At 35.8% G+C, this 230,686-nt stretch carries 192 protein-coding genes, 2 tRNA genes, 3 rRNA genes and 1 riboswitch (2 of these 198 running past the window's edge); of the genes, 96 read left to right on the top strand and 101 right to left on the bottom strand.

Going from position 1 to position 230,686, the window contains the following annotated elements; all coding sequences use genetic code 11:
* The 3 genes from ccoN to EL260_RS24770 form a co-directional block, all read right to left on the bottom strand.
* Positions 1-1,714: the 5' portion of a cytochrome-c oxidase, cbb3-type subunit I gene (gene ccoN, locus EL260_RS24780; protein WP_123858179.1), read on the bottom strand. Its footprint begins 548 nt before the window's first position; only the first 1,714 of its 2,262 coding nucleotides appear in the window; its start codon is at positions 1,712-1,714; its stop codon lies beyond the left edge, outside the window.
* Between the two features lie 21 nt (positions 1,715-1,735).
* On the bottom strand, positions 1,736-1,945 hold the full coding sequence (ccoS, locus tag EL260_RS24775) for a cbb3-type cytochrome oxidase assembly protein CcoS (protein WP_123858178.1): 210 nt from the start codon (positions 1,943-1,945) through the stop codon (positions 1,736-1,738).
* A 109-nt stretch (positions 1,946-2,054) separates the two neighbouring features.
* Positions 2,055-4,433 carry a heavy metal translocating P-type ATPase gene (locus tag EL260_RS24770; protein ID WP_123858177.1) on the bottom strand — a complete coding sequence of 793 codons (2,379 nt, stop codon included), beginning with the start codon at positions 4,431-4,433 and terminating at the stop codon, positions 2,055-2,057.
* Between the two features lie 89 nt (positions 4,434-4,522).
* Here EL260_RS24770 and EL260_RS24765 point away from each other — a divergent pair, with 89 nt between their 5' ends.
* From EL260_RS24765 to EL260_RS24710, 12 genes are all read left to right on the top strand, one after another.
* Entirely contained in the window at positions 4,523-5,236 is a 714-nt protein-coding gene (locus EL260_RS24765) for a Crp/Fnr family transcriptional regulator (RefSeq protein ID WP_123858176.1), read from the top strand.
* 63 nt (positions 5,237-5,299) lie between these two features.
* Entirely contained in the window at positions 5,300-6,115 is an 816-nt protein-coding gene (gene panB / locus EL260_RS24760; RefSeq protein ID WP_123858175.1) for a 3-methyl-2-oxobutanoate hydroxymethyltransferase, read from the top strand.
* Between the two features lie 9 nt (positions 6,116-6,124).
* Positions 6,125-6,448, top strand: coding sequence for a hypothetical protein (locus EL260_RS24755; RefSeq protein WP_123858174.1), 324 nt, complete (start codon positions 6,125-6,127; stop codon positions 6,446-6,448).
* Positions 6,449-6,453: 5 nt separating this feature from the next.
* Positions 6,454-7,131 (top strand): RluA family pseudouridine synthase, encoded by a 678-nt coding sequence (locus EL260_RS24750; RefSeq protein WP_123858173.1) that lies wholly within the window; start codon positions 6,454-6,456, stop codon positions 7,129-7,131.
* Between the two features lie 14 nt (positions 7,132-7,145).
* Positions 7,146-7,988, top strand: a complete 843-nt coding sequence (locus tag EL260_RS24745; protein WP_123858172.1) for a hypothetical protein — start codon at positions 7,146-7,148, stop codon at positions 7,986-7,988.
* Positions 7,989-8,093: 105 nt separating this feature from the next.
* A riboswitch (TPP riboswitch) is annotated at positions 8,094-8,189 on the top strand.
* A 57-nt stretch (positions 8,190-8,246) separates the two neighbouring features.
* The gene (thiS, locus tag EL260_RS24740; protein WP_123858171.1) at positions 8,247-8,453 is read left to right on the top strand and encodes a sulfur carrier protein ThiS; all 207 of its coding nucleotides are present in this window, start codon (positions 8,247-8,249) and stop codon (positions 8,451-8,453) included.
* A gap of 24 nt (positions 8,454-8,477) precedes the next feature.
* Positions 8,478-10,289 carry a phosphomethylpyrimidine synthase ThiC gene (gene thiC / locus EL260_RS24735; RefSeq protein ID WP_123858170.1) on the top strand — a complete coding sequence of 604 codons (1,812 nt, stop codon included), beginning with the start codon at positions 8,478-8,480 and terminating at the stop codon, positions 10,287-10,289.
* Entirely contained in the window at positions 10,286-10,873 is a 588-nt protein-coding gene (locus EL260_RS24730) for a thiamine phosphate synthase (protein WP_123858169.1), read from the top strand. Before thiC ends, EL260_RS24730 begins: the two co-directional genes overlap by 4 nt.
* A 165-nt stretch (positions 10,874-11,038) precedes the next feature.
* Positions 11,039-11,659, top strand: coding sequence for a thiamine phosphate synthase (locus tag EL260_RS24725; RefSeq protein WP_123858168.1), 621 nt, complete (start codon positions 11,039-11,041; stop codon positions 11,657-11,659).
* Positions 11,652-12,428, top strand: a complete 777-nt coding sequence (locus EL260_RS24720; RefSeq protein WP_123858167.1) for a thiazole synthase — start codon at positions 11,652-11,654, stop codon at positions 12,426-12,428. Before EL260_RS24725 ends, EL260_RS24720 begins: the two co-directional genes overlap by 8 nt.
* A gap of 11 nt (positions 12,429-12,439) precedes the next feature.
* Positions 12,440-13,558, top strand: a complete 1,119-nt coding sequence (thiH, locus tag EL260_RS24715; RefSeq protein ID WP_123858166.1) for a 2-iminoacetate synthase ThiH — start codon at positions 12,440-12,442, stop codon at positions 13,556-13,558.
* A gap of 22 nt (positions 13,559-13,580) precedes the next feature.
* Entirely contained in the window at positions 13,581-14,291 is a 711-nt protein-coding gene (locus EL260_RS24710) for a HesA/MoeB/ThiF family protein (RefSeq protein WP_123858165.1), read from the top strand.
* Between the two features lie 190 nt (positions 14,292-14,481).
* Here EL260_RS24710 and EL260_RS24705 read toward each other — a convergent pair whose 3' ends face one another.
* From EL260_RS24705 to EL260_RS24695, 3 genes are all read right to left on the bottom strand, one after another.
* Positions 14,482-16,701, bottom strand: a complete 2,220-nt coding sequence (locus EL260_RS24705; protein WP_123858164.1) for a TonB-dependent receptor domain-containing protein — start codon at positions 16,699-16,701, stop codon at positions 14,482-14,484.
* A 535-nt stretch (positions 16,702-17,236) separates the two neighbouring features.
* Positions 17,237-19,504, bottom strand: a complete 2,268-nt coding sequence (locus EL260_RS24700) for an aconitate hydratase (protein ID WP_123858163.1) — start codon at positions 19,502-19,504, stop codon at positions 17,237-17,239.
* Positions 19,505-19,823: 319 nt separating this feature from the next.
* Entirely contained in the window at positions 19,824-22,607 is a 2,784-nt protein-coding gene (locus EL260_RS24695; RefSeq protein ID WP_123858162.1) for a bifunctional aconitate hydratase 2/2-methylisocitrate dehydratase, read from the bottom strand.
* A gap of 290 nt (positions 22,608-22,897) precedes the next feature.
* Here EL260_RS24695 and EL260_RS24690 point away from each other — a divergent pair, with 290 nt between their 5' ends.
* From EL260_RS24690 to EL260_RS24650, 9 genes are all read left to right on the top strand, one after another.
* Positions 22,898-23,671: a WG repeat-containing protein gene (locus tag EL260_RS24690; protein ID WP_228445596.1), complete on the top strand. Its 774-nt coding sequence runs from the start codon at positions 22,898-22,900 to the stop codon at positions 23,669-23,671.
* Between the two features lie 317 nt (positions 23,672-23,988).
* Entirely contained in the window at positions 23,989-26,106 is a 2,118-nt protein-coding gene (locus tag EL260_RS24685) for a TonB-dependent receptor (RefSeq protein WP_123858160.1), read from the top strand.
* A 176-nt stretch (positions 26,107-26,282) separates the two neighbouring features.
* A complete protein-coding gene (locus EL260_RS24680) occupies positions 26,283-27,035 on the top strand; it encodes an HU domain-containing protein (protein WP_123858159.1) in 753 nt (250 codons plus the stop codon).
* A complete protein-coding gene (locus tag EL260_RS24675; protein WP_115969889.1) occupies positions 27,023-27,574 on the top strand; it encodes an acyl-CoA thioesterase in 552 nt (183 codons plus the stop codon). Before EL260_RS24680 ends, EL260_RS24675 begins: the two co-directional genes overlap by 13 nt.
* A 149-nt stretch (positions 27,575-27,723) precedes the next feature.
* A complete protein-coding gene (locus EL260_RS24670; RefSeq protein WP_123858158.1) occupies positions 27,724-28,653 on the top strand; it encodes a 2-hydroxyacid dehydrogenase in 930 nt (309 codons plus the stop codon).
* A gap of 97 nt (positions 28,654-28,750) precedes the next feature.
* Positions 28,751-29,074: a hypothetical protein gene (locus tag EL260_RS24665; RefSeq protein WP_123858157.1), complete on the top strand. Its 324-nt coding sequence runs from the start codon at positions 28,751-28,753 to the stop codon at positions 29,072-29,074.
* 131 nt (positions 29,075-29,205) lie between these two features.
* Positions 29,206-30,468 (top strand): serine hydrolase domain-containing protein, encoded by a 1,263-nt coding sequence (locus tag EL260_RS24660; protein ID WP_123858156.1) that lies wholly within the window; start codon positions 29,206-29,208, stop codon positions 30,466-30,468.
* A gap of 25 nt (positions 30,469-30,493) precedes the next feature.
* Positions 30,494-32,272, top strand: coding sequence for an Ig-like domain-containing protein (locus EL260_RS24655; protein ID WP_123858155.1), 1,779 nt, complete (start codon positions 30,494-30,496; stop codon positions 32,270-32,272).
* 4 nt (positions 32,273-32,276) lie between these two features.
* The gene (locus EL260_RS24650) at positions 32,277-32,735 is read left to right on the top strand and encodes a heme-binding domain-containing protein (protein ID WP_123858154.1); all 459 of its coding nucleotides are present in this window, start codon (positions 32,277-32,279) and stop codon (positions 32,733-32,735) included.
* Between the two features lie 199 nt (positions 32,736-32,934).
* Here EL260_RS24650 and EL260_RS24645 read toward each other — a convergent pair whose 3' ends face one another.
* The 5 genes from EL260_RS24645 to EL260_RS24625 all read right to left on the bottom strand — a co-directional run bounded on the left by EL260_RS24645 (position 32,935) and on the right by EL260_RS24625 (position 37,248).
* On the bottom strand, positions 32,935-33,447 hold the full coding sequence (locus EL260_RS24645) for an NUDIX hydrolase (protein ID WP_123858153.1): 513 nt from the start codon (positions 33,445-33,447) through the stop codon (positions 32,935-32,937).
* Between the two features lie 42 nt (positions 33,448-33,489).
* Positions 33,490-34,404, bottom strand: coding sequence for a site-specific tyrosine recombinase XerD (gene xerD / locus EL260_RS24640; protein WP_123860617.1), 915 nt, complete (start codon positions 34,402-34,404; stop codon positions 33,490-33,492).
* A gap of 8 nt (positions 34,405-34,412) precedes the next feature.
* Entirely contained in the window at positions 34,413-34,835 is a 423-nt protein-coding gene (locus tag EL260_RS24635) for a deoxycytidylate deaminase (RefSeq protein ID WP_123858152.1), read from the bottom strand.
* Between the two features lie 52 nt (positions 34,836-34,887).
* Positions 34,888-35,655, bottom strand: a complete 768-nt coding sequence (locus EL260_RS24630) for an enoyl-CoA hydratase/isomerase family protein (protein ID WP_123858151.1) — start codon at positions 35,653-35,655, stop codon at positions 34,888-34,890.
* A 105-nt stretch (positions 35,656-35,760) separates the two neighbouring features.
* Entirely contained in the window at positions 35,761-37,248 is a 1,488-nt protein-coding gene (locus EL260_RS24625) for a catalase (RefSeq protein ID WP_123858150.1), read from the bottom strand.
* A gap of 135 nt (positions 37,249-37,383) precedes the next feature.
* Between EL260_RS24625 and EL260_RS24620 the strand changes: the two genes are divergently transcribed.
* From EL260_RS24620 to EL260_RS24580, 9 genes are all read left to right on the top strand, one after another.
* Positions 37,384-38,334 (top strand): LysR substrate-binding domain-containing protein, encoded by a 951-nt coding sequence (locus tag EL260_RS24620; protein WP_123858149.1) that lies wholly within the window; start codon positions 37,384-37,386, stop codon positions 38,332-38,334.
* Positions 38,335-38,569: 235 nt separating this feature from the next.
* Positions 38,570-39,850, top strand: a complete 1,281-nt coding sequence (metK, locus tag EL260_RS24615; RefSeq protein WP_123858148.1) for a methionine adenosyltransferase — start codon at positions 38,570-38,572, stop codon at positions 39,848-39,850.
* 85 nt (positions 39,851-39,935) lie between these two features.
* Positions 39,936-40,427, top strand: a complete 492-nt coding sequence (locus tag EL260_RS24610) for a hypothetical protein (protein ID WP_123858147.1) — start codon at positions 39,936-39,938, stop codon at positions 40,425-40,427.
* Between the two features lie 194 nt (positions 40,428-40,621).
* Positions 40,622-41,212: an RNA polymerase sigma factor gene (locus tag EL260_RS24605; protein ID WP_123858146.1), complete on the top strand. Its 591-nt coding sequence runs from the start codon at positions 40,622-40,624 to the stop codon at positions 41,210-41,212.
* A 202-nt stretch (positions 41,213-41,414) separates the two neighbouring features.
* Complete coding sequence (locus EL260_RS24600) at positions 41,415-42,110, top strand: YjjG family noncanonical pyrimidine nucleotidase (RefSeq protein WP_123858145.1); 696 nt, start codon at positions 41,415-41,417, stop codon at positions 42,108-42,110.
* Positions 42,111-42,452: 342 nt separating this feature from the next.
* Positions 42,453-42,902, top strand: coding sequence for a PepSY-like domain-containing protein (locus EL260_RS24595; protein WP_164466574.1), 450 nt, complete (start codon positions 42,453-42,455; stop codon positions 42,900-42,902).
* A 34-nt stretch (positions 42,903-42,936) separates the two neighbouring features.
* Entirely contained in the window at positions 42,937-43,143 is a 207-nt protein-coding gene (locus tag EL260_RS24590; protein WP_123858143.1) for a PepSY-like domain-containing protein, read from the top strand.
* Between the two features lie 197 nt (positions 43,144-43,340).
* Positions 43,341-44,012: a response regulator transcription factor gene (locus EL260_RS24585; RefSeq protein WP_123858142.1), complete on the top strand. Its 672-nt coding sequence runs from the start codon at positions 43,341-43,343 to the stop codon at positions 44,010-44,012.
* Positions 44,012-45,295 (top strand): sensor histidine kinase, encoded by a 1,284-nt coding sequence (locus EL260_RS24580; protein ID WP_123858141.1) that lies wholly within the window; start codon positions 44,012-44,014, stop codon positions 45,293-45,295. The genes EL260_RS24585 and EL260_RS24580 overlap by 1 nt, the downstream gene beginning before the upstream one ends.
* Positions 45,296-45,350: 55 nt before the next feature.
* Here EL260_RS24580 and trpS read toward each other — a convergent pair whose 3' ends face one another.
* The 7 genes from trpS to ileS form a co-directional block, all read right to left on the bottom strand.
* Positions 45,351-46,319: a tryptophan--tRNA ligase gene (gene trpS, locus EL260_RS24575; RefSeq protein WP_123858140.1), complete on the bottom strand. Its 969-nt coding sequence runs from the start codon at positions 46,317-46,319 to the stop codon at positions 45,351-45,353.
* 247 nt (positions 46,320-46,566) lie between these two features.
* The gene (locus EL260_RS24570) at positions 46,567-47,211 is read right to left on the bottom strand and encodes a SanA/YdcF family protein (RefSeq protein WP_123858139.1); all 645 of its coding nucleotides are present in this window, start codon (positions 47,209-47,211) and stop codon (positions 46,567-46,569) included.
* 14 nt (positions 47,212-47,225) lie between these two features.
* Entirely contained in the window at positions 47,226-47,867 is a 642-nt protein-coding gene (locus tag EL260_RS24565) for a lipoprotein signal peptidase (RefSeq protein ID WP_123858138.1), read from the bottom strand.
* Positions 47,867-48,061: a DUF2683 family protein gene (locus tag EL260_RS24560; RefSeq protein WP_123858137.1), complete on the bottom strand. Its 195-nt coding sequence runs from the start codon at positions 48,059-48,061 to the stop codon at positions 47,867-47,869. The genes EL260_RS24565 and EL260_RS24560 overlap by 1 nt, the downstream gene beginning before the upstream one ends.
* Before the next feature lie 19 nt (positions 48,062-48,080).
* Positions 48,081-48,326, bottom strand: coding sequence for a DUF6576 domain-containing protein (locus EL260_RS24555; RefSeq protein ID WP_123858136.1), 246 nt, complete (start codon positions 48,324-48,326; stop codon positions 48,081-48,083).
* Positions 48,327-48,404: 78 nt separating this feature from the next.
* Positions 48,405-48,785: a TraR/DksA family transcriptional regulator gene (locus tag EL260_RS24550; protein WP_045501318.1), complete on the bottom strand. Its 381-nt coding sequence runs from the start codon at positions 48,783-48,785 to the stop codon at positions 48,405-48,407.
* A 58-nt stretch (positions 48,786-48,843) separates the two neighbouring features.
* On the bottom strand, positions 48,844-52,239 hold the full coding sequence (ileS, locus tag EL260_RS24545) for an isoleucine--tRNA ligase (protein ID WP_123858135.1): 3,396 nt from the start codon (positions 52,237-52,239) through the stop codon (positions 48,844-48,846).
* Between the two features lie 464 nt (positions 52,240-52,703).
* On the opposite strand from ileS, the gene EL260_RS26175 reads away from it, so the two are divergent.
* The 3 genes from EL260_RS26175 to EL260_RS24530 all read left to right on the top strand — a co-directional run bounded on the left by EL260_RS26175 (position 52,704) and on the right by EL260_RS24530 (position 56,430).
* On the top strand, positions 52,704-54,392 hold the full coding sequence (locus EL260_RS26175) for a M23 family metallopeptidase (protein WP_123858134.1): 1,689 nt from the start codon (positions 52,704-52,706) through the stop codon (positions 54,390-54,392).
* Positions 54,393-54,483: 91 nt separating this feature from the next.
* Positions 54,484-55,776: a phenylacetate--CoA ligase family protein gene (locus EL260_RS24535; RefSeq protein ID WP_123858133.1), complete on the top strand. Its 1,293-nt coding sequence runs from the start codon at positions 54,484-54,486 to the stop codon at positions 55,774-55,776.
* A gap of 45 nt (positions 55,777-55,821) precedes the next feature.
* Positions 55,822-56,430, top strand: coding sequence for a hypothetical protein (locus EL260_RS24530; protein ID WP_123858132.1), 609 nt, complete (start codon positions 55,822-55,824; stop codon positions 56,428-56,430).
* A gap of 33 nt (positions 56,431-56,463) precedes the next feature.
* On the opposite strand, the gene EL260_RS24525 is transcribed toward EL260_RS24530, so the two are convergent.
* The gene (locus EL260_RS24525; RefSeq protein ID WP_123858131.1) at positions 56,464-57,714 is read right to left on the bottom strand and encodes an NAD(P)/FAD-dependent oxidoreductase; all 1,251 of its coding nucleotides are present in this window, start codon (positions 57,712-57,714) and stop codon (positions 56,464-56,466) included.
* A gap of 98 nt (positions 57,715-57,812) precedes the next feature.
* Here EL260_RS24525 and EL260_RS24520 point away from each other — a divergent pair, with 98 nt between their 5' ends.
* The 7 genes from EL260_RS24520 to EL260_RS24490 all read left to right on the top strand — a co-directional run bounded on the left by EL260_RS24520 (position 57,813) and on the right by EL260_RS24490 (position 66,088).
* Entirely contained in the window at positions 57,813-59,333 is a 1,521-nt protein-coding gene (locus EL260_RS24520; RefSeq protein WP_185145930.1) for an HAL/PAL/TAL family ammonia-lyase, read from the top strand.
* Positions 59,334-59,407: 74 nt separating this feature from the next.
* A complete protein-coding gene (fabG, locus tag EL260_RS24515; protein WP_123858129.1) occupies positions 59,408-60,139 on the top strand; it encodes a 3-oxoacyl-ACP reductase FabG in 732 nt (243 codons plus the stop codon).
* Positions 60,140-60,246: 107 nt separating this feature from the next.
* The gene (locus EL260_RS24510; protein ID WP_123858128.1) at positions 60,247-61,467 is read left to right on the top strand and encodes a beta-ketoacyl-[acyl-carrier-protein] synthase family protein; all 1,221 of its coding nucleotides are present in this window, start codon (positions 60,247-60,249) and stop codon (positions 61,465-61,467) included.
* Positions 61,468-61,471: 4 nt separating this feature from the next.
* Positions 61,472-61,726 (top strand): acyl carrier protein, encoded by a 255-nt coding sequence (locus EL260_RS24505; RefSeq protein ID WP_123858127.1) that lies wholly within the window; start codon positions 61,472-61,474, stop codon positions 61,724-61,726.
* Between the two features lie 105 nt (positions 61,727-61,831).
* On the top strand, positions 61,832-62,716 hold the full coding sequence (locus tag EL260_RS24500; RefSeq protein ID WP_123858126.1) for an LpxL/LpxP family acyltransferase: 885 nt from the start codon (positions 61,832-61,834) through the stop codon (positions 62,714-62,716).
* Positions 62,717-62,867: 151 nt separating this feature from the next.
* Entirely contained in the window at positions 62,868-64,385 is a 1,518-nt protein-coding gene (locus EL260_RS24495; RefSeq protein ID WP_123858125.1) for a phytoene desaturase family protein, read from the top strand.
* Between the two features lie 11 nt (positions 64,386-64,396).
* Positions 64,397-66,088 (top strand): C45 family autoproteolytic acyltransferase/hydolase, encoded by a 1,692-nt coding sequence (locus tag EL260_RS24490; protein WP_123858124.1) that lies wholly within the window; start codon positions 64,397-64,399, stop codon positions 66,086-66,088.
* Positions 66,089-66,120: 32 nt separating this feature from the next.
* Here the strand turns inward: EL260_RS24490 and EL260_RS24485 are convergent, their stop codons facing one another.
* From EL260_RS24485 to EL260_RS24410, 16 genes are all read right to left on the bottom strand, one after another.
* Positions 66,121-67,293, bottom strand: coding sequence for a DUF2062 domain-containing protein (locus EL260_RS24485; RefSeq protein WP_123858123.1), 1,173 nt, complete (start codon positions 67,291-67,293; stop codon positions 66,121-66,123).
* Between the two features lie 4 nt (positions 67,294-67,297).
* Positions 67,298-67,774: a hypothetical protein gene (locus EL260_RS24480; RefSeq protein WP_123858122.1), complete on the bottom strand. Its 477-nt coding sequence runs from the start codon at positions 67,772-67,774 to the stop codon at positions 67,298-67,300.
* The gene (locus EL260_RS24475; protein WP_123858121.1) at positions 67,771-68,151 is read right to left on the bottom strand and encodes a 3-hydroxyacyl-ACP dehydratase; all 381 of its coding nucleotides are present in this window, start codon (positions 68,149-68,151) and stop codon (positions 67,771-67,773) included. The genes EL260_RS24480 and EL260_RS24475 overlap by 4 nt, the downstream gene beginning before the upstream one ends.
* A 77-nt stretch (positions 68,152-68,228) precedes the next feature.
* A complete protein-coding gene (locus tag EL260_RS24470; RefSeq protein WP_123858120.1) occupies positions 68,229-68,864 on the bottom strand; it encodes a hypothetical protein in 636 nt (211 codons plus the stop codon).
* Positions 68,830-69,456, bottom strand: coding sequence for a LolA family protein (locus tag EL260_RS24465; protein WP_123858119.1), 627 nt, complete (start codon positions 69,454-69,456; stop codon positions 68,830-68,832). The genes EL260_RS24470 and EL260_RS24465 overlap by 35 nt, the downstream gene beginning before the upstream one ends.
* Positions 69,449-70,204 (bottom strand): polysaccharide deacetylase family protein, encoded by a 756-nt coding sequence (locus tag EL260_RS24460; protein ID WP_123858118.1) that lies wholly within the window; start codon positions 70,202-70,204, stop codon positions 69,449-69,451. The genes EL260_RS24465 and EL260_RS24460 overlap by 8 nt, the downstream gene beginning before the upstream one ends.
* 150 nt (positions 70,205-70,354) lie before the next feature.
* Entirely contained in the window at positions 70,355-71,416 is a 1,062-nt protein-coding gene (locus tag EL260_RS24455) for a beta-ketoacyl synthase N-terminal-like domain-containing protein (RefSeq protein WP_123858117.1), read from the bottom strand.
* Positions 71,413-72,612: a beta-ketoacyl-[acyl-carrier-protein] synthase family protein gene (locus tag EL260_RS24450; RefSeq protein ID WP_123858116.1), complete on the bottom strand. Its 1,200-nt coding sequence runs from the start codon at positions 72,610-72,612 to the stop codon at positions 71,413-71,415. Before EL260_RS24450 ends, EL260_RS24455 begins: the two co-directional genes overlap by 4 nt.
* Before the next feature lie 84 nt (positions 72,613-72,696).
* Positions 72,697-72,954, bottom strand: a complete 258-nt coding sequence (locus EL260_RS24445; protein ID WP_034692439.1) for a phosphopantetheine-binding protein — start codon at positions 72,952-72,954, stop codon at positions 72,697-72,699.
* Between the two features lie 87 nt (positions 72,955-73,041).
* Entirely contained in the window at positions 73,042-73,581 is a 540-nt protein-coding gene (locus tag EL260_RS24440) for a 3-oxoacyl-ACP synthase (RefSeq protein WP_123860616.1), read from the bottom strand.
* A 10-nt stretch (positions 73,582-73,591) separates the two neighbouring features.
* On the bottom strand, positions 73,592-74,734 hold the full coding sequence (locus EL260_RS24435) for a beta-ketoacyl synthase N-terminal-like domain-containing protein (protein WP_123858115.1): 1,143 nt from the start codon (positions 74,732-74,734) through the stop codon (positions 73,592-73,594).
* Positions 74,731-75,159 (bottom strand): acyl-CoA thioesterase, encoded by a 429-nt coding sequence (locus tag EL260_RS24430; RefSeq protein WP_123858114.1) that lies wholly within the window; start codon positions 75,157-75,159, stop codon positions 74,731-74,733. Before EL260_RS24430 ends, EL260_RS24435 begins: the two co-directional genes overlap by 4 nt.
* A 67-nt stretch (positions 75,160-75,226) precedes the next feature.
* Positions 75,227-76,495 (bottom strand): ABC transporter permease, encoded by a 1,269-nt coding sequence (locus tag EL260_RS24425; RefSeq protein ID WP_123858113.1) that lies wholly within the window; start codon positions 76,493-76,495, stop codon positions 75,227-75,229.
* Complete coding sequence (locus EL260_RS24420; RefSeq protein WP_123858112.1) at positions 76,482-77,240, bottom strand: ABC transporter ATP-binding protein; 759 nt, start codon at positions 77,238-77,240, stop codon at positions 76,482-76,484. Before EL260_RS24420 ends, EL260_RS24425 begins: the two co-directional genes overlap by 14 nt.
* Position 77,241: 1 nt before the next feature.
* Entirely contained in the window at positions 77,242-78,237 is a 996-nt protein-coding gene (locus tag EL260_RS24415) for a BtrH N-terminal domain-containing protein (protein WP_123858111.1), read from the bottom strand.
* Positions 78,238-78,289: 52 nt separating this feature from the next.
* Positions 78,290-78,694, bottom strand: coding sequence for a hypothetical protein (locus tag EL260_RS24410; RefSeq protein ID WP_123858110.1), 405 nt, complete (start codon positions 78,692-78,694; stop codon positions 78,290-78,292).
* 421 nt (positions 78,695-79,115) lie between these two features.
* On the opposite strand from EL260_RS24410, the gene EL260_RS24405 reads away from it, so the two are divergent.
* Positions 79,116-82,028, top strand: a complete 2,913-nt coding sequence (locus tag EL260_RS24405; protein WP_123858109.1) for a M16 family metallopeptidase — start codon at positions 79,116-79,118, stop codon at positions 82,026-82,028.
* A gap of 480 nt (positions 82,029-82,508) precedes the next feature.
* Here EL260_RS24405 and EL260_RS24400 read toward each other — a convergent pair whose 3' ends face one another.
* From EL260_RS24400 to EL260_RS24380, 5 genes are read right to left on the bottom strand one after another with little or no spacing between them, the layout of a single operon-like run.
* A complete protein-coding gene (locus EL260_RS24400) occupies positions 82,509-82,952 on the bottom strand; it encodes an ABC transporter permease (RefSeq protein WP_123858108.1) in 444 nt (147 codons plus the stop codon).
* 6 nt (positions 82,953-82,958) lie between these two features.
* Positions 82,959-83,390: a hypothetical protein gene (locus EL260_RS24395; RefSeq protein WP_123858107.1), complete on the bottom strand. Its 432-nt coding sequence runs from the start codon at positions 83,388-83,390 to the stop codon at positions 82,959-82,961.
* A complete protein-coding gene (locus EL260_RS24390; protein ID WP_123858106.1) occupies positions 83,390-84,529 on the bottom strand; it encodes a beta-ketoacyl-ACP synthase III in 1,140 nt (379 codons plus the stop codon). Before EL260_RS24390 ends, EL260_RS24395 begins: the two co-directional genes overlap by 1 nt.
* Position 84,530: 1 nt before the next feature.
* Complete coding sequence (locus tag EL260_RS24385) at positions 84,531-85,445, bottom strand: dialkylrecorsinol condensing enzyme DarA (RefSeq protein WP_123858105.1); 915 nt, start codon at positions 85,443-85,445, stop codon at positions 84,531-84,533.
* A gap of 42 nt (positions 85,446-85,487) precedes the next feature.
* Entirely contained in the window at positions 85,488-89,141 is a 3,654-nt protein-coding gene (locus EL260_RS24380) for an MMPL family transporter (RefSeq protein WP_123858104.1), read from the bottom strand.
* 193 nt (positions 89,142-89,334) lie between these two features.
* Here EL260_RS24380 and EL260_RS24375 point away from each other — a divergent pair, with 193 nt between their 5' ends.
* From EL260_RS24375 to EL260_RS24245, 27 genes are all read left to right on the top strand, one after another.
* Positions 89,335-90,336 carry a hypothetical protein gene (locus EL260_RS24375; RefSeq protein ID WP_123858103.1) on the top strand — a complete coding sequence of 334 codons (1,002 nt, stop codon included), beginning with the start codon at positions 89,335-89,337 and terminating at the stop codon, positions 90,334-90,336.
* Positions 90,336-91,475, top strand: coding sequence for an EpsG family protein (locus EL260_RS24370; protein ID WP_123858102.1), 1,140 nt, complete (start codon positions 90,336-90,338; stop codon positions 91,473-91,475). The genes EL260_RS24375 and EL260_RS24370 overlap by 1 nt, the downstream gene beginning before the upstream one ends.
* 22 nt (positions 91,476-91,497) lie before the next feature.
* Positions 91,498-92,556 carry an acyltransferase family protein gene (locus EL260_RS24365; protein WP_123858101.1) on the top strand — a complete coding sequence of 353 codons (1,059 nt, stop codon included), beginning with the start codon at positions 91,498-91,500 and terminating at the stop codon, positions 92,554-92,556.
* A gap of 263 nt (positions 92,557-92,819) precedes the next feature.
* On the top strand, positions 92,820-97,532 hold the full coding sequence (locus EL260_RS24360) for a T9SS type A sorting domain-containing protein (RefSeq protein ID WP_123858100.1): 4,713 nt from the start codon (positions 92,820-92,822) through the stop codon (positions 97,530-97,532).
* Between the two features lie 297 nt (positions 97,533-97,829).
* Positions 97,830-101,108, top strand: a complete 3,279-nt coding sequence (locus tag EL260_RS24355) for a hypothetical protein (protein ID WP_123858099.1) — start codon at positions 97,830-97,832, stop codon at positions 101,106-101,108.
* A 230-nt stretch (positions 101,109-101,338) separates the two neighbouring features.
* Positions 101,339-102,487 carry a hypothetical protein gene (locus EL260_RS24350; protein WP_123858098.1) on the top strand — a complete coding sequence of 383 codons (1,149 nt, stop codon included), beginning with the start codon at positions 101,339-101,341 and terminating at the stop codon, positions 102,485-102,487.
* Between the two features lie 54 nt (positions 102,488-102,541).
* Entirely contained in the window at positions 102,542-105,103 is a 2,562-nt protein-coding gene (gene topA, locus EL260_RS24345; RefSeq protein WP_123858097.1) for a type I DNA topoisomerase, read from the top strand.
* A 149-nt stretch (positions 105,104-105,252) separates the two neighbouring features.
* On the top strand, positions 105,253-106,323 hold the full coding sequence (locus tag EL260_RS24340) for a formimidoylglutamase (protein ID WP_123858096.1): 1,071 nt from the start codon (positions 105,253-105,255) through the stop codon (positions 106,321-106,323).
* Positions 106,324-106,326: 3 nt separating this feature from the next.
* Complete coding sequence (locus EL260_RS24335; RefSeq protein ID WP_123858095.1) at positions 106,327-107,328, top strand: glycosyltransferase family 2 protein; 1,002 nt, start codon at positions 106,327-106,329, stop codon at positions 107,326-107,328.
* A 101-nt stretch (positions 107,329-107,429) separates the two neighbouring features.
* Positions 107,430-108,548, top strand: a complete 1,119-nt coding sequence (locus EL260_RS24330; protein ID WP_123858093.1) for a glycosyltransferase family 4 protein — start codon at positions 107,430-107,432, stop codon at positions 108,546-108,548.
* Positions 108,549-108,583: 35 nt separating this feature from the next.
* Positions 108,584-109,453 carry a polysaccharide biosynthesis/export family protein gene (locus tag EL260_RS24325; RefSeq protein WP_123858091.1) on the top strand — a complete coding sequence of 290 codons (870 nt, stop codon included), beginning with the start codon at positions 108,584-108,586 and terminating at the stop codon, positions 109,451-109,453.
* A 4-nt stretch (positions 109,454-109,457) separates the two neighbouring features.
* Positions 109,458-111,950, top strand: coding sequence for an exopolysaccharide transport family protein (locus EL260_RS24320; protein WP_123858089.1), 2,493 nt, complete (start codon positions 109,458-109,460; stop codon positions 111,948-111,950).
* 213 nt (positions 111,951-112,163) lie between these two features.
* Positions 112,164-113,054: a type IX secretion system protein PorG gene (gene porG, locus EL260_RS24315; RefSeq protein WP_123858087.1), complete on the top strand. Its 891-nt coding sequence runs from the start codon at positions 112,164-112,166 to the stop codon at positions 113,052-113,054.
* A 5-nt stretch (positions 113,055-113,059) separates the two neighbouring features.
* Positions 113,060-113,809 (top strand): isoprenyl transferase, encoded by a 750-nt coding sequence (locus tag EL260_RS24310; RefSeq protein ID WP_123858085.1) that lies wholly within the window; start codon positions 113,060-113,062, stop codon positions 113,807-113,809.
* Between the two features lie 28 nt (positions 113,810-113,837).
* Positions 113,838-116,372, top strand: coding sequence for an outer membrane protein assembly factor BamA (bamA, locus tag EL260_RS24305; protein ID WP_123858083.1), 2,535 nt, complete (start codon positions 113,838-113,840; stop codon positions 116,370-116,372).
* Positions 116,373-116,380: 8 nt separating this feature from the next.
* Positions 116,381-116,935, top strand: a complete 555-nt coding sequence (locus EL260_RS24300; protein WP_123858082.1) for an OmpH family outer membrane protein — start codon at positions 116,381-116,383, stop codon at positions 116,933-116,935.
* A gap of 66 nt (positions 116,936-117,001) precedes the next feature.
* Complete coding sequence (locus tag EL260_RS24295; RefSeq protein ID WP_123858080.1) at positions 117,002-117,505, top strand: OmpH family outer membrane protein; 504 nt, start codon at positions 117,002-117,004, stop codon at positions 117,503-117,505.
* Between the two features lie 70 nt (positions 117,506-117,575).
* The gene (locus EL260_RS24290; RefSeq protein WP_123858078.1) at positions 117,576-118,061 is read left to right on the top strand and encodes an acyl-CoA thioesterase; all 486 of its coding nucleotides are present in this window, start codon (positions 117,576-117,578) and stop codon (positions 118,059-118,061) included.
* 47 nt (positions 118,062-118,108) lie between these two features.
* Positions 118,109-118,972: a dTDP-4-dehydrorhamnose reductase gene (gene rfbD, locus EL260_RS24285; protein WP_123858076.1), complete on the top strand. Its 864-nt coding sequence runs from the start codon at positions 118,109-118,111 to the stop codon at positions 118,970-118,972.
* A 4-nt stretch (positions 118,973-118,976) separates the two neighbouring features.
* Positions 118,977-119,657, top strand: coding sequence for a hypothetical protein (locus EL260_RS24280; protein ID WP_123858074.1), 681 nt, complete (start codon positions 118,977-118,979; stop codon positions 119,655-119,657).
* Between the two features lie 588 nt (positions 119,658-120,245).
* Positions 120,246-121,762: ribosomal RNA gene (locus EL260_RS24275) — 16S ribosomal RNA — on the top strand.
* A 208-nt stretch (positions 121,763-121,970) separates the two neighbouring features.
* Positions 121,971-122,044, top strand: a tRNA-Ile gene (locus EL260_RS24270).
* Positions 122,045-122,131: 87 nt separating this feature from the next.
* Positions 122,132-122,205 (top strand) — tRNA-Ala (locus EL260_RS24265).
* Between the two features lie 202 nt (positions 122,206-122,407).
* Positions 122,408-125,171 (top strand): 23S ribosomal RNA (locus tag EL260_RS24260).
* 144 nt (positions 125,172-125,315) lie between these two features.
* Positions 125,316-125,423 (top strand): 5S ribosomal RNA (gene rrf / locus EL260_RS24255).
* The 16S, 23S and 5S rRNA genes sit together here with 2 tRNA genes alongside, the layout of an rRNA operon.
* Positions 125,424-125,918: 495 nt before the next feature.
* Positions 125,919-128,822: a SusC/RagA family TonB-linked outer membrane protein gene (locus tag EL260_RS24250; RefSeq protein WP_123858072.1), complete on the top strand. Its 2,904-nt coding sequence runs from the start codon at positions 125,919-125,921 to the stop codon at positions 128,820-128,822.
* A 16-nt stretch (positions 128,823-128,838) separates the two neighbouring features.
* Entirely contained in the window at positions 128,839-130,734 is a 1,896-nt protein-coding gene (locus tag EL260_RS24245) for a SusD/RagB family nutrient-binding outer membrane lipoprotein (protein WP_123858070.1), read from the top strand.
* Between the two features lie 114 nt (positions 130,735-130,848).
* Here the strand turns inward: EL260_RS24245 and EL260_RS24240 are convergent, their stop codons facing one another.
* The 10 genes from EL260_RS24240 to EL260_RS24195 form a co-directional block, all read right to left on the bottom strand.
* Positions 130,849-131,430, bottom strand: coding sequence for a hypothetical protein (locus EL260_RS24240; protein WP_123858068.1), 582 nt, complete (start codon positions 131,428-131,430; stop codon positions 130,849-130,851).
* A gap of 9 nt (positions 131,431-131,439) precedes the next feature.
* Complete coding sequence (locus EL260_RS24235) at positions 131,440-131,967, bottom strand: hypothetical protein (protein WP_123858066.1); 528 nt, start codon at positions 131,965-131,967, stop codon at positions 131,440-131,442.
* Complete coding sequence (locus EL260_RS24230; protein WP_123858065.1) at positions 131,964-134,714, bottom strand: COG1470 family protein; 2,751 nt, start codon at positions 134,712-134,714, stop codon at positions 131,964-131,966. The genes EL260_RS24235 and EL260_RS24230 overlap by 4 nt, the downstream gene beginning before the upstream one ends.
* Positions 134,707-135,507 carry a WxL protein host-binding domain-containing protein gene (locus EL260_RS24225; protein WP_123858063.1) on the bottom strand — a complete coding sequence of 267 codons (801 nt, stop codon included), beginning with the start codon at positions 135,505-135,507 and terminating at the stop codon, positions 134,707-134,709. Before EL260_RS24225 ends, EL260_RS24230 begins: the two co-directional genes overlap by 8 nt.
* Positions 135,508-135,612: 105 nt before the next feature.
* Positions 135,613-136,191: a hypothetical protein gene (locus tag EL260_RS24220; RefSeq protein WP_123858061.1), complete on the bottom strand. Its 579-nt coding sequence runs from the start codon at positions 136,189-136,191 to the stop codon at positions 135,613-135,615.
* Between the two features lie 187 nt (positions 136,192-136,378).
* On the bottom strand, positions 136,379-138,721 hold the full coding sequence (locus EL260_RS24215; protein ID WP_123858059.1) for a phosphocholine-specific phospholipase C: 2,343 nt from the start codon (positions 138,719-138,721) through the stop codon (positions 136,379-136,381).
* 82 nt (positions 138,722-138,803) lie between these two features.
* The gene (locus EL260_RS24210; RefSeq protein ID WP_123858057.1) at positions 138,804-140,324 is read right to left on the bottom strand and encodes a SusD/RagB family nutrient-binding outer membrane lipoprotein; all 1,521 of its coding nucleotides are present in this window, start codon (positions 140,322-140,324) and stop codon (positions 138,804-138,806) included.
* Positions 140,325-140,342: 18 nt separating this feature from the next.
* The gene (locus EL260_RS24205; protein WP_164466573.1) at positions 140,343-143,501 is read right to left on the bottom strand and encodes a SusC/RagA family TonB-linked outer membrane protein; all 3,159 of its coding nucleotides are present in this window, start codon (positions 143,499-143,501) and stop codon (positions 140,343-140,345) included.
* A 298-nt stretch (positions 143,502-143,799) separates the two neighbouring features.
* Positions 143,800-145,404 carry an autotransporter assembly complex protein TamA gene (locus EL260_RS24200; protein WP_123858055.1) on the bottom strand — a complete coding sequence of 535 codons (1,605 nt, stop codon included), beginning with the start codon at positions 145,402-145,404 and terminating at the stop codon, positions 143,800-143,802.
* A gap of 105 nt (positions 145,405-145,509) precedes the next feature.
* Positions 145,510-146,298 carry an SDR family oxidoreductase gene (locus EL260_RS24195; RefSeq protein WP_123858053.1) on the bottom strand — a complete coding sequence of 263 codons (789 nt, stop codon included), beginning with the start codon at positions 146,296-146,298 and terminating at the stop codon, positions 145,510-145,512.
* Between the two features lie 414 nt (positions 146,299-146,712).
* Between EL260_RS24195 and EL260_RS24190 the strand changes: the two genes are divergently transcribed.
* The 3 genes from EL260_RS24190 (at position 146,713) to EL260_RS24180 (ending at position 153,080) form a co-directional block, all read left to right on the top strand.
* Positions 146,713-149,601 carry a SusC/RagA family TonB-linked outer membrane protein gene (locus tag EL260_RS24190; RefSeq protein WP_123858051.1) on the top strand — a complete coding sequence of 963 codons (2,889 nt, stop codon included), beginning with the start codon at positions 146,713-146,715 and terminating at the stop codon, positions 149,599-149,601.
* Positions 149,602-149,628: 27 nt separating this feature from the next.
* Positions 149,629-151,137: a RagB/SusD family nutrient uptake outer membrane protein gene (locus EL260_RS24185; RefSeq protein ID WP_123858049.1), complete on the top strand. Its 1,509-nt coding sequence runs from the start codon at positions 149,629-149,631 to the stop codon at positions 151,135-151,137.
* Between the two features lie 116 nt (positions 151,138-151,253).
* Positions 151,254-153,080 carry an alkaline phosphatase gene (locus tag EL260_RS24180; protein ID WP_123858047.1) on the top strand — a complete coding sequence of 609 codons (1,827 nt, stop codon included), beginning with the start codon at positions 151,254-151,256 and terminating at the stop codon, positions 153,078-153,080.
* A gap of 310 nt (positions 153,081-153,390) precedes the next feature.
* Here the strand turns inward: EL260_RS24180 and EL260_RS24175 are convergent, their stop codons facing one another.
* The 6 genes from EL260_RS24175 to EL260_RS24150 all read right to left on the bottom strand — a co-directional run bounded on the left by EL260_RS24175 (position 153,391) and on the right by EL260_RS24150 (position 158,928).
* A complete protein-coding gene (locus EL260_RS24175) occupies positions 153,391-154,389 on the bottom strand; it encodes a phosphatidylinositol-specific phospholipase C (RefSeq protein ID WP_123858045.1) in 999 nt (332 codons plus the stop codon).
* Between the two features lie 227 nt (positions 154,390-154,616).
* Positions 154,617-155,297 carry a hypothetical protein gene (locus EL260_RS24170; RefSeq protein ID WP_123858044.1) on the bottom strand — a complete coding sequence of 227 codons (681 nt, stop codon included), beginning with the start codon at positions 155,295-155,297 and terminating at the stop codon, positions 154,617-154,619.
* A gap of 19 nt (positions 155,298-155,316) precedes the next feature.
* Positions 155,317-155,805, bottom strand: a complete 489-nt coding sequence (locus EL260_RS24165; protein WP_123858042.1) for a hypothetical protein — start codon at positions 155,803-155,805, stop codon at positions 155,317-155,319.
* Between the two features lie 85 nt (positions 155,806-155,890).
* Positions 155,891-157,117 carry a 3-phosphoshikimate 1-carboxyvinyltransferase gene (locus tag EL260_RS24160; protein WP_123858040.1) on the bottom strand — a complete coding sequence of 409 codons (1,227 nt, stop codon included), beginning with the start codon at positions 157,115-157,117 and terminating at the stop codon, positions 155,891-155,893.
* 75 nt (positions 157,118-157,192) lie between these two features.
* Positions 157,193-157,519 carry a nucleotide pyrophosphohydrolase gene (locus EL260_RS24155; RefSeq protein WP_076510699.1) on the bottom strand — a complete coding sequence of 109 codons (327 nt, stop codon included), beginning with the start codon at positions 157,517-157,519 and terminating at the stop codon, positions 157,193-157,195.
* Positions 157,519-158,928 carry a hypothetical protein gene (locus EL260_RS24150; protein WP_123858038.1) on the bottom strand — a complete coding sequence of 470 codons (1,410 nt, stop codon included), beginning with the start codon at positions 158,926-158,928 and terminating at the stop codon, positions 157,519-157,521. Before EL260_RS24150 ends, EL260_RS24155 begins: the two co-directional genes overlap by 1 nt.
* A 183-nt stretch (positions 158,929-159,111) precedes the next feature.
* Here EL260_RS24150 and EL260_RS24145 point away from each other — a divergent pair, with 183 nt between their 5' ends.
* Together EL260_RS24145 and EL260_RS24140 are read left to right on the top strand one after the other, a co-directional pair.
* A complete protein-coding gene (locus tag EL260_RS24145; protein WP_027375398.1) occupies positions 159,112-159,363 on the top strand; it encodes a type B 50S ribosomal protein L31 in 252 nt (83 codons plus the stop codon).
* A 242-nt stretch (positions 159,364-159,605) separates the two neighbouring features.
* Positions 159,606-160,766: a putative sugar nucleotidyl transferase gene (locus EL260_RS24140; RefSeq protein WP_123858036.1), complete on the top strand. Its 1,161-nt coding sequence runs from the start codon at positions 159,606-159,608 to the stop codon at positions 160,764-160,766.
* A 42-nt stretch (positions 160,767-160,808) separates the two neighbouring features.
* On the opposite strand, the gene EL260_RS24135 is transcribed toward EL260_RS24140, so the two are convergent.
* The 6 genes from EL260_RS24135 to EL260_RS24110 all read right to left on the bottom strand — a co-directional run bounded on the left by EL260_RS24135 (position 160,809) and on the right by EL260_RS24110 (position 165,106).
* On the bottom strand, positions 160,809-161,954 hold the full coding sequence (locus tag EL260_RS24135) for a hypothetical protein (RefSeq protein WP_123858034.1): 1,146 nt from the start codon (positions 161,952-161,954) through the stop codon (positions 160,809-160,811).
* Positions 161,955-162,085: 131 nt separating this feature from the next.
* Positions 162,086-162,550, bottom strand: coding sequence for a DUF6705 family protein (locus tag EL260_RS24130; protein ID WP_123858032.1), 465 nt, complete (start codon positions 162,548-162,550; stop codon positions 162,086-162,088).
* Positions 162,551-162,687: 137 nt separating this feature from the next.
* Positions 162,688-163,116 carry a hypothetical protein gene (locus EL260_RS24125; RefSeq protein ID WP_123858031.1) on the bottom strand — a complete coding sequence of 143 codons (429 nt, stop codon included), beginning with the start codon at positions 163,114-163,116 and terminating at the stop codon, positions 162,688-162,690.
* Between the two features lie 37 nt (positions 163,117-163,153).
* Positions 163,154-163,738: a DUF6705 family protein gene (locus EL260_RS24120; RefSeq protein WP_123858029.1), complete on the bottom strand. Its 585-nt coding sequence runs from the start codon at positions 163,736-163,738 to the stop codon at positions 163,154-163,156.
* Positions 163,739-163,757: 19 nt separating this feature from the next.
* Positions 163,758-164,006: a hypothetical protein gene (locus EL260_RS24115; protein ID WP_123858027.1), complete on the bottom strand. Its 249-nt coding sequence runs from the start codon at positions 164,004-164,006 to the stop codon at positions 163,758-163,760.
* A 32-nt stretch (positions 164,007-164,038) separates the two neighbouring features.
* Entirely contained in the window at positions 164,039-165,106 is a 1,068-nt protein-coding gene (locus EL260_RS24110) for a hypothetical protein (RefSeq protein ID WP_123858025.1), read from the bottom strand.
* Positions 165,107-165,370: 264 nt separating this feature from the next.
* Between EL260_RS24110 and EL260_RS24105 the strand changes: the two genes are divergently transcribed.
* From EL260_RS24105 to EL260_RS24075, 8 genes are all read left to right on the top strand, one after another.
* Positions 165,371-165,880 (top strand): RNA polymerase sigma factor, encoded by a 510-nt coding sequence (locus tag EL260_RS24105; RefSeq protein WP_123858023.1) that lies wholly within the window; start codon positions 165,371-165,373, stop codon positions 165,878-165,880.
* On the top strand, positions 165,855-166,523 hold the full coding sequence (locus EL260_RS24100) for a hypothetical protein (RefSeq protein ID WP_185145929.1): 669 nt from the start codon (positions 165,855-165,857) through the stop codon (positions 166,521-166,523). Before EL260_RS24105 ends, EL260_RS24100 begins: the two co-directional genes overlap by 26 nt.
* Positions 166,524-166,569: 46 nt before the next feature.
* Positions 166,570-167,850: a DUF4252 domain-containing protein gene (locus tag EL260_RS24095; RefSeq protein WP_123858021.1), complete on the top strand. Its 1,281-nt coding sequence runs from the start codon at positions 166,570-166,572 to the stop codon at positions 167,848-167,850.
* Positions 167,851-167,860: 10 nt separating this feature from the next.
* Positions 167,861-168,361: a DUF4252 domain-containing protein gene (locus EL260_RS24090; RefSeq protein ID WP_123858019.1), complete on the top strand. Its 501-nt coding sequence runs from the start codon at positions 167,861-167,863 to the stop codon at positions 168,359-168,361.
* A gap of 25 nt (positions 168,362-168,386) precedes the next feature.
* Positions 168,387-168,920 (top strand): hypothetical protein, encoded by a 534-nt coding sequence (locus tag EL260_RS24085; protein WP_228445594.1) that lies wholly within the window; start codon positions 168,387-168,389, stop codon positions 168,918-168,920.
* Positions 168,913-169,092 carry a hypothetical protein gene (locus EL260_RS26080; RefSeq protein ID WP_228445592.1) on the top strand — a complete coding sequence of 60 codons (180 nt, stop codon included), beginning with the start codon at positions 168,913-168,915 and terminating at the stop codon, positions 169,090-169,092. The genes EL260_RS24085 and EL260_RS26080 overlap by 8 nt, the downstream gene beginning before the upstream one ends.
* A gap of 189 nt (positions 169,093-169,281) precedes the next feature.
* A complete protein-coding gene (gene guaB / locus EL260_RS24080) occupies positions 169,282-170,742 on the top strand; it encodes an IMP dehydrogenase (protein WP_123858017.1) in 1,461 nt (486 codons plus the stop codon).
* A gap of 307 nt (positions 170,743-171,049) precedes the next feature.
* Entirely contained in the window at positions 171,050-172,921 is a 1,872-nt protein-coding gene (locus EL260_RS24075) for a zinc-dependent metalloprotease (protein ID WP_123858015.1), read from the top strand.
* 55 nt (positions 172,922-172,976) lie between these two features.
* On the opposite strand, the gene EL260_RS24070 is transcribed toward EL260_RS24075, so the two are convergent.
* The 7 genes from EL260_RS24070 to EL260_RS24040 all read right to left on the bottom strand — a co-directional run bounded on the left by EL260_RS24070 (position 172,977) and on the right by EL260_RS24040 (position 179,303).
* Positions 172,977-173,174: a KTSC domain-containing protein gene (locus EL260_RS24070; RefSeq protein WP_123858013.1), complete on the bottom strand. Its 198-nt coding sequence runs from the start codon at positions 173,172-173,174 to the stop codon at positions 172,977-172,979.
* Between the two features lie 95 nt (positions 173,175-173,269).
* Positions 173,270-173,956, bottom strand: coding sequence for a T9SS type A sorting domain-containing protein (locus EL260_RS24065; protein ID WP_123858011.1), 687 nt, complete (start codon positions 173,954-173,956; stop codon positions 173,270-173,272).
* Between the two features lie 5 nt (positions 173,957-173,961).
* Complete coding sequence (locus EL260_RS24060) at positions 173,962-174,555, bottom strand: phage tail protein (protein ID WP_123858008.1); 594 nt, start codon at positions 174,553-174,555, stop codon at positions 173,962-173,964.
* A gap of 106 nt (positions 174,556-174,661) precedes the next feature.
* Positions 174,662-176,539: an AAA family ATPase gene (locus EL260_RS24055; RefSeq protein WP_198418056.1), complete on the bottom strand. Its 1,878-nt coding sequence runs from the start codon at positions 176,537-176,539 to the stop codon at positions 174,662-174,664.
* Entirely contained in the window at positions 176,539-177,609 is a 1,071-nt protein-coding gene (locus tag EL260_RS24050) for a DUF4407 domain-containing protein (protein WP_123858007.1), read from the bottom strand. Before EL260_RS24050 ends, EL260_RS24055 begins: the two co-directional genes overlap by 1 nt.
* Positions 177,610-178,130: 521 nt before the next feature.
* Positions 178,131-178,685 (bottom strand): crossover junction endodeoxyribonuclease RuvC, encoded by a 555-nt coding sequence (gene ruvC, locus EL260_RS24045; protein WP_123858005.1) that lies wholly within the window; start codon positions 178,683-178,685, stop codon positions 178,131-178,133.
* Between the two features lie 96 nt (positions 178,686-178,781).
* Complete coding sequence (locus EL260_RS24040; protein ID WP_232534820.1) at positions 178,782-179,303, bottom strand: 2'-5' RNA ligase family protein; 522 nt, start codon at positions 179,301-179,303, stop codon at positions 178,782-178,784.
* An 89-nt stretch (positions 179,304-179,392) separates the two neighbouring features.
* On the opposite strand from EL260_RS24040, the gene EL260_RS24035 reads away from it, so the two are divergent.
* The 3 genes from EL260_RS24035 to EL260_RS24025 are packed head-to-tail and all read left to right on the top strand — an operon-like array spanning position 179,393 to position 181,107.
* Positions 179,393-179,716 carry a PadR family transcriptional regulator gene (locus tag EL260_RS24035; protein ID WP_123858002.1) on the top strand — a complete coding sequence of 108 codons (324 nt, stop codon included), beginning with the start codon at positions 179,393-179,395 and terminating at the stop codon, positions 179,714-179,716.
* On the top strand, positions 179,716-180,444 hold the full coding sequence (locus EL260_RS24030) for a hypothetical protein (RefSeq protein ID WP_123858001.1): 729 nt from the start codon (positions 179,716-179,718) through the stop codon (positions 180,442-180,444). Before EL260_RS24035 ends, EL260_RS24030 begins: the two co-directional genes overlap by 1 nt.
* Positions 180,445-180,486: 42 nt before the next feature.
* Complete coding sequence (locus EL260_RS24025) at positions 180,487-181,107, top strand: hypothetical protein (protein ID WP_123857999.1); 621 nt, start codon at positions 180,487-180,489, stop codon at positions 181,105-181,107.
* Here EL260_RS24025 and EL260_RS24020 read toward each other — a convergent pair.
* Complete coding sequence (locus tag EL260_RS24020) at positions 181,091-182,197, bottom strand: serine hydrolase domain-containing protein (protein WP_123857998.1); 1,107 nt, start codon at positions 182,195-182,197, stop codon at positions 181,091-181,093. The genes EL260_RS24025 and EL260_RS24020 overlap by 17 nt on opposite strands.
* A 176-nt stretch (positions 182,198-182,373) precedes the next feature.
* Here EL260_RS24020 and EL260_RS24015 point away from each other — a divergent pair, with 176 nt between their 5' ends.
* On the top strand, positions 182,374-183,783 hold the full coding sequence (locus tag EL260_RS24015; RefSeq protein ID WP_123857996.1) for a pyridoxal phosphate-dependent decarboxylase family protein: 1,410 nt from the start codon (positions 182,374-182,376) through the stop codon (positions 183,781-183,783).
* A 150-nt stretch (positions 183,784-183,933) separates the two neighbouring features.
* Here the strand turns inward: EL260_RS24015 and EL260_RS24010 are convergent, their stop codons facing one another.
* From EL260_RS24010 to EL260_RS24000, 3 genes are all read right to left on the bottom strand, one after another.
* Positions 183,934-184,644: a Dph6-related ATP pyrophosphatase gene (locus EL260_RS24010; RefSeq protein ID WP_123857994.1), complete on the bottom strand. Its 711-nt coding sequence runs from the start codon at positions 184,642-184,644 to the stop codon at positions 183,934-183,936.
* Positions 184,645-184,789: 145 nt separating this feature from the next.
* Positions 184,790-185,671, bottom strand: coding sequence for a hypothetical protein (locus EL260_RS24005; RefSeq protein WP_123857992.1), 882 nt, complete (start codon positions 185,669-185,671; stop codon positions 184,790-184,792).
* A gap of 92 nt (positions 185,672-185,763) precedes the next feature.
* Positions 185,764-189,111, bottom strand: coding sequence for a methylmalonyl-CoA mutase family protein (locus EL260_RS24000; protein WP_123857990.1), 3,348 nt, complete (start codon positions 189,109-189,111; stop codon positions 185,764-185,766).
* Positions 189,112-189,283: 172 nt separating this feature from the next.
* Here EL260_RS24000 and EL260_RS23995 point away from each other — a divergent pair, with 172 nt between their 5' ends.
* Positions 189,284-189,700 carry a hypothetical protein gene (locus EL260_RS23995; RefSeq protein ID WP_317126515.1) on the top strand — a complete coding sequence of 139 codons (417 nt, stop codon included), beginning with the start codon at positions 189,284-189,286 and terminating at the stop codon, positions 189,698-189,700.
* A gap of 39 nt (positions 189,701-189,739) precedes the next feature.
* Here EL260_RS23995 and EL260_RS23990 read toward each other — a convergent pair whose 3' ends face one another.
* Positions 189,740-190,864 (bottom strand): DUF3667 domain-containing protein, encoded by a 1,125-nt coding sequence (locus EL260_RS23990; RefSeq protein WP_123857988.1) that lies wholly within the window; start codon positions 190,862-190,864, stop codon positions 189,740-189,742.
* Between the two features lie 307 nt (positions 190,865-191,171).
* Here EL260_RS23990 and EL260_RS23985 point away from each other — a divergent pair, with 307 nt between their 5' ends.
* The 4 genes from EL260_RS23985 (at position 191,172) to rpsB (ending at position 193,882) form a co-directional block, all read left to right on the top strand.
* Positions 191,172-191,687 carry a hypothetical protein gene (locus EL260_RS23985; RefSeq protein WP_123857987.1) on the top strand — a complete coding sequence of 172 codons (516 nt, stop codon included), beginning with the start codon at positions 191,172-191,174 and terminating at the stop codon, positions 191,685-191,687.
* 398 nt (positions 191,688-192,085) lie between these two features.
* The gene (gene rplM / locus EL260_RS23980; RefSeq protein WP_047385928.1) at positions 192,086-192,541 is read left to right on the top strand and encodes a 50S ribosomal protein L13; all 456 of its coding nucleotides are present in this window, start codon (positions 192,086-192,088) and stop codon (positions 192,539-192,541) included.
* Between the two features lie 6 nt (positions 192,542-192,547).
* The gene (gene rpsI / locus EL260_RS23975) at positions 192,548-192,934 is read left to right on the top strand and encodes a 30S ribosomal protein S9 (protein WP_034680985.1); all 387 of its coding nucleotides are present in this window, start codon (positions 192,548-192,550) and stop codon (positions 192,932-192,934) included.
* A gap of 186 nt (positions 192,935-193,120) precedes the next feature.
* Positions 193,121-193,882: a 30S ribosomal protein S2 gene (rpsB, locus tag EL260_RS23970; protein ID WP_045501217.1), complete on the top strand. Its 762-nt coding sequence runs from the start codon at positions 193,121-193,123 to the stop codon at positions 193,880-193,882.
* Between the two features lie 70 nt (positions 193,883-193,952).
* Here the strand turns inward: rpsB and EL260_RS23965 are convergent, their stop codons facing one another.
* The 10 genes from EL260_RS23965 to tsf all read right to left on the bottom strand — a co-directional run bounded on the left by EL260_RS23965 (position 193,953) and on the right by tsf (position 209,102).
* Positions 193,953-194,138 (bottom strand): bacteriocin-like protein, encoded by a 186-nt coding sequence (locus EL260_RS23965; protein WP_123857985.1) that lies wholly within the window; start codon positions 194,136-194,138, stop codon positions 193,953-193,955.
* 251 nt (positions 194,139-194,389) lie between these two features.
* Positions 194,390-194,827 carry a DUF6759 domain-containing protein gene (locus EL260_RS23960; protein ID WP_123857983.1) on the bottom strand — a complete coding sequence of 146 codons (438 nt, stop codon included), beginning with the start codon at positions 194,825-194,827 and terminating at the stop codon, positions 194,390-194,392.
* A 6-nt stretch (positions 194,828-194,833) separates the two neighbouring features.
* On the bottom strand, positions 194,834-195,514 hold the full coding sequence (locus EL260_RS23955; RefSeq protein WP_228445590.1) for a DUF6759 domain-containing protein: 681 nt from the start codon (positions 195,512-195,514) through the stop codon (positions 194,834-194,836).
* Between the two features lie 22 nt (positions 195,515-195,536).
* Complete coding sequence (gene trmB, locus EL260_RS23950; protein WP_123857981.1) at positions 195,537-196,214, bottom strand: tRNA (guanosine(46)-N7)-methyltransferase TrmB; 678 nt, start codon at positions 196,212-196,214, stop codon at positions 195,537-195,539.
* A 100-nt stretch (positions 196,215-196,314) separates the two neighbouring features.
* Entirely contained in the window at positions 196,315-197,088 is a 774-nt protein-coding gene (locus EL260_RS23945) for a DUF6759 domain-containing protein (protein WP_123857979.1), read from the bottom strand.
* 249 nt (positions 197,089-197,337) lie between these two features.
* On the bottom strand, positions 197,338-198,144 hold the full coding sequence (locus tag EL260_RS23940; protein WP_123857978.1) for a hypothetical protein: 807 nt from the start codon (positions 198,142-198,144) through the stop codon (positions 197,338-197,340).
* A gap of 190 nt (positions 198,145-198,334) precedes the next feature.
* A complete protein-coding gene (locus EL260_RS23935; protein WP_164466572.1) occupies positions 198,335-201,730 on the bottom strand; it encodes a T9SS type B sorting domain-containing protein in 3,396 nt (1,131 codons plus the stop codon).
* A gap of 114 nt (positions 201,731-201,844) precedes the next feature.
* Positions 201,845-204,658 (bottom strand): T9SS type B sorting domain-containing protein, encoded by a 2,814-nt coding sequence (locus EL260_RS23930; protein ID WP_123857977.1) that lies wholly within the window; start codon positions 204,656-204,658, stop codon positions 201,845-201,847.
* Positions 204,659-204,736: 78 nt separating this feature from the next.
* Positions 204,737-208,078, bottom strand: coding sequence for a T9SS type B sorting domain-containing protein (locus EL260_RS23925; RefSeq protein WP_123857976.1), 3,342 nt, complete (start codon positions 208,076-208,078; stop codon positions 204,737-204,739).
* A gap of 199 nt (positions 208,079-208,277) precedes the next feature.
* Positions 208,278-209,102 (bottom strand): translation elongation factor Ts, encoded by an 825-nt coding sequence (gene tsf, locus EL260_RS23920; protein ID WP_123857975.1) that lies wholly within the window; start codon positions 209,100-209,102, stop codon positions 208,278-208,280.
* Between the two features lie 144 nt (positions 209,103-209,246).
* Between tsf and EL260_RS23915 the strand changes: the two genes are divergently transcribed.
* Positions 209,247-210,002, top strand: coding sequence for a DUF6759 domain-containing protein (locus EL260_RS23915; RefSeq protein ID WP_123857974.1), 756 nt, complete (start codon positions 209,247-209,249; stop codon positions 210,000-210,002).
* A 57-nt stretch (positions 210,003-210,059) separates the two neighbouring features.
* Here the strand turns inward: EL260_RS23915 and EL260_RS23910 are convergent, their stop codons facing one another.
* From EL260_RS23910 to EL260_RS23885, 6 genes are all read right to left on the bottom strand, one after another.
* The gene (locus tag EL260_RS23910; protein WP_123857973.1) at positions 210,060-211,016 is read right to left on the bottom strand and encodes an acetyl-CoA carboxylase carboxyltransferase subunit alpha; all 957 of its coding nucleotides are present in this window, start codon (positions 211,014-211,016) and stop codon (positions 210,060-210,062) included.
* A 49-nt stretch (positions 211,017-211,065) separates the two neighbouring features.
* On the bottom strand, positions 211,066-212,793 hold the full coding sequence (gene gltX, locus EL260_RS23905; protein ID WP_123857972.1) for a glutamate--tRNA ligase: 1,728 nt from the start codon (positions 212,791-212,793) through the stop codon (positions 211,066-211,068).
* Positions 212,794-212,925: 132 nt separating this feature from the next.
* Positions 212,926-213,525 carry a hypothetical protein gene (locus tag EL260_RS23900; RefSeq protein WP_123857971.1) on the bottom strand — a complete coding sequence of 200 codons (600 nt, stop codon included), beginning with the start codon at positions 213,523-213,525 and terminating at the stop codon, positions 212,926-212,928.
* A gap of 426 nt (positions 213,526-213,951) precedes the next feature.
* A complete protein-coding gene (locus EL260_RS23895; protein ID WP_123857970.1) occupies positions 213,952-214,779 on the bottom strand; it encodes a glycosyltransferase family 2 protein in 828 nt (275 codons plus the stop codon).
* Positions 214,776-215,741 (bottom strand): glycosyltransferase, encoded by a 966-nt coding sequence (locus tag EL260_RS23890; protein WP_123857969.1) that lies wholly within the window; start codon positions 215,739-215,741, stop codon positions 214,776-214,778. Before EL260_RS23890 ends, EL260_RS23895 begins: the two co-directional genes overlap by 4 nt.
* The gene (locus tag EL260_RS23885; RefSeq protein ID WP_123857968.1) at positions 215,738-216,772 is read right to left on the bottom strand and encodes a hypothetical protein; all 1,035 of its coding nucleotides are present in this window, start codon (positions 216,770-216,772) and stop codon (positions 215,738-215,740) included. Before EL260_RS23885 ends, EL260_RS23890 begins: the two co-directional genes overlap by 4 nt.
* Positions 216,773-216,818: 46 nt before the next feature.
* Here EL260_RS23885 and EL260_RS23880 point away from each other — a divergent pair, with 46 nt between their 5' ends.
* On the top strand, positions 216,819-217,904 hold the full coding sequence (locus EL260_RS23880; RefSeq protein ID WP_123857967.1) for a glycosyltransferase family 4 protein: 1,086 nt from the start codon (positions 216,819-216,821) through the stop codon (positions 217,902-217,904).
* On the opposite strand, the gene rocD is transcribed toward EL260_RS23880, so the two are convergent.
* The 7 genes from rocD to pdxA form a co-directional block, all read right to left on the bottom strand.
* Entirely contained in the window at positions 217,901-219,151 is a 1,251-nt protein-coding gene (gene rocD / locus EL260_RS23875; RefSeq protein ID WP_123857966.1) for an ornithine--oxo-acid transaminase, read from the bottom strand. The genes EL260_RS23880 and rocD overlap by 4 nt on opposite strands.
* A gap of 294 nt (positions 219,152-219,445) precedes the next feature.
* A complete protein-coding gene (locus EL260_RS23870; RefSeq protein ID WP_228445588.1) occupies positions 219,446-219,970 on the bottom strand; it encodes a YdcF family protein in 525 nt (174 codons plus the stop codon).
* 102 nt (positions 219,971-220,072) lie between these two features.
* On the bottom strand, positions 220,073-221,428 hold the full coding sequence (accC, locus tag EL260_RS23865) for an acetyl-CoA carboxylase biotin carboxylase subunit (protein ID WP_123857964.1): 1,356 nt from the start codon (positions 221,426-221,428) through the stop codon (positions 220,073-220,075).
* Between the two features lie 93 nt (positions 221,429-221,521).
* Entirely contained in the window at positions 221,522-222,004 is a 483-nt protein-coding gene (gene accB / locus EL260_RS23860; protein WP_123857963.1) for an acetyl-CoA carboxylase biotin carboxyl carrier protein, read from the bottom strand.
* Between the two features lie 127 nt (positions 222,005-222,131).
* Positions 222,132-222,335 carry a 50S ribosomal protein L32 gene (gene rpmF, locus EL260_RS23855; RefSeq protein WP_007843326.1) on the bottom strand — a complete coding sequence of 68 codons (204 nt, stop codon included), beginning with the start codon at positions 222,333-222,335 and terminating at the stop codon, positions 222,132-222,134.
* A 67-nt stretch (positions 222,336-222,402) separates the two neighbouring features.
* Positions 222,403-222,933, bottom strand: a complete 531-nt coding sequence (locus tag EL260_RS23850) for a YceD family protein (protein WP_123857962.1) — start codon at positions 222,931-222,933, stop codon at positions 222,403-222,405.
* An 84-nt stretch (positions 222,934-223,017) separates the two neighbouring features.
* Positions 223,018-224,109, bottom strand: a complete 1,092-nt coding sequence (gene pdxA, locus EL260_RS23845; protein ID WP_123857961.1) for a 4-hydroxythreonine-4-phosphate dehydrogenase PdxA — start codon at positions 224,107-224,109, stop codon at positions 223,018-223,020.
* A gap of 48 nt (positions 224,110-224,157) precedes the next feature.
* On the opposite strand from pdxA, the gene EL260_RS23840 reads away from it, so the two are divergent.
* Genes EL260_RS23840 through EL260_RS23830 form a run of 3 tightly spaced genes read left to right on the top strand, consistent with a single transcriptional unit; the run spans position 224,158 to position 226,902 of the window.
* Entirely contained in the window at positions 224,158-224,742 is a 585-nt protein-coding gene (locus EL260_RS23840; protein WP_123857960.1) for a riboflavin synthase, read from the top strand.
* Between the two features lies 1 nt (position 224,743).
* Positions 224,744-226,198 (top strand): sensor histidine kinase, encoded by a 1,455-nt coding sequence (locus EL260_RS23835; RefSeq protein ID WP_123857959.1) that lies wholly within the window; start codon positions 224,744-224,746, stop codon positions 226,196-226,198.
* Positions 226,198-226,902 carry a tRNA1(Val) (adenine(37)-N6)-methyltransferase gene (locus EL260_RS23830; RefSeq protein ID WP_123857958.1) on the top strand — a complete coding sequence of 235 codons (705 nt, stop codon included), beginning with the start codon at positions 226,198-226,200 and terminating at the stop codon, positions 226,900-226,902. Before EL260_RS23835 ends, EL260_RS23830 begins: the two co-directional genes overlap by 1 nt.
* A gap of 45 nt (positions 226,903-226,947) precedes the next feature.
* On the opposite strand, the gene EL260_RS23825 is transcribed toward EL260_RS23830, so the two are convergent.
* Together EL260_RS23825 and rpmH are read right to left on the bottom strand one after the other, a co-directional pair.
* Entirely contained in the window at positions 226,948-227,658 is a 711-nt protein-coding gene (locus EL260_RS23825; protein WP_123857957.1) for a cell division ATP-binding protein FtsE, read from the bottom strand.
* Positions 227,659-227,812: 154 nt separating this feature from the next.
* Complete coding sequence (gene rpmH, locus EL260_RS23820; RefSeq protein WP_034681061.1) at positions 227,813-227,971, bottom strand: 50S ribosomal protein L34; 159 nt, start codon at positions 227,969-227,971, stop codon at positions 227,813-227,815.
* Positions 227,972-228,206: 235 nt separating this feature from the next.
* On the opposite strand from rpmH, the gene EL260_RS23815 reads away from it, so the two are divergent.
* Positions 228,207-229,211, top strand: coding sequence for a DHH family phosphoesterase (locus tag EL260_RS23815; RefSeq protein ID WP_123857956.1), 1,005 nt, complete (start codon positions 228,207-228,209; stop codon positions 229,209-229,211).
* A gap of 66 nt (positions 229,212-229,277) precedes the next feature.
* Here EL260_RS23815 and EL260_RS23810 read toward each other — a convergent pair whose 3' ends face one another.
* Both EL260_RS23810 and EL260_RS23805 read right to left on the bottom strand, forming a co-directional pair.
* The gene (locus EL260_RS23810; protein WP_123857955.1) at positions 229,278-230,081 is read right to left on the bottom strand and encodes a patatin-like phospholipase family protein; all 804 of its coding nucleotides are present in this window, start codon (positions 230,079-230,081) and stop codon (positions 229,278-229,280) included.
* Positions 230,082-230,125: 44 nt separating this feature from the next.
* A protein-coding gene (locus EL260_RS23805; protein WP_123857954.1) for a hypothetical protein crosses the window boundary here: on the bottom strand, positions 230,126-230,686 show its 3' portion. Its footprint extends 249 nt past the window's final position; the window shows 561 of its 810 coding nt (coding positions 250-810); its start codon lies beyond the right edge, outside the window; it ends in the stop codon at positions 230,126-230,128.

The raw sequence follows: 230,686 nt of genomic DNA, 5'->3' as shown, positions 1-230,686 counted from the left end.
CACGGATATAAATATCTCTACCTTCAAGTTCTAGTGGAGAATAAGGCTTCACCGCTGAAATAGTAGGTACACTTTTCTTAAGGGATAGGGTAGGGATGATTTCAACCATACTTCCTATTGAAATTGTAAACAATGATAATACTGTTAACAATAATGGCATTCTTTCCAACCAAAGGTGGAATCCTTCTCCTTCTTTACGTTTGTTCCCGATGTTTGCTAATGCAGGTGCTTCAGCAGGAACTTCTTTCTGGAATGATCCTTTTCTTACCGTAGCAATTACGTTAACGATCATTAAGATTGCTCCGGAAATATAGAAGATACCTCCTAAGAATCTCATTTTGAAGTAAGGAATAATCGCCGTTACAGTATCCAACCAGTTTTTCCATAATAATGTTCCGTCCGGGTTGAATTGCTTCCACATTAATCCTTGTGTGAATCCGGAAATATACATTGGTACTGCATAGAAAATAATTCCTAAAGTCCCTAACCAGAAATGCCAGTTAGCTAATTTTACAGACCAAATTTTTGTTCTCCACATAATAGGTACTAGGTAATAGATAACCCCGAATGCCATGAAACCATTCCATCCAAGAGCTCCTAAGTGTACGTGACCGATAACCCAGTCAGTAAAGTGACCAATTTTGTTGATGTTTTTCGTTGCCAATAGTGGTCCTTCAAACGTTGCCATACCATAACAAGTAACAGCTACTACGAAGAACTTAAGGATAGGATTTTCTCTTACTTTATCCCAAGCTCCTCTTAAGGTAAGAAGACCATTTAACATTCCTCCCCAAGACGGTGCGATAAGCATGATAGAGAAACCTGTTCCTACTGCCTGTGCCCATGCTGGAAGAGCGGTATACTGAAGGTGGTGAGGACCAGCCCAGATATATACGAAGATTAGTGACCAAAAGTGAATAATAGACAGTTTATATGAGAATACAGGTCTGTCTGCTGCTTTTGGTAAGAAGTAATACATTAAACCTAGAACTGGAGTTGTCAATACGAATGCTACCGCATTGTGACCATACCACCATTGTACGATGGCATCTTTTGCTCCTGCATATGCAGAATAAGATTTCCAGCCAGAGAAAGATAATGGAACTTCAAGGTTGTTGAAGATGTGAAGCATTGCTACAGCTACCCAAGTTCCAAGATAGAACCAAATAGCAACATACAAGTGCCTTACTCTTCTCTTTGAAATAGTCATGATCATGTTAACACCAAAAATGATCCATGAGAATGCAATCAGGATATCGATTGGCCACTCATGCTCAGCATATTCTTTAGAAGTATTAATACCCATAAAGAAGGTAATGAACGTAGCAACGATCATAAACTGCCAAGTCCAGAAGTGAATCCAAGATAATGTATCACTGTACATTCTTGTCTTCAATAATCTTTGCGTAGAGTAGTATACTCCTACATAAACAATATTACACACGAACGCAAAGATCACGGTATTGGTGTGCAACATTCTGATTCTACCAAAACCAAACGCTCCATGAGTGTTTATTAACCCTTGAATATTACCCGATGCCAAACTTTTAATGGTTGTGTCATCTGTACCGAATAAGAATTCAGGTAATTCAGGGTAGAAAAGCATTAATGCCGCCGTAAGCCCGAACGTAAATCCTATGAAACCAAAGATAATGGTCGCATAGAGGAACGCACGGACAATACTATTGTCATAACTAAACTTTTGTGTTTCCATATCAACTATTCACTATTTTTCTCAATTTTTATTATTTTCTCCTATTTCTTTCTCGTCTTTATCTTTGTCGCCAGTTTCATCTTTTTCCTTGACTTCGTCATCGAAAAGGATTCTGACAGCAGGAGATTCGTCGTCTTCAAACTGTCCTTTTCTGGCATACACTATAAATACGACCAGGAAGATCGCAGCTAAAGAAACACTGCAGACGATCATTAAATATAGAATATCCATTGGACAACAAAATTAACCTATTTTCGGGGTTCAAATTTAGTGAAAAATAATGACATTCATCACGAAATGCCGATTTCAGCTAATTTAAAATCAGTCTAAATAAGAGGGTTTAAGCCTGTTTTTTGAAGTATTTGCGACCCAGTATCCATGTTGAAACTGTCGTAAATGTAACTACCGTGATGGAGCTTGCTGGCATGATGAGAGCCGCGAAAAGCGGATGCATGTGCCCTGTAACTGCGTAACTTAACCCAACGATATTGTAAAGAAAACTAATTATAAATGTCATTTTCACAATGGTGATGGAGCCTTTGCAGACATTCAGATAGTTATCTAAAGTCACTACTTTTTCACCATTCATGATAACGTCAGAAGAAGGGGTAAAGCTGTTGGTGTCATCAGCAATGGCAATTCCTACATTGCTCTGCTTTAGGGCTCCTGCATCATTGAGTCCATCACCAAGCATGGCTACTTTCATGTTCTGATCCTGAAGATTTCTAATGTAGTTCAGTTTGTCTTCCGGGCTTTGGTTGAAAGCCATTCCTTTGTAGTTTGGAATGAGCTCTTTAAGCTGATTTTCCTCTGAGGAATTATCTCCACTCAGAATAAATATTTTGTAGTGGGTGAGTTTCTTGAATAGATCTTTAAGTTTAGGTCTGTATTCATTCTTAAAGATAAACTTGCCTAGGAATTCATCATTTTTGCTGATATAAACAGCGGTTTCTAGGTTTTTAGGCTCTTGATTGTTATAACGGGCAGAGCCGATTTTATAAAGATTTCCTCTTACGTTTGCCAAGTACCCTTTTCCTGAGATTTCCTGGAAGTCTTCCACGGGGAAATAATCATCATTCACTTCAATGAATTCATAAAGTGATTTAGAAAGAGGGTGGTTGGAGTTCTTTAATAATGTTTTGATATTCAGTTGGTCAAATTCGCTGATTTCAGAACCTTCAAACTTAATGTTTGATCTTTTTCTGTGAGTGATGGTTCCGGTTTTATCAAAAACAATAGTATCTAATTTGGCGATTTTTTCAATCGTTAGTGTGTCTTTTACATAAAATTTATTTCGACCTAAAATTCTCATAATGTGTCCGAAAGTGAAGGGTGCAGATAGTGCAAGCGCACAAGGACAAGCAATGATGAGAATTGCTGAAACAACCTGGAACATTTTCTCTAAATCGATGAATGCCCAGTAAATTCCAGAAATAAGAGCAATTCCTAAGATGATGAATGTAAAGTATTTACTGATATTGTTGGTTAGAGTATCAAGACCCGTTTCGTGTTTCTTGAAGGCCTCTTTATTCCAGAGCTGAGTAAGATAACTCTGATCAACATCCTTAATCACCTCCAGTTCCAGAGATGATCCTATCTGTTTTCCACCAGCAAAAATTTTGTCTCCCGGTTGTTTGCTGATACTTTCACTTTCTCCTGTGATAAAACTGTTGTCAATGTTTCCTTCTCCGTTGATAAGGATGGCGTCTACCGGGATGATTTCCTGGTTTCTAACTAATATTCTGTCTCCAACTTTTATTTCGGAAAGGAGAATGTTTTCCTGTTTTCCTTCAAAGTCTACCTTGGTTACAGCAATAGGGTAGAATGATTTGTAATCTCTGTCATAAGAAAGAGCACTATAGGTTCTTTTTTGGAACAGTTTCCCCATCAGCATAAAGAACAGAAGTCCGCAAAGGGTGTCAAAATATCCGGGACCGTAATCTGTTGCTACTTCGTAAATACTTCTTCCGAAAAGAACAAATATCCCTAATACAATAGGAACGTCAATGTTGACAATTTTATTTTTTAATCCGTACCAAGCGGATTTGTAATAATCTGAAGCGGAATAAAATACAACGGGGCAGGCTAATAAGAACATCAGAACCCTGAAAAGACCTTTGTAATGTTCCATCCAGTAGTCTTCCCCACCCACATATTCTGGGAATGCTAAAAACATCCCGTTTCCGAAAGCAAAACCTGCAATCGCAAACTTTATAAGAAGTGATTTGTCAAGATGGTCAACATTTTTCTCAGCAGTTTCAAGGCTGATAACGGGTTTATATCCTAAATTGGTTAGGAAATTAGCAAGTTCGCTTAATTTTAGATCGTTATGGTTGAATGAGATCTGTAAGGTCTTTCTTGTGAAGTTAACCTGAGAATATTTAATATAAGGATTCAGGGTATGAAGGCTTTCCAGTAACCAGATGCAAGAGGAACAGTGAATTACAGGAATCTTGAATGTGACAAGACTGGTGTTTCCTTCAGAGAAATCGGTAACTTTTTCAAAAATTTCCGGAGTATCTAAATAATCGAACTGGGTAGAATTTTCATCACCCGGACGAATTCCTGCCCCTTTATTAAGTTCATAGAAATTACTTAAATTATTTATATTCAGAATTTCATAAACAGACTTACAGCCATTGCAACAGAAAGTCTTTTCATCAAACAAAATTCTCTCTTTTTCTATACCTTGACCACAATGAAAACAGTTCTCGCTCACCTCCCTAAAATATTGAACTACAAAATTATAACAATTTTTTTTGTTTATCGAGTTAAAAAGTTCTATTTTTGTGATAAATATCATATAAAATGCCGCAGGAACAACAGATAGCCATTGAAGAGAGGTTCGCCAGAGTTTTTAATGATAAATCTTTTAAGGAAAGACTTTCTAGCGCAGATTTTGAAAAATATATTAACGGTAAAAAAAGATTGAGTTTTCAGAAACACGATACTATTTTTGAAGATGGAGAGACTCCAAAAGGGGTGTTTGTACTTGAAAATGGGGCCGCTAAACTTTCAAAATCAGGTGCATTTGGGAAAGATCAGATTTTAAGATTTATTAAAGAAGGGGATATTATCGGCTATCGTTCTTTGCTTTGCGGGGAAAACTTCCAAGCTAAAGCAGAAGCCATGACAGACATTGAGTGTGTTTTCTTACCAGCAGATATCTTTATGTATCTTCTAGAGGTAGATCCGCAATTGTCTTTCGTAATGCTTCAAAAAATTTCTTACGAATTAGGAGAATCTTCCAATACCATTACGTTCCTTGCCCAGAAAACGGTAAGAGAAAGGCTGGCTGAAATATTGCTGCTTTTGGAACAGAAATTAGGAGTAGATCCTGAAGGATTTATCAAAATTTCATTAACAAGAGAAGAAATTGCCAACATTATTGGTACGGCTACAGAAAGCGCCATCCGTTTGATCTCAGAATTCAAACAGGATAGCCTGATAGAAGTTGACGGACGAAACATCAAGATTCTAAATCACGATAAACTCATGAAACTCGGTCACGTAGTTTTATAAAAATCATAAAAACTTAAGTCGGCTGAATGGCCGACTTTTTAACTTTTAAAAAATAGATAAATTATGTCTGTTCACTCTGAAATTAAAAAAGTTACGACTGAAACCTTGCGCAAAATGAAATTCGACAAGGAAAAAATAACAATGCTTACTGCTTATGATTTTACCACGGCAAAGATGGTAGATGCAGGTGGAGTAGATGCTATTTTGATTGGAGACTCTGCAGCGAATGTAATGGCGGGTTTTGAAACTACGCTACCTATTACATTAGACCAAATGATCTACCATGCTCAAAGTGTGGTAAGAGGAACCGACAGAGCTTTGGTGGTAGCAGATCTACCATTCGGAACGTATCAGAGTAATCCTGAAAAAGCATTAGAGTCTGCAGTAAGAATGATGAAAGAAGGAGGCGCGCATGCCGTGAAAATTGAAGGCGGAAAAGAGATTTCAAAATCTATTAAGAAAATAATCAATGCCGGAATTCCTGTAATGGGACACTTAGGATTAACTCCACAGTCTATTTATAAATTCGGAACGTATAAAGTAAGAGCAAAAGAAGAGGCAGAAGCTGAAAAGCTGATTGCTGATGCACAGCTTTTAGAAGAATTGGGATGCTTCTCTGTTGTATTGGAAAAAATTCCTGCAGAATTAGCTAAAAAAGTTACTGAGAGTATTTCTATTCCTACAATAGGAATTGGTGCAGGAGCAGACTGTGATGGTCAGGTTTTAGTGTATCATGATATGGTAGGAATGAATAAAGGGTTCAGTCCAAAATTTTTAAGAAGATATCTTGATCTTTACACAGAAATTACTGGAGCAGTGTCTCAATATGTAAAAGATGTGAAGAGCATAGAGTTCCCTAACCAAAACGAAAGTTATTAAAATTAATTCATGCAAAATCAACAACAATCTATTCAGGGAATCCTATCTATTGCAGCATTGATCTGCTTAGCCATTGGCTGGTTCAATTTATTTTCACCTGACATCAATCATTTATTGTCCAGAAAAGTCTTCTATATTCTGATAGGAGCCAGTTTCTTTATTCAGGCACCAATGCTGACCAATAAAAACTTTATGTATGCGATGTATGCAGCAGCAGGAGTTTGTGTAGTTGGAGCTTTACTGCCTGAAAGTCCAATGATTTCAGGGCTTAAAACAATTGGCCTTTTAGCAGGGATTATTCTTTCAATGTCAAATAGAAACCGTAACAGATAGATTTAATGAAGGAGCAGATTGTATATGAAGACAACCACCTTCTGGTAGTGAACAAAAAAGTTGGTCAGCTTGTACAAGGTGACAAGACTGGTGATGAATCACTATTGGAATCTATTAAGAATTTTATAAAAATAAGAGATGCTAAGCCGGGAAATGTTTTTCTCGGCTTGGTTCATCGTATAGACCGCCCTACTTCAGGTTTGGTCATTTATGCTAAAACTTCAAAAGCGCTTTCCCGTCTTACTCAAATGGTGAAGAATCGTGAAGTTAAAAAGACTTATTGGGCCGTAGTGGGAAAAGAGATAATTCCACAAAGCCAAAGACTCGTTCATTATTTAAAGAAGAATGAGAAGAATAATAAGGCGATTGTTTTTCCAAAAGTTACAGAAGGAGCTAAGGAAGCTATCCTGGCCTATAATGTTATAAAGACTTTGGATAATTATCTGCTTCTTGAAATAGATCTTGAAACGGGAAGGCACCATCAGATAAGAGCTCAGCTATCTAAGACAGGCATTCCAATCAAAGGAGACTTAAAATATGGTTCTCCGCGTTCCAATCCGGATGGAGGAATTAATCTTCATGCAAGGAAATTGGAATTTATTCATCCTGTAACCAAAGAAGAAATAGAAATTATAGCTCCTGTTCCGCAGAATGATGCTGTTTGGAGGGCTTGTGAAGAATAACCATAAACTATAACATGAAATTCAAATCACTTTTATTAGCCACATTGCTGGTTATGGCATCTTGTTCAGACAATGATGAAATGCCTATTGATAATTCACAACAGACGGTTACTGAAAATACAAGCAAAATCTCGTGGAATTATCCTGTTTTATCACCTGTGTTTAATGAATTGGAACAAAATTATATTTTCGAATATGATTCTCAGGGAAGAGTTAGTAAAAAAGTAGGAGGAAAGTTGGAACTTTCTGGAAGCACGGGTTTTTCTTATGCTTATTCAAAATCAGTGTATACAATGATAACGTATACAGGAAATACAGCAATTATGAAAAACTATAGCTCTGACCCTAGTTTCAATGTTCAATTGAAGGAAAGAAGGTTTGAATTTGATAATCAAGGTAGAGTTATTAAATTAGTTATTCCAGAGGTTAATAATTCATATATGGATAAGTATTTGACCTATACTTATGACGCTTCAGGAAAGCTAATTGAGATTTTAACTCAATATCCTAACGTTCCATACGATCCAACTGACCCACAAGATTATATTTTGACGTACGTAGAAAAGTTTATTTATAATAATTCAGGAAATTTAGAAAAGGCAACTAAAACTCAAAAGCATAATAATGTTGATGCATACATTACGAACGAAATTACATTTGATAATTTTGATTCTGCACAAAATCCATTTAAGAATTTGGGAATTTTTGAAGATTATTTCTACTTTTCATTATCAAAAAATAATCCTCAGAGAAGAATTTCAAAAGAATATCAACCTTATAGCTCCGAATTTTTTCTGAATCAATCAAATTGGACTAATCAATATAATACCAATGGCAGGTTAAAGCTTTTCTATTAAAGCATTTTGAATAAATATTAATAAGATCCATCTCCAAAGTTGAGATGGATTTTTTGTTTCCTGAAAATTTGATTTTGCCCATTCTGAAAAAATAGCTAACTTCGTCCCACACTTTAGGGGTGTCTGTTTTTACAGACTGAGACTTTACCCTTTGAACCTGATCTGGATTATACCAGCGTAGGGAAAAGTAGATGACTTTTGCTGTACATTCTATTGTACAATAATGGCCATTCCTAAAGTATATTTAAATTATTAGGAATGGAACTTATAATCAACCACACCCGAAAAACATTTGATGTACTTCCTGAAAACCTGGAAGCATTATTGGCTATGGAATTACCTGGAAAAAAGAAGGGTATTGCCGTAGCACTCAACAACCGTATTGTTCCGCTGTCAGCCTGGGCGGAGACTCCTCTTAACAATCAAGATTCAATTTTAATCATTACTGCCACTCAGGGCGGATAATTCTCATATTTAATACCAATATTTATGGCTCATTCAATTACATGTTCGCCATTTCCGAACTCAAAGAAAATTTATGTTGAAGGAAAAATTCATCCTATCAGCGTAGCAATGCGTGAAATAAAGCTTAGCCCCACTAAGCTTAGCAATGGAAATTTTGAAGAAAATGCTCCGGTAACCATTTATGATACTTCCGGTCCCTATACCGATGAAAATAGTGTAATCGATATTCAAAAGGGACTTCCAAGAATAAGAGAGCAATGGATTCTGGACAGAGAAGATGTTACGATTCTGGAAGGAATTACATCTGAATATGGGAAAGCCCGTCTGGCAGATCCAAAACTTGATGAATTGCGCTTTTCTTACGATCATAAACCTAAGGTTGTTCAGGATGGTAAGGAACTTACTCAACTTTATTATGCAAAACAGGGAATTATTACTCCTGAAATGGAATACATTGCGATCAGAGAAAACCAAAGAATAGAACAGCTTGCAACGGTTCCAAAAGAAATGGCTTGTCAGCATATCGGAAACAGCTTTGGAGCGAATACTCCAAAAAGCAAAATTACTCCAGAGTTTGTAAGGGATGAAATTGCTGCAGGAAGAGCTATTATCCCGAATAATATCAATCACCCGGAAAGTGAGCCGATGATTATCGGACGAAACTTTTTGGTAAAAATCAATGCGAATATTGGAAACAGTGCGGTTTCGTCAAGTATTGATGAAGAAGTGGAAAAAGCAGTATGGGCTTGCCGATGGGGTGCAGATACCATTATGGATCTTTCTACAGGAAAGAATATTCATGAAACCCGAGAATGGATTATCAGAAACAGTCCGGTTCCAATTGGTACTGTTCCGATTTATCAAGCGCTAGAAAAGGTAAAAGGAGTACCTGAAGATTTAACCTGGGAAGTTTTTAAAGATACCTTGATAGAACAAGCAGAGCAGGGCGTGTCTTATTTTACCATCCATGCCGGAGTTTTATTAAGATATATTCACCTGACAGCAAACAGAGTAACGGGAATTGTTTCCAGAGGAGGTTCAATTATGGCAAAATGGTGTTTGTATCATCACAAGGAAAACTTTTTATACACTCATTTTGAAGAGATTTGCGAGATCATGAAGAAGTATGATGTAGCTTTTTCATTAGGAGACGGTTTACGTCCTGGATCTATTGCTGATGCCAATGATGCGGCTCAGTTTGCAGAGTTGGAAACATTAGGCGAACTAACAAAAATTGCCTGGAAGCACAACGTACAGGTGATGATTGAAGGCCCTGGGCACGTTCCGATGCACATGATCAAAGAAAACATGGAGAAACAATTGGAAGTATGTGATGAAGCACCTTTCTATACTTTAGGTCCCCTAACTACAGATATTGCACCAGGCTATGATCATATCACTTCAGGAATTGGAGCAGCAATGATCGGATGGTTTGGATGTGCAATGCTTTGCTATGTAACCCCGAAAGAACATTTAGGTCTTCCGAATAAAGACGATGTAAAAGTAGGGGTAATTACTTACAAATTAGCAGCCCATGCTGCGGATTTGGCAAAAGGACATCCGGGATCGCAATACAGAGACAACGCATTAAGTAAAGCGAGATTCGAATTCAGATGGGAAGATCAGTTCAACCTTTCGTTAGATCCGGATACCGCCAGAGCCTATCATGACGAAACGCTTCCTGCTGATGGAGCTAAAATTGCCCATTTCTGTTCGATGTGCGGGCCAAAATTCTGCTCTATGAAAATCACACAGGAAATTCGTGAATCTGCAGAGAAAGGAATGTTTGACAAATCACAAGAGTTTATTGAAAAAGGAAAAGAAATTTATATATGATTCTCGTCATCACTCCTGAAACCATAGTTCCGAATGAATCAGAGATTATCAATCAAATGTTTCATGATGGGCTTGATTTGCTTCATATCAGGAAACCTTGGACCAGCCCACAAGAAATGACTGAATTTATTGATAGTATTGATCCTTCATTTTATGCTCAATTAGTACTGCATAATCATTATGAGCTTGGAAAAAACTATGGAATTTCAAGATTACACTTTAGAGAAGAAGACCGAAAAGTAAGAAGATACAAACCTTTTATGAATGGTAATACAATTTCAACTTCTGTTCATGAGATCACTACTTATAATACTCTGGAAAAAGAATGGGAATATGCTTTCATAAGTCCATTCTTTCCCAGTATTTCCAAAAAAGGATATGGAATTGATTCAACAGTTATTGAAAGTTTAAAACAAAGAAATAATCCGGATGTAAAACTGATTGCTTTGGGAGGAATTGATTCTCATCGTATTCAGGAAGTCTTCGATCTTGGAGTGAATGGTGTGGCTTTATTAGGCGCAATTTGGGAGAGTGATGAACCTATACATGTTTTTAGAAAATGCAGGGACAAGGTCCTTTTGTAATTATCTACTATCAAAGCCTGCTTCAGTATGAGGCTTATCCTCAGCCATTGCAGGAGAGTTTGCAAAAGATGAAATTCTGGAAACAGCCTGTAAAAAATGAGAATTATATACCGAACAATTTTTAAAAAGCAATCCCTCTTTATTGGGAAGACATTCATAGTCAATATGGAAAAATTACAATACATATCACAAGGATATACAAAGCAGGAGCAGGAGCAGAATATTCGTAAAGCTTTAGATAACGGGATAAAATGGGTGCAAATCCGTTGGAAAAATGCACCTGAAAATGAATTAATAGACCTTTGTGAAACTTCAAAGCAACTTTGTTCAGAATATCAATCAATTTGCATTATCAATGATCATGTACAGCTGGTGAAGACAATAGATGCGGATGGGGTTCATTTAGGGTTAGATGATGGTTCTATTCAGAAAGCGAGACTAGTTCTGGGTGAAAATAAGATCATTGGTGGAACAGCCAATACCATTTCAGATGTCCTTCAAAGAATGAATGAATCATGTGATTATATTGGTTTGGGCCCATTAAGATTCACTTCTACAAAAGAAAAGCTCAGCCCTATTCTTGGATTTGAAGGTTATCAGGAAATTATAGACCAGCTTGGTGAAAAATCGATTGTGATTCCCAAGATATTTGCCATTGGAGGAGTTCATCTCAAAGACATTCAACAATTACAAAAGATCGGAATTTATGGAGTAGCGGTTTCTGGTCAGATTACGAATGAACCGGCTCTCGTTAATGAATTTAAAAAAGCAATGATATATGCATAATCAAAAATTAATAATAGCAGACAGAACTTTTGAATCGAGATTATTTTTAGGAACAGGAAAATTCGGAAGTCTTGAAGATATGGCAGCCTCTGTGGTGGCATCAGAATCCAATATGGTTACGATGGCTTTAAAGAGAATTGATGCCCAATCACAAGAAGATGAGCTTCTGGGCTCATTAAAAGGCACAAATGTTCATCTTTTGCCCAATACTTCAGGAGCCAGAACAGCAAAAGAAGCCGTTTTAGCAGCACAATTAGCCAGAGAAGCTTTAGAAACGAACTGGGTAAAGCTGGAAATTCATCCGGATCCGAAATATTTATTGCCGGATCCTATTGAAACACTTTATGCAACCGAAGAATTGGCAAAATTAGGTTTTGTGGTGATGCCTTACATTCATGCTGACCCTGTTTTATGTAAACGTCTTGAAGATGCGGGAACAGCCGTAGTAATGCCTTTGGGAGCACCTATTGGAACGAATAAAGGATTGAGAACATTAGATTTTTTAGAAATTATCATCAGCCAAAGCAAGGTTCCTGTGGTGGTAGATGCGGGAATAGGCGCTCCATCGGAAGCCGCAAAAGCAATGGAAATGGGGGCAGATGCTGTTCTTGTGAATACAGCCATTGCAGTGGCAAGAAATCCGGTGAACATGGCCATAGCTTTTAAAGAAGGGGTGATTGCCGGAAGAAGAGCTTTTGAATCAGGATTGGGAGCAATAGCAAATCATGCTGAAGCATCAAGCCCATTAACTTCGTTTTTGTTTGAATAAAAATCAGAATAATGAATAGTTTTAAGGAGGTTTTCGAGGAGTACCAATGGGATGAGATAAAAGGCAGACTTGAAAAAGTAACAATCTTCGAGGTTCGAAACAGTCTCCAGAAAAGACATAAAACATTGGATGACTTTCTGAACCTGCTTTCACCGGCAGCTTCACAAGAGTTGGAACTTATGGCTACTATGACAAGAGCTCTTACTCAGAAACGTTTTGGGAAGACCATTCAGTTGTATGCTCCGTTGTATCTGAGCAACGAATGTCAGAATATCTGTACGTACTGCGGATTCAGTCTGGATAACAATCTCAAGAGAAAAACACTTTCTAATACAGAGCTGATGATTGAATCTTCGGTTTTAAAGTCGATGAGAGTGAATCATGTTCTTCTGGTGAGTGGGGAAGCCAATAAAATAGTAGGTGTTCCTTATTTTCAGAATGCCGTTCGTCTACTGAAACCCCATTTTTCCAATATTTCTATTGAAGTACAGCCTTTGGAGGAAAATGAATATAGACTTCTTCATGAGGAAGGCGTACATTCCGTATTGGTGTACCAAGAGACTTACCATCAGGAGGTATATAAAGAATATCACCCGAAAGGTAAAAAATCCAATTTCCATTTTCGTTTAGATACTCCCGACAGAATTGGCCGAGCCGGAATTCATAAAATGGGGCTAGGGGTTTTACTTGGGCTGGAAGATTGGCGTGTAGACAGTTTCTTTAATGCTCTTCACATCGATTACCTGCAGAAACAGTACTGGAAAAGTAAGTTTTCAGTATCATTTCCGCGATTGAGGCCGGCAGAAGGAATTATTGAACCTAATTTTGTTATGGAAGATAAGGATTTGCTACAACTGATCTGTGCCTACAGAATCTGGAATGAAGATCTTGAAATATCCATTTCCACCAGAGAAAACGAAACTTTCAGAAATCATATTGTAGCACTGGGTGCCACCACCATGAGTGCAGGTTCAAAAACAAATCCGGGCGGATATGCTGTAGATAAAGAATCATTGGAGCAGTTTGAAACCAGTGATGAAAGAAGTATGGAGGAGATCAAAAATATGATTAGACGATCAGGGTATGATCCGGTGATGAAGGATTGGGATTCCGTTTACAGTGGAGTTTAAATTTCAATGATGATTGTTTAATATGCAAAGCGAAGATATTTTTAAAAGATACAGTCGCCAAATCTTTATTGATGAAATAGGATTGGAAGGACAAAAGAAAATAATAAATGCAAAGGTTCTGGTTATAGGTGCCGGAGGGTTGGGGAGTCCTGTAATTCAATATCTGGCAGCCGCAGGAGTGGGAACTTTAGGATTGGCAGATTTTGATACAGTGGAACTTCACAATCTGAACCGCCAGATCATTCATAATGAAAATGAAATAGGAACATTGAAAATCAAAAGTGCTGAGAAATTTGTGAATACCCTTAATCATCAGGTAAAAGTAATAGGAATTGAACAAAAGATTGATGCAGTCAATGCTTCACAAATTCTTTCCCAATACGATATTATTGTAGATGGATCAGACAATTTCTCAACAAGATATCTGGTAAATGATACCTGTGTAGCATTGGAGAAAACATTGGTGTACGGAAGTATCTTAGGATTTTCCGGGCAGGTTGCCGTATTCAACTATAAAGGAAGCAAAAATTTAAGGGACCTCTTTCCTGAACCTCCTTTTGACGAAGAGATGCGAGATTGTGACAGTCTTGGAGTCTTAGGTGCCTTGCCAGGAATCATCGGAAGTATGATGGCGCTTAAAGCCTTGAAAATAATTACCAATCTTCCTGTAAATCTAAATCAGTTAACATTAATTGATACACTGAACTGGAGGTTTCAAACGTTAGATTTTTAGATAATGCTCTAAGGGCATTTTTGTTTCTCGAAGATTACGCAGATGTCACAGATTCTGTTGGATAATATCTTTATACTGATGAAGAAAAATCTGCATGAGATACAACTTCTTTATTATAATCAATAGAAATAAAAATGAGACAATAATCCTATTACTGTCCCATTTTCGTTTATTATATCATTTAAATCTATTACTGTCCTTGTTGCATAACACCGCCATTATCCTCTTTTTTGGTTTGGTTCAGGATATTGGGATCCTCTTTTGCTAATTTGTTTCTCGTTGGAATTTTATAATTGATAGATAATCCAAAGTTTCTTGAATCATATTTGGTCCTTAGTGTAGCAGTTTCTCCTGATGGTGGATTAGAACGAACCTGCATTACCTGACCATTGAAAATGTCATTGGCAAAAACAGAAAGGGTGAGACGATTATTCATGAACTTTTTAGTAAGTGTAATATCTACGTTGTTATTAAACGGTTTTTCTGCTGTAAAATAGAAATATCCTGCCTTGGGAGTCAGATAACTGTAATTAGCCGTTAATTTTATATCTTTTGGCAAGATCAACTGGGTTGAAACATTAAAAATCCAAAAACCTTTATTATTCAGATTATCTATTTCATGCTTTTGATATCCGGCATACACGTACATAAAGTTAATTTTATCAGGATTAAAATTAAACTTCATCACCTCACTAAGAGATTTACTAAATAACATAAACGGGATAGGGAGCCCTACATTGAAGTTGTGAATCTTCATGTTGGAAATATTAATCTGTTCATTAAATAAATTTTTTCCATCCCTTTTGATGATTTGAGCTATCTGATTCTGAGCCGAACTCACACTATATCCTATAAATGCGTAATCAAAAGCAGAAATCTTTATTTCGTAGTTATCAAAAATGGTTGGCTGTAGGTTAGGATTTCCGTTCACCTGAGTATTGGGTCCTTGGAATGTTGTATTGTTTGGGTTAAGTGCAGAAATACTTGGTAAACTGATCTTTTTGTTGTAGTTGGCAGCAATAGAAACCTGGCTCATTAGGTTATACTGGATGCTGGCATTAGGAAACAGTTTAAATTTATTAAACGGAAGAAGATCCTTTTCAACAACCACCCCGGTACTGTCAATTGCCCGGGTTATTCCGGAAATATCATAATTTTCTGCGCGGGATCCTAAGGTAACATCAAACTTTTTAAATTTTGCCTGAAACTCTAAATATGTAGATGCCGTTTGTCTTTGATAATCTAGATTTGTCAGGCCTTTACTTTTAGTATCAAAGTTTTGTTTTTCATACAACCCTCCGAAACTTACCTTTCCCCCATCAAGAATTTTAATTGGCTGAGAATAATCCACTTTAAAAGTAGCAATTCTCATGTCAGATTTGTTGTTAAGGATGTTACCTCCAATAATATCAATGGGTTCATTATCACTATATTTTCCTTTTCTGAAAATATTATCCTGGTCAAACCTGCTGTTAGACTTTGTATATCCAAATTGAAAATCTAACTTCTGAGACTTGTCATTAAAACGTTTCTGATAGGTTACAACGGCTTCCTGTCTTAGGCTATTGGTATTAGAGGCATCTGAAGCGTCAAAAATAAAATCTCTGTAATAAAATCCATTAGGTTTTGTCTTGTCTTCTATTTTTTTGGCACCTTCACCGTCGCTTAAAGTGTAGTTGTCATTATTGTTGTGGTAAATATCATAATTCAATAATAGCCTGTCCTGTCCAAGATCAAATGTTAATGCTGATTTTGCAAAATAACCACGGCCAATTCTATCTGTATTACTTCCTAACAGATTATCTTGATTAGAATTCAACATACTTTCACGGTAGTTCTGTCCCACATTCAGCTGCCATCCGAAAAGCTTATTTCTTGCATTTAAATTGATTGAATTACTGGTTCTGCTTCTGAACTTATCATAGCTTGTAAATGTGTAATTTCCTGAATAAGTTGCGGTTAAATACTTGTTCGCATTTTTATTCGTAATAATGTTTAAGATTGCACCTCCTGAAGTAGCTGGAAATTCTGCACCGGGTTGCGTGATTATTTCAATTCTATCAATAGAATTAGCGGGCATCCCTTCTAGAAAGGAATTCAGCTCATTAGAAGTAATATTAAGAGGTCTCCCATTAAGATAAGTCTCCAGAAATTTCCCCTGGTACATCATTCCGGCAATATCTGTAGCTACAAGTCCTGGAAGCTTTTTAATTCCTTCCAGAACATTCCCGTTATTAAGCTGAGGCTGTTCAGAAAAATCGAAAATTGTACGGTCAGCCTTTTGTTCAACGGCTTTTTTAGTTTTGGTGATAACAATGCCGTCAATTTGTTTTTCTTTATTGTTATCTTTTTCCTGTGCAAAAGCAAGTACCGAACTTACCAGCAATAGAGAGAATAGAGTTTTTTTCATATTGTTTTTACTACTATCCGGTTAGACGCTTAAAAAGAAAATTTGTTACAGATCGTTAGAGAATTTTATTGATTTTTAGAATCTGATATTCATGCCGTTTATCATTATTCTTGTTAAAATTAAAAGTAATGGAATCAAAAAATGGGTACTGCCAGAGCAGAAAATTCCAATAGGGGATAGCTATTATAAAACCAATCTGTTAGAGAGATTAAAATAGAATAGGGTAGTAATTCAAACCTTATAGGTTTCTAAAACCTATAAGGTTTAGAAGTATCCAATCACTCAGGATTTGCGTAATCAGTAAAACCTGTGTGAGATTAAAAAAATCGCGCAGATTTCTGAGATTGAGCAGGTTTTTTTGGACTTAAAGCCAATGGGATTTTTATTGATGATGAAAGTGGACTAAAGTCCGCTCCTATTGAATTTTATAACTTTTGTATTATGAATGTTTATGTCATTATTTTAAAGAAATAAATCAAAAAAAGACGACTTCAATAGAAGCCGTCTTTTTATTAATCGATCTAACAATTAATTCTTATTTCTCTTGTTGTTTAATCAAGTTTAGGGCAGAACCAGCTTTGAACCAATCAATCTGTTGATCGTTATAAGTATGGTTAGCCATAATGATATCTTTTGTTCCGTCTTTGTGAACGAACTCTAGTGTTAATTGCTTTCCTGGAGCAAACTGGTCAAGATCTAAGAAATTAACAGTGTCATCTTCCTGAATCTTGTCATAATCAGCCTCATTAGCAAAAGTGATCCCTAACATCCCTTGTTTTTTAAGGTTAGTTTCGTGGATTCTCGCAAATGATTTTACCAGTACCGCCTTTACACCAAGGTGTCTAGGCTCCATAGCAGCGTGCTCTCTTGAAGACCCTTCACCGTAATTTTGGTCTCCTACAACAATAGTTGGAACACCTGCAGCTTTGTAAGCTCTTTGTACAGCTGGAACTTCACCATATTCACCCGTTAATTCATTTTTAACGTGGTTGGTTTCCATATTGTATGCATTTACAGCACCAATTAACATGTTATTGGAAATATTATCAAGGTGACCTCTGTATTTCAACCATGGTCCAGCCATAGAAATGTGGTCAGTGGTACATTTTCCGAATGCTTTGATTAATACTTTAGCTCCTGTGATGTTTTTACCATCCCAAGCGGGGAACTCCTCTAATAATTGAAGTCTGTCTGAAGTAGGGCTTACATTAACGACAACACTTGAACCGTCTTCTGATGGAGCTTGATATCCATTGTCATCTACAGCAAATCCTTTTTCAGGAAGTTCGAAACCTTTAGGCTCGTCAAGTTTTACCTGCTCACCAGCTTCATTTGTTAAAGTATCTGTAATTGGGTTGAAATCTAATCTACCTGAGATCGCAACAGCAGCAACCATTTCAGGAGAAGCTACAAATGCGTGGGTATTGGGGTTACCATCAGCCCTTTTCGCAAAGTTTCTATTGAAAGAGTGAATAATGGAGTTTTTCTCTCCTTTTTCTGCACCTTCTCTATCCCATTGTCCGATACATGGTCCACAAGCATTCGTAAAGATTCTTGCATTTTCAAATTTTCTGAAAGAATCTAAAAATCCGTCTCTTTCCGCTGTAAATTTCACCTGCTCAGAACCTGGGTTAATTCCTAAGATAGCTTTAGGCTTTACTCCTTTAGATACTGCATCTTCTACAATAGAAGCAGCTCTTGATAAATCTTCATACGAAGAGTTGGTACAAGAACCAATAAGAGCCCATTCCACTTCCAATGGCCAACCGTTAGCCTCAGCTTTAGCTCTGAATTCAGCAACTGGAGTCGCTAAGTCCGGTGTGAAAGGTCCGTTTAAGTGTGGAGTCAGCTCAGAAAGGTTTATTTCAATTAATTGATCGAAATATTGTTCCGGGTTAGCATATACTTCTGCATCACCCGTTAAGTGTTCAGCAATTTTATCAGCTGCGTCTACTACATCCTGTCTTCCTGTAGCAGCAAGGTATCTTCTCATGGAATCATCATATCCAAAAGTGGAAGTCGTAGCTCCAATTTCAGCACCCATATTACAGATAGTACCTTTACCTGTTGCTGAAAGAGATTCTGCCCCTTCACCGAAGTATTCTACAATACATCCTGTACCTCCTTTTACAGTAAGAATTCCTGCTACTTTTAAGATCACATCTTTAGCGGAAGTCCAACCATTCATTTTACCGGTTAATTTAACCCCGATAAGTTTAGGCATTTTGAGCTCCCAGGCCATTCCTGCCATTACATCTACTGCATCTGCACCACCTACACCAATGGCAACCATTCCTAGTCCGCCGGCGTTTACAGTGTGAGAGTCAGTTCCAATCATCATTCCTCCAGGGAAAGCATAGTTTTCCAATACCACCTGGTGGATGATTCCTGCTCCTGGCTTCCAGAATCCGATTCCGTACTTATCACATACAGAACTTAAGAAGTTGAACACCTCAGAGTTTTTGTTGATACCCTCTTGTAAATCTTTATCAGCACCTACTTTCGCCTGGATCAGGTGATCCGCATGAGCCGTTGATGGAACAGCCACTTTAGTTTTTCCAGCCTGCATAAACTGCAAAAGTGCCATTTGTGCTGTTGCATCCTGCATAGCTACTCTGTCCGGTGCAAAATCTACATAAGAGTTTCCTCTTTCATATTCCTGTGTAGCATTTCCTTCCCAAAGGTGGGTGTAAAGAATTTTTTCTGAAAGGGTAAGAGGTTTTCCCACGATTTGTCTTGCCGCAGCAATTCTCTCAGGATAGCGCTCATACACCTTTTTGATCATATCAATATCAAAAGTCATATCGTATTTAGTTTTGTTCTTTTTTCCGTTAATGTTCCTTTCTCTTATATTTGAAAAAGAAAATCATTTTTTTATATATCAAAAAATGTTCCTATAATCCATAAATAGGAAGGTTTTGATTCTAAAATCAAGAGATTTTATAACTTTCAATTTAAGAAAAAATAGATTCTATTTTCTCGATTTTCTCGGAAAAAAATCGTATTTAACTTAAAATAGAACGATTCTAAACAAAAAAAATGAAAGATTTTAAATCCTAAAAGGACTAAAATCTTTCATTTATATAATTTTCAATAGTCTTGCGACTAATTTATCAATGCTGTTAGTGAGCGCTTGTGCTTGTTAATTCCTTGATAGAAGGTACAAAAGTTGTCAGGTCAATCCCTTCAACTGCTGCTTTGTATTCTTCAATATTTGGGATTCTTCCGATGATAGCAGAAAGAACAACAACCGGAGTTGAAGCCAATAGAGATTCCCCTTTTTTACGCTCAGAATCCTCCACGACTCTTCCCTGGAAAAGACGTGTTGAAGTAGCTAGTACAGTATCTCCTTTAGCCGCTTTTTCTTGGTTACCCATACAAAGGTTACATCCAGGGCGCTCTAGGTACATTACATTTTCATATGTTGTACGAGCTTCCCCTTTAGGAGCGTTGTCATTAAATTCAAAACCTGAATATTTTTCCAGTAATTCCCAGTCACCTTCAGCTTTTAACTCATCAATGATATTATAAGTAGGGGCGGCAACAACTAGTGGTGCGCTAAATTCTACTTTACCATTTTTCTTTTCAAGGTTTTTCAACATCTGAGAAACAATCTTAAGGTCTCCTTTGTGAACCATACAAGATCCTACGAAGCCAAGATCTACTTTTTTCTCACCACCATAGTAAGAAAGGTCTCTGATGGTATCGTGAGTATATCTCTTAGATACATCATCATTGTTTACATCCGGGTCAGCAATCATAGGTTCTACGATGACATCAAGATCTACAACAACTTCAGCGTAATATTTAGCATTAGCGTCAGGAGTCAGTGCTGGTTTTTCACCAGATCTGATCTCTTCAATTCTCTTATTTGCTTTGTCAATTAATCCCTGAAGAACTTTGTTATGGTTATCCATTCCTTTGTCGATCATGATCTGAATTCTGCCTTTAGCAATTTCCAATGATTCGATTAGGGTGTTATCTTCAGAAATGTTGATAGAGGCTTTTGCTTTCATTTCAGCAGTCCAGTCTGTAAATGTAAATGCCTGGTCAGCAGGAAGTGTTCCGATGTGAACCTCAATGATTCTTCCTTGGAATACGTTTTCTCCTCCGAATTGCTTCAACATCTGAGCCTGAGTAGCATGTACCACATCACGGAAATCCATGTGAGGCTTCATTTCTCCTTTGAATGTTACTTTTACAGATTCAGGGATTGGCATAGATGCTTCTCCTGTAGCTAGTGCAAGAGCAACTGTTCCAGAGTCAGCTCCAAAAGCAACTCCTTTAGACATTCTTGTGTGAGAGTCACCACCAATGATGATCGCCCACTCGTCTACAGTGATATCGTTAAGAACTTTGTGAATAACGTCAGTCATTGAGTGGTATTCACCTTTCGGGTCACGAGCTGTGATTAATCCGAAATCGTTCATGAATTTCATTAGCTTAGGAATGTTAGCCTGTGCTTTTTTATCCCAAACCGAAGCCGTGTGACAACCTGATTGGTAAGCACCGTCTACCACTGGAGAAATTACAGTAGCAGCCATTGATTCAAGCTCCTGAGAAGTCATAAGACCTGTCGTATCCTGTGAACCTACAATGTTTACCTGTACACGTACATCAGAACCAGCATGTAATACTTTTCCTGGTGTAGTTCCTACAGCATTTCTGTTGAAGATTTTTTCAACAGCTGTAAGACCTTGTCCTTCGTGAGAAATTTCTTTAGATGGAGCGAAAACAACAGGCGCTTCAATACCTAAAGTCTGAGCTGCGAATGTCTGTAGTTTCTTACCAAATACGATGGCGTAAGACCCACCAGCTTTGATGAATTCCATCTTTTGTGGTGTGAAAGACTTTGTAAGGTCAATCAGTTCCTGATCTCCGTTATATAATTTCTTTTCTTTTGTATTAATAGTTAATAGAGTTCCTGTAGCTACTGAATAAGCTTCTTCAAGAACAATATCACCATTTTCGTTACGAATAGGATTTCCATTTTCATCTACTTTCTTCACCCAGTTCTTAAGGTCAACACCGATACCTCCGGTAACGTCAACAGTGGTAAGGAAGATTGGAGAAATACCGTTTGTTCCTCCTACAATTGGAGCGATATTGACGAATGGAACATAAGGGCTAGCTTGTTTACCAGTCCATAAAGCCACATTGTTTACCCCAGACATTCTGGATGAACCTACACCCATTGTCCCTTTTTCAGCAATAAGCATAACGCTTGCATCAGGATGTTGTGCCTGTAAAGCTTTGATTTCTTCCTGAGCTGCAGGAGTAATCATACATTTACCGTGAAGTTCACGGTCTGATCTTGAGTGCGCTTGGTTACCTGGAGAAAGTAAATCGGTAGAGATATCTCCTTCACCAGCAATATAAGTAATCACTTTAATCTCGTCAGCCACTTCAGGAAGCTTAGTGAAGAATTCAGCCTGTGCATAACTTTCTAAAATTTCTTTTGCGATTTCATTTCCGCTGTTGTATGCTTCCTTTAAACGAGTAGTATCCGCTTCATAAAGGAAAACCTGAGTTTTAAGAACTTCCGCAGCTTGTTGAGCAATAGCGGCATCGTTACCTAAAGCCAAGTCTAATAATACTTCGATTGATTTACCTCCTTTCATGTGAGATAATAATTCGAAAGCAAAGGTTTGAGAGATTTCTTCTACTACGGATTCACCTAGAATGATCTCTTTTAAAAATTTAGCTTTTACACCCGCTGCACTTGTAGTTCCCGGTAGGGTATTGTAGATGAAAAATTTAAGAGAGTCTGCTCGATCTGCATTACCTGTATCTTTGATTTGTGCAATGATTTCGCTTAGTAATTCAGCACCATCAATTGGCTTTGGATGAAGCCCCTGGTCTTTTCTTTCTTCAATCTCTTTGATGTAATCCTTATAAATATTCATAATAGAAGTCTTTCAATATTAAAAGGTAGAGTATTTCGCTACTTCTTACTGGTCTGTATAATACAATTAATGACATTTTGAGATCTCGCATGGGATGCAACATTAATCCAATAAGGTCAGCATAATCTACGCTCTTTTTTAAAAGGTTTTTAAATTATTAAACAATTCAAAATGTTCCCCAAAATTACGAAATTTTACGATTTTATGAGAATGAAATTATTTAGATTCTTTATAAATATGAATTTGATAATTTCTATTTTTGGTCGTAATTTTGCAGTCAAATGGTGAATATGAAAAATATCTTAAATGTTTTGTGCATTTTTATTTCGATTTCTATTTTCTCTCAGGCTAAATCTGTGAAGAAACCTATAGCGAGAAATGGCACGAAATCCGCTGTGAAAAAGGAGAAGAATGCCGTAGTCAGGCATAATCCCGATCTTGTCGTTAATAATAAAGATCTTCCCCTTCTGATTCCTAAAAAGAAAGGGGATAGCTTCGGGTATGTCAATCAAAACAGAAAATTCATCATTCAGCCCGAATATCATATTGCTGTATTTTTTTATGAAGACTGTAATCTTTTGAATTCGCCGAATGAAAAAGTTAGAAAATTTGGAACAAAAGATTATGCTACCGTAGAAAAAAATATGATTTCTTATCGGGTAGACCATTCCGGGAAAAGAGTCTATCAGTTTAAAGATTCGGATTTAGGGAAATGTAAATTTGAAGAGTATAAGCAACAGCTTTTCCAGGCCTATGTTCTTAATGGTTTCTATGGAATTATTGAAAAATCAAAATTCGTGAATGCTGCAGACTATCGACAGTATCAGATCTATCCGCAATATCAGTATCTCTATATTATGGAAGGAGATGATGTTGCAGATCCGATGATTGTAGCTTCAAACAATGATAAATTCGGTGTGATTGATGTCAATAATAAAATTATCATTCCTTTCGAATATTCAAATATTAAAAGAAATTTCAGTTGGAAATTAGGAAAGATGTTTGAAGTGACAAAAGATGGTAAAAACTATTATTATGTTGACGCGAACAACAAAACATACTAGAACATAAACGATGAATAATAAATAAGGGTCATTTATATATTTATAACTCTAATTTTTTTATACAATAAACCTTCTGATAATTGCCTTTGCTATAATTTGTAACCTTAAACCTCGAATCCTGTACCACGAAAACTAGCATCTCGTATATTTTTTGTAATTTCGCGGCTGAAATAAAGGGGTGCTTTAACAGGCTGAGATTATACCCACTGAACCTGGAACAGGTAATGCTGTTTAGGGACATCAACTCTACTGAGGGTTGAATTTGTATAATATCTTATCGATCCCCTTTTATTCATTAAATGTTAAAGATTTATAGAATGAAAGGATTATTTTTTTTAGGGCTTAGTGTAGGCTCTGTAGCCTTTTTGCAGGCTCAAAACACAGATTCTCTGAAGATCAGGGAAATAGAAGCGGTTAATTTTACCAAAAGACTTCCTGTTGCTAAGGAAATCATCAATGTTCAGAAAGATTTAGATGGTAGAAATCTGGGACAGGATCTCCCTATACTTTTAAAAAATCAAACTTCAATAATTTCTACTTCAGATGCTGGAAATGGTGTGGGGTATACTGGTTTTAGAATTCGTGGTGTTTCAGGAACGGCCATTAATGTGATGATGAACGGTGTTCCTTATAATGACTCTGAAAGCCAGGGGACCTTTTTTGTAAATGTTCCGGATTTGACAAGTTCTGCATCACAGATTGTTATTCAAAGAGGGGTTGGAACTTCTAATAATGGAGTTTCTGCGTTTGGAGCAAGTATCAACGTGATTTCAAGAGAGCCGGAAGAAAAGTTTTATTTTAAAACTGATGATAGCTATGGTTCTTTTAATACCTATAAATATTCAGCTGAGGTAGGTTCCGGGAAATTCTGGAAGAACCGTCTTTCTGTAATGGGAAGATATAGTAATATTCATTCGGATGGATACATAGATAGAGCTTCTTCTGATCTGCATTCTTACAATTTTACAGCCTTGTTTGAGGAAGGGAAAACCAAATTGCGTTTAATGGCCTTTGGAGGAAAAGAAAAAACGTATCAGGCATGGAACGGAATCAGCAGAGAAATGTGGGAAACCAATCCAAGATTCAATAATTCGGGTAAAATTGTTGATGCTAATGGGAATATTACCGGATTTTATAATAATGAAACGGATAACTACAGACAGAATCATTATCAGTTACTTTGGGAACAGAAATTCAATGACCGTTGGAATCTTGAAACAACTTTCCACTACACGAAAGGAAAGGGATATTACGAAAACTATAAGCAAGCAAGCTCTTTCTCTAAATATCAACTGCCTAATATTATTGAGAATGGGGTAACGATTACCAAATCAGATTTTATCCGAAAAAAATGGTTAAATAATGATTTCTACGGAGTCGTTTCTACACTCTATGGGAAGTTTGATAATCTAGATTTGAACTTTGGTGCTGTAGCTAATCAGTACTATGGAAGGCATTATGGAAATGTTACCGGAGTATTTTATCCTCAGATTCATGAAAGTGAATATTACAGAAACCGTTCTGTGAAAAACGAAGTCTCTGGTTTTGCAAAGGCTTTATACAGAATGGATAATTTCGAGTTCTTCGGTGATTTACAGCTTAGAAGCATCAATTATAATACTAAGGTCATCATGGCTGGAGACGATGACGGTGCTGATCTGGACAAAAACTGGCTGTTCTTTAATCCTAAAGCGGGGGTGAATTATAAAATAGAGGGTGGGAAGATATTCTTATCTTATGCTCATGCCCATAGAGAACCCAACAGGGCAGATATCATGGCTAATAATGATGTGAAGCCTGAAAAACTTCATGATTTTGAAGCCGGTTTGGAAAAGCAGTTTGGATTTTTATCCCTGACAGCGAATGTTTATTACATGTATTATGTGAATCAGTTGGTTTTGAATGGACAACTTAACAGTGTGGGGGCATTTATCCGGAGCAATTCAGGAAAGAGTTACAGACGTGGTGTGGAGATTGGTGCTTTGGCAAAGCTTTCAAAACAATGGGAGGTTTCCGGTAACTTTACCTTAAGCCAGAACAGAAATCAGGATTTTAATATTGAAGTTGGCAAGCAGCCGATAAGCCTTGGGAATACTCAGATTTCTTTTTCTCCGAATATGATTGCTAATTTGGGAGTAAGGTTTAATCCGAATAAAAGTTTCCAATTTGCCTTAATGAACCAATATGTTGGAAAACAGTATCTGGACAATACAGAGGATAAAAATTTAGAACTTAAAGATTACTTATTGACAGACTTTAATGCCCAGTACCAGTTTAAAATTGGGAACAATGACATTGCATTAAAACTATTGGTAAACAATTTATTCAATAAAAAATATGTGAACAATGGCTCTGTGGGTGAAGATGGCAATCCGCTTTACTTTGCACAGGCAGGAACCAACTTCATGTTTGGGATCAGTTGGAAGATTCAATAGATTGAAAGAAATGAATGTAAATAGGTAAATTGTAAATTTATCCTGAAAGCAATTAGAGATCATGAATAGTAAACCTATTTTAATATGAAATACTTAAAAGGCTGTTTCGGCAGTCTTTTTTTATATGCGTTAAATATCTTCAAAAAGTCATGAAAAAGTTATAAATTTGCTGCCAAATGAATATTTCAGCATACATTTTAGAATATTTAAAACAATTTGGAACTGTCACGGTTCCAGGCTTTGGGGTGTTTTCTCTGAAAAATTCTAAAGCAATTATCAATTCAGAAAATGGAAGTATCCTGCCTCCAGCAAGTCAGATTGAATTTACAATTGACTATGAAGTACAGGCCGATGATCTTACTATTTTTATTGCTAAAGAAAAACAGATGTCTGTAGAGGCTTCAAGAAGCGACTTGAAGATACAAACTGATTTTTGGAAGAAAAAACTTCAGGCAGAGCAGGTTCTTGACATTCAAAATCTGGGAACCATCTTTACAGAAGAAGGACATACCCATTTCAAAGGGAAAAGAATAGAAGCGGGACGTCCGGATTTTTTCGGATTAGAAGAGATCAGGTTCTCAGACATTAATAATGGTGAGAAAGTAAATACTTCAGAAAACCGCGAAAAGGATTATAAATTCAAGAAGACCATTCTTTGGCTTTTCCTATTGATTATTCCTATTCTTGGTATTGTATATTTCGCATTTACTCAAAAGGAACTTCTATTTGGAAAGAAATCTTTTAACAAAGTTTCCGTACAGACTTCTACCCATAGAATTGTAAAAGATACTGTGAAAGTAATGGTTCATACTCCTGAAACTCAGGTTTCAGATTCCCTGAAGAATGATTCACTGGCAAAACCTGCCGGAAAAGCGACTAAACCAGTTCCGGCTGCTCCAAAAAACACTAAGAATAAATGGCAAAAATAAAAACAGCGTCAGAATCCCTGACCATTATGACCAATATCGTTCTTCCGAACGAAACTAACTCTCTAAGAAACCTATTTGGTGGTGAACTTTTAGCAAAAATGGACAGATGTGCTTCCATTTCTGCAGCTAGACACTGTGAAAGAAGAGTAGTAACAGCATCTGTAAACCACGTTTCATTCAATCATCCAATTCCCGAAGGGGGAGTTGTTGTGCTGGAATCTAAAGTTTCCAGAGCGTTCTCTACTTCTATGGAAGTGTATGTAGATGTATGGTCAGATGATCCTATCAATCAGAAAAAAATTCATACTAATTCTGGAATTTATACTTTCGTTGCAGTAGATGAATTCAACCGTCCTATTCCAATTCCGGATATGGTTCCTGAAACAGAAGATGAAAAAGAAAGATACGCAGCAGCCTTCCGTAGAAAAGAGCTTTCACTAATTCTTTCTGGAAGAATGAAACCTTTGGAATCTGTGGAGCTTAAGAAATTATTCCAGGAACCGGAAGAACCACAATCTTCTAAAAAAGATAAAAAATAAGACTTTAAAATGCTTTTAATACTGGAATATCCAAATTAAAAGCATTTTGTTTTTATATCCTATAATAAAATTATAAACACCTTTCTCTAAAAAAATAATGATGGTGTTATTTTTGAAACTCATTAGTGTCATTTGTGTTTAAATAAATTATGAAAATTCTCCTTTTAGATAAAAATCACCCGCTTATTACCGAACAGCTTTTAGCTAAAAACTTTATGTTGGAAGAAGACTTTACTTCCACTTACGATGAGGTTTGTGATAAAATCAAAAATTATGATGGTATTATCATCAGAAGCCGCATTCCTTTAGATAAAAATTTTCTTGAGCAGGCTCAAAATCTGAAGTTTATTGCAAGGGTAGGTGCTGGTATGGAAAATATTGATATTCCTGTCGCTGAAAAATTAGGCATTCAATTAATTAATTCTCCAGAAGGAAACAGAGATTCAGTCGCAGAACATGTAGTAGGAATGTTGTTGGTCATTATGAACAGGCTTTTCATAGCCTCTCAGGAAGTAAAGAATGGGATTTGGAAACGTGAAGAAAACAGAGGTGATGAATTACTTGGGAAGACCGTAGGTTTAATCGGATACGGAAATATGGGGAAGGCTACGGCTAAAAGACTTTCTGGTTTTGGATGTAAAGTGATTTTCCATGATATTCTTCCGGGATTGGGAGATGAGTTTGCTTCTCAGGTTACTTTAGAAGAGCTAAAGGAATCTGCCGAAGTGTTGAGTTTACATATTCCCCTAACTTCTGAAACTCGTTATCTTATTGATGAAACATTTATTTCTGAGATGAAGAATGATTTTTATTTTGTCAATACGGCAAGAGGAAAAAATGTACAAACTAAAAGTTTAGTAGAAGCGTTAAAGTCGGGTAAAGTAAAAGGAGCCTGTCTAGATGTATTGGAATATGAAAAGTCCTCTTTTGAACATCTTGAAATTGAAAATGAAGATTTACAATATCTGCTGGAATCAGAAAAAGCAATAGTTACTCCACATATTGCTGGTTGGACGCATCAGAGTAAAGAAAAATTAGCTCAGTTTATTGTAGATAAAATTGTAAATTCTTATTGCTAGATACATTCTCTTATATTGTTATTCCTTACTTTTAGACCAATAAATTAATCATAAAGTGATGATCTGGACTCCTATAACAGTTGAAGAAATATTTGATATGATTCATTCCACAGAAAATGATTTGCATGGTGATCTTCTGAATTTCTGGGATTTAATTAAAATAGATCCCGAAAAATGGACTGAAGAAGAATATGGAAAAGAAGGAGGTGGATTTTGGGTTGTAGGATTAATCGGAGGAAAAGTGATTTACTACAATGATATTGAAGAGGGATTTAATATCTCAGATTATACCGTATACGGAACGATTGATGAATATATTTGTAATCAGGATGATTTGCACATTGCAATTTTGAATCTTTATAATCTTATCACTTTTGGGGGAAGAGTGATAGGACAGGCAGGACCGCCATTAAACCTGTAGAATAAAATATTAATTTATTCCTTTTTGTTTTTTATATTTGATGTTCATTATGTTAAATTATTCATAATGTCACCTTCATATTTATCATTTACTTTCGACTTTTACTAAATTGCCGCTCATTTTTGAATCTTATGAAGATGCGTAATTTAGTACTTGCTGTAACGGTTGCTTTATCCCTTTTATCCTGTAAAAATAAATCTGAATCCAAAGAGGTTTCAGTTGAAAATACCACCAATCTTCCGAACTATGGGAATGTAGATCTGGGAAATGTGTTTACAAAAACAGATGGACTGCTTTCCAATAAGGAACTATTGACGGGGTATATAGATCAGTACTATAAAAAAATCTGGGAAGGTGGAGATCTTAGCGGAGGTATTTTAGTAGCTAAAGGTGATGAGATTTTATACGAAAATTATAGAGGATTCGGAAGAGAAGGTAATCAGATGCCGATCGATAAAAATACACCATTGCATGTCGCTTCGGTTTCAAAAACATTAACGGCAATGGCTATGATGAAGCTTGTAGAAGCTGGCAAAATAAAATTGACAGACCATCTTACCCAATTCTTTCCGGGATTTCCTTATCCTAATGTAACTGTCCAAACTTTGTTGGATCAAAGAAGCGGATTACCTAAGTATGAGTATTTTATTCCTAAAATACAGCCTGCACCGGCAGAACTTTCCAAACAGTTTATTACCAACCAGGATGTATTGGACATGATTATCAAATATAAACCGGATCTGGCAAGAGATACCGATACCGGATTTATGTATTGCAATACAAACTTTGCTTTACTGGCCTTACTGATTGAAAAAGTAACCAAAACTCCTTTTCCACAGGCAATGAAAGAAATGGTTTTCACCCCGTTGAAAATGAATCATACCTATATTTTTCAGGAAAAAGATATTCCAACTGCTTCACAGTCTTTCTATTATGGTGGAAATAAACTATATCCTTTGGATCGTTTGGATTTGATCTATGGAGATAAAAACGTTTATACTACTCCAAGAGATCTATATAATTTCTCAAAAGCAATGTTCTCTAAGGATTTCCTGAAACCGGATCTGATGCAGATGGTATTTACTCCTTACAGCAACGAAAAGGCAGGGATGAATAATTATGGCCTTGGTTTTAGAATGAAAATTTTTGATAATGGTGAAAAACTGACCTATCACAACGGCTGGTGGCATGGAACCAACTCTGTATTTGCTCACCTTTTAAAATCTAAAGTGACCATTGTGGCTATCGGAAACAAATATTCCGGTAAAGTGTATACAGCGCTTGCTTTATCAGGATTGTTTGAGGATTTTCCTTTACAGAAAGATAAACTTCATTCTGTGATGAATGAGAATAAAGACAGTTTGAATAACGGAAACGAAGTTTTTGGAGAATAATGTTTATTTTTGCTTAAACATTTTCATGAAAAGGTTTCTTTTATTATTCGTTATCAGTTTTCTTGTACACTCTTGTGCAAGGGTAGGATCGCCTGTTGGTGGTCCAAAAGATACATTAGCACCAAAATTTTTAAGTTCTAACATTGATACCACAAGAATCAACGTCAAAAGAGATATCCACGAACTTCGTCTGGATTTTGATGAATATGTGACCTTAAAGGACATCAATAAAAATCTTATTATTTCTCCACCCATCAAGAATATCAAACGAATTCTTCCATCGAATATTGCCAATAAATTTGTTCTTATTCAGTGGACAGATACCCTTCAGGCCAATACCACTTATAATTTTAATTTTGGAAATTCTATTGCGGATAATAATGAGTCCAATATTCTCCGATATTTTAATTTCGCTTTCTCTACAGGAGATAAGTTGGATGATCTGTACATCAGTGGCGAAGTAAAGGATGCTATGCAGATCAAAAAGAAAACCGGGACTAATGAAAATAAGCTGGTAGTTGGATTATATCAGGTAAAAGATACGATGAACTATAAGCAAAAGCCCTATTATATCACCAAGGTAGATGATGACGGATATTATGAACTGAATTATCTTTCTCCCGGAAAATATAAAATTATTGCTTTTGAAGATGAAAACGGAAACTCGGTGTATGATCCAGGAAAAGAGAAAATAGGATTTAAGAAAGAAGCTATTGATGTTGAAAAATCAATTTCAGGCTTAAATTTAAGTGTTTATCCCTCAAAAAAACCTTTGAAGTATTTAGATATGAAGGAGATTTCTGGAGGCGTTCTTATGACATTTGAAGGACACCCTGATGAGGTGAAAGTTCAATCACTCAATGATAAGCTTAAAGATATAAAAGTAACACACGCACCAAAATCAGACTCTGTTAGGATTTGGTTTGATGCAGTGAAGAATGATGTAGGACAGGATGCTAACGAAAAATTAGTGTTTAGTCATAATATTGGACCAAAAAAAGATACGGTTTACTCAGTTTCTTTATTCTACAAGTACAATAAGAAAAATGCGATGGATGTTTTCAGTGATAATGGAGGTGGTTCATTAGCTCCAAAATCTGATTTTAAAATTTCATCCAACTACTTTATTGAAAAGATTGATCCTTCAAAGTGGAAATTAGCTATTAAAGGAGACTCTTTGAATACTCTGCCGTTTACTGCTAAAATTTCAGAGACTAATCCTTATCAGATTCAGGTGAATTCTGATTTTATCAGCGGAAAAGATTATCAGCTTACCATTCCTAAAGAAACCGTTTCTTCTTTTTATACAAAAAATACTCAATCCAAGCGTTTCGATTTTACTGTTGATAAAATAGAACAATTCGGAAGCCTTGAATTCACTCTTACCAATGCTCCTGCTTCTAACTATTGGATTCAGTTACTGGATTCCTCAGATAAAGTGGTGTATCAGAAATATACCAAAGGAGATAAAGTGAAATTTGATATTCTGAAACCAGAAGAATATGTAGTCAGAATATTGGTGGATAATAATAATGATAAGTATTGGGGGGAAGCTGATTTCGCCAGTGAAACTTTTGCAGAGGATGCCTATGTTTTCTATAAAAAAGCTTTGATAAAAGCCTTATGGGAAACAAGAGAAGAATGGGACCTGAAAGATACCAGGACACTGGATAATCCTAAAGGGACAACGGCTCCAACCGTACCGGTTACTCCTCCGGTTTCCGAAGAGAAAGAGAAAGCTGTGATACAGGAAAGTAAAAAAGAGTTAAAATCTGCAAATGCAGTCATAACTCCGGTTAAATAGATTTATGAAGACGGCAAAGAAAATAATTTTTTGGACCCTGGTGGCGTTTGCTCTTATCCAGTTTTTCCCAATTGATACAGTAAATCAACCGGTTGATTCTAAGGTGAATTTTGTTCAGATGAAGAACAGTCCGGAAAAAGTGCGTACGCTTCTTAAAAATGCTTGTTATGACTGTCATTCAAACGAGACGGTTTATCCAAAGTATGCTTATATAGCACCTATTTCATGGTCTGTGAAAAGTCATGTGAATGATGGACGTCAGCATCTTAATTTTTCTGTTTGGGGAACCTACAATAAGGAATTAAAAGAGAATATGCTCGACAGGTCTATGGAAGCTCTTAAACATAAGACAATGCCGTTTCCAGGATATATTGTCTACCATAAAGAAGCTAATTTATCAGAAGCAGAAAGAACTTTGCTTATTCAGTATTTTGGTGAAATGCTGAAATCGAAAACCTATTAATTAAAAATATAATTCCCACAGATTCCACAGATCATCACAGAGTTTATGCAAAATGCATCTGTGTAATTCGTGAAATCTGTGGGAAAATTGTTTTAGTTATAAAAAAACTCCCGCAGATTTTACAAACTTAGCAGGTGGATAGAATCCGGTAATCTGCCTCATTTGCAAAATCTGCGAGAGCATATAGTTATTGCAAAAATTATTTCTTCAGATAACCTTCAAAAAATTTCTTCTGAGAATCAAAAGCAATCTCGTCGAGGTCAAGTTCCTGTAAAGGAATCCATACCGCTTCAGAGATCTCTGAAAGTTCAAGATTTACCTCAAATTTCTTCGAAACATTATATTCATAAAAGAGATCAATAGTATTGTAATCAATTTCTTTATACTGATAGATATTCGGAAGACTGGTGAGGTATTTCAGGTTGGAAATATCAATGTTAAGCTGAAGTTCTTCAAAAAGTTCTCTTTTACAGGTTTCCTCTGCGCTTTCTTTAGGGTCAACAAAACCTCCTGCAAGATCAAGCTTCCCTTTTTTAGGGTCTCTGTTTCTTCGGGTAAGATAAATTTCATCGCCACATCTTATAACAACCGCTACAGCGCCTGCTACGTTGTTGTACAGGGTAAAACCACATTCAGGACAGTTCCATTTCTTTTCACCATCCCAATGTAAGGTCTCTTTGCCACAGCTTGGGCAATATTTCAATACTTTCATCCGTCTATAATTATTTTTCAAAGGCCTGATAAACCATTAGTTTCACTGAGTGATATTCATATTTCTCGGGTGATAACTTAGGATAACATCCCTTAACTCTTCTGTCTTCAGGTGAGTATAGATCTCTGTCGTGGTAATACTGGAGTGGCCCAACATTTCCTGGATATAACGGAGATCCGCTCCATTCTGCAATAAATGAGTAGCAAAAGAATGCCTGAATGTATGTGGAGAAATTTTCTTATTAACTCCTGCTTTATCAGTAAGTTCTTTAATAATAAGAAATACGATCACTCTTGACATGGAAGTTCCACGACTGTTCAAAAACAGAGTGTCTTCATATTTCTTATTAATTTTTCCTTTAGAGCGTACTTCCTTGATATAACTTTCAAGTAATTCTGCGGTATAATCAGCTAAAGGTACAAAACGGGTCTTATTTCCCTTTCCGTGTACTTTAATATATTGCTCCTTGAAATTGATATTAGAGATTTTAAGGTCAATCAGTTCAGATACACGGAGTCCGCAACCGTAAAGTACCTCTATGATACATTGATTTCTTCTTCCGAGATCTGTATTAACCTCAATAGCAGCAGTAATTTTATTAATATCCGGCAGACTTAACGTATCCGGTAGGTATAGTCCCAGTTTAGGACCTTCAAGTAACGCAGCAGGGTTGTCTTCACGATATTCATCTTCCAAAAGAAATTTGAAGAAGGCTTTGATAGAAGATATCCATCTTGCCTGTGATCTCTCACTGAATTTCTGTTTAGAAAGATTGAAAATGTATTCCTGCAGGTTTTCGTAACCGATAGAATCTGGTCCAATATTTTCCAGATCTTCTTCTGCGTAATCTTTTAGTTTCTTAATGTCCCGAACATAGGCGTCGAGCGTGTTGTCTGAAAAATTTCTTTCGAAACGAAGAAATATTTCAAAATCTTTGATCTTTTCATCCCAAGTCATCATTGTGCTTATTTTTTTAGTTCACATTCCGATATTTGTTCTATTTCAATGTTATGGCCTCTCAGGAACGATATTCCATCGTCATCCGAATACTCATTAATATACACCAGTCTTGTAATACCTGCTTGCAGGATCAGCTTACTGCATTCCTTGCAGGGTGACAATGTTAGATATAACGTTGCTCCTTTTGCAGATTGTGTAGAAGCTGCCAGCTTTAAAATAGCGTTGGCTTCAGCATGCAATACGTACCAGTGCGTTTTTCCCTCTCCATCTTCACAACAGTTTTCGAATCCCATAGGAGTTCCATTGTAACCATCTGAAATAATCATCCTATCTTTTACGATAAGAGCCCCTACCTGTTTTCTCTTACAGTAGGAGAGTTGCGCCCATTCCTGGGCCATTTTTAGATAAGCTTTATCAAACTTATTCATACCGCAGCATTAGTTTTTCGAAATAATTTGGATTAAAATCTTTTAGAAAGATTTAGAAGTTCGGCTTTCTTTTCTCTAGGAAAGCTGTTACTCCTTCTTTCTTATCTTCCATTTCGAAAAGTTCTCCAAAATATTTAATTTCAGTTTCAAAACCTTTCTCTGTATCAGATAAATTTACGGCGTTAATCGCCTTCGATATTGCCATTGGTGAATTATGGGCAATAGTGTTCGCTAATTCTTTCGTTTTGGTTAATAATTCTTCAATAGGGTATACTTCATTGACCAATCCGATCTCTTTTGCTTTTTGAGCAGGGACCATTTTGGCAGAGAAGATCATTTCGTTGGCAATACCTTTTCCGACAAGTTTGGGAAGCCTTTGAGTTCCTCCGTATCCTGGAATTAATCCCAGTGTTACTTCAGGAAGCCCTAATCTGGCGTTTTCCGATGCATATCTGATGTGGCATGCCATGGCAAGCTCTAAACCTCCTCCTAATGCAAAACCGTTTACGGCAGCAATGACAGGTTTGGATAGGTTTTCAATTTTGTTGAACAATATATTTTGTCCGTTTCTTGCAAGTTCCTCAGCTTTTTCCTGTCCGAAGTCACTGAATTCCTTGATATCAGCTCCAGCTACAAATGATTTTTCTCCGCTGCCTGTAAGGATAACTACCCTGCAGGAAGTATCGGAATTAAGCTCATCCAATGCGGTACTGATCTCCTGAATGGTCTTTGCATTTAATGCATTTAAACTTTCAGGTCTGTTTATTGTAATGATAGATAATTTATCTTCCTTTTTTAATAATATATTTTCGTAACTCATTTTTCCACTTTAAAATATCATCCCCTGCAAATTATGAATTTTTTACAAAAAAAAGGAAAAAATATTATTTTTTTTTCCTTTTTTTTAATTTATTGTTCAATATGATTATTTCGTGTGATTCATCATATTTGCATCGATATTGATGTTTAGTTGTGATGCTACTTTCATGCCAAGCTCAATGTTGGCACGGAAAAAGTGACATAATTGTCTGTTGATAATCTCCTCTCTTTTAGGTCCGGTGATTCCCTTCATACTGCCTACGATATTTTGGATCAGATTGTTCCTGTCTTCTGTATTCATAGCTTTGGAATAAAGAAGTCCCGGTTGAGTATAATGATCGCTGTCATTATCATTTCTGTTGTAATTGGCAACATGAGCACTATCTAATTCATACTCATAGTTTTTGTAAGAAACATCCGGATTGATGTCATCAAAACTATTGGGATAATAGTTCGGCTTATCCTGATATTGGCTGGAATCTGCCATATAACCATCTCTCTGGTAATTATTGATGGCAAAAGGGCATCTGTTCACTTCCAGTTGATGAGAATTTACGCCCACTCTGTATCGGTGTGCATCCGGATAAGAGAATAATCTTCCCTGAAGCATTTTGTCAGGAGAAAAACTGATTCCGTTGACAAGGCTGCTCGGTGAGAATGTAGATTGTTCAACATGGGCAAAATAGTTGACAGGAACTTCATTCAATTCCATTTCTCCCACTTCGATCAATGGGAAATCATCATGGAACCAAACTTTTGTGACGTCAAAAGGATTCCATCTGAAATCTTTTGCCTGTTCCTCAGTCATTACCTGGATAAATAAGGTCCATTTCGGGAAATCTCCATTCTCGATAGCATTGCAAAGATCTTCCTGTGCAAAGTCTGGATTTTCTCCTGCCATTTTCACTGCATCCTCATCGGTAAAGTTTTTCACCCCTTGTTTTGTTTTGAAGTGGAACTTTACCCATACTCTTTCATTATTATCATTAATCATGGAGAAAGTATGAGATCCGAAGCCGTGCATGTGCCTATAGCCATAGGGAGTTCCTCTGTCTGACATTAATATAAGGACCTGATGGAGTGATTCCGGGTTTAAGCTCCAGAAATCCCACATCATCGTGGCACTTTTTAAATTGGTTTTTGGAAGTCTTTTTTGGGTATGAATAAAATCTGGAAATTTTTTTGCATCCTTAATGAAGAATACCGGTGTGTTATTTCCTACCAGATCCCAGTTTCCATCTTCTGTATAAAACTTCAGAGCGAATCCTCTCGGATCTCTTGCGGTATCTGCACTTCCTTTTTCACCGCCAACAGTAGAAAAACGGGCAAACATTCTGCATGAGTTTCCTACTTTTGAAAATAATTTAGCCTTAGTATATTGGCTGATGTCATGCGTTACGGTAAAGGTTCCATAAGCCCCGCTTCCTTTAGCATGTACAATTCTTTCAGGAATTCTTTCCCTAACGAAGTGTGCAAGATTTTCCTGAAGGACAAAGTCTTGCAGCAATACCGGGCCTCTTGGTCCTACCGTCTGGGAATCTTGATGCTCAAAATAAGGTGCGCCGTTGCTTAACGTTAATTTTTTAGAATCCATAATATTGATGATTTGAATAATTGTTCTCGTATTTTTCTAAATCGAAGTGTAAAGGTACTAATTATCAAATTTACTTGAATTTTTAATTGCTAATAACAAAAACGTTATATCTTTGTAATAGATAATATTAATCAAATGAACATTCAACAATTGGAGTATCTTATCGCGGTTGATAAGTATAAACATTTTGGAAAAGCGGCCCAGGCGTGCTTCATTACCCAGCCTACCTTAAGTGCCATGATACAGAAATTTGAGGATGAATTGGATGTGAAGGTTTTCGACAGAACGACACACCCGATCCGTACTACAGATGTAGGTCTTCAGATCATCGATCAGGCAAAGGTGATTATAGAATCTGTCAATGAGCTGAAAAACAAAGCCAACCTGTTGAATAACATTTTAGGAGGAACTATTAACCTTGGAATTATTCCAACTGTTTCTTCATTTATTTTACCCACAGAGATCTTTAAATTCTTAGAAACGAATCCTAAGATCCAGATGAATGTAAAGGAAATGACGACGGATAATATTATTAAAGCTTTGAAAGCAGGAGAGTTAGATGCGGGAATTATCTCTACTCCTTATGATACTGCTGATGAGTTTTACCAGGATTTCTTATTTAATGAAGAGTTGATGATCTATAGTTCCAATACGGAAGCGAACAAGAAGAATTCTTACATCATTCCTGAAGAGCTGAATGTAGAAAAAGTTTGGTTGCTTGAAGAAGGAAACTGTTTGAGAAATCAGTTCGAAAATATTTGTCATCTGAAAGAAAATACTCTGAAGCCTAAAAATTTAGATTTCTTAGCTTCCAATATCCAGACTTTGGTACACATGGTAGACAAAGTGGGAGGGATCAGTATTCTTCCAGAATTGGCATTGAGCCAGCTTTCTGAAGAGCAGAAAAAGAATGTATTTAGATTCAAGAAGCCTTTCCCTTATAGAGAGATCAGTATTATTTATTATAAGCCAACCTTTAAGCAAAAGATTATTGATGAATTGGCACACTCTATCAAAAATTCTTTGGAGCTTAAGCTGAATTACCACGAAAGTCCGAAAGAATTTGTAAGCATTAAGCCTCAGTAATCAAGAGGCTTTACAATGATATAAATCATTAATTTAAAGAAAATTATAATTAATAAACAAAAATTTTGAGTATTACGAAAATAGTGCTTAAATTTGCTGACGTTTATTAACGAGGAAAAATTTGACCTGATTGCAACCTCTATAAAAATATGCTAAAACAGTATTCTTTTTTCTGGGCAATTTTATTCTTATTTTTCTTCATCACTATTTTTTAATCTAAAAAACAAAGAATAATATGTCTTATTTATTTACATCTGAATCAGTTTCAGAAGGACATCCGGATAAAATCGCCGACCAAATCTCAGATGCATTAATCGATCATTTCTTAGCATACGATAAAAGTTCAAAAGTAGCATGTGAAACTCTTGTAACTACAGGACAGGTAGTATTAGCAGGAGAGGTAAAATCTGATGCTTACCTTGATGTGCAGACAATCGCCAGAGAAGTAATCAATGGAATTGGATACACGAAAGGTGAATATATGTTCAATGGTGATTCTTGTGGAGTAATCTCTGCGATCCATGAGCAGTCTCCAGATATCAATCAGGGTGTTGACAGAGCTGTAAATGATGAGTCATTCGAAGCTAAGGCAAATGCTCAGGGTGCTGGTGACCAGGGAATGATGTTTGGGTACGCTACAAACGAGACGGCAAATTATATGCCTCTTGCTTTGGATTTAGCACACACAATCCTTAAAGAACTTTCTGCGATCAGAAGAGAAAATAAAGAGATTGCTTACTTACGTCCTGATGCAAAAAGCCAGGTAACGATTGAGTATTCTGACGATCATAAACCAATTAGAATTGATTCTATCGTAGTTTCTACTCAGCATGATGACTTCGGAACAGAAGAAGAAATGCTGAACAAGATCCGTGAAGATATTAAAAATATCCTTGTTCCTAGAGTGGTTGCTCTTCAGACTGAGGAAATCAAATCTCTATTCAACGATCAGATCAAATATCACATCAATCCTACAGGTAAATTTGTAATCGGTGGACCTCACGGGGATACAGGTCTTACAGGGAGAAAGATCATCGTAGATACTTACGGAGGTAAAGGAGCTCACGGTGGTGGTGCGTTCTCTGGAAAAGATCCTTCAAAAGTAGACAGAAGTGCTGCATATGCAACAAGACACATTGCTAAAAACCTTGTAGCAGCTGGTGTTGCTGATGAAGTTTTGGTACAGGTTTCTTACGCGATTGGAGTGGCTGAGCCTTGTGGTTTATATATCAATACTTATGGAACGGCTAAAGTTGATCTTCACGATGGAGATATCGCTAAAAAAGTTTCTACTATTTTCGATTTAAGACCTTACGCTATTGAGCAGAACTTAAAATTAAGAAACCCTATCTATCAGGAAACGGCTTCTTATGGACATATGGGTAAAGAGCACTATGTAGCTGATAAAACATTCAACAAAGGCCACAAGAATGAGCTTACGTTGGAAGGTCTTGAATTCTTTACTTGGGAAAAACTAGACAAAGTTGACGAAATTAAAACCGCTTTTGGAATTTAATTTTTTCTCCAGACTAAATATTATGAACTGCTTTATCTTCTGATAAGGCAGTTTTTTTTAATTTTACAACTTAATAAATTGAGCGATGATGAATTTTCGAACTGCAGTAGCTATTCTATCCCTGTTTTTACTGAGTACATTAGTAAAAGCCCAGTATACCATGCATAAAATGATTAGTGTAGGATATACCTATCAAAATCAAAGCTTTGGAGAAGTAGGGGGAAAGTTGCTTTTTCTTAAAAATGATGATGTAATTTACAGATTGGGTGGCTCTGCCTTAATGGGAGTTGCAGACTCCAAATTTGCCATTATGCCAAAATTGCAGGCAGATGTCTTACTTAATTTTGAAAAAAATGTGGATTTCTACCACTCTTATTACTTTTTAGTAGGAGCGGAAGGAACGAACAAATATATTGCTCCAAAAATAGGAGTTACCTTATTTGGGATGCTTGATCTTACCGGAGGGTATGCTTTTCCTATTGGAGACACCCGATTAAACGGAAAAGAGATGAAAGGCTTAAATATTAATTTTACATTAAATATCCCTACTGTATTCATTCATGATATGTTTAAATGATTTTTTTTAAATTTTTATAGTGAAAATTTAATAATTGCTTAACAGTTATTAAAAAATTATTATATTTACGCCATAATATAATTGTACCGCCTATCGAAGAGACTCTACTCTGAAGAACTGTTTTGTTATACAGCAAGAACCAGATAATGTATCTGGGCGATAGCTGGGCCGCAAATATTATATTGAGAAGAGTTATGAAATCAAAATCGGATAGTTTACTAATTTCGCTTTATCAGAAAGGCGACGAGGGCGCATTATCAACCCTTATTCATCGTCATCAGAGAGAACTGTTTACATTCATTTTTTATAAAATAAATGATGAAGATTTAGCCAATGATATCTTTCAGGATACATTCATGAAAATTATTGTGATGCTAAAAGAAGGACGTTACAACGAAGAGGGTAAATTTATCCTTTGGGCCAAAAGAATCTCCCACAACCTTATCATCGATCATTTCAGATCAAAAGCCAAAAATATTAAAGTCTCAGAGACTACTTTTGAGTCGGATGAATATTCTATTTTTGACCTGATCAGAGAACCGTCTGAAAATATTGAAGATCAGCTGGTAACCAATCAGATCCAGGAAGACCTATTAAGAATGTTACAATTTCTTCCCTTGAATCAACAGGAAGTAATTAAATTGAGGTTTTTTGATGGATTAAGTTTTAAGGAAATCGCTGATCATACCGATATGAGTATTAATACCACATTAGGGAGAGTAAGATATGCGTTGATAAACCTGAGAAAAATCATGGAAGAAAATAACATAATATTAACCAGATAGATAATATTTGGTCAAATTTCACGTTTTAAGGAAAACATACTTCGCTTATGAAAAAAAATGACTCCTTAAAAGTGAAAACTTTGAAACCTAAAAAACAAACCATCGATTTTCTGCTCAATTTTTCTAAAAGCCTTGAAATTGTGAAAAGCAAGAGCAAGAATTATCCTGTTACAAAAAATTAAAATTATTAACTTTGTGCTGTATGAAAATGCAGCACGTTTTTTTTGACCTGGACAATACGCTCTGGGATCATCGCAGAAATGCCTATTTAACGATCAAAGAACTTTTCGAAAAGCAGGAAGTAGCTTCAAAGTATAATATAGACTTTGAAGAGTTTCATGCTGTTTACCATGATATTAATGAAGAGTTATGGGAAAAGATCAGAGATGGGATTATAGGCAAAGAGTATTTGAGAGAACACCGTTTTTATGATTCCTTCATGCACTTTGGAGTAGACAATAAAGAACTTTCCCTTTATTTTGAAGAGAACTTTCTGGATAATATTGTAAGTCATAATGAACTGGTGGAAGGGGCAGAAGATGTCCTTGAATATTTGAAGTCGAAGAATTATAAACTTCATATTATTTCTAATGGCTTTCAGGAGGTAACCGAAAGAAAATGTACCCTATCAGGTATTGCTCCTTATTTTGAAACCATTACCAGTGCAGATGCTATTGGGGTAAGGAAGCCAAATCCAAAGATTTTTGAATATTCTCTTGGGCTTTCTGATGCCAAGAAAGAAGAAAGTATCATGATTGGAGATGACTGGATTGCGGATGCTCTGGGAGGAAGAGATTTCGGGATGGATACGATTTTCTTTGATGTGTATAATGAAGATAAAAAAGAAGCCGGATTAAAGGCTATTACCCATCTTCAACAGATTAAAGAATACTTATAATATTTAAATTAAGTCTGAGAAAAAAGCCGTTAAGTGTATCTTAATGGCTTTTTTGTTTTTAAAAAAGATAGATCTGTGAAAATCTATGGTAGATTAAAAAATATAAGTAATTATATATCAATTTACATTATGTTGTTATGAAGAATCTATTGAATATTATTAAGTGAGATTCTTCCTTACGTCAGAATGACAATAGTGTAAAATGATAAGTATCAAGTATTTTTTTCATCCCTTTACAGGCTCAATTTTACTTCTTATTTACTACAAATTAAGTTTTTCCCAATTCTTTCCTAATTTGATTTGGAACTTTGCTCCATAATAATGACAGAAAAACTTAATGTTATGAAAAATGTAAAGAACATCACAGGAGCATTTATTCTAATTTTCTTATTAATCTGCGGTTGGGTTTCAGCACAGGATAGAGCAATCAATGTCAATCAATTGCCTAAGACAGCTAAAACTTTTCTTGCGGGTCATTTTAAGGGAATACCGGTGTCATCCGCTATTGAAGACAGAGAAATCTATGGAGTTGATGAATATAAAGTGTATTTGAATAACGGAATAAAAGCGGAATTTGACAGTAATGGAAACTGGAAAGAAATAGATGGTAAGCATCAAAAGATTCCTTACGGCTTCATTCCCACCTCAATCAAAAACTACAGCAGTAGAAATTTCCCCAATACATATATCGTTAAGATAGAAAAGAAGAGATGGTCTTATAAAGCGGAACTTTCCAATGGATTGGAGCTTGAATTTGATAGAAAGGGGAATTTTAAAAAAATTGATGACTAAAATTATTTAAGATTAACAATAAAATTTTAAGATTATGGTAAACTGGAGTTTAATAAACAGTAACGGAAGAAAAGCTTCTTCTGCTAAGATTAGAAAGAGTATTGTGTCTTTTATGACCAAGCATCATCCGTGCAGTGTTATAGATTCTATTGAGAAAAAATATAATACTTATAAAATTCATCTGATGAATGGCTTATGCCTTATTTTCGATGAATATGGACGTTATGTGAAAATGAGTTAATGATTTATGAAAGAAAGTTGGAAAGAAGGGAACAGAGGGTATGTATATATCGTTGATCTGCTTTGTATCATTTATCAAATGGTTCTTATTCTGACGATGTTTGGATATTAATTGTTTCATCCTCAGTTCCTATACTTTCCTCTTATTATTCTGTAATTTTTATATATTTGATATAAGCTATCCAAGCAGCAGAACCTATGAAGATTTTAATAGTAGAAGATGAACCGGACTTAAGGGATACTGTACAGAAGTTTCTGGAAGCAGAACATTTCATTGTAGAACAGGCTGAGAATTACAGTTCCGGGTTGGAAAAGATTATTTCCTATGAATATGACTGTATCCTTCTGGATATTATGTTGCCGGATGGAAATGGAATAGATCTGTTACGGGAAATCAAAAAAATGCACAAAAAAGATCCGGTGATCATTCTTTCTGCCAAGGATTCTGTAGATGATAAAGTGACCGGACTGGAAATAGGTGCCGATGATTATCTGGCAAAACCTTTTCATCTTGCAGAGCTGATGGCGAGAATCCGATCTGTAATAAGGAGAAAAAATCAGGATGGTGAAAATATTATCAGATATAAAAATATCAGTATTGATCCTGAAAATAGAAATGTTAAAGTGGGAAATGAAGAGTTGGTGCTTAACCGAAAAGAATATGACCTTTTGTACTACTTTGTCATTCATCCTGAAAAAACATTGCAGAAAACCACTCTTGCAGAAGCGATCTGGGGAGATTATATCGATCAGGCAGACAGTCTTGATTTTATTTATTCACAAATTAAAAATCTTCGTAAAAAGCTGAAAATGGTCAATGCTGAAGCAGATTTTCAAGCTGTATACGGAATAGGATATAAATTCGTCTGATGAAGGTTTCCTTAAAATATTACACGATAAAGTATCTTATTATGATCCTGCTGGTAATTATTGCCGTTTGGGCAGGATTATTCTATGCCTATATTTTGGATGAGGTACATGATAATGTAGATGATGGCCTTAGGAATAGAAAAATACAGATCATCAAAGCGGTATATCTCAATCCACAGTTGTTGAAAAATAATGATTTTGGATTTAATGAATTCAAGATCATGCCGATAACTGCTGAGGAATACAAAAACAAAAGCAGACTCTATAATAAGATGTATTATATGGAGTATGATGATAAAGACCAGCCTTACCGAGTATTGGAAGCAGATTTTATCGATCAGTATAAGAATCATCAGCGGCTTGTCATCCGAACTTCAACAGTGGAAGAAGATGAACTGATCTACGATCTTACAACGGCTTTAATTGTGCTCTATATTTTTTTAGTGATAAGTATTGTTGCAGTTAATGGTTATCTGTTGAATAAGGCAATGCGGCCTTTCTATTTGATTCTGGATAAATTGAAAAAATATCAGTTTGGAATTCCCTTCTCCCAGGAAGATCAGAACTATTCAATCAAAGAGTTTGAAGAATTGAATGTAGAAATCAATGAGATGATTGACCGTAATGAACTTGTTTTCTACCAGCAGAAACAGTTTATTGAAAATGCGTCTCATGAACTTCAAACACCACTAGCGATTGTGATTAATAAAATAGACCTTCTAATTCAGAATGAAAATCTTGATAAAAAGAACCTGACCTTTCTAACAGAAGTTAAAAATGATCTGAGAAGAATGGTAGGATTGAACAAATCTCTGCTAATGCTTTCAAAAATTGAGAATAGCCAGTTTAATGCAATATCGGAAGTCGATTTTAATGCTATGATCATTAAGCTGGTACAGAATTATGAAGATTTTATTGCCTTTAAAAACGTAGAAGTTAATATTATTGAAAAAGGAGTTTTTAAAGCAGAATTTAATCAAGATCTTGCAGATATTCTTCTGTCTAACCTTCTTAAAAATGCCGTTAAATACAATAACGAAGAAGGATCTTTAAATATTTTTATTGAGAACAACAGAATTATATTTCAAAACAGCGGATTGCAGGAGTCTCTGGATAAAACAAGAATTTTTAACCGGTTTTATAAACAAAGTTCTGATCATACCTCTACTGGATTAGGATTATCTATTATTAAGACGATCATTAAACAGTATCCAAACTGGGATATTACCTATGAATTTGAAGATAACATGCATTACTTTATTCTTATGAAAAATAAAAAGTAAATTAAATAAAAAAAGCCCTTCAATTGAAGGGCTTTGGTATGTTTAGAACTCAAGATTAGAATCCTAAGCTTGTTCTTACTCTTTTAAGAGTTTCAAGTGCAATTGGTCTCGTTTTTTCTGCTCCCTGCTGAAGTTTTGCCTCCAGCTCATCAAGATTGTTCATGTAATAGTTGAATGTTTCTCTTTCTTTTTCAAAACGAACCAAAATAAGATCTAAAAGCTCTTTTTTAGCATGTCCATATCCGAAGTTTCCTGCAAGATACTTAGCTCTTAGTTCCTCAGTTTGCTCAGGGGTAGCAATTAGTTCATAAATCTGGAAGGTTTTATCTGTTGCAGGATCTTTAGCTTCTTCTAAAGACTTAGAGTCAGATTCAATACTCATCACCTGTTTCTTCAATTCTTTTTCAGGCAAGAAGATGTTGATGATATTTCCCATAGATTTAGACATTTTACGACCATCTGTTCCTGGTACATATTTCGTGTCTTCCTGAAGTTCAGATTGTGGCAGTACAAAAACTTCACCCATTTGGTTATTAAACCTTGAAGCTACATCTCTTGCAATTTCCAAATGCTGAAGCTGATCTTTTCCTACAGGAACAATCTCTGCATCATATAGTAAAATATCGGCAGCCATTAAAATAGGGTAGGTAAAGAGACCTGCATTTACATCCTGAAGTCTGTCAGCTTTATCCTTAAATGAATGCGCTAATGTTAATCTTTGATAAGGGAAAAAACATGATAAATGCCAAGATAGTTCACAGGTTTCAGCGATATCACTTTGTCTGTAGAAAAATGTTTTTTCGGTATCTAATCCACAAGCAAGCCAAGCCGCAGCAATCTCGTAGGTATTTTGTCTTAAAGTTTGCGCATCTTTAATCTGAGTCAGCGTATGAAGATTCGCAATAAATAAAAATGATTCATTTCCCTCCTGCTTCGAAAGTTCGATCGCAGGAATAATTGCCCCTAATAAATTTCCAAGATGGGGTGTTCCGGTGGCTTGAATGCCGGTAAGAATTCTTGACATTTGTTTAAAATTTATATTTAAAAATTAATGAATTGCAAATTTACGAGGTTTAACGCGAATAATGAATGAAAAAGAACAAAAGATTGTATTCTCTATTTCAATATATGGCCGGTTTTATCAATAGAGGTGGGCTTTAGCCCGCCTTACAATAGAAAGACAAATCCAAAGGCTTTAGCCAAAACCTAAAATTTCACCAAATTATAACAGAATTATCTGTGAAAATCAGCGTAATCTGTGGTTAAAAAAATTAAGGAATAGCAATCTTCTCCCCTCCAAATTTAGGTTCCACTCCAAAGATCAGATCCCAATAGACTTTAGCTTTGGCAAGATACTCTCGTAAATTAGTCTTTAAACCTGCATATTTATTCACATCTTCTGCATTGTACCCAAAAGCCTGTATTCCGTTTTTTTGGGCAAGAAAGATAGCTCTTTCGTTGTGGAATTTCTGAGAGATGATGATAATCTTGATTTGTCCGAAAATATCCTTTGCTCTTACTACGGAATCCAAAGTGCGAAATCCTGCATGGTCTAAAATGATTTTATCCTGTGGAATCCCCTGCTGAACCAATGCAATCTGCATATCTTCCGGTTCATTGTAATCTTTACTGCTGTTGTCACCACTTACAATAATGTATTGAATCTTTCCACTTTTAAAAAGATCTGTAGCTGCTTTAATTCTGTTATAGAAATAAGCATTGGGCATTCCATTGTTTAATGTTTTTCCTGTTCCTAAGAGTAAAGCGGTTTTTGCGGTTGGTACATCGGCGATATTGTAAGATACAGAAGCTGCACTTTCCTTTTTAATGCTATAATTAGCCCAGGCAATAAAAATAATTCCTGCTACCAGAAGAAGCAGGAAAAATTTAAAAATATTTTTGATTGTTTTTCTCATTCGAAATACATCTGTTAGAATTCAAGTCCGTTTGGGAAAGCTTTTTTTCTGAAGATTAATAGGAAAGCAGCTCCTACGGTAATGGCTGAATCGGCAACGTTGAAAATATATTTAAAGAATTCAATATGTTTTCCACCAATGATAGGCCAGCTGTCCGGAACATACCAGTCTACTACCGGGAAGTGAAGCATATCTACTACACAGCCTTTCATAAAAGTAGAGTATCCCTGTCCAAAAGGAACAAATTTTGAAACTCCACCATAACCAATCCATCGGTCTGTACTGGCGTCATACACCGTTCCGCTATCGAAGATCATTCCATAGAACATCCCATCAATAAGGTTTCCGATAGCTCCTGCAAAGATGATTGCCATTGGAATTAAAAGGTAGTTGGAGGCACCTTCTTTGATCCATTTTTTAAACATGTAAACCATTCCTCCAATCAGGAAAATCCTTAGGATGACAAGGAAATATTTTCCGATAATGCCGCCAAAATGAAATCCATAAGCCATTCCTGGGTTTTCAACAAAAGTTTTATTGAAGAAACCTTCTATAACAGGAATACTCTCATTCAGTTCAAAATGGGTTTTGATGTAAATTTTTGAAGCCTGGTCTATCAATAATACCAAAAAAGTGATAGCTAAGATCTTTTTCATTACTCTCCTTTAGGTTTTGAAGGTTTTGAAGCAGGTCTTGCGTTTTTATTATCGCTTGCTTTCTTAACCACTTTTTGTCCGTTATATGAACTTTTCACATGAGCTTTCTCAAATTTAATATTCATTTCTTTTAAAACACCTTTCAGTGCAGTAAGCTCCATTGCATTTTTTGGATGTACTATGATAGATTCCATTTCTTAATATTTAATTTTTTTACATTTTGGACAACTCGTCAAGCCTTTTTCTATCTTTTTCAGATAGATCGTTGACTCCGTTTTTGCCCATCTTACTCAACAGTCTGTCTATTTCTTTCTCCCGGTCACGTTTATCAGAATTAAACTGGTCATCAATAGTGTAGTTTGTGTGCTTTGGAGGAAAGAATCTGCTTCTGATCCATTCTCTGTTGAAAAAAGCCAGCACTGCTGCCACAATGATTACCAATATTAATACTTCGCTCATGGGTATACATTAAAAATTAGGTTTATAAGGTATCCGAAGATATCATATAAACCCAATATTATTTTACAAACCTTACGGCTATTTCTGCATGTTTTTCGCTTCAATGCTTAGTGTAGCATGAGGAACGGCTAAAAGTCTTTCCTTAGGAATTAACTTTCCTGTTACTCTACAAACACCGTAAGTCTTGTTTTCGATTCTGATTAATGCATTCTTAAGATCACGAACGAATTTTTCCTGTCTTCCTGCAAGAATAGAGTTCTGCTCTTTGCTCAAAGTCTCTGCACCTTCTTCAAATGCTTTGAATGTTGGTGAAGTATCGTCCGTCCCATTATTCTGGTCATTGATGAAACTTTCTCTGATAAGCTGAAGATCTTTCTCTGCCTTTTCTATTTTTTCTTTTATGATCGCTCTAAATTCCTGTAAATCAGCATCGCTGTATCTAACTCTTTCGTCTGACATATTCTTTCTCTTTTTTAATAAAATTATGAAATGGAATTTGAAATACTATAACTACATGTTAATTTTTTTCGACATTTATCTTAAAATTAACTTCATCTATTTCGATTTCGTTAAAATTTGAAAGTGAAGATACAATTTCTATTTTATTTGACAAGACCTCAGAAGAAATATATTCCTCATTTTTCTTAATATCTTCAAGGAATGGTGAGTTCTCTTCAATGGAGATATTAATTCTGTCTGTAAGTTCGAAATCTTTCTCTTTTCTCAAGTTCTGAATTCTGTTAATGAATTCTCTTGCAATACCTTCAGATTTTAATTCATCGGTTAACGTCAAATCTAATGCCACAGTTGTTTTACCATCGGAAGTTACGGTCCATCCCGGGATATCTTTAGTAGAGATTTCTACGTCGTCAAGCGTGATCTCATAGCCTTGAACATCCAGTTTTCCTTCTTTTTCAAGAGCAGCAATCTGTTCTGTGGTAAGATTCGTAATCTCTGCACCTACTACCTTCATGTCTTTTCCTAATTTAGGGCCTAGCGCTTTGAAGTTTGGTTTTATCTGTTTTACAATTAAGTGAGAAGCTTCTTCAGCATTAATTAACTGTAATTCTTTCACGTTGACCTCCTGCTTGATCAAATCCGCAACAGCAAGAATCTGTTCTTCTGTTTTAGCATCCAATACAGGAACCAATACTTTTTGTAGCGGCTGACGAACTTTCACGTTTTCTTTCTTTCTTAAAGAGAAAACCATACTCGTAATGTTCTGAGCTAAGTGTGTTTTTTCAACCAGATCCTGATCGATTAAGCTTTCATCAGCAATAGGGAAGTCTGTTAAATGTACAGATTCACAATTTTCTTTACCTGTTACTTTATTCAGATCCTGATATAGCTGATCCATGAAGAACGGAGCAATAGGCGCTGATAATTTAGCAACAACTTCAAGACAAGTATATAAAGTCTGGTAAGCAGAGATCTTATCATCAGAATAATCTCCTTTCCAGAAACGTCTTCTGCATAATCTTACATACCAGTTACTCAGGTTATCATTTACAAATGTACTGATGGCTCTGGCTACTCTTGTTGGTTCGTAATCTTCATAGAATGCCTTTACTTCTTTGATCAGTAAGTTCAGCTCAGAAAGAATCCATCTGTCAATTTCAGGACGGTTTTCCACTTCTTTTTCTGAATAATTGAATCCATCAACATTCGCATATAAAGAGAAGAATGAATACGTATTGTAAAGGGTTCCGAAGAACTTTCTTCTTACCTCATCAATTCCTTCAATATCAAACTTCAGGTTTTCCCAAGGGTTTGCATTGGAAATCATATACCAACGGGTAGCGTCCGGTCCGTATACGGAAAGGGTTTCAAACGGATCTACTGCATTTCCTAAACGTTTAGACATTTTCTGTCCGTTTTTATCCAAAACAAGACCATTACTCATTACATTTTTATAAGCAACAGAGTCAAAAACAGCAGTTCCGATTGCGTGAAGAGTATAGAACCATCCACGAGTCTGGTCAACACCTTCCGCGATGAAATCTGCAGGGAATGCCTTGTTGTTATCGATCATTTCTTTATTTTCGAAAGGATAGTGCAGCTGTGCATATGGCATAGAACCTGAATCAAACCAAACATCGATCAGGTCACTTTCACGTTTCATTGCTTTTCCTGAATCGGAAACCAAAACAACTTTATCTACTACATTTTTGTGAAGATCAACCAATTCATAGTTGGATTCGGACATGTTGCCGATAATGAAACCTTTGAATGGGTTTTCAGTCATCACTCCTGCAGCAATTGACTTCTCAATTTCATGGTAAAGCTCTTCTACAGAACCGATGATCTTTTCTTCTTTTGTATCCTCTGTTCTCCAGATTGGCAACGGAATACCCCAGTATCTTGAACGGGATAAATTCCAGTCATTTACATTTTCCAACCAGTTGGCAAAACGTCCTTCTCCGGTAGCTTTTGGCTTCCAGTTGATTTCTTTGTTCAGATTCACCAATCTGTCCTTTACAGCGGTCATCTTCACAAACCATGAATCCAAAGGATAGTATAATACCGGTTTGTCAGTTCTCCAGCAGTGTGGATAAGAGTGGACATATTTTTCTACTTTGAAGGCTTTGTTCTCTGTTTTCAACAAGATCGCAAGCTCTACATCCCAAGATTTCTCAGGCGCAGTTCCTTCATCATAATATTCGTTTTTGATATACTTCCCTGAGAATACTTCAGGAACATTTTCTCCCTGGATGAATTTACCCTGTAAATCTACCAAAGGAACAAGGTTGTCGTTCTCATCCTTTACCAACATTGGCGGAATCTCAGGCTGAGCCATTTTAGCGACTCTCGCATCATCAGCACCAAAAGTAGGAGCTGTGTGTACGATACCTGTACCATCTTCTGTTGTAACGAAATCTCCTAAGATCACTCTGAAAGCATCCTCAGGATTATCATTTGGTGTAAACCAAGGAACTAATTGCTCATATCTTGTATCAACAAGTTTTTCTCCGGTGAATTCTTTTAAAATTCTGAACGGAATTACTTTCGTTTCCGGAGTATAGTTGGCAAAATCTTCATCTGTACCTTCAGCATATTTCTTACCGAATACTTTAGGTAAAAGCACACTGGATAATACAACCGTTACAGGTTCAAATGTATATTGGTTGAATGTTTTAACGACAACATATTCAATATCTCTACCTACAGTTAATGCAGTATTGGATGGCAACGTCCAAGGAGTCGTCGTCCATGCAAGGATATGTACATCTCCGTCAACATCGTTGAATAAAGCAGATGAATCTTTTTTTACTTTAAACTGAGCGACAACCGTGGTATCTGAAACATCACGATACGTTCCAGGCTGGTTCAATTCGTGAGAAGAAAGTCCTGTTCCAGCTTTTGGAGAGTAAGGCTGGATCGTATATCCTTTATACAACAAGCTTTTGTCATATAATTGCTTCAACAACCACCAAACAGTTTCCATATATTTTGACTTGTACGTAATGTATGGATCATCAAGGTCTACCCAATATCCGATTTTCTCTGTAAGGTTATTCCACACATCGGTATAACGCATTACAGCTTCACGACAAGCTTTATTATAATCTTCAATAGAGATTTTTTTGCCAATATCTTCTTTTGTAATTCCTAATTCTTTTTCTACACCTAGTTCCACAGGAAGACCATGCGTATCCCAGCCTGCTTTACGGAAAACCTGTTTCCCGTTTTGAGTCTGGTAACGGCAGAAAATATCCTTCAATGCTCTTGCCATTACGTGGTGAATTCCAGGCATACCGTTTGCTGAAGGTGGACCTTCATAAAAAACAAACTCAGGATTTCCCTGACGAATCTCAACACTCTTATTGAAAGTTTTATTTTGTTTCCAAAATTCCGCTACATTCTCTGCTACGTCAATAAGGTTGAGGTTTTTGTATTCTTTAAATTGGCTCATTGTAATATCTCAATATTCGTTGATTAATTAAGTCTGCAAATTTACTAAAATTTGTCGGTTTATAATATATGTTTTATTTAGGTAATTTCTATTAAAAAGTTCAATCTCAGAAATATAAATGGAGAAACGGTTAAAAAGGGTGTAATAAGCCTTGAAATAAGCGAATGTTTTGTGTTTTCTTATCTTCCTTTGTTAAGTTTCTTGCTCTTTTCCTTCAATGAAAAATTCAGTAGAAGCGGGCCTTAGTCCGTTTGAAAAATAAAAATCAAACCATTGGTTTTAGCCAAAACTTAATATAATCTCTCGCAGATCAGATAAATTGCGCAGATGTTATCAACGGCCATCTGTGATAATCTGTGTCATCTGTGGTTAAAAATAAAAAATCATCCAATTTGAAATAAAACAATAGCACGATCATTGCTTGAAATCTCGTATATTTAAGTAGAACTAAACCCAAATGCTGTATGAAAATCTTCTCTAAACTGATGGCGGCTATCTGTTTGATTACTGTTATCATCACACAAGCCCAAAATAACTATCCTCAAAACTATTTCAGAAATCCACTGAACATTCCCATGCAGCTGGCCGCTAATTTTGGAGCGGTAAGAACCAATCATTTTCACATGGGATTGGATCTGAGGACGAACAGTCAGGAAAATTTATCTGTACTGGCTGCAGCAGACGGTTATGTAAGCAGAATAAAAGTGGAGCGTTATGGCTTTGGAAATGCCATATATATTACCCACCCGAATGGTTTTACAACAGTATATGCCCATTTGAATAAATATTTTGATAAGCTTGATGAATATGTGAAGGAGAAGCAGTACAAAGATGAAAAGTGGGAACAGGATATTACTTTCCAGCCGGGACAGTTTCCTGTTACGAAGGGTCAGCTCATTGCCCTGAGTGGAAATACCGGAGGTTCAGCGGGACCTCACCTACATTTTGAGATAAGAGATACCAAAACAGAAGAATGTCTTAATCCGTTGCTGTTTGGATTTAATATCCCGGATTCTGTAGCGCCTATTATCAGTGGATTGTATTGGTATGACCGCAGATTCAGTACGTATGAACCGGGAGCTAATGGAATTGCTGTTAAGAAAATAGGAAATGCTTATACAGCAGATGTTGTCAGAGTTAATTCGCCGATGATAAGTTTTGGAATTAAAGCAGTAGATAAAGCCAACCAGGGATTTAATCTGGGGATTTATAAAGCAGAATTATTGATGGATGGAAAACTGATCTACGGCTTTAGCATTGATAAAGTGAGTTATGATGATACCCGCTATCTGAATGGCTGTATAGATTATACCAAATTCATCAGAGATAAAGTAGGAATTCAGCATCTGTCTACATTGCCGGGAATGAAATTAGCTAATTATAGTACTTCCAATCTTTCAGGAGTCATCAATCTTCAGGATCAGGAAATTCACACTATTGAAATCATTTTAAAAGATGTAAAAGGAAATACCAGCAGGTTGACTACAAAGGTTCAGTTAGCTAATACAGGTAACGGAATTTCTCCTTCCGGGAAAGTGGTTTTGCCTAATGAAGGAAAAACGCTCGCTACTGAAAATGCAGAGATCAACTTCAGTAAAAATGCAATGTATGATGCCGTGAATTTTAGTATGTATGAAAAAAACAGTAGTGATGGAAATACCATTTCCAATACCATTGTTCTACAGAATCCATACATCCCGGTTCATGATTATTATACCTTGAAAATAAAACCCAACAGGAAATTATCCAAAGATGAAAAAGATAAAGTAGTGGTTTTGTTCAATTATGGAAGTGATAAGGATGCCGTAAAAGCAAAATGGAACGGCGACCAGGCAGAGGCACAGTTCAATAGATTAGGTACAGCAGAACTTATACTTGATAACAGTTTACCATCAGTTTCTTCAGGATGGAAAGATGGCGCTGTTGTAAGCGGAAGTTCTTTACGCTTAAAAGGAAATACAAAAGTTGGAGATATTGTTTCATTCCGGGCAGAACTGGATGGGAAATGGCTGCGATTTGCCCGTGTGAAAAATGATTTTGTCTATATCTTTGATGAAAAGTGTCCAAAAACTTCGGGAGAACATAGTTTAAAAATAACCACAATCAATACCGCGGGAAATATAAACACACAGACTTTTACATTCCGTAGATAAAACTGTAGTTGAAATCGTGAATACATTTTACATGAATACATCCTACAATCATGTAATTTTAAATACATTTGTCCTTTAAAAATTAAAATCATTGGAATTTCATCCGTTCATCGAAAAATCGAGTACTCAGGAAATAAAGGCGTTTCAGGAAGAAAAACTTCAGCAGCTTCTGGCTTATCTTGAAGGAAATTCACCTTTTTATCAGAGGTTGTTTAAGGAAAAAAATATCAATATTGGAGAAATCCGGACATTGGAAGATCTGCAAAAGATTCCTGTTACAACAAAGAATGATTTGCAGCAGAATAATCATGATTTTTTCTGTATTACGCCGGATAAGATTGTAGACTACAGCACGACTTCCGGAACGTTAGGAGATCCGGTAACCTTTGGATTGTCTGATGGAGACCTTGAAAGATTGGCTTACAATGAGGCCATATCCTTTGCCTGTGCCGGAATTCAGAAGGGAGATGTAGTACAGATGATCACTACGATTGATAAACGTTTCATGGCAGGGCTTGCTTATTTTTTAGGATTAAGAAAAATGGGTGCCAGTGTGGTCAGAATGGGCCCTGGAATTCCTGAATTACAATGGGATTCTATTTTCAGATACAAACCTAAATACCTGATTACAGTTCCTTCATTTTTATTGAAGATGATTGATTATGCTGAAAAACATGGTCTGGATTATAAAAATTCAAGTGTTTATGGAGCAGTATGTATCGGAGAGAGTATTAAAAATCAGGATTTTACAGATAATATTCTTTCCCAGAAGATCAAAGAGAAATGGAATATCAAACTTTTTTCTACTTATGCTTCTACAGAAATGAGCACCGCTTTTACAGAGTGTGAGTTTCAGATCGGAGGACACCATCACCCAGAGCTGATTATTACAGAAATTCTGGATGAAGATGAAAATGTAGTGAAAGAAGGCGAAAGTGGAGAGCTAGCCATCACTACTTTAGGAGTGGAAGCCATTCCTTTGCTAAGATTTAAAACCGGAGATATTGTAAAAGCCCATTATGAACCCTGTCAATGTGGAAGAAATACCATGCGATTGGGGCCTGTAATTGGAAGAAAACAGCAGATGATAAAGTATAAAGGAACAACCCTCTATCCACCTGCAATGAACGATATTCTGAATGATTTTAATAATATTCTCTGTTACCAGATCGTTATTCAGGCCAATGAGATCGGACTGGATGAAATCATCATCAAATTAAGTACAGATCAGGAAAATGAAAACTTTGTGAATGAGGTAAGAGACCATTTCCGTGCAAAATTAAGAGTAAGTCCGAAAATTGAAATCATCGATTTTGAAATTCTGTCTAAAACCGTTTTTAATCCAAGCAGCAGAAAGCCAATTACTTTTATTGATTTGAGATAAATGTAATATATTAGATGCTGAACTTAAATAGTAAAACTAAGACCCATGAAAAAAATATTATTACTGACGTTACTGATCTTGGTGACAATGGTGTTCGGACAGGAGAAAATGGAACTCATTTCAGGAAATTTTCAAGCTTTAAAAGATCAGAAAGAAGTGAATATAGAGCTTAGATTTGATCATGTATTGTTTATGAAAGAAAACTTTACGGAAGCTCAATATCTGGAAAATAGGAAAGAAGATGTTCTGTCTAATCCTAAAAGAGGAAAAGAAGGATGGAAACAATGGATTGGAGAATGGGAACGGTATAAAAAAGAAGAGTATATTAACCATTTTGCAAAAGGTTTAGGCAAATACTATAAAGAAGTCACATTTAAAAAGGATGGCTCTGCAAAATATACATTGATACTGGATACAAAATGGCTTTTACCGGGATGGCATGCTGGACTTGTAGTGATGGAAGCACAGGTAAGCGGCACAATTAAGTTGGTGGAAGCTAGTAATCCTTCAGTGGTTTTAGCTGAAGTGGCTTTGAATAAATTTGATAAATTTATTCAAAGTAAGGATGAGGTTATGGAATATGGAAGAATTGCCACAGTATATGAATCAGTAGGAAGGTATCTGGGAAAAGAAATCAAAAAATCGATGAAATAAAAAAAATGGTCTGAAAGTTCAGACCGTTTTTTTTTATTCTTGAGTTTGTTCTTTTTCCAGTTTGATGAGGTTGGCAAGATTCTTAATCACCGTATCATGCTTCTTCACAAAAGGATTGTCTTTATTCCAGACATATCCGGCGAGAACCGCACAAATCTTTTTCTTTACATCCGGATTTTCCGGTTGGTGGAAGAATAATTCCTGAAGATTTCCGGTATACCATTCTTTTACATAAGTGGTGAATACATCTACACCGTATAAAATATAATCTGTGTATTCTGTTTGCCAGTCGATTTTCTCACCATTTAACTGTCTTAAGGCTAATTTAGCGGCAAGCATTCCTGATTCTGTAGCGAAAGCCATTCCCGATGAAAAAACAGGATCAAGGAATTCAGAAGCATTCCCGGTTAAGGCAAATCCGTCTCCGAATAGACTTTTAACAGAACATGAATAATCTTTCAGGTGTCTTGGCTCAAAGAGAAACTCTACATCCCCAAAACGTTTCATATAATAATCAGAAAGGGAAATTGCTTTTCTTAAAGCTTCAGCAGTATCCCCATTTTCAGATAGTTTTTCAATATATTCGGTAGGTCCTACAATTCCTAAACTTGTGTTTCCGTTAGAAAAAGGAATGACCCAAAGCCATACTTCGGTTTCAATAATATCAAAAGAAATCAAAGTACCCTCTTCACCTGGCTCTCTGTTAAGATCTTTTACATGGGAGAAAATAGCAGAGTGTGGAGATAGTTTGGATGGCTTTTCAAGATCAAGCAAACGGGGTAAAACTCTTCCGTAACCACTTGAATCAATTACAAATTTTGCGTGGATTTCTTTAGTTTCACCCTCTTTAGTTCGTACGGTTGTTATGGAATCTGTTCCCTCAAACCTGATGTCGATCACTTCCGTTTCAAATTCTAGATCAACCCCTTTATTAATTACCTCCTGAGCTAAAGTATTATCAAAATCAGCTCTCGGAACCTGCCAGGTCCAATCCCAGCCTTCTCCAAATTTATTGCTGAAATCAAAAATGCAGACTTCGTCACCACGAAGGAAACGGGCTCCCAGTTTTTTTTCAAAGCCCATTTTATCCAGAGCAGGGAACAGTCCGACCTCATCAAAGTGGTCCATAACCCTTGGAATTAAGCTTTCACCGACTACCAGTCTTGGGAATTTTGTCTTTTCAACAACTTTTACGCTGACGTTATTCTTCTTTAAGTATGATGAAGAAACGCATCCGGAAGGCCCGGCTCCGATTACAAGAACGTCAACAAATTCTTTGCTCATCTTTGATTTTTTATTTTAATAATAACTTTTATCTTTGCCGCAAAATTAGTGACAAATAATTAATATTTTACAAAATTATCAACTATTACTTTTAATTGATGAAAATAAATAACTTTTTAGAACTGAAAGACTTTCAAAAAATTATCATTGAAAATGAAAAAATAGAACTGGATGAATCACTTTTGTCAAGAGTGAATGCAAGTTTTCAGTTTTTAAAGGAATTTTCAAAAAATAAAGTAATATACGGAGTGAATACCGGTTTTGGGCCAATGGCACAATTCAAGATCAGTGATGAGGATACTCACCAGCTTCAGTATAACCTGATAAGAAGCCACTCTTCCGGAATCGGAAATCCTTTGCCTGCCCAGGAAGTAAAAGCTTGTATGCTGGCCAGAATGAATACTTTATCATTAGGAAATTCAGGAGTGCATGAATCTGTTATTTATCTTCTTCAGGAATTGATCAACAGAGATATTACCCCCTTAATTTTTGAACATGGAGGAGTAGGAGCAAGTGGAGACCTTGTTCAACTGGCTCATCTTGCTTTGGTGCTGATAGGGGAAGGAGAAGTTTTCTATAAAGGAGAAAGAAAACTGACCAAAGAGGTTTTTGAAATCGAAGATCTGAAACCAATTCAGGTGGAGATCCGTGAAGGGCTTGCCTTGATGAACGGAACTTCCGTAATGTCAGGAATTGGTATTGTAAATGCTTATAAAGCGAATCAGCTGACAGATATTTCCATTAAGCTTTCCTGTGCCATCAATGAAATTGTTCAGGCTTATGACGATCATTTTTCAGAAACCTTAAATGGTACAAAAAGACACTACGGTCAGCAAAAAGTTGCCGAGAGAATGCGTGCGCATCTTGCTGATAGTAAACTGATCAGAAAAAGAGCAGACCATTTATATACCCACTTTGAAGAACAGGAAAAAGTATTCAAAGAAAAAGTTCAGGAATATTATTCTTTAAGATGTGTTCCTCAGATTTTAGGTCCGGTATTAGATACATTGGAGTATACAGAGAAGGTTCTTGAAAATGAAATAAACTCTGCGAATGATAACCCGATCATTAATGTTGAAGATCAACATGTTTACCACGGTGGAAATTTCCACGGAGATTATATCTCTTTGGAAATGGACAAGCTGAAAATTGTAGTAACAAAGCTTACCATGCTTGCAGAAAGACAGTTAAACTATCTTTTAAATGCGAAAATCAACGAAATTTTGCCACCTTTTGTAAATTTAGGTAAATTAGGGTTCAATTTCGGCATGCAGGGAGTACAGTTTACAGCGACTTCCACTACAGCAGAAAATCAAATGTTGTCTAATCCTATGTATGTTCACAGTATTCCGAATAATAATGACAATCAGGATATCGTAAGCATGGGAACCAACGCTGCCGTGATCTGTAGAAAGGTGATAGAAAATGCTTTTGAAGTATTGGCTATTGAAGCAATTACCATTGTTCAGGCTATTGAATATCTTGGTTTTCAGAATGAAGTTTCATCGTCTACAAAAGAGTTGTATGATGCGATCAGAAAAATAATTCCTGCTTTCTCAGATGATATGGTGATGTATCCGTATCTGGAGGAAGTAAAGAAATATTTAAAGACAATGTAACTATTAGGAGTAGTCAATTGTCTTTTAAAAAACAAGGTAACTTAAAAAAACTAAAACAAAATAAACACTAACGCATGAAATGTGCAATTGTAACAGGAGGCTCCAGAGGAATCGGGAGGGCGATCTGTATAAAACTGGCTGAAGAGAAGAATTACCATATACTCATTAACTACACTTCCAATGAAGCTGCAGCAAAAGAAACTTTGGCTAAAGTAGAAGAATTGGGAGCTACAGGGGAAATCCTTAAATTTGATGTAGGAAATACTGAAGAAGTACAACAGGTATTAACAGCCTGGCAGGACAATAATCCTGAAGCACTGGTAGAGGTTATCGTTAATAATGCCGGAATTACAAGAGACGGTTTGTTTATGTGGATGCAGAAAGAAGACTGGAGTAGTGTGATCAATACAAGCTTAGACGGGTTTTTCAATGTTACTAATTTCTTTATTCAAAAGCTGCTTCGTAACAAATATGGAAGGATCATCAATATGGTTTCTGTGTCCGGAGTAAAAGGAGCGGCTGGTCAAACCAATTATTCAGCAGCTAAAGGGGCATTGGTAGGAGCTACAAAAGCTCTTGCTCAGGAGGTTGCCAAAAGAAATATTACAGTAAATGCAGTAGCTCCTGGTTTTATTAAAACAGATATGACCCAAGAATTCAATGAAGATGAATTGAAGGCCATGATTCCTGCCAACAGATTTGGAGAAGCAGAAGAGGTTGCAGATCTTGTAGTATTTTTAGCATCCAGGAAATCTTCATACATTACAGGAGAAGTGATTAATATTAACGGCGGAATTTACTCGTAAATAATCTAACAATATACCAATGTACCAGTGTATTAATGTTTATTGAAGTTCAATAAGAATATTGTTACATGGCTAGACTGATACATTGTTAAATTCAATATATACAAATGGAAAATAGGGTTGTAATTACCGGAATGGGAATTTATTCCTGCATCGGGACGTCTTTAGAAGAGGTCAGGGAATCCCTATATCAAGGAAAATCTGGTATTGTCTTAGATCAGGATAGAAAAGAATTCGGTTTCAGGTCAGGGCTTACAGGAACAGTTCCGAAACCTGATTTAAAGAATCTCCTGAACAGACGCCAGCGTGTAAGCATGGGTGAAGAAAGTGAATATGCTTATCTTGCTACCCTTGATGCCTTGAAGCAGGCTAATCTTGATGAAACTTTTTTAGATACCCATGAAGTTGGGATCTTGTACGGCAATGACAGTGTTTCCAAGGCAGTAGTAGAATCTATAGACATTGCAAGGGAAAAGAAAGATACTACATTGATGGGATCGGGAGCGATCTTTAAATCAATGAATTCTACAGTAACGATGAACCTTTCTACTATTTTTAAACTGAAAGGGATTAATCTTACTATCAGTGCAGCCTGTGCAAGTGGCTCGCATTCTTTAGGGCTTGCTTACATGATGATTAAGAATGGCTTTCAGGATATGATTATTTGTGGTGGTGCTCAGGAAACCAACAAATACTCTATGGCGAGTTTTGATGGATTAGGAGTTTTCTCAGCAAGAGAAGACGAACCTACAAAAGCTTCAAGGCCTTTTGATGCCGATAGAGATGGCTTAATTCCAAGTGGGGGAGCTGCCTCATTAATCGTTGAAAGTCTTGAATCTGCCCAAAGAAGAGGAGCTCCTATCATTGCTGAAATAATAGGATATGGTTTTTCATCCAATGGAGGACATATTTCAACTCCAAATGTTGACGGACCGGCTTTAGCGATGGATAGAGCTTTGAAACAATCCGGATTGAAAGCTTCAGACATCGATTATATTAACGCTCATGCCACTTCTACTCCAATTGGTGACGCTAATGAAGCGAAAGCCATCTATGAGATTTTTGGAAGCGAAGTTCCTGTAAGCTCTACGAAATCCATGACGGGACACGAGTGCTGGATGGCTGGTGCGAGTGAAGTTATTTATTCAATTCTGATGATGCAGAATGATTTTGTAGCCCCGAATATAAATCTGGAAAACCCTGATAATGAGGCTAAAAAGATAAATTTAGTCTCCAAAACAAAAAATCAAAAAATTGATGTATTTTTGTCGAATTCTTTTGGGTTCGGGGGAACCAATTCTGCATTAATAGTTAAAAAATTTGATTAAAAACATGGAAAGGGAAAAAATTGTTGCTATTGTTAATGATTTTCTTGTTAACGAATTTGAAGTTGACGGAGATGAAATCAGTAATGATGCCAACCTTAAAAATACACTGGGACTAGACAGTTTAGATTATATTGACATGGTCGTAGTGATTGAATCCAATTTCGGAGTGAAATTAGGAGAAGCAGACTTCAAGAAAATGGTAACATTTGATGATTTCTATACAACGATTGAAAATAAGATCGTTGCAAAAAACGCATAGTTATTAAATAATCTATATTCCTTACAATGTACCAATGTAATAATAGAAGAGGATACTCAGAGATATTGTTACATTGGTACTCTTTTATATTAGCAAACTGTATGTATGAACAAGTGGAAAGGTAAATCTAAAGGGACGGTGCTGGGCTACAGGATATTCGTCTGGTGTATTAGAAATATCGGAATCAGAAGTTCATATCTCGTATTGTACCTTGTGGCTGCTTATTACGTTCTGTTTCAGAAAAAAAGCAACCAATATATTCTGTATTATTTCCAAAAAAGACTGAATTTCAGCTATTGGAAGGCTAAGCGCTCTATTTTTAAAAGCTATTTCACCTTCGGACAGGTTCTGATCGATAAAACAGCTATTTCCGCAGGTTTGAGAGATAAATATACCTATGAATTTGACGGTATTGAAAACCTGAGAAATCTTTTGGCTGCTAAGAAAGGTGGAGTACTTATCAGTGCTCACATCGGAAACTTTGAAGTGGCAGAGCATTTCTTTGCAGATATAGACTTTGACTGTCAGATTAATCTGGTCACTACAGATCAGGAGGTCACTGTTATCAAGGAATATCTGGAGAGCGTTTCCGTAAAAAAGAGCAATATCAAATTCATTTATGTCAAAGAAGATATGTCGCATATCTTTGAAATTAACCAGGCTTTGTCCAATAATGAACTGATCTGTTTTACAGGTGACCGTTACTTTGAAGGATCAAAATTTCTGGAAGCCGATTTATTAGGAAAAAGTGCCAAATTTCCGGCCGGTCCATTCCTCATTGCGTCCCGTTTAGGAGTACCTGTGGTATATGTTTATGTGATGAAAGAAAACAACCTTCATTACCATTTGTATGCACGAGTAGCACAGAATATCAAGAACCGGGATTCTCAAGGGCTTTTACAGTCTTACGTTCAGAATCTTGAAACCATGCTTAAAAAATATCCGCTTCAATGGTTTAATTATTTTGATTTTTGGGATGATGTTGATTAATTTTTCTATTTTTATTCCCTAAAAACTAATAAAAACTCAAAAATATTAAGGAAGTGAAATTCAAAAATGATATTGTTCAAATAGGATTTTCCTGTACAATAATCATAAAATAATATCCAAATTTCTTAATTTAAAAAAAGCACATCCTCCTTTGAAAAAAGAATATGACATACTTGTAATCGGCAGCGGATTGGGAGGTCTTGTTTCAGCTCTTGTTTTAGCGAAAGAAGGCCTGAAGGTTTGTGTTCTGGAGAAAAATAATCAGTATGGCGGAAATCTGCAGACTTTTTCAAGGGACAAACTTATTTTTGATACCGGAGTTCATTATTTAGGTGGTCTTTCAAAAGGGCAGAATCTGAACCGTTTTTTCTCCTATCTGGAAATTATGGATGAGCTGGAGCTTCAGAAGATGGATGAAGATGGCTATGATAGAATTTCATTCGGAGATGATGCTGTTGAATATCCTCATGCCCAGGGTTATCAAAACTTTGTAGAACAATTATCTGTCTATTTTCCTGAAGAAAAAGAAAACCTTGAAAATTATTGTGAGGAGATTCAGTATGTATGCAGTCAGTTTCCAAGATATCAGGTAGTAGGAAAAGATAATTATAATGAAGAGATTCTGCATTTAAATACCAAAAGGTTTATAGAATCTGTAACCCAGAATAAAAGACTTCAGGCAGTTTTATTAGGATCTAATTTCCTGTATGCCGGAGATTCGGAAAATGTTCCTTTTTATGTGCATGCTTTGACGGTGAATTCTTACATACAAAGTGCCTATAAATGTGTAAGAGGAGGGAGTCAGATATCCAGATTGCTCATTCGAAAACTTCGTCAGTATGGAGCTGAAGTTCACAAACATTCAGAAGTTTCTGAATTTATTTTTAATGAAAATAATACACTGACTTCTGTAAAGACAAAGACAGGGAAAGAATATGCCGCAAAGAAGTTTATTTCCAATATTGAAATTCGTTCTGCCATTAAGCTGATTGGAGAAGAAAGACTGAAAAAATCTTTTCTGAACAGGGTTTTAAGTTGGCAGCCGGTTTCGTCCTGTTTCAGTGTTTATCTCGTTTTAAAACCTCACTGTTTGCCCAATTTTAATTATAATATCTATCATTATTCCTCAGAAGAACAGGTCTGGAATGCCTACCGTTACCATAAAGAAGCCTGGCCGGAGACCTATATGCTTTCATCTACACCATCAAAGCAGTATCCTGAGTTTGCAGAAAGTCTTACGGCAATTTCTTATATGGATTTTGATGAGGTTAAACAATGGGAAAATACAGTCAATACCGTAGCTGATGAACATGAAAGAGGAGAACAGTATGAAAAGTTCAAACTTGAAAAAACTGAAAAAATGATTGACGCTCTGGAAAATAAGATTCCTGGTTTAAAACATGCTATTCAGCGGATATATACCTCTACTCCTTTATCTTATCGTGATTATATTGGAAGCTTTGAGGGAAATATGTATGGTTATATGAAAAATTCGGATAACCCGCTTAAAACCATGGTTTCTCCCCGTACAAAAATTGATAATCTGTTTCTGACAGGCCAATCTGTGAATATGCACGGAATTTTGGGAGTAACCATTGGTGCATTCAATACCTGTGCTGAAATTCTGGGAAAAGAAACGATTGACAGTCGCTTGCATTCAATGACTTAATTAAGACAATCGTGAAAAAAACTAATATCCAACATCTGTCATATAAAAGGCCTCTTATCTCCTTCCTTTTTTTCTTTCTCCTGAGCTCTTGTGGAGTATCAAAATCTATTCATCACCTTCCTGATGTCAAACAATATGCATTGGAAATTCCGAAGGTTACCAGGATCAATGACAGTACCTTTAGCTATAATCAAAATGTTCTCACCAAAAATAAACAACAGCTTTGGGAGCTTTATATTAAAGGAAACCCTTTGCAATTAGGATATAACAACGGAGCGTTAACTCAGGATCTGATGCAGAAACAGGAGGAAATTTTCTTCTCCAAAGTAGAAGGCTTTGTTCCTTCAAAATTTAAGCAGAAACTTTTAAATATCTTCTTAAAGTGGTACAATCGTAAAATGTATCTCAATGTAAGAGAAGATTATCAGGCAGAATTGTATGGGTTGTCACAATATTCATCTGATCGGTATGATTTTATTGCACCAAGATATCTGAGAAATCTGTATTTGCATGGAGCTCATGATATTGGGCATGCGATGCAGGATCTTGCGATGGTAGGTTGTACTTCTCTGGCGGTCTGGAACGAGAATACGGAAGATGGGAATATGCTGATCGGAAGAAACTTCGATTTTTACGTAGGAGACGAGTTTGCCCAAAATAAGTTGGTTGAATTTGTAGAACCGGAAGACGGATTTCCTTATATGTCAGTAAGTTGGCCGGGAATGATCGGTGTGGTTTCCGGAATGAATAAAGAAGGAATCACCGTAACGATCAATGCCGGAAAATCAAGAATTCCTCTGACGGCAAAAACTCCCATTTCTCTGGTAACAAGAGAGATTCTACAATATGCTAAAAATATAGATGAAGCGATTGCTATTGCTAAAAAAAGACATGTATTTGTTTCAGAATCCATCTTAGTAGGAAGTGCTCATGATAAAAATGCAGTAATTATTGAAGTCTCACCGAAAAACTTCGGAGTATATAGAGTTCAAAATACAAGTAAAGTGCTTTGCACCAATCATTTTCAGTCTGACGCTTATAAACATGATGTAAAAAATCAAAAACAAATTGAAGAGAGCCACTCGGCGTACCGTTATGAAAAATTACAGGAACTTTTACAGGAAGAAAAAAAATTAAATCCGGAGAAAATAGCTTCTATTTTAAGGAATCGCTCTGGTTTAAAAGATAAAAGTATTGGTTATGGAAATGAAAAAGCATTAAACCAATTATTGGCACATCATGCGGTTATATTTTCACCTGAAAAGAAACTGGCTTGGGTATCATCCAATCCCTATCAGTTGGGCGAATTTGTTTGCTATGATCTCAATGAAATATTTTCAGGTAAAACATTACAGGCCAATAACTTTTCAAAGTCACAATTGAATATCCCTCGCGATTCCTTTGCAGACTCTGAAGAATTTGAGAATTACGAAATATCTAGAATGCTGAGCAAGGAAATCAATGATGCTACAGAAAATAAGGATATTGCATTAACAGATGATGCCATTCCTTATTATGAATCTTTAAATCCTGACTTCTGGAAAGTCTATTTTTTGAGTGGAAAATACTATTATTATAAAAAAGAATATCTAAAAGCCAAATTAGAGTTTGAAAAGGCTCTTACCAAAGAAATAACGACTGTTCCGGATCAGAAAATGATTGAAAAATATCTTAATAAAACCAATAAAAAAATCAGTAAATAGCCCCGGAATATTTTCGGGTTTTTTCTTTTAAGCTAATTATTCTCGGGATTCAGTTTATTCAGGAAAAGAAAAGTACTTATTCCGGCGATAGCAGATAGTGTGGTGCTCAGGATAAAGCTTCCAATCACATATTGAAGCAAATTATTTTTAATCAAATCAAAATTAAGATCCTGGCTAAGGAAATTGCTGTCTCCATCAACAAACGGAGCACCCAGAAATAAAGAGGCGGCAATAATAAAAGGAATAAAGGGCGGAAGGCTCACATTTGAAGCTACAAATGCCAGCACTTTATTCAGTTTAAAAAGTACAGATAAGCTGATCACAAGTAAAGTCTGAAATCCCCAGAAAGGAGAAAGTCCGATAAAAACTCCAAGTGCAATGGAAAAAGCTTTGGTACGGTTAGTTCCGTCGCTTTCCAGTACATCTTCTTTTATGAACCTTTTAAAGCTTTTTTTTTTGAAATTATTTACGAAGTTCCTCGGAATAATGTAGAATAGGGTGATGGTTACCAAAATAGTATTCAGAATACTGATTCTGGTAAAATCTTTAAACGGTCTGAAGTGAGAAACACGTTCTGCAGGATCATATAAGACTTTTATCGGAACATTTTTTACCGGAACATGTCTCCAGGCGGTTCTTACAATGATCTCAATTTCAAATTCAAACTTAGGGGTAAAATATTTTTTTGGAATTTTATGCAAAGGATAGAACCTATACCCGGATTGCGTGTCTTCCAGTTTAATTCCGGTTTCAAACCAAAACCAGAAGTTAGAAAACCTATTTCCGAAACTGCTTTTCTTTGGAATGCCGTCCTGAGACATATTTCTGTTTCCAATCAAAATAACCTCTTCATCTTCCTGAAGAAGAGCCTCTACAAATACAGGAATATCATCCGGATAATGCTGCCCATCAGAATCTATAGTGATGGCATGGTTATAACCTAATTCTTTTGCCTCTCTGAAGCCTGTTTTAAGCCCGTTTCCCTTTCCTTTGTTCTCAGGTAAGGAGATTATTGTGATCTGAGGATATTGGCTCAGAATCTGAGGGGTAGAATCGGTAGAACCGTCATTCACGACAATAATACTTTCGGTGTAATCCAGAACACCGTCAATGACCCTTTTCAGGGTCTTTTCATTATTGTAGGTAGGTATTAAAACGCAGATTTTCCTTTCAGAAATTGCATTCTGTACTTCAGCAAGGGACATGTTTTTATTTTAAAGTGGCTCTTTCCGCCTCGGTCATGGTTTTAGACTGCATTGCAAACCTTTTGATATAGTTTTTTAAAGCGGTATTCTGCTTATTGTAATTATTCAAAAGAAATGCTTTGTCATCTTTTAAGCTTCCTCTGTATCCTACAATTTTAGGAATGTTTTCCTGAACGCTTAATCTGATCAGACGAAGTTCTGCATTATTGGGATTGCTTTTGATGACTCCTTCAAGGTTGGTAGCTCCTGTCTTTACAAGAGCTTTTCTATTTCCTTTAGAGACTTTGGCTTCCATAATTTTGGCTGCCGCTTTATAGCCTAAAGTTACCGGATCAGAACCGGATTGTTTTTCTGCAATTTCAATAAAACTGGATGTATTAGTGCTGGAATCATTGGCCTTGGCATAGCTGTTTCTCAGTGCTTCAAGATCAGACTGAAAGAAAAATAAAAATGCCGCTACAAAGGATAAAATAAGTTTCATGACATTAATTTTTTATAGCTTACAGACAATTTCAATGCAATAGTCTCGCCAAAAGAGGTTACATTTTTTACTTTAACATCTTCATCATCTTCCGTAATATCCAGCTGAAGTTTCAGATCAGGAGTTTCAAAAGGATTAATGATCGCCATAAACTTTACATTGGAGGCTGTTTTTAAAAATAATTTTGAACCTGTAAATTCTTCGGTCAGTTCTTTAATGATCTGCATCATACAAACTCCCGGAGTTACAGGGTTTCCTGGAAAATGTCCCTTAAAAATATCATGATCCTTATTTAAATGGATATGAGCGACAAAACTTCCGTTGTCTGCCTTTTCGTATGATGTAAGCGTATAAAAATCTGTAAGAATGGTTTGCATGATCTTATTTTTTAAGATTAAATGTATGATAAAACTCCAGGTTGGAAAACAAGGTTAATCTGTTTTGCCGTTGGAAATCATTCTGTTTCGGTTATTTGAAATAGTTTTATATTGATCTTAAAATCCTTATGTTGTAAGTTTAAGCTGTCTGCGAAGATATGCTTTTTTGCATCAAAAGTAAAATCGATTTTTTCCCGATTATTTTTTGTGTAAATGATCTGTTTCAGCAAATTATTTTCTTTGTTGAAGAACAGATAATAGCTTTTATTATTAATCTTAGAGAGAAAGATTTTAGTATTTTCATTTTCAAAACTTTCATTCACCGGATATTGTCTCTTTAACAGCTGTTGGAAATCATTTTTCAAGAAATTAATGACAATTTTCTTATCCAGATCAGGAAGTACATAATTGAGTTTAAAATCGTTATCTGAGATTTCAAAATCAATCAGTTTATTCCCAAAATCCGAAGTTAGGGCAACACGATGTGTTGTTTCATTCAATTTTTTGACAATTAGAATACCACTTACATGATTTTTATAAACATCCATCTGACATTTGTAGACATAATCTTCAGCTGACGAAAAGTAAAGATTTTCAACAGTTTTTTCCGTTGATGGGACCGGTTTTATATCAGTAAGCTTATAAGTCTTACAAGAAATAACCGATATCAGAATCAGGCTATAAAGTAAATTCTGACGCAGGAATCGAAGCATTGATTTTGGTATTTTTAAAAACAATATTAGTAGTATCCCCGGACGCTTCGGTCATATTCACTTGGGAAACCGTAGACTGGTTTTTAGGGAAATAAAGTTCAATCTGCTTAATATATTTGAGCAACTGAGAAGTCTTCGGAACAAACTTCGCTACATTGTAATTCCCGTTTTTGAAATACGTTACTGTAAATTCCGGATCATTGAACATGGTTCCGTTTGAACTGCCAACAATCAGTTTGTTGATCTTTTCAAAAGTTTTACTCTTAGCATCTACAGATGATTTTTTCCCCTGATCATTGATGTAGATCTTATTGCTTTTAAAAACAATGCTGTACTGATAAGGCTTGGTGTATTTCCAGCTTAGCATATTGGGCGTCTGTAGAGACATTTTTCCGTAAGTAACAATGCTTTTATCCAGAAAATCCATTTTTTTAGTCTGGGTAAAATCACTCTGCAAAGTTTTAATTTCCTTGGTGTCTGCTGAAACTTTCGATACGAATGCTTTAGCCTCTGCTCCTGACATTGCCGTGTTTTGAGCAAAAAAGAAACCAGAAATTAATAAAAATGCTCCAAAAGCAATATTTTTAATCATTTTTTCTTGAATTTGTAATGGAATCAACGGTAAAGGTTGAATACTTTTTATCCGCCAAAAATACTAATAAATCTGTCAGCACACGATACGTTTTTTCTGAGGTGTCGTGAAGGAGAATAATGCTTCCTTTTCTAAGACCTTTAGTTATTCTTTTATAGATTTTCTTTTCATCATCAGTAATGGTGTCCAGAGAACGGACGTTCCAGCCGATGCTGATTTTATGAGTTCGTTGTATCGCTTTGGCAATGCTCGGATTGGTAACTCCGAAAGGAGGCCTGTATAAATCTGTTCGCAGGTTCCCAATATTTCTCATAACTTCATCACAGTTTTCAATCTCTGCAGTCATTTTTGAAGTCGATAAAAAGCCGGTTGAATTGGAATGGGATAAAGTATGATTTCCAATGGCATGTCCTTCATTAATAATTCTCTGAAATGTTTCAGGATATTTTTCAATCTGTTTTCCGATACAGAAAAAAGTTGCCTTTATTTCATGTTCTTTAAGTAAGTCTAAAAACTTAGGAGTGAATTCAGTAGGACCATCATCAAAAGTGAGGGCAACTTCCTTAATTTTTGTTCTTTTATGAGTAATACTGTTGACAAAATATCCCAGTTCAATAGCAAAGGATCCCCAAACCACTACGGCAGAAAAGGCTAGGAAACATGCAATATACACCCAAAAACTTCCCTGAAACGCATAGATAAAAACGTTACAGAAGAGATAAAATAGGATGAATGAATAATGTTTCATGATGTACTATTTTTGAGTTCGTGATTGACGATTCCTAACTACATTCAGGATGTTACCTATAGCCACGAAAGGAATCCGAAATACAAAAGTATAGATTCTTCCTTCGTCAGAATGACAGAACAACAATTATGTTGTAGGGTAGTATCTTAATTATGCTCTTTCCAGCAATACCAAACTATGATCGCTACCTGCGAGATGATTGTAAAGAAGTACATTTTTCACTTCTTCTTTTCTCTCTGAGTTAATCATCATTATTTCCGGAATTTGCTGCTTTTTAAGGATATGACAAGCCATAAACGTAGAAAAACCACTCGCCGTATTGAATTCCCCACTCAGGTGTTTGTAATACAATAAGGCAGAATTTGGAAACAAGTCCATAGCTTTTGTGTAATAAAGATCAGAGTCTGCATCACCACTGAACCCTAAAATTACAGCATCAATATCTTGTGCTGAAAGATGATTCTTTGTTAAAAAATCCTGTATAAAAACTGTTGTCTCTTGCAGTTCCACTCTATTACTGATTTTAATATCAGTCAGTTTTGCATAGGAATTTTCTGTTTTATCTTTTCCAATAACAAAGAAGCTTGCTCCTTCCCCCCAGATAACACCATGGGTAGTAGAATGCAGATAATCCACAGGAAAATCTGATTCTTTTTTAATTGTATTATTCAGACAGTAAAGTTCCATTGTTCTGTCAGTTTGCTCATCAGTAGATCCAACCAGAACATTTTCAGCTTCACCGTCATTGATCTGAAGTTGTGCATCCAAAAATGAAAACTCCAGTGATGAAGAGGTGTTAACGTAGGTAAAGTTGTAGGCATGGCATCGTAATCCCAGTGCAATCTGACCTGCCACGGTATTATGAGTGGATTGGATAAAAAATGTAGGGGTTAAAAACTCCTCATGATTATCAATTACGTTTTTCAGAAACTTTTCAGAATCCTGTGAACATCCCATGCCGGTTCCTACAATAATAGCATCAGGTTGTTCAATTCCGGCTTCTTTTAAAGCGTAATGTGATGCTACAGAGCTCATTTTTACCGTTTTGGACATTCTCCTGATCATAGCTGGAGGAATGAACTCTTTGTAATTAGGTTCTATGGCTTTAACCAGCTTCACCGAATTTTCCGGCTTAAGATTCTGAAGAATATTTTCATTTAAAGTGTCCTGAACTGAGATACAGGATGCACTGTTAATGTATACTGCACTCATGATTTCGAGAAAATTAAGGTTGAACAGTTTCCACCAAATCCAAATGAATTGGAAAGAACATGATGGATATTTTTCCCCTTCAGTTCAGTAATCGGTATCAGATTAAATTCTTCCATTTTCGTTTTGAAATTCAGGTTCGGGAAGATTACACTGTGCTGCATTGCTAAAATTGAAAATACAGCTTCAATTCCGGCAGCGGCAGCTAATGTATGTCCTGTAAATGCTTTTGTAGAGCTGAATTCAGGGACATTATCTTCTCCAAATATTCTGATCATGGCAATTCCTTCAGATAAATCATTATTAGGAGTTGCTGTTCCATGAACGTTGATATAATCGATGTCTTCTTTTTTCAAGCCTGAAATTTTTAAAGCTTGTTGCATTGCTAAGAATGCGCCTTGTCCGTTTTCTGAAGATGCGGTCTGGTGATGAGCATCATTAGCGTTTCCATATCCGGAAAGATAAGCAAGTACCTGTTTGCTTTCCTTTTTAACAACTTCTTCGGATTCAAGGACTAAGAAAGCGGCTGCTTCACCAAGGTTTAACCCTTTTCTGTCATTGTCGAAAGGAGTATTGTAAGAATCTGTAAGGATCATTAGGGTATTAAAACCGTTTAATGTAAACTTTGAAAGGGAATCTGTTCCCCCAACGATAACACGATCCAAGACTCCGTTTTTAATAAGTTTGGCTCCCATCATAATGGCATTGGCTGCAGATGAACAAGCTGTACTTATGGTAGAAACCATGCCTTTTATTCCTAAATGATCGGCAATAGCCAATGAGGAATTTCCGGCATCATGAGCGTCAATGTATTTTTGCTTTTCAGGAAAGTCTTCGTAAGAATAGAAGTATTTTTCGGTAATATCCATTCCTCCGACACTGGTGGAGGAGATCAGTCCGGTTCTGTAACCGTTGATGTCTGAGATTCCGGCACTTTCTACAGCTTCTTGTGCAGCAACCATTCCTAATAAAGAAGTTCTTGTTATGTTGTTATCTTCACTAAGCTGAAGTTTCTGTACAAGTTCCTCATTAGATAATTTTATTTCACCAGTTTTAATAGCTCCGGCATGACGGGTTTCAAACATCTGAATATCTGAAATACCATGTTTTCCGGATTGTAATGAAATAAAATTTTCCTCCACATTGTTTCCGATGGAGGAAATGATGCCCATTCCTGTTATGGCAATTTTTTGACTCATTCTATTAAATAATGTAACAATGTATCAATGTAACAGTTTATCAATTATTACTACATTGATACACCGTTAAACTATTATATCAATTTATTTTGTCCTGTTGTCTTCGATGAATTTAGCCATGGTATCGATAGATTGGAAAATTTCCTTTCCTTTTTTAGGATCGGCTAATTTTATTCCGTAATCTTTGTCAAGAAGAACGATTAATTCCAAAGCATCAATAGAATCTAATCCTAATCCACCTCCGAATAAAGGATCTGTATCTTTGATTTCCTCTACAGAAACGTCTTCAAGGTTAAGAACTTCGATAATTTTGTGCTTCAATTCAGTTTTTAAGTTTTCCATAATTTAATTAATTTACCAATGTATCATTGTAACAGTTTACCAATATCTAAAATTGTTACATTTCTACATTGTTATATTGTTACATTTTTACAAGGTTAGCAAATATACAAAAGCTTTGTAATTTTCCTGAAATAATTCAACCCAGCCACATAATACTTTATCTGCTTTTCCGGATTGAAGGATTTGTTCGCTATAATCGGTTAAAAATTTTTCATCAAATTCATCCAAAACAAAAAAGGCATTTTCAGTCTGCATTTTGTGTTTAATACTGATTTCCCCTACACAGATGTTAGGCAGGGTATAAACAAAGACTGCCGGACTGGGAAAGTAGTTTTCCCGGGAATTGATACTTTCCTGATACTTGAAATCAGTATCCAGACTCGATGATTTGTTAGCAAAAACCAGCGCTGTTCTGCTGTGATCTTCCTTTTTTAAAATCATTTCGGCAGCTAGAAAGGCCAATTTACTCAAATGATCCATTTTGTGAAATTTCGGATAGCTGAGTTCTAAAGTTTTATAGGCTTCTTTAGCAAATTCCGGGAATGTATTATTTTCAGTTTCAAAAATAAGGTTTCCACCAACGGTTATTTTTGAATGTTCTATAGTGCAGCTGCTTATTTTCTTCATCATATTCATTTTAGCATTTTTCCAAAACAATCGCCGCATTACAGCCTCCAAAGCCAGAAGCTGTTTTCAAAATATATTTAATCGTTGCAGTCTGATTTTCTCTGATAATATTCAACGGTTGAGAGACTCCCATTTCTTCAAAATTTTTAGAGGGGATCAAGGTATTTTGAAGAGCACTTTCCATAGAAATAATGCTTTCCAGAAGACCGGAAGCACCCAGGCAGTGCCCATAATAGCCCTTCATACTGTTTAAAGGAACGTTTTGAAGATTCATTCTTCCGAAGGCGATACTTTCCATTTCGTCGTTGTATAATGTTGCTGTTCCATGAGCAGATATAAAATCAATTTGTTCTGCAGAGACATTCGCTTCTATCATTGCATTTCGGATACTTCCGTATAGACCATCTCCCGTTCTGGAAGGTCCGGAAATGTGGTTGGCATCATTGATGGCTGAATCCCCCAATACTTTAAAACTGAATTTTTCATTCTCGGAAGATTCTGCAGTGATATAAACTGCTGCTGCCGCTTCCCCAATATTGATTCCGTTACGGTTTTTATCATAAGGTTTGCAAGGTTCTGAACCAATAGCCTGAAATGAATTGAAGCCGGAAATTACAAATTCTGTGATTTCATCCCCTGCAATTACAAAAGCATCTTTATATTTCCCTGCCTGAATCATATTCTTAGCTACGGCAATAGCCATTACGCCAGAAACACAAGCATTGGAAACAACAATAGGTTGGGTTTTAAAACCGAAAAAGTCCGCAATCTTTTGTGCTAATTGTGATAGATAAACGCCTTCAGGTAATTCAGTTTGATTTTTTAATAAGCTTATATTTCCTTTTGTTGTAGAAAGAATAAGAGCGGTGTATTCAGTTATATTATGCTTTTCAACAAGTGGTTTCATGCTTAGTAGGAGCATTTTTTCCAGCCTTGTAAATTCCTGATGGCTATTTTGATCGAAAATTCTACCAAATTCTTTATTCAGTTTTTCAGAATTGATCCCGGAGGCATAAAAAGCATCCTGACTTTCTATAATTTTATGTAAAGCAACTCCAGATTCTCCGGCTAAAAGTGCCCTCCAGTTAGAATCTACATTAAAACCAAGGGGAGTGACGCAATTGTAGTCTGTGATATAAGTTTCTTTCTTCATGATAGTCCCATTTTATCTTTCCAAGCTTGAAAAAATTCCGGGTTGTACAGACATAAACTTCCGTTGCTGTCCAAAAACACCTGAATGGTTTCTCCACTGCATACCAATTTGTCTTCCTGATTGAAAAGCTCATATTTATAAATAAGCTTGGCAGAAACAGAATTAACAAAAGTGGTTACAATTCTGAAGGTTTCTCCATATTTTAAAGGCAGAAAATGTTCGCAGGTGCTTTTTACAATAGGCGTTACATATCCCGCATTCTGAATATCAAGGTAGGTAAGGCCATGCTGGCGTCCGAAGGCTTCTCTTCCATCTTCAAAATAAACGATGTAATGACCATGCCAGACAATTCCCAGCGGGTCTGTCTCGTTGAATCGTACTCTTACTTCTTCAGTACAGGTTAATATATTTTCGTTAGACTGCATGCTTTTCTTCCTGAGTGTTGTTTTTATGGATGTCAGAAACTTCCTGACAATATTAGTAATAAATAGATTAAATATTATGAAGCTTCCTTTCGTAAAAAATAGAAATGGATACGGTGACAAGATAAAATAAAAATAAGAATACAAGCTCTTTGGCAATCCCGCCGATTCCACTGTTTCTTAAAATAATATCATAATATGCGTTCAATCCCCAGTTCATAGGAGAGAACTTGGCTACAGTTTGCATAAATTCAGGCATTAAAAATACCGGAACCCAGATTCCTCCAATTGCGGCTAATACTACCACAGATGTAGCTCCAAAAGGCGCTGATTGTTCCTGAGTGTCTGCAATGGTTCCCAGCAATACTCCAAATCCAATAGCTGCAAGTCCTGCAAATAAGGTTACCGTGACAAGCTGGAACATTTTTCCGGATACATCAAACGCCGGAAGATCCATATAGGGGAAAAGATAGATCCCTACAGCCACCATCAGTAAGAACTGAATAAGACAGATAATAAGATAGGTAAATGTCTTTCCTAAGATATGAACGAAGTAAGGAGTAGGGCTTATTCTCGCTCTTACGCTTGTTCCCTGGCTTTTTTCTTTTACAAGATTAATGGATAAAGGGACTACAATGAAAAAGATGGCAAAAAGCGTCCAGGCAGGGACATTGTGCTGAACAGAATTCGGTATAACGTCCATTTCTCCTTTTTTCGGAGTGATTTCTTTGAAACTGATGAGGTTTTTATTTTCCTCAAGATTTTCCGTTGTTCCTAACTGATCCTGGAAAGCTTTATAGATTTTTTTATTCTCGATCTCAAAAACCATTTTGTTCACTGAGTTCATCACTGAGTTTTTGAATCCTGCATTGGTCGCCGGGTCAAAATACAAATGAATCTCTTTGGTTTTCGGAGTTTCTATTTTCGTTTTTGCAGAATCACCTTCCAATCCAAATGAACTTACAATCGCCTGAACTTTGGAATCGATATTGGAATTTAAATCTTTCGTAAGATCTTCAGGGATAACGATCGCCATCTGGTAGTCTCCAGAAAATACTGCATCCTGTGCTGATTTTTCATTGAAATTCGTTAGCAGCTGGAATGTTTTACTATTTTCCAGTTCGCCTTTTATATTTTTGGAAACCTCGGATTTATCATTATCAATGAAAATGATTGGAATCTTAGAACCTTCAAGGTTTTTAAAGGTAGAATCCTGAATCAGGGTAATGGTTACAATCAAAAGTAACGGCATGACGAAAATAATGACAATTCCTCCGATATCTCTTTTCAGGAGAAGAATTTCTTTAATAAAACTTCTCCACAGTTTATACAACAACATCTCTTAATTCTTTTCCGGTTAATGAAATGAAAACATCTTCAAGGTTTTCTGCATAGGCAATTTGTGAAACTAGTTCTTCAGGAGTTCCCACGGCATGAATTCTCCCTCGGTCAATAATAGCAATCTTGGTACAGAATTCTTCTGCTTCAGAAAGATGGTGGGAAGTATAGATGATGCATGTTCCGTTTTTATTCAGTTCTAAAAGGAAATCAATGATTACTTTTTTAGACTGTACATCTACTCCCACGGTAGGTTCATCTAAAAATAAAACTTTCGGATTGTGAAGAGTTCCGGCAATGAGGTTGCAACGGCGTTTCATTCCTCCAGAGAACTGTCCTACCTGTTTATTGGCAAATTTTGAAAGTCCCATAATTTCCAGGGAATCGTCAATGGCCTTGGTAAGTTGCTTATGTTTTAAACCATATAAACTTCCGAAGAACATTAAATTTTCTTTGGCTGTCAGGGTAGGATAAAGAGCATATTCCTGAGGAACAATTCCTGTGATCTGTCTGATCTTAAAACTGTCTTTTTGTGGAGACAGCCCGTTGATTGTGAATTGTCCTGAAGTAGGCTTAATTAATCCCGAAAGCATGGAAATCAAAGTGGTTTTCCCTGCTCCGTTGGGTCCAAGAATTCCATAGATCTCATTTTTGTCGATATTCAAAGAGATATCATTCACAGAAAATTCGTCGGAATTTTTGTATTTTTTATATAGATTTTTAATCTCAATCATATTCTCTGCCATATCAGATCGCTTTTCTCAGTTTTTTATAGAAAGCTTCTTCTAAATCTGCAATATGAAGCATTGTCTTCGATAATTCGTTGTAAATATTGCTTTTAGAGTTTCTATTTTTATACACTCTGGCGATATCTACCGCAAAATCTCTCCAAAGATCACCAATAGAAGTGATTTCTTTTGAAAGTTCTTTTAGTTCATCATTTTTAAGGATAACAGCTGCCTCCTGAAGGAATGCTCCATAAATAAACCTGAATCCGCCACCTCCTGTTCCGATTTCTTCCTGCATTCTGATCAATTGACCCAGATAATGATTGGTTACTTTTGTTCCTTTCTTTTCTGCCCATTTCGGGATACTTTTTGCCACCCATCTCATGGCTTTTACTCCAATCAATGGTACCGGAGCCAGCATATTTTTGCAGGTGTCTTTGATTCCTTTTTTTATAGCTTCTTCCAAATGAACATCTTCTGGGATATAAATAGGATAGTACATGTGTCCTTTTGGAGGAAGCGCTCCCTTAGCATATCTTACTTTTTCCAGTTCTGCTTCCGTAAGGGTTGTGGTGTAATCCATTACCGGATCACTGATAAGGAATTTTCCATCTTCTTTACCATATACAACAAGATTATGGGCATTAAAATGGAATTTATATTCTTCAGGGAAATAAGTAAGGTTAAAAACACCTACCTGAAGTCCTGTAGGTATATTTTGTTCTAAGTTTCTTTCTAATGCTTTTTGGGCATCCAGAGGATTGGAGAATTTTTCTCTTTTTATTTTAATTCCTAATCTTTTCGCTGCTTTACTGAAAATAGCACCCGGCATCGGACGATAGCTGAAGCCTGGAGCGAAATTCACCTTTAAAAAGGGAAGGTAGACAAAAAATAATCCTGAACCGATCCCGAAAATCATAGGTTCACTTAATTTTAGTCCTCTGTTAAGCAGTAGATTAGAAGCAACACCGTTTTCGCAATGTGCAGTCTGATGGTGTTCAAAGTTTAATTTCATTTGCAGTTTATATCTTTTTCATAGGTAAATAAAATGGAACGAATCACTTTATTTATTTCCCGTCGAAGTTTTTTAGTTCATGGACTGAAATTCCAAATGCATCGGCATATTTTTTCAGCGCAGTTTCACTTAGTGTTTTAAATACGTTGGGTTTAAAATGTCTTTTTACCCTCCATTGCCACATTCCTACATAAGAGGCCAGTACTCCTAAGTCCATTTTATTAAATTCCATAAAATAAACGATAGGGCTTACTGTATTATTGGCAACGTTTTGCTTTGCTTCTTCAATTCTTTCATAGATCAATTCCATAGATTCATCCAAAGCAGCCTTTTTTGCATCCCAGCCCGTACTGTTTGCGGTGGTATAATTATCATTTTCATCCGTTACATACAATACTTCTGTCATGTTGGCGGATTTCAGATTACTTTCGTCTTGAGGCAGGTTTTGTTTTTTCATCTGAATAATGTTTAATTTTTTTAGGTTCCGGATGAAATAGGATTCATCTGTTTTTGATTATTTTAATCAGGTGGCTAAAATAGTGAAAATACATAATATGAAAATTATACCTGATTTGATCATAAGATTGCTTTGAAATAAAGGCTGTATAAATTTTTGTTCAAAATTTAATGATAGAACTGATTGCCGTTTTTCTTCGTTTAATGAGGCGTGGAATCGTTTTGTAATCTCACATATTGAGAAAAATGTTTGTTTTTTTCTGTTTTTACGGTAAGGATGTTTAACTAATAGGATGTAATGAAATCTTAAGAAATACTGTTAATACTTATGAAGGATGTTTATAATTAGGTAAACTGTAACAAGTACCTCATATCATAAGACTAATGGATTAGAAATTTGAATATAAAATTAAATAACCACTATGAAGAAATTTTTTATTTCTGTTTCGCTTTTCTGCATGCTTAGTGCTATGGCTCAGAAATTCGATACTCAAAAACTAACAGATGCCCAGGGCTATACTTATGAAACCGTAAAGAACGACCAGGCAGGGGTAAGAGTATATACCCTAAAAAACGGATTAAAGGTTTATCTGGCAAAAAATGAAGATGCTCCGAGAATCCAGACTTATATTCCGGTAAGAACGGGATCCAATAATGATCCGAGTGATAATACGGGATTGGCTCACTACTTAGAGCATATGGTTTTCAAAGGAACTTCTCACTTGGGAACTCAGGATTGGGCAAAGGAAAAAGCTGTATTACAGCAGATCTCTGATCTTTATGAGCAGCATAAAGCGGAGAAGGATCCGGTAAAGAAAAAAGAACTTTACAAAAGAATTGATGAGGTATCTCAGGAAGCATCGAAATTTGCGATTGCCAATGAATATGATAAAGCCATTTCTTCTTTGGGAGCTACGGGAACGAATGCTCATACTTGGTTGGATGAAACGGTATATAAAAACAATATTCCATCTAACGAGCTTGAAAAATGGTTAAGAGTTGAAAAGGAACGTTTCTCAGAATTGGTACTTCGTCTTTTCCATACTGAATTGGAAGCAGTATATGAGGAATATAACAGAGCGCAGGATAATGATGGCCGTTTGGTAAACTATGCATTAATGGAAGCTCTTTTCCCAAAACACCCGAACGGACAGCAAACGACTATCGGTACTTCTGAACATTTGAAGAGTCCTTCTATGGTTGCAATTCACAAGTACTTCGATACGTATTATGTGCCTAATAACATGGCGGTTGTATTGGTTGGAGATCTTGATTTTGACAAAACTATAAAATTAGTTGACCAATATTTCGGTGCTTTCAAATACAAGGAGCTTCCGATGAAAAAGATGGTCACAGAGGAGCCAATGACTCAGATTGTTTCCAGAACTGTAAAAAGCCCATCTACACCAAGAATGACCATGGCATGGAGAACTGATTCTTATGGAAGCCAGGAGGCTAGACTGGCAGATGTTGTAGCTGAAATATTGAGCAATAGAGGAGATGCTGGTTTGATTGACCTTAACATCAATCAAAAGCAAAAAACTTTAGGGGCAGGAGCGTACGAATCTCCATTCAAAATGTATGGAACATTTGCGCTAGTAGTAACTCCTAAAGAAGGACAGAGTTTTGATGAAGCTAAGAAGTTATTATTAGATCAGCTTGATCTTGTTAAAAAAGGACAGTTCGCTGACTGGATGCTGAAAGCTATCGTCAATGACAAAAAAGTTCAGCGTATGAAAGGTTGGGAAACCGCTGATGGATTGGCTACTGAGCTTTATGATTCTTATATTAAAGGAAGAACGTGGGAACAGGAGTTAGATGAGATCAACCAGTATGAAAAGATCACTAAAGCTGATGTGGTGAAGTTTACAAATGATTTCTTTAAGGATAACTATGTAGTAGTTTACAAAGAAAAAGGAGTGAATGACAAGCTTGTTCGTGTTGAAAACCCAGGAATTACTCCTATTAAGCTGAACAGAGAGGCTCAATCACCTTTCCTTAAAGATATTTTAAATACTAAGGTTACTGAGATCAAACCAGAATTTATCGATTATAAGACAGCAATTCAGACCTCAAAGGTAAAAGATAAAACGGTAAGCTTTGTAAAGAATAAATACAATGAGATTGCCCAGGTAAGCTACGTTTTCCCTTTCGGAACAGATCATGATAAGGAACTTTCGTTAGCTGGAACTCTTTTCGAATACCTTGGAACAGATAAATATACTCCGGAGCAATTGAAGGAAGAGTTCTATAAGCTAGGAATCTCTTACAGTTTCAGAACCTCTAATGATCAAACTACTGTTACTTTATCAGGACTTGAAAGTAATATGAAGAAAGGAGTGGAGCTAATGAATCACTGGATGACCAACGTAAAAGCGGATAAAGCTATTTACAGCCAAACTGTAAAAACAATTCTTGAAGCCAGAGAGGTCGCTAAAAAGGATAAAGTAAGAATTATGGGTGCTCTTTCCAACTATGCAAAATATGGGAAAGACTCAAGAATGACGGATGTTATTTCTAAAGCCCGCCTTGAAAGTATTGATGCTGCAGAATTAATGAAAAAGGTAAAAACACTGAACCAATATCCTTATCAGGTATTGCTTTACGGGCAAGACCAGGCAGGTATGGAGAGTGCTGTAAAACCTTATATTACCAATGTAAGTCTGCAACCGGCAAAAGCTAAGGAATATGCAGAACCTGCCACAACAGGAAACGTATATTTCACCAATTATGACATGGTACAGATGGAAATGGCTAAAGTAGCGAAAGGAAGTTCTGTAAACCTGAGTAACTTCGGTAAAGCTAATGTTTTCAATGAGTATTTCGGAAGAGGATTATCTTCTATTGTTTTCCAGGAAATCAGAGAAAGTAAGTCTTTAGCTTATTCTGCATATGTTTCTTATGCCAATGCTTCAGAAAAAGGACATGCTAACTATATTACCAATTATATTGGAACGCAGTCTAACAAACTTCCTTTAGCTGTAAATGCAATGAGTGAGCTAATGGCTGAATTACCGCAAATCCCAACGCAGTTTGAAAATGCAAGAGGTTCAGCATTGAAGCAGATTGCCTCTAACAGAATCAACAGAACTAATATTTTCTTTAGCCAGTTAGCTTTGAAAAAATTAGGAGTTGATTATGACCTGAGAAAAGATACGTATGCTGAGATTCAAGGATTGACATTACCTCAGTTGACAGGATTCTACAATACAGAAGTGAAACCTGTACAATATAATACAGCAATTATCGGTAAGAAAGAAAACCTGAATATGGAATCTATCAATAAAATGGGACAATTCCAGGAGGTATCACTTGAAGAGATCTTCGGATACTAATATTTTAGTTTTAATAATAGGTAAAGTGGAGCAGAAATGTTCCACTTTTTTGTTTGAATAAGGGTATTTGTCTGATAGTGAATGTTCCACGGATTTGTAGAATGTTTCACGTGAAATATGACATTTTTTAAACACAAATGTCACCCATAACTCCACAAATAGTCACAATGATTTATGGTTTTTTTAAAGGATTCTATTTTTTAGTGCAATAGTTCGCAAAGGATCATTCATTATGGGGACTTTTGATCGTAAAGGCGTTTCACTCAGCAAGAGAAGCCTTTGATAAATTTATTGGGTTTTAATTCAATAGAGGTGGGCTTTAGCCAAAATCTAATTGTTTTATAGGTAACAACCCTCAATCAAAAATAATCAGTGCTTCTTTTGCGATCATAGTATTAAAAGTAATAAAGAATATATCAATCCTTATAAAACAAAAAAGCTGCACAAAATGTACAGCTTTTATAGTCTTTTTCTTTCTTTTTACGATTTTACCTCCTGAATAAACAGGTTAATCTCTGCTCTGATCAACAATTCTTCGTTGTTGAAGGTCTCGCAGAAGATGTGGCAGATATTTTCAAACTGGGAAATCAATGATGCTTTTGAAATGATTTTGTCATTTACTTTGGGAAGTCCGAATATCTCAATCTTTTTGATATTGGTAATAAAGCCTATCACTTTGGTATCTGCTTCCGGATTTTCGAAGAAGCTTTGTCCAAGGATAGATGAGCAGGTTTGGGCCAGATTTTCAATTAATCCGGCTTCTACAAATTCATTGTTATGAACAAAGATATTGTTTTCTTTTATTTCAAAGGAAGTTACTACTTTTTCCTTGGTCAGTTCCAGGATATAGTCTGCCATCAGCATCGGCTCGCGATGCGGTAAAAAGTGGTGTATATTGATGATATTTTCTTCCCTGATCTCCATTAAAAATTATTTTACAGCGGTTTTCATTTGAGATTTTGCAATCACTTCACCATTTAATTTAGTAATGATGTCTACAAGTGTTACTCCCATTACTTCATTGAGGATGGTTACTTCAGATTTCAGTTGATCCCCAATTTTAGGTAATATTGTGGCTTCAAAAGATTTGATGGCTCCAATGTATCCGGTAGGAGCATCTTTTCCAAGTAAATGATACTTGTACCCTGTATGAAGAGCTACACTTTGTGCCTGGTGTTCAATCAATCCGGAAGCCTGAAAAAATCCATCCTGAATGAATAGATTGTCTTCCTTTACTTCAAATCCGGAAATAAGGTGGCTTTCAGAATATTCTGATAATTCATGTACCATTACAAATGGTGCACGTTGCGGAATAAGACTTTGTACAAAATCTTTATCGGATGTTGGCAGTCTGTTTTCCATTAGTAGACTGTTAATAAAGAACAAGAATAGGCAAATCTTCCACTCTCAGGAACGCAAAGAAGTATTTTTTCTCCTTTTTTCAATGTTCCGGAGTTCATGAGTTCCTCTAATGCTACGAAGATAGATCCGGCACCGATATTTCCGATGTCAGAAAGGTTGTAGAACCATTTTTCAGCAGGGAAGTCCATTCCTTTTTTAGCAAATTCTTCTTTCAATCCATCTTTGAAATATCCTGAAGAGATATGAGCCAATACATGGTCAATTTTTTCAGGATCAAGATTGTGTTTGTCAAAAGAAGCTCTTAAACTTTCGGCTCCTTTTACCAGAATATATTTATCCAGGATTTTAGTGTCCTGCTTAATGGCAAAAATAGATTCTTTTAACCATGCATCAGATGGATGATCTGCCCATGATTTTAAGCTTCCGTCTTCCTGTTTTTCACATCCTGCATACATACATGCCTCGATTTCGTGGGCATAAGAATAGAAATCGATGAATTCCACTCTTAAAGAGATCCCGTTTTCTCTCGGTTTATTTTCTAGTAAAAAAGCACCAGCTCCATCAGAGAGCATCCATCTAAGGAATTCTCTTTTGAAAGCGATAATAGGTCTTTCTTCCAATAATTTTAAATTTTCAGCTTCATGGTTGAATTTATCGGCGGTCATCCATGCAGACATTCTTTCAGAACCCGCACATACAGCACTTTCCTGTACACCGGCTCGTACTGAGAGGAATCCGTAGTTAAGGGCATTCATTCCTGAGTTACAAAGTCCGGTGGCAGTATTGATTTCAATAGATTTCCCGATGTTCAGTTCACCATGAACCATAGAAGCATGTGAGGGCTGAATCTGGTCAGGAGAAGTAGTGCCTACGGATAGTAACTTCATATCTTCCTTCTTGAAATTATCATCAAAAAGTCCTTCAATTGCCTTGGCAGTAAGCTGCGCATTGGAATGCGTAGGGTTTCCTTCTTTATCTAAAGCGTAATATCTTGTCGTGATTTTATTATTTCTTAAAATAAGTGATCTGGCTTTAGAAGGTGCGTCATTGATAAGCCCAAGATATGTCTCCATTTCCTCATTTGATACCGGTTCATTGGGTAAATATTTTGAAGCTTTTGTTATAAATACGTCGTACATTCTATTTTAAATTAATTCCTTGTAAATATCTTTTTTGTTTTTGTCTTTTAAACCAAAATATAGGGGTTGTAAGCAGGTGTAATACCAAAACGATTGGTGAGATAATCCATATCGCTGCCATCAAATATACCTTAAAGAATTTTATCAGCAATGGACGTTTCTCTTTTTTCTTGATAATCAGATTAGACCATACTGTGAAAATCTTGTTCCCTACCTTTTCTACACGTACTAAAAACGGGCGGATTTCGACGGCTCCATTTTTTACAAGATCCGGTTGTAAATTGTTCAGATCATTGTTTTTAAAATGCTTTTTGATAATCTCTCCATATTTTACCGAACCTGAAATTTCTTCATCCGAAACTCCTGCTGCCGGAAGCATGCCGGATTTTTCCTTTTGCCCTGTAGTCAGCCAGCGAAGAATAGTCAGTACACTGGTATAATTGTCATGTCTGTCTACTAATGCAATGTTTCCGATAAGTTGGGCTTTTAAATCTCTTAAATATACTTTCAGCTTTTCCTGTGAGAGCATCCACATATTTCTTGTTCCGGAAATGGTAACTACAGGCGTGTCTTTAAGGATGCGCTCTGCATAGCCGCTCTTCAAAAATGAAATGATCGGGATAGAGGGGGTGAGATACCAAACCTGATATCCGAACAGGATGAGGTCATACTTTTTGTTCAGTATTTCTTCTGAAGGGGGAACAATTTCTTTGGGGATCTGTAAATAAGATTCCGGAAAAGTGTTGAAAAAAACATCACCCGGCCAAGGAAAAGGGAAGTCTTCCCTCAACTTAATATTATAATAGGTAATATCGTATTCTTCCTTTTGAGCTTCAAAAGGCTTGGCAATATTTCTCATAATATCCTCCAGCTGACCGGTTTGAGAATAATATATGACAAGTATATTTTTTTTCATGGAATCTTTTTAGCGTTTACAAAAATATGTTTTTCATATTTATTATTTAGTTTTAAATACTTTTAATGATTCAGAACTAAATTCTAATATATAATTTTTATTTTCTATTACCGTTTTTGTGGTATTGATAAAAATGATCGTTTCAGGAAGATTTTGAATTTCATTGAGATCAAAATTATCATCCGAAATCAGGAGAACATCAATGCTTTTCGTTACTTCAGACACATCCTTTATATAGTTGATCTTTCTCCTTTTTACCAGATAATTATGAGAAGCAGTTGCTCTTTTATCTTCATTTATAATCCTTGAAAAAATTCTTCTACTGGCCTGATATAGGGTGAGTAAAGCATCTTTTTGTCCAAAATCATCAGCAATATGCAGGATGTTGGCATCGGCAGGAATGTGTTTATTCAGCTCAAAATAAGCTGATTTATTGGTGTTGAAGTCTTTCTTTACTTCCGTTACTACTTCATTGTCTTTATATAGATAGCTTAATAATAATGGCTTTTTAAAATAATTTTCGTCTTCAATCTCTTCTCTCAGTTGAGCAAATTCTTCTCTGTAATACGCATTAATCTTTTTCGTTCTTTCAGAATAGTTTTTACCAAAGCTTATATCATCTTTACTGATTCTATTTCCTACTTTTACAATAATGCTGCCATCATAGATAATAAAATCTCCTTTCGGAAGTACTTCAGAGTTTCCATGAATATACAAAGGAAGAATATCCAGCTCAAACTGTTCCGCCAGATAGAAGGCTCCTTTATGGAATCTTTTCACATCATTGGTATAAGAACGTTCTGCTTCAGGGAAAACAACAAGAGAATATCCCTGTGCTATTTTTTCCTTTAATTTATCCATTCCGTTTTCAATCCCTTGGGAAACCGGATAAAAGCCCAGTGCTCTTACCAGCTTTCCGAAGACCGGAGATTTGTATACCCAATCATTGACTAAATAAATGATTTTATGAGTGGCCATTGCAATAGCTAATGTATCCAGGAAAGAGGTATGATTAGCAATAATGACTGCCGGTTTACTGAAGTTCTCATTCGGATTTTTAATGACCTTCTTCTTTACAAATGGATTCGAATAAAGAACAGAAGTTAAAAACTTAGCCAAAATAATTTTGATAATATTCAGCGTTTTACCCTTTGAATTTTTCACAAAGAAACTTCCTATGGCTGAAAATATCATGCCTCCAAGCCCATAATATAAAAAACTGAAGAGGGAGACGATCAATAATCTGAATGTTATTGGTGAAAGTCCTTTTTTTGCTCTGTTGGTGATTAATAATCTGAACCAGAATGGATATAGGGTAGAAGTGATGATAATCACGGAGAACATTCCGATCAAGGCAACCAATGCTAATGAGTGTAAAGCCGGATGTTTGGCAAAAATCAGAGATCCTATGGATAAAATGGTGGTAAATACTGCTAAAATAATTGAAGTTCTATAAGTAGGAAGCTCGTTTTTTCCGGTTGTGTGCTCCTTTTGCATAGCCTGGGTAAGAAAAATACTAAAATCATCACCTACTCCGAAAACCAATGTACAGACTACCGTACTGAAAATATTTAATTCCAGTCCTAAGAAATAAAGAATTCCGGCAGTGACCACTCCGGTTAGTACAATGGGGAACATGGTCAAAACAGTCAGCTCAAAATTTCTGAAGAAGACAATGATGGTTAAGACGATAGCCAGAAGAGAATAATTAATCAGGGTATTGAAGTCTCTTTTTAATAACCCTAAAAAGTTTTCATTCATCTGCTGGCGGTCAATGGCAATAGCATCATGTTTCTTTTCAATATCTTTGATGAAAGCATCTCTTTTTTTCTCATCTACTTTCACTACATTGGAAACCGTATAAAAACCGTTTTCATTGCTCATGAATTCTGAAATCTGAAGTGCTTTTACTTTTTCATAGTCTTTGATGCCTAACGTAGAATAGTTTTTATTTAAAACCTCATTAAAATTATCAAAAGCAGAACTGTTGAATCCAAATTTGTTTCCATTGCTGATAAGCTCAGAAACGGTTTGATTCTTTTTGTTATCATTCCAGAAACGTTTCCACTCCTCAATTTTCTTTTGCTGATCTTTTTCCGACAGGACAATACTTCCAATAGAATTATAGCTGAGGATTTTACCCTCTTTTTTCTCTTGTTCCAGGAATGTATTTAATTGGGAGTTTCTCGCCAAAGCCTGTTCTTCTGAGTTTCCATAAGAAATCGTATAAATGGATTTTGAAGTAATATCCGATAGTTTCTGGAGTTTGGCTTCACTGATCTTCATTTCTTTCGGAATGTAATTCAGATCTCCAATGTCTTCATTAAACCCAACATGTCTGAATCCAAATAAGCATGCTACAATGATTATGGAACATCCAATAATCAAAGGTTTATTTTTCTCGTATGGATATGAGCCTATTGTATCAATAAAATTGGTGCTAAGTTTCTCTTTGGTATGTTTAGGTTTATAAAGCTGAGGAACAATAATTAATGCGGTAATGGAAGATAAAATAACTGTAATAGCTGCGAAAAGCCCAAGATCCTTTAATGCTTCAGATCGTACAAATACCAAGCATAAAAAGGAAACAGCTGTAGTAGCGCTACTCAAAATAATTGGCTGAGTAATTTCTTTGTAAAGTTCCTCAATATTGTTATTATGCTTGTAATGAGTAAGAATATGCAGGGCATAGTCTATGGTAATCCCGATAAGAATAGCTCCTACACTTAACGAAATAGCAGAAATTTTATCTTTAATAAAGTACAACACTAATAATGCCAGTAAGACAGAGAAGACAGTAGGAAGAAAGACGATGATCGGGGTAAAGAAATTCCTGAAATAATAGATAAGCAGAACCAAAAGTACCGTCATAGAAATGACAACCGTATTCTGAATGTCTTTTTTAATCTGTTTGGCATTGGCCACTGCAATGACAGGAGAACCAAAATAACTGATCTCGGTTTTCCCTTTAAACTGTTTATTCAGATTGTCTTTTATGGTATTAAGCTGATCGATAAAAGCTTCATTGGTTTTTGTATCATTACTTTTATTTTTAGGTTCAATAAAAAGCAAAAGGCTTTTGCCGTCTTTAGTTACAATATAGCTGTCTTCCAATTTGAAATCCTTGCTGATATTGAGTGCATTTAATTTTTTGATTCCTAAAAAAGTAAGCCCAAGAGGATCTTTTTTGATAAATTCTTTAGTCACAAGGCTTGTAGGAGAAACCAATGAGATGTAATTATCTTCTACCTGTTTGGCAATGCTGTCCTTCTGAAGTTTCCTTTCAATTTCTTTATAATCATTTTCATTGAGAAATAAAGGCAGGTTTTGATTCACGAAATCAAAGGTTTCAGAAATCTCATTATCGTTCACTTTTCCCTGGATTGAGCCAATATACTTTTGTAAAGGCTCTGTTTTTTGTAGAAAAGTATCGGCTGTTTCAGAAAGCTGGAAGCTGTCTTCATTGGATTTATTTTCTATGATGACAATGATCTTGTCCGAAAAATTAAGCTGTTTAAGAACCTTTGCCGTAAGATCGGATTTTTCATTTTTAGGAATGATCTGATTAATATCTTCTTCAAAATTAATCTTTGAAGCAAAGAATAGACATAAGAGAGCAATTCCCAATGCTGTAAAAACAGAAAGAATTTTGTTTCTGGAAATCAGATAGTATAAAAATATAAAAAAGCGGTGCATTGCATTCGAATCAAGTCTGCAAATTTAAATTTTTAAGGATTACATCAAAATAGTTTAAGGATAAGTTTTGGTTGAAAATCAACAAAATATTCTAGGCAGAATGAAAAAATATTCTACTTTTGCAAAGTTCCCTTTTGGTAAAATGTATTTTAAACCACAATTATTATTAAAAAAATAAGAATCTGTTTTTGATATGTTGACAAAAAATGATGAAAAAATAAACGGATTCCTATTTGTCGCAGTACTCCCGTTTTTGCTGTTTGCGATGTCTTATTATGGCTTTGAATCTTCATATGTAAGATTAAAAACCATGGAGAAGGCTCCAGACTTTATGTTCTCCTCTGTATATGCTTACAGAGTAATCCCCAATTATCTGAGTGTACATGTTACAAATGGGGTAACCTTCATGGTGAATAATTATCTTCCCTTTTTAAAAAACTTTCTTTTAAAACAGGGAACTTTGTTTTATCATAGTATTTTTTTGATTAACAGTTTCTTTTTTGTGCTGTCTTCAATTGTTTTACATTCACTATTTAAATTAAGTCCTACAGGAGTTCTTTTACATTTGAATATTAGGAGAATGATTCACTTGCTGGCTGTTTTTTTTATTGTTATTGTACAGTATGTTCCCACTAATTGTGATTCTATTGCAATTTTCTTTTATCTTTCAGGAGCATTACTTACATTGAAATATTTTCAGGACCGAAAAAATATAGATTTTATTCTTTTATGTGCAGTAATATTTATTTCTACGTTGACCAGAGAAACTTCATGCCTTAATATTTCTTTTTTTGCTGCAGTGTGTATTGATTTTGAAAAATTGAAAAAGAAGGACTATACTTTCATTAAAGAGCTTATATTTTTAGTGGTTGCTTTTATGATTCCTTATGTAGGACTTAGAATGATAATTCATCAGGATGTATCTCTTGTGGAAGGAATTTATTTCCTGGATAATTTCAGCAGTCCTTTTAATATAAGCGGTCTTCTGTTTGGAGCATTAAGTTTATATTTTAGCTACCTGTTGTGTAATAATGAAGGGAAAATATTGATCAGAAAATATCTGTTCTTTGCCATTCCTTACCTGGTAATGATTGCTATGGTAGGACTTTTCTGGGAAGTCAGATTATTTATCCCTTTAATTCTTACGGGATTTATTTTTACTTCGTATCAATTTAAAAACACCCTATCCGTCTAATGAGTTTATTGCACCCATATTATATCATTGCAATCATCTATATGTTGATTTTCAGTTTTCACGAAGTGTATTCCGGGAAATCGAATAAAGGGGCATTGTATGTTTTGGCGGTATATCTTGTTATTATTGCGGGATTTCGTGATGATGTAGGACCGGATTATGGAAGTTATGTAGGTATCTATGTATATTCAGATACAAAAGATTATTTGAGTATTTTTCTTTCGGCACTTTCAATAAAAGGGCCTCAGGTTGTAGAGCAGGAGTGGCTCTATGTGTTGATTAATAAGATTCTTCTCAATATTTTTGATGCGCCCTTTTACATGCTTACCTTTGTAGTTGCGGCACTTGTAACGTTTTTTAAAACAAAATTTGTTGAAGAGAATACACACTATCCTTTTACCTTTTTACTTTTTGTCTTTATTCCAGGGTTCTTCATTGGGGAGAGTGGGCAGATCAGACAAAATTTAGGATGTTTTATGGCGTATTGGGCCATTCGGTATATCAAAGAGCGGAATTTGTGGATGTATCTTCTGTGGATCTATCTCGCAGCAGGAATTCATAATGTTTGTTATCTGATGCTTCCGATGTATTGGGTAGCTAGAATTCCACTGAATAAAATGTGGATGCTTATTTTTATTCTGATATCCGTATTCCTTTCTCCATTTGAGGTTTATCGCTACTTTGGGGATTTATTGGGAAGTATAGCATCTGAAAACACATTGGTAGATGGTTTCAACGGTTATGTTAATGAATCCGTAGAGAGGCTGAACGGAGGGTTTGGGATTCCGGAAGTCATGTTAGCGATTTGTACAGCCTTCCTCTTTATTTTTGATACGAAAATGAAAGAAAAATATCCTTATTACGAATACCACCGGAATTATACCGTAATAGGAATATGTTTTTACTTTATCTTTAGAAATAACCCTATCTTTTCATCCAGATTAACAGGTACTTTCCTAGCATTTTCCTATATTTTAATTCCGAATACAATGTTTGTGGTTTCTAAAGGGATGAGAGCTGCAATACACAGTTTCATAATATTTTTGGTGATTTTTAACTTTGTGGTATTCTCCATATTTAAAAATATTACGGCAGGAAGATTTACAATAGATCTTTATCATAACCATATTCTTCCGTAAGGTACTTTTTATTTTATTATATATGGCTGAACAGAAAAATAGAATATTAGTTTTAGATGGTTTAAGAGGGCTTGCTATATTGTTGGTTTTTCTTTTCCACGGATACTATATTTGGGAGAAAAATTACCCTTTTGGTGGCTTGTATAAAGACAATATCCTGGTAAAATATGGAGATCTTGGAGTACAGCTGTTTTTTTTGATATCAGGGTTTGTCATTCTGATGTCAATGGAAAAGACACCAGGCTTTATCCAGTTTATTAAAAACAGATGGGTGAGACTTTTTCCAAGTATGTTGCTATGTTCTTTAATTATCTATATAACTGCCGGATTCTTTTCTGAGAGGCCTTTGGGAATTCCGGAGCTTAAATCTCTACTTCCGGGAATTCTATTCGTAGATGAGGGGCTGCTTGAACGTATTTTTAAAACAGATTTTCCCGTTTTGGAATCATCGTTCTGGTCTTTATATATTGAAGTGAAATTTTATGTGATTTTTGGAGCGCTTTATTATCTGTTTAAAAGAAATCTGGCATTGCTGGGAATCTTTATTATTTATTTGGTAGCTGTATTCTATCAGATCCTGGAATTCCATCATTTGCTTCCTTTGGAATTGTTGAAGTTTAAGGCTTACATTGGGAATTTTGTATATTTTGGATGGTTTGTTTCAGGTGCATTAATCTATATTTACTATAAAGAAAGAGATAAACGATATCTGTATGCATTTGTTGTAGCCACAATATGCGCTATGTTTTATATGTACAGGCTTCAGGATATGACGAGAAATTTATATCTTATGATACTGGTTCTTATTTTTATAGGGGCATTATTCTGGGATAAAATGGAACGTTTCTTTTCTATGAGACTATTCACGTTTGTTGGTTTCGTAAGTTATCCTGTTTATCTATTGCATGAAAATATGATGATCTCATGGATGGTAAAGATAGATAAGCATATTCCTGTTCCCTATTGGCTTCTGCCCATTATTTCTTTTTCGCTTGTTATTCCTGTAGCCTATCTTGTGGCAGAATATCTTGAACCCCCGATTCAGAAAAAATTAAAAATATGGCTTAAAAATATAAAATAAAAAACGGTATTACTACCGTTTTTTTTATAGAAATATATCTATAATGTGTTGTTGTTAAATTTGTTATGATCTAGTATTGTTTTTCATATATTTGTGATAATTAATTCCCAACCTGTACAAGGTTTGAACTAAAAAACAAATACACCATGATGAACAAAAATAGGAGTGAAATCACTCACATCTTCCTTTCTTCTTATACCCGATGTCATCTTTTCGGGATACAATAATCAAGTTTTAACACATTTTTTCAAACAACAACGTTTATGAAAGCAAAATTTATTTCTAAAATTTTGGCAACAGCATTCTGCGTGGTGTCAACTCATGCTTTTTCGCGGGAATTTTCGCCTCCGGAAGCTCATGAGAAACCTGATGTCTGCAGGCTTAGCTCTCTTGTCGCTCCATTTACTTATGATCTGGATCCGCTTATTATGATCAATCAGAATGTGAATCAGAAAGGATTGGTTGTAATGAGCGGAAAGCTTACAAAGCCCTTTACTAGCGATCATGTAAAACTCTCGGTAAAGTATAAGGATGCACAAGGTAATTGGGTTACCGGATGGTGTAAAACCCTATATTCGTATAACCAGTACAATGAAATTCTTACGGTTCGTTTTGAACTTCCTGCTTCTGCTCAAAGTTCTTATCATGTAAAAGTGGAATTGAGTTCAGATACGAATCTCAGCAATTTTAATAGTGTGGTATGGGATAAGAGTATAAATCATTATAAACTTAATGATTATGTTGCTGCCAACTGTGACCTGGATGAGAATGAATATACCATGCTTTTAACTCCTAAAAAAGAAGGATCATTGCTTACCAACAGCAGTGGAAAAGTGATTGGAGTAAAAGACAGGGTGACTTCCGCTTATTCCTGGAATAAGCTGAGCAATGTTTTGATGGATAATAAAAAAGACGATGTCGTGTTTGCGCCAACTCAGCCATCGGATCTGATAACAGATGCAAATGGGAGCAAATCTGTGAAATTGGTTAATACAGGAGCTGTCAGTGATACCTTAGGAGCTACTTCCGAATTTATTTACAATGAAGCAGCAGGGCACCCCATTCCTTACCTGTATAGCTATGATGACCCTGTATATATGTTTGCCGGTAAATTTTCGGCGAACGGGTTCTTTGTGAAATTCAGCCAATGGCCGGGAGAGCCTAATGGCCCGGGGTATTTTAATTGGAAGAATCCAAACTTTATAGAAAGCAGATACTTTAATATGTATAACAAGACATGGAAAAGTTTATCTGAATTTATTCCGGATCAGGAACCCGTTGTGATTGTATCAAGTCTTACGACAGGATTAAGAATCTATAAAAATGATGGAACCTATATTGACCTTACTCCAAGCAGTACAAGCAATTATGGAGCTCCTTATTTCGGATATACAAACAATGTAGCGAGAAGAGGTCCTGGATCTGAAAACCTTATTATTTCCAATACCTCAGAAATGACTTTATATGGTGTGGGTGCGCTAAGGAATGATGTTAATACTTCATACCAGCCCAAAAGGTCTATGCAGGATGTTGAAAAAGAAGTATTCAAATTCATTAAATATACTGGCGTTTTTGGTTCAACTACCGCTTATGATGATACTTCAGAATGTTCGCAAGGATGTTTTACGGTTAATGCGGATGCTGTCTCAGATTATAGTGTGGCAGACTGGACCAAAGCTCCCAATAGTTATATTTTTACAGGAAAAGATAAAACAGGAAATGCTGTGGACGGTCTTTATATTCCTATTAAAAAAGCTTTCGCCATGTGGCAGAAGGATAAATATATAGGTGGATCTAATATTCCTGCAGGAACATTAACTGCAGATGTTTTATGGGAAGATGCTCATGGATTGATTAAATCAGGAACTAATTATAGCCTTGAAATGATAGGTTCAGGAGAAGATGCCAAGATAAAAGTTCCTGTTAACAAAGCTAAAAAAGGAAATGCCGTTATTGCATTAAAAGTGGGCGGGGAAGTGTATTGGTCATGGCATATCTGGGTGACAGATGATCCTACGAATGGTTCCACTTATAAAAGCTTTGCCGGGCTCAAAAGACAAAAGAAAGATGGAACGGTGGAATTGATTCCGGATTCGGATTGGGGCTGGATGGATAGAAACTTAGGAGCGATGAGTAATTCTTTAACTTCAGGAAACTGGAATAAAAATGGAGGATTGCTTTATCAATGGGGAAGAAAAGATCCTATTCCTCCTTTGACAGCTAAAGGAAATGACTCTTATGAAGTATCAGGTTCTATAGGAAGAGTAAGACATAGAAATGCTCAGTATACGACAAATTCAGTTAAAATTGATGCCCTTAGAAAATTTGTTCCATTGGCGAATGCAAATGTGAGAAATAATCTTTCTCTTGCTGTTAAAAATCCTTTAAGCCTTATCTATGTCGGGAATAACAGTGCTGATATTGCTTATTATGACAGTGGAAAGACACTCATGCTAAACTGGTTTGGGAAATCACCTGATTTTGGAAGCAATCGTCTTTCTGAATTGAATTTATGGTCTGATAATTCAGAAGGGAAGTATAGAGATAATTATCTGGATGATAATGATGCACAGCCCTACAAAAATAAATCTTCTTATGATCCATGTCCTAATGGTTGGCGGGTTCCTTCTGTGTTAGTGGCCAATGCAGGATCAAAGACTTATATTGATGATATAAGAATTGACTTTTCTCCTTTAGGGGTAAAAACCAATATGGGTAAGAATACTTTCGAGGCCAATACGTATCAGATCATCAAACCTACAGATGCAGGAGCACCTAACTTTATGAAAGGATTTAAACTGTACACCAACGTAGGATATGATCTTTCCAATGTGGGCGGATTTAATATGGGTAAATTTCCAGGTACCGGACAATTGCTTATCAACAGACATGAAGGTCAGTATACAGATCAGCATCATACCGCTTTATGGACAGCAACTATGACCAGACATTTCGATGCCTCCCCATCCATAGTAGCCAGAGCATTATTTATGGTTCCTGACAAAGAGCAACCCGATATTCCGGATTCAAATTATCCTAATATTAACGGAAGATATTTCTATCAGCCCTTATCTATGGGAGAGACTTCAGGTGCTAATGGTTGCAGATGTATCAAGGATCCTTTATATGTAGTGAACGATTATGATTTCCCTACAGATTTCTTTGCAGAAGGACAATATATGGAAGGATTAGATAATCCGAACACCTATACAATAGTAAAATCTACTGCTGAATCTACTCTTGAAATTCCAATCAGTAAAGCTTTTTCAGCTCAGAGTCAATTGCTGAATAATCCGGATATTTTAAATGCAACAAGCTTTGATAATTTAAAAACAAATGTTCTATGGACAACGGATACAGGTCTCATTAAGCAGGTTTCCGTAGATCAGCCGGGTTCTATATCTGCAATCAGCAGCTCAAAGATAAAAGTAACCATTAATCCAAACAAAAGCGGGAATGCTGTCGTTACTCTACACAACGGAAGTATCACCAACCCGGTATATTGGAGCTGGCATATCTGGGTGACCAATACAGCTATTACATCTAATCGCTATATAACAGATCAGCCGGATGCTAACGCCGTGAATTATATCAACTTTGCCAAAAGAAGTGAAGTTCTGGATACTGAAATCATGGATAGAAATTTAGGGGCGGTAGAAGTATTTCCGACCATTAATGGAGATAACTTAAACCCTGAGACAGCATTGCCAGGCTCTCCGGAACAAATTATGCTATCTGGCGGACTTCATTATCAATGGGGAAGAAAAGACCCTATTCCAACCTATAGAACGGCATCAGATATTGATTATGGTCAATATCGTTATAAAACAGATGCTGTAAAATACTGGACAGGAACTACTGCTGCAAACGGGACCATTACTTATGCCCCTTTAATTGAATCTAATTATAATACCAATTATATTAGACCCTATGCTACTTATAGTAATTCTGCCAATGCGAATGTTGTAGCTACAGATAAACCTTCTGAAAAAATAGCAAAAGTGCTATCATACTCAGTGAAAAATCCATTGGCCTTTATGGTACCAAGTACTTTAGATGCTACCGGAAAAGGTTCAGACTGGCTGGCTTCAGAGCCTAATTTAGCTGCCGACCGTTGGGGAAGAGGTGATAAAAAATCTCTTTTTGATCCTTGTCCGGAAGGATGGAGAATCCCGGATGTAACAACCGTTTCGGTAATTGCAGTCCCTTCAAATCCTGTAGCACAGGAAGATTTTGGTCTTAGCCCTTGGTATAGAAAAGGATATAGAGCTGCAAGTTCATATAGAATCATTACAGACAATTTTGGAATTCAAGTGAGAGTTGGAAAGAGAAGAATTGCAGGGTTTATGTTCCCAAATAATGATTACACGATTGGTAACTATGCCATATTTACAGGAATGAGAGGGTACAGAAGTGTTACCACAAATACAACACCTAATTTTAACTCTTCTGAAGGAGATAGTAATGGAAGCCTTTATACTGGTTTTTGGACATCAGGCTTGAGTTCCAATTTCAATGGTAGACCCATTAACTTGCTTCTCAAAAAGTATGATAGTGGAGTTCCTCAAAACTTTATTCAGGCATTTCATGATAATAATGATCCTTACTTTGGAGCAAGTTGCCGTTGTGTAAAAGTAAAAACTGATGGAACAAATGAAGCCGGACCAATACCAAGACTGCAGGTAATTACAGTTTCTACAGCCAGAGCAACAAACACTTTGGCGAAAAAGACTGTTGAAGAAAAGATCGTTCAGAATAAGCTTGAAGTATTCCCTAATCCGGTAAAGAGTATATTGTATATTAAAGGAAATGATATTGTAAAAGAATATTATTATCAGATTTATAATATGTCTGGACAGGTCGTAAAATCAGGAAAATTTGAAAACGAAAAAACAGACCTTTCTGCTTTAACAGCAGGAGTTTATCTTATAAGGATCAATAGCTCTGAAAATATAGTGAAGATCATTAAGGAATAAGTAGATTATTCTATAAGGCTTTAACCGGGAGATTTTTCTTCCGGTTTTTTTTATCCTTATTTCAGGGTATTACGGGACAATATTCTACTGATTGTTAAAATGGTAAAGATTCTATTTTTATTCTTTTGGTGTATTTTTTGATTCTTTGGTTTTGTATTGTTTAATATTTATTAATAATTTAATTATGTTGAATTATTTGCTTTATAATTGATTTGGTTGATTGTAATTGGTGTATTATGTGACTTTTTTATATCAAAAGTATAGGGGTGTACTTGTGTTTATATAAAAATCATTGACATGAAAAAATCAGTATTAAAAAAAATAAGGGTAAGCATTTGCCTAGTATTGGTGTGTATCTGCTCTATAGGTGGTATGGAGTTGAAAAGACAAACAGTTCCAATAGAAAAACCTAAAATAGCTAATCAGGATACAATACATAAACCTTCAGCTGAAAAAGAGCTTCAGCCTAAAATCAAAAATTCAAATACCGGCAAAAAAACTTATAATGACGAAAGAGATTGGACGAAAGCTCCTAATAGCTATTTCTTTGATCCTGCTCAAAATAACGAAGGCCTATATGTTCCTGTAAAAAAAGCCTACGCAATGTGGCAACAGGATAAAATTCTTGGAGGTTCAGGAGTTCCTACAGGACAAGCTACGGCAGATGTTCTTTGGGAAGATAATCCCGGATTGGTAAAATCAGGGGCAGAGTATCTTCTGGAAATAGTAGGTTCAGGAGAAAATGCTAAAATAAAAGTTCCGATTAATAAATCTAAAGAAGGAAATGCAGTGGTCGCCTTAAAGATCAATGGAGAAATTTTTTGGTCATGGCATATTTGGGTTACGGATACCCCTGAAAATGGATCTACTTATAAGAGTTTTACAGGAGTCTCAAGACAAAGGAACAATGGAATAGTAGAATTGATTCCCGACTCAGAATGGGGATGGATGGATCGAAACTTGGGAGCAGTTGGAAGTTCCATTACGGCAACAGAGTGGAATAAAAATGGAGGATTGTTATATCAATGGGGAAGAAAAGATCCCATTCCGCCTTTGGCTTTAAAAGGAGATGATTTCTATGAAGTTTCAGGGTCAATAGGGCGGGTGCGTCATAGAGCAGCTAAGAATTTTGCAGGAGCTGTTAAAATTGACGATCTTAGAAAATTTGTTTTGCTTTCCAATGCTGAGGTAAGCAATAATGTAAAGCTTTCCATTAAAAATCCGATAAGTCTTATTTACGTTAATAAAGATGATAATTCAGGGCCGGCTTACTACAATAATAACACAGCTTTAATGGTAAACTGGTTTGGGAAATCAACCTCTATTCCGGATGCGCAGCTTTCAGAACTGAATTTATGGTCAGACAATTCCCTGGGAAAGGTGAGTGCAAATTATAACGATGACAGCAGCGCAAAACCATATCAGGATAAATCTTCCTATGATCCATGTCCGAATGGATGGCGAATTCCTTCTATGTTGGTTGCTAATTTAGCCTCTCAAACCTACATAGATGATGTGAGAATAGACTTTTCACCATTTGGAGTAAGAACAAATATGGGGAAAAATACTTTTGAAGCCAATAAATATCAGGTGATAAAACCAACGGACGCAAACACTCCAAGCTATATGAAGGGCTTTAAATTATACGCTAATACGGGCTTTGATTTATCTAATGTAAATGGCTTTAATATGGGGCTTTTTCCTGGGACAGGCCAATTAGGGCTCACTGTTCATCAAGGGCAATATACAGATCAGCATCATACCGGTTTGTGGACAGCAACTATGGCTAAACATTTTGATAATACTCCTGCTGTGGGAGCACGGGCGCTGTTTATGGTGCCGGATAAAGGGCAGCCCGATGTTCCGGATGCTGCTTTCCCGAATGTGAAAGGAAGGTATTGGTATATGCCGCTGGCAGCAGGTGAAACTTCAGGAGCGAATGCATGCAGATGTATAAAAGACCCATTGTATAGAGTGGATAGTTATGATTTTCCAACGGAATATTTACCTGCTATTGTTGAATTTAAAGAAGGAATTAACAATCCAAATACCTATCAGCTTGTAAAGAATACAACGCCAACTCTCCTTGAAATACCTGTGAGTAAAGCATTTTCTGTTCAAAGTGAAATTTTGAATAATAAAGATATTCTTTCTTTATCAAGTTTCAATAATTTAAAAGCAAACGTTCTTTGGAGTACCAATGCAGGCTTAATCAGTAAAGTAATAATTCCAGGAGGATCACCAAGCTCATTGGATGGAATTTCAAATACTAAAATTTTAGTTACAATTAATCCCAATCAAAGTGGAAATGCGGTGATTACGCTGCATAATGGAAGCATTACAAATCCTGTCTATTGGAGTTGGCATGTTTGGGTAACAGATACGCCTGTTATATCTGTTCCTTATACTACAGAATTGCCCAATACAGCGGTCACTAATTATGTAAATTATGTGGATAAAAGTTCCTCTCCATTGCAGACAGAATTTATGGATAGAAATTTAGGGGCTACCGATTCTTTTCCAGCAGTTGTCAATCCGTTAACACCTACTGCAGTTGAACTGTCAAAGATCCGCGCTTCCACAGGAATGCATTATCAGTGGGGAAGAAAAGACCCTATTCCGACATTTCAATATGCAGACAACAGGGCGTCATTTAATATATTTTTGGGCACTGTAGGTGCAGATGGAACAGTGACTTATACTTCCTTAGCCGGAGCAGCCTATAATAATTTAGGTGGAAATTATATTGTACCATTCAATACTTATACAAATGCTGCTAATGCAAATGTATTACCCAAAGATAAAGTAGCAGATAAAGTTTCAAAAGTTTTAACCTATTCAGTTAGAAATCCTTTGGTTTATATGATACCAAGTACTTTCGCTGCTTATAACAGTGCAACCCCAAACTTTACCAATGGAACAGATTGGTTGGCAGATGAGCCTAATTTAGCGCCAGACAGATGGGGACGAGGAACAAAAAAATCACCTTTTGATCCATGTCCGGAAGGATGGCGTATCCCTGATCTTACCGGAACTTCTATCACAACGAATCAGGATTTTGGGATTTCACCCTGGTATAAAAAAGATAAAAATGTAGCAACAGCATTGAGCGTGCTTAACGATTATTTAGGGACAAGAGTTAGAAACCCAAGTACCACTTCTACCATCGGATATGCTTTTAACGACCCCTCATACAGCGTGGGAAGTTATCCGAATTCAGGATCCAGAGGCTTCCGAAGTGTCATTGGCAATCAAAGTGCAGCAGGAAGTTTCAATGTGATTAATTTTCAATATCCGGGAATCTGGACGGGAGCTTTGTTGTCAAATTATATAGGAAGACCGATCAATATTCTTTGGGATGCTGCTTCTACAGCGAATCGTATGCTAGCCTTCCATGATAACAATGATCCATATTTCGGGATGAATTGCAGGTGTGTAAAAATGAAATTTGATACCAATGGGAACGAATTAGGACCTATTCCTAAAGATCAAGTGACGACTTTACCTGCAGCAAAGGACCAGGTCCCCAAAGAGCTAATTACTTTCAATGAAGAACCTGTTGAGGTGAAAAAATAAAATTTATGGAGAAATCCTAAAAAAGCATGCCGGTTCATGATAGGACCGGCTTTATTGTTTACTTATCTGAGGCAAAAAAGAAATTTATTTTCAAGTGACCAGGTAATCATGTTAAAAAAACGAAATATATATCTGTAGATAACTGTAAATTCATAATTTTAGCACTTGTAAAATTGTGAAAAATGAGACCGTTCCCTGCTCTTATTTTTTACAGGTTTTAAAAATACACTATGAGGTTAGAAAAGTTTGTACAACATTTTAATAGTAAGATCTTTATTTATTTTCTTATTGCCATTACGGCAATTTATACCCTCGCATTTACCCTTGTATTTAATCTTAAAGATGACGGCTATATTCTGGCAGATTGGCTTATAAATTATGAAGACGGCGGATTTAAAAGAAGAGGTTTATCTGGAAGTTTCTTTTTTATTCTACAGGATATGACAGGGCTTAGTCTTAATTATATTGTTTACTTTTTTCAATTTATTATTATTTCGCTGTTCTTTTGGTGTTATACAAAGCTCATTAAATATAAAATAGCAGATCTGTTGTATCTCTCCCTTTTATTGTCGTCCATTGGTTTTGTAGGGCTGCTGAATACTGTAACCTATGTAGGAAAAAAAGAATTTATTGTATTTCTTTTGTTTACTTACTTTGTATACCTTTTAGATAATGATAAGCTTTCAAAATATAAAGAATATCTCTTCTGCATACTGCTTTTTATAAGTACACTTTTGCACGAGGTTACCCTATTTTATGTCCCTTATTTTGCAATCGCGCTCTATGTGAAAAATGGAAAGCTGGAAATTAAAAGATATATCAAGTTCTTTATGGCGGTAATTATTCCTGCTGCAGCGATTGTTCTATTTGGAAAAAACGTGAATGAGGGAATGTCTCTGGAAATACTGAACAGAAGAGGAGTGCATCCAACGTATGGGATTTTCTATTGGGATATTGATGAAAGACAATATATTAAAGAACATCTTAATGAATATCTTCTTTACTTTATCAGCTTAGGGATAAGTGTATTTCATATTGGCTATTATTTAAAATATCTAAAAGGGCGAAAGATTTTATATATTTTATTAATCGGAGCCTTTGTCTTTTCATTTCCACTGTTTTATCTGGCTATAGACTGGGGAAGGTGGATGTATATTCATATGATGTTGATCATTATTCTTTTTGCCCTGATGTTGAAAAAAAGTAGCAATATGTATGCTTACGAACCAATAATTATTGATCGTAAATTCTATATTACAATGGCGATAATACTGCTCTCGCTATTATATAGAGTAGAAATGTCCGGCAAGGGCTTTACCTTCGAAGGAGTATTTTACAGACTGTTTGTTGCCCCTTTGGAATTATTAAATAAAATGTGATTTCAAAAAGTATATAATAAAAAAGCTTTACTTTTGCAAAAAATTTTTTTTAGAATGTCAAAAAATTTAGTAATCGTAGAGTCCCCGGCAAAGGCAAAAACTATTCAGAAATATTTAGGTAAGGATTTTGAAGTGAAATCCAGTTTCGGTCATATCCGGGACTTACCTAAAAAAGGAATGGGAATAGATCTTGCCACCTTTAGTCCTGATTACGAAGTTTCAGCAGACAAGAAGAAATTGGTAACAGAATTAAAAGCCGCAGTAAAGAAAGCAGAAATGGTTTGGTTGGCTTCCGATGAGGACCGTGAAGGAGAAGCTATTGCGTGGCATTTAGCAGATGAATTGAAACTGAAACCCGAAAACAGAAAAAGAATTGTTTTCCACGAGATTACTAAAAATGCCATTCTAAAAGCAATTGAAAATCCAAGGGATATTGATCAGAACTTAGTAAATGCCCAGCAGGCAAGAAGAGTTCTGGACAGAATTGTAGGTTTTGAAATGTCTCCGGTTTTATGGAAAAAAGTAAAACCAGGACTATCAGCAGGAAGAGTGCAGTCGGTAGCCGTAAGATTAATCGTTGAAAGAGAAAAAGAAATCCGTGAATTTGTACCCAAAGCAAGTTTTAAACTTGACGGAATTTTCTTAAACAATACAGAGCAGGAAATTGCTGCTAAACTGAAAAAAGACTTCGAAAAAGAAGTTGAGGCGGAAAAATTTCTGGAGCAGGCAAAAACTACAGAATTTAAAGTTCTGAATGTTGAAACAAAACCAGGAACACGTTCTGCATCCGCTCCTTTTACCACTTCCACACTACAGCAGGAAGCTTCATCCAGATTAGGATACAATGTGACCAATACAATGCGTCTGGCTCAGAGATTATATGAAGAAGGGTTCATTACCTATATGAGAACAGACTCGGTAAACCTTTCTCAGGAAGCAATTGAAGGCGCAAAAAAACAGATTACCTCAGAATACGGAGCAGAATATTCTTCTCCAAGAAATTATACTACAAAATCAGCTTCTGCACAGGAGGCTCACGAAGCTATACGTCCTACAGATTTCGGAGTGAAGAGCATTGGTGATGCCCAGTTGAATAAACTGTACCAATTGATATACAGAAGAACATTAGCTTCTCAGATGTCGAATGCTAAAATTGAAAAAACAGTAATCGAGATCGGAAACACTTCATTGCCACACCATTTTGAAGCACAGGGAGAAGTGATCATTTTCGATGGTTTCCTGAAAGCCTACGGAATTGTAAAAACTGAAGATGAGGATGAAGAAAATAATGAAAAACTATTACCAAAAGTAAAAGTTGGTGAAGTATTAAGTTATAAATCTATTACAGCTACAGAAAAATTTACAAGACCAAGTGCAAGATATACGGAAGCAGGATTAGTTAGAAAGCTCGAAGAATTAGGGATTGGTAGACCCTCTACTTATGCTCCAACGATTCAGACGATTCAGAACAGAGAATATGTAGATAAAAGAGAAATAGAACCGAATACCCGTGAAGTCATCAAAATGTCTTTAGTAAAAGACACAATCAAGAAAGTAGTTCTGGATGAAAAATTTGGTGGCGATAAAAATAAATTCATTCCTACAGATATAGGAGAAGTTGTAAATGACTTCTTGACAGATAACTTTAAAGAAATCCTGGATTATGGTTTCACGGCAAGAGTAGAAGAAAGCTTCGACGAAATTGCAAGCGGAGATCAAAAATGGAAGGAAATGATGACGAATTTCTACTCAAAATTCCACCCGAGAATTGAAGATGTAGAAGAAAATGCAGACCGTGCAACAGGAGACAGACTTTTAGGAGTTGATCCGAAGACCGGTAAAAATGTTCATGCCAGAATCGGAAGATTTGGGGCGATGATCCAGATCGGAGAAACAGATGATGAAGAAAAACCAATCTTTGCATCATTAATGTCAGGACAAAATATTGCAACCATTACCTTTGAAGAGGCATTAGAACTATTTAAATTGCCTTTTGAACTGAATGAGTTTGAAGGAAATGCAGTTTCTGTGGGTGTAGGAAGATTCGGACCTTATGTGAAATGGGGAGAAACGTTTATCAGTATTCCAAAAGGTGAAGATCCGCTTTCCATAGATCAAAACCGTGCAGAGGAGATCATCAATGAGAAGAAAAAAGCAGATGCTCCGATTGCCACTTATAAAGGAGAGCCTGTAACCAAGGGATCAGGAAGATTCGGACCATTTATCAAGTACAAAGACATTTTTATCAATGTGCCAAAGAAATACAACTTCGATAATCTTTCTCAGGACGATATCAATGAGCTGATTGATGCTAAACTGGAAAAAGAAGCTAACCGATACATTCAGCAATGGGAAAAAGAAAAAATTTCCCTTGAAAATGGAAGATGGGGACCTTTCATTAAATTTGGAAAAGCCATGTTCAAAATTCCGAAGAAAAGTGATGATACCAAATATGATGCAGAAGAATTGAAAGAAATTTCTCTGGATGAAGTAAAAAAATGGATCACAGATCAGGATAAAAATGCTTTTGCAGAAAAGAAAAAACCTGCAGCAAAAAAAGCAACAACTGCTAAGAAAACTACAGCTGCTAAAAAACCAGCTGCTAAGAAGAAATAATAATTAATTATATAATACAAAGCCGTTAACAAAAGTGTTAACGGCTTTTTTTGTGAATAAAAGTCCCCACGGGATTTTCAGTTGCTGCGTTTTTTTGTATGTTTGTTAGATCAAGAAATTATTAAACGATTATATTTTTAGGTTAAAATATGGATTTTGAAGACTTTATCATTTCACCAAGAAATTTTAAAACAGAAAGCTGGCAGATCGGAAATCGGATAACAAAAGATATAAAAGAAGATAGTATTGTTCTTTTATTTGTTTCGGATTATAGAGGAGCAGGCGGCGATGCAGAAGTACAGGATTTTACAGCAGTCAGAAAAGAATTTTACAAACTTTCACAGTTGGATTTTGAGATTCCGATTGTGGATCTCGGTGATTTAGTGTCAGGGAAATCTGTTCAGGATACCCATTATATTTTGCAGGAAGTTTTGTCAGCCTGCCATTATAAAAGAGCACTTCCGGTGATTATCGGAGGTTCCAATGATTTTGCTTTTTCACTATTCTCAGCATTGAATTTTCATCAGAAAAGCATCAATTATACCCAAATCAGTAACATTATTTCTCTTAAACAAGGAGAAGAAATTAACGAATATACTTTTTTAGGGAAAATTTTTGGAGCTAAGAATTTTTCCATTAAAAATTATCACCATCTGGGTTATCAGAAACATTTAAATGAAATGGATTCTGTACGGTTGATTAAAGAAGTGGAATTTGACATCATCCGCTTAGCTGAAATGATGAATTCTACAGAAAAAACAGAACCTTTCTTCAGAAAAGCAGACCTGGTTACTGTAAATTGTGATGCCGTAGAAAGTTTCAGTGAGCCATTTTCTATGAATCCACAGGTCAATGGACTGAACAGAAGAGAAATTTGCGCCTACATGAAAGAGATCGGGCTGAGCGAAAACCTGAAAACGGTAGGGATCTTTAATTATAATATCTATTCGGAAAATCAACTGAATCATCAGCTGTTAGCACAAATGCTATGGTATCTGATTGAAGGGTTTAATATCCAGCAGTCCCATCCCAAAGAAAGACAATATGAATTGTTTTACGTTTTAATTGATGACAGGCAATTTGCATTTAAGCGTGATACTTTCAGTAATTTGTGGTATTTTGGTGACGACGAAAATATAGAAAATTGCACTCCTTGTTCAAGAAAAGATTTTGATGATGCTAAAAAAGGCTGGTTAAATGCAAGACTGACGAAATTTTAATGTATGGTGAATGTTCCTTCAAGAATTTCAATTATTGTTCCCGTTTATAATGTCGAAAATTATTTGGCAAAATGCCTTGATTCCCTGGTGAATCAAACCCATCAGAATATTGAGATTCTTGTAGTAGATGATGGAAGTAAAGATCGTTCAGGGGAAATCATTAAAGGTTATGGGGATAAATATTCAGACAAAATAAAAACCTTTACCAAAGAAAATGGTGGATTAAGTGATGCCAGAAACTTTGGGTTGGAAAAAGCAACAGGAGAATATATTGGTTTTGTAGACAGTGATGACTATGTTACGACAACCATGTTTGAAGAAATGCTTCATCTGGCTGAAAAACATCAGGCAGAAATGGTAATCTGTAATATTCAGAAAGTTGATGAAAATGGAAAGGTAACCCAAAAGCTGACACAAATTCCCAATATGCCGGAAAAAATAAAACTGGAAGAGCATTTCTCTGTTTTTTCGGATATCAGTTATTTTGCCTGCAATAAATTATTCAAAAAAGAGCTTTTTGATCAGAAAAGATTTAAAAAAGGAGTTCATTTTGAAGATATTCAGTTGATTCCACAATTGTTACTGGAATGTGAAACGATTGCGCAGACGCAAGGTTTTCACTATCAATATCTTGAGCGTACGGATTCTATCACTAAAACCCATACGGAAAAAGGACTTGATATATTAAAGGCGGTGCAAGATGTAGAAAATGTATTTGGGAAGTCCGGATATGCTCATAAAAGAAAAGAACTGAAAAACTTCCAGATTTTTGAAGGAGTATATTCTTTTTTGGCCTATCTGGCTTTTGTAAAAGATGAAAAGACATTTTACAGTATGGCTGATAAGCTGTCTGTTTTTATAAGAGAAAGACAAATAAAAATTCAAGATATATTGAACTATAGTCGTTTTGGTACAAATTATCTTCTATCTTTGCCGGTGAAAAAAAAGATTTTTTATCTGTTATTTTTTGCCGGACAGAAAAAATTGATAAGAAAATTGATATAAACACAAATGAAGTACTATTGTTTCGGACAGTAGAACATGATGAAGGCATACGTACATCATCAGTTTAATTGGAGAGGGAATGTGTACTGGATAAGAAAAGAATGAAAAACTTTGAATTGTTCTTAAGCGGATCGGGAATACCTATTTTCTATATAAAAATAGGATTAGGTTTCGTGTTCTCTTTTTTAATTACTTATTTTTCTATACCTACTATTGTAAAGATCTCCAGAAGGAAGAACCTTATGGATGAACCAGGTATCAGAAGCTCACACCTAAGGAAAATCCCAAACCTTGGGGGAATTGCCATTTTTTATTCTATCGGAATCTGTGCTTCTATTTTTGCATACGAACTGTTTGATCTCTATAAATTTCTGTTTGCTTCACTGATTATCCTTCTCTATATTGGAGTGATGGATGATATTGTAGTGATGAGAGCGTACAAAAAACTTGTGGCGCAGATCTTAGTCTCCTCATTAATTGTTATTGGTTCAGATATTAGAATCAGAAGTTTATTTGGAATATTTGGAGTGTATGAACTGGGATATTTTGTGAGTGTGCTGTTCAGTATTGTTACATTTATTATTCTGATCAATGCTTTCAACCTGATTGATGGGATTGATGGTCTTGCAGGCGGATATTCCGTGATCTGTAGCGCACTGTTTGGAATAAGTTATTATAGATTGGGAGAGTATAACTACCCTTTGGTTGTTTTGTCGGTGGTAATTATAGGAACTGTTTTAGCATTTTTATATTATAATCTGTCAAATTATAGGACTAACAAGGTATTTATGGGAGATACAGGGTCTATGCTGTTAGGTTTTCTATTAGCCTTTACCTCCATATGTTTTATAGATATTTTTATAGATAAAAAGCTGGCAGATGTACCGAGGTATCACCTGCAGTCTGCCCCGGTAGTGGCAGTGGCAATTCTGATTTTACCTATTGTGGATACGCTAAACGTCATCTTTGTAAGGCTTTACAATAAAAAGTCACCTTTTGATGCTGATAAGAACCATATTCATCACAAACTTTTAAAATTAAATCTTACCCATAGAAGATCTACTTTTTATATTATTCTATATTATTTAATGATTGTGGCAATAGCCTATTATCTGAGACATACCAATGTGAATCTGTTGTTGTTGGTAATTATTTTATTAGGCTTTATGGGAGCGTATTTGCCGGATTTGATATATCGGTTAAGAAATAACAAAAATTAACAATTAAATATTACTTTTGTAAACAATATTCAAATATGATGAAGAATTTTAAGTATTTATTTTTAATATTATTCCCTTTTTTACTTACCTCGTGTATCACCACAAAGGATGTGAGATATTTGCAGCCAAGTGAAAGCCTCGTAATTAATGAAGAAGGTCTTGTTCCCTACAATATTCCCGTCTACAGGATTACCAAAAATGATATGCTTAACCTTAATATTGTGACCACTCCTAAAGGAGATGCAGCACAATTTTACTCCGCTTACAATACTTCAGGCGGAACTGGTGGTGGTGCCATAAATAGCGCAGCTACAGCAGGTGGAAGAGCTGGCGGTGTAGGTTCAACTATCGGAGGAAATGTCAATTTTTATTTTAATGGATTAAAAGTGGATATCAACGGAGATATTAATGTCTTTGGGATAGGTTACATTAAAGCAGAAGGAAGAACCCTCGATGATGTTGGAAAAGAAATACAGACTAAGGTAAATGAAAACTTTCAGGAAGGAAAATCTGAAGTAAGATTAAATACAGATGGAATCACCTATTATATACTTGGTGATGTGGAAACTACAGGTCTTTCCGGAGAAAAAGTAGCTCATAAAAATACGCTTACAATTACTGAAGCATTAGCAATCAACGGTGGACTCAATAGAACAATTGATAAAAGAGAAATTGTTATCCACAGAAAGCTTCCGGAAGGAATCAAAATTGCTAAAATAGATCTTACCCGTGAAGACCTTATGAATTCTCCTTACTATTATGTACAGAATGGTGACGAAATTTATCTTAATACCAGAAGAAAAAGCTTAAACGGATTCGGAAAAGATCCTATCCAGACGCTACTTACTGGTGTAACGGCGATTACAACTGCATTAACTCTATATACAATCCTACAAAGACTTTAATCCCATGATTCCAGGAAAAGATACTGCAGTAGGAAAAAGCGAAACTCCAAAAGAAAAGTATGGAAGTTTTGCACTATTTGATATTGAGCATTTTTTAAGAAGATTACTCAAAAACTGGTATTGGTTTGCATTTATGTTCCTTATTGGTTATGCCATTTCTTGGGTATATAGTAAATATTATGCACAGAATGTATATGCTTCAGATTTATCCTTAAGTATTTCGAATAATACTTCAAGTTATTTTAGCCCTAATCAGTCTATTAATTTCATTTGGGGTCAGGGAGGAAATCAGGATGGTGTTTACTTAAAGAAGATGCTTTTTTCAAGATCTCACAATGAGTACTTGGTTAAAGAACTGAATCTTTTTGTAAATTATTCTACCAAAGGGCTTATCAAATCTACTTATTTGGATAAAGATGATTCCCCGGTTTTTCTTGAAATCGATAAACAGCATCTTCAGCAGGTAAGTTATCCAATTACTTTACGACCAAAAGGAAACGGAACTTATGAGGTGGTATTACCGGAAGAAGGGCAGACTACAGGATTGTATAGCTATGTTACAGAAAGCTTTCATAATATAAATACCTATAATAGACCTGCAAATAAGATTATTAGGATTAATGAATGGTATAATTCTCCGAATTTGAGATTTAAATTAGTCCAAAACCCGGTTACCCCTAGTATCAAATTAGATAATATTATTGTCAATTTGGCAACAGTGAACCAGAGTGTTAATGATATTGTATCTACTATAGGGGTAAGCTTTGATAAGGAGATCAATACAATTATGATCATCAATAAAAAAGGATATAATCTTAACAGTACAGTAAACTTCTTAAATAAATCAGTCGCTGAGCTTCAGAAAAAAAGACTCGAAGATAAAAATACCGTTAATAAAAACACAACTGCTTATCTGCAAGGAAGTCTAAATGGAATACGTAAAAAACTGGATTCTGCAGCCATTGTTCTGAATTATTTGAAAACTTCAGAAAAACTTTATAATATTAAGGATAGAGACGAAAAATCTCTTGAAGAAATAAAAGACCTTGAAGCCAAAAAAGCAGATTTTGTAAGTAAAATTACTTCTCTGAATAATATTAAAAGTACCCTTCAGTCACAGAATTTTGATAAAATGATCGCTACAAATGCGGCCGGTTTTGAAGATGGGTTTTTCTCCGCTTCCGTGAGTGAACTTAAGGCTTTGTATACAAAAAGATCAGAATTAGCTCAGATTTATAAGCCTTCTTCCGAACCAATGAAGGAAGTAAACAGGTTAATTAATGAAGCGAAAACCGGATCTTTTAATAGCTTGAACAACTACTATAACAAATATTATGATGAGATCAATAAAATTGATCGTCAGGTAGCAAATGCTAATTCTGATTTAACCTCTTATCCTGAGAAAGAAAGAAAATATCTGGATGCCGAAAGAGGGTATAATATGATTGAAGCTACTTATAATAGTCTTTTGAACAGACAGAATGAAGCTCAGATGAATGTTGCAACCAATCAGTCTGATATTAGTGTAATTGACCCGGCTAAAAATATTGGTCAGGGACCTGTAAGCCCTAATATTAAAATGGCAAAAGCCGGAATAATAGGAGGAATGCTGTTCTTGCCGATACTGTTTATTCTGATTGGGGAATTACTTGATAATAAGATCAGAAATATTAAAGAATTATTGGCCGCAACAAAAATTCCACTTCTTGGTGTCATTGGAAATAACAGTAGTGAAAACATGCTTACTGTATTGGAACAGCCAAAATCATCTGTATCAGAGGCTTTTAGAGGAATTCGAGCTAATATGAGATTCCTGATGAATAATGAAGATGATAAAGGCAAAGTGATCTTGATAACATCTTCAGTAGGAGGAGAAGGGAAAACCTATATTTCCATTAACTTGGCTTCCGTATTAGGGTTAAGTGATAAAAAAACAATTCTTTTAGGGATGGACCTTAGAAAGCCGAAAATCTTTGGAGACTTTAAAATTGATAATAAATATGGTATTTCAAACTATCTTACAGGGGAAGTAGGAATTGATCAGATTATTAATCATACCAAAATCCCTAATCTGGATGTTGCTACCTCAGGACCTATTCCTCCAAACCCTTCAGAATTGCTGATGAGTCAGAGAAACGTTAAGTTTTTACAAGAGCTGAAGGAGAAATATGATTTCATTATTATAGATTCACCGCCAGTAGGTTTGGTAGCCGATTCTTATGAACTCATGAAATATTCTGATGCCAATATCTATGTGGTGCGTCACGAGTATACAGAGAAATATATGATGAAGCTCATTACAGAGAAGTATCAGAATAATGAAATTGAACATTTAGGACTTATTTATAATGACTATAATATCAAGCAGGGATACGGGTATGGCTATGGTTACGGATATGGCTATGGTTATGGCTATTTTGATGAGGATAAAAATTATAAAGAACCGTTATTAATTAGAATACGGAATAGGATGCAGAGAATGTTTAATAAAAAATAGAGCCTTAAACCCTCATTCGATGGGGGTTTTTTTATACTTTATGTATTTTCATTCTATGAAAAAAAGAATATTTTTGCCACTTTGCCGTTTACTTTATAACAAATTATGTTTTTTTGTTTATTTTTAACTAAACATTAAGATTATCATTAATATAAAAATGTTTTATATTTGCAAAAATTAAATTTTAAAATAACCATAAATCCATATTCTTTTATGAATAAAAAATTATTGTTTAGCTTCCTTGCCTTCCTTGGAGTGGTGAGTGTTAAAGCACAAAGAAACGAATTGGGGGTTCGTCTAGGTATGAGTAACCTAGTGGGTGATGTAGGGAGCACAAGTTATATTTTACAAAAGCCGTTGGATTTAAATAGAATGTCGGATTGGGGGATCCCGTTTTATGGTGGTATTTTATATAGATTTAATTTTAACCCGCACCAAACTGTTAGATTGGATTTAGGGTATAACCAGGTTCAGTTTAGCGATAAAGCTGCAAAAGAAGAATATAGAAGAAATAGAAATGCATACGGGAAAAATAACGTATATGAAGCAAGTTTAATGTTTGAATATAATTTTTTCCCCGTTAATAATGAACAAACAGGTATGGTAAGCCCATATATTTTTGGAGGTATCGGAGCTTTGATGTTTGATGCACCTAAAGCTAATCTCGCCCACGATTTCAGAAGAGATCCGGACGGTGTAGCCTTGGCTCCAATTAATGAAATGGATTTTAAAACAACTACCGAATATTCATTAGGAAAAAAAGTTACTATGCATATCCCTTTTGGTGTAGGTTTAAAGTATAAATTTAACCATACTTGGGCTATATTTGCAGAAGCAACATTTAGATATACTTTGACCGATCAGCTTGATCATAGTAAAATCCTTCCTGAGGATGTAAAAAATTCCTTTAATGCCGATATTTTAGATCCGGCTTCAGGGGGTTCTTTATTACAATCTGGAAACTATTATGCTGTTGCTAAGGAAAGAGAAGAAGAGTTTATTAAAAAGAGAAATATTGGAGATGATAGGTCCAAAGACTGGTTAAATACATTCAGTTTAGGATTGACGTTTTCGTTCGGAAGACCTCCATGTTATTGTGATTAATTAATATGTCGTTGATTAAAGATAAAATAAATTCTGAGAATTTACCAAAACACGTAGCCATCATTATGGATGGTAATGGGAGATGGGCTAAATCTCGTGGCGAAGAAAGAAGCTTCGGTCACAAAAATGCCATTAATGCTGTAAGAAATGCGATTAATGCATGTAATGAGGTCAATATTCCTTATTTAACACTGTACACATTTTCTTCAGAAAACTGGAATCGTCCTTCTGAAGAAGTACACACTCTCATGAACTTGCTTGTAGAAACATTGCTGTTAGAAGCAGAAGAAATTTTCAGCAAAGGATTGAGAATGCATGTGATAGGAAATCTTGACAAGCTGCCTACTTTAGTAAGAGAGCAGTTGCAACGTGTGGTAGAACTTACAAAAGAAAACACAAAAGGAAACCTTGTACTGGCGATAAGCTATGGCTCACAAAACGAAATACTGGAAGCCGTTAAAAATATCAGTTCAGATGTCAAAGAAGGGAAAGTGGATGTAGAGAATATAGATGAAAAATTATTCGAAAACTATCTCTATACCAAAGATTTTCCTCCTGTAGATCTATTGATAAGAACCAGCGGCGAAATAAGAATAAGCAACTTCCTCCTTTGGCAGATTGCTTATGCTGAATTACAGTTTTTAAATGTTCTATGGCCGGATTTTACCAAAGATATTTTCTTCCAATGTATTGTTGATTATCAAAACAAAGAAAGAAGATACGGGTTAACCGGAGAGCAGATACAAGGCCAATAAATTTTTAAGAAAAGAAAGACTCGATAAAATGAAGTTTAGACTATTACCCATCATTATGTTTGCTGCTTCTGCGCATTTTTATGGACAAGTAACTCCACAAGACAGCACGAAAGTAAGCAATGCTGTACATGCAGACAATGAGGTAGGTACTTATACGCTTAAAGACATTGTTGTAGATGGGGTAAAAAAATATACACCAGCTCAGATCCTGAGATTTACTGGCTTATCCAAAGGAGAAAGCGTAGATATCCCAGGACAGAAAATCAGTAATGCTGTTAAAAAGCTTTGGGATACCCAATCTTTTTCTGAAGTGGAAGTATACGTTCAAAGTATTGAAGGACAGACTGTAGTTCTTAAATTCTATCTTCAGGATCTGAAAGAACTTGGAGAAGTGAAATTTAAGGGTAAAGGGATTGGAAAATCAAAAAGTGAAAAACTGGCTAAAGACAACAACCTGAAGCCCGGTACAAAGATTACCCAGAACTTGGTGTCAAGTCTTAAGACAAACATCCCGAAAGACTATATCAAAAAAGGTTTTGCTGATGCAAAAATCACAATCGAGGATAAAGTAAATGCCGGAGATCCTGCTTTGGTAGACTGGACGATTAATGTAGATAAAGGGAGAAAAATTAAAATCGACCATATTGAATTTGAAGGAAATCAGAGTGTAACCGATAGAAAGCTTAGAAATAAAGCTTTTAAAGAAATAAAACAAAAACGTTTCAGCATCGGTGGTATTTTGAAGCCTTCCAAATTTATTGAAGATAAATATCAGGAAGACAAACAAAACCTGATTAATTATTACAACTCCTTAGGATACAGAGATGCAAAAATTGTTTCAGATTCTGTATGGAGAAATAAGAAAAACAACTACGAAATCAACGTAAAGCTTAACGAAGGTAAAAAGTATTATATCGGTGATATTACGTTCACAGGGAATACAGTTTACGCTACGGAATACTTACAAAGATTACTAGGATATAAAAAGGGAGACATTTACGATGCCGTAGGATTCAACAAAAAAGTGGGTGAAGACGGAGGTAAAGAAGATGATTCTGATATCAAATCCGTTTATATGAACAACGGATACCTTTTCTCCAACGTTACACCGGTTGAAAAATCAGTGAACGGAGATGCCGTAAATCTGGAGGTTAGAATCAATGAAGGAGAACAGGCTACCTGGAACAAAGTAACATGGCAGGGGAATACAACAACCCATGACCATGTAATTCTTAGAGCATTAAGAACAAAACCAGGAGAGTTATTCAAAAAAACCGAAATTAAGAGAACTTATTTTGATTTGGCAGGGATGTCATTCTTCGATCCACAACAGATCGGACAGGATATCCAGCCTAACCAGGTAGATAATACTGTAGATGTCAACTGGAAGCTGGTTGAAAAAGGATCTTCTCAGGTTCAGCTACAAGCAGGATATGGTGGTAACAGTTTTATCGGTACTTTAGGATTAACGTTTAATAACTTCTCATTGAGAAACTTCCTTAAGTTCAAAGACTTTAAACCAGTGCCACAAGGGGACGGACAGACTTTTTCCATTCAGGTACAGGCGGGTCAGTATTTCCAGAACTATGGAGTGTCATTCGTAGAGCCTTGGTTATTTGGTACAAGACCAACAGCCCTTTCTGTGAGTTTAAATAACTCAAGAGTAAAATATAGTGATCAATATGGAAATGCGCAGAAGCTAAATATATTCTCGGCATCAGTAGGTTTGAATAGACTATTAAACTGGCCGGATGACTATTTCTCTCTATATACGGGAATTCAGTTCCAGAAGTATGACTTTAATAACTATCCATTCCAGTTTGGAGAGACTACAGAATATAACGGATCAGCTAATAACTTCAGTATCAATTTAGGATTAAGCAGAAACTCTGCCGGGATAGATCCTATCTTCCCGACAATGGGTTCGAATATTGAACTTTCTGCTAAATTAACACCGCCATATTCATTGTTCAGTAATAAAAACTATGATACAATGAAGCCGATTGATAAATACAATTGGATGGAATTCTACAAGATCAAATTTAAGACTGATATCTATAACGAAATTGCCGGTAAATTGGTATTGAGATCTTCTGCTGAAATGGGATTCATGGATGGGTATAACAAAAATCTTGGAGCACCGCCATTTGAAAGATTCTATGTTGGGGGTACAGGATTATTTGGAGGTAGATATGATGGTAGAGAATTGATTCCTTTAAGAGGTTATGAAAATGCAAGTACTTATGGAGGAGAAGGTGAAGATATTACTCAAAGAGGTGGAGGAACAATCTATAACAGATTTACCTTAGAATTAAGATATCCGATTTCAATGAACCAAACCGCTAAAATTTATGCATTAACATTTGCTGAAGGAGGTAATGTTTGGAACTCATGGAGTAATTATAATCCATTCCAGTTGAAAAGATCAGTAGGTGTTGGGGTTAGAGTCTATATGGGAGCATTTGGATTGATCGGGTTCGACTTTGCTTACGGATTTGATAAGACAATGTCAGGAGTTCCATCAGGATGGAGAAACCACTTCTTGATGAACCAATCATTATAATTATAAATATGAAGAACTTTAAAATAACCATCACTTTTGTATTACTCTTAATTTTCGGGTTTGGAAATGCTCAGAAAATAGGAGTAGTAGATACTAATGAAATTTTAAATAAATTACCTCAGTATAAAGAAGCCGAAGCGAGACTAAACTCTCAGATCGATACCTGGCAGTCTGAACTTCAGAATATGCAGTCAGAATATGAAAGGAAAAAAGCGGCTTTTGAAAGTGAAAAAGTGTTATTGATTGGTGACCAGCTGAAACTTAGAGAAAAAGAAGTAGTAGATCTTGATAAAAATGTCAAAACCACTACCAGCTTACGTTTCGGAGCTAATGGTGAAATAGCAAAACTGAGAACGAATCTTGTTTTACCATTCCAGGATCAGATCTGGGAAGCCATCAAAACAATGTCCGAAAAAAATGGGTTGGGCATAGTTCTTGATAAAAGCAATAACATTAGTGTTATTTTTCTTCAGGGAAAATATGACTATACAGAAAAAGTATTAACTATTTTGCTGAAGGGAACAGATAAAAAAGAGAAAACTACAAGTAAAAGTAAAAAGTAAAATTGTTAGTTAACTTTTACGTAAATTTGAAATCTAAAAACAAATTAAATTATTTATTTACCAATTATGAAAAAATTAAGTGTATTATTTGCAGCAGTAATGATGGTTGTTTCTGTAGGTATGGCAAAAGCTCAAAAAATGGCTACTTTAGATGTATTGGGAGTTCTTAATGCAATGCCTGAAAAGAAAAAAGCAGATGCTGACCTTAAAACATTCTACGATACTAAACAAGCTGAGATCAAGAAAAAATACGATGCTGGGCAAGCTAAATTAAAGCAATATAGCGAAGAAGCTCCTAAGAAATCTGCAGACGAAAACAAAGCTAGAGAAGCTGAATTACAAAAAATTCAGGAAGAAATAGCTCAAATGCAGGATAAAGCTCAAAAAGATCTTCAGTCTAAGCAAGAAGTAGCTTTCGGACCAATTGAGAAAAAATTGAACGATGCTGTAGACAAAGTTGCTAAATCTAACGGATATGAGTATGTAATGGATGCAAATTCACCTGCATTCCTTTACAAAGCAGGTGCTGATGCTACTGCAGCTGTAAAAAAAGAATTAGGAATTCAATAATTTCGGCAAATTAACAAAGATTTATAAGACAAACCGCCTCCAAAAGAGGCGGTTTGTTTATTTTTGCGAAATGGAAAAAGAAGTATCAACTATAGTAAAAGTTAGGTTTAGCGATTGTGATCCTATTGGTCATTTGAATAATGTAAAATATCTAGATTATATGTTCAATGCCAGAGAAGATCACGTAGAGACATTTTACGGATTTACTTATGAAGAATATACCAAACAAACAGGCTGCACCTGGATTGCCATTCAGAATGAAATAGCTTATCTGAAAGAAGTAAGATATAATACGCAGGTAGTCATCAGCAGTAAAACTATTGAGGTACAGGACAGAACAGCTAAGGTTGAAATCTTGATGAAAAGCTTAGATGAGAAGACAGTTCATGCAGTACTTTGGGTTACCGTTATTTATTTCAATATGAAAACAAGAAAATCAGAAGTACACCCTGACGATATCAAAGAAACATTTAATAAGTTTTATGTAGATCTGGTACAAAAAGATTTCCAGTCGAGAGTTAAGTTTTTAAGATCCCAAAATGCAAAAAACTCTTAATAGGTATTTCTATTGAGAATTTTTTGATAGGTTTAAATCAATAATATATGAAAAAAATAGTAGTAATAGGCAGCAACGGACAGTTAGGTAATTGTATCAGAAAAATTGCTCCGGATTTTGAAAATCAATATGAATTTCTTTTTACAGATTCCACAATCTTAGATGTTACTAATGCGGAACAGGTAAATGACTTCTTTTATGATAACAAACCAGATTTTTGTATCAATGCTTCTGCATATACAGCGGTAGACTTAGCAGAGAAAGAAGAAGAAAAGGCTTTTGCAGTAAATGCTGACGGTGTAGCTAACCTTGCTCAGGCTTGTACAGATCATAAAACCATTCTGATTCATGTTTCTACAGACTATGTTTTTGATGGAAATACAAACCTTCCTTATTCAGAAGAGGATTTTACTGATCCGATAGGAGTATACGGAGCATCAAAAAGAAAAGGAGAAGAATTAGCATTGGAAATTAATCCTAATACTATTATTCTAAGAACTTCCTGGTTATATTCTGAGTTTAACAAAAATTTTGTGAAAACAATGTTGAACCTGTTCTCTCAGAAAACCGAGTTGGGAATTGTAGCAGACCAGTTTGGTCAGCCTACAAATGCTAATGATCTTGCAGCAGCTATCATGGAAATTATTGAAAGCCCCAATAAAACCTTTGGGATTTTCCACTTTTCAAATTACCCGGAAACCACATGGTTTGATTTTGCGAAGAAAATTGCTGAATTTTCAAAATCCTCAATACAATTAAATGCATTAACAACCGAGCAGTATCCAACTCCAGCCAAAAGACCTGTAAGAAGTACCATGTCTCTGGATAAAATAGAAGAAATTTATAAAATTGAACCTAAACACTGGGAACACAGTCTTGAAGAATGTGTTGACATCCTTACTCAACAATAAGAATATGAAAAATATAGCCATCATCTTTTCCTTAGTATGTGCTCAGCTTTGGAGTGCCCAAAATGTTTATCTGAGCAAGGTGGAGAAAACCATTGACCATTCAGATAAGTTTCTTTATAAAAAAAATGAAGCAGAAACAGAATCCATCTATTTAGGAGAAGCTGAAGTCCAGGGATTCTCAAAAGATGATGCAATGGTATTTTCATTAGTATACAAAAAAGCAAAAGAGATTGGAGCGAATACTTTTGTAATAAAACCTTTTGAAAACATTGACGGATCAGCTCAAGCCTTTAATGCTTCTAATTATAAGATCGCGTTATATTACACTCCAAAAGAAAAACTCAAAGTTCAGGAAGGATCAATGTATATATTCGCCTCTTCTGAAAAAAATCAGAAGATTAATATTAATAGAAAAGATTATACAATAAAGCCAAGGTCATTTTTTAAATTAAAAATTGTTCCGGGAGAAGTGTATACCATCTCAACTAAGAAACTTTTAGGTTCAACAGTACAAGTCCAGCCAAAGACAAATGATGAAAACTTATACTTTCAGGTATCATCATTAAAAATTAAGCCGGACACTTCAGGAGTTGGAGGCTTAAACCTTAAATCAGGAGATGTTATCGGCTTAGAAAAATCATATGCAGAATTTTTGAGCGCTATTTATACAGAAATGACACCTTAGAAGCACGGTCAAAAGCCTTAATTTATCTTTTACTTATATAAGAAGACTAATTGATTGAATTTTGATTAAAATTTTTCTCTCATAGTACCAGTGCTTTAAGAGTAAAATATTACCTGAATATGAATTTTATGTTAAATAAACTTGCGGGGAATGGATGAAGTTTCTATCTTTGCCCCACTGAAAAACGAAAGAGATTCGGTAAGCGCAGAGGAGCTTTTAGATAAGCATAAACATTATATTCTACGAGAGAGACAGGCGAAAAAAAAACTTTTAATTTTTAGGATTTAAAAGTTGCGAGTTAAAATAAAGTTTGTATCTTTGCAGTCCCAATTAAGGGAGCGCAGGAGTAGAGAGATTGAGGGTTTGGAAAGAGATTAAGGTTACTTAAAAAACTTTAAAATTTTCTTTCGAAACATTTGGTCAAATGGAAATAAAGTTTTACTTTTGCACTCGCAAATACGGAGCGACACTGACAGAGAGATTGCTTCGTTAAAAAGCGAAAGATATAAAGATCATTGACATACAATATAACAACCAAGTAAGGAAAAACTAAAGCGTTAAAAAACTTTGAGTGAGTCAGACAAACATACAATGGAGAGTTTGATCCTGGCTCAGGATGAACGCTAGCGGGAGGCCTAACACATGCAAGCCGAGCGGTAGAGATCTTTCGGGATCTTGAGAGCGGCGTACGGGTGCGGAACACGTGTGCAACCTGCCTTTATCTGGGGGATAGCCTTTCGAAAGGAAGATTAATACCCCATAATATGTTGAATGGCATCATTCGATATTGAAAACTCCGGTGGATAGAGATGGGCACGCGCAAGATTAGATAGTTGGTGAGGTAACGGCTCACCAAGTCTGCGATCTTTAGGGGGCCTGAGAGGGTGATCCCCCACACTGGTACTGAGACACGGACCAGACTCCTACGGGAGGCAGCAGTGAGGAATATTGGACAATGGGTGAGAGCCTGATCCAGCCATCCCGCGTGAAGGACGACGGCCCTATGGGTTGTAAACTTCTTTTGTATAGGGATAAACCTAGATACGTGTATCTAGCTGAAGGTACTATACGAATAAGCACCGGCTAACTCCGTGCCAGCAGCCGCGGTAATACGGAGGGTGCAAGCGTTATCCGGATTTATTGGGTTTAAAGGGTCCGTAGGCGGATGTGTAAGTCAGTGGTGAAATCTCACAGCTTAACTGTGAAACTGCCATTGATACTGCATGTCTTGAGTGTTGTTGAAGTAGCTGGAATAAGTAGTGTAGCGGTGAAATGCATAGATATTACTTAGAACACCAATTGCGAAGGCAGGTTACTAAGCAACAACTGACGCTGATGGACGAAAGCGTGGGGAGCGAACAGGATTAGATACCCTGGTAGTCCACGCCGTAAACGATGCTAACTCGTTTTTGGGTTTTCGGATTCAGAGACTAAGCGAAAGTGATAAGTTAGCCACCTGGGGAGTACGTTCGCAAGAATGAAACTCAAAGGAATTGACGGGGGCCCGCACAAGCGGTGGATTATGTGGTTTAATTCGATGATACGCGAGGAACCTTACCAAGGCTTAAATGGGAAATGACAGGTTTAGAAATAGACTTTTCTTCGGACATTTTTCAAGGTGCTGCATGGTTGTCGTCAGCTCGTGCCGTGAGGTGTTAGGTTAAGTCCTGCAACGAGCGCAACCCCTGTCACTAGTTGCCATCATTAAGTTGGGGACTCTAGTGAGACTGCCTACGCAAGTAGAGAGGAAGGTGGGGATGACGTCAAATCATCACGGCCCTTACGCCTTGGGCCACACACGTAATACAATGGCCAGTACAGAGGGCAGCTACACAGCGATGTGATGCAAATCTCGAAAGCTGGTCTCAGTTCGGATTGGAGTCTGCAACTCGACTCTATGAAGCTGGAATCGCTAGTAATCGCGCATCAGCCATGGCGCGGTGAATACGTTCCCGGGCCTTGTACACACCGCCCGTCAAGCCATGGAAGTCTGGGGTACCTGAAGTCGGTGACCGTAACAGGAGCTGCCTAGGGTAAAACAGGTAACTAGGGCTAAGTCGTAACAAGGTAGCCGTACCGGAAGGTGCGGCTGGAACATCTCATTTTAGAGCGTCTTTTAGACGATAAACAAAATTAGTATCTTCGGATACAAGTACTTATTCAAAGTAAAGCTTTAGTTTTTTGTTTGGTTGATTATATTAAAAATACAAAACCCACTAGAAATTAGTAAAGGGATTGAGAGAGACAAGGATGAAGATAGGATGGTCAGTTAAATCTGATATCTGTTATCTGAAATCTGTTAGTCTAACAGACAGTCTCGTAGCTCAGCTGGTTAGAGCGCTACACTGATAATGTAGAGGTCGGCAGTTCGAGCCTGCCCGAGACTACTAATTAAAAAGACGGGAAGATATAAGACATCAGATGTCAGACAATAAAGTCTGTAATCTGAGATCTAAAATCTGAAGTCTACTAGAGGGGAATTAGCTCAGCTGGCTAGAGCGCCTGCCTTGCACGCAGGAGGTCAAGGGTTCGACTCCCTTATTCTCCACAGTTTTGGAAGACTGATTTAAAAGTTACGGATAGAGCCAAAAACAATATTCGTTCATCAGTTGGACAAGAAGAATTTAAGATCATTGACATTAACGGTAAAGACATCACAAAGAGATAACCGAGCACTTTCGAGTGCCGAGTTTATAAAAATATCGATAAATTTAATTTATCAAAAAATACTGAACTAATTTAATATTAGGAAAGAAATCGTTAAGGGCGTATGGCGGATGCCTAGGCTTTCAGAGGCGAAGAAGGACGTGGTAAGCTGCGAAAAGCTGCGGGGATTGGCACACACGAATTGATCCGCAGATGTCCGAATGGGGCAACCCGTCTGGTTGAAGACCAGTCACTCTAAATTTATTTAGAGAGCAAACCCGGAGAACTGAAACATCTAAGTACCCGGAGGAAAAGAAATCGAAGAGATTCCGTAAGTAGTGGCGAGCGAAAGCGGATTAGCCCAAAAGCTAATTTATGTTTAATAGAATGTTCTGGAAAGAACGGCCGTAGAGGGTGATAGCCCCGTATATGAAAGGCATATTTAAGTGATAAATGAGTAGGGCGGGACACGTGAAATCCTGTCTGAATATGGGGGGACCATCCTCCAAGGCTAAATACTCCTGAAAGACCGATAGTGAACAAGTACTGTGAAGGAAAGGTGAAAAGCACTTCGAATAGAAGGGTGAAATAGAACCTGAAACCGTACGCCTACAAGCGGTCGGAGCAGCATTAAGCTGTGACGGCGTGCCTTTTGCATAATGAGCCTACGAGTTAATTTTACTAGCGAGGTTAAGGACTTCAGGTCCGGAGCCGGAGCGAAAGCGAGTCTGAATAGGGCGGATAGTTAGTAGGATTAGACGCGAAACCTTGTGATCTACCCATGGGCAGGTTGAAGCTCTGGTAACACAGAGTGGAGGACCGAACCGGTTGACGTTGAAAAGTCTTCGGATGACCTGTGGGTAGGGGTGAAAGGCCAATCAAACTGGGAGATAGCTCGTACTCTCCGAAATGCATTTAGGTGCAGCGTCGTATATAAGTTTATTAGAGGTAGAGCTACTGATTGGATGCGGGGGTTTCATCGCCTACCAATTCCTGACAAACTCCGAATGCTAATAAATGTTCTACGGCAGTGAGGGCATGGGTGCTAAGGTCCATGTCCGAGAGGGAAAGAACCCAGACCAACAGCTAAGGTCCCAAAATATATGTTAAGTTGAAGCAACGCGGTTGGACTGCATTGACAGCTAGGATGTTGGCTTGGAAGCAGCCATTCATTTAAAGAGTGCGTAACAGCTCACTAGTCGAGCGGTCCGGCATGGATAATAATCGGGCATAAACATATTACCGAAGCTATGGATTTGTATTTTAGATACATCTGGTAGGAGAGCATTCTATTTGCGCCGAAGCAGTACTGTGAGGTATTGTGGAGCGGATAGAAAAGAAAATGTAGGCATAAGTAACGATAAAGCGGGCGAGAAACCCGCTCACCGAAAGACTAAGGTTTCCTCAGCCATGCTAATCAGCTGAGGGTTAGTCGGGACCTAACGCGAACCCGAACGGGGAAGTGGATGGACAATGGGTTAATATTCCCATACTTGCTCACACTAAAAAGGGGACGGAGTGCCGTACTTACTGGAGACTGACGGAATAGTCAAGGCCTAGCCTTCGGGCGAAGCTGCTGTAGGGAAAGTGCTTCCAAGAAAAGCCGAAGTGAAGCAACCCGTACCAAAACCGACACAGGTAGTCGAGGAGAGAATCCTAAGGTGCTAGAGTGAATCATGGTTAAGGAACTAGGCAAAATAGTCTCGTAACTTCGGGAGAAGAGACGCCATCAGCAATGGTGGCCGCAGTAAAGAGGCCCAGGCGACTGTTTATCAAAAACACAGGACTCTGCAAAATCGAAAGATGCAGTATAGGGTCTGACACCTGCCCGGTGCTGGAAGGTTAAGGAAGGTGCTTAGGGTTAAACCGAAGGCATTGACTGAAGCCCCAGTAAACGGCGGCCGTAACTATAACGGTCCTAAGGTAGCGAAATTCCTTGTCGGGTAAGTTCCGACCTGCACGAATGGTGTAACGATCTGGGCACTGTCTCAACCATGAGCTCTGTGAAATTGTAGTATCGGTGAAGATGCCGATTACCCGCAATGGGACGAAAAGACCCTGTGAACCTTTACTATAACTTCGTATTGACTTTGAGTAAGTAATGTGTAGGATAGGTGGGAGGCTATGAAGTGGGCACGCTAGTGTCTGTGGAGCCGACGTTGAAATACCACCCTTTACTTACTTGGAGCCTAACTTCTTTTAGAAGGACATTGCGTGGTGGGTAGTTTGACTGGGGTGGTCGCCTCCAAAAGAGTAACGGAGGCTTTCAAAGGTACCCTCAGCACGCTTGGTAACCGTGCGTAGAGTGTAATGGCATAAGGGTGCTTGACTGTGAGACCAACAAGTCGATCAGGTGCGAAAGCAGGACATAGTGATCCGGTGGTTCCGTATGGAAGGGCCATCGCTCATAGGATAAAAGGTACTCCGGGGATAACAGGCTAGTCTCCCCCAAGAGCTCACATCGACGGGGAGGTTCGGCACCTCGATGTCGGCTCGTCACATCCTGGGGCTGGAGAAGGTCCCAAGGGTTGGGCTGTTCGCCCATTAAAGTGGCACGCGAGCTGGGTTCAGAACGTCGTGAGACAGTTCGGTCTCTATCTATTGCGGGCGTTAGATGTTTGAGAGGGCTTGATTCTAGTACGAGAGGACCGAATTGAACAAACCTCTGGTGTATCAGTTGTACCGCCAGGTGCACTGCTGAGTAGCTACGTTTGGAAGAGATAAGCACTGAAAGCATATAAGTGCGAAACTCGCCTCAAGATGAGACATCTTTTAAGGGTCGTGGGAGATGACCACGTTGATAGGCTATAGGTGTAAAGACAGTAATGTCATAGCCGAGTAGTACTAATTACCCGTAGATTTATAGCCTGATATGGCGCACGAAAGTGCAGCAAGGTTAGCTCTTTGTGAAAGTTTTTATCGATTAAAACAGATGTCAGATATAAGACATCAGATAACAGACTTTAAGTCTGAGATCTGAAATCTATCCTCTGATATCTTATATAAAGCCTTTAGGGTGGTTTTAGCGGTGGGGCTCACCTGTTCCCATTCCGAACACAGAAGTTAAGCCCACCAGCGCCGATGGTACTGCTAACGCGGGAGAGTAGGCCGCCGCCAGTTTTTATTTTATTTTTAAAAGTCTCATACAGTAATGTATGAGACTTTTTTTTGCTCTATACTCCGCAGTAAAACAGTCAATGATAAGTAATGTGTAATCATTCTTAAAGAATGACTCTTAAAAGTATTCATTCTTTATGCTGTATTTTACTCTTTCATATATTCTCTATTTGATATATACCAGTTATCATTACTTATGATATGTTTACTAATTTTGTCATCTGGTAAGGATCTCCACATATAAAAATGAGGTGTAAGGCATTACCCAATAATAACTCATTACTATCACCTGTTATGTATGTCTTATCATCCGTCACTAAGCTTTTTTGTATTCTTTATTTTTTCTATTTCTGTTAAAATTGAAGATACTTTCTTTAATTCTGAATCATAACTTTCATTGTTTCAATAGTATTTTTGAATTTCATGCTTGTTTTTTATTAGTATGTTATTAAATACTGCTAAAATGTTATATTTGATTGCGAAATATCAAATATTATTATGAATAAAACAATAATTAAGGCGGGACTTCTCTCATCTTTATTTTTTTGCTTTACTGAATTATCTGCACAGCGAACAGATTCTACTAAAGTTGGAAGAATTGATGAAGTTGTTGTAACGGCCTACGGAGTTAAAAAAGAAAAAAAGAGTTTGGGCTATTCTTTCCAGGATGTAAAAGGCCAGACATTAGTTGATGCCAAAGAGACTAATGTGACCAATGCTTTAGCAGGTAAAGTTGCGGGGCTTCAAGTTGTAAAAGGAGGCTTTGGACCTGCTTCTTCATCCAAGATAAATCTTAGAGGGTTTAGTTCGCTTAAAGGAGATAATCAACCTCTTATTGTAGTGGATGGTGTACCATTGAGTAATAGTGCAGGTTCAAAAGCAAAACAAAATGATGGTTACTTTAATAATGATTTCTGGAATCCGGACTTAGACATGGGAAATGGATTAGCTGATATTAATGCAGATGATATAGAAAGTATCTCAGTTCTTAAAGGAGGAGCAGCTTCTGCTTTATATGGATCCAGAGGGGGAAACGGAGTTATTCTAATTACTACCAAAACAGGGAAGAAGAAAGGAGGTTTAGGAATTACATATTCTACAAGTTTAGGTTTTGAAACTCTTTTTATGAAGCCGGATATGCAGAAGAGTTTTGGTCTAGGACTAAATGGGGTTGCTAATTCAGCAAATAGTGATAATTCTAGTTCTTGGGGTCCCGCTTTTGAAGGATCCAATATGAAGAGATATGATAATCTGAAAAACTTTTTTAAGACGGGAATCAATTCGCAGCACACTTTGAGTTTTCAAGAAAATTTAGGAGAAGGTACCAGCTTATACACCTCAGCGAATTATCTGAACGATAATAGCCAGATCCCTAATTCTAAATTTGAGAGATTTAATTTTATGGCGAAGATGAACTCAAATTTTGGAGCCAATAAAAGATGGACTTCTGAGGTAAAGGTACAATATATAAGTACAAAAGCTAAAAATAGACCTTCAGGAGGAAGAGGAGATGGTAATTATTATCCTAATATTCTTCTCATGCCTCAAAACATTGATATAAGAGATTACGAACAGGGACAAACTCAAAATGATATAAAATCACGCTGGATTACTCCTAATGGGATAAATCCTTATTGGTCTGCTTATAATAGCCTTAATGCTGATAAGAAAGATCGCTTCCTTTTAAATGGATATCTTAAATATCAATTTAACGATTGGTTAAGTGGAGATGTAAGAGTGGGGACAGATTTTTATGCTTTAAATGCGGATGCGAGAGTCTGGACTGGTTCTTCACGCAGAAACTCATATGCAACTAGTGAGGAGAAGTTTTATGAGAATAACTATATAGCAAGTCTTACTGCAAAAAAAGATAACTTATTTGGAAAATGGGGTGGATCACTTTCTGTATATGGACAAATGATGGAGAGCAGAACCAAAGCAATTTATTTCAGTACTCAAAACTTGATTGTTCCTAATGTATTTAGTGTTAATAATACTAGTGATATTGCTGGTATTGCTAATAATGAAATTGATTTCTGGAAGAAGATTAATTCTGTATTTGCTTCTGCTGAGATTAATTATGACGGGTATTGGTTTATTAACGCAACGGCAAGAAATGACTGGTCTTCCACCCTCATTCTTGAAAATAGATCTTATTTCTATCCTTCTATCAGTACTTCTTTAGTTTTAACAGAGATGTTGAATAAATTAAACGGAACAAATTCTAAAGTATTAACTTTTGCTAAGCTTCGTGCTGCTTATGCGGTAACCGGAAATTCTTTAAATCCTTACGAACTGTATAATACTTATAAACTAGGTGCAGATCCAGGTGGTCATGCCATTCTTGGCAGAAAGAAAATTCTTTATGATCCTAATTTACATGCTGAGAAACTTAAAACTTTTGAAGTTGGTGCAGATCTTAAATTCTTTAACAGAGTTTCCTTAGATGTAAGTTATTTCAGGAATACTGCAACAGATCAGTTAATAGATTTACCAATGAATCCACTTTCCGGATATGAGTATAAAAAGATAAGTTCAGGAGGTCTTAGTAATAGCGGAATTGAAATAGTTGTAAATACAGATATTTTTAAAAAGCAGAATTTTACATGGAATGTAAATGCGAATTTTTCTAAACTAAAGAGTGTGATTGACCGGATTGATGGAGAAGTTTTAAAATATCCTTTGGCTGGTTTTGATAATGTAGGCTTTTTTGCAGAAGTAGGTAAGCCCTATGGATCTATTTATGGAACAAAATTTTTAAGAGTAGAGGATCCTAACAGTCCTCAATATGGAAAACTTATTGTTGGGCTGAATGGTTTGCCTCAGGCGACTGCTGAACAATATTATTTAGGTGATCAGACACCGAGGGCTTTGTTTGGAATAACCAATAGCTTTGTATATAAAAGTTTTGGACTTTCATTACTTATTGACGGGAGAATTGGAGGAAAATTCTATTCATCCACTCAATCTGCTTTACAGAAAGTAGGTCTTGCTTCTGATACAGCTCCCGGAGGAAGAAGAGATAATATTGTGCTTGATGCAGTAGTACAACAAAATGGGGGTTATATAAGCAATACAAAAGAGATAACACAACAGGATTATTGGGCCGCTGTAACAGCTGGAAACTTAGGAATTACAGAACAGAACATTTACGATGCAACCAATATCAGGCTAAGAAATATTCAGGTATCATATAATTTTCCTAAAAGTTTATTTCAAAAATTTGCACTTCAGAGTGCTAAGGTTTCTTTCACAGCCAATAATGTATGGATGATCTACAGTAAAGCAAAGGGAATAGATCCTGAGTCTGTATTTGCTATCAATTCTAATGCTGTAGGATTTGAAAATCTTTCATTTCCAACCACAAGATCTTATTTATTCTCAATTACATTAGGCTTTTAATATTAATACTGACATCATGAAAAAATATATTTTATCCCTCATTGCGTTGGCTGTCGTTTGTACATCATGTAATGATTTTGAAGACATCAATAACGATCCGTTTTCTGTAGATATTAATAAAGCAGAACCGGAGTATTTTTTAAATAATTCTATTTTAGGAGCACAGCAAGATCCCAATATTGCTGAACGTACTTTTGTTTTGTATTGGAAAACTGCTGCAAGACAGCATTTGTCGACAGGAATTGCAGGTGGATCATATGATGATTCCTGGACTGTAGAATATTGGAAAGGAATTTCAGAATGGCTGAATAATGCCAATGCAACTATTGAAATTGCCAATGAAAAGAAAGCAATAGGTCAGGGCAAACCTCATTATGATAATCTTATCCAGGTAGCCAGGATTTGGAGAGCTTATCTGATGAGCGAGTTTTCTGATAATTTTGGTCCACAGCCAATTCAGGCATTTAAAGGAGTAAATCCTGGTTTTAATTCTGAAAAAGAGGTGTATTATTTTATTTTAGATGAGTTAAAGGATGCAGTTACTAAAATGGATGTGAACCAACCTATTCCTTCCAATCCTAATGCTTATGATATGGTCTATAGCTTTAAATGGAGTCAATGGGTAAAATATGCCAACTCCATGAGAATGAGAGTGGCGATGAGAATTTCAGAAGTGGATCCTGCCAAAGCAAAAACAGAGTTTGAGGCCGCAGCTAATTCTAATATGTTCATCAGTACAAGCGATGATAATTTTAGAGTTAAAGAAGATACCGGTTGGAATCCTTTATCAGGAGTAATGTCTAGGGAATGGAATTCACAGATTTTATCAGCTACCCTTAATAATATGTATATTGGTTTGGGAGGAGTTAATTCTACAGATCAATTGCCTGCTGCTCAGCATACAGCTGTGAAAGATGCTGATTATATCGGCATAAAATATGATGAACAGTTCTCAACAATGACCAATGACCCAACTGCAGGATATTGGCTGGATGGGCTTCCAAATAAAATCGATCCAAGGGCTTATAAAACATTTTATATTCCCGGAGATTTCAACAATCCAATTTATTCCCTTTATCCTATTAATACCAACCAAGCGTCTACTAATAGTGGAGATCTTACTTTTGCCAACGGTTCTAAAGTTACTATCAATACGGTAAATACCTGGAATACGACTACTATAGGGAACTGGGGTGTAAAAGGCCAAAGAAACGGGTTAAGAGGAGTTATTGGATGCATGCCGGCGTTAGGAAAACAATATAGAGAAGGTAAGAACTTTCGAATCTTTTTTGCAAGTTGGGAAACTTATTTCCTGATGGCTGAAGCAGCCCTGAAAGGATGGGCAGTTCCAATGAGTGATGATGCGGCCTATAATAAAGGAATTCAGGATAGCTTTGCGTATAATGGAGTTTCACAATTTTATATTCAGTATATTACCTCAACGGATTATAACCGTGACGGAACTTCTGTAGCTTATAGCCATGTGGCAGAGCCTGGAGCCAGTCATACCATGAATTATAAAGATCCTTCTACTGGAAATATGGTTTCTGTTGAAATTAAATACCCGGTGAATACCATCTACAAAAATGGCTCAGTGAAAAATGATAAGCTTACAAAAATCATTACCCAAAAATACATTGCGAATATGCCATGGCTTCCTTTAGAATCCTGGAGCGATCAACGAAGACTGGGATTACCTTTCTTTGAAAACCCTGCAATAGAAACACCGTTGGTTAATTTACCTAGTTTGAATTCAGGAAATTATATGACAAACTCTATTCAGAATTTCCCTCAGAGGCTAAGATATCCAAGTACTTTCAGGAATACAGATCAGGATGGGTACACAAAAGCAGTGCAGTTACTGGGCGGACAAGATGCAGTTCTTACCCCTCTTTGGTGGGCAAAGCACTAAATTTAATATGCTTGAAAAAGAACCCTTTCCAAATTTTGGAAAGGGTTCTTTTTTATATCATAGAAGATACGATTTTATTTTTTTGGTTATCATTTTCAATAATCTTCCCTGGCATCAATTGGCAACGATGGTGAAAACTACCCGCGCGCCATAAGTGCTTGCAGGAATGGTGACAGAAACACCAGATACCTGTAGGAGTAAAACAATATCTGAGAAAGTAACACTATTCCCCAGTCCTAAAACCCCACCAAAAGTAAACGTTAGAAATGTTACATCAGGTGATTGTGGTATTGGAATATAGGTTGTTCCTCCATTGATTGTTGCCGTACACAGAAGACAGACCCCATGTATTGCTGTTGTTCCTCCGGTTCTTCTTGCAGAAAGCGTCATAGAAGTATTCCAGGGGTTGGAGGTGTAATGCATGGTCATTTTTGCTCCCGTACTTGAAAGGAGGTTGAGAAAAGATCCTGGTAATGTTCCGGAGAGTATGATCTGATTAGTACCGGTGTTGCCAGTGTTATCATAAGTTCCGGAATAATTATTTCCCGCTTCAGTAATAGAAGGTATACTGGCGGTCCAGCTTCCGGAGACATTTACTACCTGTGCCTCCATATAGCTGCTGCTTACAAATAAAATAAAAGTAAATAAATACCTTTTTATAAGTGTGTTTCCGAAGAAGAGTCCATTCATTTTCATATTTCCGTTTTATTCTGTAATAGTATAGACAATGGTAAGAACGGTATTGGTTTGTGCAGATAAATTTGCATACGTGCTTGGAACGAGGGATATCGTAAGGCGGTGTCCATTATTAACCCCATTGCCTGTGTAAGCTCCTCCAATACCACTTATGATGGTAATAGGAGTATTGGTGAGGGTTACTTGTGCAGAAGGAGTTCCTAAGGTCCCGCCTCCTGCTCCGGATGCTGCTGCTGCCTGTAGCCTGATATTCACTCCCGGAATGAGGGTAGTACCGCTAATAGCTGCTGTAATTCTCCTGGTAAGTCCTCCGGAAGTAATTGCAGAAGTATAATTGATCCACTTTGAAGTATCAGGTGTTGGGTTGGCAAGAGGATTTCCGGCTTCAGTAGGTGCTGTAAATTTTAAAGTAATATTTCCTGTTGGTTCTATATCCATTAAGGTCACAACAGGTAAAGTTAGAGTAATGTTTGCCTGAGAATATAATACACCCGAAAAAATAAAAGATGCTAGTATTAGGGAGTGTTTCAAAATCATTTCTTATTTTTTATTTGATTATATCCTACTTTTAAGGATTCCTGCTGATATTTAATTTCTATCTGTTGTTTAACAATCTGGATGTTGAGTTTTTTTATTTCTGAAGGTTTTAAAGTAATTTGAAATTTATCTGTTGAAATTTTATATCGTTTATCAAGACCATTTCTATACAGTTTAACTGTCCAGTCTCCCGGCCGGAGATAGGTAAAATCGAATGCTTCTCCTATAAAACATATTTTACGAAAAGTCTGATCGTTGCCAATGGCTTCTACAATGATGCTTTCTCTCTTATTTTTTCCTTTTTTAGTTTGTAATGTTTCAATATCCGTTTGATTTTTTTCTTCCGTTTCCGAAAGTTGGATATAGCCTTGTATATTTGCGGCTGTAGTGAGTCCGAAATTAAAAATGTTTTCCTTGTTATTAAGGGATAATGCTGCTGGAATTGAGAGGGTTGGGATATCATTGATTTCTATGGTGGAACGATCTATTTCCAGGAAATAATTACCTGGAATCACATTTTTAAATAAATAATTACCTTCTTTGTCTGTAACAGATAGATAGCTTCCCAGCATTAATCTTATGCCTTCCTTTTTTTTGATTCCAAGGGTATTGATATTACCGGATAACGAAACATATTCGGCAGTTCTTTGCACAGGAATATTTGGCCGCCAGGTATAGCGCATTGAAAATATAAAATCCTTATCTCCTATTTGTCCCCTTTGTAGTGAGTATCTTCCTGAAAGATCCAGGTCGTTTCCTGGAAATAATTGCTGGTGGAATAATAACTCAAATAAATTTCTGTCTTTAAAGTATTCCTCAGGCATGTAGTTGTTTTGGTAAAAAATGCTTAAGCTTGTTTTATCTGAGAACCTGCTAAACACTCTTGCTCCATAATACAACTGTTTTTGGTTTTGTAATTGATATCTGGAAGTCATGGCATAGCTTCCAAAGACGTTGAATGATGTTTTAAATTTTTCAAATGAGAGATTTGCGGAATATAACGTTGAATTTCCATTAAATCCTGTCAGATAATTATCTGTTTTTCCAAATTGCCCTTCAAGGTTAATCTGAAATACTCCGATATGCTGGTCTACAGAGACTCTAATGAAACGCTCATAATAATCAAACTGTTTAGGCTCTAAACGATCCTGGTATTTTTGATAGCCATTATTAAGCATTATAAAGCCATTGGAAAGGTACTTATACTGTATTCCATATTGAAAATATTTTCTGTAGGGAGCGGCCAGAAATAAGGTATCTCTCTGAAAGTTTTTAGCATCCTGCATATAATTGGCAAAAACATTGATTTTTTTCGATACTCTGTACTGAAGATATCCGCTGAAAGTACTGGTATTGGTAAAGTAGCCTGCAAATTGTGGGCTTGCTTTCATATACATCAGATTTCCATTCAACTTTTCAAAATTCACTTCAGCCTGCGCCATATAGGCTGTTCCTTCATTTTTCTTTGTGGTGCTATAAGCAAATTCTCCCGAAAGGTTAATGTTTTTCGAAACTTTGAATTTTCCTTTGGTATAAGGAAGATGAGCTTCAGAATCTAATTGGATATTCCTAAAATCAGAATTTTCCTTCATCGGTATTTTGTAAAGATATCCAACGGAAATTTCAGATTCTTTACGAATTTTAAATGCTGAGTAGATATTAAATTCATCCTTAATATCTCTGAAAAATCGGGGATGGTTGTAAAAACCCCCTAAACTTATTTTATTAAAATCATATCGGATTTCTGCCCCACGGCCATATCTGGCAAATTCAGTTAAATAGGAGGAAGAGTATGTTTTATCACCCAGATGAACAAATAATTTATCCCTTTTATAGTTCACAAAATATTCTTCATACTGAGTAAAAGTATTGAACTCAATAGGATTGTGGGTGGCGGCATGAAACTCAATCTGGTTTTTATTTTCTTTATCCAGTGTTCCTTTGCCATAGATTTCGCCTTGAAAACCGTCATGATAGACTCCCATATTTTTCATTCCGATGAAGGATAATGAAGCAACCACAGGAAGCCGATGATAGATATCCATGCTGGCAGGTTGTACGGATATCACGTGAGTACTGATATAAACGCTTTGATTTTCCTTAGGATCATCTTTAGAGTATACTGAAAGGTTTAGATTTTGAAATTCATTTTGCTCAAGCTCCGGATTGGTCTTCTTATATATGATAATCACTTTGGATTCATTTGGACTGAGCGTAATTGATGCGTCATGATCGATAACAGCATTTTTACTTTCCAGAGTAATGTTTTCAGTAATATTTCCATTGTTTTTTAAAAGGAAGGAAGCCCGGATGGTTTCTCCTGCCCGGGTAAACTCCGGTGAATCCAATGCAGTAAGGGAAAGCTTCCTGTTGACGGAAACCGTTATTTGTGAGGACTTTGTAAAAATGAGTCCCGTAGATCGATCCGTAATATGTAATACAATAGAGTAGTCGCCCTGAACAGCTTCTGTTGAGATACGTAGAGGAACAAGATATACAGAGGTTTCATGGGCCTGAATCTGAAATTCTCCTTTTGCAAGGATGGGAGTGATAAGCGGACTTGAAGTAGTGACAGAAATATCATACACCTTATTTTCAAGCGAATTGTTTTCCAGTCTGAAAGGAATAGAGGTAGACGTTCCCGGCATTAAACTATCTTTTTTACTCGCCAATCGGTCAGATGACTGTTGAGAAAAAGTAAATAACGGGAATAATATAAAAATTAATAACGTCCAGGTTTTAATCATTTTTTACTTCTAGTTCCACATTGAGTGCGAAAGCATTCTCATCTTCGTCCGTTGCTATAACAGTAGCCTTATACTGTGCAGGTGGTACTTTGCTGATATCAATGTAAAATGTTTTAGAAGTAGAAGGGAGTAACCCCATTGTCAGGCTTGAAAAAGTTCCTATTTTTTCGCCTGTTTTGCGGTTATAGATTTCAATAGATGCTGTAGGTTTGCAATAGAGATTTCCATTATTAGCTATAGCAATTTTTACAGTTTTTTTTCCTTCTTCTTTTTCTACTTTGATATTGTCAAATGTAAGGTCCGGTTTGGCCTTTTCTGTGTCGTAATCTGTAATGACCTGAATAGCATACCGTATTACAGAGGTAATGCTTACTCCAGGTTGTTTATCGCTGGGTTTGATATCATCTACAGGTTCTACGATGATAACACTCCAATAACTGCCGGGATCTATTGCCTGATTAGGAACAGTTATTTCATAAAACACTTCTGTTTTTTCTTTCCCTTTAAGGGTTACTAAATTTGTATTAAGTTTTATCCAATCTCCGTTAGTCCTTTTTTGAGTATGTAGAGCGGTATAATTAATCGTTCCGTCAGCATGATACGTAAAGTCCTGCAAAAACAATTTTACACTTTGAGGATTATTACTTGTATTCTCAATGGCAACTTTTCCTTTGTAAACTTTTCCGTTTTCTATTTTATAGGAATGCGTAAGCCCGTTAAGAACCACAATGCCGGCATGTAAAAAGCTAAACTGCAAAATCAGAGTGATTAGAAAAAGAATACGCTTTATCATTATGTCAAATTTGGAATTTTTATTATTGATAATACAAAAACAGGAAGAAACTGGAATCCAATTTCTTCTTGGTTTTGAAGTACAGAATCTAATTTTATTTAAATTCTAGTTATCTGATATGGTATAAGTAACAGTAGCTACAGTAGTGGCTGTTGCCTGCAGGTCTGCATAGGCTGCCACACCACCAGGCCCACTTCCTGCAGCAAGAGCATACGTAAGGTTATGGCCATTATTAGCACCATTTCCAGTATAGGCACTTCCGATTCCGGAAAGAATAGTCTGGTCAGCAGCACTTAATGTTAGTAGTCCTGCAGATGTTCCCAAAGTACCAGCTCCTGAGCCTGTAGCAGCGGCTGCTGTTACGTGGATATCTACTCCCGGAATGATAGCATTAACCTTTACACTCACATTGCGGGTAGGGTCTGCAACGGATTTGATAGAGGAATAATTAAGCCATAAAGTAGTATTGGCTGCGCTTGCTATAACAGGGTTACCAGCTTCTGTAGGAGCTGTGAATCCTAATGTAATGTTTTTGGTAGCGGCAGGTTCAATGTCTACCAGTGCAACTTCTGGGATAGAAATCGTTATAGTATGATTATCTGTATTAGTGTCCTGAGCACTCAGGTTTCCGGATATGGCTGCTGCAAATAAAGACATTGCAACGGTTAGTTTTAATTTATTCATGATCTTAATTATTAGTTAAGTGAAAATAATAAAAATCAATAGATTATGAAATAAATATATGATAATTTTTATATTATTGATGATTTTTCTATCGTAATGCAATATTATTGAATAATATTTCACTTTCTGCGTATGAAAAATCCTGTACGTTTGTACAGGATTTATGATGTTTTATAAGAATATAATTTTATGCCCAGTGTGGGTCTGAAACAGAAACTTTTCCTGTTTCCTGTCTTCCTGCAAAATGCCAGATATGCTCACCCAATGTTACTTTTAAGTCATACCAGCCTTTAAATGGGATAAGGTCAATCACTATTTTCTCCTCCGGTTTGTGGATAGAGATTGCTTTTTTAGTTTTTTCATACATATTTTCCAAGGTAATGCTTTCTTTTTGTCCGTTTTTAACAACTAGTTCAACTTGGCTTTTTGAAGTATTATTGATTAAGCTAATTTCGGATTCCGGAATATTGTTTCCTTTGAATTTTCGGAAGAAACCATTAGGACCGAAAATTTCATAATCATAACTTCCTGATTGTCTTGCGGGATGAGATAGTTCTTGCCCGGAATATAATGCATAAGAAAAATAATAATGATGATTGTTCAATTGGGTTCTGTCATAAAGATGAAGAGGAACTCCATTTTCTTTTGCATTAGTCATTCTAATCTTACCTGCTTCCAGATTCACATGAAAATTATAAGGAAGAGGATGGGAAGGTTTCATTCCTCTTTCCTGGATTTCAAGTAAATTATTCTTCAGTTCATTCTCAGAATACCATTTTAGCTGTGGAACAGGTTTATTTTTGGCTGCGTTAATGGTTTTAGCATAATCCTTTTGATCAAGATAGTCCATTTTAGGAGCTTTGATATTGGGAGCATTAAAAGCTGAAGTAAGGTCTCCACAAATAGCTCTTCTCCATTCGCTGATATTGTCTACATGAACATTTTTATTGAATTTCTTCAGGATAAATTTCTCCAGGAACTGCAAAACAGAAGTATGATCTGAAACTTCAGAATTAACAAAACCGCCTTTCGTCCATGGGGAAGCGATAATCATAGGTACTCTATAACCCAATCCTACTGTTCCTTCTGCTTTTTCATAATCCTTTAATGATGGATCAGACATATACTCCTGAGCTTTATCTACATATTCCACACCGCTTTTTCCATTGATATCAACCGGTTGGCTTGGATTTAGAGGGGGTGCAAAAGGGATCACGTGGTCAAAATACCCATCATTTTCATCATAATTGATAATGAAAATTGTTTTTTTCCACATTTCAGGATCTTTGGTCAGAATATTTAAAACCTCAGAAATATACCATGCTCCATACCATGGTGATCCGGGATGATCTGAGAAGTGTTCAGGAGCTACCAGCCAGGAAACCGAGGGCAATTTTTTCTCTTCCACATCCTTACGAAACTGGAAGAGTACATCTCCTTTGGGAACAACCAGTCTTTCTCCATGTTCATCTTTTCCAATTTCCAGATTGTGATAATCAGGATCTTTTGAATTCGTTGTAAAGGCTTTTTCGTGGAGGTTTTTCTCCTGCTGGGAAAGTTTTGAATAATTATCCGGATGATATTTTACCAGATCTTCCTGAAGTTCAGTAATGATGGCCTCCAGTCTTTCTTTCTGGTTAGGTTTTTTCAGGACCTCCTGATTCAGTGACGCAATGATATTGGGAATATGCTCATAGTATCCTTTTGAAAACTTAACATTAAATTTTGAAAACCATTCAATCGGATTATCTGTAAAATTACTTAGCCATGCTTCTTGTTCCCCTGATAAACCTTTTGGAAGGCTGATCTCATTTTGATAAATACGCCATGAAACATTTTGCTCCTCTAAAATTTCGGGGAAGCTTTTCCATTTTGCCTGTCTTGCTTTATCATAATCAATATCATCATTCACCACATTAGCTTTTGATTTACCATTTTGCTGTTCTCTAAGCGTTCCCGACCAATGAAAAAGTCTGTTGGGAGTGGTTCCAGTCATTGAAGAACAGAAATATTGGTCAAATATGGTAAAGGCATCCGCAAGCTGATAGTAGAATGGAAGATCTTCACGGTTGTAGTAGCCCAAGGTAAGCGGAATATTTTTATAGTTTTCGTTACCCGAAGCCTTAGCTTGAAGCCATTGGTCATATTTTCCTTTATTGAATGCCTGTTGCTGGTTTTCCCACGAATGGGGAAGGGAACTCATCCATGTTGATTTAGTATTTCTCAAATCCAGACGGGCCGGAGCTGCATATTTTCCTGTTTTCTCCTTTTGAAAAAAAGCGGAATGCCCATCCTGCTTAATAAAAGTCCTTTTATCCAGGAACCCACGAACTCCTTTGAGAGCTCCAAAAGCATGATCGAATGAACGGTTCTCCTGCATCAAAATAACTACATGTTCTGCATCATAAAAAGTAGACTGTGCAGCAGGTTCTATCGCTAAAGCCTTTAGAATAGCAGGGTGTAAAACATTTGAAGTTCCTAGTCCAGCTAATAAAATACTTGATTTTTCTAAAAATTCTCTTCTGTCCATGATCTATCGTAATAAGAAAGAAACCGCAAGTTAATAGGATTTTCCTGCGATTTCTTTGTTTTGTGTAAAAAAAATCAGATTCTTACTGTAACCACCAAGGTTTAGAGTTGATATTGTCATTTCCACCATATTGAGTGGTAAGAGCTGCCTTTAAATTGGTGCTGTTATAATTGTACTCAGACTGAGGATATCTGAATCTGAATGGTGCTGCTACACCAGGTTTTAAAGGATAATTAGGATATCCTGTTCTCAGGTAATCATAATAAGAAGTCCATTGTGACTGGTGGAACATAATCATGTACTTTTGAGTCATAATTTTTTCCAATTGTACCTGTAGGGAAGCGGAATTATCATAAACAACCAAAGGAGTAGCCAGGTATTGGTTGACATCAAATCCTGTAAAATATTGTCCTGAATTTTTTACGTAAGTCTGATAAAAACTGAAACTGGCTTTGATTCCATTGTCATAATGTGTTTTTGCTGATCCGGATATCCAGCCTCTGGCTGTTGCTTCTGCCAGGATAAACTCCAGTTCAGAGTAGCTTAAAATTGATGAAGGTTCGTTAGTTGGATCTTTGTAGAAACGGTCATTCACCTTAGAAATGTTTTTAGCAGTAATTAAGGCAGCGTTGTCAGAATATGGAGAAGTAGGATTTCCTCCATTATATCCGCTAAAATCTGTGATGGTTTTTCCTGCTTCTTTAGCTCCTGTAGTTTGAGAGGCAAATGTAAATAAACGTGGATCTTTTCTGTCTTTAAATAAGTTGATGAAATAATCTGCCATGTATAAACTGGATCCATATCCACTATTGTTGAACATAGAATATCTACTGTCTGCTGCGTCAGCAAACTTAAGTTCCCCATTATCTGAAATAGAGGTCATCAAAGGCTGGCTTCCTGCAATAGAAGCAAACTCTGTTGCAATATTGTAACTTCCAACGGTTGTTTTTTTAGATAGAGTGATTAAGATTTTCAAACGGAATGAATTGATGAGTTTTTTCCATTTGTTAGCATCTCCATTGAAAATAATATCTCCTTCAATTTTATCATTGGTATTAATAAGATCATTGGCTTCTTTTAATTCTGATAAAACTCCGGCCATCACAATATCCTGACTGTCGTATTTAGGTTGGGTAATCCCTGATTCACCTTTTACAGCTTCAGAATAGGGAATACTTCCCACTTTTAGACTTGTATTAAAGAAATAAAAAGCCCTTAGAAATTTGCCTACGGCAACATAGTTTTTATTATTTCTTTTTTCAGACTCCTGCATCATTTTTACCGTATTAAGAAGTCCTTTTGAATAGACTTCAAAAGAGGCGTCATTCCATTTCATGTACTGAAAAGGATTTTCACCATCAGTACCAATCATCATTCTTGAAGCATACATATTGTCTCCATTCACCCAAAAGGCATCTTTAGCAACATAGGTGAGAAGATATTTAGGATCAATACTTGCCTGATCATTCGGGTTTTCATTGATTTTATCAAGATTGGATTCACATGATGTCAATGCCAATACTCCTGCTGTCAATACAGATGTGATCAGTCTTTTTGCTTTTTTACTTTTTAAGTCTTTCGTTTTGAATATATTATTTTTCATTGTAATGTCGCCTTTAAATTAAAACTTAAGATTAAATCCGATTCCGAACCATCTGCTTGAAGGATCCTGAATATCATTAGCGATATCGCCTGTTCTTCCCGATCTGATCTGGAAGTCCGGATCTGAATAAAGGTTTTTAGACTTTTTCCACATAGCCAGATTGTAAGCCGAGATATTGGCAGTGAACCCTTTAACCATTCCTTTTGGATTCAATAGGGAAGAGAAGTCATATTCTAATACTACAGATCTTAACTTGATAAAGGTTCTGTCGAAAACATTAGCAAATTCTTCACTTTCATCCTGAGTGACTCTGGCCTGGTATGGATAATTCTGTGCCCAATCTTGGAAGTTGATAGGATTGGTATGCTGAGTATAAAGCCCTGTTGCAGGATTGTAATTCACTCCATCCGGTACAAAATAATACTTTCCAGGATTGGCATATTCAAGATCTCTGTAGGCAACAGAATTCGGGTGTTTTCCGCCCCACCACATTTTTTCAACGACCTGAGATCTCATGATTCCACCGATGCTTCCATCAATTCCGATATTTAAGGATATTTTTTTATACTTGAAGGTATTGTTGAAACCAAAAGTCCAGTCCGGATTGAAGTGCCCCAGATTACTTGGAGCATTAGCTTTTGTTGGCATTCCTGATTTGGCATCCAGAATTACCTTTCCATCCGGAGATTTTTGCCATGTGTAATCATAGTAGCTATCCATTCTTTCTCCTAACTTGATATTGTTGTAGTTAGGCATGTTATCATAAATAGAAGTTAGCTTTTGTTCATACGTACTCCAGTTGATTAATGTTTTCCAGGTGAAATCAGTAGTCTTTATTGGGACCATTCCGAGGGAAATTTCGAATCCTTTTGTAGTATATTCATTACCATTCACATACTGAGAGACAAAACCTGATGACTCAGCACTTGGGAACTCCAGAATATTGTTGTAATCAAGAGTTCTGAAATAAGTAGCATCTAAAGTAATTCTGTTATTGAAAAGACCGGCACTTAATCCCAATTCATAAGATTTGGTCTGTTCAGGTTTCAATGTATTTTCTACATTTAGGATGGTAGGATACAAATAGGTTGGATTACCATTAAAACTAATTCCTTTATTATTTGAATAATAATTTCTGATAGAGTAAGGTTGGAAATCATAAGCTACTTTTGCCCATGAAGCAGAAAGTTTAAGCATATTGACAGCCTCAGGCATTTTTACCAGATTGGAAATTACAGCACTGATGGATGCAGAAGGGTAGAAGTAAGATCTATTGGCTTTGGGTAAAGTAGAAGACCAGTCATTACGTCCGGAAATATTGATGAAGAACGCATTGTATAACCCGATATCAATCGTAGAATAGGCACTGTAAATTAGCTTTTCTTTCAGATAAGTGTAATTTTTGAGAGCTCCGATGGAATTGTCAAATGAATATATTTCCGGGATCTTTAAACCGTCGGTAGACATTTCATTCCTATTATTTTTAAAGTAAAATGCTGAACCTCCGGCATTGATCGTAAAATCAAAATTCTCAGAGATTTTCTTTTTATAAGTAGCCAAAACATCGTAGTTGAGGTTCCAGGTTTTCAGATCTTTTACAATATATCCACCACTTCTTGGAGCGCTGTAATTGAAATAAGAATAGGGACTGAATGTTTCCGATTTGCTATGATTTTCAACAAGGGAAATTTTTCCTTTTACGGAAAGGTCTTTTGTTGCCTTATATTCTAATCCGGTTTGGGCATTAATAATATTGGTCCTGTTTTGATTTTTATAGTATTCAGCTCCGAACCATGGGTTATTGTACCATGCATAATTCCAATTAGCCTGAGCTCTGCCTTCTTTTCCTGGAATCCACATGTGGTTTTTTAGGGCATTTCCATCCACATCAGCCCCCATCCAGATCAAGATGGTATACATGTGTCCACTAGGGTTGTACTCGTAATTAGGAACGTTAGGAGTAAAAGCCTGATTGAAATTAAATTTTGTATCAAAGATGAACTTGTCTCCAAGGTGATTTTCAGAAGAGAAATTAACTCCGTACTTCTGTAGATAAGAGTTGGGAACCCTGTCATCATAATTCATGAAGTTCCCCGAGAACCTGTAGATATCTTTGTTATTTCGATAGCTGATCGCAAAATTATTATTGTTGATAATAGCAGGCTTTAAGAAAGTATTTAAATTATCATGGTATTTCCAGTCGATGGGAACCCTTTCATATCTTGCTTTATCATTATACTGAGTACCGGTTACAGCTCCATACCAAGGAACGACCTGTCCGGTTACTTTATCTCTGATCGGGCTGTTCCATTGAGCAAGCTTTAGTCCTGGAACAAATTTGGGTCCCCAGATCATATCGCCGTCATTTACGCCGCCATCAGCTCCATCCCAGAATTCATACTTTCCCTGAGAACCATTACCATATTCGGTCTGAGTTTTTGGAAGATTGGTGAACCCTCCTGTAATCATTGTGTTTTGAGAAAACTCTACAGAGAAGCCTTTCTTCTTTGCGCTTTTTGTGGTAATCAGAATTGCTCCATATCGACCTCTTGAACCATAAAGCGCAGAAGCGGTAGCTCCTTTCAAGACGTTGATGTTTTCTATATTGTTAGGATCTAAATTTTGAAAAACTTCTTTTTCTACAATCACTCCATCAATAACAAATACCAGATTAGAATTTCCCCTTAAGGTAAATTGTGGAGCCTGCTGCATTCCGGTTGGATTGGAAACATTCAAACCGGCTACCTGTCCTGAAAATAAATTTCCAATACTTGGCGTGGTAATGGTTTCAAACTGTTTGGTTCCTACTTCCTGGGTAGAATATCCAATCTTTTCCTTTTTCTTAGCAATTCCCAAAGCGGTAATAACAACACCTTCAATCTGCTTCTCATTGGTCTTTCTTAGAACAATAGCGTATTGTTTTTTTGAAGAAACCTCGACCGTGTAAACGGAAAAATCGGGAGAAAAGAATTCCAGGATATCTTTCGGGTTGGCTGAAATGGTAAAATTCCCATTTTCATCTGTTATCGTTGTTTTTCCTGTGTTTTTATCGGTAATATTTACTCCTGAAACGCTGGTTCCATTTTCAGATTTTACATTTCCGGAAACGGCAATCTCCTGAGCTGTAATATATAACGGAAGTAAAAAAACGGCAAACGTAGCTAAAGTTTTCTTCATTCTTTTTGAATGCAAATTTAGCCGAGTACTATTACGTAAATTTTACGATCATATTAAGATAAAAATACAATTTATATATTTTTTAACAGAAATAATTAATGAAATGGTAAAGTGGAAAAGTGTTGCTGTATAAGTGATTTTTACTTTATTATACAAGGCTGGATGCTAGAATTCAGAGATTGGAAGTTTAAGAAATTTTGAAAATAGTTGAAACATATTCTATTAATTATTTAATAATAAAATAACGATTAAAAATAATAACCTCATAGTAACTTTAGGTCCCAGTTTACTTTCTCTCTTAGAACCTGCTCAGAATTCCCCAGTGGATCTTTATGTCATTGAATTTAAATGGATTTCCAAACTCGTTACCATTCGACAGCTGGAAACTCATTAATCCTATTGGAATGAAGAAATTGAAACCAAGTCCAACGCTGTAAAGTTTGGGCTTTACATTCAGTGATTTATTATTGAGCTGCCCATACTGGCCAAAGAGGTCAAAGAAGGCTTGGTTACCTATGAGATAGCGATATTCCAAACTACCGTAATAATAAAAGTCGGCGGCGAGGGAGTTCTCATTAAAGCCCCGCATGGAATTCCATCCACCAAAACGGTAAAGTTCATTAGCCGAAAACTCAATTTTAGAATCCATCATAGCACCTTCTCCTTTGATATTGAGGAAGTGGTTTCCTGAAATATGATAATTATGTTCCCCAGAGAAATAAAACTGGTTTTGGGCAGCTTTTATATTTCCTTTGGTATAAGTAGTTGTTAAATAATCGTATCCGGCATTGATTCTTGTTTTGTAAAGAAAAAGATCAATATCAGTAGGCTCGGTCATTTCAAACCAGATCCCGATCCCTTTTTTGTTGTAATCTTTTCCAATAGCATACAAAGAATCTATCACTGTTGAGGTTTCCAAGGTTGCTCGCAGACCAATTTTGTTACGATTATTGATATGGTAATAGAAAGCAGGAAGGAATTTTACATTAGCAAATGTAGAATCTTGTCTGTAAATATTCACCTTTGTATTCATCCCGACATTGGATTTAAAAAGATAAGGAATGTCTACCTGAAGATCAAAGGTCTGGCCTTTGTCAGGGTTTCTTTGCCAATACAGACTCACGGCTTCGAAGCCATTGAACATATTTCTGAAATTTACATTCATGGTACCATTTAAGGTAAACTTATCAGTCTTATCATTTCCGAAACCAATGACTCCATCAAAGGTGTTGGTCTTTTTCTTTTGCAAAAACAAATAAATATTGGTGGAATCCTTGGTGAATAAAGTCTGTGGCTGCCGATCCAGCATCACAAAAGGATGGCTTTGAAAACTTTTGTTGACAGCTAAGAGGTTCTTGTCATCATAGTTTTTTCCTTTGAATTCCTTTTCAAGATTTTTAATGAACCTTTTTGGAACTTTATCATACCCTTTTACAACAAAACCATTGATCGTTCTTTTATCATTCTTGTTGATATCCAGCTCTACAATAGGATATCCGTTTTTCTGACCTTTGTATTTTGATTTGATTCTGCTGAATGAATACCCCTCATCAATATAACTTTTATTAATACTTTTTTTGGTGGAATCTAAATTTTTAGTGAAGAAATCTTTCTGAACTTTCAATTTCTGAACAATGGAATCAGAAAGATTCACATAGGTTTCATTAAAGTTTTTTCCTTTGTCGAAAAAAATCTCTGTACTGTCACCTTTTACTTTTACCTCCTTCAGCTGAGTGAAAAAATAATTGTTCTGAGTTAGAGAATCCAGAAACTTTACAGCAGAAGTTGAATCTTTTACTTTTTTTCTGACCTTTGTTTCAGTATCAATAAGCCAATACTGTTTCTTCTGCGCTTGTGTAAAAACGCAGAACAGAACAAAAAATATTTTTAAAAATAACTTCAATTGACCATTCCGAATATAAGTTGAAGGCTTGTGGAAAAATACAAAGATTCTTCACTGCATTTCATTCCGTTCAAAATGACAATGCGTTTTATCAATCAACTAATTTTAATCCAGTTTATTATATTTCTTCATTAAATTCTCATAAATTCCTTGTGGAAGAATCCATTTCAACGGAACTCCGATTTTCTGCCCGAATTTACCAAAATAATAATGAGCTTTCCATTTATTCTTTCCTAAAAGTTTTTCAATGTATTCTGCTACCTCCAGTGGTTCAGTTCCCTCGTCTACATGAGCATTCATCAAAGCATACACTTTATCGAAAACATTTTTATAAGGCTGGGAAACCTGGGCAATCACTCTATTGTCTGCAATATTGGTTTTAATATCACCCAAATGTAAAGAGCACACATCGATATTCCAAGGATACACTTCATACCTCATCGCTTCCGTTACTTTATCCAAAGCAGATTTTGAGGCAGAATAGAACCCGCGGAAAGGTAATCCCATTTCACTTCCGATACTGGATACATTAATGATTTTTCCGAATTTATGTGCTCTCATTGTAGGAAGAACCGCGCTCATCATCTGAACAGGCCCGGCAAGATTAAGGCTGAAAAGTTTAAGGATATCTTCTTTGTTAGAATCTTCCACAGCACCTACCATTCCCATTCCGGCATTGTTGATAAGGACATCAATTTTGGTTTCTATTTTCAGGACCTCAGCAATAGCATTCTGAACAGCGGTGTTATCAGTAACATCTGTCGGGATAGATTTAAAATACTGACTTTCCGTATATTTTCGGCTTAAACCAAATACTTTGTGTCCTTTTTTACCGAAGTATTCGGCCAAAGCAAATCCAATTCCGGAGGAGGTTCCTGTGATGATAATGGTCATTTAATTCGTACTGTTTTTATGAGTTTCATTTTTCCTGGTCATTACTAATCCGTTTTTTTGATGCTCGGTGAGCAGGAAAATCTATTTTCAGCAAATGTAAAAAAAGAAAAGGGAAGTCTGTCATTTATTACTCTGGAATACTTCAGCAGAAAGATGTGAAATCTGTTATTCCATTATTATTTATTACCCCCTGATGGATGACAAACTTAAAATAAAGTTAATCTCAGTTATGCATAGAATATTTCAGGAATAATTATTTTATTAATTTATTGTATTGAAAATAAGAGTATTAGTTTTTGGGTGAGAAATCGAGGCTTGTTGAAAAACTAAAATTTCTTAATAAAAACATAAGGAAATCTTAATGTAACAGGAGGTGGGGCTGTTCTAATTTTGCATCTAATTAAAAAGGATGTCATGAATGTATTTAAAATCCCTGTCTCAGTAACATACTTAACGGGTAGGGTATTACTTATTGGTGCAATTTCAGCTTCACCGATGTTCCTCTCTCAAAAAAAAGATAGTTTAAAAGAAAAATCCATCGATGAGATTGTTGTTGTTGGATACGGAACGCAAAAGAAGAGTAAGGTTTCCGGTGCTGTTTCGGAGGCTTCATTGGATAAACTTACTTCCAGATCTCTGTCTGGAGTAGGGGAAGTTCTCCAGGGAAAAGCTCCCGGAGTAACTGTTGTGAACGAAGGTGGAGATCCTAATGGCTCTCCTAAAGTAAATATCCGTGGTCTGGGCGGGGTGAATGGAGAATCTCCTCTTTATGTTGTGGATGGCGTTGTTTTTAACGGAACTCCTGCTATTAACCCTAACGATATTCAGGATATTTCTGTGCTTAAGGATGCTTCAGCAGCTATTTATGGAGCAAGATCTTCCGGAGGAGTGATCCTGATTACTACCAAAAGAGGTAAAAAAGGAACCTTGACAGTAGATTTTGATGTTAAATATGGAATTAATCAGGCGTGGAGGTTAAAAAAATCTTTAAATGCTGCAGAGTTCCAGGATGTAATGAGGCAAGCGTATGAGAATGCGGGAAAACTGAGCAACCTTCCATTGGCATTCAATGCAGATCAATATGCTGACGGAAGAATTACCCGAACCGACTGGATGAAAGAGATCTTCCGTACAGGGACTATCCAGGAATATAATGTAAATCTTAGCGGAGGAGGTGATAAATCCAAATTCTTCGTAGGAATGAACCATAGAAGTCTTGAGGGAATTTTATTAAATACGCAGGCAAAACGATACAATTTCAGAGTAAATTCTGAACATAAAGTGAAAGACTGGTTGACCATCGGAGAGAATATGTATTATAATTATTCTGACGGAAATACAGCCAACACAAGGAACGGATATACAGGAGCTTTGGTTGCGGCAATGTACTATCCACCCAACGTTCCGGTATATACACCATCAGGAGCCTTTTCAGGATTGCCAATTGATGTGGCAGGAGGATATGGAGATATGATTAACCCTGTTGCTTATTTGAAAAGAATCAGCATTCAGAATCCTACCCATGAGATTTTGATCAATCCTTATATCGAAATTGCTCTAGCTAAAGATTTGAAATTCAAATCCAATTTTGCTCAAACATTTAAAATTGGAAATGTTAAAGAATTTACTTCCAGAGTGTTGGAAGTGGGAAAGATTTTTGATACCAACAGTTTGGAATATCAGAATAACAATATATCCACTTCTCTGGCAGAGCAGCTCCTTACTTATAAATTCACAACAGGTAAACATAGTTTTGACTTCCTTGCAGGGTTAACATTCCAGAAAACCACTGAAGATGGGTTCCGTGCAAAAACTTTTGATTTCAGGAATGAAGCCGAAGTTTTCAGATATCTTCAAAATGCAGCTGATACTTATAGAGAAGCAGATAGTTATAAATACAAAAGTGCTTTAACCTCTTATCTGGCAAGAGTAAACTATGACTATGCAGGAAAATATATGATTAGTTTATTGGGAAGGAGAGATGGAACATCTTTAGTTTCTAAAGAAAAACATTTTTCTGATTATTATTCCATTTCAGGAGCATGGATGGTATCCAAAGAAAATTTCATGAAAGATATTGTATGGCTCTCCAGCCTGAAATTAAGAGGAAGTCATGGTATTTTAGGAAACCTTGGTGGGGTTTCTTATCAGGCAGTGAATCCGCAGATGATCCGTGATAATAATATTATTTTTGGCCAGGATCCATCGCAGAATATTGCTTATTATGTAAAGACAATGGCTAACAATACTTTGACATGGGGAAAATCGGAACAGACTAACTTTGGGGTGGATGCTTCTTTCTTCCGTAACAGGCTTTCTATGCAATTTGATTACTTTGTGAAGAAGTCAACCGATCAAATCTTCAATGTCACCCTTCAAAGTACAGCAACCTATATAGATCGTTATGTAAATGCAGGACTATTCGAGGATAAAGGATATGAAGTAGGAATTAATTTTAACGGTAAAAATACCGGAGATTTTACCTATTCCATTGGAGCAACATTGAGTCAACTAAAAAACACGGTGAAGCAATTAGCTGATGTAGATGAGATCTTTATCAACAGTAATAACATACGTGGAGTCTTGAAGCCTACCCGTGTAAAGGTGGGAGAATCTCTTTATTCTTATTATGGATATAAAACCGATGGGATTTTTCAGAGCCAGGCAGAAATTAACAATTATAAAGATGCCAATGGTAATCTTATTCAGCCTAATGCTAAACCGGGAGATATTAAATTCCTGAAAAAAGAAGGCAATACCGGAGTATTGAATAACAATGATTTTGTAAACCTTGGGAATCCATATCCAAAGTTCTCTTACGGATTGTCTTATAATATGACCTGGAAGAACTTTGACCTTAACTTATTCTTCCAGGGTGTTTATGGAAACAAAATATTCAACGGATTGAAATTTATTTCTTTAAATCCAGGGGGAACAGGACAGAATTATAATATGGACAGAGATATTCTGAATGCATGGACTCCTCAGAACACCAATACCAATATTCCAAGAGTGGTACAGGGCGATCCGAGTGGTAATTACTCTAAAGTATCTGATTTCTATGTGGAAGACGGTTCTTATTTGAGGCTTAAAAACCTTACGGTTGGATACTCGCTACCAAGAGAGCTTTACAAAAAACTTGACGTGAATAAAATCAGAGTGTATGTGACCAGCAATAACCTGTTCACCATTACTAAATATACAGGCTTTGATCCTGAAGTAGGAATGGAGAGCTATGGTGTAGATACCGGAAGATATCCTCAGGCCCGTTCATTTATTTTCGGACTGGAAGTCGGGTTTTAATCTAAAAACAAATTTAAAAGTAAAAAGATGAAGATTTTCAATACAATAATTTTAATAACAGGGCTGTCTGCATCAGTATTATCATGTACCAATGAACTGAATATAGAGCCGGAAGGTACTCCAACTGAAGCTAACTTCTGGAAAAGCGAAAATGACCTGATTACCGGAGCTAATGCAATGTATAAACCGCTTTCTGACAGCGAATTTTATGGAAGAGGCTTTTTCTGGTTTATTAATGCCAGTGATGATATGGTAACAGGAAGATCAAAAAGTGAGGCAGACAATGTGAAGAATTTTAGCAGTAATTATATTGCTGCCGGAGATCTGGAAACCCAATGGAACAAAAGATATACAGTAATTGGTGTTGCGAATCGTGTTATCCGTAATATTGATAATATTCAGACTTCACAAGCTATCAAAAATAAGTATCTGGGAGAAGCGTTGTTTATGAGCAGCAGAATGTATTTTGAAATGGCTTACAGTTATGGAAATGAAAAAGCTGGTATTCCAATCATAGACCGTACGAAAGAACCGGATCCTAACCCAATTCCAAGAGCAGCCAATGTCATGGAAAACTACAATTATATTGTAAATGATCTGAAAAAAGCAGCAGAATTACTGCCTAGCCAGGAAGAACTTCCAACCAAAGATTATGGAAGACCCCATAAAGCCGCAGCTTGGGCATTGCTGGCAAAAGTATATCTGTTTATGAAAGATTGGAAGAATGCAGAATATTGGGCGAATGAAGTAATGACTAAAGGAAACAGAAATCTACTGAATAATTTTGGTGATGTTTTTAAAGCTGAAAACAATTATAGTTCAGAATATATTTGGTCAGTCCCAAGTACTACTAAATTTAATGGCGTAGGAAGTATCCTTCCGGGGGTAATGTTAGAAAACAAAGGTTGGGGAAAATATAATGGCTGGGGATATTTCCAGCCCACAAAAGAGTTGTATGATGAATATGAAACCGGAGACCTTAGACGAAGTGTAACCATCCTTAAAGAAGGAGATCAGTTTACTTTTGATGGAGCGGTAAGAACGTATGCTACCTCAAACTCCCTTACAAAAGCCCAGTTTAACAAATATATGGATGCTTTCAAATATCCATTTAAAGAAGGGCACGTAAATGCTAATGGAGATTATCCTTGTACAGACCTTGCAGTTCCTATTATGCGTTATGCTGAGGTAATTCTTATTAAAGCGGAAGCATTGCTTATGCAAAATAAACCTGCAGATCAGGAAATCAATATGATCAGAAAACGCGCTGATCTTACTTCTAAAAGCGGTTGTACAATGGCAGACCTGAAACATGAAAGACGCTGCGAGCTTGCCGGTGAATGGGCTGACAGACACAGAGACCTTGTCCGTTGGGGAGATGCACAGGCAACGTATGCTAAACCCCTTCATGGAATGGACGGAAAAGAAGCTTGGGCTGCAAGAAACTTTAATCCGGCAATCCATAATGTTTGGGCGGTGCCTCAGGTTGAGATTGTAAACAGCCACGGCGTTATTAAGCAAAACGAAGGTTGGTAAAATTTTAGTCATATATATTATCACTATATCATTGCAGAAATTCTGTGATGATATAGTCTTTTTAAAAAGGAAGGTGAAAGATTACATATGACGTATAAAAACAATACAATAAACGAATGAAACTATCAAAAATATTGGGTTTACTTGCTATTGCTGTTTTCTCTGAAAACCAGGCGCAGAATTATTTGAATTATAATGTAGGAAATGCCCATTCTCATAATGATTATATGCAGGAAATCCCTTTTTGGCAAGCGTATTATGCCAATTTCGGGTCTATTGAAGCAGATGTTTTTCTGGTGAAAGGAAAGCTTTGGGCGGCCCATACGGAAAAAGAACTTTCTGCAGACAGAACGTTGGAGAATCTTTATCTGGACAATATTTCAAAGCAGATCAAACTGAACAAAGGAAATATCTATAAGGATACCACTAAAAAGCTACAATTGTTGATCGATATTAAACAGGATTATAAGACAACCCTGAGCGCTTTGGTCAATACATTGAAAAAATATCCTGAAATTACGGGTAATTCTGGAGTGAAAATAGTGATTACAGGCGGAAGACCTCAGCCAGGTGATTTTAAAAACTATCCCAATTATCTTTATTTTGATGGAGATCTGAATAAAGATTATTCTACCGACCAGTTAAAAAGAGTGGGAATGTTCAGTGCAGATTTGCCAGAACTGGTAAAATGGAACGGAAAAGGAATTCCGAGAGACGAAGAAACGGAGAAAATCAAAAAGGCTGTAGATAAGGCCCATGCTCAACAGAAACCGATGCGTTTCTATGGAGCTCCTGATTTTCCTAATGCCTGGGTAAATCTGATGGATATGGGAGTAGATTATATCAATACCGATCATATTCCGGATTTAAAAAAGTTCATGAATACCATTCCAAGGAATTTCTATAAAAATACCAAAGAATATGCTACTTATGCACCAACTTATAAAACAGATGGAATCAGTAAAAAAGTAAAAAATGTAATTCTTTTAATTCCGGATGGAACTTCCTTACCTCAATATTATGCAGCTTTTACAGCTAATAAAGGAAAGCTGAATGTTTTCAATATGAGATCTACAGGTTTATCCAAGACCAATTCATCGAACGCCTATATTACTGATTCAGCACCAGGTTCTACCGCCTTTTCTACAGGAGTAAAAACAAAAAATACATTTGTTGGGGTAGATGGAACAGGTAAATCCCTGGCCCAAATTCCAGATATTATTGCTGCAAAAGGGTTAGTCTCCGGATTGATCTCTACCGGCGATGTAACCGATGCAACACCAGCGGATTTCTATGCTCATTCTGATAACAGAAATAGTTCTGAACCTATTCTAAAAGATTTTGCAACCTCCAAAACAAAAATTCTGATTGGTGGCCCTACGAGCGGATTGACACCGGAAACAGAAAAGAAATTGAAAGAAGCAAAAGTAGATTTATACCATAGTCTTACATCAGCTGAAAAAATAAACAACAGAACACTGATTATTGATCCTTTGGCCTCACAACGAGTAACAAGCGGAAGAGGAAACTGGTTAGCAGATGCTTTTGATCTTACCTTAAATGACCTGAAGAATAATAAAAAAGGATTCTTTATGATGGTGGAAGCTTCCCAAACTGATGGCGGCGGACACAGCAACAATATTGAACAATTGGTTACGGAGTTACTGGACTTCGATCATGTGGTAGGAAAAGCAATGAAATTTGCTGATGAGAATAAAGAAACTTTAGTAGTCGTAGTGGGAGATCATGAAACCGGTGGTTTAACACTTTTAGATGGAAGCCTGAAAGAGGGTTGGGTATTCGGAAATTTTAGTACCAACGACCATACTTCTATTCCGTCAAGTGTTTTTGCCTATGGCCCGAATTCCAAAGAGTTCACAGGATTATTTGAAAATACGGAAATTTTCAACAAAATCATGGCCGCTTATGGCATTGAAAAATAGCTGAATCCAATCAACTTCTATTCTTAATAAAAAAGTAGTCTCTATCTGATAAAGACTACTTTTTATTTGTTGTCAATATCACGGCATTAAAAAGACATCCAATGAAAACCGCCAGATTTTCAAGACTTTAGTGTACTTATTTTATTTCCCATAGATTGCACGGATTTACGCAGAGACTTACGGATAAGAAAATTATAGTATTGATTATTATGGCCAACAAATAATCTGCATTATCTGCTCAATCTGCGAGAGTAAAAAAGCTGCCTCAACAAAGAGACAGCTTCAAGACTACAATTTATATTTAACGATACTAAAAATTCGTTTTTACAATCAGTTCTGCCAGTTCAGCATTCACAAAATCCATAGGCATTATCCCATACGATCCTTTTGTATTGCTTTGGAAGAACGTTTTAAGTTTTGGATTGATGGCGTTGGAAACCGTAGGAATACTAGGAATTCCGAATATCCCTGGTTTATAACCACTAGTGAAATTGATGAAAAGCTTGTCGCTACTGCTGTTTTTAGCTTCATTGAAGAGATTGGAAATTCCGTTCCATTTATCATCATTATTGGTAACCTTATAGTAATCCTGAACTTTCAACTGAGCTCCCGGATTATTGATTTCAAAGGTTGTGTTATCTGCCCATGAAGTAGCATTAATACCTTTAGCGGTGTTGGCTGAAAATCTTCTGAGTAGTCTGATTTTTCCTCTTACCTCTCCAAGAGTAGGAATCGTAGTTCCAAGATTCCATTTTGAAGGATTTTTCTGAATATATGAATCAAAAGTACTTTCAAAACTTCTTGTTGTGTTGGAAGCGTCATGTTCTTCTTTTACAGACATGATGATGGTTTCCGATGGATGACTTTCAAGGAATGAATAACAAGCATTAAGGACATCATCAAAATTTAAATTCTGATAAATAGCACCATGATGAATGGTAAATGAATTATCAATATGTCTGCAACGGATATCCAGAAATCGAACTCCTGCATTCAGCTGCTCAGCAATACTGAGGTTTTGTGTTTTCGCTGTACCTGTAACTACAGGAGCATCTATACGTGCTCCAGAATCATGAGTTCCGGGAATAGAGATTTTTGAAATTGAAATATTATCCTGCAGGCCAGCCATCCAGCTGTTCATTTCCAAAGGAACGGCTGATGCCATTTTGTAATTTGCTTTATTAACAGAGGTAAGACCTGTGTCATTAGAATCTCTTTCTGCCATATCTTCCGAACATGAGTAGAATACAGCTGCCGTTGCAATACTAAGTGTAAAAATTTTTACATATTTGATTGGGTGCTTGAACATAGTTTATATTTTAATTGTAGCTAAAATTAAGAATATGTCAAGCAATGAGGAGTTAACTTAGTTTTAAGAGATGATTAAGTTGTTGTGTAGGTTAGTAGATAGAAGAGAGAAGTACTTGAGTCGGGGATGAGATATTTTCCTTTTTTATATACTGAAATAGTAGGTAAAAAGTCTACAATAGCTTTTCCGGGGTAGATAACCTTCAGCTTCCATCATCTGTCTTCTTCTTAAAACACAAAGTCTTCTTTCATTCCCGGAATTTTGAATCTATATTCTCCCATTTTGAAATTATCCATTGTAATAAGAGGCTGAATTTTATGAATAAACTCCTTATGAATATTTTCTGGTACTTTTGCCTCATCATCACATGATGAGTACTCTCTGTCTACAATGACTTTTCCGGTAGAAAAATTGATTTCATTGGTAAAATCAAATTCGCAGGTATCTTTAAAGTTATCATAGGAACCAATCAGGTAAAAATCACCATTTTGAAATCTGAAGGTATATTTATTAACCTGAGTATGCCTTGAATTGCTGAAAAAGCTTTGTTCCACTACCAGGCAATTATTTTTTATCTGGATGTTAAGAATATTATCATCTGGGTAAAAGCCTAATCCGCTTGAATAGAGTAGAGAGGAATTCTCTTTCCAAATTTTAGCTTGTCCCTGTTCATTTTTCAGGATATAGAAAACTCTTTGATAATCTTTTTTCCCAGGAGCTCTTTCATAATCAGATGCCGTTTTATCGGTATCAAATACAATAACCGTTTCTTCTTTTCCGTCTTTATCCAAATCCCCTTTGATCTCAGTTACTTTTTTGTAACCTTTTGGAAAAGAGAAGTTTTTCAGATTTTGAGCATACGATAGAGTGGCCAGTAGGATGAAAATAAAAGAAAATATCTTTTTCATGGGGAATAATATTCAGAAATTATAATCCGGTATCCTCTTTTACGATTAGCTTAGATTCGTCCAAGCTGCTTAGGTTGCCCTTTATTGATTTGTATATTCCAGTAATATCGGTTTCTTTCCCTTTGGCATCAGTTACAGTAACTCCAGTGGAATAGGATGCGTCTTCTGCATAGTAAGATTTATATACCTGATATTGATAGCCATTATGAGAAAATGACACATAATGAAGTTCCATTCCGGAATTCTGTTTCCCTCCGCCTCTCATATAAGACCTGTAGCTGAATTGTTTCCAGCTATCCTTGGTTTTTGTTGACGGGAACTCCATTTCTACTTTATTTTTGTTTCCGAAACGATATTGGATGTATTCATCTTTTTTATCCTTTACCAATGCCATTTTCTTCCCATTTTTTGTTTCAAAAGAATAGATGATTTCTTCATTGGGTAAAAGATATTGTGCCCAAATTGACAACGGAAGTGCCAAGGCAAATAAGATCAGTAATTTTTTCATGATTGGGTGTAGTTTATAGTTGATGCAGTAATTTGAGAATGCTCAATGATTCATTCTCAAATTACCGTATTTTTAGATTTTCAAATTATTTCGTCATTATATCGGAAAGATCTTCCCAGAACATCGGATAAGATTTTTCCACAACCTCTTCATCTTCAATAGTAAGCTCTCCAATGAGACAGTAAGGCGCAAAGCTCATAGCCATTCTATGATCTTGGTATGTTTTAATTGAAATATGTGCTTCAGGCTCTCCGAAACTTACAGACTCAATGGTTAAATCGGTAATTTTTGTTTCAGTGCCGAGCTTTTTCAGTTCATTATATAGAGCCTGCAATCTATCAGTTTCTTTGACTCTTAATGTTCCTAATCCTGAAATTTCAAAAGGAATTTTCAGTGCCGCAGCCGTTACACAAAGGGTTTGTGCAATGTCCGGGCAGTTGTTCATATCCAGAACAATTTTTTCAGGGAAAGTAAAATCAGGCTGAGGTTCTAAAGTCAGTTTGTGCTCCGCTTCAGAATAGGTTGTTTTAATTCCGAAGAAATCCTCATAGATTTTTGCAATGGCAGAATCTCCTTGTGTAGATTCTTTGTAAAAACTTTTTAAATGAATAGTTTCTCTTCCCAATGCACAGATCGAGTAGAAGTAGGAGGCCGAACTCCAGTCACTTTCCACTTCATAACTTTTGAGAGAAGCTTCATCATTTGGAGTGAAGGGTTCTACCTTAATCGTATTTCCTTCAAAACTGTTTGTAATTCCGAATCTTGTAAGAATATCAAGGGTCATTTCAATATAAGACCTTGAAGTCACTTCACCCACAAGGTGAATCTCCAATCCGTTTTCAAGTTTTCCTGCAATAAGTAGCAGGGAAGTAATAAACTGGCTGGAAATATTAGCCGGAACATTTACAGAAGTCTGTGTAATCTTTTTTCCTGTAATTTTTAAAGGCGGAAAACCTTCGTTTTCCATATATTCAATTTCAGCACCAAGATCTTTCAAGGCACTTACCAGATTTTTAATAGGTCTTTCCTTCATTCTTCCGGAACCGGTAAGAATCGTGGTTTTTCCTTCCTGAATAGAGTAGTAGGACGTAAGAAAACGCATGGCTGTTCCTGCATGGTGAATGTCCACTACTTCTTTAACTTCAGACAAGGCCTTTTTCAGCAATTGGGTATCCTGAGAATTGGATAAATTCCCGATTTTTATATTACTAAACAGGCTTTCCAGAATCAATAAACGATTCGAAATACTTTTCGAACCGCTGATCTGTACTGTTTTATTTCCTATTAATGTTGATTTTTCTAGCTTCTTCATTATTTCTTCATATTTCAATCCTGGTCACATACTTTAAATACCTTCCTATATATCAGAAGTATGTGACCAGGAATCTTATTTTAATTTTTCATTATTCTGATGCCGTTCCTTATCGCGGTCAGTTTTGATCTTCATTTTTTTATCAAAAGCATCTTGCAGATTAACTCCGGTTTGGTTAGCCAGGCATAATGTTACAAAAAGCACATCAGCCAGTTCTTCTCCGAGGTCTTTACTTTTATCACTTTCCTTTTCGCTCTGCTCACCATATCTTCTGGCGATAATTCTTGCTACTTCACCTACTTCCTCCGTCAGCATAGCCATATTGGTCAGTTCATTAAAATATCTTACGCCGATGGTTTTAATCCATTCGTCAACCTGTTGTTGTAATTGAGTGATTTCCATTATTGATAAGCTCCGATAGTAGGATTAGTGGTTCTTGGTTCGTTTACGATATCAAAAGGTACGGTTCCTGCTATGGTGGTATTTCCTTTGCCTTTGGCCGGAGAAGTTGTTTTAACTCTCAGATTCATTTTTGCAGCGAAATAATTCATAAACTGCGGATCTGTATTTTTGATGCTCTGTATCACATTCACATTATTGTCGAAGGTAAAACCTGCTTCAGATGTACTGGAGTATTTTAAGAGACAGTTTTGAATTAAATATTCAAATTGTTGCCCTGGTGTTTGTTCAAACTGTACAGCGTTATCCCTGTCAGAATATACAATACTGTTATATAAATTAAATTGCTGCAAGGCTCCCTGTTCTGTTTGCCCAGCATCATTTTTCCATTCATTCGTTGCAAAGATTCCTTTTCTGTCAAACGTTCCCATCGATTTAGAATAGTTGGCAATCGTAGCATGAGTATAGTTGTGTTTTCCACCCTTGAAGATACCAATACATGATAAACCACAATTATTCATCACTAAATTGCTGGCAGTAACGGTAGAGTTTACGGCATACATTCCATATTCAAAGAAAGTATGAATGAAGGAATTGGAGATATTAGCCGTTGTCTGCTTCATTTCTAAGCCTCTGGTTCCACCAAATAGCCTTGCATGGTTCATATTAAGAATAGAATTAGGTTCCATTTTAATAGAGTTCCAGTTTTTAGAAATGGTATCATAATAAGGATCATTTCTGTCTCCACGAAGGACGATCTGTTTATCCAGGGTTCCGTTGATATTTAAAACAGCATTTGAGGAAACCTTCATTCCGCTGTTTTTATGAAAATATACCTTTGTACCTGGATCTATATCCAATGTTACATTCTTATCCAGAGTAAGATCACCGTAGATGATTTTCGCTTTATTATTGGTCCATGTTGTAGAACTTGTAATCACATTAGGGTTGGTTGGAGTCTGAATAAAGAATTCTGCATCCTGAACCACGGAGAACAAAGTAACATGCTGTTGCCCTGTAGGTCCGGTAAAAATTACTTTGTCTTCGGCAATAGCTTCAGGTCCTGTTGCCTGAGGGGCAATTTCTACATATATATATAGGCTGTCCTTTTTTCTTAAAGGAACATCTTTAAAATCATATCCTGGTTTTCCATCCACATTAATTCTGTATAATGAGGTAGCTCCCTTCTCAAGATTGACTCTTGGAATCAGAACATCTTTATCTTCATTATTATATACTTTTACAACATAGGTTTCTGAACGTACCTGATGATAAACTGTATCACAAAACACAGTATCCCTTGAAAACCTTAGCTGTTGTGAAGGAGCATCAAAGGTAATATCATCCTTATTACATGATACCGCTACCAGGAGCATCCAGAAAGAAAAAGCCAGTAATAATTTGAATTTCATTGAAATTAAAGTTTAAGTAAGTTCCAAATTTAACGAAAATACTTTGAATTTCTTATCAAGAAAAAAATATTGAATTCAGTATTTGGATATTAGAAAAAAAGTTGTACTTTTGCAACCTAAAATTAGCAGAGAAATATCCATTACTATTTCGAAAGCAAACTTTAATTTTTTAAAAATAGCATTATGAAAAACGGAATCCACCCAGAAAATTATAGACTTGTTGTTTTCAAAGATATGAGTAACGACGAGGTGTTTCTTTGCAAATCTACTGCAGAAACAAAAGACACTATCGAGTTCGAAGGACAAGAGTATCCTCTAATCAAAATGGAGATCTCTTCAACTTCTCACCCTTTCTACACTGGTAAAGTGAAATTAGTTGACACTGCAGGTAGAGTTGATAAGTTCATGAACAAATACAAAAAATTCGCTAAGTAATTTTTGTATTCTCAAAATATTAAAGCCTTTCAATTTTTTGAAAGGCTTTTTTGTATCCAAAACTTACGTTTTTGAAAAAAACACAGTCAGCTAAACATTTAATCTTCCATTCCTGTCTATCATCTATCCGTCTATTATCTTTTCTCTTCTATATCAACTTCTCTCATCTTTTTGTATTTTTGTTTCTAGGCAGTATAAGGATCTGCTTTAGCCTTTGCCTTTTAACCTTTAACTTCTAAAAAATGCAATTAGTATTTTCAGACGCGCAATATTGGGAAGATTTTCTTCCGCTTACCTTTACCCGACCGGTTGCAGCCATGCGATGCGGAATCCTTACCTTCTCTGAAAGATGGCAGAGAATCCTGGACAATACAGAGGTTTCTTATTTTACAGAAATGTATCTTCAGGATAAATTTAAAACTCCGGAAGAAAAGGAAAGTCTTTTCATCGTTCCGAACTTTATCCCTACAACATCTGTAATCCAGCAGATCAAAGACCTTAAGCTGGGAGAAGCTTTGGTATATGAAGATGAATTGGTAGCCGCGAAGATCAATATGAAAGGATTTTCTCTGAATCAAATCGAAAAAATGACAGATATCAAAGAAGAGCTTATTTTCTTTAAAAAACCAACCGATCTGTTTACTTATAATCATCATGCGATTGATTTTGATTTTGATCTGCTTACGAACGGAAGAACATCACAGGAATTATCTTCTACCAACGGGTTTTTAGGAGATAAAAAAGATTTGTTCATTGAAGAAGGTGCTCAAATTGAGTTTTCCACATTAAATACCAAAACTGGAAAGATCTATATTGGTAAGAATGCTGAAGTAATGGAAGGTTGCAATCTTCGTGGTCCTATAACTCTTGGGGATGATTCCAAATTCAATTTAGGATCAAAAATTTATGGAGCTACTACCATTGGTCCGCACTGTAAAGTAGGAGGCGAGGTGAATAATATCGTCATCTTCGGATATACGAGTAAAGGACATGAAGGATTTGTAGGAAATTCTGTAATAGGAGAATGGTGTAACTTTGGAGCAGATACCAATTCTTCCAATCTTAAAAATAACTATAGCCATGTTAAGCTATGGAACTATAGAACCAAAGCGTTTGAAGATACCGGCTTACAGTTTGCAGGTCTGATTGTGGGAGACCATTCGAAAACAGCAATCAACACGCAGTTGAATACCGGAACTGTTATTGGGGTTGCCTCTAATATTTTCAAACCAGGTTTTCCACCGAATCTTGTGGAAAACTTTTCATGGGGCGGCTTAAAAGATGATGAAAGATTCAGGTTAGATAAAGTTTACGAAGTAGCAGAAAGAGCAATGGCCCGAAGAAAAGTAGCTTTAACAGAAGAAGATAAGGCTATTTTGAAGCATGTTTTTGAGACGTATTAAAAATGTAAAACCCCTTCAGAATTTCTGAGGGGGGTTATTTTATTAGTAATATTCGATTTTTCTGACCCATTTATATAAATCTTTTCCATTTATATTTTTAATAATTTCTGTCCAGTTTTTTTGCTTATCAAACTTATATTTGAAAATAATTACCGTTGGTTCTGTTTTTTTATCACTGTCATCTAGATGAAATATTTTAGCTATATAGTTATCTTTATATTCAAATCGGATATCATACCAAATAGTATTATTGTAGTGTGTCGTTCTTCTTTCTAATTTTTGATCTTTGGTATAAGCATAAGTGATAGACATAGTTTTTTCATAATTACCATCTTTTTCTTCGGTGATTATTTTACCGTTTCCAAGTATAGTATAATAATGGTACTTTCCATCTCTAATTTCAGTTCTCTGTATTAGATTTCCGGATTTATCATATTCGTATTTCATATGCTTGTTTAAAAATATTTTTTTGTTTTCATAATCAAGTTTATGGTCGAAAGATTTTGATTCAATTACCCTATATTGATTATCATAAATTTTTACACAATTTAGTTTCTTATGATAAATAGAATCTTTAACCTCAGTATAAGAACGCTCACCTACCTTTTTCCAAATATCATTTGTTATTGTAAAAATACTGTCTGTTCTTGTTAGAGTGTCAAATTTAGTTACGTACAGAGGCTTGAAGATTTCAAGATTGCTTATGTATTTTTCCATAGGCTTATCCTTAATTTTGTAGTAAGTTTCTTTAAAGTTTGGAGTTTCATTTTTTCCATTATAAAAGTAATGAAAAGATGATTCTGAGTATTTGTTTTTTCTTTTTTCTTCAATTAACCTATTAAAACTATCAAATGTATAATCATAATCATCAACAATTTCTCCTGATTTGTAATACCATGTTTCTTTCGTTATATTCCGGTCTTTATCATAATAAGTTTCATTATTTATATATCGGCAGAAATCTGTTTCAAACCATGTTCCTCGCATTCTGCTTCTTAGGTTTTTGGGAGTCATGATTACAGCATGACCATATTCACTATCATTACTCAAAAAAGTATATGGTCTTGACTCATTTAGAAAAAGGACATATTCTTTTACGAATTTTGGTTTCCCTAAAATTGAATCTTTTATAACTTGAGAGTTAAAACAAGCAGATAAAAAAATTAAGATAAATAGTATTTGTTTCATATTTCATCATTTGAAAAAGCCTCAGAAGAGGCTCTATTTATTGTTTTGTAAAGATCAGATCCTTTGTTTCGGGAAGGTAAATATTAAGATCTGTCCCTGGAGGACACTTGCTGCTGTCAAGAACAATATCATTATGACAGCTGTGTGGGATTTATTTTTGTTAATATAATTTTTCCCCAACCTACACCACAATTAGTACCTCCATAATATAATAAAAGTTTATTTCCATTATCCTCAACCCACATGCTATAAATGGAGTGTATTAATTGTTGCTCTGGTAAATTCATACCCTGAGTATTTTGAACTACTTGATCTGAAGAATTTTTAATAATATATTTAATAGATAATACATCTTTATAATATTTGTATTGACTACCATCAAAAAGTTTATGAATAATTTTATTAACGAATAACGTTATTTTATTATTCTGATAAGAAGCTTCATAAGTACCAATGAAAGAGTTTAGTTCATTATTAGTATCTTTTAAGTAGGAGTAATTGGGAATTTCTGTATAATCAGTCATTAAAGGATATTCTTGTTGTGCTTTACAAGAAAACACAACAAATATTCCTAGTATTTTAAATAAATTACTCACTATTGTTTTGTGAAAATCAAATCTTTTGTTTCAGGTAGATAAATGTTAATATCTGTTCCGGGTGAACATCTTTTGCTGTCAAGAATAATATCATCTGGACGATATTCCCAGGAAATTTGTGTTGCATTGAGTTTTTTTTAATAAATATCGCCCCATCCTACTCTGCAATTTGTGCCACTATAAATAAATCTCACAGAATTCTGTGATTTTATTTTAGAACTATAAATGTAGATTTTAGAATTATTATTGTTTTTTGTGTCTTGCAAAATAGTTCCTGTTGAATTTTTAACAATATATTTCACGACTAAAGCATCCCTATAAAATTTTTGATTACCATAATTCAATAATTTATCCTCTTCTTTTGTAATAAATAAGGTAATCTCATTGTCCTGGAAATTAGCTTTATAAACACCAATATACGGCGTTAATTCGTTGTTCAAATCTTTCACATGAGCATTTTGAGGGATATTTAACAATCCCGTATTTAATGGTAGAATTTGCGCCTTATAAGATAAAAAACTTATAAAAAAGCTAAAAAGAACGATGCTTCTAGTTATTGCTTTCATATATCATCTTCGCAAAAAGCCTCCGAAGAGGCTCTATTTATTGTTTTGTAAAAATCAAATCCTTTGTTTCGGGAAGGTAAATATTAAGATCTGTTCCTGGAGGACACTTGCTGCTGTCAAGAACAATATCATTGGGTTTATATTGCCATGATAGCTGTGTGGAATTTATTATTTTTAAATAAATATTACCCCATCCAACTCCACAATTAGTACCACCATAATAAAAAATTACTGCATTTTGTGAAGGTCTAGTCTTAGTGCTATATATAGTAAAACGAAGTTGATTTGCTGGTAAATTCATATTCTGCGTATCTTGAAGAACTACTCCAGAAGAATTTTTCACAATATAGTTTATTGATAAAACATCCTGATAATACTTTTTTACATTTAAGTCAAAAAATTTATGATTTTGCAAACTAATCAATAAAGTAATTTCATTACCACCAAAATTTGCTTTATAAGTTCCAATATATGGGGGAAGCTCATTATTTAAGTCTTTTAAATACGAATTATCGGATAGCTTCATATAAGAAGAGTTTAGTGGATATTCTTGAGCTTTACAAGGCAAAAAGCTTATAAAAAGACTAAAAAGTATTGTTGTTTTGATATTTATTGTTTTCATATTTTATTATTTGATTTTATTATGAACAATCTGTTGAAGTTGGCTGATTGCTGCTATCTAGGTTAATATTTTTTACAGAATCTTTTACGGAATCATTACTTTCAATTCTTTGTAGATTAACTTTTCCTGCTAATCCCATATTCTTTAATGTTTCAAAAAAAAGTTTTTCCACACCTAAATTATTAATTGAACCATCACCATTCATATAAGTCATTCCATTTTTTGATTCATCGGTTAAATCACTTTCTGTATCTTTATAAATTTTCACATATGCATCTAAATCACTTTGTGAAAAAGTTTTTAATGCATCATTATAACCTCCATTAAACCAAGCACATAATGCATGCCATTGGGGGCAACCATCCCCATAAATGCATTAGTTGGAACTCCATAGTTTCCTTGTGCTAAAGCAAACTGTAAAAGCTGGTCTATATCCGGAGGAGATAACATAGGTATTCCTGTGGGAGTGTGATTATGATACCCACCTGCATAACCTGTTTTATCTCCAAAGTTTACACTATGATCTCCACCGGGTATCTCACTGGATGGAGTTCCGTCTGCTTTAATTTTATAGCCATTTTCTCCTCCTTTTGTAGATTTTGCTTTTAAAGCATCTATTGCAGGTTTTGTTTTAGTATTATTTATAAGACTTTTTGTCTTATCACAAGGCTCTACGTAAGATGATCCGGTTCCTCCTGGACCGCCACCACCACCAGGGTTTACATCTGGTTTGATACAGTTATTCAGTCCCGTACAGCCACTTTTGGGACCAGTGCCTTTTGGACCACCTTTGGGTGGGGTAATATCAATATTCCCAATATCACAGGCATCATCAGAATCAAAACCACAGCCACCTCCTTTATTGTTCAAACTGTTTTTCAGATTCTGTTTCAGATAAGCCATACTGAATATCTTTAACACTTCATCATAGTAATCGTTTCCGGAATCCAGCTTTCTGAATTCCACTTCAGTCTCTTCATTCCTCAGAATGCCAGCCATTAATCCGCTTACCTGTCCATTCTTTACCATCAGATAAATAATCCAGCGTTCATCATCTTCCAAAAGCATACTCTGGGAATGCAGCCTGAATTCTACATATTCTTCATCACTTTTACCCGGATTTCCCGATTTTATGACAGAAGTTCTTGTATAATGCGTTTTATGAATCCCATCATAGTTTTCCATAAGGGTTTTGAAACCTTTGGCATAATCTATAGGTTCATCATTAAAAGAGGTAAATACCTGAAATTTGTTGGAGTAATATTGTTCTTCTTTAGCAGAAAGATAGTCTTCACCGGTTCTACAAGATTGTAAAGACAGGGCTAAAGCAAACAGCAGCATAAGCCGCGGTGCTAAATTTTTCTTCATAGACATTTGTTTTTTAATTCGTTAAATATAAATATTTTTTATTACATCACAATGTGGAGATTTTTATAATATCATTTTTTTTCTACACTATTGTTTAATACATTAATACCAGCGAAAAAATAGGGTCAATAAATGATTTAGTAATGACTTTATCACATGTAGTGATTCTATCAAAAATAAAAACATCAAAATTTTCAAAGTTTTTTTATTTTTGATGTAATAGATTGTAACGACTGGTTGTCTTACCTATAAGAAACAAAACTCATGACCCAAGAAACTTTCAAGAATACGGTGTTTATTCTCAAAGACGAGATGTATCGTTTTGCGAAGCGATTCGTCATGAGTAGTGATGAGGCAGAAGATGTAGTACAGGATATCATGATAAAACTCTGGCAGAAACGGGAAGAACTGGGGCAATTTGGAAACTTAAAATCCTATGCGCTAAAGTCTGTCCGGAACGAATGCCTGAACCGTCTGAAGCATCACGATGTGAAGATAGGCTTTGCGGATATGCAGCTTCATCGGTCCGAGCTTTACAGTATGGAAGTTGATAACCTTAAGGAACATATTGTAGGATTTATCAATCAGCTCCCGGAAAAACAGAAGCTGGTGATCCACTTGAAAGATGTAGAAGAGTACGAAGTTTCCGAAATTTCTGAAATGCTGGAAATGGAAGAAAATGCAGTAAGGGTAAACCTTATGCGGGCAAGACAAAAAGTAAAAGAACAAATCTCACAACTGATGAGCTATGAAAAAAGATCAATTACAAGATAAATACGACGAAATCTTCCGGGATATAAAGGAAGAAAAAATGGAATGGAGTTTTGATGATTTCCTTCAGCAGGCAGAAAATAAAACTTCTGAAGAAAACACAACCCCTATTATTCCATTAGAAGAAAAGAAGAAGCCCTCATTCCCCAAATGGTTCTGGATGGCTGCCAGTGTAATGTTGGTCTTTGGGATCGGATTTTTCCTTAAAAATAATTCAGGAACAGGAGTTCATGACAAGGAAAGTCTGGTGAAAAACGAAGTGTTAAAGCAAAAGTCCGGGTTTATTGAAGAAAATAATAATCACCAGGAACAAGTAGCAGTAAATCATACTGATTCTATTTCAGGAGCCAAAAAAGATTCCATCTTTCAGGATAATCATGTGGCAGAAAAAGATGTTATGGATGAAATCTTACCGAAAAGAGGAAGACTTAAAAAGGAAAGAAGACCAAGATATGCAGATAATTCTGCTTTTAAAAATAAGGCTAAAGATTCTACAGGCTATGAAAATTCTTACGTTATTGTAAACGGGAAAAGAATTGACAATGTAGAAGAAGCGATTAATGTAACAAAATACTCATTCCAGATATTTGCAAATAACGTTAGTGAAAAATTGGCACAGCCTACGGTGGTAGATGATGATTATTAATCAGAATAACAGTTGCCATCATTAACTTAAAAAATAAAATTGACTCATGAAAAAACTATTCATAATATTCGCCCTCGCTTTTTCCCATTTCTTTAATGTATATGGACAAAAAGATAAATTTGACCAACTCTTTGATAAATATCAGGAAGTAGAGGGAGTAACCTCTATTAAGATTGCCAAACCGATGTTCGGCATGCTTAGCAGTCTTAATATTGATGATTCCCAGCTGGATCAGATAAAACCGTTATTGTCAAAAATTAACGGGCTCAAGATTCTTATTACGGAAAATCCAGAGAAAGGAAATACTGCGGAAGGGCGTAAAGTTCAGAGTAACATGTCCCAATTGAGTAAAGATATTTCTTCTTATCTAAAGAATCTGAACTACAACGAAATCATGTCAGTGAATAATGCTGGAGCTAAAGTGAAATTTTTATCCGCAGAAGCTAAAAATGGTATTCTGGATGATCTGTTACTAAGTATTGACGGCGGAAGTGGGGAAAGTATTTTTGTCATGCTTGACGGAAAGCTTTCTATGGACGATGTAAGCAAGATCATTAACTCCAGTGAAACCAAAAAGAATCCAATTTCCAATACAAGAAATAATCTTACTTCAGGTAATAATTCGTCTTATCTTAACGGAGAAGCCAGAAACGTTGGCGATTTTTCAGGAATTCAGGTCAGCACCGGTGTCAATGTAATTTTTAAACAGGAAACACCAACCAGTGTAAAAGTGATTGCAGATGCAGATAAATTAGAATACATTATTACCAAGGTGGAGAATGGTACTTTAAAAATTTATATTGATAATAAAGGAGTAAGAAATCTGAGATTTAAAAACTTAAGTGTCAATGTGTCTTCTCCAAAAATGGACAATATTGATGTGTCATCCGGTTCTAATCTTACTGTTGTAAACTCTATTCAGGAGAAAAATATGAAGATTGATGCTTCATCCGGAGCTAATATTACCGGTGATTTTAAAATCTCAAATGCAGCAAGTATTTCAGTATCGTCAGGGTCCAATATCAGAGCAGGAATTACTGCCGGAAATATTGGGATTAAAAGTTCAAGCGGCTCTAATATGAGTCTGAGTGGAAAAGCAGATTCCGGAACGATAGATATTAGCAGTGGGGCATTATGTAAAGCAGATGATTTGAAATTTACTTATCTTGAAACGGAAGCTACTTCCGGAGGGAATGTTACCGTAAACGTATCGGATAAATTAAAAGTAAGAGCATCTTCAGGAGGATCTGTGAGATATAAAGGAAGACCGGAAATAGAGTCCAACATCAGTAAGACATCAGGGGGATTACTAAGACCAATGGATTAAAATGATTACCATGAAAACGCTCAAAACTATTTTCTTCTCACTTTTGGTAATCGGTACCCTTCAATCCTGTATGGTTTCTGAAAAACCTAATATGGATTTCTTTTCAGATTCCAGATATGATTTTAAAGATGCTAAGTTTACAAGTTTTAATGTACCGTTACTTTTGGCTAAGCCTTATATTAAGAAGGCTTTAAGAGAAGACGGAGAAAGTGAAGAACTTATTAGTCTTATTAAAAAGGTTTCTAAAATAAAGGTTCTTACGGTTGAAAATGGCAGCAAAGAAATGTTGAATGATTATACCAAATTTTTGAATAATAATCGTTATGAAGACTGGGCTACCATAAAACATAATGGCGAAAATGTTAATCTGCGTGTAAAGCAAAAAGGAGAGGCCATTAAAAATATGCTGATCACAGTGAATTCAGATAAAGAACTGGTTTTTGTAGATGTAAAAGGAGATTTTACTCCTGATGATATTTCAAAAATGATTAATGCTGTTTCAGATAAATAATTGATTTCACTTCAAAAATCTTTCTATGGAAAAGCTCATTAAAGAAGTTCGTATGTTAAAAATATATGCAGCTTCGCTTACTGTAGTTTGTGTATTACTTTTTATACTGGCATTTAAAGCCAATCCTTCTGTAGAACGTTTTAAAGAAATAGATGTAGAACGCATCAATATCGTTGAAAAAGATGGAACTTTAAAGATGGTCATCAGTAATAAAGAACGTCAGCATCCGGGAATGGTGAATCATAAAAATATGAATCAGAGAGAAAGGGATGCAGGGTTGATTTTCTTTAATTCATTAGGAGATGAATGTGGGGGACTCGTATATGATGCTGATGAAAAAGGATCAGGAATGGTATATTCAATAGATCAGAGAAATACAGATCAGATCATGCAGCTCCAGTATCTTGAAGAAACCGGAAAAGATAAAAAAAGAGTGTACGGCCTAAAACTTTGGGATCGTCCGGATGATTTCCCTTTGGAAGCTATTATTAAGTTTGAGGATTCCCTGAAAAAGCTCAATGATCCTGTTGCCAGTAAAAAAAGCATACGCAATGCTTAGAGAACAAGGCAGGTTAACCAATGAACGATTTTTTGCAGGGAAAACAGCAAACGGAGATGTTGGAGTTTTTATCCGTGATACCAAAGGAAAAGTAAGGTTAAAATTATATGTAGATAAAAATAATCAGACCCATATTGAGAATCTGGATGAGAATGGGAATCTTGTAAAATAATTGTTATTGATCAAAATATTGATCCCAGACAAGTAGTTTCAGACATACTAAATTTATTTTGTGAAGGAAAACCGTTCTTAAAAAGGGCGGTTTTTCGATTTAACTTATTGATTATTAATTTTTATTTAAACTATTAAAAATGATTTTCATATGTCAGTAAAATAACCTAATTTTGCAAAGAAAGTAAAGATGTCTATTCATAACAAAATTGTAGAGACAGCCATCACTTTCGATGACGTTCTTCTAGTCCCTTCTTATTCAGAAGTTTTACCTAACCAGGTTTCATTAAAATCAAGACTTACCGACAAAATCACGCTGAATGTTCCGATAGTTTCCGCTGCAATGGACACTGTTACTGAAGGTGATTTAGCAATTGCCCTGGCAAGAGTTGGAGGCTTAGGCTTTATCCACAAAAACATGACGATTGCCGAGCAGGCAGCACAGGTAAACCGTGTAAAACGTTCCGAAAACGGAATGATCTCAGATCCGGTTACCCTTTCAAAAGACCACACTTTAGGACAGGCTAAGGAGATGATGGCTCAGTTCAAAATCTCAGGGCTTCCTGTTGTGGATGCTGATAATGTTCTTATCGGAATTATTACCAACAGAGATGTAAAATATCAGGAAGATCTTGATATGAAAGTGGAGGAGATCATGACCAAAGAAAACCTGATCACTTCAGACAAAGATACCAACCTTGAAAAAGCAAAAGAAATTCTTCTTAGAAGTAGAGTTGAAAAATTGCCTATCGTAGATAAGGATAATAAGCTTGTAGGTTTAATTACGATTAAAGATATCGATAATCAACTTGAATATCCCAATGCCAACAAAGACCAAAACGGTCGTCTTATTGTGGGGGCTGGAGTTGGAGTTGGAGAAGATACTTTAGACAGAATTGAAGCTTTAGTACAGGCTGGAGTGGATATTATTGCAATTGATTCTGCTCACGGACATTCTAAAGGTGTTTTAGATAAAATTTCTGAGATCAGAAAGGCCTATCCAAACTTAGATATCGTAGGAGGAAATATTGTAACCGCTGAAGCGGCTGCAGATCTAATCAAAGCAGGAGCTAACGTTCTTAAAGTAGGGGTTGGCCCAGGTTCTATCTGTACAACAAGAGTGGTTGCCGGAGTTGGAGTTCCTCAGTTATCCGCTATTTACAATGTATACGAATATGCTAAATCTCAAAACGTAACAGTAATTGCTGACGGTGGAATCAAGCTTTCAGGAGATATTGTAAAAGCTATTGCAAGTGGAGCAGGAGCAGTAATGCTAGGTTCTCTTTTAGCTGGTACTGACGAGGCACCGGGAGACGAAATTATTTTCCAGGGAAGAAAATTCAAGTCTTACCAAGGAATGGGAAGTCTTTCTGCAATGAAGAGAGGTGGAAAAGAAAGATATTTCCAGAGTGAAGCTAAGAAATTCGTTCCTGAAGGAATTGAAGGAAGAGTTCCGCACAAAGGGAAATTAGAAGATGTGATCTTCCAGTTAACCGGAGGCTTAAGAGCAGGTATGGGATATTGTGGTGCTAAAGATATTGAGACTTTACAGAAAGATTCCAAATTGGTAATGATTACAGGAAGCGGATTGAAGGAGTCACATCCGCACGATGTGATTATCACTCAGGAAGCTCCAAACTATTCTTTATAAAGAATTTTAATCATAGAAACAGAAGCCGCACATTTGTGCGGCTTTTTTTATATTCAGATTCCTGAGTTTATCTTTTAAAGGATTTTTAAATTTCTAATCAAAGTAAGTAATTTATTTAATTAGTGCTAAATAAGCTTTGATTCTTTTTGGAAATAAATATTTAAAATTATGTAACAAAAATATATGTTTTCCGACTAACTATTGTGATTTTAAAAATATGTTTGTTTTTTATGTGTAGAAAATGAATATAACTGATTACAATGTGATTGAAATCTAAAATTTAAAAACCTATTTAAAAATTATAGAAATGAAGAAAACTTTCCTTTATGGAGCAGCATTATTTTCGCTTTCGTTAACAGCTCAGCAGCACCAACGAATTTGTGGATTTGAAGAAACTTTAAAACAACAGGACAGGTTGGCTCCTGGTTTAAGACAAGCCTTTGATAAGATTGTAAAGAAAATTGAAAATGAAAGAATAGCAAATCCTACTTCTGGAGTTAACAAAACGGTAAATGGAGTTTATGAAATTCCAGTGGTAGTTCATGTTATTGAGGGAGATAATTCACAATTTAAAAGAACAGATGTTGAGATTCAAGCATGGCTAGACAGAGCTAATCAAATGTATGCGGGAACTTATGCATGGCCTGCTGGGAGTGTACCTCCAGATTTTGGTACTTCAGCTGTTTTTCCCATTAAATTGGTTCTTGCAAAGAGATCTCCAAACTGTACTGCAACAACAGGTATCGTAAGATATAGCGGAAGTTCTCTGCCTAATTATAATACATCAGGTATGGCTTACCAGACAAATTCAGGGGCTACACGAAATGCGATTAAGGCATTGGCTCCCCATTGGTCAGAAAGTTCTTATTTTAATATTTATGTAATCACTCAATTTGATGGGGATCCAACGCCTAATGCCGGGTTAATGGGATTTGCAGCGTTCCCTAATAATTCTGATGCAAACTACGAATCGTTTATGAAAGCAGGCGTTGTAACGAATGCTGATGATACAACGTTTGCACACGAATTTGGACATGCAATGGGATTATATCATACATTCGAGGGTGGTCAATACGATGCTGCTCCAGGAGCAGCAAATTACTGTCCTCCTACTACGGCGGCAGGTTGTGCAGAAGATAATGATATGGTATGTGATACAGAAAGATCAGGAAGTGGTTACTTGGCATGGCCGGTTCCTACCAACTCTCAATTGAATACATGTACAAATGCCAATTACCAAGGAGTTCAGTATAATATGATGAATTACTCTAATTCTACTGCTCAAAAATTCACTGCAGGACAAGGGCAGAGAATTGAGGATCTATTTATGTTAATTAGAAGCAGTTTAACAACTTCTAAAGGAGCTACAGCCCTTCCGGCAACATCTGTTTCAAATACACCTATTGCTGCAATATGTAACCCTACAGGAGTAGATAACCCTAGTGGGAATAACTCATACCTTGCTGGACCTACCTCTGTGAAGTTGGGGCAGATTAATAATTCATCTGCGGCTTCTTGGGGTGGAGATCCTAGATTTTATATAGATTATACAGCTAGCGGATGCCTTACGAATTCTTATACACCATTGGTAGTAGGGCAGCAGCAATCAATAGAAGTTGGATTTTTACAGGGAATTGATGAAAATCAATCAATAAGAGTATGGATTGACTATAATAACAATGGAAATTTTGAAGCAAATGAATTGGTGGCTTCAGGTGATAATGTTTTAGCAAATGCCCAAGGTTATGGAACTTTTACAGCTAACTTTACTCCTCCGGCAAATGCAACAATGGATACGCCTCTTCGTATGAGAGTTTTAGCTGATGCATTTGGACCATTTACTGCTTGTGGACAATTAGGTGTTGGACAAATAGAAGATTATTCTGTGAGATTGGTGCAAAACCTTGCAACAAACGAAGTAAAAACAGCAGATAAGGGTGACCTGGTTGTTTATCCTAATCCGGTTGCTACTGGAGATAAGATTTTCATTAAAGCCAAAAATGGAAAGAATCTTAAAGTTTCAATTTCTGATATGGCTGGAAGATTAGTTGCTAGCCCCGCTGTTTCTGAAGAAGGAAATGGGGTTTATAAAGTAAACCAACAACTTGAAAAAGGAGTTTATATGATTCAGGTTTCTAATGGAAAAGACAGTAAAGCGTCTAAACTGATTATTAAATAATTTTAGCAAATTAATTAAATAAATAAAAATGTCCCCATGTAAATGGGGGCATTTTTTATTTTAATTTTTTATAACTGAATCTACGTTTGATAACCGAATTCAAAAATTTCCCCTTGGATGATGCCTTACCAAAGTCTTCAGCAATATGGGAAGGAACCTTAAAATAATCATACACCGCTCCGGACTGATAGAAAATTCTTATTATTTCAGTTTCCGGAAAATAGATAAAATGATTGATAACACTGGATGGCATATTCTATTTCCAGCAAAAAATATTCCCTAAAAATGAAACAAAAAGGCTTCCGGAAATTTCGAAAGCCATTATTAATTTTAGTAAGAAATACTATTTTATTTTTTCACGAATTTAAATTCGTGAGACTGGAATCCCCGTGTCGTAATTTTTAATACATAAACCCCTGAACTAAGTTGTGAAACATCAACGTTAGAATCAAACATTTCAGATTTTACAAGACGTCCGTCAATATTGTAAATCTGAACCATCTGCCCATCATTAATTCCTGAAATACGGATAAAGTCAGAAACCGGATTAGGGAAAATTTGGATCTTGTTTTTTACCATTTCCAGTGTTCCTAGTGTAGGCCCTTGTATATCTCCAGTCATTACAGAATTATTAGGAGTAAGGTTTCCTCCACATAGAGAAGTAGTGATTACCGTATTTTCAATCCATGTTCCTACATTATTGCCAGGGGGGATAGGAAGAGAATTATTACCTGCAGAATTATAATAAATTAAATAAGGTGTGGTAAAAGTTCCGTTCCCTTCATCACCAAGGAATTCCCATCTCGTAAGCGCATTGTTCCATTGAATTTTAAATTCACAGTTTCCCAATCCACCACAAGGTTGCTGATCATTAATAGGGGTTGTCATATAGATGTTTTTGTTAAATGCATCTACTCCTGTTTTGTTGAAAATGAAATTCTGATCGTCAAACAGATTATGACACCCATTAAAGGTAATCGTCTGGGCTGAAGCTGAGCTTGAAAATACCAGACATAATAAGTAAAGGTATTTCATGATAGTTAATTGTGTGAAGGAAAAATACCGTTGAGTGCAATAATGCATTTTAATGTGAGAAATGGCTGCCTGTTTTCGTGAGCCTGATTGCCTCCTGTATTGTTTAGCATTGTGCTTTTCATCGTAGTATCTGTTGTTGTATCTGAATATTCTTTATCCAGTATCTTCGTGTTGGCAGGAAGACTTCCTGTGGGAATATTTTGATTTCCTTCAGCTGTTACAGCATTTACAGTATGGTTGTGAGCCGGCATTTGTGCAACAGTTAGGGTTACACTTTCCACGCCTCCGGTTTGCCCAATAGTATAATTTGTAGGTCCTCCGGGAGCCTGTCCGTTATGAACAAGTACTCTTCCTCTCATATCAGGCAATGCGAAGGTTGTAATTCCATCTCCTCCGTAAGTAGTTCCCAGGAGAGAAAAAAGAGCTTGGTTTTGCGCAATTGACATCGTTTGTCCATTGCATTCGGCCCATCCATTCGGGGCAAAATTATAGGGTACAAATGCAATTTGTCCTAGAAAAGGTTCTGATCCTTGAGCTTTTAATGCAGGGGAAAATACACCGCAGATAAGCAGTATCCATGTGAAAAGTAAATTTTTCATGATAATTGATTTTTACTAGTATAAATTTAAAAAGAAAAACCCTTTCAGATTGAACTAAAAGGGTTGAATTTATTAATGGATTTTGCTATTTCTATAGATATTTTCTCTAGGAATTCAGTAAATCATGATAATTGATAATGTGCAAATGTCCTTCTTCTTTGATACTGACCTCTAATTGATGTTTGCTTGCTATATCATAAATTTCTTTTGGAGACATGCTTCCTTTTTTACTAAGGATTATACTCATATTTTTAAGGAGATCAAGATGTAAGATCAGGTCTTCTCTTGTTTTTTGTACTAATTCCTGCATCAGTGTTTCTATTCTTTCATCAGTGATATGCTGCTGCATACGGTGAGGATAAGCTTCAAGATTATATGCCGCCTGATACTTTTCCTCAAAACCATATTTTCTGATAAAATCAATGGCAAGGCTTGTTGCCTGGTCTCTGTCATGACTTCTGCCGATGCTTGCATGCTGGTTTCCGAAGATAATTTCTTCGGCAATTCCTCCAGCAAGATAGATTTTGATTTTGTTCAGAAGACTTTCTTTTGTGTCATGGATCTGGTGTGGAAAAGTAAAACCTGCTGCATAACTGCTTGCTACCTTACTTTTAAGCTGTAACGGGGCAAAACCTGTATATAGCATATAAGTAACGGCATGTCCGCATTCATGAACACTGATATTGGCCACAGCATCCTGTTGGTTGGCTTGTCTTATGCTGTCGATTCTTCCCATATAAGGAATTTCAATAGTTCTGATACCAACCTTTGCGGTAATCATCTTTTTATCCTGAAGATAATCAATTTCAATATTTTTATCTTCATGGATAATGGCTTCAAAGAGAAATTTACTGAGATTAGTATCCAGAATATCCACTACACTGCTGAATACAGGACGTACTCCCTGAACCGGAAAAACTCCGTTTCTGTAGATCAGTTCATTGATGGCTTTATTTATTTTTAAAGACACTCCGAACTTCGTTTTTGTTTTATGTTTCAGATTATTGATTTCCCGTTGAATCAGGTTATGAAAGTCCTCGGTTTTTAATGAAAAATAGATTAGGTGAATATTCCCAAATCTGGCTACCTGTTCAGGGCGGAATTTTCTAGCTAATGCATTTTTTATGTCAACCATAGTTATTTTTTTGGTGAATGCATGGTAAATATTGGCATCCACATCTGCTTCACTGGTCTCTTTTGACATCTGAAAAGCTTCATCCAGGTTTCCACTGATAATAATAAGCATTTTGCTGTAATCCACAGGCTCATAGATCTTCTTTTCTTTCTGTTTTTTGCGGATCAGTTTAATCATGTCTTCCTCTTTCATATCAATGATACTCATGACATCATCATCCATGCTGAGGTATTTTTTTAACTCCTTTGCATCCCACAGGTTCAGATACGGATTTTCATCCAGTTCTGTTTCTCCGCTCAGCTTTCGTCTGTCATTTTCTTTTTTGCGGAATAGATAGGAGAATAAGTAATGTTCAAGATCTTCCTTCTCTCTTTTACTTAAACGTCCATCACTTAAAAGTTCCCAGAAATCCGTGAACTTCGTTTGTGGAACCGGAATGCCATCCGGATCTATAGTATTGAAACGCTGGATCTCATCAAAAAGAGCGATGCTTGGCTTTTCATCACTTAGTCCATTACTTTGTAAGATATCTGAAACACTTTTGCTCCAGGATGTTTCATCCGTATTGCTTAATTCAATTTCCACAAAACGATTTTGAAAATCAAGAAAACGGACCATCTTTCTCACCAGGTCTGTTTTTCCTACTCCGGTCATTCCCCATAAATTGATTACCACGGGGCGGGTTAGGATTTCAGGCATCAGATACCAGATCTGAATATATTCCATGATATCATCGATGATTTTATCTATACCGATAAATTCTTTTTTCAGATAAGCTTTACAATCGTCCAGCTTTTTCTTTTTCTTCCGGATTTCTTCTTTATCAATAATCATGGATGAAAAATACATTATTTTTTTAGATTATCCTTGAAATCCTCAACTCTGAAATCGGTTAGAGCATTTCCCTTTTCAATTTTTTCCTTAGAATAGAGTCTGAAATCGTTTTCTGTTTTTTCTAAAAGATAATCGTAAGGTCCTACATGAGAGATCAGTTTTACCAGAACCGGAGAAATTTCAAGACAAATGAAAAGTCCCATGATAAAGGTGGCTGCCAATCCTATGATTGCAGAATTTTTACCTAATTCATCCAAAGCCTGAAGTCGGGCTGCAAACCCATTAAATTTATCTTCAAAGGTTTCTGTAGACTTTCTTTCAGTTTCAAGGTTGGTATATACTTTTGATATTTCTTTATCCAGATACTCCAGTCTAGGCGCTACCTGTTTCTGATAATTTTCAAGATCCTGTCTGCGTTGCTCCTTCAATTGCTGTTTACGTTTGGCATTAGGTCCATATCCTTCCTTTCCACTGGTTAAACCAGACTCTTTTCCCAGAATTTCTTTTTCAAGTTCTACAGATGCAGAATCGTATGATTGTTGATATAAAGCCGCTTTTTCCGCGATCTGTTTTTTCTCCGTTTCAAAAGGACCACTTTGCTGAAGAATTCTTCCGGTCATTTCACCCTGAAGTTGTTTTTTATTTCTTTGAATAATTGTGTTCAATTGTTTATTTACCTCCTTTTCAAAAATTTTAAGCTCTAAAGGTTTTGAAATAATAATCCCCAGGAATGTGGCGAGGATTAAACGGGGGATAGACATCAGAATCTGATTCCACCATGTTCCGGTTTTTTTGATGGAAGAAACAATATATCGGTCAAGGTTAAAAATCATTAATCCCCACAGAATTCCAAATCCTATGGATGTCCATAGATCATCAAATACTGTATACATGGCATATCCAGCAGATAAAGTAGCAAATACTGCTGTGAAAAGTACAACTCCCCCAATACCGGAAAACTTATTCCATTCACTTGGGGTCTTTCTTAAAATATGGATGTTCCCGCCGGAACACACCATCAGAAACTTCTGGAACCAATTTATTGTATGATTCGGTTGATTTATAGTTTGTTGGTTTGTTTTCATCTTAGAAAATTTATACAAATGTAGTATTAAAAATCATACCAATGTAAAAGATAGTATTATGTTTTACCAAGTAATTTAATCTTTGACCTTCTATAACTTACTAAAATTGTGTTTTAATTATTTAAAAATGATTAGTTTGAATTCCCTATGCTAAAATTTGTACTGAAAATCTCAGGACCAGGGATGTTTAGATAATGTTTATCTGACTGGTATTTTACCTAATTACGAATGAGGAAGAACTAAAAGGATTTATTGTATGTAGATAATATACAGGAATTATTACTTGTTCCCAAGACTTATGGTTTGATAATAAGAATCCGGTTGGAGGATTTTTTAAGTAGGATGAAGAATGTTTTTACCTTTATGTTGCAAAGTTTAGTGGCTGTCCTGTAAACAGTGAAGCATTTTTCATCAGACTTAATAAGAAGAAAGGCATTTTTGAATCTCATACTCAAGCAGTATACTATAAAAAGATACAAGTTTTATCCTATAAATATTTCTTTGGAACCATTCAAAAATATTTACTTTAACCTATCCGGATTCTGCTTCAAAAAACTATCCCAGCCAGAATAGGACTTGGTATCCGTTATTGTTCCGGAATTAAAATGATGACATACAGCAACAGCAAGGCCATCAGATGCATCTAAATATTTGGTAGGGAATTCCTTTAGATTAAGTAGATTTTGAAGCATTCCTGCTACCTGTTCTTTGCTGGCATTTCCATTTCCGGTGATAGCCATTTTAATCTTCTTGGGAGAATATTCAGTAATCGGAACGTTACGGTATAAGCTGGCCGCCATGGCGACGCCCTGTGCACGTCCCAATTTCAACATACTTTGTACGTTTTTTCCAAAGAAAGGAGCTTCCAGGGCTACTTCATCAGGATGATATTCATCAATGAGGGCTAATGTCTTTTCGAAAATATATTTTAGTTTAGTCTCATGGTTCGGATATTTTTTCAGGATCAGTTCATGAATAGAAACCATCTCCATTTTACCCTTTTTAACGGAAATAAGACCAAATCCCATAATAGTTGTTCCGGGATCAATACCTAAAATTATCTTCTCTGCAATCATTGGGTCAAAGATAAGGCTTTATAAAATAATATTGGGATAAGAGACTGAAAGATGATAGATCATGGAAGAAAAATATTAATTATAAAAGTATTGAAATTACAGTACTTTTATAAAAGACTTTTCTGCAATAGGAACCCAACTTCCATCATGACGGAGAAGTAAAATTTTGTCAACTAAGAACTTCGTTTTGTACTCTTTGTGCTGATATTTTTCCCAAGCTCTAAGATAATTTTCCCAGGTCAAATCTCTGTATCCCACAGTCATATGAGGTGTAAAGGAATATTTTGAAAAGTTAAATTGCTGTTTTACTCTGTTATGAAGATCTGCTAAATGGACATTGTCTTCAGGGTGTACAAAGATTACTGGATTTTTGGAATTGGGAAAACTTCCGAATCCATTCAATTCAATTTCAAATGGAAGAAGGTGAGTGTTAATCTTTTGAAAGGCAATGTGAATGTCTTCTTCCAATTCCAGTTCTCTGGAGAAAGGTGGGAAAAGAGTAATATGCGCCTCATTTTTTAGAGCCTTAGAATTACCATAAGAAATTACCATATCCTTTTTAAAAACCTTGATCTCCTCAATGATTTCTTTAGGGGGGTAAACTGCTATGAAGTACATCTTTTTCATAAAGCAAAATAAAAAAATTAAAATAAATTTTAATACATAAGAAAATTATGCATATATTTGCAATGTATTGAAACAACACCATGAAAAAAAACAGTCTTTATAAAGGTACTTTACAGAACATTATTTTGAAGCTGCTTTCAAAAGAAGTTAAAATGTATGGTTACCAAATTACTCAAAGAGCAAAGGAGCTTACCCAAGGTGAGCTCGAAATGACAGAAGGAGCACTTTATCCGTTACTGCATAAGCTAGAGGGTGATGGAATGATTACTTCAGAAATTCAGAAAATAAACGGAAGGGACCGTAAATATTATCTGCTCACTGAAAAAGGAAAAAAGCAACAGGCAGAGCAGGAGAGCGAAATGAAAAGCTATCTGGTAAATCTTCAATCTATATTTAGTATATAATGAATACCCTGCAGGAAAACAAAATTACAGACTATCTTGTTTCCCAGAATCTTTCACTGGATATACAGATAGAAATTAAGGATCATATGATCCATCAGATTATGGATCTGCAGCTGGAGGAAAATCTTAGTTTTGAAGATGCTTTTTCCAGAGTAAAGGAATCATGGAAAGGCGAATTTGTCACCACAAATTATTGGATGTTTTTTCGGGAACCTATTCCAATAATTGCAAAAAAAGTGATTCGTGAAAAGTACAACAGGTTGTTGAAGAAATCTTTTTTGATCGGGCTTTTGTTTTTAGGCGTTAATATCCTGTTGATCTACCTGGCCAACACTGCAAATATTTACAGCATCCTTTTTAAAGGATTGAACGGAATGTTTTTATTAGCATTGGCAACAGTATGGGTCCTGAATTTTAAAATCCGCCAATATATGAAACCGGATTTTAAATATAAAGGTAAATGCCTATATACAATGTATCAGCAAAATATGGGATTAATGTTTTTGTGTGCATTGTCAATGCTTCAAATGATAATGAGGGATGGACATTATGCTTATCAGTTTTTCAGAGAACAGGATTATACAGCTAATTTTATGATGATGATTACTTTACTGATCCCTTTTTTGTTGCAGACCGGAGTCATTTTTACATTGCTTAACTTTTATGAACATAAAAAAAATCTGCTGAAAATGCATGATTTTCTTACCCCTACTACTGATCGTCAGTAAACATATTAACTTAAAAAATTAAAAACTAATAACCATTTTTATATGATTACTCTTACACAGGAAAAACAAATACAGCAGTATCTTTTGTCAAAGAAGCTGAATCACAAATTATTTATTGAAATTAAAGACCACTTTATTCAGCAGATTTCCACACTTATGGAAGAACAGCAATCAAACTTTGATGAGGCTTTTCAGAATACAAAAATAAGCTGGAAGCAAGAGTTGGAAGCTGTAAAAGCAGATTTATTTTCATTCCGAAAGATTACAAAAATTGAAAAAGAAATACTTCAAAAAAGATTCAAAAATATTATGTTGTATGCTCTTGTTTTTGCGTTGATTCTTTTCAGCTTCATATTTACTGTGAGTGTATCAAATGTATTTATGTATTCCGAAATTGCATTAATAGGAGCTATGATTTTACTCTTAGCCTATAATATAATCTTCAGAAAAATGAGGCTGTATCATTATGTACAACTGAGCTTTCACCCTTTGATCTTGAAGAATGCTTTGGCTGGTATTGTACTTTTCACCTCTGTCTATTTTCTTTATGATAATATGATGGTCGTAGGAAGTGGAATCATGAAATTTTTCTTTTCATATGCTATGGCAGTAAAAATTCAGCTTCTGTATTACAAGGCACGAAAAACTAGTGTCCTGATCTAAGCTGAGTAAGAGTGTTTTCAAGATGATCGGTAATCTTTTTTACTTCAATATGTGGTTTGAAGATCATGCCTTTCCCTTTTTCTTCATCTGCAATATTAGATAGAATAATAACTGAAGTCTTTGTTTCAGGATAGTAGATATTCAGGGAAGGAGAGCCTTTTACATACCCACTGTGAAAATAAGAATTGGGCTTGCCAATGTTCAACATGATTCCATAGGCATAGCCCATTTTTCCAAAGATGGCATGGCGTCTTTCTGCACTTTTTGCCATAAAGAGTTTAAGCGTTTCCGGTTTCAGAAGCTTTCCTCCATATAGTGCATTATTCCATGTATGAAGATCCTGAATGGTAGAAAGAATTCCTCCGGCAGGAGTTCCTATTTCTTTTCCACCTAATCTTTTAGGCATATTGGGAACTTCCTGAAATTTATTTGCGCTTCCAAGATAGGCTGATGCAAAATTAGACCCTCTAAAAATATCTCCGGTTGAAGATTGAGTCATTCCTGCCTTTTTAAACTGTTCTAATGCATTGTCATCGTATGATTTTCCGGATACGGTTTCTACAATTTTCCCTAATGCATTAAATCCATCATTGGAGTAATAGAAATCAGTTCCACTTTTAAACATCAGTTTTCCCCCCATCATATTCAGTCCGGAAGTATGGTTCAGAAGTTGATGAATCGTAATATTTTCATATTCCTTGATTTGGAATTCCTTTAGATATTTGGAAACTTTATCTGTAACATTTAATTTTCCCTGTTCCATCTGAAGTAATATCATAACAGCAGTGAATTGTTTGCTTACAGATCCTATGGCGAAGATGGTATTACTGTTAATCTTAGCTTTTCTCTTAAAATCAGAATATCCGTTTTCTTTTCTGTAAAGAGGAAGGGAATCCTTGAAAATCGCAATGCTTCCGTTGAAATGATATTTTTTGAATACAGTATCAATCTGCTGTTCCAAAAGTGTTTTCTGAAAAGCAGTAATGGTGGAATCAATAATGGCTTTTTTATCAACAGGCGGTGGTGGGGTTTCTGTTTTACATGATAATAAAAAACAAAAGGGAAGAAGGAACATTAAATTTTTGATCACGGGTGTTTATTTTTTGAAATTAAAATTGGTACTCTTAAAGATACTAAAGTTTTTAAGAGCGTTGTAAGATGCAAAATGCATGCTAAGAAGGGATATTTAAAGTAATTAATGTACATTTAATGGTTCTTTGAAGACTATTCAATACATTTGAACAGATTATATTTAATCCCTAAATCATGAAAGAGCATTTGAATAACGATTCAGTGAACATAAGCCATCTATTGGACATTATAAAAAAGCAAGGAACTGAATATCTGAAAAGCATGTCAGACAGACCTACCTCCATCAATAACGCTCTTATACCGGAAATAATGAATCTTCCGGAATATGGTTATGGAACAGAGGAGGTCATAAAGATTTTCAACGAAAGATTTGAACCTATCATGGTAGCTTCATCAGGACCAAGATATCTGGGATTTGTAACTGGAGGTTCTACACCAGCATCTATTGCAGGAGATTGGCTGACTACCATCTATGACCAAAATACCCAATCAACAAAAGGACAGGGTGATATTTCAGCGAATGTAGAAATGGAAACAATTAAACTTCTTCTTGAATTGTTGGAACTTCCCAAACATTTTTTAGGTGGCTTTGTAACTGGAGCAACGATGTCTAATTTTACCTGTCTGGCAGTTGCTCGCCAATGGTTAGGAAAAGAAAAAGGAAAAGACTTTGCGAAAGAAGGCGTTTCTGAAACAATCAAAGTGCTTACAGCAACTCCTCATTCATCGTCCATAAAGTCATTGTCTCTTTTAGGAATGGGCAGCAATAATATTATCAAAATTAAAACAGATGGAAATGATCGTGAAGCTATTTCTATTAAAGATCTGGAAGAACATATCCTAAAACTGAATCATGAACCATTTATACTGATTTCAAGTGGTGGAACAGTAAATACTGTGGACTTTGATGATTTTATGGAGATCAAAAAATTAAAGGAAAAATATAAGTTCTGGTGGCACATTGATGCAGCTTTTGGAGGTTTTGCAGCTTGTTCCGAACACTATAAACATCTTGTAGAAGGTTGGGAATATGCAGACAGTATTACGATTGACTGTCATAAATGGCTGAATGTTCCTTATGAAAATGCCCTATTTCTGGTGAAAGAACAATATAATATTTTGCAGATAGAAACTTTTCAGAATTCAAATGCTCCTTATTTGGGTGATCCATTGAACAATTTCAGCTATTTAAATTTTCTTCCTGAGAACTCAAGACGACTAAAAGCTCTTCCGGCATGGTTTTCTTTAATGGCCTATGGAAAAGAAGGTTATAAAGATATTGTCGAAAATAACGTTTCGCTGGCCAGAAACCTCGGAAGACTGATTGAAAATAGTAGTGATTTTAAACTCTTAGCCCCGGTTCGCCTCAATACAGTATGCTTCACCCTCAAAGATGACAAAAAACAGGATGAAGTAGAGAGATTTCTTGAAATACTGAATAGTACTGGAAAAGTTTTTATGACTCCCACTTTCTATAATCAGCGTAAAGGGATCAGAGCTGCTTTTGTCAACTGGAAAACCACAGAAACAGATGTTCAGTTGATCTTTGAAACCATGAACAGTATCATTACACAGTTAAAATAAATTTTTAATACCACGAATACACGAATTTTTTAATTGTGTTTTCATCGCTAAGGTATCCTGCTGAGTTATTTAATGATTATTCTCCATTGGTAATAATCAAAGTATTCTAAGCATTTTTATTCGTGCATTCGTGGCAAAAATATTGCTGATTTATTTTGGAATCAGGTCGCAGAACCAGAAAATATAGTCTTCATTCCCGTCTTCCGGATTGGTTTTCGGTTTAGGGTACGTTTTTTTTACTGTTTCTCCAATTTCAAATTGAACGGGACTTCTAAAAATAGGCCCATCAAAAGTAAACGTATGAAATTCCCCATTTTCTCCACAGGGATCTACATTGTCAGGGAGATCATCAAGAAATTGCTGGTCAATGATTCTTCCAGCAAAGCTTTTATCCAGATAAGTACCATTCACACAGGTGACAATGGTTTTAAATCCTAAATGTAAAAATTCCCGGATAAGGTCGGAGGTGTTTTGTTTCCAAAGAGGGAATACAGCCTGCATCCCAATGATATTTAATTGTTTTTCCCTGTATTGGCGAAGATTTTCCAGAAAAATATCCCCAAAAATAGAATGGGTAATACCCTGAGCCTGTATTTCTGCCATTGTTGTATTCATGATTTCCTGATATTCCTCCATTGAAGGTTCTTTTGGAAGTTCCATTTTAGTAAGGGGAATGCCCAAGAGGGAAGCTTGCTGTTCCAAAAGAAGAACATGAACGCCATGCATGGAAATTCTTTGAAATTCTCTATTAATACTGGTTAATAGAGTACATACTTCATATTGATTTTCCTGTAAGGTTTTGTGAAGAGCTAATGCAGAATCTTTTCCGCTGCTCCAGTTGAATAAGGCTTTAAGCTTCATTAGCTATTTTTAAAAATGTATTTTTTTCAAATTTACAATACTTATGATGAAAACAAGTATAAGATAAGCAGGCGGTACATAAAATAAAAAGCTTCTTTAAATAGTTTTTCATAATGATTGTTTTAGTGGTGGTTAGAGGAGACGCTTATTTTCGATAGGATACGATAGCTCCGTTTTCAAAGTAATAATCATCACCCAAAAGTTCCTCAGCATAGATTTCAGGTAGAAAATAGGAGTCGATCTTATTTTCTTGCTGGTATTGTTCAAACTCTTTTTTGGTGATCTCCTCTCCATCCAGAAAATAAATGAAGTCTTTATTTTTAGGATTAAAAGAGAACTTCTTTGCCTGGTCCAGATTGAGATTCAGACTTCCATCTTCCTTAATATTTCTCTTATTGACCAGAAGAAAAGATTTGTTGTCATTCAGAACTCCATTTTGAGAATCTGTTCCTTCAAAAATGAATATATTGCTCATCCTGACATTCTCTGCAGGAATATTGATCTGATTTTTTGAAAAAGAACTGGATCTGAACCTTTTAAAAGGAGTAAGAATTGTAATAAACTGATATTCGATGAGGTTTCCAGTATTTCCTGAAGGCTTTATGTTCAAATTTCTGGTGATTACTGATTCAGGATACTCAAATCCCTCATCATTTGGTCTGTGGGCAACCATAATCATTCCCTGAATCTCACGAGCTTCTAAAGTATCACGTTTCTGCTTTTGTGCGTTAAGGTTTGAGGTAAATAAAATAGAAAGAAAGATTCCTCCTGCAATTTTTCTAAAAGGCAGCTGAAAAAAAGGGTATAGAACTTCTGATTTTTCTTCCGGAATATATAATCGATGGGGTTGGATTCTTCCACAAACAGAAGTGTTGGATTCTAAAAATTCCTTAATTTCATCATCTGTTGTATTTTCAAGGTCATATACTTTCTTTGCACACAGATCACAAAAGCTTCCACCGGGAATCTCCTGCATATTTTCCCGGGCAGCAGAGCAAGGCTCTTTAATTTGAAATTCCTTTTTCATGAGGATTAGTTTTGTCAGATTAAAAATACAAAAAAACCTCAAAGAAATTCCTTGAGGTTTTTAATTTATAGTTCTTGTAGTCAGTGGTCTACTTACATATTTCTTCTGTATTTACCACCCACTTCAAATAAAGCATTGGTGATTTGCCCCAAAGAGCAGAATTTAACTGCATCAATCATTACTTCAAATAAGTTCTGCTGGTTGATAGCGGCATGTTGAAGCTTTCTCAACGCTTCTTCAGATTTTTCTTCATTAGCTTTCTGGAAATTGTGAAGAGATTCAATCTGTGCCTGTTTTTCTTCTTCAGTAGAACGGATAACCTCTCCCGGGAGTACGGTTGGGGAACCGTCTTTTCCAAGGAATGTGTTCACTCCAATGATTGGATATTCTCCGGTGTGCTTCAACCATTCATAATGCATAGATTCTTCCTGGATCTTAGAACGCTGGTACATCGTTTCCATGGCACCAAGAACACCTCCTCTTTCTGTAATTCTATCGAATTCGGCATAAACAGCTTCTTCTACAAGATCAGTCAGTTCTTCAATGATGAACGATCCCTGAAGTGGGTTTTCATTCTTTGCTAAACCTAATTCTTTGTTGATAATCAGCTGAATCGCCATTGCTCTTCTTACCGATTGCTCTGTAGGAGTCGTGATGGCTTCATCATAAGCATTCGTGTGAAGTGAATTACAGTTATCATAGATCGCATAAAGCGCCTGAAGCGTAGTTCTGATATCGTTGAAATCAATTTCCTGAGCGTGAAGAGAACGTCCTGAAGTCTGAATATGATATTTCAGCATCTGGCTTCTTTCATCTGCACCATATTTCAGTTTCATTGCTTTTGCCCAGATTCTTCTGGCTACACGTCCGATCACTGAATATTCAGGGTCAATACCGTTAGAGAAGAAGAAAGATAAGTTCGGAGCAAAATCATTGATGTCCATTCCTCTTGACAGATAGTATTCCACATAAGTGAAACCGTTGGCCAATGTAAATGCCAGCTGAGACACAGGATTAGCTCCTGCTTCAGCAATGTGATATCCTGAAATAGAAACAGAGTAGAAGTTTCTCACTTTTTCCTTGATAAAATATTCCTGAACATCACCCATTAATCTTAGGGCAAATTCAGTAGAAAAGATACAGGTATTCTGAGCCTGATCCTCTTTTAAAATGTCAGCCTGAACAGTACCACGAACCGTAGCAATTGTTTTAGCTTTGATTTCAGCATATACATCGGCAGGAATAATTTCATCACCTGTTAATCCTAAAAGCTGTAATCCTAATCCATTGTTGGATGGAGGAAGTTCACCTTTATATTTTGGTCTTTCTAAGCCTTTATCGTCGAATTTTTCCTTAAGCTTGGCTTCAACTTTAGATTCTAATCCATTTTCTTTAATGTACTTTTCAACATTCTGGTCAATGGCAGCGTTCATGAAGAATGCCAATAGCATTGGAGCTGGACCATTGATGGTCATGGAAACTGAAGTCAATGCATTTACCAGGTCAAATCCGGAATATAGTTTTTTAGCATCATCCAAAGTCGCAATGGAAACCCCTGCATTACCAATCTTACCATAGATGTCTGGCGGTAAAGCTGGATCCTGTCCGTATAAAGTTACCGAGTCAAAAGCCGTGGATAAACGTTTTGCAGGCATTTCTGCAGATACATAATGAAATCTTCGGTTAGTTCTTTCCGGGCCACCTTCTCCCGCAAACATTCTTGTTGGATCTTCACCAGTTCTTTTAAACGGATAAATTCCGGCAGTATAAGGGAAGCTTCCCGGAAGGTTTTCCTGGCCTTTCCATTGAATCAGATCACCCCAGTCGTTGTATTTTGGTAAAGCAATTTTTGGAATTCTTAGGTGAGATAAAGATTCTGTAGAAGTTTCTACTTTAATTTCTTTTCCTCTTACAAAATACGAATAAAACTCTGCATGGAAAGCTTTTTTTGTATCATCCCATGTTTTCAGGAAATCAATATTTTCCTGCTGAAGTTCTTTTTCTGCTTTTTGATATTCAATATCTAAAGCTTCATTAGAAATAATATTTTTTACCCCTTCAATATGGTATAATTTTCTTGCTAATTCAGCTTGTTTCTCAACATTGGCATCATATTGTTTGTTGTTTTCAACAATTTCAGAAAGGTAACGTACTCTTTTGGGTGGAATGATGGTTACTTCCTCTGTAATTTCCTGTTCAACGAAAGTCTTAAGTCCTAAGTCAGTAAATTTATCATTTACTTTTGAAACCAATCTGTTGTAAAGTTCTGTTGTTCCATGATCATTGAACTGAGATGCTTTTGTAGCATATACAGGCATATCCTCCAATGGACTTTCCCATAAAAGATGGTTTCTCTGGAACTGCTTTCTTACCGCCTGAAGCGCGTCAAGAGCCCCACGTTTGTCGGATTTGTTTAATGCCACCAGATCAGCATAATCTAACATGTCAATTTTTTCCAGCTGTGTAGAAGCACCATATTCAGGAGTCATTACATACATAGAAACATCTGCAAAATCAGAAACCTCTGATCCTGATTGTCCAATCCCTGAAGTTTCAAGAATGATCACATCCGGATGCGCCAGTTTCAATACATTTAATGCAGAATGGATAAATGGAGAAACAGAAACGTTGTTTTCTCTTGTGGCCATTGAACGCATGTATACTCTCGGATCATTAATCGCATTCATACGGATTCTGTCTCCAAGAAGAGCTCCTCCGGTCTTCTTTTTAGAAGGATCAATAGAAATAATTGCGATTTTTTTATCGGTGTTGGAACGTAGGAAACGTCTTACCAATTCATCCGTTAAAGATGATTTTCCAGCCCCTCCGGTTCCTGTAATCCCAATGATTGGAATATTTAAATCTTTTGATTTTTCATCAATTGCTTTTACCAATTCAGGTTTTTCTTCTGAAAAGTTCTCAACGGCAGAGATAATTCTGGCAATACTTGTTGAGTTTTCAAAATTGATTAAGTCCAGATCATCGGCTGTTACATCTTTCCCTGTTGCAAAATCTGAACGGTGTACCAAATCATCAATCATTCCCTGAAGGCCAAGTTCACGGCCATCATCCGGAGAATAGATTCTATCAATTCCATAAGACATCAGGTCTTTAATCTCTTCTGGAAGGATAACACCACCACCGCCACCAAAAATTTTGATCTGCGGTGAATTTTTTTCTCTTAAAAGGTCATAGATATATTTGAAATATTCATTGTGCCCTCCTTGATATGAAGTTAATGCAATCGCATTGGCATCTTCCTGGATCGCTGTGTTTACAACTTCCTCTGCTGATTTGTCGTGTCCTAAGTGAATCACTTCACATCCAGTTCCCTGAATGACACGACGCATAATATTGATCGCAGCATCATGTCCGTCAAATAGAGAGGCAGCAGTTACGATTCTTACCTTGTTGGTTGGAGTATATTTTTGGGTTTCCATAAAATTTCTAGAAAGTTTCTAAGTTTTCAAATATAATAATAAAAAAACAACCTGGTGTTTGATTTTATTGGGTTGATTATCATTTGTTTGAATGTGATTATTTAATAAAATATCTCCAATTTTAGGTTTGAGAATTTGAAAGTTTTCTGGTTCGGTAGTTACAGAATTAAAAATGACTTCCAGATTTTGTTTGGAAATTGACAGATCCTTAATTACTCAAATTAAAATCTCTACTTTTGCACCATATTTTACAGACATGCAAAAAGCCTTGATATATTTCGCGTTGGGAACAGTAATAAGTTTCCTTATCAATTATTTTTTTTTAAGTTCAGATAATATGGGTCTGGAACTTTATTATGCCATTGCCTTTGGGGCTGCATGGGGTGTTGCTTATTATCTGGATACTCCGGATTTTACATTGCCTAAGAAACTAGGTCTGTCTTTTTTAGCCATGGCTATTTTGGTTCTGATAGGTACTTTACTATTTAAGCTCGAACTGGCGATTCCATCTATTCTGAAGTTTTCGATGGTCTTTGTAGCCTATTATGTAATAGCAAGTTTTAGAGCCACTAAGTCATTAAGAAAATAAAAAATAGGCTGTTCCATCGGACAGCCTATTTTCTTTTATTTAATGGAGCATCAGAAAACTTACTAATGCTAATCCTGTAGCTAAGAATATGAATGCAAACAGATTGAGAAAGAATATAATTCCACCAATCATAATACTTACAATACCATGTGATTTGTAGACCCGGCGATGGGCAATGAAGAAATAAATGAGTCCGTATGCCGAAATTATAAATATAATCAGTGATAGTAAAGATGGGAAAAATGTATATTCCGATAATAAGCCTGCAGCTTTAATGAGCAGTGCTAATATCAAAATGCTTACAAGTAAAAATGAAAAATAATGCAGAGTGAAAATGCCATGGTCAAAATACCACCATTTTCTTTTGCTATGAAATATCCATAAAAAGAATGCAAAAATTGGGAGATAAATGAATAGGGCCTTCGGAAGATTATGGAAAGATGTTTCTACCAGATTTCTCAGAATATCTCCCTTTTTAACGCCCTCTTCTTTTAGACTGAAGAATTTATGGGCAAAAGCATCATTGATAAAACTAAAAATATTTTTTTTATTGGCCGTTCCTTTATCATATTCCTCCTGAGTCTTGTATCCCCGATAATTGGTGTCGTCAGCTATTTTATTATTGGTATCCAATGTGCTTATAAGACCTTCTTGGAAGCTGTCTTTTTTCAAAGAATCTTGTATATAGTTCTGTGCTTTATTGAGTTCAGCTATTTTTGCAGAGTCTTTTACTTGTAGTTTTTCTGCTTCAATGCCATTAACAATGTTCTGTACAACTGGATTTTTGGATGTATTGTTCTGCGCAACGTCGTGTTCCTTTTTTTCAGTATGCCCATAATTGATTTTGAAAGGAGGAAATAGGGCAAATAGGAAAAATGTAATAAAACTGATAAAAATATAGAGTTTTACTGGAGGAACGAATTTCTGTCTCTTCCCTTCCAGATAAGTATTGGTAAGTCTACCGGGTTTAAATAACAGATTTTTTACAGTTCCCCAGAACTGACCGTCATAATGAGTGAAGTCTTCAATGAAATGGGTAAAAAGAAAATAGAAAGGCTGTCTTCTTTCAGTATTTTCCTGTCCGCAGTGAGGGCAGAATCTTTCTTCTACTTGATGCTCGCAATTGAGACAGGTTTTGTCTTGTCTGATTTTTCCGTGGCTCATGGTACTTGTTTGTGCGACAAAGATAATTATTTAAGGAAATAAATAATGATATTAATGGTATTTTGAATAAATCCTTAAAGAAAAATTAAAGTTGAGAGGTGGTTTATTCTAAAAAAAATGAATTAGTTAAGCGTACAAGGACGGTAGTTGTTGTTATCTTAGAATATTTTGCATAAAAATATTCAGCTGTAGAATAATATTTTTACATTTGGAGAAACGGATAGTTTAAGAATGTAATATTTGAAAGTTGTTTACAAATGCTGAGTATACATCGTTTATATCTGAAATAAATAGCCATGTAAAAAATATGATGCGTATATCCAAAGAGAAAATCATTAATCTAATATATTGGATGATTGTTCTTACTGTTTCTATGTCTATGCTGATCTATGGATTGAGTAAGCCTTTGCAGTTTTCGGACTATCAAGGGGGAACTGTATTGAATACAATGTCTGGGCACGATATAATGTGGATTTTTTATGGATATTCGAAAGCATTTCCAATTATTATCGGATTTTTTGAAGTAGTTGGAGCTATTCTGATTTTGTTTAATAGGACAAGGTTTTTTGGATGTTTTCTACTATCAACGATGTTGATCAACATTATCATTCAGGATTATATATTTGGAATAGCTGCATTGGGTACAGCTATTTATTACCAGATTTTAATTATTGCTATCTTATGTTTTGACTCGGCTAAATTAAAAGAAGTTATCAAGGCCTTCTTCAAAGCTGATAAAAAAGAGTTTTCCTGGATCACGATGATCATCGCGCTTGCTTTTATCTTTTTATTAAAGCTTTTGGAAACAAAGATTTTTAATTAATTTCTTCCTCTATTTATTGTCTTTAAGGATAATTTTGTATTGATTCCCTTAAACTGTTTTGTAAAGTATCTCATCCTAAGAATATGACTTTAGCCAAAAAGAAACTAGGCTAAGTTTTACGGTTTTGTAGAGAAAAGGTAATAAAGAAAGAGTTGAGGGAAGAAACTCTTGCTTTATCATATCTGTGTTTTCAGAACCTTCTAAACGTTTTTTTTCATCGCCACAACATTTTACAAGTTTTATGCCAAAAGTATAAATAGTGTTAAAATCTATTGTTAGAGGGCTGATTATCCGATATTCTATAGATTAAATAAAATATGTTTTTGGGTTACAAAAATAATTTGTACCTTTGCACACCCTTTTAGGGGTAAATTATGTTTAATCTTTAACTAAAACGTGTGAATACATTAAGTTACAAAACTGTTTCAGCGAACAAAGCTACTGCTAATAAAGAATGGGTTGTGGTAGACGCTGAAGGACAGCCGTTAGGAAGACTAGCTTCTACGGTTGCAAAGATTTTGAGAGGTAAGCACAAAACGAATTTTACACCTCACGTAGATTGTGGTGATAACGTAATCGTTTTGAATGCTGGGAAAATTACGCTTTCCGGAAACAAGTGGGCTGATAAGACTTATATCTGGCATACAGGATATCCTGGTGGACAGAAGTCTATGACTGCGGCTGAACTTCAAAAGAAAGATTCTTTAAAGGTATTAGAGAAGTCTGTAAAAGGTATGTTACCTAAAAACAGATTAGGATCTGCTATCCTTAAGAACCTTTATTTGTATGAAGGAACTGAGCACAAACATGAAGCTCAACAGCCAAAAACAATTAATGTTAACGAATTTAAATAATTAATTATGTCTATAGTTCACAAAATCGGAAGAAGAAAAACTTCTGTAGCAAGAGTTTATGTAAGACCAGGTGCTGGAAACATTACAGTAAACGGTAAAGATGCTAAAGAATATTTCTCTACAGACGTGATGGTTTACAAATTAAACCAACCGTTTATCCTTTCTGAGACTGTTGGTCAGTATGACGTTACCGTAAATGTTTTCGGTGGTGGTAATACAGGTCAGGCAGAAGCTATCAGATTAGGTATTTCTAGAGCTTTATGCGAAATCAACGCTGAGTTCAGATTAGCATTAAAGCCAGCTGGTTTACTTACAAGAGACGCAAGAATGGTGGAAAGAAAGAAGCCAGGTCAGAAAAAAGCAAGAAAGAGATTCCAATTCTCAAAACGTTAATTTCAGACTTCAGATTCAAGATACCGGATTTCAGAATTTTTTTCAATCTGTTATCTCATATCTGAAATCTATTTATTATCTAAACAAAAAAATTGCCCGTTACGTTTAGCATCCAAACGCTTCTCCCATCTAAAGAAGTTGTTGATTGTTTAAAAGACGGAAAGTAAACTAACAAAAACAGAAAACATGGCAAAAGCAAATGTAAAAGACCTTTTAGAGGCTGGCGTACACTTCGGTCACATGACTAGAAAGTGGAATCCAAATATGGCTCCATACATTTTTATGGAGAAGAACGGTATTCACATTGTAGACTTACATAAAACAGCAGTTAAATTAGATGAAGCGTGCAGCGCTTTAGAAAAATTAACTTCTGCAGGTAAAAAAGTTCTTTTCGTAGCTACTAAGAAGCAAGCGAAAGAAGTGGTTGCAAAACACGCTTCTGAACTTAATATGCCTTATATTACAGAAAGATGGCCAGGTGGTATGTTAACGAACTTCGTTACTATCAGAAAGGCGGTAAAGAAGATGAACTCTATCGACAAAATGAAAAAAGACGGTACGTTCGAAACTTTATCTAAAAAAGAAAGATTACAAGTTGACAGACAAAGAGCTAACTTAGAGAAAAACTTAGGTTCTATCTCTGACATGGTTAGACTTCCTTCTGCAATCTTTGTAGTTGATATCTTAAGAGAACACATCGCGGTAACTGAAGCTAAGAAACTTGGTATTCCAGTTTTCGGTATCGTTGATACAAACTCTGACCCTAGAAAAGTTGACTTCGTTATCCCAGGAAACGATGATGCTTCTAAATCTATCGATATGATCTTGAGCATTGTTTCTGATTCTATCAAAGAAGGTCAGTCTCAAAGAAAAGCTGATAAAGAAAAATCTAAAGAAGAAGGAGAAAAGGTATCTGCTGATACAGATGCTGATTTCGATGCAGAATAATTAAAGATTTTCTTTACTATAGAAAAAACGCTGGATTTCGGTCCAGCGTTTTTTTATTGAATACTTATTATTATCTCTTTGGGCAAACAACGATTGTTGGAATTGTAGGATCTGCAGGTATTAGGACTTCTCCCACCTTACATACAACTCCACAGCATATTTCTCCTATTTCAGTATTACAGCCTTGAGTACATAGTTTAAATCCTCCTTTAATTGTTCTTAAGGCATTCCTTGAGATTTTTTTTAAATTTTTCATGGTTTTAGTTTTAGCTTTAGCTTTTCCTACTCTATATGCTTTTCGGATACCGCAATTATTATTTTTTAAATATAAATATTTATTACTTTGTGTAATTTATATAATAATATTTTGATTTTATCTTATTTGCATTTTGATCTATAGTCATTGATTTACAAACTACACAGTAGGCATCTTAAAACTATATATGCTGTTTGCTTTGTATACAAGATTAAAAATAAAAAAAACTGCAGAATTCTGCAGTTCTATTTTTAGTTTCTAAGTGTTATAGAATAAGAAGTTGTTATAAACTTACTGGATTGATATCTTGAATTACAAACCATACCGGACAAACTGTAGTTTTGATTTTTAGCAACCATTGTATAGCCTGTTTTTCCAGCTCCTATAGGAATTTTTTTGAAGAAATTGTTCCCACTTATTGTTAATACCATATTACACGAAGAATTATTATTCACTGAGATGGAAGTTCTAGGATTTCCGGGATCATCATTATTAAGAAGATCACTCAATACTTCAGCTGTTTCAGGTTTATGAGTCTTCATCAGTTCATTATATTCTCTCTCTGTATTAGCCGCACTGCCGCCGCCAGTATTGGTAGGATAGGGGTTTCTAATGGGATAACCTCCATAATTAACACTACAACTGGTCAGGATCATTGAAATCCCTGTCAGAACTAATAACTTTTTCATACCCATTTATTTTTTTCTTTTTTTTAATGGTTTTTCAGAGGGTGCCTTTGTGGCTGAGGCTTGTTGAGCACCTGGCTGACCTGGATTATCTATGGTTACAAAGATACTTCTTTTTATATCTTTTTGAGAGAAGTACTTCATGTCACAGACATTACTGTTCAGCGTATAGGAACCTTTATTAATTATAATAAAGTTTTCTCCATGAGCAGGAACGGCAAGATTATAATAATCATTACCTTCTATCCGGAGAACAATATTGCAGTCCGAATTATTCTTAAATAAAAGAATGGATTCTTTTTTGGTAATATCCTCATTGAGCATTGTATTGAGAAGCTGCTCAGTTTTCTCTCTATGTTCTGTAGATGTTTCGGCGATTAAACGCCTAAATTCTTCCGCTTCATTAGAATTGGGGTCTTTCATCGCATTTTTGGGGATATCTGCGATAATGGGCCTTGATTCCATAGGTTTGGCAGTCTGTGCTCCTTTGGTCCACTCAGAGTTTTTTAAAGCAATGAGTTTAGGTTTCAGCACACTTTTTTTAGGATCGTCAGGGTGTGCGGTCTTAAGATATTCTTCAATTTCCTTGATATTTGTGCTTTTTAAAATGTCTTTACTGCCTTTTTGTGCGGATGTAAAGCCGGGGGTAAGGAAAGTGAAAAATAAAATCGTCAAAAATTTTTTTTTCATCAATAGTGTTTAGTTTACTTCATCAGTTGATTCGGAATTTTATATAAGTTATTGTTTTTCCTTTTGCTGAGAATAGCTGTTCATAATACGTTTGGATATCTCTCAAATGGGGAGTATTAGGGTCATATTCCGGGGCTCCATAGATATCATGGTGAGCGGTTATGATTTCATATCCTGCTCCCTGTAAATATCCTAGAGTATATCCATGAAGGAATTCTGAGTCAGTTTTCAGATGGATAATTCCTCCTGGCTTCAGGAACTTTTTATAACGGGCTAAAAAGTCCGGATGTGTCAATCTATGTTTTGTTCTTTTGTATTTGATTTGTGGATCCGGGAAGGTAATCCAGATCTCATCCACTTCATTTTCAGCAAAGAAATGATCTACAAGTTCGATCTGTGATCTTAAAAAAGCAACATTAGTCATCCCGTTTTCCACTGCCTCTTTTGCTCCGAACCAGAATCTTGCCCCTTTAATATCAATCCCAATAAAGTTTTTTTCTGGAAATGTTTTGGCTAACCCTACAGAGTATTCTCCTTTTCCACAGCCTAGCTCCAGAACAATCGGGTTGTCATTTTTAAAGAAGTTTTCTCTCCATTTTCCTTTAAGTTCAAAGCCTTCTAAAGCATCTTCCCTTGTTGGTTGAATTACATTCGGTAGTATCTTGTTTTCTGCAAATCTTGCTAATTTATTCTTGCCCATTGAGTCATGTGTAAAATGACTGCAAAAGTAATAAAATTTACACAGAATTGAGGTCTTTTAAAGTTAAAAGACCTATGGTGAAACTATGATATTCTTTTGATTATTTTGTTGTTGCGCTGCCTAAAGCAACCATAATTGGCTTTTGAATAGTTTTTTGTGATGCATACTGTGCACCACATACCAAACTTGTGAAAAGATACTGTCCTTTTTCTACTACGATGGAGTTGTCTTTATGAGCTGGAACAGCGAGTCTGTATTTAATTGTACCAACACTTTCCATCCTTACAATAATATTGCAGTCAGATTGATTTTGAATAAGAATAATACATTCTTTAGCATTGGGATCATTGTCAAATAAGGAATTAAGGATTTTAACGGTTTTATTTTGATGTTCAATAGGAGAGATGTTCATGAGCATATTAAATTCCTCGGCTTCTGCATTGGGAATTGCAGCATTAGCAGCTGTGTTCACCACAAATGTATTTTGAGCGTTGCTTGGAGTATAAGTTTCTGTTGATTTTTTGGCAGCAAGTTCGGCTTTATATTTGGCAATCTGTTTCTGTTTGATAATGGCATTCATTTCATCAAAGGTGATCTTTGTAGAAGGTCTTCTTCTTAATAAGGCCAGCATTTCCTGCATGTCTTTCACTTTCTGATCTTCAGGATGAGCATTTTTGATGTATTCTTTCATCATTTCCATAACTCTTGGCTTCAGGACGGATCTTCTGGGATCATCAGGGTGAGCGTCTCTTAAGAATGCGTTGATTTCATATATATTATTGCTTTTCAGAATTTGGCTGTAATCTTTTCCCTTCTTTTGGGCATACACGCTGAAAAACAAGACCGAGGCAAGAAGTAAAAGTATTTTTTTCATTAATATAAGATTAAGTTAAAAATCAGGTACTTTTTCTTAATTTGTGTTTGGGTCAATTAGTCTTTAGTAGGATAACGAAATAGTATTGTTTTTATTTTAAACACATTATCGTGATATAAAATTAAACATATTTTTGAATATAAATGAAATGTTTTATGTGAAAAGTGAATGATTGACAATGGCTGCCTGCATTGTTGTAAAAGAAAAATCCATGTAAAACTACATGGATTTTTGTATAAATGTGAATTGTTATTTCTCGGTCTGCTGGGGTGCTATAACTTCCTGGAGATGTGAGCTTCTTAATCTCTTTTGGTAGATAGGCATATATTTTTCTATAGGAATTTTGATGGCTTCAAAGTTTCCAGCCAATACATAAGGCTGAATATTTTCGGAAGTATACACAAACTGTAAAAAGTTATCGATTAGATTTTCAGGTATTTTAAATTTAGCAAAATAGTCTTTCCCTAAATAATTTTTAACCTGGGTGATAGAGGTATTCATATTCTCGTAAGCCTGATAACGTTGTTTCTTCTTTCTTTCACCGGAAAGCATATCATAGATACTTTCAAGGCTGAAGGTAAGTCCACCATCCCTTAATCCTGCAACGGGAAGCTCAGGAGGGGTTCCGTCTCCTTTAGGTTCAGGAAGTCCGATGACTTTTTTAATCGCAAGGGCTTTATCTTCTTTTCTGAGAGAATTTACATCATATCTTAAGTTTCCTGTAGGCTTAAATCTGCTGAGCACAATTTCCTGAATCTCATAATAGGCTATTTTCAATTCTACAAGATTTTTCTGTCCTAATAGCTGAGGAGTCATCTTAATATCTTTTCTTTCCGTAACAATGGATGTAAAACGGATAACATCGCCAGTATTAGCCGGAACATTGAAATTGCCGTTGAAATCAGCAAGAACGGTTTTTTGGGTATTAAGATTGGTAACATAAACCTGGTTGAGATAAAGGATAGAGTTATCCCTTAGAAATACCTCACCGGAATATATTTGAGCATTGATTTTTGCAAGAAAAATCAGTAGCAGAAGTGTAAACAGTTTCTTCATATAATTGGCAAAATTACATAGAAATACAGCAATTCGTGCTTATTTAGATAATGAATAGTGGTTAAAGTTATATTAAACTTTAGTATTGAATTGTTAATGAATGTTATAAACCAATTTTTAATTTAATCTTAAGCTGAGATATATCATAAAAAGTTGAAGGAATATTACTCTCTTTCAATATTTATATTTTTTATCTATGTCTTACCAGTAACCAGCTTGAGTATTTTATTGAAACTGTTGAACCATATTCTGTCCAGCTGATAAAGTACCAATAAGTAGCTGTAGGGGTATATCTGCCACCCACTCTTCCATCCCAGGTGAATCGGTTTTCACGAGTTCCTCGGAAGATTTCAGCTCCATATCTGTCGAAGATTCTGAATACAAGATTCTCATTAGACATTAAAGCGGAATAGTCTATTTGCTCATTGCGTCCGTCTCCATTTGGGGTAATAGTATTGATAAGATTAATAATAGCAAATTCTTTTTTCACTTCTCCACACATTTTAGAGTCTCTTACCACTACATAATGGGGACCTCTTGGTACATCATAGAAAATATTCGAAGCTTGCCATACAACACCATCCAAAGAGTATTCATAAGGTGGGTTACCACCACTTACACCAATTTTCACTGTTGTTCCATCAATTTCAATAGAAGTGATGATTGGGAGTGTATATTCTGTTACATTCACAGACTGTTTATAAGTACATCCATTAGCGGTAAGTTCCACCCAATAGCTTCCCGCAGGCACATTAGTAATGGAAGGTGTAGTGGCACCGGTACTCCACAAGTATTTATCAAATCCCGGGCCTGCATTCAAGGTTGTGTTTGTTTTAGGGCAAATCACCTGATCTGTAAGAATGGGTGATGTTTTAGGAATTTTAATGGTGATTTGAATAGAGGCCACTTCCGGACAAACCCCATTTTTTTCAAAACGGATATAAAATGTCTGTGGAGTGGTAATATTTACGGCTGAAGCCAATGGATTTGAATTGTTTTGGGCATCAGCTAGACTTCCATGAAAGGTAAAAGTTACATTTGGATCTACAGTAAACATCGGAATGAATTGGGAAAGATTTACTGTTTTTATTCCATCCAGGTCATCATCACATACACTTTCTATTACTGCCTTACTAGCCAGTTTTATTCTGTCTCCAATACTGAATTGTAAAGGCTTAACGGCAGGAGAACATCCGTCAGGAGAATCTACTCTAATATAGATTGTTGTGGTTGTACTATAACTCCAGTTATTAGCCAAAGTATTAGCATTTCCTGCATTGGCATCAGCTAAATTGGCATAGTATCTTACGGTAAAATAATTCGGATTATTAAGAACAATAGGGGTGATGTTAGTGAGGGTTATATTTACAGTTCCGTCAAAATTATCATCGCAGAATGTCCCATTATAATTATCTGGTACAATGGCTTTATTATAAAAACTTAATGTTATTTGGGCAATACTTTTACACCCAAGTGCATTTTTGATTACCACATAGATGATTGTACCATTTGCTGCGGAATAGGCATTGGGAGTAGTGATTTGGGCTGCCGGATTTTCTGTTTGTGCATCTGCCAGGGTTGGATAATAGGTTTTAGTAACAGGATTGTTTGTTGTTACACTGGCGGTTGTAAGGTTAAATGTTCCTTTTCCATTTACATCACAGGCAAATAATACAGCATTGGTAGCTATTATCGCTTTAATATTGATATTTACGGTTACTGTTTCACAGTCAGGGAAATCAGGATCATTTCCACAGAAAGTATAGGTAAATGTATCATTCCCAGCTGTGCCGGGAGTATTTACTGTATAGGTAATGATTCCGGTAACAGGATTTATGACTGCAGTACCTAACGCAGGTGGAGAAGTAATGGTTACAGTAGATGGTACAGGAGTTTGTGTTGAATTACTGAAGGCTGGAGTAATTGTTTGTGAAGAACATACATCATAAGATGTTGTTGTCAGCTTCATACAGTTTGTTACTTTATATTGTTCAGTAACCAAAGGAGCGCAACTTCCCATGGTCACAGAGCAAGTATAATATCCGGATTGGGTAGGAGCTATTGAAGAGCTATTCGCTCCGGAAATTGCGATCCCGTTTCTGTACCATTGATAGGTATCATAAATGATGGGATCTATAGTAAGCTCAATTCCAGGAATACATGAACCTCCTGTTTTTAAAATAACAGGTTGGGTAGGAAACCCTGCAAAGAAACCTCCGTATCCTACTGCATCACTTCCAGCAGTGATTCCCGCAGTAATAGCTTTACTGGACACGATTGTTATTGTTCCTGTAACATTGGGAATTCCATAAGTAACCCAATTGTTGGTACCTGTCATATTGTAAGGTCCTGTAGAGGCAGGTGGAGTGCCTCCATTTACGGTGACTATAGCTCCCTTTTCTGTAACAAGATTCAGTTTTGTGGGAATATTGAGAACGCCTGATGGATTTATATTGGAATGTACAAAGTTTTCATTGATAAGGCCAAGTTCATTGATCTGCTTGGGAAGATAGCAATTTAATGAAGGAATAAAATTGAAACCTCCAGTAGCCACTTCATTTCCTGTATTTGAATCTCCTGCTAAGATCTGGTAAACATACGCATTCTTAGAGGTTTTGATGTATAAATTATAGTGACCGCCGCCTTGAAGGCTGTATTTAGTATCAGGAATTACAAAGTATTTACCGGTGTTTAGTGTAGCGATAGGGGTTAATTCATTGTTTACATAGATCTGGGTATTGTCCTGGGTAGCAATAATCACAGCTCCTTCCATATTGGCTCCAATACTTCCGTTACCTTTAACGAGAGCAAATTCACTTCCAAGCCTGTCAACAGGTACAGCCTGATCCATTAAAATATCAGAACTGGTAGGGAAATTTCCTGCATATTGGCCGTTGAAATTTCCATTGGTAACATTAATCGGTTTGTTTGAGGTGATTTTAGCTCCAATAAACCCATCGAAGTTTCCACTATTATTTCCAATACCGTCAATAATATAGGATTGTCCTTTACTTAATGCAATGTTTATGGTGGGATTGGTAGCTCCGGTAGTTCCGTTGGAGAACTGTACAAGCGGGCTGTAGCCGGTAATGCTAACGGTAGTATTATCTTCTGTTGCCAGAATACTGGTCATAAAATTGAGAATATCATTATTTACACTGATAGGAGCTGATGCTGCAAAGAAGCTTTTCCCCGTTGACGGAATCCCCTTCGAAGTAATTATTTCCGCATGATTAAATACTGAAAATCTTAAGTTTGCATAAAATGGAAATTCTGCTTTCAGATATAATCCTTTTGTAGTAGGAGTAAATAAATCTGCCTGTTGAGTGGTAATAATATAATTCCTTAGAACATCAAATTTTTGTGGATTATTTTTACTGATACTTACCGTTCCAATCAATACATTATTGTTATAGATATTCACTGGAAATGGAGTGGTTCGGCTGGTTGACAAATAGAGTTTCTGATAAGGATTGGGAGCTCCAGATCGGTCTATCATGGGAGCAAACCAATGTTCTCTGTCTAATTGTGCAAAAAGAGAGGTGAATATGTGAAATATAAATAAAAAAGATAGAATTTTCTTCATTCAGTGATGGTATTTATCACAAATTTAATAATAAAAAGCATTGAAGTATTGAAAATGCAATAAAAAAACCACGATTTTGCAATCGTGGTTTTGAAAAATTTTAAATCTGGATGATTATTCTCTGTTTTTTACCATAATCCAGCCAGTATATTTTATTTCCGTCTTTTCTTTGTTAGACTCATTCCAGGAAACGTGATACCAGTATGTACCAGTTACAAGTTTTTTGTCGAAGTGTCTTCCGTCCCACTTGTAATTGTTGAATTTATTTCCGGTAAATATCATATTTCCATATCGGTCATAGATAACAAAGCTAAGATTATCCTTGTAAGCAAGATCACTGTAATCGATGTAATCATTGATGTTATCTCCATTAGGAGTAATAGCATTCAATAAATTAGGAACTGTAACTTCTGCTGAAACAGGGGTACAGTTGTAAGCATCTTTTACATAAAATTTATGCTGTCCTCTGGTTAATCCTGTGAAAGTGTTAGAATCCTGCCAGTTTGTAGTTCCATCCACTGAATATTTGTAAGGGGCTTTACCGCCTACTACAACTACAGTAGCTGTAGTGTTGTTAATTTCAATTTGTTGAATAACCGGATCAACAGCTTTTCTTACTCTTACAACCTGCGTAATGAAACATCCGTTCTTCTCAAGAATTACGCTGTATTCACCTACACCTACACCTCTGATTCCTGAAGTAGTTGCTCCTGTACTCCATTGATAAGAATCATATCCAGTTCCTGCATCCAGATCTGTTTTAGCATCAATACAAATGTATTTATCAACAAGAATCGGGGATTTTTTAATAGGAAGTGGGATAAGCTCAATTTTTGCAGTAGCCTCACATCCTTGTTCAGTGGTAATTTTTACATATACTATTCCCCCTGTTGCAGGATAGTTAGTTGTTGCAGTAATTTCGTTAATTCCTGCAGTAAGATCTTTTAATGTACGGTAATATTTTTTTATTGCATTTCCGTAATCTGTAACGTTAGCTTTTGTCAGGTCAAAATAAGCATAAGGAGCTACATCATACCAACAAGCTTTAATAGTGGCATCCTTCACAATGAAAGGGACAACTGTAAGGTTCAGGGTAACTTCTTCACAATCCATAAAGTCTGGAGAGTCACCACAGAATGTATAAACGATGATGTCGTTTCCTTCGAAATTAGGTTTCGGTGTATAGGTAATTGTACCATCCGGATTAAGTACCGCAGTTCCATTAGATGGAGGGCTAAGAATCTTTATAGTACTTATCACTGGCGTCTGGGTTGAAGAAGAGAATGTTGGGGTAATGATCTTAGTAGAACAAGCAGGCTCATTTTTAATCGTCTTCTTTAAACAGTTAGTTACTTTGTAAATAGGTGTTGTAAGTGATTGACACGCTCCCATAGTTACTCTTACTGTATAATAACCAGGTTGTGTTGGTGAATGCGTGTAAGTAGTAGCACCAGGAATGGCAGCATCATTAAGAAACCATTGGTAAGTATCATACGTATCATCTACTTGCAGAACAAGTCCGGGAACACAATCTCCTGATTTTTTAGCAATTACAGGAACTGATGAGAAGCCTGCAAAATATCCGCCATACCCAGCCGAACTATACCCACCGTTAATTCCGGCAGTTACTGCTTTAGTAGAGGTAATAGTAAGGTTTGGAGGGAAGTTTTCTAATGAATAGGTTACCCATAGTGAATTTCCTGTTAAAGGGTATGGTCCTTGGGCTGCAGTAGGAGGAACTCCATTTACCAATACACTGGCTCCAACTTCAGTTACGATATTCAGTTTTAATTTAATAGTAGAGGTTGTAATGCCCGGCATTTCATTGATCTTACCAATTTCGTCAATTTTTCTGGGTAAGAAACAGTTCAATGGCGGAATATAATTGAATCCGTTGGTCGCGTCACTATCAGTTCCTACAAACTGATAAAGGTATACATTCTTGGATGTAGAAACAAACATATTAGAATGACCTCCACCTTGAGCTATATAGCTGGTTTCGTTGATTCTATACCATTGTCCCGCATTTCGGGTTGCAATAGGAGTGGTAGATCCGTTAATAAAAATTTCAGTGTTGTCTTCTGTGGCAATAACAATCCCACCCTCCATATTTAAGGTAGGATCGTCAGATTTACTTCTCACCATAGCAAACGTATTCCCTAATCTGTCTACAGGTACAGATTGGTCAAGGATAGGGTCAGAACCACTCGGACTGGTAGTGAAGTTACCATTACAGTTACCATTGGTAAGAGTTACAGGTTTACTGGTAACGATTTTAGCTCCAATAAAGCCTTTGTTATTAACCGCTGCATCATCCGTTTTTCCAGCAAAAATAAAGGATTGCCCTTTATTTAATACAAACGAATGACTTTGGCCAGGAGGATTTCCATTGATGAATTTTAGTCCGGGAGTATTCCAGGTTACTACAACACTCGTATTATCTTCAGTGGCAAGAATTCCTGCTGTAAAATTATCTGTACTGGCACCACTTTCCCTTGTGTTGGGACCGGCTGCTACGAAAAACTTATTACCAATACCTGCTTTCCCTTTACTGGTAATAATTTCGCCATGGGCACTTTGTGCAATTCGTAAACTGCAATAGAAAGGCTTTTCTGCTTTCAAATAAAGTCCTTTTGTGCCTATAACAAAAGCATCGGTTATTCCGCTGGCAGAGATAAGGCTTGGATCTTCAATATTATATGTTTGGGGATCTCCTTTAGCAATAGTAACAGTACCTATAAGGGTATTGGCACTGAATATTTGCACGGGAAAAGGAGTGGTAGAATCAGTAGATAAATACACCTTATTTTGGTAACCTCCAACGGGGTTGGTATAATAAGGTGCAATCCAGTGTTCAGTATCCCTTTGCGCGAAGAGGGTATTAATTGTAAAAAAAATTAGTACCAAACTGAGTAGAAATCTTTTCATGTGTATGGAATTAGGATTTCTACAAAATTAAAATAAAAAATCAAATACTTTTAATAAAATGTAAATAAAAGTTGAAAATTATTCCCGATTTTTAATTAAAAGCCATCCTGAATACGAAACTGGTAATTGAGTGTCCGGTTCAATCCATTTTATAACATACCAATAAGTTCCCGTTGGAAGATTTCTTCCATTCGATTTTCCATCCCAGATATAATTCTTATTGGAAGACTTATACACTGAGTTTCCATATCGATCTGAAACTTCTATGGATACATTTTGTTTGATTCCTAATTCTGAATAGTTTAGGGTGTCATTAATGCCATCTCCATTCGGAGTAATCGTATTGATAATATTAACAATCAGGAAGTTTTTAGTTACATGACGACATCCGTCAGCACCTAATACATATACCGTATGAGTCCCTTTATATAATCCTGTAAACACATTGGAAGACTGATAATCAAAACCATTTAATGAATATCTGTAAGGAGGAGTTCCGCCTGTTACATAAACCGTTGCTGTAGTACCAGAAACCTCTATTTTTGAAATGACAGGAGACTGAGCCGTATTAACTTTTACATATTGACGGTACACACATCCATTAGATCCAAGGTCTACATAATAATTTCCTGCAGAAGCACTAATGCTTTGGGCAGTAGCTCCATTGCTCCATAGATAGGATGAGAATCCAGGTCCAGCATCCAAAAGGATTTTGTCATTGGAACAGATGATCTGATCTTGAAGTGTTGTCGATTTTTTAGGTACTTTTAAATTAAGTGTTAAACTACCTGTATTGGCACATGCTGTATTGCTTTGGAATCTTATGTAAAAAGTAGCTCCTGAAGAAGTAAGGATCTGTGATGCTGAGATTGGATTAGTTCCTGTTTGCGCATCAGCTGCAGAGGCATAAAAGGATAAGATAACAAGCGGATCAACGGTAAATAAACCTTTATAATCATTCAGATTTACTTGCTCAGAACCGTTAATATCATTATCACAGACATCAGCGGTTGCATTATTCGTAATCAATGGAATTTTGTTTCCTATAGTAAAATTAATCTGTCCGAAGACTGGAGGGCAACTTCCAGTGTTCCCTGTTGCTCTTACATACACTGTTGTGTTGGATGTGTAGCTCCAGTTGGTAGGAAGTGTATTACTATTTCCTGCCATAGCATCGGCCTGGCTAAGATAATATTTTACTGTAAAAATCGGTGAATTAGCCACAATCAGTGGAGTAACATTGTCAAAGTTGATATGTACGCTTCCATCAACATCACTTCCACAGCTATTAGCATTGAAGCTGGTAGTATTGATAACAGGTATAGGAAAAGTATTTAAAGTAATGGTCGCTATTTTAGAACACCCATAAGAAGTTATATTGGCATATACGTTCCCTGCAGGACCAGTATAATTTAGAGGATTGGTAATTGGCCCTGTTAAATTAGCATTGGTAAAATAAGTTATTGTAACTCCCGGAGTTTGAGTGACACTGGCTGCTTTCAGATTGTAGGTCCCGTTTCCATTAGCTGCAGCACAGGAAAATAGCACATCATTGGTCACTTTTAAGATATGGGTATTGACTACAATTTTAAAATACTCAAACGCAGCAGGGGTTCCATTACCCTGAATGTAATACGTAAAGGTATCTGTGAAATCTGCAGCCATCCCTGCATTAGGAGTATAGGTAATTTGCCCTGTTGTAGGATTAATCGCGACTGTCCCATTAGTTGGTTGTACAATAATATTGGTGTTGGCAGGAACTACAGGTTGGGTTGAATGGGTAAATGCAGGAATAATTACTTGTGTATTACACGAGCCAATATCATAAGTTGTGGTTGTAATAGGTGGACAAGTTGTATAATCATATTCTGCAGTAAGCCTGGTTTCACAACTATTTTTGGTGATTTTACAGGTATAGATCCCAGAACCATATAAGTCTGGGCTGATAGTAGAGGTGATAGCACCTGGGATTTCAACACCGTCACGGTACCATTTATAGTCGTCATAGCCAGACTCTACTTGTAAAATGACTCCATTATAACAATCACCAGTTTTAGTAATCACAGGAATCGATGAGAATCCTGCAAAATATCCGCCGTATCCTACAGCTCCGTTTCCTGCGGCAATACCTGCGGTGACTGGTTTGGTTGATTGTACTGTAACGTTTCCTGTTATAGTAGGAATTGAGTAAGTAACCCAGTTTGGGTTTCCGTTTACTGGAGCAGGTCCGTTGGTTGTGATTGGATTTCCGTTAACTGTTACTGTGGCTCCGGTTTGGGTAATAATATTAAGTCTTGCAGTAAAAGAATCACTTCCTATTTTATTAATGAATCCAATTTCGTTGATTTCGGTAGGGAGAAAGCAGCTCAAAGGCGGGATAAAGTTCATACCTCCTGTAGCATAAATATTCCCGGTGGAAGTTCCGGCTAGTAGTTGATAGACATATACATTATTGGTTGCGGAAATGCTCATGTTAAAGTTTCCGTTAGCCTGAGAAGCGTAATGCGTTCCCTGTACAACATAATGGTCACCTGCATTTAGGGTAGGTCCTAGTGGAGCACCATTTACCGTAAGTTTTGTATTGTTTACTGTGGCAACTACTACAGCAGCTTCCATTCCAGAATTTGCCGGACCGTTTCCTTTTACCATTATAAAGTCTTTTCCTAATCTTTCAACAGGAACAGACTGATCCATCAATACATCAACATTTGTACTGTTTTGGGTTGTATAGATGCTGTTAAAGTTTCCGTTAGTGACAGATATAGGTTTGTTAGCAACAATTTTCGCGCCTACTAATCCTTTTAAGTTGTTGGAATTAAGATCACTTTGTGCTTCAATGATATATGATTTTCCTTTATCAATGGTAAAGGTTCTGGATGGGGCAGATATTAAGTCGGAGAAGACTACATTCTGATTATATCCTGATAGCGTTACAGTCGTGTTATCTTCTGTAGCGGTAATCCCAATAGTAGAATTTACATAAGGCTTGGCTGATGTATTGGGAGCCATTCCTACAAAGAAGGTTTTTCCAAGACCGGCTAGTCCTTTTGAAGTAATAAATTCTGCCTGATCTTTGACTACAAATCTGTAGCTTGCAAAAAACTTTTTACTGCCTTTAACATGGAGTCCCATTGAAACAGACTTAAACAGGTTAGCTGCTGTAGAAGCAATCATCATATTATTAGAAATAGACTGTTCTATAGGGTTTCCTTTACTGAGTTGTACCGAGGCAATGAGATTATTATTGTTAAAAATCTGTACAGTAAAAGGGACTGTTTCATTAGTAGACAGGTACAAATAACCTTTGGGAGTACCCTGAAGACTGCTTGCGGACATTGGAGCAAACCAATGTTCAGTATCCAATTGGGCATTTGCTAATAAACAAAAAAATGTGCAAAAAGCGAGTAGAAATTTTTTCATGCGTTACTATAAGGGCCGCAAATTTAAGTATTAATAGTCACAATTTTATACAAAAAAAACTTGGAATTTTGATTTGTCTTAGAATTGTTGAATATTTAAAATTTGCTTCATTTTGCGTTCATATTCATTAAGGTAATTCATAAAAAAATCCCGGTGAATAATTTCACCGGGATTATATATTTTTAAAAGTTGGATTAGATTATAAGCCTACTCTTATAAATCCTGTTACTTTTAGATCTGCATTTACAGATTTTACATAATCAGCAACTGAGATACTAGAGTCTTTAATGAAATCTTGGTGTACCAAAGTGTTGTCTTTGTAGAATCTCTGCATTTTACCTTTCAAGATATTATCGATGATGTTCGCTGGCTTACCTTCTTCAGTAAGTTTGTGTCTTTCGATCTCTAATTCTTTGTCGATTGTTTCTTGAGAAACTCTAGTTTCGTCAAGAGCGATTGGGTTCATAGCAGCAGCCTGCATAGAAACAGATTTAGCAACTTCATCAGCTCCGTCTACTTTTGCAGAAAGAGAAGTGATCGCAGCAATTTTGTTTCCAGCGTGGATATAAGCCCCTAGGAATGGTCCCTCGATTCTTTCGAATGTACCAATTTCGATTTTTTCACCGATAACACCTGTCTGCTCAATTAATTTCTCAGCAACAGTCATTCCGTGGAAATCTGTAGCTAATAATTCTTCTTTAGTAGCAGCAAAGATTGCCATTTCAGCTAATTCATAAGCTAGCTCGATGAAAGCTTCGTTTTTACCAACGAAGTCAGTCTCGCAGTTTAAAGAGATAATAGCACCTAAAGTGTTATCTTCATTTACTCTTGCGATTACAGCTCCTTCAGTAGATTCTCTGTCAGCTCTGTTAGCAGCAACTTTTTGTCCTTTTTTTCTAAGGATATCTACTGCTTTTTCGAAGTCTCCTTCAGCTTCAACTAGAGCTTTTTTGCAGTCCATCATACCTGCACCTGTTTGGTTTCTTAATTTAGCTACATCTGCAGCAACTGGTGTATAAGACATAATATCTATTATTTTTTTATTTAAGATTAGTATTAATTTTTAGCTTAATTTTAGAGCAGTGCAAAGATAATGATTTTAATCATAAACTAAAAAATGACTTTTCACGTTATTAATATATTTAATACTATTTTAAAGATTTGATTAATGAAAAAAATCTTCCTTCTCCTTTTTATAAGCATTTTTGCCCTTGGTTTTTCTCAAAAAAAGAAAAAAACAAAATCTAAAGCTGTTGTGGAAAAAGAAACAGTGATTATTTATACGGAGCAGGATGCAGAGATTTCAAAAGAAGCAAGAGTGATTGCAGGTTTTATTAAACAAAACCCTGGACATGCACGAACAGATTTCTTTAAAAAAAGGTTGATGGATATTATCATGGCTGATAATTCACCTGAAGCAAAACCTACCATAAAGCCAATCAGTAAAGAGAAAATTGAAAATATTGTTAAAAATAATGAACTGAATAGTGGTAAAGTAATAGCTGCCAATAAAGCATCCACTTCCAAGAATACAGATAAAGTAAATAATGCAATCAATGCGTTAAAAGAAGAAAGGTTAGCAAATTATGCGCCGGCAGGAACTGCAAAAAGCGCAGGCTCTTCGGTAAAATCGGAGCCTAGTGAAGCGAATAAGAAAACAGCTGCCATGCTTACCCATCTTTTTAATAATGATATCAATAAAAATGAAGCCTATATCAATATTAAAAACAGATCAAGCTGTAATTTGATCATAAAAATAAATGGTAAAAAGTATTATAATTTAAGTGTTCCGGCCAGAGGGGAAAACTTTATTTTAATTGATAAAGGAGAATATGTATTGACTACAATGGTATGTGATGCAAAATATTCTTCGCTGAAGAAAATTACTCAGGATGTAGAGATTGCCCTCAATGTCACTGATTAATGAAGAAGAAAGCTAAAATAAAAAGGTTAAGAAATTTTCTTAACCTTTTTTATTTTTTTATCCTTTAAACTGACCCATCGCAATGAATTTATCCTGTCTCTGGGTTTCAAGCTCTTGTCCTGTAAATTTGGAGAACGCTTTGATATTTTGTAAAATAGAATTTTTCAAGTTCAAATAAGTAGTTTCCTGGTCGTAGTGAGCACCTCCAAGGGGTTCCTCAATAATTCCGTCAATGAACTTTTCTCTTAAAGCATCCTGAGGAGTAAGGTTCAATGCATTGGCAGCATCTTCCTTATGATCCCAGTTTCTCCATAAAATAGAAGAGCAACTTTCTGGTGCAATTACGGTATACCATGTGTTTTCCAGCATATATACTTTATTTCCTACACCTATTCCTAATGCTCCACCACTTGCTCCTTCTCCAATAATATAAGTGAAGATAGGCGTTTTCAGCTGAACCATTTCAAAAATATTTCTTGCAATCGCTTCACCTTGCCCTCTTTCTTCAGCTTCTAATCCTGGATAAGCTCCCGGGGTATCCACTAAAGTTACTACAGGAATGTTGAATTTCTCAGCAAGCTTCATTAGTCTTAAAGCTTTTCTGTATCCTTCAGGATTTGGCATCCCGAATCTTCTATGCTGTCTTTCCTTAGTTGTTCTTCCTTTTTGAGTCCCTATGATCATTACTCTCTGACCATCCAGGGTCATCAATCCTCCAATCATTGCCGGATCATCAGCGAAATTTCTGTCTCCGTGAAGTTCTAAGAAACTGCCTTTGTCTGCCATCCCGTGGATATAGTCCAATGTATAAGGACGATCCGGGTGACGGGACAGTTGTACTCTTTGCCAAGGTGTAAGATTGCTATAGATTTCTTTTTTCTTTTCTAAAATCTTATCCTCAATCTGGCTGCATGCTAATTTTACATCAACACCACTTTCTTCTCCTACTAAAGAACACGTCTGGTATTGGTCCATCAATTCTTTGATAGGAAGTTCGAAACTTAAATATTCCATTTCTTGAAGTAAATTAAATCTTTCAAATGTATGAAAAATTATGGTAATTTTATTTAAAATTATTTATAGCATTGCTTATTCTGGCGATACTTTCCTCTTTTCCAATGATTTCCAGAATGTCCGGAACGTCTGGTCCTTTCAATTCTCCTACCAAAGCTAAACGAAGCGGCATCATTACTTTACCCATTCCCAAGCCTTTATTTTCCGCGAAATCATGCATAGTTTGCTTGATTATTTCTGCAACGAAGTCTGTAGATTGGAGTAGGATAGCCAATTCTCCTAAAATAGTAGATGTTTCGTCATTCCATGCTTTTTTAGATGCTTTTTCATCATATGAGGTTGGGGCTTCAAAGAAGAATTTTCCGTTTTCATAGATATCTTTCGGGAAAGTAGCTCTTTCCTTCATCAGAGAAATTACTGTTAATAGCTTTTTGTCAGAAGCATTGGATAAGTCAAGCCCTGAGTTTTTAAGCATTTCAAGAAGTTCTTCATCTGACTTCATCTGAATATACTGATGGTTGAACCACTCTGATTTTTCTTTGCTGAATCTTGCTCCTGCCTTGTGAACTTTATGAAGATCAAACTCTTTAATCATTTCATCTACAGGAAGAATTTCTTTATCTTCAGCAGGTGACCATCCTAATAAAGCTACCATATTAATGAAGGCATCAGGAAGATATCCGTTTTCTCTATACCCTTTAGAAATATTTCCTGTTACAGGGTCTTTGAAATCAAGCGGGAATACCGGGAATCCAAATTTATCACCATCTCTTTTGCTTAATTTTCCTGAAAGCCCTTTCTTTAAAAATTGCTTTACAGCAGCAGTTAATGGATTATCTTTATCGTTTTCACTCAGCATAGATTTGAATCTAGGGCTTTTTACTTCCGCAAAGAATGATTTGATGATCGGTGCAGATTCATCGAAAGAAAACTGGCTATTTTTTGCCACAAATTCATCTGTAAAAGATTTTGTGATCTCATCAATATTATCTTTGTTAATTAACGTTGAAACATCAGGCTTTAATATTAATGAAAGGTGCGCGAACTGAGGTGCTTCCCAGCCCATTGCTTCATATAATAAAGTATGCAGTCCTAGAGATGGTAACCATTCTTCACCGCGGATTACATGAGAAATTTCCATTTCGTGGTCATCAATGATGTTGGCGAAGTGGTAGGTTGGCATTCCGTCATTTTTTACCAGTACTTTATCATCTAATGTATTGGTGTTCACAGATGATTTTCCACGGATGATATCTTCAAGATTTAATACTCTGTCTACAGGCATTTTGAATCTCACCACATATGGTGTTTTCTCATCCAATAATTTCTGAACTTCTTCCTCAGAAAGCGCAAGACTGTTTTTTAAACGGTTTCTCGTTTTATTATCATAAGAGAAAACTTCTCCGTTTGCTTCGAATTCTGCACGTACAGCATCTAATTCTTCCGGAGTATCAAATGCCATATAAGCATAATCTGTTTTCAAGATCTGCTCAGTATATCTGTCATAAATATCTCTTCTTTCAGATTGTCTGTAAGGGGCAAATTTTCCTCCTTTCTTAGGACTTTCATCAGGGATGATTCCACACCATTCTAAAGCTTCTTCAATGTATTCTTCAGCTCCTTCTACATATCTTGCGGTATCTGTATCTTCAATTCTCAATACAAACTCTCCCCCTTGATTTTTAGCAAAAAGGTAATCATATAATGCAGTTCTTACGCCTCCCAAATGTAAAGGTCCGGTAGGACTTGGAGCAAAACGTACTCTTACTTTCTCCATTTCAATTTAAATTTTGGTGCAAATTTACTTAAAGTAACTTGAAAAATAAATTGTTTCATTTGATTATGTAAGAAAAGCATAAAAAAAACTATCTGAAAACAGATAGTTTTTTTTATGTTGAAAAGTTTTTATTTAATAGATATTTGTAATGTCCTCTACAGCAATTTCGTGTCTTTCAGAATCATTTCCTTCAAGAATAAAAGTTGCATAATAGCTGGTACCATTTATTGCATGCGTTTTTTTAATGATTTGAAGTTTAAATCGAGGATTTGAAACGGTCCCGGAATATGTATTTGTAGACCATATAGCATTTCCTGAAACATAGGGCTGTGCTTTGTATAATACCAAATTACCATCGGTTTGTGCATTTAAAAAAGGTTGAGCCACGCCATTACCCAAATTTGTATTGGAGGCCCATTTTACAGGATAAGGTACCGGTCCCCAAAAATTGATAGGACTTGCATAAAGTACCAGATTAGAATCAAATTGAAGATCCAGATGTAAGTTTACATTTCCGTAGTTTAAAACTAAGGATTGCCCAGCATTAAGGCTCGATATTCTGTGGCTTTCAGCAAGTACCTCAGTCTTTGTCAATGAAAACTTTTCCTGTACATTCATATTTTTGGCAGTTTGTACAGGAGTTTGCTCCGTCATTGAATCGGTTTCTCTTGAGCATGATGTGATGGCTAATGTTAGTAAAGTTAAAGTTGAAATTTTTAATAGTTTTGTCATGGAAATTTATAATTTTCCGGCAAAGGTAATTAAATTTCTATATTCGGTGAATAAAATAATATTAATTTTGTTAATGCTGATCGGTGTTTGTGTTAATGTATATATTTGTATTAACTCACTTATTTGAGATTTTATATGCTTCAGAAGGCATACTGTCAACAATGAAATACGTTTCAAATCCATTAAATATTTCAGATAGCTGTAACCACCTTATCATATCTGTAAAACTCACTAATTTTCTTTTTCAACCATTATAAACTATTCTCTCAATCTTGTTTATAAAACCGTCCAAAATTCTTTCGTAATTTGCTCTCAAGTTGTTTATTGTGAACGTTCTGTGGTGAAAACATTTTGCTGATTATAAGTTGAATGAACAATTTTATTCTTTTTTATCATAATGCACAACGGGTTATGTAATCTATTTTTCTAAAAAAGAGATCTTATAGCACGTTCAACTTTATAGATGGTTTTATACGTAAAGGTTTTTTTTATTTTTTTTAAGGTTTGGCGAAGATTGAATACATGCTCTATTTCTGCCAGCGACATATCAGAATTCAACATTTGACCATAAATATCACGATGTTTGGTGAAAATATGCCATTCCATCTGATGTCGTTTTACTTTACTCTCATGTAAAGATTTTACCATAGAATCTTCTCTTTGTCTATAAAAGAACTGGATAGAATCTAATTGTATAACAATATCATCTTTCCTTAAAAGCTGAACCCAGAATTCCCAGTCTTCATATCCAAGTTTCATGTCTGTGTCATATCCGGAAGTTTTTAGGTAATCTTCTTTTTTGAAAATAGCAGAACAAAAGATATGATTTAAAAATAAAAGCTTTTCATAATTGTATGCCGGAAGATCCCAAAATTCATTTTTAGCACCAAAAAACTCTGCTTGACAATATACCAGCTTGGGTTGTGGGCTCTTTGCAAACTCTTTTTCAGCCAATTCGAGATAGTGTGTTCCTATTCTATCATCACCATCCAGCGGAAGAATAAGAGTTCCTTTTGCAAGTTTAATTCCATTATTTCTGCTTGCAGAAAGACCCTGATTGTGTTGGTTGAGTTTAATAAAACGGGAGTCTTTTTCACAATACTCATCAATGATTTTTTCAGAATGATCTGTGGAACCATCATTTACAATGATACATTCCCAGTTTTGAGATGTTTGAGCCAACACAGAATCAAGCGTTTCACTCAAATATTTTTCCTGATTGTAGCAAGGGACAATTATGGATGTTGTTATCATTGGTTTATTGTACGTTTGTTAGTGAATATATTGCTTATCATTAAAAGGATATATTGGAAAGGAAACTCTTTTTTTGTTTTTCTGCTGAGCTGTTCAATTTTCTCCAAGTCTACAGAAAGCCCTTTCTCTAAAATGTCTACAAATTCTTTTTTGAGTGTATTGCTCTGAAGAATTGCTTTCTTTTTGTTATAATTATTAATCGTTACTTTAATGGCTCTTTTATATTCGTCGAACTTAGATCTTCGGTACACAGCAGTTAAAGCTTTTAGATTTGCAATTGAAAGTTTAAAGAAGTTTAAACCTACCTGCTGATCTTCATGAATTCTATAATAAGTCAACTTTTCATTATGAAAAGAAAAGGAAGAGTGGTAAGATGAAACTAATGAAATCCACTCATCATGGTGGAAATCATTGTACACCGGAATTGGAAAAAATTGCGGAATAAAATTTTTTCTTATGGCCATGGTGGCTCCGGTTGCAATATTGGTAATTGAACTTATAATTTCAAAATAATCATATTTTATTTTTTCCTCATTTAATACATTGGGGATGTCCCAAACAGAAATCCTATTACAGTCTATTTCATTATTAAGGAGGCAGCAGCCGTTGGTTGAAATAACATTGGTATCAGGATTGTTCCTGAAGTAAGAAACGATGCTTTCCACCTTATTTTCCTTCCATAGATCATCCTGATCACTTAGAAAAATAATATCATTATTACACAGAGAAATAGCCTTTTCGAAATTTTTTACACTTTTTAAATTTTGCTCATTTACATAAATATGAAATAAGCCAGGAAATAAGGAATCATACTCTTTCAAAATAGAAAGCGTAGTGTCGGTAGATTGATCATCACAAACTATAATCTCATCTATTTTATAGGTTTGATTGATAATCGAGTCTAGCTGTTCTTTTAAATATTTTTCGCCATTATAAGTGCAAAGAGCAACAGATGTTTTCAATTTTCTTTAAAATTTATAGGTTGATAAGGATGGTCATTAAATATATAACGAATCCAATTGCTGAAAGCGTATTTTTTATAAATATCTGGAGCTACTTCCACGTATTCTTTCTCTAAAAAAGGAATGATATCATCATAGTTCTGCCCTTCCCAAACCAAAATATTATTTGGATGATAAAAGTCGTAATTTTTTACTTCTGGATTATTGGTAATGAGTTTCTTTTTAAAGCACAGTGCTTCAAATACCCTAAATGATAATCCGTTATGTATGCTGGTGTTATGAAATTCCAACAGGTAATTATATTTTTGAATCTCATAGATCATCTCAGAATATGTGAGGATATGAGCTCTTATTTTTACGGAAGAATTGGCCAGCTTTTCAGGAATATTACTTCTGGTATATACGATCTGAATGTTGGTTTCTATTTTTTGTTTCTCAAAATAATCAGCAATAGAAATTATTTCATCAATTCTGTTTTCTAAATAGCTTCCCAGGAAAAATACTTCATCTTTGGAAGTTTTATCTGATTTTTCGTAGCTGTCTATGTAAAAATTTGTAGCAGGAAATAGATTAGAATATTGATCTTTATATTGAAAATAATCATCTTTATCAAACACGAAAAAACGATCGAAAAGTTTTATATAGTCAACAATTCCTGGATATCTTTGGAAACCATCCCACTGATACGCTGCGAAAATTCTAGATTTTTGCTTCAACATAGCCAGTGATTCCTTGGTAAAATAGTCAGGACGAATCACAAGAGCATAGTCAAAAGGATCCTTTATATGGTTTAGTTTTTCTAAAAGTTCTTCAGAGTGTCGTCTAACTCTTAGTTGAGATTTGAAATTTTTATTTTTTAAAAAGGTTTTTTGTACGAAATTTGATAGCTTTTCTCCAATATTTTTATATTTGAAATCTTTATCAGTTAAAACTAATAATTCTACGTTATAATTATTAAGTTCTAAATTTTTTACAATACTGTTGTATAAATTAAAGTGATGAGGAATTAATAGTGCTATTTTTTTTTTCATCCAAAATTTTAAACAAAAATAATAAATATATATTTGCAAAAAAAATATGAAAAAGAAACTTTTGATCGATCTTGAACGCCTCCGATATCCTAATTCAGGGATTGCGAATGTATTCAGAAATCTGGCAAAAGGTTTACAGGAGGAGAATTCTAAGTTTGAAATATTTTTTTTCGGGAAAAAAGAACAGCTTGAGGAATTCGAGCCTAAGCCTAATAGTGTTTTTTGGAATAAGACCCATCGCTTTTTTGAACGTTTTAGTGGGGAGTTTGATCTTATTCATGTAAGTCACCAGTTATCTTCGTACTTTCATAGAAATTATAAAAGCACAATAAAAATTGTTACTCTGCATGATTTGAACTTCTTGTATGAGAACCTTTCCAGTTCTAAAAAGAGGAAAATGCTGGGAAAAGTGAGAAGCAATGTGAAAAATGCAGACTATATTGTTTGTATTTCTGAGTATGCAAAAGAGAGTTTTATTCGTAATAAGAGGCTTTTTAATTTTACTAAACTAAAAGATGTTGTAGTTATACATAACGGAATTGACCTTCCAGCAGATAGAGAATATCAGTTGGGTAAATACAGCTATTTAAAAGATAAAAAGTATATTTTAAATATAGGGGTGCTTTTCAACAAAAAAAATCAGTTGACTTTGGTTGAAATGCTTCCTTATATAAAAGAAGATCTAGTACTTATCGCTTCAGATGAGAAGCTGTGGTACGGACAAGAAGTGAGAACAAGAATTAAAGAGCTCCATTTGGAACAAAGAGTCCATTTTCTTAAAAATCTTTCAGAAGAAGAGAAATATGCTGTTATTCAACATTCGGAGGCTATGTGCCATCCTTCTATTGCAGAAGGTTTTGGGATTCCGCCTATTGAAGCGATGGCCTTTGGTAAGCCTGTATTTCTTTCAACATATACGAGTCTTCCAGAAATAGGAGGAGATAAGGCTTTTTATTTTGACAGTTTTGAACCGAAATTGATGGCTGAGTTGTTTCAGGAGAAAATGAATCTTTATCACAGCAATGAAAAAGAAATGAGTCAGGAAATAAAAAATTGGACAGAGCAATATAGTTATACCGCAATGTCCAATAATTATCTTAAGTTTTATGACTCTGTTCTGAAGAAAAATTAAGCTTTATACTCCAGAATAGTTTTTTCAATAATTTTTACACAATCTAATAGCTGCTCTTCAGTAATGACCAAAGGAGGTGCTAATCTGATGATGTTACCATGTGTTGGTTTTGCAAGCAAACCGTTTTCTTTTAATTGTAAACAAAGATTCCATGCTGTAGAGCTATCCGGAGTGTCATTGATTAAAATAGCATTTAAAAGACCCTTTCCTCTTACTTTGGTAATCAGATCTGTTTTTTCGATCAACTTGTTGATCTCAGCTCTGAAAAGCTGCCCAAGTTCTTCTGCTCTTTCAGATAATTTTTCATCAGCTACTACATCTAATGCTGCTACGGCTACGGCACAAGCAATTGGGTTTCCTCCGAATGTAGATCCATGTTGTCCCGGCTTAATTACATTCATGATCTCATCATTAGCTAATACTGCTGATACTGGATACATACCTCCTGAAAGCGCTTTTCCAAGAATTAAAATATCCGGCTGTACATTTTCATGATGGCAAGCAATCAGTTTTCCTGTTCTTGCAATACCTGTTTGTACTTCGTCAGCAATGAAAAGGACATTATATTTTTTACACAACTCAGAAGCATTTTTAAGGAAGTTTTCATCCGGAACATATACTCCTGCTTCTCCTTGAATAGGTTCAACAAGGAAGGCCGCAATATTTTCTGCTTCTCTGCTTAATACTTCTTCCAATGCTTTGATATCATTGTAAGGGATCTTGATAAAGCCTGGTGTAAAAGGTCCATAGTTTTGGTTGGCATCCGGATCATTGGAGAAAGAAACAATAGTGGTAGTTCTTCCGTGGAAATTATTTTCACAAACGATGATCTTTGCGGCATTTTCTGAAATTCCTTTTACTTCATAACTCCATTTTCTGGCAAGTTTCACCGCAGTTTCTACGGCTTCAGCTCCAGAGTTCATCGGTAATACTTTGTCAAACCCAAAAAGAGTAGTAATCTTCTGCTCGTATTCCCCTAATTTAGAGTTGTAGAATGCTCTTGAAGTTAAAGCCAGTTTTTTAGCCTGTTCTACCAAAGCTTCTACAATTTTAGGATGAGAGTGTCCCTGGTTCACAGCAGAATATGCTGAAAGAAAATCATAATACCTTTTGCCCTCTACATCCCAAACGAAAACACCTTCTCCGCGGTCCAGAACTACTGGTAGTGGGTGATAGTTATGCGCTCCATGTTTGTCTTCAAGGTCAATAAAGTACTGTGAGTTTTTTGTTGTTTCTGCTGTTGACATATTGTTGGTTTTTTACAAATTTACGCAATATTAATGAGATCAATGAACAAATACCAGATGCAGTCAAAGATCAGAACTGAAGTAAATTTTGAGTCGGAATAAAGCTGCATCAGAGAATATTTTCTTTGCTGGTCAATTGTAGCAGGTATTATATCTTTATAAGAAGCGGATTTTTCCAGATTAATTTTTATTAATCTGGAAATGGGTTGAGAGTGAGAGAATTATATTAGGTAAAGGTGAAAGCTATCAGTTTTTTTGATTTTCTGGACAGATTCAGATACATTGTTGATTTCTTTAAAAATAGTAAGCGAAAAACTCCCTGAAAATTGAATAGAAGTCTCTTATTTCAAAATAGAGCGGACTTGAGCTTTCAATATTTTCAAAATGGTGCTCCCTAAAGAGTTTTTTGATTCTGGTCTGATGATAAAATTGTGAAACTGAAATAATACTGCTGTATTTAAGGCTATTAGCAATTTTTATAGTATTGATAACGGTCTTTTCAGTGTTATCCCCAAAGTTATCCACAAGAATCTTCTCTGAAGGGATTTTATTTTTTACCAGATACTTTTTCATTTCCGTACCTTCCCAATAACCTTCTTTGCCCAGACCACCACTAACCAGGATCTCTTTGATTTGTTTTTTCTGATAGAGTTCAATACTTTTATCTAATCTTGCTTGTAATCGTAGAGAAAGACTGCCATCTTCGTTCACTTTATTCCCGAAAACTACAGCAAGGTCTGCTTTCTGTTTAGAATTCGTAAGCCCATCGTAAGTAATATACAGAGCATGAATCATAAACCAGAAGAAGCCGGCTATCATAATTGATTTTAAAATTTTGGTCAGCATACCTTGTTATTATATATACGAAAATAAAAAACTGCCTCAAAGAGAGGCAGTTTAAAGTTTTTATTTTAAATAATCCTAATGATTATCATATTTCTTATCCATTACAAAATCCTCCATAAACTTTGTAGTGTAGTTTCCTGCAAGATAATCTTCATTATCCATCAGTTGTCTGTGGAAAGGAATCGTTGTTTTTACTCCTTCAATATAGAATTCCTCAAGTGCACGTCTCATTTTTGCAATCGCTTCCTCACGGGTTTGAGCCGTAGTGATAAGCTTAGCAATCATAGAGTCGTAGTTAGAAGGAATGCTGTATCCGGAGTATACGTGAGTATCTACTCTGATTCCGTGTCCGCCAGGAATATTTAATCCTGTGATCTTTCCTGGAGACGGTCTGAAGTCTGCATACGGGTCTTCAGCGTTGATTCTACATTCGATGGAATGTAATTTCGGGTAATAATTGATTCCTGAAATAGGAGTTCCCGCTGCAAGAAGAATCTGTTCTCTGATAAGATCATAATCAATAACCTGTTCAGTAATAGGGTGTTCTACCTGGATTCTTGTATTCATTTCCATGAAATAGAAATTTCTGTGCTTGTCTACAAGAAATTCGATAGTTCCTACTCCTTCGTATCCAATAAATTCAGCAGCTTTTACAGCAGCATCACCCATTTTTTCACGAAGTTCGTCAGTCATAAACGGAGAAGGTGTTTCTTCCGTCAATTTCTGGTTTCTTCTCTGTACAGAACAGTCTCTTTCAGAAAGGTGACAAGCTTTACCAAATTGGTCACCTGCAACCTGAATTTCGATGTGTCTAGGTTCTTCAATCAGTTTCTCCATATACATACCTCCGTTTCCAAAGGCTGCTACAGCTTCCTGAATTGCAGATTCCCAGTGATCTTTAAGGTCTTCAGCTTTCCAAACGGCTCTCATTCCTTTACCACCACCACCGGCAGTTGCTTTAATCATTACAGGATATCCTGTTTCTTCAGCAACTTTTACAGCATGCTCATAAGATTCAATCAATCCATCAGACCCAGGTACACATGGTACACCTGCAGCTTTCATGGTAGCCTTAGCATTGGCCTTATCTCCCATTTTCTCAATCTGCTCAGGAGAAGCTCCAATGAACTTGATTCCGTTCTTTTGGCAGATTCTTGAGAAGTTAGCATTCTCTGATAAGAATCCATATCCTGGGTGGATAGCATCAGCATTGGTAATTTCCGCTGCTGCAATAATGTTAGGGATTTTAAGGTATGAGTCTTTACTCATTGCAGGACCAATACAAACAGCTTCATCAGCAAATCTTACGTGAAGACTGTCTTTATCAGCAGTAGAGTATACCGCTACGGTTTTGATCCCCATTTCTTTACAAGTACGTAGAATACGCATTGCAATTTCGCCACGATTGGCTATTAATATTTTCTTGAACATCTCTCCGAAATTTTAAATTATAAATTTTGAATTTTAAATTATTTTAAATGAAAAGACTTCATCTAAAATTTATAATCTTTAATCTAAAATTCCTTAAGATGGATCTACTAAGAATAATGGTTGGTCATATTCTACCGGAGTAGCATCGTCAACTAAAATTTTAACGATTTTTCCGCTGATTTCAGATTCAATCTGGTTGAATAATTTCATTGCTTCAATAACGCAAACTACTTTACCAACAGAAACTTCATCACCTACATTTGCAAATACATCTTTATCAGGAGATGGTTTTCTGTAGAATGTACCAATCATTGGAGATTTGATCGTTATATATTTGCTGTCATCAGATGCAGCTTCAGCTTTTTCAGCAGGTGCAGCAGCAGGAGTTGCAACAGGTGCTGGAGCAGCTACTGCTTGTGGAGCTGTGTGGTATACTGCAGGTTGTGCATAAACAGCATCGCTTCCAGCTAATGGAGTTTTAATAGTGATTTCGAAATCTTTAGTCTTGTACTTCACTTCTGAAACTTCAGCCTTAGATACAAACTTAATAAGATTTTGTATGTCTTTAATGTCCATAAATTTGATATTTGATTTTGATCCAAAGATACCAAAAAAACGTAAAAAACAACAAAAAACCGCCAAATTTTATCAAAATTAGGCGGTTTTTGTATTAAAATGAGGCTTTTTCAGTGAAAAGCGACTCTTAGTTTTCTTCAGTAGTAGCTACTTCTTTTTCCAATACTACTTTACCTCTGTAGTAAAGTTTCCCTTCATGCCAGTGAGCTCTGTGGTATAGGTGAAGCTCTCCTGTTGTTGCATCTTTAGCTAATTGAGGAACTACAGCTTTGTAGTGAGTTCTTCTCTTATCTCTTCTTGTCGACGACTGTCTTCTCTTTGGATGTGCCATTTTCTAATAACTTTTTTAATTGATGAGCGATGAGATTCATCATCTCATCATATTTAAATTATTCTATTTAATTATTGTCTCTTAATTTTCTTAAAGCATCCCATCTCGGGTCACTTTCATGTTCTTCTTCTTCAGTTTCCTCAATTTCTTTCGGACTGAACTGGTCAAGAATTTTGATGTCTTCATCACTTACATCTGGTGATATTTTTTTCATCGGGATAGAGAGCATGACATTTTCATATATCAAATGTGCGATATTAAAAGCATGATCTCCTGTGGGAATTGTAATGACATCTTCATTGCTGTCATCATATTCTTCTCCAAAATTCACCAGAACTTTGATTTCATTCTCAATAGGATAGTCGAAATCTTCATTTGTGATATCACAAACCAACTCAACTAATCCATTTATTTTAATCTCAAATTCCAGAAAAGTAGTATGCTTATCAAGTAATGCCTGTACTTCTATTCTAGGATTTGTAAATTCCTGCTCAGTATCAAATAATTGAAAGAACGTATTATCTATCTCAAACTTGAACTCGTGTTTCCCGTTTTTAAGTCCGGAAAAGCTTACGTCATAGTTTCTTAACTTGTCCATAAAATGAGTGTGCAAAAATATGCATTTTTTTTATAATAACAAATAAAATTTAAAACAAATTAATTTAAAATTTGTTTTAACGGTTTATGCTTCAGTTTCCTCAGGTAGATCCTCGTCAATTCCGTTGTCAACAGCTATTTTTCTTGGCTGAAGGCGGTTGCTCATCAGCTCGCTGTATTCACTTCTGTTGTTGAAAACTTTAATTGCTGTGAAGATCGCTTCTGTAAAACTTTGTTCATCTGCAATGTTTTTCCCCGCTATGTCATATGCCACTCCATGATCCGGAGAAGTTCTAATAAAAGGAAGGCCTGCTGTATAATTTACACCTTCTTCATAAGCGAGAGTTTTAAACGGAGCTAATCCCTGATCGTGATACATTGCTAAGACTGCATCAAAGCTTTTGTATTTGTTCGGCTGGAAGAAGCTGTCTGCCGGGAAAGGTCCGAATGCCAGAATTCCATTATCCGAAAGTTCCTGAATAGCCGGGCTGATGATTTCTATTTCTTCGGTCCCGATTACTCCTCCGTCTCCTGCGTGGGGATTCAGTCCCAATACGGCAATCTTAGGTTTTTGAATGCAGAAATCTTCAATAAGTGTCTGGTTCAATACTCTGATCTGCTTTTTGATCTTTTCCTTGGAAATATTCTCAGCGATCTGAGAAATAGGAATATGATGAGTAGACACCGCTACTTTAAGACCTTCTGTTACCAGAAACATTAATCCTTTTTTACTGAATTTTTCTTCAAAATATCCAGTGTGTCCGGCATGCTTAAAGCCCATTTTTACCATTTCATCCTTGTTGATAGGAGCAGTGACCAAAACGTCAATATCTCCTTTTATCAATGCTTCCGTTGCAGCTTCTAAAGAATCGATAGCCATTTGAGTAGATTCTTCTGTAGGAACTCCCAATTCAACGTTAACATTTTCCTTGGTGAGGTTCACCATGTTCAGTTTGCCGGCTTGTGCCTGGGAAGCTTCATTTACATAGTTGAAATTAAGATTCAACTTGAAAATGTTTTTCTGATAAGTGAATAATTTTCCCGAACCAAAAATCACAGGAGTGAAAAAATCCGTAATGGTTTTGTCTGTCAGAGACTTCATGATGATCTCCGGACCGATGCCATTGAAATCACCGATTGAAATTCCTACTCGTACTTTATGGTTTTTTGGGCTCATTTTGATTATCTTTGAAGATTATAATTTACAAATTTAGCAAAAAATAATATGTTCACAGGAATTATTGAAGCAGTTGGTGTTATTGAAAAGATTGAAGAGAAAGGAAGCAACATAGATTTCACCCTGACATGCCCTTTTACAAACGAACTTAAAATTGATCAAAGTCTTGCACATAACGGATGTTGTCTGACGGTGGTTGAGATTAAAGATAATCAATATGTGGTAACAGCCATCAATGAAACACTGGAAAAGACCAATCTTGGAAAATGGGAGCTGGGAACCGTTGTTAATCTTGAGCGTTGCATGAAAATGGATGGAAGACTGGATGGTCATATCGTTCAGGGGCATGTTGACAAAACAGGAGTAGTAGTAGGAATTGAGAATAAAGACGGAAGTTATTTCATTACTATGCAATACGAGTCAGATGGAAGTTTTGTAACAGTGCCTCAGGGATCTATTACAGTAAATGGAATCAGTTTAACCGTAGCAAAAAGTGAAGATACTCAGTTCTCAGTAGCCATTATTCCTTATACCTGGGAGTTTACTAATATGAAAAACCTGAAAATTGGTGATAAAGTGAATCTTGAATTTGACATCATTGGTAAGTATATTGCTAGGTTAATTAAAAAGTAGGATGTCGTTAAATAAATATAAAGGATATAGTTTAAGGAACCGTGTGTTTTTCGGATTCTTATTGGTATGCTTTTTAAGTGTTGTGGCAACATCATTGGTTCCTTATTTTGTATTGAGAAATAACTCTCTGCAGCAGAGTAATATCGATATGCAGGAGAAAACCAATGCTGTCATGAGATATCTGGATTACGCCGTAAGCCGTACATTGGTAGAAACAAAAGATCTGCCGAAGGTCTTAGGTAATAAAATCTTTGAGATCGCAGATATTAACCAGCATGATATTGTTATTTATGATCTGAAAGGAAATTATTTGCTTTCTAATAAAGATGAAAGCCTGATTGATCAGAAAACATTGTCTATAGAAATTATCAACAAAATTCTGTCTACAGACGCCAGGATTGATATGACCAGATATGATGCTGCTAAAGATGCTAAGCTTACCTCTTCATATCTTTTATTGAAGAACAATGAGCTTGAACCAATCGGTGTTGTTTATATTCCTTTATATCATAATGAATCTGCTTATCTGGAAGTATTGCATCAGTATGTAAAATATATTCTTTTAGTGGATATATTTCTTATCCTGTTCAGTATCTGGATAAGTTGGGTAACTTCCAATAGTCTGGCAAAAACCATTACGAAGTTTTCTGATATGATTACACGTATTACATTATTTGAAAATGAAATGCGTCCTATCAGATATTATAAAAATGATGAATTAAATGCTTTGGCAAGGGCTTACAACAGGATGATTCTGCAAATTCAGGATCAAAAAGAAAGACTAAGGTTTAAAGCATCTGAAGAAGCATGGAGAGAAATGGCAAAACAGGTTGCTCACGAGGTAAAAAATCCACTTACTCCCATGAAGCTTACGATTCAGAATTTTGAAAGAAAATTTGATCCGGAAGATCCGAATATCAAAGAGAGAGTAAAACAGATGAGTAAAACAATGGTGGATCAGATTGATCTGATTGCCACTGTGGCCTCTGCATTCTCTGAATTTGCTAAACTTCCTGAGAAAAATAATGAAATCATCAATCTGAATACAGAAGTAGAAGATATTCTTCGTGTATTCAATGATGACAGTATCTTCATGCATGCCAATAAGAGCAATATTATGATTAATATGGATAGGATTTATCTTTCCAGAATCATTACCAATCTTGTGACCAATGCCAAACAGGCGGAAAGTGACGAAAGAAAATTAATTATTAATGTAGATGTAGAACAGCATCAGCGAAGAGTAATTGTTTCTGTTCAGGATAATGGGGTTGGTATCCCTGAAAATATGTATGAAAGGATTTTTGAACCTAATTTTACTTCCAAAACCAGCGGAATGGGGCTTGGTTTATCCATGGTAAGAAAAATGATTGAAGATTATAAAGGAGAAATCTCAGTGAAATCAGAAGTAGGAAAAGGATCTACATTTATTATTACATTGCCTACCAATCTATAGTGAAGCCTTTTACATTTAAACAGTTTGAAATTCAGCAGTCTAAAGACGTCTTTCGGGTAGGAACAGATGGTGTTTTGCTTGGAGCGCTGGCAGATGTGGAGTCTGCTTTCCATGTTTTAGAAGTCGGAACAGGAACAGGATTGATCTCATTGATGTTAGCTCAAAGAAATTCACAGGCTGACTTTTTAGGACTGGATATTAATGAGGAGGCTGTTACATTGACGAAACTTAATTTTGAAAATTCCCCTTTTCATACAAGGCTGAAAAACATTCATCAGGATTTTAAAACTTTTGAGACTGAAGAACAGTTTGATCTGATCGTTTCAAATCCACCTTATTTTGAAGAATCAGGATCTGATAAAGATAAAATTGCACGCCAGACGGTAGAGTTGAATTTCAGACAGCTTGTCGCTCAATCTGCTCCAATTTTATCTGAATATGGACTTCTTTCGGTGGTTATTCCTATTGAGGCCGGAGAGGCCTTTATTTCAATTGCTGAAGAAAATAACCTGTTTCTGATTAGAAGAGTTAATATCAAAGGTATAGAGAATTCAAAAGCAAAAAGATTGGTTCTGGAATTTTCTTCCAAGGAAAAAAACTTTTTGGAATCTGAATTTATTATAGAAAAAAGTCCGAGAAAATACTCGGACCAATATCTTGAACTCACTAAGGAGTTTCATGTTTTTAAAGAGGCTGGAAATTAGAAAATAAAAACTGTATTTTGTAATTAGTTTCTAAGTCTTTTATTCTTATTCGAATAGTTCTGCAGTATCCAATACGGATACTTTTCCATCTTCACATCTGATCGCTTCACCAGGGAAGTTCTGAATCATATGGTAATCGTGTGTTGCCATTACTACAGCGGCTCCGTTTTCAAGGGCAACCTGCTTAAGTAAAGTCATGATTTCGTTGGAAGTTTCAGGGTCAAGATTTCCTGTTGGTTCATCTGCTAAGATAAGATCCGGATGGTTAAGCAAGGCTCTTGCGATTGCAATACGCTGTTGTTCACCTCCAGAAAGTTCGTGTGGCATTTTATGCTTTTTGCTTTTCATGTTCACACTGCCTAGTACTTCATTGATTCTGTCTTCTATTTTTGTTTTATCATTCCATCCTGTAGCTTCCAAAACGAATTTCAGATTCTTTTCAACGGTTCTGTCGGAAAGTAATTGGAAATCCTGAAATACAATTCCTAATTTTCTTCTTAGGTTAGGAATATCAGACGGTTTTAGTTTAGCCAGTTCAAAGCCTACCACAGATCCATGTCCTGATGCTAATGGAATATGCCCATAAAGCGTTTTCAGAAGAGAACTTTTTCCGGAACCTGTTTTTCCAATAAGATAGCAGAATCTACCTTTTTTAATGTTAAGATTTACATCAGAAAGAACAGTAAAGTTTTTTTGCGCAATTTTTGCATGTTGTAAACTTATAATATTGTCTCCGGAGATATTTGTATGTGGCATAATTTAATTTTAAAGGCTATTTCTAACAAAAAATTTTCAATCTTTAAAAATAAAAAAAAGAAGTCTATTTGACTCTAATTTTAATAAATTTTAACAACAAAAAATGCCTGAAAAAGAACTTTTCAAGCATTTTTTGTATATGATAATAAAAAGATTATCTCTTAGCGCGTGCAGCACTAATCGTTAAACTCTTTCTGCCTTTAGCTCTTCTCGCAGCCAAAACTCTTCTTCCATTTGGCGTAGACATTCTTTCTCTGAAACCGTGTTTGTTTCTTCTTTTTCTTTCTGATGGCTGGAATGTTCTTTTACTCATTACTATATGTTTAAATCGTAATTAATCTATTAATTTTCAGGTTGCAAAGATATATAAATTTTTATAAGATACAAACTTTAATTATCTTTTTTTATAATTATCTGGAATGTTTTTTCTTCAAATATTTATAAACCCTTATGGAAACCTGAATTTCTCCGTGCAAAAATAATATTTAAATGATTTATATAAAAGCTCTATCTTTGAAAACTTAAATTTTAACGAAAATAAACACCAGATGTTTACACCAGCAGAACTTTTAGAGATCAATACATTACTTACACCTGAAAACAAAATAGTTATTCTTACTCACTATAATCCGGATGGTGATGCTATTGGTTCCAGCCTGGGATTGAAACATTATTTAAAGGCAAAAGGAATCTATGCTGAAGTGATTGTGCCCAATGATTTTCCAAAGTTTCTGAAATGGATGCCGGAAGCTAAAAAAGTAATCATTGCAGAATACAAAAGAAAGCTGGCTGCTGATATGATTGCTGCAGCAGATGTTATTTTCTGCCTTGATTTTAATTCTCCTTCAAGAATCGGCTTATTGGGGGACTGGCTGGTAAAAGCTCAAGGGAAGAAGATTCTTATTGACCACCACCAACAGCCTGAACCGTTTGATTTTGTATACTCAGATACAGTAATTCCTGCCACTTCACAAATGATTTATCACTTCATCGAAGCGATGAATGATGAAAAATTGGTGAATCAGGATATGGCAGAATGTATGTATACAGGAATTATGACGGATACTGGAGGTTTCCGTTTTCGTTCAACCAGTGCTACTACACATAGAATCATCGCTAACTTAATTGAAAGAGGAGCAGATCCGGCGATGATTACTTCCAATACCTGGGATACCAATACTGTTTCCCGTCTTCATTTGCTTGCTTTGGTTTTAGGAAGAATTGAAGTGGTTAATAATGGCACAGTAGCTATCCTAAGCCTTACAAGAAACGAGCTTAAAGAATTTGGTTTCCAGAAAGGAGATACAGAAGGTTTCGTAAATTACGGATTAAGTATTGCGGGAGTAAAAATGTCTGCCTTCTTTATGGAAGATCTATATGAAGATTTTATCAAGATCTCATTCAGAAGTAAAGATGATGTGGATGTCAATCAATTTTCCAGAAAATATTTTAGCGGTGGGGGGCACATCAACGCTGCAGGAGGTAAATCCAATGATTCTTTACCGGGAACTATAGAAATTTTCAAAGCAAGGCTGATCGAAGAGAACTTGTAGAAAGAAGTAAAGAGTAGGTTATGAATCCATTTTGGTATACTCTCGAACTCTTTAGAGTTTACATCCTCAAATTTTAGTGTATCCTTTTTCCTCAAGTTCTATACAGGTATATTCGTATACCTGCTGAAACATTTCATCCATATATTTCTTGTTGAAAAGGCTGTATTTTGTCATTTTCGGGGGGTCGAGGAATATATTGCAGTATTTTACCTTAGAATAAACTGATTTTGCGATAGCTAAATGGAGAATACGGTCGAATTCTTTCATGAGGCTCATCTTATTTAATTCATCAAAACTTATGGAATTGACATGAGAAGCAATCAGGAAATCACACTTATCCATAATAGGTTCAATAGGCAGGTTGTCAAGGACGCCGCCATCTACATAGATTTTTTCTCCCATTCTTACCGGAGGCAGGATGAAGGGAACGCTTGATGAAGCCAAAAGTGGAGTGAAAAGTTCGCCTTCAGAAAAGAAATCAACAATCCCATGGGTCATTTCCGTGGTGGCAACATACACGGGAATTTTCAGGATGCTGAAGTTGTCTTCGGGAAAATAATCTTTGAAGAGTTTTAAAATAAAGTTGGAACTAAAGATGCCGTTTTTTGATAATTTCAGGGCAGATCGCGAAAAAAAAGAAGTCTGTCTTACGATATCCATCATTTCATCCGGTGTTTTTCCAAATGAATAAAAGGCAGCTATGATAGAGCCTGCGCTGGTACCTGAAATAATATGAGGTTTAAGGTTGTATTCTTCCAGTGCTTTTAAAACAGCGATATGGGCAATTCCCCGCATTCCTCCGCCTGAAAGTGTAAGTCCGATAACCGGAGGTTTCGGTAGTGTCTTTTTTTTGAACGAGAATAAGCCCATTTCGAAAATTATACCTTACTAATATACAGGATTTTTCTCAATGTTTAGGGCTCGTCACATTCAGAATCAATCTTAATGAAAAGTGCATTGAATTCATTATTCATTTTTTCATCACGAGTAACTCTTTGTATTTTGTCATTAGCACAGTTTCCCCAGCCAAATGTAATCAGGTCAATGAGAGCATAATCTCTTTTATCTGATGAGTTAAGTTGTTCGTTGAACTGATTCATAATACGTTGTGGGTCACTATTTCTTTTGCTCATTTCTTCACGAAGTTGTTTCCATTCCGCAAACCTTTGTTCATCGGTTGAATTCAATGCTTTAGAAAAATTGGAGCAGCTATTGTTTTTAAGAAGGATGGAAGGATCAGAGTAAGCGATAATCTGAATTTTTTCCATTTCATACGTTTGAACAAGCTCTTCAAGACTCTTATTTTTAACATTCTGCCAATAAGGGGTATTGATGACTTTCAGATTCATGATTTGTGCTTTTCTTTCCGCAAAATCTTTATCCAGTTTTGCCAGAACCTGGTCTTTGTTATTCCTTATATGATTAAGATCTTTAAGATTGTGAACAAAAGGAGTGTCTAATAGAGATCCGCTCAG

The sequence above is a fragment of the Chryseobacterium nakagawai genome (assembly GCF_900637665.1).
GTDB lineage: Bacteria > Bacteroidota > Bacteroidia > Flavobacteriales > Weeksellaceae > Chryseobacterium > Chryseobacterium nakagawai.
The sequence above is the reverse complement of the archived record's forward strand: the minus strand, read 5'-3'. Positions and strand labels throughout refer to the sequence as shown.

Bases quoted from the DNA above. Each gene is read 5' to 3' on its own strand.
- ccoS (WP_123858178.1), bottom strand. From the start codon at position 1,945: ATGGATATTCTATATTTAATGATCGTCTGCAGTGTTTCTTTAGCTGCG.
- EL260_RS24765 (WP_123858176.1), top strand. From the start codon at position 4,523: ATGCCGCAGGAACAACAGATAGCCATTGAAGAGAGGTTCGCCAGAGTT.
- panB (WP_123858175.1), top strand. From the start codon at position 5,300: ATGTCTGTTCACTCTGAAATTAAAAAAGTTACGACTGAAACCTTGCGC.
- EL260_RS24755 (WP_123858174.1), top strand. From the start codon at position 6,125: ATGCAAAATCAACAACAATCTATTCAGGGAATCCTATCTATTGCAGCA.
- EL260_RS24750 (WP_123858173.1), top strand. From the start codon at position 6,454: ATGAAGGAGCAGATTGTATATGAAGACAACCACCTTCTGGTAGTGAAC.
- EL260_RS24745 (WP_123858172.1), top strand. From the start codon at position 7,146: ATGAAATTCAAATCACTTTTATTAGCCACATTGCTGGTTATGGCATCT.
- thiS (WP_123858171.1), top strand. From the start codon at position 8,247: ATGGAACTTATAATCAACCACACCCGAAAAACATTTGATGTACTTCCT.
- thiC (WP_123858170.1), top strand. From the start codon at position 8,478: ATGGCTCATTCAATTACATGTTCGCCATTTCCGAACTCAAAGAAAATT.
- EL260_RS24730 (WP_123858169.1), top strand. From the start codon at position 10,286: ATGATTCTCGTCATCACTCCTGAAACCATAGTTCCGAATGAATCAGAG.
- EL260_RS24725 (WP_123858168.1), top strand. From the start codon at position 11,039: ATGGAAAAATTACAATACATATCACAAGGATATACAAAGCAGGAGCAG.
- EL260_RS24720 (WP_123858167.1), top strand. From the start codon at position 11,652: ATGCATAATCAAAAATTAATAATAGCAGACAGAACTTTTGAATCGAGA.
- thiH (WP_123858166.1), top strand. From the start codon at position 12,440: ATGAATAGTTTTAAGGAGGTTTTCGAGGAGTACCAATGGGATGAGATA.
- EL260_RS24710 (WP_123858165.1), top strand. From the start codon at position 13,581: ATGCAAAGCGAAGATATTTTTAAAAGATACAGTCGCCAAATCTTTATT.
- EL260_RS24705 (WP_123858164.1), bottom strand. From the start codon at position 16,701: ATGAAAAAAACTCTATTCTCTCTATTGCTGGTAAGTTCGGTACTTGCT.
- EL260_RS24700 (WP_123858163.1), bottom strand. From the start codon at position 19,504: ATGACTTTTGATATTGATATGATCAAAAAGGTGTATGAGCGCTATCCT.
- EL260_RS24695 (WP_123858162.1), bottom strand. From the start codon at position 22,607: ATGAATATTTATAAGGATTACATCAAAGAGATTGAAGAAAGAAAAGAC.
- EL260_RS24690 (WP_228445596.1), top strand. From the start codon at position 22,898: ATGAAAAATATCTTAAATGTTTTGTGCATTTTTATTTCGATTTCTATT.
- EL260_RS24685 (WP_123858160.1), top strand. From the start codon at position 23,989: ATGAAAGGATTATTTTTTTTAGGGCTTAGTGTAGGCTCTGTAGCCTTT.
- EL260_RS24680 (WP_123858159.1), top strand. From the start codon at position 26,283: ATGAATATTTCAGCATACATTTTAGAATATTTAAAACAATTTGGAACT.
- EL260_RS24675 (WP_115969889.1), top strand. From the start codon at position 27,023: ATGGCAAAAATAAAAACAGCGTCAGAATCCCTGACCATTATGACCAAT.
- EL260_RS24670 (WP_123858158.1), top strand. From the start codon at position 27,724: ATGAAAATTCTCCTTTTAGATAAAAATCACCCGCTTATTACCGAACAG.
- EL260_RS24665 (WP_123858157.1), top strand. From the start codon at position 28,751: ATGATTCATTCCACAGAAAATGATTTGCATGGTGATCTTCTGAATTTC.
- EL260_RS24660 (WP_123858156.1), top strand. From the start codon at position 29,206: ATGAAGATGCGTAATTTAGTACTTGCTGTAACGGTTGCTTTATCCCTT.
- EL260_RS24655 (WP_123858155.1), top strand. From the start codon at position 30,494: ATGAAAAGGTTTCTTTTATTATTCGTTATCAGTTTTCTTGTACACTCT.
- EL260_RS24650 (WP_123858154.1), top strand. From the start codon at position 32,277: ATGAAGACGGCAAAGAAAATAATTTTTTGGACCCTGGTGGCGTTTGCT.
- EL260_RS24645 (WP_123858153.1), bottom strand. From the start codon at position 33,447: ATGAAAGTATTGAAATATTGCCCAAGCTGTGGCAAAGAGACCTTACAT.
- xerD (WP_123860617.1), bottom strand. From the start codon at position 34,404: ATGACTTGGGATGAAAAGATCAAAGATTTTGAAATATTTCTTCGTTTC.
- EL260_RS24635 (WP_123858152.1), bottom strand. From the start codon at position 34,835: ATGAATAAGTTTGATAAAGCTTATCTAAAAATGGCCCAGGAATGGGCG.
- EL260_RS24630 (WP_123858151.1), bottom strand. From the start codon at position 35,655: ATGAGTTACGAAAATATATTATTAAAAAAGGAAGATAAATTATCTATC.
- EL260_RS24625 (WP_123858150.1), bottom strand. From the start codon at position 37,248: ATGGATTCTAAAAAATTAACGTTAAGCAACGGCGCACCTTATTTTGAG.
- EL260_RS24620 (WP_123858149.1), top strand. From the start codon at position 37,384: ATGAACATTCAACAATTGGAGTATCTTATCGCGGTTGATAAGTATAAA.
- metK (WP_123858148.1), top strand. From the start codon at position 38,570: ATGTCTTATTTATTTACATCTGAATCAGTTTCAGAAGGACATCCGGAT.
- EL260_RS24610 (WP_123858147.1), top strand. From the start codon at position 39,936: ATGATGAATTTTCGAACTGCAGTAGCTATTCTATCCCTGTTTTTACTG.
- EL260_RS24605 (WP_123858146.1), top strand. From the start codon at position 40,622: ATGAAATCAAAATCGGATAGTTTACTAATTTCGCTTTATCAGAAAGGC.
- EL260_RS24600 (WP_123858145.1), top strand. From the start codon at position 41,415: ATGAAAATGCAGCACGTTTTTTTTGACCTGGACAATACGCTCTGGGAT.
- EL260_RS24595 (WP_164466574.1), top strand. From the start codon at position 42,453: ATGAAAAATGTAAAGAACATCACAGGAGCATTTATTCTAATTTTCTTA.
- EL260_RS24590 (WP_123858143.1), top strand. From the start codon at position 42,937: ATGGTAAACTGGAGTTTAATAAACAGTAACGGAAGAAAAGCTTCTTCT.
- EL260_RS24585 (WP_123858142.1), top strand. From the start codon at position 43,341: ATGAAGATTTTAATAGTAGAAGATGAACCGGACTTAAGGGATACTGTA.
- EL260_RS24580 (WP_123858141.1), top strand. From the start codon at position 44,012: ATGAAGGTTTCCTTAAAATATTACACGATAAAGTATCTTATTATGATC.
- trpS (WP_123858140.1), bottom strand. From the start codon at position 46,319: ATGTCAAGAATTCTTACCGGCATTCAAGCCACCGGAACACCCCATCTT.
- EL260_RS24570 (WP_123858139.1), bottom strand. From the start codon at position 47,211: ATGAGAAAAACAATCAAAAATATTTTTAAATTTTTCCTGCTTCTTCTG.
- EL260_RS24565 (WP_123858138.1), bottom strand. From the start codon at position 47,867: ATGAAAAAGATCTTAGCTATCACTTTTTTGGTATTATTGATAGACCAG.
- EL260_RS24560 (WP_123858137.1), bottom strand. From the start codon at position 48,061: ATGGAATCTATCATAGTACATCCAAAAAATGCAATGGAGCTTACTGCA.
- EL260_RS24555 (WP_123858136.1), bottom strand. From the start codon at position 48,326: ATGAGCGAAGTATTAATATTGGTAATCATTGTGGCAGCAGTGCTGGCT.
- EL260_RS24550 (WP_045501318.1), bottom strand. From the start codon at position 48,785: ATGTCAGACGAAAGAGTTAGATACAGCGATGCTGATTTACAGGAATTT.
- ileS (WP_123858135.1), bottom strand. From the start codon at position 52,239: ATGAGCCAATTTAAAGAATACAAAAACCTCAACCTTATTGACGTAGCA.
- EL260_RS26175 (WP_123858134.1), top strand. From the start codon at position 52,704: ATGAAAATCTTCTCTAAACTGATGGCGGCTATCTGTTTGATTACTGTT.
- EL260_RS24530 (WP_123858132.1), top strand. From the start codon at position 55,822: ATGAAAAAAATATTATTACTGACGTTACTGATCTTGGTGACAATGGTG.
- EL260_RS24525 (WP_123858131.1), bottom strand. From the start codon at position 57,714: ATGAGCAAAGAATTTGTTGACGTTCTTGTAATCGGAGCCGGGCCTTCC.
- EL260_RS24520 (WP_185145930.1), top strand. From the start codon at position 57,813: ATGAAAATAAATAACTTTTTAGAACTGAAAGACTTTCAAAAAATTATC.
- fabG (WP_123858129.1), top strand. From the start codon at position 59,408: ATGAAATGTGCAATTGTAACAGGAGGCTCCAGAGGAATCGGGAGGGCG.
- EL260_RS24510 (WP_123858128.1), top strand. From the start codon at position 60,247: ATGGAAAATAGGGTTGTAATTACCGGAATGGGAATTTATTCCTGCATC.
- EL260_RS24505 (WP_123858127.1), top strand. From the start codon at position 61,472: ATGGAAAGGGAAAAAATTGTTGCTATTGTTAATGATTTTCTTGTTAAC.
- EL260_RS24500 (WP_123858126.1), top strand. From the start codon at position 61,832: ATGAACAAGTGGAAAGGTAAATCTAAAGGGACGGTGCTGGGCTACAGG.
- EL260_RS24485 (WP_123858123.1), bottom strand. From the start codon at position 67,293: ATGTCCCTTGCTGAAGTACAGAATGCAATTTCTGAAAGGAAAATCTGC.
- EL260_RS24480 (WP_123858122.1), bottom strand. From the start codon at position 67,774: ATGAAACTTATTTTATCCTTTGTAGCGGCATTTTTATTTTTCTTTCAG.
- EL260_RS24475 (WP_123858121.1), bottom strand. From the start codon at position 68,151: ATGCAAACCATTCTTACAGATTTTTATACGCTTACATCATACGAAAAG.
- EL260_RS24470 (WP_123858120.1), bottom strand. From the start codon at position 68,864: ATGCTTCGATTCCTGCGTCAGAATTTACTTTATAGCCTGATTCTGATA.
- EL260_RS24465 (WP_123858119.1), bottom strand. From the start codon at position 69,456: ATGATTAAAAATATTGCTTTTGGAGCATTTTTATTAATTTCTGGTTTC.
- EL260_RS24460 (WP_123858118.1), bottom strand. From the start codon at position 70,204: ATGAAACATTATTCATTCATCCTATTTTATCTCTTCTGTAACGTTTTT.
- EL260_RS24455 (WP_123858117.1), bottom strand. From the start codon at position 71,416: ATGAGTGCAGTATACATTAACAGTGCATCCTGTATCTCAGTTCAGGAC.
- EL260_RS24450 (WP_123858116.1), bottom strand. From the start codon at position 72,612: ATGAGTCAAAAAATTGCCATAACAGGAATGGGCATCATTTCCTCCATC.
- EL260_RS24445 (WP_034692439.1), bottom strand. From the start codon at position 72,954: ATGGAAAACTTAAAAACTGAATTGAAGCACAAAATTATCGAAGTTCTT.
- EL260_RS24440 (WP_123860616.1), bottom strand. From the start codon at position 73,581: ATGAAGAAAATAAGCAGCTGCACTATAGAACATTCAAAAATAACCGTT.
- EL260_RS24435 (WP_123858115.1), bottom strand. From the start codon at position 74,734: ATGAAGAAAGAAACTTATATCACAGACTACAATTGCGTCACTCCCCTT.
- EL260_RS24430 (WP_123858114.1), bottom strand. From the start codon at position 75,159: ATGCAGTCTAACGAAAATATATTAACCTGTACTGAAGAAGTAAGAGTA.
- EL260_RS24425 (WP_123858113.1), bottom strand. From the start codon at position 76,495: ATGTTGTTGTATAAACTGTGGAGAAGTTTTATTAAAGAAATTCTTCTC.
- EL260_RS24420 (WP_123858112.1), bottom strand. From the start codon at position 77,240: ATGGCAGAGAATATGATTGAGATTAAAAATCTATATAAAAAATACAAA.
- EL260_RS24415 (WP_123858111.1), bottom strand. From the start codon at position 78,237: ATGAAATTAAACTTTGAACACCATCAGACTGCACATTGCGAAAACGGT.
- EL260_RS24410 (WP_123858110.1), bottom strand. From the start codon at position 78,694: ATGAAAAAACAAAACCTGCCTCAAGACGAAAGTAATCTGAAATCCGCC.
- EL260_RS24405 (WP_123858109.1), top strand. From the start codon at position 79,116: ATGAAGAAATTTTTTATTTCTGTTTCGCTTTTCTGCATGCTTAGTGCT.
- EL260_RS24400 (WP_123858108.1), bottom strand. From the start codon at position 82,952: ATGGAGATCAGGGAAGAAAATATCATCAATATACACCACTTTTTACCG.
- EL260_RS24395 (WP_123858107.1), bottom strand. From the start codon at position 83,390: ATGGAAAACAGACTGCCAACATCCGATAAAGATTTTGTACAAAGTCTT.
- EL260_RS24390 (WP_123858106.1), bottom strand. From the start codon at position 84,529: ATGTACGACGTATTTATAACAAAAGCTTCAAAATATTTACCCAATGAA.
- EL260_RS24385 (WP_123858105.1), bottom strand. From the start codon at position 85,445: ATGAAAAAAAATATACTTGTCATATATTATTCTCAAACCGGTCAGCTG.
- EL260_RS24380 (WP_123858104.1), bottom strand. From the start codon at position 89,141: ATGCACCGCTTTTTTATATTTTTATACTATCTGATTTCCAGAAACAAA.
- EL260_RS24375 (WP_123858103.1), top strand. From the start codon at position 89,335: ATGTTGACAAAAAATGATGAAAAAATAAACGGATTCCTATTTGTCGCA.
- EL260_RS24370 (WP_123858102.1), top strand. From the start codon at position 90,336: ATGAGTTTATTGCACCCATATTATATCATTGCAATCATCTATATGTTG.
- EL260_RS24365 (WP_123858101.1), top strand. From the start codon at position 91,498: ATGGCTGAACAGAAAAATAGAATATTAGTTTTAGATGGTTTAAGAGGG.
- EL260_RS24360 (WP_123858100.1), top strand. From the start codon at position 92,820: ATGAAAGCAAAATTTATTTCTAAAATTTTGGCAACAGCATTCTGCGTG.
- EL260_RS24355 (WP_123858099.1), top strand. From the start codon at position 97,830: ATGAAAAAATCAGTATTAAAAAAAATAAGGGTAAGCATTTGCCTAGTA.
- EL260_RS24350 (WP_123858098.1), top strand. From the start codon at position 101,339: ATGAGGTTAGAAAAGTTTGTACAACATTTTAATAGTAAGATCTTTATT.
- topA (WP_123858097.1), top strand. From the start codon at position 102,542: ATGTCAAAAAATTTAGTAATCGTAGAGTCCCCGGCAAAGGCAAAAACT.
- EL260_RS24340 (WP_123858096.1), top strand. From the start codon at position 105,253: ATGGATTTTGAAGACTTTATCATTTCACCAAGAAATTTTAAAACAGAA.
- EL260_RS24335 (WP_123858095.1), top strand. From the start codon at position 106,327: ATGGTGAATGTTCCTTCAAGAATTTCAATTATTGTTCCCGTTTATAAT.
- EL260_RS24330 (WP_123858093.1), top strand. From the start codon at position 107,430: ATGAAAAACTTTGAATTGTTCTTAAGCGGATCGGGAATACCTATTTTC.
- EL260_RS24325 (WP_123858091.1), top strand. From the start codon at position 108,584: ATGATGAAGAATTTTAAGTATTTATTTTTAATATTATTCCCTTTTTTA.
- EL260_RS24320 (WP_123858089.1), top strand. From the start codon at position 109,458: ATGATTCCAGGAAAAGATACTGCAGTAGGAAAAAGCGAAACTCCAAAA.
- porG (WP_123858087.1), top strand. From the start codon at position 112,164: ATGAATAAAAAATTATTGTTTAGCTTCCTTGCCTTCCTTGGAGTGGTG.
- EL260_RS24310 (WP_123858085.1), top strand. From the start codon at position 113,060: ATGTCGTTGATTAAAGATAAAATAAATTCTGAGAATTTACCAAAACAC.
- bamA (WP_123858083.1), top strand. From the start codon at position 113,838: ATGAAGTTTAGACTATTACCCATCATTATGTTTGCTGCTTCTGCGCAT.
- EL260_RS24300 (WP_123858082.1), top strand. From the start codon at position 116,381: ATGAAGAACTTTAAAATAACCATCACTTTTGTATTACTCTTAATTTTC.
- EL260_RS24295 (WP_123858080.1), top strand. From the start codon at position 117,002: ATGAAAAAATTAAGTGTATTATTTGCAGCAGTAATGATGGTTGTTTCT.
- EL260_RS24290 (WP_123858078.1), top strand. From the start codon at position 117,576: ATGGAAAAAGAAGTATCAACTATAGTAAAAGTTAGGTTTAGCGATTGT.
- rfbD (WP_123858076.1), top strand. From the start codon at position 118,109: ATGAAAAAAATAGTAGTAATAGGCAGCAACGGACAGTTAGGTAATTGT.
- EL260_RS24280 (WP_123858074.1), top strand. From the start codon at position 118,977: ATGAAAAATATAGCCATCATCTTTTCCTTAGTATGTGCTCAGCTTTGG.
- EL260_RS24250 (WP_123858072.1), top strand. From the start codon at position 125,919: ATGAATAAAACAATAATTAAGGCGGGACTTCTCTCATCTTTATTTTTT.
- EL260_RS24245 (WP_123858070.1), top strand. From the start codon at position 128,839: ATGAAAAAATATATTTTATCCCTCATTGCGTTGGCTGTCGTTTGTACA.
- EL260_RS24240 (WP_123858068.1), bottom strand. From the start codon at position 131,430: ATGAAAATGAATGGACTCTTCTTCGGAAACACACTTATAAAAAGGTAT.
- EL260_RS24235 (WP_123858066.1), bottom strand. From the start codon at position 131,967: ATGATTTTGAAACACTCCCTAATACTAGCATCTTTTATTTTTTCGGGT.
- EL260_RS24230 (WP_123858065.1), bottom strand. From the start codon at position 134,714: ATGATTAAAACCTGGACGTTATTAATTTTTATATTATTCCCGTTATTT.
- EL260_RS24225 (WP_123858063.1), bottom strand. From the start codon at position 135,507: ATGATAAAGCGTATTCTTTTTCTAATCACTCTGATTTTGCAGTTTAGC.
- EL260_RS24220 (WP_123858061.1), bottom strand. From the start codon at position 136,191: ATGAATAAATTAAAACTAACCGTTGCAATGTCTTTATTTGCAGCAGCC.
- EL260_RS24215 (WP_123858059.1), bottom strand. From the start codon at position 138,721: ATGGACAGAAGAGAATTTTTAGAAAAATCAAGTATTTTATTAGCTGGA.
- EL260_RS24210 (WP_123858057.1), bottom strand. From the start codon at position 140,324: ATGAAAAATAATATATTCAAAACGAAAGACTTAAAAAGTAAAAAAGCA.
- EL260_RS24205 (WP_164466573.1), bottom strand. From the start codon at position 143,501: ATGAAGAAAACTTTAGCTACGTTTGCCGTTTTTTTACTTCCGTTATAT.
- EL260_RS24195 (WP_123858053.1), bottom strand. From the start codon at position 146,298: ATGACCATTATCATCACAGGAACCTCCTCCGGAATTGGATTTGCTTTG.
- EL260_RS24190 (WP_123858051.1), top strand. From the start codon at position 146,713: ATGAATGTATTTAAAATCCCTGTCTCAGTAACATACTTAACGGGTAGG.
- EL260_RS24185 (WP_123858049.1), top strand. From the start codon at position 149,629: ATGAAGATTTTCAATACAATAATTTTAATAACAGGGCTGTCTGCATCA.
- EL260_RS24180 (WP_123858047.1), top strand. From the start codon at position 151,254: ATGAAACTATCAAAAATATTGGGTTTACTTGCTATTGCTGTTTTCTCT.
- EL260_RS24175 (WP_123858045.1), bottom strand. From the start codon at position 154,389: ATGTTCAAGCACCCAATCAAATATGTAAAAATTTTTACACTTAGTATT.
- EL260_RS24170 (WP_123858044.1), bottom strand. From the start codon at position 155,297: ATGAAAAAGATATTTTCTTTTATTTTCATCCTACTGGCCACTCTATCG.
- EL260_RS24165 (WP_123858042.1), bottom strand. From the start codon at position 155,805: ATGAAAAAATTACTGATCTTATTTGCCTTGGCACTTCCGTTGTCAATT.
- EL260_RS24160 (WP_123858040.1), bottom strand. From the start codon at position 157,117: ATGAAGAAGCTAGAAAAATCAACATTAATAGGAAATAAAACAGTACAG.
- EL260_RS24155 (WP_076510699.1), bottom strand. From the start codon at position 157,519: ATGGAAATCACTCAATTACAACAACAGGTTGACGAATGGATTAAAACC.
- EL260_RS24150 (WP_123858038.1), bottom strand. From the start codon at position 158,928: ATGAAATTCAAATTATTACTGGCTTTTTCTTTCTGGATGCTCCTGGTA.
- EL260_RS24145 (WP_027375398.1), top strand. From the start codon at position 159,112: ATGAAAAACGGAATCCACCCAGAAAATTATAGACTTGTTGTTTTCAAA.
- EL260_RS24140 (WP_123858036.1), top strand. From the start codon at position 159,606: ATGCAATTAGTATTTTCAGACGCGCAATATTGGGAAGATTTTCTTCCG.
- EL260_RS24135 (WP_123858034.1), bottom strand. From the start codon at position 161,954: ATGAAACAAATACTATTTATCTTAATTTTTTTATCTGCTTGTTTTAAC.
- EL260_RS24125 (WP_123858031.1), bottom strand. From the start codon at position 163,116: ATGAAAGCAATAACTAGAAGCATCGTTCTTTTTAGCTTTTTTATAAGT.
- EL260_RS24120 (WP_123858029.1), bottom strand. From the start codon at position 163,738: ATGAAAACAATAAATATCAAAACAACAATACTTTTTAGTCTTTTTATA.
- EL260_RS24110 (WP_123858025.1), bottom strand. From the start codon at position 165,106: ATGAAGAAAAATTTAGCACCGCGGCTTATGCTGCTGTTTGCTTTAGCC.
- EL260_RS24105 (WP_123858023.1), top strand. From the start codon at position 165,371: ATGACCCAAGAAACTTTCAAGAATACGGTGTTTATTCTCAAAGACGAG.
- EL260_RS24100 (WP_185145929.1), top strand. From the start codon at position 165,855: ATGAAAAAAGATCAATTACAAGATAAATACGACGAAATCTTCCGGGAT.
- EL260_RS24095 (WP_123858021.1), top strand. From the start codon at position 166,570: ATGAAAAAACTATTCATAATATTCGCCCTCGCTTTTTCCCATTTCTTT.
- EL260_RS24090 (WP_123858019.1), top strand. From the start codon at position 167,861: ATGAAAACGCTCAAAACTATTTTCTTCTCACTTTTGGTAATCGGTACC.
- EL260_RS24085 (WP_228445594.1), top strand. From the start codon at position 168,387: ATGGAAAAGCTCATTAAAGAAGTTCGTATGTTAAAAATATATGCAGCT.
- EL260_RS26080 (WP_228445592.1), top strand. From the start codon at position 168,913: ATGCTTAGAGAACAAGGCAGGTTAACCAATGAACGATTTTTTGCAGGG.
- guaB (WP_123858017.1), top strand. From the start codon at position 169,282: ATGTCTATTCATAACAAAATTGTAGAGACAGCCATCACTTTCGATGAC.
- EL260_RS24075 (WP_123858015.1), top strand. From the start codon at position 171,050: ATGAAGAAAACTTTCCTTTATGGAGCAGCATTATTTTCGCTTTCGTTA.
- EL260_RS24070 (WP_123858013.1), bottom strand. From the start codon at position 173,174: ATGCCATCCAGTGTTATCAATCATTTTATCTATTTTCCGGAAACTGAA.
- EL260_RS24065 (WP_123858011.1), bottom strand. From the start codon at position 173,956: ATGAAATACCTTTACTTATTATGTCTGGTATTTTCAAGCTCAGCTTCA.
- EL260_RS24060 (WP_123858008.1), bottom strand. From the start codon at position 174,555: ATGAAAAATTTACTTTTCACATGGATACTGCTTATCTGCGGTGTATTT.
- EL260_RS24055 (WP_198418056.1), bottom strand. From the start codon at position 176,539: ATGTATTTTTCATCCATGATTATTGATAAAGAAGAAATCCGGAAGAAA.
- EL260_RS24050 (WP_123858007.1), bottom strand. From the start codon at position 177,609: ATGAAAACAAACCAACAAACTATAAATCAACCGAATCATACAATAAAT.
- ruvC (WP_123858005.1), bottom strand. From the start codon at position 178,685: ATGATTGCAGAGAAGATAATTTTAGGTATTGATCCCGGAACAACTATT.
- EL260_RS24040 (WP_232534820.1), bottom strand. From the start codon at position 179,303: ATGTACTTCATAGCAGTTTACCCCCCTAAAGAAATCATTGAGGAGATC.
- EL260_RS24035 (WP_123858002.1), top strand. From the start codon at position 179,393: ATGAAAAAAAACAGTCTTTATAAAGGTACTTTACAGAACATTATTTTG.
- EL260_RS24030 (WP_123858001.1), top strand. From the start codon at position 179,716: ATGAATACCCTGCAGGAAAACAAAATTACAGACTATCTTGTTTCCCAG.
- EL260_RS24025 (WP_123857999.1), top strand. From the start codon at position 180,487: ATGATTACTCTTACACAGGAAAAACAAATACAGCAGTATCTTTTGTCA.
- EL260_RS24015 (WP_123857996.1), top strand. From the start codon at position 182,374: ATGAAAGAGCATTTGAATAACGATTCAGTGAACATAAGCCATCTATTG.
- EL260_RS24010 (WP_123857994.1), bottom strand. From the start codon at position 184,644: ATGAAGCTTAAAGCCTTATTCAACTGGAGCAGCGGAAAAGATTCTGCA.
- EL260_RS24005 (WP_123857992.1), bottom strand. From the start codon at position 185,671: ATGAAAAAGGAATTTCAAATTAAAGAGCCTTGCTCTGCTGCCCGGGAA.
- EL260_RS24000 (WP_123857990.1), bottom strand. From the start codon at position 189,111: ATGGAAACCCAAAAATATACTCCAACCAACAAGGTAAGAATCGTAACT.
- EL260_RS23995 (WP_317126515.1), top strand. From the start codon at position 189,284: ATGACTTCCAGATTTTGTTTGGAAATTGACAGATCCTTAATTACTCAA.
- EL260_RS23990 (WP_123857988.1), bottom strand. From the start codon at position 190,864: ATGAGCCACGGAAAAATCAGACAAGACAAAACCTGTCTCAATTGCGAG.
- EL260_RS23985 (WP_123857987.1), top strand. From the start codon at position 191,172: ATGATGCGTATATCCAAAGAGAAAATCATTAATCTAATATATTGGATG.
- rpsI (WP_034680985.1), top strand. From the start codon at position 192,548: ATGTCTATAGTTCACAAAATCGGAAGAAGAAAAACTTCTGTAGCAAGA.
- rpsB (WP_045501217.1), top strand. From the start codon at position 193,121: ATGGCAAAAGCAAATGTAAAAGACCTTTTAGAGGCTGGCGTACACTTC.
- EL260_RS23965 (WP_123857985.1), bottom strand. From the start codon at position 194,138: ATGAAAAATTTAAAAAAAATCTCAAGGAATGCCTTAAGAACAATTAAA.
- EL260_RS23960 (WP_123857983.1), bottom strand. From the start codon at position 194,827: ATGAAAAAGTTATTAGTTCTGACAGGGATTTCAATGATCCTGACCAGT.
- EL260_RS23955 (WP_228445590.1), bottom strand. From the start codon at position 195,514: ATGAAAAAAAAATTTTTGACGATTTTATTTTTCACTTTCCTTACCCCC.
- trmB (WP_123857981.1), bottom strand. From the start codon at position 196,214: ATGGGCAAGAATAAATTAGCAAGATTTGCAGAAAACAAGATACTACCG.
- EL260_RS23945 (WP_123857979.1), bottom strand. From the start codon at position 197,088: ATGAAAAAAATACTTTTACTTCTTGCCTCGGTCTTGTTTTTCAGCGTG.
- EL260_RS23940 (WP_123857978.1), bottom strand. From the start codon at position 198,144: ATGAAGAAACTGTTTACACTTCTGCTACTGATTTTTCTTGCAAAAATC.
- EL260_RS23935 (WP_164466572.1), bottom strand. From the start codon at position 201,730: ATGAAGAAAATTCTATCTTTTTTATTTATATTTCACATATTCACCTCT.
- EL260_RS23930 (WP_123857977.1), bottom strand. From the start codon at position 204,658: ATGAAAAGATTTCTACTCAGTTTGGTACTAATTTTTTTTACAATTAAT.
- EL260_RS23925 (WP_123857976.1), bottom strand. From the start codon at position 208,078: ATGAAAAAATTTCTACTCGCTTTTTGCACATTTTTTTGTTTATTAGCA.
- tsf (WP_123857975.1), bottom strand. From the start codon at position 209,102: ATGTCTTATACACCAGTTGCTGCAGATGTAGCTAAATTAAGAAACCAA.
- EL260_RS23915 (WP_123857974.1), top strand. From the start codon at position 209,247: ATGAAAAAAATCTTCCTTCTCCTTTTTATAAGCATTTTTGCCCTTGGT.
- EL260_RS23910 (WP_123857973.1), bottom strand. From the start codon at position 211,016: ATGGAATATTTAAGTTTCGAACTTCCTATCAAAGAATTGATGGACCAA.
- gltX (WP_123857972.1), bottom strand. From the start codon at position 212,793: ATGGAGAAAGTAAGAGTACGTTTTGCTCCAAGTCCTACCGGACCTTTA.
- EL260_RS23900 (WP_123857971.1), bottom strand. From the start codon at position 213,525: ATGACAAAACTATTAAAAATTTCAACTTTAACTTTACTAACATTAGCC.
- EL260_RS23895 (WP_123857970.1), bottom strand. From the start codon at position 214,779: ATGATAACAACATCCATAATTGTCCCTTGCTACAATCAGGAAAAATAT.
- EL260_RS23885 (WP_123857968.1), bottom strand. From the start codon at position 216,772: ATGAAAAAAAAAATAGCACTATTAATTCCTCATCACTTTAATTTATAC.
- EL260_RS23880 (WP_123857967.1), top strand. From the start codon at position 216,819: ATGAAAAAGAAACTTTTGATCGATCTTGAACGCCTCCGATATCCTAAT.
- rocD (WP_123857966.1), bottom strand. From the start codon at position 219,151: ATGTCAACAGCAGAAACAACAAAAAACTCACAGTACTTTATTGACCTT.
- EL260_RS23870 (WP_228445588.1), bottom strand. From the start codon at position 219,970: ATGATAGCCGGCTTCTTCTGGTTTATGATTCATGCTCTGTATATTACT.
- accC (WP_123857964.1), bottom strand. From the start codon at position 221,428: ATGTTCAAGAAAATATTAATAGCCAATCGTGGCGAAATTGCAATGCGT.
- accB (WP_123857963.1), bottom strand. From the start codon at position 222,004: ATGGACATTAAAGACATACAAAATCTTATTAAGTTTGTATCTAAGGCT.
- rpmF (WP_007843326.1), bottom strand. From the start codon at position 222,335: ATGGCACATCCAAAGAGAAGACAGTCGTCGACAAGAAGAGATAAGAGA.
- EL260_RS23850 (WP_123857962.1), bottom strand. From the start codon at position 222,933: ATGGACAAGTTAAGAAACTATGACGTAAGCTTTTCCGGACTTAAAAAC.
- pdxA (WP_123857961.1), bottom strand. From the start codon at position 224,109: ATGAGCCCAAAAAACCATAAAGTACGAGTAGGAATTTCAATCGGTGAT.
- EL260_RS23840 (WP_123857960.1), top strand. From the start codon at position 224,158: ATGTTCACAGGAATTATTGAAGCAGTTGGTGTTATTGAAAAGATTGAA.
- EL260_RS23835 (WP_123857959.1), top strand. From the start codon at position 224,744: ATGTCGTTAAATAAATATAAAGGATATAGTTTAAGGAACCGTGTGTTT.
- EL260_RS23825 (WP_123857957.1), bottom strand. From the start codon at position 227,658: ATGCCACATACAAATATCTCCGGAGACAATATTATAAGTTTACAACAT.
- rpmH (WP_034681061.1), bottom strand. From the start codon at position 227,971: ATGAGTAAAAGAACATTCCAGCCATCAGAAAGAAAAAGAAGAAACAAA.
- EL260_RS23815 (WP_123857956.1), top strand. From the start codon at position 228,207: ATGTTTACACCAGCAGAACTTTTAGAGATCAATACATTACTTACACCT.
- EL260_RS23810 (WP_123857955.1), bottom strand. From the start codon at position 230,081: ATGGGCTTATTCTCGTTCAAAAAAAAGACACTACCGAAACCTCCGGTT.